The following is a 230,686-nucleotide window of genomic DNA, read 5'->3' on the forward strand; positions in this document are numbered from 1 at the left end:
TGATGTCCAGTCGGTCAGAGGCGTTTTCTTCCCAGCGCCTATCGGAGTTGTTCGCCCGCTTATTTGGAGCGGTGACGTTTTCCAATTGGATGTATTGGTTGATGATTTGTTTCGGCTATATCGTGTTGCTCCAAATCGTTTGGAAAAAACGGGATAAATATTTTGAGCATAAACTGTTCCTTGTGTTGAGGGATGCGACGTCATATACAATGGCTAGGCTGCTGGCAGGGGCCATGTTTACATTGGGATATGTCTTGTCGGTGTTTTTGATTGCTGGCGGCTTCGGCCTTTTTGTGGCGCATATGTCGTTTTCGTTTGACCGTTCGCTGGTGCTCATGTTCATTGGCATCGCCGTGAATTTATATTGGCATGCCGGTTTGTGGATGTTGTTGAACGTGTATGCCAACCATCATGTAGCGAATGCCGTCATTCTCGCTTTGTTTTTTGTGGGTGTCAAGATGCCGATGCCTTTTGTTCCTTTGTACTACAGCATGGTGGATCTTGTGCGGAGCAGTTCGATATGGTGGTCTGCCTTGATCGTGGAACTCTTGTCAATCATTGCGTTCGGGTATTGGACGATTAAGAGAGTGAAGAACGCGGATTATATTTAGGAGGTTTTCGACATGAAGGCAGTCGTTTTGTCCAATGTTTCCAAAACGATAAAAACAAGGGAAGTTTTGCGCAATATGAACTTAGAGTTGGAGAGAGGAAAGATTTATGGATTCGTCGGGCCGAACGGATCTGGGAAAACGATGTTATTTCGAGTCATAAGCGGACTCGTCAAACCGTCCAGCGGCACAGTGACGGTATTTGGCCAGACGTTGCATCAAGACGTATCGTTTCCAAGCGATATTGCTGTTTTGTTGGAAAAACCGGGTTTCCTTGAGCAATACTCAGGATTCGATAATTTACATTTTTTAGCCATGATTCAAAACAAAATCGGCAAGCGTGAGGTGGAAGAAGCAATCGCACGGGTGGGTCTAGATCCGCGTGATAAAAGGCCGGTGAAAGCGTATTCTCTTGGGATGAGACAAAGGCTGGCCATCGCGCAGTGCATTATGGAGAAACCGCAACTGATGCTGCTCGATGAACCGATGAATGGGTTGGATGAAAAATCCGTAGACCAAGTGTATGAGATTATCAGGGAAGAAAACGAAAGAGGCTGCACCATTTTGTTGACGTCTCACCACAAAGTAGATGTCGAGTCGCTGTGTCATCATGTGTATTCCATGAACGAAGGGGTCATCACAGGTATGACAACGCTGCGTTTAAAATAATCCGATCTCAGAGCAGAAGGATGAAAGGATGTGGACAACTAAATGGTGATTTCCAAAGAGAAAAGAAGGTGTCCTGATTTGCTGGGGGACACCTTCTTCAAGCCGCTTTTCATCATAGGACATTTTACGTAAGTGTCGCCGTGTTTGTTGGCTGTCAGGCGGGTATGAGGAGGTCAACACCCGATGGCTCGTTACAGCCCTTTCGGCGTCACTTTCTTTTCGACTTTGCGCAGCAGCCAGTCAAACAAAATCGCTAATATCGCAGCGGGGATGGCGCCGGCTAAAATCAAGTTTTTGTCGGCGATGCGCAAGCCGCGGTCGATCAAGTCGCCAAGCCCACCGGCGCCGATGAGTGTCGCCAACGCGGCGACGCCGATTGTCAGCACCGTCGCCGTGCGCACGCCAGCCATAATGACGGGAAGCGAGAGAGGGAGTTCAACCATCCATAAAATTTGCCGCGATGTCATCCCCATCCCCCGTCCAGCGTCCACAAGCGCCGGGATCGACGCCGAGAATGCCGGTGTACGTATTGCGCAAAATCGGCAGCAGGGCATACAGCGTCAAGGCGATGATCGCCGGCAGTTTGCCGATGCCGAAAATCGGAAGCATAAACCCAAGCAAGGCCAAGCTCGGAATCGTTTGAATGAGGGCGGCGGCGCCGATGATCGGCTCGGCGAGTTTGCGATACCGCGTCAGCACGACGCCAAGCGGCACGGCGACGGCAATCGCGATGCCCATGGCAATGGCCGATAGCAGCACATGCTCTTGAAAGGCGATCCAAATGTCTTCTTTTCGTTCGATAAACGTTTGTAATAACTCCATTTTATCCCTCCTTGGCGGAAAAAGCGGCAGTGGATGGCTGCCGCTTCATCATCGATTAGATGGAAAATATGAGATCGTCACCGAGTCGTGAGCGGCCGTTTTGTGTTTGAGAGGATGGTCCGGGTTGGGACGGCGCCATGTTTTGCGCTCCCATTCGCCCGCATTGTATTCATCACCGTTACGCGTGCTGCTGGAACGTCCACTCAGCGAGCGCCCGCATCATGCTCGAGCGTGTAATCCCGCCGACAAGTCGGTCGCCGTCCAACACCGGGATAATGCGCACATCCGGGTTTTGAAACAAGGCGGCGACGTTCGTGACGTCCGCTTCTTTCGCCAATGTTGTCACATCGTAATCGGCGATGTCGGCGACTAACAAATGCTCTTCATTATAGCGCTGTTCGATTTGTTTCAGCGTGACGATGCCGAGAAAGGCTTGCTTTTTATCGACAACGACCAAACTATCTACTTTTCTCGCTTTCATCAATCGGAACGCTTCGGCCAAGCCGCGCCGCGGGGAGATGGTCGCGACATCCGCCGACATTAAATCTTCCGCCGTCGGCACGGCCGTCTGCTTTGTAAGCAATCGGTTTTCCCCAATAAACTCGCGCACAAACGAGTTCGCTGGCCGTCGAAGCATTTGGTCGGGTGTGGCGAACTGGATGATTTCCCCGTCTTTCATGAGCGCGATCCGATCAGCGATTTTAATCGCCTCATCCATATCGTGGGTGACAAAGACGATCGTTTTGTGGATTTCTTCTTGCAGCCGGACGATGTCATCTTGCAGCTGCTCGCGGCTGATCGGATCCAAGGCGCTGAACGGCTCATCCATTAAAATGATGTCCGGCTCGGCGGCCAAGGCGCGGACGACGCCGACGCGCTGCTGCTGACCGCCGCTGAGCTCCGATGGATAGCGGTGCTTGAACGTCGAAGGGTCTAACCCGACGAGCTCGAGCAGTTCGTCAACCCGTTTTTCATAGGCGTGTTTTTCCCATTTTTTCAGCTTCGGCACGAGGGCGATGTTTTCCGCGATCGTCATGTGCGGAAACAAGCCGATTTGCTGGATGACATAGCCGATGTTGCGCCGCAGTTCGACCGGGTCAAGCTCGGAAATGTCTTGCCCGTCGATATACACTTTGCCCGATGTCGGCTCGATCAACCGGTTGATCATCCGCATTGTCGTCGTTTTTCCGCACCCGCTCGGCCCAATCAAGGCAACAAGCTCCCCCTTGCGGATGTCAAGATTGATATTTTTTAAGGCGACAAACCCGTCTTCATACTGTTTCGTCACGTTTTCAAAGCGAATCATGGGCATTCCTCGCTTTCTAGTCAATCAGTCCTTCCTTCTTCAAGAAGTCAATCGCCACCTCGCGCGGCTGCTTTCCTTCCAAGTTGACTTCGCCGTTTAATTTCATCATTTTTTCATCGCTCAAAATATTGGCCAGCTTGTTCAGTGTTTCTTCAAGACCTGGGTTGGCATCGAGCACTTCTTGGCGGATGATCGGCACGGCGTGGTACGGCGGGAAGTAATGTTTATCATCTTTTAATACAATAAGATCATATTTTTTAATGCGGGCATCGGTCGTGTAGGCGGTGATGACGTCAATCTCGCCGTTTTTCGCCGCTTCGTATTGCAAGTCCGGGTCGATATTGACTGTTTTTTTGAAGTGAAATCCGTACGTATCGACAAGCCCGTCATAGCCGTCGCTTCGCTCAAAAAACTCGGCGTCCGACCCGAACGTGAGGGAGGACGAATGCTTGACCAAGTCGGAGGACGTTTTCACTCCGAGCTTTTCGGCGAGGTCTCTTCTCATCGCCAACGCATACGTGTTGTTAAATCCGAGTGGTTTGAGCCAAGCGATGTTGTATTTTTCCTTATATAGTTTCTTCGTTTCGTTGTACATTTGTTCGGGCGTCTTTGCGGGATCGTACGGCTGTTTTAAAATGTTCAAATACCCAGTCCCCGTGTATTCGACATACATGTCGACATCCCCGTTTTTGATGGCTTGCTGGAGCATAAACGCGCCGCCTAAACTGTCTTTCACCTCAACATCCAAATCCGTGTTGGCTTTCACATACTCCGCCAGCAAATGCGTCAAAATGACTTGCTCGGTAAACTTCTTTCCGGCAATCACGATTTTCCCTTTCGCATCACTTTCTCCGCTGCAGGCTGCCAATCCGAAAACAAGCCCGACAGCGAGCAAAGACATGAACCATTTTCGCAACACCATTTTCCTCCTTTTTCCGTTAGTGTTATAAGGGGGGATGAAAAAAGAAAAGGCGGCAAAAGGACGCGAAGGGGATGAAAAAGCGTCGCAAACAAAGGATACCGTAATTTGGGTACATCTGGAAAATTTGGTATCGGTCGATATCATTGCCTGTCGCTTTCTCTCACGGCGATGAACGCTCTCTCCTTTCCGATGCTGAAAAATGCTCCGGAATGCTTTCGAATCCTCCCGAATACTCCGAATTCGAGATGTTCGAACAGGTGTTTTTTCTTTCTCCATGAGCGCCATTAACGACGAGAGGCGTGGTTGTGTCATTCAACGTTTATGATAAGGCCAGTGGTTCCGTGGGCTTCGCATAAAAAACGGCAGCCTGCGGCTGCCTAGTGAAAAGGGAATAGGTGTTGAACATTTCTCTGTGGGGGACGCGTTACGCATGAACAAGGCGATGAAGGGCGCTTTCCGTTTTGAAGACGCGGGCGTTTAAAACATGCAATCCCGCTTCATGTTCGGCGAGGGCAGGCAGCGCTTTTTCTTCCAAGATGGATGTGATATGGGTAAGGTCGCCTTTCATATGGTGAAGATCGTGGGCCATCGCCTCGTATTTTGCGGCCAACACTTCTTGTCCGTGGCGGAGCGCTTCCGCAATCACCTTCGTTTCGTTCGTGCGCTCATAAAGCAGGTCGATTCGTTGTTCAAGGGTGTTTGTCTGCTCGTTCAACTGAGCGACTTGACGTTCAACAGAGTCCATGCGCTCATTCAATTGGGTGACTTGATGTTCGACAGTGCCCATGCGCTCATTCAACTGGGTGACTTGATGTTCGACAGTGCCCATGCGCTCATTCAATTGGGCGGCTTGATGTTCCACGGTGCCCATGCGCTCATTCAACTGGGTGACTTGATGTTCGACAGTGCCCATGCGCTCATTCAACTGGGTGACTTGATGTTCGACAGTGCCCATGCGCTCATTCAATTGGGCGGCTTGATGTTCCACGGTGCCCATACGCTCGTTCAATTGGACGACTTGGTGTTCAACAGAGCCCATGCGCTCATTCAGCTGGGCGACTTGGTGCTCAAGGTTGCTTGTCCGCTCGTTCAGCTGAGTGACTTGGTGCTCAAGGGTGCTCGTTCGCTCATTGAGCTGGGCCATTTGCGCTTCGAGAGCGCCCGTTCGTTCATTAAGGTTGGCCACTTGCACTTCAAGGGCGCCCGTTCGTTCATTAAGGTTGGCCATTTGCACTTCAAGAGCGCCCGTTCGTTCATTGAGATTGGCCACTTGCCCCTCCAAGGCGCCAACTCGCTGCTCGAGCGACTCGACCGCCGCGCGCGTCGCTTTCACTTCATGCAAAATTTCTCTTAGCAACGCCTCCATTCGTTTCACCTCCTTTTCGCCTCTATTTTACAAAAAACGCGCACCGATGGCGAGAAAAAATAGGAAAATGGTTTTGGCTAGAACAAGAGCGGGATGAATCGTTACAATAGACATAGGAAAAAAACAGAAGCGAAGGTGGACGGAGATGGATGCCTCATGGTTGAAGCCCATTGTCGAAACAAAATATTTATCGACCGAAAACGCGCACCGATACCGGGCGATTTTGCGCTATTTCTACATTCAGCACGAGCGGATGCGCCAATATTTGTTCCCAGAAGAAGTGTACGCCTTTTTAAAGCAACACGAGGAATTTGCCGATTACACCGAGGAGGAGCTGCAACAAGACCTCGACCAGCTTGTCAAATGGAACAACTTGATCGCCCGCCAAGAGACCTCTCATGTGCGGATGATAGAAGAGTTTAAGAAAAAGCGGTTTCGCTATCAGTGCAGCCCGTATACGGTTGAAATCGAACGGATGATCCGCACGCTCGAGCAGCTTGGGGATTCGTTTGGGGGGTCGCTGGAGAAAACGCGGTTTGACCGCTTGTATGCCTCCCTTTCCCGCATCGAAACGATCATCGCTTCTGATTTTCAAGAAAAATCGGACGAAATGCATCAAGTATGGGAAGAGACGTTCGATTATTTCAAGAAAATCATTCAAAACTCAGCCGACTATATCGCCTATTTGCATAGCGAAAACTTGGAAGAGCGAATGACTTCAGAGTCGTTTCTCGTCTATAAGGAGCAGTTTACCGCCTATTTGCGCGATTTTATCGTCGCCTTGCAAAAAACGTCGATGCAAATTGAACAATTGCTCGAAGACCTGCCGGAAGACGGGGTCGGCCGATTCATCGAGCATGTTGTCGACTATGAGCGCTCCATCCCGCGTTTTGCCGATGCATTGCCGTCGCGTGCCGAACTCATCGAGGAGAAGCGGGAGACGTGGCGAAGTCTGCGCGAGTGGTTTTTAGGCCGTGACGGACGCGAGAGCGAGCTTTCGTTTTTGCAATATCAGACGAACGAGGCGATTCGCCGCCTGACGCGTGTCGTGCAGCGGCTTGGCGAGCGGCATCATCATTTTCGCAGCCGCAAGGGCGACTACTTGCATTTGGCGCGCTGGTTCTCGCGGCTTTCTTGGATCGAAGAGGCGCATTGCCTGTCGGCGGTTGTGTTCGGCTGTTTCCATACGAAACATCTTGTCGCCGATACGGGGGCGACCGACAATATATACCGCGACGTATGGGACGAGCCGCCAGCCGAATGGGTGACAAAACCGCGCGTCCGCCATTATGGGGAAAAGAAAAAGCCGCAGGCGATTGAAGAGAAAGAACGGGAAAAAGAAGAAGCGCGCCTTCGCTATTTGGAAGAAAAAGCACGCGAGGAAGCGGAGCTGAAGCAGCTTGTGACCGATGGAAAAATCGTGCTCGCCGAGCTTCCAGTGGTGACCCCATATGTGCGGAAAACGTTGCTTAGCTGGATCGCCAAGGCGATGGGGCGCGAGGGGCAAACGGTGAAGACGGAAAACGGTTGGAAAGTGAACGTCATTCCACGTGAAGGCACGATCTGCCTTCGTGCGGAAGACGGGGAACTCGTGATGCCCAACTATGAAATTCGCTTGCTTTCGGGAGGGGAATGAGCGTGGAGACCGCGTTTGACGACAAAGCGAAAGAAGCGCTCGCCGCGCTGTTTGAACAGTTTTGGATCGTTCGTGACAAAGAGCCGGAGCTGTACCAGCTCGTCCGCGAGCGTGAACATGTGCTCAAGCGATACGTTGAGGAAAAGTTCGGCTATCGGCTCATCGTCCACCGCTATTTCGCCAAACTGGAGAAGATCCCCGCTGATCCCGAGCCGTGGATGGGAATCGAAACGTTTCAAGAGCCGCTTGATTATGCATTGTTTTGCTGCTTGATGGCGTATTTGGAAGGCAAAGCGGTGGAAGAAAAGTTTTTGCTTTCTGACGTATGCGAGGAAATCCACACCATGTATCCGGGCGACGTGCCGCTCGATTGGACGAACTACTCGCACCGGCGCGCGCTCATTCGTGTGTTGAAAACGGCCGAACAAATCGGGCTCATCCGCCGAATGGACGGGGAGATTGAGGCGTTCGCCCATCATGTAGAGGAAGAGGCGCTGTACGAGGTGCCGGTGCTCGCCCGTTATTTTATGCGCACATATCCGAAAGATTTGCTGCAATATGAATCGATCGACGAATTGCTCGCTGAGGAATGGAAAGCGGCGCCGCAAGACTATCGGCGCCATCGCCTGTATCGAAAGCTGTTTTTATCCCCGGCGGTGTATCGGACGGAGGGAGACGAGCAAGATTTTTACTACTTGCGCAACTTTCGCCATCGATTGCGCGACGATATCGAAGCGCATACGCCGTTTCATTACGAGCTGTATAAAAACGCCGCGATGCTGACATTGCCGGAGCGGCAGGCGCCGTACAACGTATTTCCCGACCAGAAAGGGACGTCGGAGATCATTCTTCATTTTGCCGCTTTGGTGCGCGAGCGGTTGGAGTTGTTTCCACCTGATGAGTACGGCCGCATCCGGTTGACGCCAGAGCAGTTTTCCGCTTGGCTTGCCGATTGCCGCCGCCGCTATGGGGCTGGGTGGGGGAAAACGCACCGCGACATGTCGTCCGCTGAGCTTGTCCGCGAGGTGCTTTCGGCGTTGAAAGAATGGCGCATGGCTGATGTGGAACACGACACCGGAACGATCGTCCTCTATCCGCTCCTCGGGCGGCTTTGCGGGCGGTATCCGGATGATTTTGACGCGAAAGAGGGGGAAGATGATGGCCAATCCGTGGGTGCTCCATCGCGCCGGATTGATTAATTTTTGGTATTACGATGAGCAGTACTTTCATTTTGCTGACGGGAAGCTGCTGCTTCGCGGAAGCAACGGGGCGGGCAAGTCGGTGACGATGCAAAGCTTGATCCCCGTGCTTTTGGACGGCAAAAAGACGCCCGATCGGCTTGATCCGTTCGGCTCGCGAGCGCGGCGGATGGAAGACTACTTGCTTGGAGAAAAAGACGTCGTGGACCGCGATGAACGGACGGGGTATTTGTTTTTGGAATATAAGCGAAAAGAATCCGACCAGTACGTCACAACCGGCATCGGCTTGCGCGCGAAGCGGCAAAAAAGCCTCGACTTCTGGGGGTTTGTCATTTTCGACAACCGCCGCATCGGGCATGATATCACCCTATATAAAAAGGAGAAAACTGGAGAGAAAATTCCGTTGACGAAACGTGAGTTGGCCGCAATGCTTGGCGTGGGCGGAACGGTCGTCGAGACGCAAAAAGACTATATGGAGCTCGTCAATAAACATGTGTTTCGCTTTGAATCGCTTGAGGCGTTTCAAGAATTGATCGAGTTGCTCATTCAACTGCGCAGTCCGAAGCTGTCAAAAGACTTTAAGCCGACAGTCATCTATGAAATTTTGGAAAGCTCGCTGCCTCCGTTGACCGATGATGAACTTCGCCATTTGTCCGAGACGATCGAAAACATGGATCAAGCGAAACAGCAACTCGAGCAGCTCGAGCGCGACGAACGGTCGTTGAAGCGTTTGTGCGACCAATACCGCCAGTACAATGAATATATGATTGCAGAAAAAGCGATGGAATACGAGAAAGCAGCGAAACAAGCCGAACAGCTTGCCGCCGAGCAGCACCGCCGCCGAAGCGAAGAGGAGCAGGCGCAGAAGGGGCTTGCCGAGCTTGACGAGAACATCACGAGCCTTCGCCGTGAAGAAGACGTGTTGCGGGCGCGCGAAATCGACTTGGCTGGCCATGAGGTGTTCCAGCAAGCAGACAAGTGCGAAGAGCTGAAAGCCGAGCGGAAGCGTCTGCAAGAACGGCGGGAGCGGCACGAACGGGCGATCGAGGAAAAAGAACGGCTTGGGCGGCAACACCGCCGCCGCCTCGATGAAGCGGAAGCACGGGCCGATGAAATCGAACGCGCTCTTGAGGATGAACTCGAACAGCTGCGCGCTGATGCCGAAGAAGGCGCGTTCTCCAGCCATGAGGTGAACGAAGACGATTTTCTCCGCCATCGCCGAAAGCAGCAGGAATTTCTGTTCGCCGCTTGGAAGCGGGAAGCGGATCTCCATATCGAGCGGCTCGAGAAGCTGGCCCATCTTTGGCGCCGTCATGACGATTTGAAAGGGCACTATGAGGAGGCGAGCAAAGAAGCGGGCGAATTGCAACGGGAAGTGGACGAATGGCGCCACCAGCAGCGAAAGTGGGATGAACTGCTCGAGCAAGAAAAAGCGCGCTTTGAACAGCAGGTGCTCGCCTGGCTCGAGAGGGAAGAAATCGAGGTTTCGGAAGCGGATATGCAGGCGTTTCTGCGGCAAGTGAGCGCCATCTATGAGCGATATTCGATCGATGACATCAAGCGCCCGTTCGCTGAAGCGTATTACGCCGCCATCGGCAAGAAGAACGACGAAAAGTGGCGGATGGAACATGAGATCCGTCTGCTGGACAGCGAACTGGTCGACCGTGAAGCCGAACTTCGCCATTGGCGAGACGAACGAGACCCCGAGCCGGAGCGTGACGAGCAAACCGCCGCCGCCCGCGCCGAACTCAAGCGGCAAGGGGTGGCCTTTGTCCCGTTCTATGCCGCCGTTGAATTTGTCGACCATGTGCCAGAGAACGTGCGCGAGCGGATCGAATCAGCGCTCTCGCACGCCGGGCTGCTCGATGCGCTCATCGCGGACCGCGATGTCGATGTGGTTTGCGACCGCGTGCTCATTCCGAACCCTGTCCATATGGGGCATACACTCGCCGACTATTTGCGTCCCGATGCGGACGCGCCTGTGTCTGCTGAGCGGATTGATGACGTTCTCCGAAGCATCGTCATCACCGATGCGGAACAAGAAGGAGGCATGGCGCTCGATGAGGCGGGTCGCTATGCGATCGGCCTGTTGCGTGGGCACGCGCCAGTGAGAGAGCAGGCGATGTTTATCGGCCGCACGGCGAGAGAACGGTGGCGGATGGAGAAAATCGCGGCGCTGGAAGAAGAAATCGCCGCGTTGCGGCGCCAGCGCGACCGTTTGCGGACGGAACATGAATCAGTCAAAGCCGCCATTGCCGCGCTTGCGGACTGGTTTGCCGCGTTTCCATCCGACCGCGATGTGCGCACGGCGTTTGAGGAACGCGAGGAAGCCCGCCGCCAAGCCGAAAGCAAAGAACGAGACTGGAAGCGGCAAGAAGAAAAAGCCGCCCGCTTGGCCCGCGAATGGCAACAGTTGAAACAGACGCTGCGCGAACAGTCAACGGGGTTGAACGTCGAGTTTTCCTTAGACGGTTGCGAACAAGCACGGTTGGCCATGAAATCGTACGTCCGCCACTTGCACGAGCTGGAAGTCTATTATCGCGAGGCACGCCATATCGCAGCAATGATCACCCAGCAACAAGAGCGGCTGGCGGCGCTGACTGAAGAGATCGATGAGGCCAAAGGAGAGCGAAATCGGCTGCTCGATGAAGAGGAACGGCTGGCTTTGCGAATTTCGGAAATGGAACGGACGCTTGCGCAAATGGGAGCGGATGACATTCGCGCGGAAATCGCCCGCATTCGGGAACGGCTCGCTGTGTTGCGCGGCGAAATTCCGCGGCTTGTCAACGAACGGGCGCGGACGGAACAGCAGTTGGCGTTCGTCCGCACAGAATTGGAAAAAGGAGAAAAACGGGAAGCATTCGCCCGCAGGCTTGCCGCCATGTGGGAAGAGTCGTTCGCCCGCGAAGCGGCGCTCGGGTTGGTGGAACTAGACCGCTCGCGTCCGCTTCCGGAACAGGCGAAAGAAGCGAAACAGCGGTACGGGGCGGTGCTGAGAGAGACGCGCTCCTCGCTTCTCGCCCGACTGAACACCGTCTTTTTCCAAGAGTCGTCCAACTTGACCGAATACCGGGCGACGCTCGAGCGGCTGCCGGATGATGGAGATCGCGAATGGATCACATCCGCGCCAGATGACGAAATGGCGATGAAAGCGGCGGACTGGCGGGAAAAACAGGAGCGCCACGTCATTTTCCTCGACTACAAAGGCCAGCGCGCCACGCCGTTTGCGGTGTTGGCGGAAGTGGAACGCGACATCGTCTTGCAGCACGAATATATGAAAGAACAAGACCGCGAGCTGTATGAGGACGTCATTTTAAAATCGGTCGGCCGCATTTTGCGCAGCCGCATCCAGCGCGCCGAGCGGTGGGTGAGCGATATGAACAAGCTGATGGGCGGGCTTGATACGTCATCAGGACTCGTGTTGTCCATTCAATGGAAACCGAAAACGGCAGAAACGGAAGCGGAGCTCGACACGAAGGAGCTGGTCCGCCTGTTGCGGATCGATCCGCGGTTGTTGAAAGAGGAAGATTTGCAACGGGTGACGAACCACTTCCGCTCGAAAATCGCCCGTGCCCGCGAACTGCTTGAGGAGCGCGGCCAAGGCAACACGCTTCATCAAATCATAAAAGAAGTGCTTGACTATCGAAAATGGTTTGCGTTCACCCTTTATTACGAAAAAGCGAACGAGCCGAAACGCGAGTTGACGAACCATCGCTTTTACCAATTCAGCGGTGGGGAAAAGGCGATGGCGATGTACATCCCGCTTTTCGCCGCAGCGTATTCACGTTACCAGGAAGCGGGCGATGACGCGCCGTACATCATCTCGCTCGACGAGGCGTTCGCTGGCGTCGATGAAAACAACATTCGCAACCTATTCGGCCTTGTCGAACAGCTCGGCTTTAACTACATCATGAACTCGCAGGCGCTCTGGGGCGACTACGACACCGTGCCCGCTTTATCCATTTGTGAGCTCGTCCGCCCGCGCAATGCGTCGTTTGTCACCGTCATTCATTATCGTTGGAATGGGCGCGTCAAACAGCTCGTCACTGATGACGAAGAATGGGAGATGATCGAGACGTGAGCACAGCCAAGGAAGCATCCGCCTTTTTCCGCTCTGAGCCAGCGTTCCACCGCCTATTGGTCGAGATGAAGCGCAAGTACGAGTCGCTCGGCCGCGTTGGCGGCACGGTTTCGTTGGCGGCGTTTTCCGATGAAGAGCGGGAGACGATCGCTGCCTTTTTCGGCAAAGATGTCTCGCGCGTCTCCCTCTCTGATTTTGAAAAACAGCTCGAACAAACGCGGTTCGCAGGCATTGGGCTTGTGGAATTGCTCGAACAATATTTCGGTGAGAGGCTCGTGTCAAAAAGAGAACAGCGGCAAGCGGCGGAAGAAGAAAGGGAGCGGTTTTTCGCGCGCCTTGTGAAGGAGCATCATTGGGTTGAGGCGGTTCGCAGCCAGCGCTTCGTCCAAGCGGCGTACGAAAACGACCGCAACGGCCTTGAGGCCGCCGTCCGCCTTGTCAGCGCCGCCCTGCGCCGCCTGCCGCTCTCTTCGTACATGCGCCTCCCGCTCTTTGCCCAGCAAGTCGCAGGCGATCCGCATGCGTTTGATCTGTCCACACTCCCAGGCAAGCTGCTTTTAACCGCCTTGCAAGCGGCGGTGCCGGGCAAGTGGGATGTGGCGTCGGTCGAGAGCGTCAATGAATTGTTGCAGTCAGTCGGGCTGCTCCGTGAGGATATATTGAACTTTGTCACGTGCGCCAACATCCTCGCAGAAACGGAAGGCGGGCCGCATCGCGTCCTTTCCGCCGCCGCGGAAACAAACGCGGCGCTGAACGTGCCGCTGCGGGAAGTGCTGCCGCTTGCGCGCGCCTATCCTGCCCGGGGCGGGACGGTGTACATTGTGGAAAACGCTGGTGTTTTCTCCACGTTGCTTGACACCCGCGCCCCGCTTGTGAGCACAAACGGACAAATGAACTTGGCGACGATGAAACTGCTGGATTTGCTCGCTGCCTCTGGCGCGCAGCTGCTTTACTCGGGCGATTTTGACCCGGAAGGATTGGCCATGGCCGAACGATTGCTTGAACGGTACGGCTCGGCCGTCGCACTCTGGCGCTTTTCCTTAGACGATTATTTGGCTGCCAACCCAGCGGTCGAACTTCCACCTGAGCGGCTCGCCAAACTCGCATCGATCTCGGCAAAGGACTTGCTTCCGGTGAAAGAAGAGATGAAGCGGCGCAAAAAGGCGGGGTATCAAGAGGCGATTATCGGGAGGTTGGAGGGGGATATAAGCCATTAGTGCGGCTATGGCCGTCTTTTCTTTTAGACAATGAAATAGAGTGTTGTGCCATGATTATTTCCCCTCCCAATGTGGGATATGAGTATGTTATGATAGAAAATAAGCGCAATCGTATAGGCAGGGTGGTTGGTCAGATCCCCTTCTGAAAGGGGGTGTGACCATACAGGGTAACTTTGACCTCCAAACGGCGACGTTTATGGTGCTGCTTGTTACGCTGATTGTTACCCTCATTGAAAAAATGAAAAAGTAATCCACCCTGCCGCCAAGCTCGTGTGGATTACTTTTCCCCATTGGTGACCGACCATCTCGGTCTATACGGTTGTGCTCGTAGGCTATGGTGCGATGCCGTAGCCTACTTTATAATATATGCGGTTGTGATATCGATTATGCTTCTATATTCATTGTATAGGAATGATCTTAAAAAGTAAAGGAGAAAGGTCGAGCGCGTCTTTCTACGAACGAGGTGAACCAAATGGAGACGAAGGAAGCAGAAAAAGTGATGGTGGCTTTTCACCACAAAGTGTACTTGACAAATAAAGACGATCATGATAGGGAAAATCAAAACAGCATTTTTTCCTTTTAATACCCTACGTCTCTTTGAGCAACATTGTTATCATGTTTGTCTTTAAAAGTCAAGTGTGTGAGTAAAATATTTGTGGGTGACATTTCGAGATGATTTCCCGACGAAGGTTGCGAACTTTTGTTCGCGACGTTCGTCGGAGCCACCAAGCGAAGCGCGGTAGAAAAAAGCAAATGTCATGCAAAAAGGACTCTCTCCCTGCTAGGATGGTGATGACCAACATCAATCAAACAGGAGGGAGAGAGTCCATGAAACATCTTACCACAGAATGGCCTTTATTCAAAGAGCTGGAGGAGCAATGAGTCAGAACTCTCCAAAAGGTGTTCGCTGTCTTGTTGGCCGCCCTTTTGGAGGAGATCGATCAACAACTGGCGGAAGCGCGGGACAAGCGCCGGTATCAGCTGAAAGACAAACGGCCGACCACGATCCAAACGCTGTTTGGGGAAGTGACTTTCCGCCGGAACTATGACTATGATCGGCAAACGGGGGCGTATACGTTCTTGCTGGATGCCGAACTAGGCTTTGATGGAGCGCAGTCGATCAGCCCTTGCCTCGAGGAAACGGCGGTCGAGTTGGCCGTGGAGTGCTCTTCCTGCCGCAAAGCGGCTCGCACGCTCGAGTCGATCGTGGGGTATGCGGTCATGAGCCACGAGGCCATTCGCCAGTTGGTGCTCGAGGCCCCTGTCTCGTTGCACTGCCCTGTTTCCAAACGGCATGGCCGGGTGCTGTTTGTGGAGGCGGATGGACTGTTTGTTTCTCGCCAGGGGAAAGGGAAGCGGGCGAAAGAGGAGAAGATCTTGGCGGTTCACGAGGGATGGAGACGAAACGGGTCGCAGCTTGAGCTCGTGAACCGGCGCCACTGCCTCCATGAAGGGGCGGGGGACGTGTGGGAACGGTTTGAGGATTGGCTGATGCAGGAATATGCCTATGATCCGTGCCGAGACCTGTTGGTCATCAACGGCGACGCGGCGTCGTGGATCACGGCCTGCCGGGAGTATTTTGGGAAGCGGGCGTGCTTTCAGCTGGATCGATTTCATGTGGCGCGGGAGCTGCGTCAGTGTCTGTCCGGCCACCCGCGTTGGCGGGAGGTGCGGAAGAAGCTGGCGAAACAAGACGAAGAAGGGCTTCTCGTGGAGCTGAACAGCGTGGTCGGCACGTTGGAGGACGAAGCGAAAGAACAGCAGCTGGCTGCCATGATCCGCCGGATCGAGTCGATGCCGGGATGCATCCGGGACTATCGGGAGTGGCTGTCGGAGCAGGGGGTGGAGACGACCGGCATGCGTCCGATGGGCCACGCGGAGAGCGTGATGAGCCGGTTTGCGCACCGGGTGAAATCCCGCCGCAGCTGGAAAGACCAAGGCCTTCGGGCGTTTCTTAGGGCGATGGCGGCGCGAATCGACGGGATCGGGTGGAGAAAGGGACGGTTGGAGCAGGAAGAGCCCCGGCCGGCCGCCTTGGCCTCAACAACGTCCAAGCGGATCAAACAGGCCAAACGGAAGGCAGGACGGTTGTGGGCGGATGTGGTGCGTCAGAATCTACCGTGTCTGCAGCGGTCATCCGGGACGCCGATCCATCAAGCGTTGTCGGCGCTCCGGGATGGTGGTTGGGTGTAAAAAAATGGAATACCGTATCATCGCCTCAAGATGAGGGATGAGAGTCCGAAAGCGCTTACGATATTAATTCCTGAAAATGGTTCGCTAACTAGTGATTTACAACTACCGTAGTGAACCGAAAAAAGTTCTCCACAAAGTCTTGACTGACTCTGATGCTGGCCGCGTTTTGCTCACTATGACGGATCCATTTGATGGCGAAGCGCAACGCTCGACAACGGCGGTTGTACCGGGAACGTTCAAGAAACGAGCCGTTTGTGAACAAATTTCCAGTGACAAAGCGATGCCAGGCCCGTTCGGACGAAAGCCCAGCAGCATCCTCAAAAGGTGAACGGCGATGACCACGGCGTCTTCCTGTTTGACCAAATGGCGGTTGCGGCGCTGCAGGTGCATCTGAATCGATGACAGTTGGGCAGAGACAAAAAAGAAAATGGCAGCATATTGTTTTTTGCAGTTTGGCTTGATCTTTAGTAGAATGAAAGTGCTCTTGCATGGGGGATTCTCCTTTCGAATGTTGGGTCGCACTTTCATTCTACAGGAGATCCGCCTGCAAGGGCTATTTTTATGCTTGTCAGATTTCATCTAGCACCACGGGTTATATTTTTATTTTGCAATAAACACACATAACCTAACAGCAGCTGCATTCCCCCAGCAAAATACGATATACTTGACACAAGAGCAATCCATCTGCTTCCTTACTAGCGTGGTTTCGGTGAATGCTATGTTTCACGTTCATGTAGCCTGTCGGAAGGGAAGGCGGAGAAAAGCGATGGGGGAGATTTATGCGTCATAAACTTCGTTCTCTTGGATTTTCAATCGGGTCGCTTCCGACCGGAAAACGGAATCAAATCACGGACGTGCCCGGGGTGCGGGTCGGGCATGTGACGATTCGCGAGGACATCGATGAACGGACGGTGATCCGCACCGGGGTGACAGCGGTGTTGCCGCATGAGGGCAACTTGTTTTTGGAGAAAGTGCCAGCGGCTTGCTTTGTGCTGAACGGGTTTGGGAAAACGGCGGGGCTTGTGCAAGTGGAGGAGCTCGGGGTGATCGAATCGCCGGTGATGTTGACCAATACGTTCAGCGTTGGGGAGGTTTGGCAAGGGACGCTTGAATATATGCTTGCGATAACGCCGGAGATTGGCGATACGACAGGGTCGATCAACATTGTCGTCGGTGAATGCAATGACAGCTATTTGAACACGGCCCGGGCGCTGGCGGTGACGAAAGAGCATGCGAAACAGGCGATTGCCAATGCGCGGGTGGAGATGGAAGAGGGAGTGGTCGGCGCGGGAACAGGGATGATGTGTTTTGGCTGGAAAGGGGGCGTCGGCAGTTCGTCGCGGATCGCGGGCGGGATGTATACGGTCGGGGCGCTGGTGGTGAGCAACTTTGGGCGGCGCGAGGAGCTGCAGTTTGTGCCGTATGTGCTGCCATCGTTTAATGAACGGGACATGCCGCCTGGGTCGATTATGATGATCGTCGCGACGGATGCGCCGCTTGATGCGCGGCAGCTGAAGCGGCTGGCAAAGCGAGCGGCTGTTGGGTTGGCGCGGACGGGAAGCCGCGTTCATCACGGGAGCGGTGATATTGTCATTGCGTTTTCCAATGCTTATACAATTCCTCATTTTTCTGATTATGCTCTTCAACTGTTCCCGCCGCTCGTCCGCGATGACGCGCTGCTTATGAATGAGTTGTTTCAGGCGGCGATCGAGGCGACGGAAGAAGCGATTTGGAATTCACTGACGACGGCGGAGACGACGACCGGACGGAACGGGCGTGTTGGAGAAGCGATTCCGTATTCGTTGCTTCGGCGGATGGGGAGATGATAGACACTGGCCTGAAAGGGGTTCCTCTCAGGCCGTTTTATTGCCTTTGCGCGCTGTCAGTGCCGGATGTGAAGGCGATGCGCCCAAGCAGCGATTTTTGCTTTCATTTCCCTGTGCCATGCGCGGTCGTGGGCTGTGTATCCGACCAAAGCCCCTGTGGCGATGAGGAGCAGCCCTGATAAGGCGAAAATCTCGGAAATGGATGCGAATCCTGCGATGGCCCCCGCTGTCGTCGGGCCAGCGAGGTTGCCGAGGAAGCGGCTGCTGGCCGTAACACCAAAGACCCGGCCTTGAATGCGGAGCGGGCTTTGCACGTTGATGAGCGCCTGAATAGCGGGCCATACGCCGCCGACGACAAGTCCTTGCAAAAAGCGCCAGACGTACAGCTCGTATATATGATCCGTCCACACTTGCGGCAAGGCGAGCAGGCCGGAGAGGACGAGCAGCATCGGCAGCATTTTCGCCTGCCCGATCCGGTCGCCGAGCTTGCCTAAATACGGCGCCCCGATCATTGTCGCGATGCCGGTGATCGACGAGGCGAGGCCGGATAAAAATGCGAGATTGCTAGAATGGCCGACGATCGATTGGACAAAAATCGTCATCATCGAGTTGACGCCAAGAACGGCGATTTGCACGAGAAACGCAGCGACAAACAAGATGATGAGCGGCCGATGTTCGAACACTTCCTTGAAGCTCGCTTGGTTCTCTTTCGTCTGCGGCGCGACCGGGTCTTTTTCCAGCCAAAAAATCACGGGCAAGAGCGTCAGCAAAATGCAAAGCCCAGTCACGAGAAACACCGGGCGGAAGCCGAACCAATCGGATAAGGCGCCGCCGATGAGCGGCCCGATGATGTTTCCGGCGATGCTTCCCGTCTGCAGCGTCCCGAGCGCTTCGCCGCTATGGTCTTTCGGAACAACGCGCGCCAAGTACGAAAACGAGACGGTGATGAACCCGGAGAAAAAGCCGACAAGGAATCGGAGGGCAAGCAGCGCCATCGGCGAATGGGCGAGCGCCATGCAGCCGGTGATGAGCCCCATGCCCGCCCCTGCGCGGATCAGGTTGGCGCGCTGGCCGTACTTGTCGGCGAACACGCCCCACACCGGGGCCATGATGGCCGCCGATAAGAATGTCGCAGAAAAGACAAGGCCAGTCCAGATGCTTAACGCATGGTGTTCGGTGACTCCCATCTCCCACAAAAGCAATGATAAAAACGGAATCACCATCGTCATCCCGGCGGACACCATGAAATTGCACAGCCAAAGGATGCGGACGCTTCGTTTCCAGTTCACAGAAGGTCATCTCCTGTATTATTTCGTTCCCCTAATGATTTTAGCACGATGGAAAAACAAAGGAAACCATTTTGCTTATGCATGGGAGAAACGGGTGTCAGGCCGTGCGGCAGTCTGTGTTGGTGTTGAACGGTGGGGAAGCGAGTTCTGTGTGTCATAAATCGTGACTGAATAAACCAATCCCCCTTGCCAGGCGGGCAAGGGGGCCATCTATGTCAAAAAGGGGGAGGGGGAGATTAGGCGTTTTTCGCTTGGGCGTCTTTCCACTTCGCGAATTCACGTTCGACTTCTTCGTCCAATGGCACAGGGGACAACACAGCGTTCGTTCCGAACCGAGCGGCGGACGCTTCGGCTTCTAAGGCGATGACGCGTTCTTCCATGCGGGCAAAGCCGCGCAGCGCTCCATCGGCGGAAAACGGGGCGAGCGCCAGCAAAATCAACACCCATTTCGGAAAGATGGCGGCAACTCCTAAGGCGACAAGCGTCCACCCAATCCAGCGCTTTGAAGGTTTCGCCGCGAGCCACACCGCTCCGGTGCCCGCAAGCAAGAGGGGAATGAACTTCATCAGCATGCCCATCATCATCCAGCCTCTGCGCGGCCCCATGCCAAACTCCGGACGGTGATGGCCAAAGCCGCCATGCATGCCGTCAAACGGAACGTCTGGACGCCCGTGCGCCATCACTTCATGCGGCGCGAGGACATGAAATACACTGAACCCGGCAAGCGCCACGAGCGCAATGAGAAGAAAGGCCCGTGTTTTCTTCACATCGTCACCTTTTTTTCGGCAGTGGACTGGCTTACAGAAAAAGCCGTCTAAAAGCCCACGGTTTCAATCGTGGGATGAAAGACGGCGTTGCTCGGCAATCCCTTAATGGGATTGCTTAGAGCAACCATTTGGATGTTGCGGTATAACCATTAAACGGATACAATTCATAATATGGAACAACAATATCGAAGAACGAAAACAACTGTATCTTTCATTAACTATCATTTTGTTTTCTGTCCACGTTATCGAAGAAAAGTGTTAGTAGGCAGAGTGGGAGAGCGATTTAAGCAGTTAGTAGAAGAAATTTGCCAAGAGAATGATTGGGTCATCCTTGCTATGGAAGTGATGCCTGATCATTGCCATTTGTTCCTGAATTGTCTCCCTTCTGATTCTCCATCAGCTATTATGGCAAGAGTGAAAGGAGTGACTTCCAGACGATTAAGACAAGAATTTAAACACTTGTCTCATTTGCCAAGTCTTTGGACACGCTCTTTCTTCGTTAGCACAGCAGGGAATGTATCAAGTGAAACCATCAAACGCTATGTGGAATCTCAAAAGAAAAGGGGGTGAATCCATGCCGACGATCACACTAAGGCTGGAACTGCACAACCCAACGAAAGTCAAACAAGACATGTATGAACGGATGACAGAAGTGAATACCGCCTTTGCGAATTGGCTGTTGAATCATCCCAAGCTGAATCAAGCGACGAGCAAACTGTTTAAAGAGTTTTCGTCACAACGATTTCCTTCCGCCGTCGTGAATCAGACGATTCGAGAAGTGAAGTCCCAAAAGAAAAAACAAAAGGCAAAGAAGTTCCGAACATGTTGGTGTTGCTTTAACAATCAAAACATAAAGGTGGAAAAGAAAGGAGCGTTCTACACGGTTTCCTTCCCCACACTGGAGAAGCGAATTGGCGTGCCTGTCGTCACGCGCCCCTATCAAGAAGCATGGCTGGATCGGCTGATCCATGGAACTGCCAAACAAGGGGCGGCCAAGCTCTACAAAAAGCGAAAGAAATGGTGCTTGGCGATCGCGATCACATTTGAAGTCAAGCCGCGGCACGAAACAAAGGTGATGGGGGTTGACGTTGGGCTTCGCTATATCGCCGTTGCCAGCGTGGGAACGAAATCGTTGTTCTTTAAAGGGAATCAATGCGCCTTCATACGCCGACGATATGCGGCTTTGCGGCGAACGTTGGGCCAAGCGAAGAAGCTTCATATGATTCGCAAAATCGGCCGTAAAGAGTCCCGCTGGATGAAGGATATGAACCATAAAATCAGCCGTCAAATCGTCCGTTTTGCCCTTGCCAACGGTGTTGGCGTGATTCGGATGGAAAATTTGGCGGGGATTCGGAAACGAGCCGCTTCGGCCAAAGAAGCAGGACGAAATCTTCATTCATGGGCGTTCCATCAACTGCAAACGATGATTGCCTACAAAGCCGAAATGGCGGGCATTCGGGTGGAGTGGGTGAATCCGACCTACACCAGCCAAACATGCCGATGCGGGCATCGGGAGAAAGCGAACCGAAACGGCATCCACTTCCGATGCCAAAAGTGCGGATACACCATCCACGCCGACTTGAATGGCGCGATCAACATCGCCAAAGCGATTTCGGGCTTCGCCGCCTAACCTCGCGCACTGGTCACAGGTGCGCCGCCCATTGGGGTACATCTTAACCCGATGGGACGGGGTGATGACACACCCCTAAACTTGGGCGTTGTCTGAACCAGAAATGGATGAGGACGCGAACGACCCAAGAATCCCACGCCCTTTAGGGGTGTGGAGTGTCAAACTTCAGAAGCTTGTTCGACGACCGTCGCAAATCGACGGCGATGTTGAATTGTCAAATATGTGATCGTTCCAGCCATCATGACCACGATAAATAGAAGCAGTTTGCCGACGTTTTCCCACATAAATGAGAAATCGCCGCTTGAGATGACAGCTTTGAATCCGAAAACTGAATAGGTCATAGGAAGCCATGCGTTAAAATGCTGCAACGAGTGCGGAATCAACTCGAGCGGGAATGTTCCAGCACTTGTTGTTAATTGCAAAATCAATACGACAATCCCAATAAACCGTCCCGGATCTCCGAAGACTGTCACGAGAAATTGAATGACAGATAAAAAGGTGATGCTTGTGACAATGCTAAACAAGATGAAGAGCGGGACACTTTCCACTTGTAAATCGAGTCCGAAAAGCAATACGCTATCAGCAAGGAGCGCTTGCAAAACCCCAACGACAATGAGCACGCCGAACTTAGCCAAAAACCAATGAAATGGTGAACGCGGAACCCCCGCTGGTTCGCGAAGAGGGAAGACGATCGAAAGCAAAAGTGCCCCGACAAACAATCCGAGCGACAAGAAATATGGCGTGAATCCTGTTCCGTAGTTAGGGACTTCATTGACTTTTTCATTTTTTAATTTCACCGGTTCTGCAAACATGTCGTATACGTCATCATTTGCTTTTATATCGCTTGCTTTTTTCGCTCCTTCTTTTAACTTATCCGCTAGTTGTTCTGAGCCGTCTGTCAGTTGATCCATGCCATCCTGCAAATGTTTTGTCCCGCTCGTTAATTCATTCATTCCGTTGGCTAATTGTTGCGAACCATCCGCCAATCGGTGCGCGCCGTCTTGGAGCTGGTCAGCGCCTTGGGCAAGCACTTGCAGACCGGAGGCGAGCGTTTGGCCGCCATTCGCGAGCTTGGCCGCTCCTTGTTCCGCTTCTTTCATTTTTTCATGCAACGTATTCATGCCCGCCACCAGTTTTTCTTGTCCGCTCTCGAGTGCATTCGCGCCATCGACAAGCCGCTGTTGTCCGGCAAGCAGTTCGTCAACTCCGTGATGGAGGGCGATATGCCCTTCGTGCAGCTGTTTTGCTCCTTTGCTTAACGATGTGGCTCCTGATTGTAACGATTTGGCGCTGATGCTTAACTGCGCAAGGCCATTTTCGACTTGTTTGCTTCCCGATGATAAGGTGACGACATTTTCTTTTAGCTGCTCATACACTGCTCGTTGCTGTGGATTGGGAGCTTGGGCCATGAGCGCATCCAATTGCATCGCTAACTGCTCGAGTCCGCCTGTTACTTGTGTCGCTCCTGTTTGAACTTTCGCTGCTCCTTCTTGCCATTGTGCAAGTGATGTGGCCAGCTTTTCAGCTCCACCGCTCAATTGTTCCGAACCTTGCAAAAGCTGCGGGATGCGGGCATCGAGCGCTTGCATTCCTTCATATACACGTTTTGCCCCTGAAGCGAGATTCGCCGTTCCTTCTTGCGCTTGCTTCGCTCCAGAGAGCAGCTGTCCTTGCCCGTTGACCATCTGTTTCATTCCATTGTAAAGCGTTTGAACCCCTGTTTGAACTTGCGCGGAACCATTGGCAGCTTGATGCAATCCGTCAGTGAAGCTGATGGACTTTTCGGCTAGTGTTGCTAAATGATGATACAAATCTTTGGATCCATCATGCGCTTTTTTCATGCCATCGTACAGTTTGCTCGTTCCACTTTTAGCTTCCCCGAGACCGTCATGCAATTGTTCGGCTCCGTCGCTCGCGTTTGCTAATCCATCTGCGAATGTTTGAATAGTTTCAAACATGCTTTCTGCGTATGTTTCTGTTAATGTTTTGGCTACTTCTGTTTTGATTGTTTTAACCGCTGTTTCGCCAATTTGGGCAGATAAAAAGTTAAATCCTTCATTTGGTTTATAAATCAGTTGAAGTTTTTGGGGGTGATCGTCTTGCAACGTCGTCGCGTTTTGTGAAAAATTTTCAGGGATTTGAATAAGCATATAGTACTTTTGTTCTTTTAATCCTTTTTCTCCCTCGCGTTCGTTAACAAAATGCCACTCAAACTGTTGTTTCTCTTTTAACTTTTCAACAAGATCATCCCCGAGATGAAGTTCCTTCCCTTCGAACGTTGCCCCTTTGTCTTTGTTTACCACAGCGACAGGAAGTTCGTCCAAATGATCGTATGGATTCCAAAACGCCCATAAAAACATGCCGCTGTATAGAAGTGGGATGCATAATACAGCTATAACTGGAATAAGTACTTTCCGATTGGATAGGATGGATTTCCATTCTTGCATCCATAATTTGAATGCGTGCACATGTCTAACCTCCTTTGTCGAAAATATTGACCAATTTGTCCATTTAGTCATTTTTCCTGAAAAAAGAGAAGGATCATCATGGAGACAATCCTTTTAGCAAATATAAATCAAACAGCTCAGCAATCGTTTGTTGTGACAATGGTTCATGCTCTTTTTCCCAATCAATGCTTAACGCAATGTACATCTTGAACATTAAAAACGCCATTAACTCTGAATCGCAAGGGCGAATTTCGTCTTTGGCCATCGCTTCTTCAATTTTTTCGCGAATGTAAGCGATCATTTCACGATCAAGCCGCTTCATCACGTCCCGTACAGCTGCCGTGCCAATATCGCGAACTTCTTGTAAAAGTTTTATTGTCAGTTCATGCTCCTGGCGAAACGTAAAAATGCGCTGCAAGGCACGCTGTACATTTTCGTTAAACGGCAAGCGAGGATCCATCGCTGCATTCGCCTCGCGCTTAATTTCAGAAATCACGGAAGAAACGATATGGTAAAGCAGTTCTTCTTTGCTTTTGAAAAACGTATAAATGGTTCCTTTCCCGACATTCGCCATCTTCGCCACTTGATCCATTGTCGTCGCCTTATAACCGAAAAGTGAAAACGACTTGGTTGCGGCATCAATAATTTGTTGCTTTTTATCGGACATCGGCGTTCATCCTTTGTTTATGACTAAATGAACATTTTGGTCATTACGTTTCAAATCATAACATAAACATCATATGTTTGCAACAAATATTGAGTTCTCCTTTGCCTTCTTTGCTGAAAGAAGTCTTCCGTTTCGGCGCGAAGTGGTGTCGGAGAGCTGTGTTTCCCTTTGCCTTCCCGCTTTTTTAGACAGGCAGACGGACAAGAAATTGCGATCCTTTCCCGACTTCGCTTTGGACGTGGATCGTGCCACCATGGGCCTCCACGATCCATTTAGCGATGGACAGCCCGAGGCCGTGGCCGCCTTGTTGGCGCGAGCGCGCTTTGTCGACGCGGTAAAAACGGTCGAAAATGCGGCCGATGTCTTCAGGCGGGATGCCGATGCCGGTGTCTTCCACCGAGAGAAGAAGCTGTTTCGGCTCGGTGCGAATCGATAATGTCACCTCTCCGCCCTCCGGGGTGTATTTGATGGCGTTGTCGAGCAAAATGTACAAAAGCTGCGTCAGTTTATCCGGATCGGCGGTGACGATCGCCTGCTCTGGGGCATGAAAATGCATCGTGATCTGCTTTTTCGCCGCCAGCTCCGACACGAGCTGAAACGTGCGCTCGGCGTGCGGGCGAAAATCAAACGTCTGTTTTGAAAGCTCCAACGCGGCGTGCTTCGCATCGGCGCGGGCGAGCGTCAACAAGTCGTTCATCAGTTTCGTGATCCGTTTCAACTCTTCGCGCAGGCGGTCAAGCAGGCGGCGGACAAATTCGTTTTTCATGACGTCCTCTTCCAACGTGAGCGCCTCAACGGACGAAAAGACGACGCTTAAGGGCGTGCGCAGCTCATGAGAGGCGTCGGCGACAAACTGGCGCTGCCGCTCGTACGCTTCTTCAATCGGCACAAGCGCCCGCTTGGACATAAAGTAGCTGAGCGCGACGCCAACGGCAAGGAACAACATCGCCAAGCTGATGAGCACAATGAGTAGCCAATGAAACACTTTGAAAAACGATGTGACATCCATCCCAATGTACAGCATGCCTATGAAATCGCCATGAATGACGAGCGGGCGGGCGGCAGCGAGCACCCGCCAGTTGCGGGCGGCTTCGCGGGCGAGGCCGGACATATGCTCAGGCAGCGACACGTTCATGTACACTGGGGCGCGCTCATTCGCCTTGAGATGGGACAACGCGTCCAAAAAATACGGCCGCAGGCGCGGATGGACTTCATCCCCCGCCAGCAAGCCGCCATTCGGGCCGATGACGTAAAAAAAGAGCTGGTCTTCGCTTAAGAGAATGACGCTTTCATTATCAAACAAGTCGAAATTGCTTTGTTTCAGGAGCACTTGCTCGATCGTGTCCGCTTCCTGCTCGGCGAGGCGGGTGATGCGCCGTTCTTGGTCCGATGTGGCGATCCAATAAAACAGCGCGGCGGCGATGGCGATAAACAAGGCGAGAAACAATGTGAAAATGCCGCTGTACAGCGCCGTCAGCCGCCAATGGGCGCGGCGGAACAAATCGGCGCTTTCCAAGCGGCGAAGCCAGCGGCGCCATTCGTTCCAGTTATTTATCAATTTTATATCCCACTCCTCGAACGGTTTGAATGATATCGTCTTTCAACTTTTTACGCAACAGCTTGATGGTGGCGTCGATCGTTTTCATCGACACATCCGCATCCCAGCCCCAGACGCGATCCAAAATCGTCTCGCGAGGCACGACTTGGCCTTGATTTTGCACGAGCAGATCGAGAAGCTGAAACTCGCGTGGGGTGAGGAAAATTTCCTCATCGCCGCGATGGAGCGTATGGCTTGTCCGGTTCAAGGTGAAGCCATGAAACGACACTTTTTCCTCTTGAAGCGGGACGAACGTGCGGCGGGCGAGCGCTTTTAAACGGGCTGCGAGCTCATCGATTTCAAACGGCTTGACCAAGTAATCGTCCGCCCCGGCCTCAAGCCCGGTGACGCGGTCTTGCACCGCGTCTTTCGCTGTCAACATCAAAATCGCCCCTGTATAGCCATTTTGCCGCAAGCGGCGGCAAATGTCGACCCCATCGCCGTTCGGCAGCATCCAATCGAGCACCACGACATCGTAAAACTCCGCCAAGGCGTAATCGTACGCGTCTTCTCCTTCCTGCACCCAGTCGATATGGTCGATTCCTTTCTTTTTTAATAAATGCACAATCAATTCTCCTAAATGTAGATCATCTTCCGCGAGCAAAATTTTCATCGCGTCTCCTCCCGTTTCTCATTCCTTACCTTTTATCATACCAAACCATCGGTGAAAAAACGGTGAAAAATCGGCGTGTTTCGTCTGGTAGATGCGTGCCATAAGAAAGAGCATTTTCACCATTTTTTCACTTTCCTTGGTTATGATGATGGGCGAAGAGGTAAAGGAAGGAGGAGGAGATGACCAATGGACATGATGCCATTTGAACCAATGCCAACCCCGCAACAGAAGCACCGCGGCCGTTTCATGTCGTGGCTCGCTGCTTCTGTCGCGGGGCGGTGATCGGCAGCGCGGCGACGTGGTATGTAGCGCCGAAATGGATTCACGGAGAAACCTATTCTCAAACCACAGCGGCAGAGACGACGACAAAAAGCGAGGCGCTGCCATTGCAGCCGACGGCAAACGTCAAAACGAACATGATTGACGCCATCAACAAAGTGGCCGATGCGGTGGTTGGTGTCATCAACATTCAAAAGCAAGTGGACTTTTTCTCGGATCAAGCGCAAGATACAGAAGCGGGAACCGGATCAGGCGTAATTTTCAAAAAAGATGGCCATACCGCCTACATTGTGACGAACAACCATGTCATTGAAGGAGCGAACAAAGTCGAGGTGGCGCTCCCAAACGGCAAAAAAGTGAAGGCCGACATCGTCGGCGCGGATGCGCTCACGGACCTCGCCGTCTTAAAAATTCCCGCCGAGGGCGTAACGAAAGTGGCGAGCTTCGGCGACTCGTCGAAAGTGAAAATCGGCGAACCGGTGGCGGCGATCGGCAATCCGCTTGGGCTGGATTTGTCGCGGACGGTCACAGAAGGGATCGTCAGCGGCAAACGGACGATGCCCGTCTCGACATCAGCGGGTGACTGGGAAATCGACGTCATCCAAACCGATGCGGCCATCAACCCGGGCAACAGCGGCGGGGCGCTCATTAACAGCGCGGGGCAGGTGATTGGAATCAACAGCATGAAAATCGCGGAAACGGGCGTCGAAGGGCTCGGCTTTGCCATCCCGAGCGAAAACGTCAAACCGATCGTTGAGCAGCTGATGAAAGATGGAAAAATCAAACGCCCGTACCTCGGCGTCCAGCTCGTCGATGTCGCCGACTTGTCCGATGACGTGCGCACCGATGAACTGAAATTGCCATCCACCGTGACAAGCGGCGCCGCCATCACCGCGGTGGAGCCGTTCTCGCCCGCGGCGGAGGCTGGACTGAAGTCAAAAGACGTCATCGTCGCGATCAACGGCGAGAAAATCGACAGCGTCAGCGCCTTGCGCAAATATTTGTACACGAAGGCATCGATCGGCGACCGCATTAAGATGACCGTCTACCGCGACGGATTCGAGACGACCGTGTCCGTCACGCTTAAGGCGAGAGAAAACAGCCAGTCGTAAGAAGACAGCGCCTCTTTTTCCATCGAATCGGTGGGAAAGAGGCGATTTTTTTGTGTGAAGCGCTTGTTCACGATGTTGGAGGATAAAACGAAAGTTGATCCGTGTCGGCAGCACTTCTCCGTCAAGCCCATTGTGCTCCTGTTGCGGGCGCCGTCAGGTCGACGTGAAATGGCTGTCTATCCGCGAATGAGTGTGTCCGCGATGCGGGACGAGCCACGATCGGGATCATAACGCCGCTCGGAATATTTTGAAGGAGGGGATTCGTTTGCTGTCTTTGTAAGGCAGCCAAACCGTGGGACGCAAGGGGATGGCTTGGCGGGCAGCCTGCCGTGGGTCGGGGGTTCTCAAGAATCTCTCACCTTCAAGCGTAGGTAGGAGAGTGTTCAAGATTCCTGACTTTTGTGAATATATGACTATTTTTTAGTTGGTAATAAAGACCTCTTTTTTTTTTAAAAATTTGTAATAAAATTTTAATTGTAAATATATTAAATTAAAGGAGGAGATTGTATTTTATGAAAAAATCTTTCTTGCTCTCTTCGATTGCAGCTTTGGGTCTCATTTGCACATCGGGGGTTCCGTTGGCGTATGCTGACTCTAGAATGCAACAGAACTAGGACTCTCATGACAAAATATTTTGTCGCCGTTTGTGGCGAAGACCCTTTATTTAATAAAATGTTTTCACGAGCTAGGCAAGGGTCATTGTTTGGTCATTAGTGTTTTCAAAGGTTCATCGTCACAACGTGTAACCTGATAAGTGAGGATTTTTCTCGTTTCATCCTGTATGAAAATCGTTGATTTACTGATTTTCCTTTGCAGAAGAAAGCATGACATGCTTTGAAACAGTCAGGTTCAACTTTTGACGAAGATTCTTTTTGGCACAGGATATACGTAGAAGGAGATGGTTTATAGTGAAACGATTTGTACCTTATCTTGTTGCTCTTTGTTTCTCTTCTTTGCTCCTCCTACAACCTTATTCTATTCATATTCCACATAGTTTGGCTAAGTCGTCTAATCAACAGAATGAAAATTGTACGTCATGCCAAAAAGTACGGGAAGTTTCAAATTTCAAAACGGATAAAGTAAAAGATATTTACTTGATCAACGATGTAAAACGCACTTTAAGTCAATTTTACAATGCTAAGCTTAGCAAATTTAAAAATAATGATTTTGAGTGGCGTGAATCCATAAAAGTGGATTATCAGAACGGAATTTCTGTTGTTATGATTCCATCTAAAGATAATCCAAAGTATAATGATCAAAAGGCGTATTTAGTCGTAGGTGTAGATGGAAAACAGGATCAATTGACAGATCCCACCTATATTGAATTGAAAAAAGTCAATGATAAGTTTATGTTATATACGATCAAAACTTTGGATGATGTTAAAATCGTCACAGCAACCATTAACATGGCGGATGGAATGGTTACCAATGTTGAATTTTACGAGGAAAATCATTTGATTCAATCAAATGAGGTTAAGGCTGGATATTGGGATCGAGTGCAAGAATGTATCAAAAACAACTGGAAAACATTTCCCTCTTGGGCGAAGTTTGCCTGTGAATCCGCTTGCGGAGGTTGTTTGTTTGCCAGTCCTTATGCGTGCGGTGCTTGTCTAGGATGCTTAGGGGGATATGCGATAGGCTGTGCTCTTGCCTCTATATAAAGACCAATTTTTTAAGGAGATGGTGCGAGTGCCGTTATCATTCAAGCCAAGAGGGGCATTGTGGAATGCCATCATGATTGCGGTATTATCGATCATGGCTATTTTTACTTATCCCTCCGAATGGTCTCACTTTTTCATTGTTGTTGCTGGCATTGGAGTTTTTATTACCCTAGATCAGATGTCCAAAAATAAAAGCAGGAAATGGAGAATTACTATTGCGGCGATTTTCTTTCTCGTTGCTTTCTCGATATCTGCATACTATGTATTAAACTAGCAATGTTTTCACCATCGTTAAAATCAATCGAATGGTTGGAAGTCCGTTATAATCAAATCTTCAGTCAACAGACAAACAAAAGGAGTATCAGCGCGCTCTTCCAGTGGTGCATTGGGAACAAATGGGGATATCTTGATTACCTATGATAGTGGGAGTGCTGGGTGGAATTACGGACATGCTGCTATTGTCCGCTGGGACGGCGACTACATCATTGAGGCTTGGCCTGGCGATGGCGTCCGCTACTTCGTGAATAACTGGAAAATCCGTTGGAAAACATGGAAAGCACTTTGGGTAAAAGGAGCGATGGGGGAGGATTATACATCAGCCCAATCGTATGCTAGAGCGCAAATCGGCGAGCCGTACAGTCTAACGGCGACAAAAGGCCAATCGTCAAAATGGTATTGTTCGTTGCTCGTGTGGAAAGCGTGGGAGAATCGAGGATTTGATTTGGATGACGATGGAGGGATGATCGTAACCCCGTCTGACTTGGATCAAGATCCCGAGACGATTACATATGCTAGCAGCAACTAAAGGAGCGGAGAAGGATTTTGAAATGAACGTGTAGAAGGGTATACCATCCAAAAAACGGTTATACCCTTCTATTTTTATCCGTTCATCCCCGCAGCGTGAAAACATTGCGGAGGGAAAAACGCGGATTTACCGGCTTTGAGGGTGCAAATCTTTCTGCGGGAAGGAAACGTTCTCGATTTCATAGAATATGACAACCACCATGGATGAAAGGAGATTCAACATGGGCCCAAGTGCACCATTATGGATGTCAATGTTGTACTACCTTATGTGCGCCGCGACGTTGCTCGCTGGTGTGGTGATGCTGATGAAAGGAACGGTTCGCCGTTGGTATTCGCTCGCTGCGGTGCTCGCGGTGCCGCTGCTTTTTCTGAATAACTTTCATACGATCGCAAGGGTCGGCGTCGATGAGTTCGGCTATTGGCGGCAATCCCTCGCCGAAGGGCAATGGTGGGCGTGGCTGTCGCTTGCTCTTTTTCTTTATATCATTTGGTACTGGGGATTGCTTGTCCAGCGCATGGGGGGAGAAGAAAAAGGGGAAGTCAGGGCTTGGCGGAAGCGGCAAAGATGGATATGGGTCTGGGTAGTGGCAGTCGCGCCTGTCATCGTTTATTGGGTGCAGCACTCTGACGATCAAGTCGTTTCATCGGTGCGGGCGTATGAGCCGTCTGAGGGCCGCTCGGCGAACGAACCGCCCGGACGCATCTTCTTTTTGTATTCTCACCCGTTTGCGCGAGATTCGTATATCGTGGAGATGGATGGACCGCACGTGCGCAACTTGGTGACGCTGCAAGCTGTGGGGGTGTCCCAGCTTTCGCATGGTTCATCGACGAAGGAACTGTTGTTGTGGTCAGATTATGCGGGACGGCATGTCTATCGACTGAATCGAGACACATGGACATTGGTCGATCAAGAAACGGTCTCCAGTCCTCTTTCGTTTGCCTCGCTGGAGGGTGAGTGGGAGATTCGATCGCTGAATCAAGATGTCAACACCCATAAACTAGAAGTCCGGAAAGGCGGAAAATTGCTGTTTTCGAAGCGGTTCCCTCCTTACGTTCTTCAAGTTTTGCGCGCAGAGCCGCATTTCTATGTGTTTGCTGATGTGATGGAAAAGGAGCAAGGTGTATTGTATGTGCTGGATCAGCGCGGTTCCGTAGTGAAGGAAATTTCGTTGCTTACGTCCTTCGCGCGCTCCATGGCGGTCTTTCACGACCACCTTGTCATCGCCACGAAACCTCGCCTCACCATCGTGGATCCGCATTCATGGCGAGTGACATATTGGGACATGGGGCGAGAGGAGACGCAGTTCGACCAGCTTTACGTGAAGGGAGACACGCTGTGGGTAAGCTATGTCCAGAGAGGAAAGTCGGGATGGCTTGCGTTGAACGATCAGTTTAAGGTGATGGAGAAGCATGAGCTGTCGTCGGTATACTGGGAAGCGCGGTTTCGCGGCGACTATGTGTATGCATTGTTTGAGCCGCAGGAAGGAGACAAGGCCGACGATGCCGGAGAAATGAACATTTTCCATCTCCGTACAGGCCAACTTGCTGCCAAGTTTGCCGTGCCGAAGCAGAAGCACAATTTGCAGACATTTCACGTGATGGATGAAATACAATAGGAGTAAGGGGGATGACGATGGGACTGAGCATGCCGCTATGGATGTTGATAGTATACCGGGGGCTAGGCATCGCCACGTTCGTCGCCGGCGTGGTTACACTCATTACGGGAACGATTCGCCACTCGTATTCGTTTGCCGTCGTGCTGGCGATGCCATTGTTTTTTCTAAACAATCGATCGCGAGGGTCGGCGTCGATGAATTCGGCTATTGGCAGCAATCCCTCATCGAAGGGCAATGGTGGGCGTGGCTGTCGCTCGCTCTTTTCCTTTACATGATGGGATATTGGGTGCTGTTCGTGCGGCGCATTCACGAGCGGAGGGCCGCATCGGCGGAAGTGAAAGGGGGAGGGGGAGATGAAGTTCCGCGATTATGAAGAATTTTGGCCGTTTTACTTGACGCAACACCGCAAACGGGCGACGCGGAGATGGCATTTTGTCGGAACGAGCTTCGTCTTTTTGTTCGTGATCATGGCGATCGTGACGAGGAATGCGTGGTGGCTGCTCGGGGCGCCAATCGCCGCCTATGCGCTTGCGTGGTTTAGCCACTTCCCTTCTTGTAAGAGACGGCAGAATACATGCACCCGCCATGCGAGTTGGCCTGCGTCCAAAACCATAACGCTGTTCGAAATGATGTTCCCGGAAGGGCTTTGTTGGCTGTCACCACAAAGCAGCCAAACCGCAGGACGGATGCTCCGACGGCTCATAGGTAAATGTTAAATATTTTGGGTCTTCACTATTTTCTGTCATTTCCACTCAATCCCAGAAACATGTTAGCTGGATGAAATAGGTTCATCAGTCAGGATCCTTCTTCCGCATACAGACCACGAAGTCGGTAGAATGGAACCAGTCAAGTGCTTTCCTTGACGGGTTCCATTCTACCAACTATCATACCGATAGCGGAAGAAGGGAGCGCTTAAGCAGCCTGACTACCTGTAGTGTTCCCTGTACACTCCAGAAATACACGCAAACGAAACCGTTCTAGATTTCGATAGCCATATGCCCGGCGTTTGATGTTTTTGATCTTGTGATTCGTCCCCTCGATTCGGGCATTGGTATATGGGCGCAAAAAGTAGGAAAGAATAGGCTCCTTCCACCTTTCAAGCGTGTTGGCTGCTTCCTGAAAAGAAGTAAAAGGGCTCTGTTTGTCTAACTGAATCCATTCTTCCAAGCGTTCCTTTGCTTCGTTATATCCATCGGTTCGGTAAAAATCCCGAAACAACTCTTTCAGATAATAGGCAATGGAAAGTACCGGATACTCCTCCAAGATATCGTCTAATCGACGCCGTTGGTCCTTACGAAGCTTTTCACAGCCTTTAAGAGAAGATATCGAGCCTTTTTCAATGGAGAAAACTCCTTTCTTGCTTGATCCAAGACTTGTGTCACTTTTGGAACCACATGGTACTTATCGATGACAATCGAAGCAGATGGAAACAGAGCACGAACCGCCTTATGATAAGGTTCCCACATGTCAAGAATCACCGTTTGGACCCTTTCTTTCGACAGGACATTTTGGCTCAACAAGTGGATGGCGGAGTCACATTGGCGATCGGCATGCATTCCCATAACCGATCCAGCTTTGGCATCCATCAATACGGTTTCATACTGATGTCCCTTTTTTACAGCGATTTCATTTAAGCTAAGCACCTTCTCTTCTTGAGAAGATGCTTCGATCGCTGTTTGACGCTCTTTTGCTTTTTTCGATGCGATGGAGTAATAGATGCGTTCCCATGTCGTATATGGGATGCGGTGCTTTCTGTTTTTTGCAAGCAAAAAATGCAGAGAAGTGCAAGAAAAAATACATAGGCTTGCCAGCTCAAGACTTAAGGTTCCAGACCGGGGGAAGAGGACGGCTGGATCGCGGAGAGAGCGTTCCGCAGTCGATAGCTCTCTCCCGTAAAGGCCAGGATGTGGGCATGGTGAACCAAGCGATCCACCAGCGCAGCTGTCAAGCGGTTGTCCCCAAACACCCGATTCCACTGTCCAAATTCCAGATTCGACGTCACGATGACGCTTTTTCGCTCATAACAGTCGGCGATAATATGAAACAACAGCTCCGATCCTTGCTTTTGAAACGGCACATAGCCGAGTTCATCCAATATCAACAGTTCGCACGCATCGATGCTTCGTTTCAGCCGCCCGAGCGTGCCATTTTTCAATGCCTCTTCCAGCTGGGCGACGAGATCCGCGACGCGGAAAAACCGAACCTCATGGCCTTGTTGGCACGCCTGGATGCCGAGCGCTGTGGCGAGATGGGTTTTTCCTGTCCCGGGCGAGCCTAAAAGCAGAACGTTTTGCTTTCGCTCCAAAAAGCGAAGGTCACACAATTCCTTCTTCGATGTCGTGGTCGGCCAGTGGATGTGATCCGACCATTCGTAATCCTTCAGCCATTTCAACTCCCGAAACTTGGCTTTCTTGATCAGCCGGGCCTGTTTCGCCTGCTGGCGGCACGACAGCTCCAGCGCCAATACATCCCGCAAAAACTGCTCTTTCGTTTCGAACATCACCTCCTCGAATCGATCCGCGATATAGGCCAAATGCAGCGCTTTACAAATCTCTTTCACCTCTGCTCTCATCCCTGGACACCCCCTTCCCGAACGGGGTGAAGACGTTGATCATACACCGTTAAATCCGTTTCATAGTCGATCAGGACGGAAGGGGTGTACGATTCTTCCCACTTGGCCGGGTAATGGGATTGCTCGGCTTCCATCAACACCCCGATTTCATGAGGAGCCAAGTCCCATCGCTGACTCTCCTCGAGCCACTGGGCGATTTCATAAAGCGTGCAACGATCCAACAGCGCTCGCAGCCCTTTCAAACGGGCCGCCACCTGGGGCGGGGTGCCAGCCAGATACGTTCGGATCGCTTCCGGCAAGTACGCCCGGTATCGGGAATGCCCGACAACCCGGGGTTTGGTCTCCCACTCAGCGAAAATCTCTTTCCAAGGGATCTCGCGTTTCACGTTCGTATACGGCCTTGGCATCTCAAGATGTATGCCTCCGTCAGGAGAGAGCACAAAGAAACGATCCCACTCTTTTTTCACCAATACCCGGTTGGGGACGGACAGGCCATGGACGACGAACGCCTTCCCATCCACCATCACTTCTCCGTACTTATTCACGTAAGCGTGATCGAGGGAGAAGATCCGAAGATCTTGTTCCGGCAACGCCAACAGCTCCGGCCGCTCTTCCTGCCATAGCTCCTCTATCAACCGCCCCTTTTCATAATGAGGGCGGTTTCGGTCCTCGACCATCTTGCGATGCAGCCACTCCACCAGCTCCGGATCCGACTCGATCAACGGAGCCGGGACGAAACAAAGGTTGCGAGTGTAATAGACTTTTCGCTCCGCATTTCCTTTCTCATGTCCGCTGTATGGATTGCACACTTGTACATCAAACCGATAGTAGAGTTGAAATTTCTCAAAAGCCTCGGTGAATTGGCGTTCTCCCCCTTTTCGAATCGACACGATGGCCGCGGACAAATTGTCAATGCGCAATGCCTTTGGCACTCCCCCAGCCTGACGAAACAGCTGCGTCAACCCATGGAGGAAGCATTCACTGTTTTCCGCCGGCAGCGGATAAGCAAACGCAGCGTTGCTATACGGGAAGCTTACGATCAAAACCGATCGTTCTTCTTCCTTCCCCTCCTTCGTCACCACCGTCATCTTCCCGAAATCCACCTGCGCCTCGCCTGGCGGGTGCTCAAGTCGTTCATAGCGCTGTTCTTTCTCGAGTTTGAGCTGCGGTCTTCGTTTTTGCACGTACGCGCAAACGGTGCGATACGAGCCTTGAAATCCATGGTCACGACAAAGCGCTTCAAACATCGTCTTGTTCGTTCGCCGTTGTTTTCTCGGCAGCTTGGCATCCTCCTCCAACCAGTCATCAATGATTTGCCCGTATCCTTCTTCCTCCATCATCCCCTTTTTGCGTTTGATGGTTGGTTGGACAGAAATGCCGCCATCCGCGTATTTCTTGACCGTTCTCCAGTTATATCCCGTTTCGCGGGAAATTTCCGCAATCGATAACCCTTTCTTTTCACGCAGTTTTCTGATACGATTCATTTCGGGCATTGCCAGCATCCTTTCGCTCCTCCACTGTTTGGTTTATGTGTTCACAACTTCCACAGTAGAGGAAATGTTAGGGGCTGGCAAGCCTTTTTTCTTTGCCTTAGGCTCTGCACGTTTCGTTGCAGAACTCTGTATTTTTATTTTGCACTAAACAGCTTTCGGCCAACCTCTTGAATGGTGGAGCCTTCACAAAGTTCATACAAGTACTCACGAAATCGATTGGTGTAGTGTTGATTGGGTTGAATCGATTGCAAAGAGGTGGAAAACACTCAGGAACAATTCCAGCACCGATAGCGCTTTACCTTTTACGAACAAGTACACCGGTTGATGGAAAATCGCCAAATCCCGTACTTTTCTTGTCCGTCTGTCGTGGACAGAGGAAGTGGCAAACCCACAATGAGGGCAACGTTCCTGTGTCTCTGTTTTCTCTCCATGAATCGCATAACCATAGGAAAGAAGTTCTTGTTTAATCACTTTAAATTCTGGCAATCCTAGAAGGCCGGTGAAAAAGTACACTCTGAGGCAGGGATTTAGGGGGCTGATATCCAAAAAGGAGGAAAAATCGTTGGAATGGAGCGTGGCTGGATCATGAAAGCCCCCAAAACCCCTTCGACTCAGCCTCGGTTGTTTCAAGTCATCGACATGGAGGACCTGGTTCCCCCACATCATATCCTGCGCCAAATCAACGAAGCGGTTGACGTTTCCGTCATTCACGATTGGGCGGCTCCCCTGTACACGGAAAAAACGGGTCGCCCGGCCGCGGATCCGGAACGGCTGCTTCGCCTGATGCTGCTCTCGTATTGGTTCGACCACTCCGAGCGGGAGTTGTATGAGATCCTCCCGATGCATGCCGGATGCCTGTGGTTTTGCGGTCTCGACTTTGAATCCGTGCTCCATCCGGATCCTCATCATCCTACGCTGCCGGATCGAACAACGCTCGTCAAAACACGAAAACGCTGGCGTCAACACGGAATCGTTGATCGGCTGATGACCTATGTGGTGGACCCGTGCATCGCGGCGGGGCTGGTCTCTCCGGATGTCCATGCGGCGGCTGATGGCACCTAAGTGCGGGCGAATGCTTCGATCCACAGCTTGCGGGAAGTCAAGCCCGCTCCGGTGGAGACGTTGGAAGACTGCCTCGCCCGCACCGCCCGGGAAGATGAACAGACCGAGTCCCCGGAGGCGGACCGGGATCCCGATGACGATCCGCCTTCCCCATCAGCAGAGCGCGCCCATGCCGAAGAACGAGGAAACTTCCGTGGAACGAGGTTTTCCAACCAAACCCATCGAAGCGTGACGGATCCGGATGCTCGGTTGTACAAGAAAGGCAAAGGGCAGGAAGCGTATCCTCGGTATTGGGTGCACGATGTCATCGATGTCCGGTCGCGTGTCATTTTGTCCAGACGGGCCAGCTTCGCCACGGGAACGGCGGAACGGGAGACGAGTTTGGAGCAGCTGGCTTCGATTCGATTCCGCCACCCGTCGATCACGATTCGAACCTTGTCTGCGGACAAAGCGTATGGCACCACGGAGTATCTGGCAGCGCTCTTCGCTCAAGGCATCACGCCGCTCGTGTCGCTGCGCCGCAAGGAGATGGAGGAGATTCCAACCTGGAAGCGCCGGGCGAAGGATGCCGCTCAGGAAGCACAACGCCAGGCGAAAGTCCGAGACGTTCAGATTCGCAGCCAAGCGAGGCTCCTTCCGCAACAGGGCGGTTATCGATCCATTCAAGCCCTTCGCACGCGTTGTGAGCATGTGTTCGCCGAAGGGAAGGAATGCCATGGGCTGGACCGGGCCCGAAGCCGGGGCCTGGACGCCATGGAAGAACAGGCGTTGTTGACCGCCGTCGTGCAAAATCGGAAGCGATTGTGCCGGTTTCGAAAAAAACGAGGAGGGACCGGCTCTTTGGCGTGCGCAAAAACGGAATTGGGAGCAGGAAGTCCTGCTTGTCCTCTCCTCCTTTGGCGCCAAATGGCGGAGAGAATGGCCTCCAACATTCGACATGAGGGAAGTCTATGCCCCATTAATTCACCGGCCTTCTAGTGGTATAAAAAGCACTTACGAGACCTCCTTAATGTTGATTTCACCGCTAACATTATTGCCAGGTTCTCGTCAGTGCTTTCTCTTTTTTGCCACTAAATAACAAAATTTGGTTATTAACCAATATTTTTTATTTTTATGAATATATTACTATATTTTAAATGGTAATAAAGACTCTCTCTTTTTTTTTAATTTTTAATAAAATTTTAACTGTAAAAATACAAAATTAAAGGAGGTATTTGTATTTTATAGGGGAATCTTTCCTTCCTTCTTCGATTGTAGCTTGAACGGAACATAATGTTAGAAGAATTGAAAAGAGTTCGTTAATCTTTTGTGGTGCTACTTACTTCAATTGCATGGAATGGGGCAGTGCTTGCTGGTATCTTGTTTGCAACACTTGGGATAGTTGAGCGCTAGTGCTTAACGAGCAATACGGGTTATTAATACCAAGGGGGGATGTGTAATGTTAAAAAAAGCAAAATTCTTATCATTGGGGTTTTTGCTGGCTTTTACAACAAGTGCTTACGCTTCTTCAGACTCAATTTCAGGGTCTTTACCAGATGAAATGAATAACAAGGCTGCTGTTGAAAAAGAAATGTCTATTAATAAGGACCAGCTGAAAAGGCAAGCCGAAAAGCAACTTAAAAGCGAAGAATTGAAAATTTCGAATAGAATCAAATTACATTCCACAGAAGAAATGAATGCTGAAAGGCTAAAGAAAGAAGGAAAGGTTCTCTATCCCCCAAGTGAAATGACGTCAATACAAGCTAGTGTTGCAACAGCATCTTATAACCATAATATTAATTGGGATATTTGGGGAGATGGAGACATTATCTTAGGTAATGGTCCGAGTTCTGGATCTTCCTCGAGCGTCCCATATGGCTATTACCGACATGGTGCTACTTATGATGATTATTATGGGAACTTCATAAGTGCGATGCCAAATAAAGGTGTATATAGAGAATCTAAACGTTTTTGGGAAACGAATTATAAAGAAGTGGTGGGTTATTGGGTTCCTGCTGCATCTTTAGACCAAAGAGAGAAGGTGATATCTTATTTACGTCAACAGATGGGTGAACCATATGACTGGAGCAGTTCTAAAACAAATTATGATGAATGGTATTGTACGAAACTTCCTTATGTTGGTTATAAAATAAAGGCGAGTATTGATATTGATAGTAATGGTGGCTACTGGGTAACGCCGGATAATATAGCCGACGATGAACAGGCGCATTTATTTATGAGGAGCGAAGGGTAAAATAAAGGCAAATAGGACACAGCTGGTGGCTGTGTCCTAAAATTTCATTAGGGAGGTATTGTTTATGAGAAGAACTTACATATCATTACTATTTTTTGTTTTTTTGTTGATAGCGATTTTGGCAGGAGGATATGTGTGGTTCAAATCAAACGAGAGCTCCAATGTTAAGGTTTCTTTTGATGCTAATAATCCAGATCTATTGATAAATACCCCAATAGAATCGTTGTAATTGACGAGAATAACGGAAATTTGACGAAGCGTGAAATTTACAATGAAAGGTTTATGCACACTTCTGTTTACGATAAACATACGAAAAAATTGCTAGCTCCTACTTATTCGCCGGAGCATCATTTTGCAGGGATAACAGAATTCTCTAACGGCCAAGCCAAATACCAAAAGGTGAAAGATTTTGGTCCTATGAATGTTGTGACGTCCAATGGATATTTATTGATGGACTCTTCTCTTTCTTTGACAAACCGCGAAGGACTCCCCGTTACGAAGCTAGGGCTGTATGATTTAAGGAGCAATAAGTTCGTCAAAGAATTTACCGTCAACGGAATCGTGCAATCAATGATTAAGGTTGGAAGTAACGCTTATTTTCCTTCGCTTTGCGAAAATAATCAGTCAAACATTTATCGTTTTGATTTCGATACTTGGAAGTTGGATAAAGTTTTAAAAATGGATCAACCTCATGTGCCAAATCAAATATTGTTTTACAAAGATATGATGATTGGATTGGCAAATGACGAGGCAGCTGGAGCCTCGTCTAATAAAAATAAACTCTATTATATAAAGAATGGTGTAATTTCTAAAGAGTTAAAATTAAAACAAGGGACGAAAGAGATGGCTATCTTGAATAATAAAATCCTTATCTTGTATGAGCCTTATGATCGGAAATCCTTTATTGAAGTTTTAAAAATAGAAGGAAGTCAAGAAGCGGAAAAAGTCAAATTGGCGGATAACCCCACTAATATCACAACTTGGAATCAACATTTAGTCGTGATTGATCAACACAAAAAAGTTTATATATATAATCAAGAGTTTAAAAAAATCAATGAACTGGAATTAGGCATTGATGCTCAAGTGTTAAACATAACAAAAGCGAATTAATGACAACTGAGGGGGCATGGTCCAAAAAATCGAGGGAGATGCTGTCCTAAGCGTTACGTCCTTCTGTTTTCACCCGCCTATCCCAGCAACTTGAAAACACTATTAATTATGAAGGGAAGCTTTGCGGGGACGAGCCAAATGTATGTTGAATTTGAGCAACCGCTCCCTCACGGAGAAAGGGAACATCGTTCTAACAGGAAGGAACTCTTTTTGCTTTCATCGAATATGACCATCATTACGGATGGAAGGGGATTTGAAATGGGCCCGAGTGCGCCGCTCGCCGCTTATGCGCTCGCTTGGTTCAGCCACTTTGTCATCGAAGGGAACAAGCCAGCCACCTTCGGCCACCCGCTTTGGTCGCTTCGGGCTGATTTTCGCATGTACGGGCTCATGCTTACGGGGCGGCTTGGGCGGGAGCTGGAGCGGATGGGGCTTTCAGAGGATCGGGATGTCAGCCAAAATGGATGTGAAGAACGTTAAAGAGGCCTTTCTCCCTAGGGGATTTCGCCTCCAAATGATTGTCCTCGCTCAAAGCTTTTGAGAGATCGGAGGACGACGACAATCAGGGATGGAATACCCAGGGAGGAAGGCTCTTGTCCCCGCATTCCTTCTTCATTTGTTCAATCTTTTCAAGCGGCAGTCCGGTCAGTTCATGAATCGTGTCGGCATCATATCCTTTTGCCAACATTCATTTCGCAACATCCATCTTTGCTTTTTCCATTCCTTTCTCTATTCCTTTCTCCATGCCTCTTTGTTCGTATGAAACGATGAGTTCCATGACTTTAGCGGCCTCCTTCTCCTCCATTGTCTTCACCTCATTTCGCAATCGGATTTCTTCTTCATCCGATAACCGCAAATACGTTTCGAAAAAGCCGAACAACAGCCGCTGTTTCGCCTCATCCAACTCGAGACGAATGAGCATGCGCAAAAACTCTTTTTTCACTTCAATCCTTTCGTCTTCATTATAATTTTGCTTAACAAAGCGGCGGCGACCGGGTTGTCCTGACGGATGTACTCGCGCCATGGCAGTTGGCGCAGTTCCACCGTCAAAAAATGGAAGTCGAGAACGGTCAAAAACGGAAACTCCAGAGTGAAAGAGGAGGGTTCGTCGCGGGTGGCGTCATAGCTGAAGATGGCGATCGGGAGAATACGGCGGCGGTATTTTTGAAACAAGCGGCTGAAGTAGATGAACATTCGTTCAGAAAACGTTGATTGCGTGTAGCTTTGGTGTTCGATGTGGACAATGATCAGTCCATCTTCCCCTTTTTAGCTTCGTCTCGACCAATAGATCGACTCGATGTTTTTCTCCCGCGGTAACATCGGTCAGCATTTCTTCCGATAAAAAGGAAAGATGGTGAAAGTCAACATGCTCGTATACGCATGGGAAGAAGAGGAGAACAAATTCTTCAAAAAATGTACTTCACAACTCTTTAAACAGGTGATCATGGTCAATGCGCGTTTCTGACATGGTCTCCCTCCCGATGTATGTTTGGATTCCCATCGCTTTATTCGCCCTGCACAACGCAAAATCTTGCCTGCCCAAAGCGTTTTTCATAGAGGTTTTTTGTTCAAAGAAAGGAAATTGGGGGAAGATTGTCGAATTTTGATGATGATGGAAAAATGATGAAACCGACGGTCGCCTTGCCCGTATGTGTAGGTGAGGGGAAAGGAGGGAGGGGATTTGTTCGGCCATTCACCTGAAGTCGTGTACGGGACGGTGCTTGTTGTCAGTGCGTTGTTGACGGTTGTGTATTTTTTCTTTAGTGATGTGCTAGAGGGTGTATTGGATGCAGTGGACCACCCGTTGTTCAGTCCGCAGCTGATTCTATCGTTTTTCATTGTCGGCAGCGCCGTCGGATTGTTGGCTGAATGGTATACGGATTGGTCATCGGGCTTGATCTTCGGTCTAAGCGTTGGGGTGGCCCTTGCGATCGTGTTGCTTTTGCACTTTTTCGTCTTTTTGCCGCTCCGCTCGGCCGAGGCGTCGCTTGGGTATACGGACGCCGATTTGGAAGGGTCGCTTGCCAAAGTGATCGTCTCGGTGCCGTCCGATGGGTTCGGTGAAATTCTCATTTCCCGCAAAAGCGGCGCGGTGGCCAAACCCGCGAAAAGTGTAAACCACGAACCCATTCCATCGGGAGAAGACGTGATCGTCGTGCAAATGGAAAACGGCGTCGCGGTCGTAGCGAAGCACGATCCCTATCATCTTTCCATCTGAACAATGAAAGGGGAACACATTATGACTATTGCGCCATGGCTTGTGGTGATCGGCGTCGTCGTCCTGCTTCTTGTCGGACTCATTGCCATTTTCATCGCCCGCTACCGCACCGTCGGGCCGGACGAAGCGCTCATTGTCACCGGGAGCTACTTAGGAAGCAAAAACGTTCATGTCGACGAATCGGGAAACAAAATCAAAATCGTCCGCGGCGGCGGCACGTTTGTCGTGCCGATTTTCCAACAGGCCGAGCCGCTTAGTTTATTGTCGATCAAGCTCGATGTGCAAACGCCGGAAGTGTATACGGAACAAGGGGTACCTGTCATGGCCGACGGGGTGGCGATCATTAAAGTTGGCAGCTCGATCGGCGAAATCGCGACTGCGGCCGAGCAGTTTTTAGGCAAAACGCGTCAGGATATGGAAAACGAAGCGCGGGAAGTGCTTGAAGGTCATCTCCGCTCCATTCTCGGGTCGATGACAGTTGAAGAAATTTACAAAAACCGCGATAAATTCTCCCAGGAAGTGCAGCGTGTCGCTTCGCAAGATTTGGCGAAAATGGGGTTGGTCATCGTCTCCTTCACGATCAAAGATGTGCGCGACAAAAACGGCTATCTCGATGCGCTCGGGAAACCTCGCATCGCCCAAGTGAAGCGCGACGCCGATATCGCAACCGCCGAGGCGGAAAAAGAGACGCGCATCAAACGAGCCGAAGCCGATAAAGAAGCGCGCAAAGCGGAGCTCGAGCGGCTGACGGAAATCGCGGAAGCGGAGAAAATCAACCAGCTGAAGCTCGCCGAGTTCCGCCGCGAACAAGATATCGCCAAGGCGCGCGCCGATCAGGCGTACCACCTGGAAGAAGCGAAGGCGAAGCAGGAAGTCATGGCCCAGCAAATGCAAATTAAAATTATCGAGCGGCAAAAACAAATCGAGCTTGAAGAAAAAGAAATTTTGCGCCGCGAGCGGCAATACGACTCCGAGGTGAAGAAAAAAGCCGACGCCGAGCGCTATGCGATCGAACAAAAAGCGGCGGCGGAAAAGGCGAAGCAAATTGCCGAAGCCGATGCGCAAAAATACCGCGTCGAAACGCTGGCGAAAGCGGAAGCGGAGCGCATCCGCCTCGATGGGTTGGCGAAAGCCGAAGCGGAGAAAGCGAAAGGGGAAGCGGAAGCCGAAATCATCCGCCTGAAAGGTCTCGCCGAAGCGGAAGCGAAACAAAAGATCGCCGAAGCGTTCGAGCGCTACGGCCAAGCGGCGGTGCTCGACATGATCATCAAAATGCTTCCGGAATACGCGAAACAAGTGGCGAGCCCGCTGGCGAACATCGAGAAGCTGACGATCGTCGACACCGGCTCAGGAGCGGGGGGCGGCGCCAACCGCGTCACGGGCTATGCGACGAACTTAATGGCGAGCTTGCAGGAGACGTTAAAAGCCTCGACGGGCATCGATGTGAAGCAGCTGCTTGAGAATCTCACGGCAAGCAGCGCATCATCGGCCGTCACGACCAAGCCAGCTGTTTCCGAGAACGAGAATGCGAGCCGGTCATGAACGTGGTGTTACGGCGCTCTTGGTCGAACCAAGAGCGCTGTTTCTCATAAGCCATATTGCATCGTTCACGATATTCTTCGGAGTTGCGCATCAAGCGTTGTTTCGCTATGATGGGAACGAGTGGAATGGAAAAAGGGGAAGTAGGTTGATGACGATGAAACGAGCTCGAATCATTTATAATCCGACATCGGGGCGCGAGCTGTTTAAGCGCCATTTGCCCGATGTGCTCGTCCGGTTGGAAAAAGCGGGCTATGAAACATCGTGTCACGCCACCGAAGGGCCGGGGGATGCGACCAATGCAGCGCGGCGGGCGGCGGAGCGGGGGTTTGACCTTGTCGTTGCCGCGGGCGGCGACGGAACGATCAACGAAGTCGTCAACGGCATTGCCGATCAGCCGTACCGGCCGAAATTAGGCGTGATCCCCGTCGGGACGACGAACGATTTCGCCCGCGCGATCGGCGTGCCGCGCTCGATCGAAGGGGCGTGCGAGGTGATTGCCACGGGCGAGCCCGTCCCGATTGACATCGGCTCTGTGACGAACGAAGACAAAACGCGCTATTTCATCAACATCGCCGGCGGCGGCCGCCTGACGGAGCTCACCTACGAAGTGCCGAGCAAGCTGAAAACGATGCTTGGCCAGCTCGCCTATTACTTAAAAGGAATCGAAATGCTTCCGTCCATTAGGGCGACCGAAGCGCAAATCGAGTACGATGGCAAAATCTTCGAAGGCGAAATCATGATGTTTTTGGTCTCCCTCACGAACTCAGTCGGCGGCTTTGAAAAACTGGCGCCTGACTCATCATTGAATGACGGCCTGTTTGATTTTATCATTGTCAAGAAAACAAACTTGGCCGAGTTTATCCGTTTGGTCACGCTCGCTGCGCGCGGCGAGCATATCAACGATCCGCACATTATTTATACGAAGGCGAACCGGGTGAAAGTGCGCTCGCCGATGCAGCTGAACTTAGACGGCGAATTTGGCGGCATGCTTCCAGGGGAATTTGTCAATTTGTACCGCCATCTGGAAGTCATCATGCCGAAAGACAAGGCGGAACAAGTGAGAACAGGGAAATGATCCTGTTCTTTTCTTATGCCTCTAAGCCAATAAGGGAACGCTAACCATACAAACCCATTCGGCAGAAAGGAGACGAACATGACGAAGCAGCAAGCACCGGTGGCTAAAAACGACTACTATGACGTAACATTTACCGATTTGACCCATGACGGGCTCGGGGTGGCGAAAGTCGACGGCTTTCCATTGTTCGTGAAAAACGCGCTTCCCGGCGAGCGGGCGAACGTGAAAGTGATCAAAGTGAAAAAAGGATACGGGTACGGCCGCCTCATCGAGCTGTACGAACCAAGCCCGGACCGCGTCGAGCCCCCGTGCCCCGTCTATCGCCAATGCGGCGGCTGCCAGCTGCAGCACTTAAGCTACGGGGGCCAACTGAAGGCGAAAGAAAAGCAAGTGAAAGAAGTGCTCGCCCGCATCGGCAAGCTTGAAGGCGTCATCGTCCACCCCGTCATCGGGATGAAGAACCCATGGCGCTACCGAAACAAAGCGCAAGTGCCTGTCGGCGGGCGTGAAGGGGGCCTAGTCGCTGGTTTTTACAAAGAGCGGAGCCATGACATCATCGATATGGACGCTTGCCTCATCCAGCAGGAGAAAAACGACATCGTCGTCCAGACGGTGAAGCGCCTCGCCGAGCGCTATGGCATTCCGCCGTATGACGAGACGACGCATAAGGGCGTCCTCCGCCATATTGTCGCCCGCTATGGCGCAGCGACGGGAGAGGTGATGGTCGTCCTCGTCACCCGCACCGAACATTTGCCGCACGAACAAGACATCGTCCGCGCCATCGTCCGCGACATCCCGGATGTGAAGTCGATCGTGCAAAACATCAATCCCGAACGGACGAACGTCATTTTCGGCGCCAAAACGCGTGTGTTATGGGGAAGCGAGTTCATCACCGACCGCATCGGCGACATCCAATTCGCCATCTCGGCCCGCTCGTTTTACCAGGTCAATCCGGAACAGACGAAAGTGCTGTACGACAAAGCGCTTGAGTACGCCGAGCTGACTGGCGGGGAGACGGTCATCGACGCCTACTGCGGCATCGGCACGATCTCGCTTTTTTTAGCGAAAAAAGCGAAACACGTCTACGGCGTCGAAATCGTTCCGGAAGCGATCGAAGACGCGAGACGCAACGCCGAACTCAACAGCATCACGAACGTTACATTTGAAGTCGGCGCCGCCGAAGACGTCATTCCGCGCTGGTACGAAGAAGGCATCCGCGCCGACTGTCTCGTCGTCGACCCGCCGCGCAAAGGGTGCGACGCCTCGCTTTTGGAGACGATCATCGCCATGAAGCCGCCGCGCGTCGTCTACGTCTCGTGCAACCCAGCCACCTTGGCCCGCGACTTGCGCATCTTAGAAGACGGGGGCTACCGAACGCTTGAAGTCCAACCGGTCGACATGTTTCCGCACACGGCGCATGTTGAAAGTGTTGCAAAACTGGTATTGAAGGTGTAAGGCATAAATAAACTCTTGCGAAAATGAAAATAACGTTTTGCGAGAAACAAGGGGAAAGCATTCCTGTTAGGAGCTTTTCCGGGGACTTGATCAAAAAAAGCCCTCTTGGTATGATGCAGGGGTGTCAAACATCACTCACCATACCAAGGAGGACTTCAGATGAATTGTACACAAAATCATAAAATCGATCAAGTCACCGAACAAACGCTTGTCGTGGGAATCGATATCGCGAAACGAACCCACTACGCCTGCTTCGTGGATGACCGGGGGCGTGTGCTTCGTAAGTCTTTCCCGATCTTCCAGTCGAAAAAGGGCTTTCGGCAGCTGAATGAAGCGATTCAGGAGGCGATGCAAGCGTTCGGGAAGTCACAGGTGATCGTCGCCGTGGAACCGACCGGGCACTACTGGTTGAACCTGGCCTACTTTCTCGAGGAAAACGGGATCCCGCTGGTCATGGTCAACCCAGCGCATGTGTGCCGGTCGAAAGAACTCGATGACAACCTGCCGACGAAACACGACGCCAAAGACGCCCTGGTCATCGCCAGACTGGCGAAAGACGGACGATTCCTCGTCCCCCGGCTGTTGCACGAGATCGAAGCGGATTTGCGCGTCGGGAGCACCCTCAAAGAAAAGCTCCGCAAGGAACAGACGGCGGTGAAAAATGCGATCATTCGTTGGACCGATCGGTATTTTCCGGAGTTTTGGACGGTGTTTCGCGATCTGGGGAAAACGGCGCTTTCGGTGTTGGAGTGGACGCCGTTTCCGGCCGATATGGCGGGTCGGACCGCCGAGGAGCTCATCGAGGTGTACCGGCAAAGTGAAGGGCTGAAATGCCCGCAGAAGGCCAAAATTCAGGCGTTGATCGACGCCGCGAAGGACTCCATTAGGGTGACGGAAGGGACGACGATGGCCCGGTTTGAGATCGCCGCGCTCGTCCGCCAATACCGCCAATTCGAGGCCGAGATCGCGGCGCTGGACGCTGAATTGAATGCGTTGGTTCAAACGACGATGGAGTATCAATGGCTGAAAACGGTCGACAGGTTGGGGGACGCCACGATCATTGACCTGCTGGCGGAGATCGGCAGTTTCTCCCACTATCGGGACCCGCGTCAATTGGTGAAATTAGCGGGCCTGACGCTCAAGGAGAACTCCTCCGGCCAGCGCAAAGGGCAAAAGCGGATCTCCAAACGGGGGCGAAAACGGCTGCGATCGGTGCTGTTTCGGGCGGTGATTCCGCTGATCCGGCACAACGAGGCGTTTCGCGCGCTGCATGAGTATGACACGACCCGATCCGTCAACCCGCTGACCGGAAAACAGTCTATCGTGGCGTTATGCCGAAAACGGCTGAATGTGCTGTTTGCGATTTGTACGAAGAAACAAGCCTTTGACGCAGAGCGAATGATGCAGGACGTCTTGTCCCAGGTTCAAAACCGGGCGGCCTAAGGCCTCCCCCACGAACAGAAAAAACGTTTGACAACAGGATGACACCGGAGAAGCTGGCGTGATCTCCTCCATGCGACCTCGAGTCCCCAGGAAAGCTTGGCCGGCCTCCGCCTGATGACGAGACCGAACGAGGGAATGTTGGCGCCAAGACGCCCGGAGACATGGGAGGGTTCGTCCTCATCAGCGATGCGGAGATCCAAGGGTGCATCGAATACGCTCCCCCACGTCAGGAAAATGTATCCAGCCGTGACCGCGAAGCGCACCCTGGTTCTGTAAGATATCCACAAAACTGAAAAAGGATGTAAGGGATTTTGTCGAAAAATATTTTTTTGACACCCCTGAGAGGCCGCAAAGCCTTGATATATCAACATTTCTAGAGGGAGGTGCAGAGAATTACAACTTGACATGGAGCCTCTGGGGGCGTGATTAAAAAGCCAGAAAGCCAGCAATATCAAGGGCTGGCTACGCCTAAAAAGGCTATCACGCCCCCCACTCCATGTCAAGTTGGCCTAAGCCAAATTCTCTGCAGATCTCTGCATTTTTATTTTGCAATAAACACACAACTATACACCCTATACACATTGGCCATCGAAAGTAAACTTTTTAACAGGTTAGTAACGCCTTGACTCATTACTTTTCTTAACGAGATGATAACTTAAAAACAACTTAAAAACAAGGCGGAGCGATCCGCCTTTTCTTTAACCAAAATAAGCGATAATTAAACCCTCGACAAACAACGACCTACACTTCTTCCAACTGAACCTGCTTACAAATAATTTTTAGCAGCGGCTCTTTATAATCAAAGGTATAGATATGAAAATGGTCAAATCCACTTGAATTTACTTCTACATTTTCGAAGCGAATAATGGTAAACAAGCTATCAAAATGGAGATCATCCCTTGACATTTCTAGTATTGCCTTTTTTATTTTGTACTCCACAGTCAGGCAATCCTTAAAATGCAACGCTAATGTTCTATTTTCCTCTCTATTCTCCTGTGTATCCCAATAATAGTCGATTGTTATAGATAAATCTAACGGATTGTTCCATTTCATATCCGTTATAATGCTATCCGTGAAGTCAAAATGATCTTTGATCTCTCTATAATTGTTGGCGATAATCATTTTATTCACCTACTCTCCAAAATAAAAATGCGTCAAATCTCTTAATTCTTTTCTAGTAGCGCTAGAAGGAAAGTTACCGTTTTTGTCCAGATAATTCCCAGACTTGTTTTGCACTCTGAAGTAAGGCGTTCCTTCCCCTGGGCTTGCATGAATACGTACTACCATCCCTGTGTTAGGATCTGTAAATATAGTGGCCGGACCACTTTTTCTACCACCAGGTTGCACCTCCTTTTCCCATCCTTGTTTTTCAAGATATTTAATCAATTCATATGGACTAGTATTTGTGGCAAGTTGTTCAAGGTCAGAATATTTTCCGAGTATTTTCCCAAAAGAATTTATTTCGTAACTGTTCAGCCATTACATAGAAAAAGTTTACGAGATCGGGTTTATTTCTGCCCCTCTTGTCTATACTAGTACCATCCAAGACAAGGGAGGTGAACACGATGGCAAACGTTGTTTTTGATTTCCAACAAGCGGTCTTCACACTCGAAAGCATGGTGGCAAAAATCGAACACCAAGCACAAACGATTGAAAAACTCATCCGAGAAAACGAGCAGCTGCGTCAAGAAAACCAACGGCTTCGACAAGAAAACCAACAATTAAAAACACGTATCGCAGAATTAGAAGCCCGTACGAAAAAAAACAGTACCAATAGCCATTTACCGCCGTCCTCTGACCGGTTTGTGGCAAAATCTCCTTCTCGCCAAAAGTCGGAGAAACAGCCGGGAGGACAGCCGGGGCACCGAGGAACGACGCTCCACCAAGTCCCCAATCCTGACCACCGAGTCCTTCACCGCGTTACCCAATGCGAAGGATGTGGTCACTCTTTGGAAGAGGTCGTTCCTTTTCGAGTAGATATCCGCCAAGTGTTCGATCTCCCTGTGGCTCGAATGGAAGTGACTCAACATGAGCGGGAAATCAAGCGTTGTCCGGAATGCCGACTTGTCCAGCAGGCGGAGTTCCCTTTCTATGTAACCAATCATGTACAATATGGACCGGTCATCACTTCGCTCATTTTATACTGGAATCATGCGCAGTTGATCCCGTGCGAGCGTGTCACGGAGATGGTCAAAGCGCTAGTCGATCATTCGATGAGTGCAGGCACAGTCGTGAACATGACGAGACGATGGCTCCCTGTGTTCGAAGCAGCGCTTGAAGAGATGGAAGCGGCGTTGCTCGCTTCCAAGACGTTGCACGTCGATGAAACAAGTTTGCGTGTGAACGGAAAGAACCAATGGGTGCACGTGGCTTCCACTGCCAAGGTCACCCGATACGGACTGCATCGTTCCCGTGGAAAGCAAGCGACGGACGACATCGGGCTCTTGCCACGGTACAAAGGAACGATGGTGCACGATGCGTATTCGGTGCACCCGATGTACACAGAGGCGAGCCATGCCCTTTGCCACGCCCATCATCTCCGGGAGCTTCGGGCATATACAGAACTTTACGGTCATTCATGGTCCAAAGAGATGAGCGAAGCGCTGTTGAAGATGAAACAGGCGGTGGAGAACGCGGGCGGAGCGCTGCCGAAGGAGGAAGTCCGGTATTGGGAAGCCGTGTACGACGAGCTTCCAGCGAATGGCCGCCGAGAACTCGAGGAGCGTTGCCGACAAGGCAAGCATGAAGGCGCCCGCAACGCGCAGAATTTCATCCAGCGCCTAGAAAAGCGCAAGCAAGAAGCGCTTCTCTTCCTGCGAAAGAAAGAAGTGCCGTTTGACAACAACCAAGCCGAGCGCGATTTGCGGATGGTGAAAGTCAAACAAAAAATTTCTGGAACGTTTCGTCAGGAAGACGATGCCGAGGCTTTCTGTGTCATTCGCAGCGTCATTTCCACCCTGCAAAAACATGAGAAACCGGTTTGGGAATCGTTGCAAAGACTTCTAAGTGGGGAGTCTCTCCAAACGATTCTCCATTCCTCCTAGGGCATTTTCGATACGGGAAATGCCCTATTGGTGCTGGATTCTAAAAATCTCACTAGTATTGGGCTGAATGGATACTCTGTCGCACGGTCAATTTCAACAGCAAAAATACGTCCATCTCTAAATTTCAGTTCCGCGTCTGGTCGGTAATGATGTTCCTTTCCGTCCATTATGTACTCTTTTGCTGCATAGAGATTGGTTCGATAGGAACACTCGGTATCTAGGTCTATTGCGTTTATTTGTTTAAAAAACTCAATAAGCATAAGGTGATGAGGAAGTTGATTGAGTGTTGGTTTATATAGGTCATAAGGAAAATCTCCATAACTTTCGACAAGTGAGCAATAAGGTACTATCCATCCTTCTCCTTTTTTTCCCTGTTCAATATTCAGTAAATACTTAGCAAATTCATATCCTTGTTCAGTCAGATAATACAGCGAACCACGAGAAATATTACCTTGCAAGCGATAAGAGGTTACTATATAAGTTGCAATTTTGTTTTACATGGCATTGTTCGCTCTTCTTGCCACCGTGCCAGCTTGTCAGGTGATAAAGACGGGACATGGAGATCAGAAATTCTTTATTGCAACTTATATAGTTTCTGCTTTTTCAATTTTCGTAAATAGTTGTACACCGACTTTTCTTGTGCAAGGGTGTAGTGTTTACCGTAAAGGATATGCGCTATTTGAGTAGCAGTCATCCCTCTGTATCTGAACAAATATTCAACAATCACTTCGGCATAATAAGAAAGGTCGTATCCAAGAGAATAAGACATGAAAGATCCCCCTTTATAAAAATAGTCATAAAAATAGTCAAATAAGGTGTAAATATTGTCGGGCTTTTGCCGCGTACATATAAAAATGGATAAGTGTCAAGCGTTTCTAGTCTTGAGCTGTTCGTAACTATTTCAGAAATTGTAGTTACTCATTAATCATGAGTAACTAAGAAAGAAAATGAATTTCCTAGCCTGTTACTTTCTCAATTACTTCCCTGGTGTTTCGTTAGATGACAAACTTCATTACTACATAAATTTCTAGGAACACAAAAAAGCGACCTTACATTTTGTAAGCTCGCTTCTTTCTATCCCTTCATTCAGTTTTATTTGCTCCATCCCCACGCGCCCGAAAAAAAGACATACGGGTAGCAGGGTGATTTTTTATGTTCCTCTTGAAAGGTAAAAGAATCCTGGTTGAACCAGAATACTTCCTTTCCGCTCCATCCACCGCTGACGGTGTTTGCTAACATAACCCATGCATCCAAAAGGATGTTTAGTGAACTTCCCGCTCACCAATAAATGGTGGCACTTTTTATTCTACACCATTTTTTATGTATTTTAAATAGCGAAACCGCAAAAAAAAAATGCCTGCTCATCATTGGCAAGCGTTGTTTACAGAACTTGCATGCGGTTGAAGATTCTAGCGAGTTGTTCCAAAGATAACGCAATCGCTCGTTCTTTGCTGCGATCAACAAATTTGACTAACGATTTCGTATTAACTCACATTTCGCACCCTCTCAACGAAAATCGGGAGGATTTTTTCGTTCCGATGTCGAATGAATCCTTGACACACAAGGAAAGTGAAGGAGTTTTTCTCTCATGGATGTGCGAGTCAAAGCGGTCTATCGCAATTCTTATTTGAATATAATAAGTGCTCAAGTCAAGGAACTGGGCCTGCCCCCATTGATTGACCATCTCGTTCCCGCCCACCCGCAGTGCCAGACTCGAGCCAGCGATGCCGTTCAGGCCATCCTCTACAATATGTTTGACGGCCGGCAAGCCCTCGTTCACCTGGAGCGATGGGCTCAGGAGATCGATCTGGAAAAACTCATCCGTTCCGGGCTCCATCCTTCCTGGTTGAATGACGATGCGCTGGCTCGTCATCTCGACCGCTTGTATGAGGCCGACATTCACAAGGTCATCAGCACTTGCTTGATTCAGATTTATCGCAAAGAAGGCCTTTCCCTCCGAGCCTTTCACGCCGATGCGACGGACAAGACCGTTTACGGCGCCTATGAATCGGCCTCGTTAGCGGCTCTGCAGATCACACATGGCTACAACCGCCATCAACATTGGCAAAAACAGATCGGCTTCGGACTCGTCGGCAACGAGGACGGCATCCCGTTTTACGGCGATGTGCACGACGGCAGCCTGCCTGACAAAACGTGGAATTCCCAAGTGAGATCCCGTGTCCATGAACAGTTCAAACAAGCCAAGATCGACGATGAATGGATTTACGCGGCCGATTCCGCCGCGATGACGAAAGACACCTTGGCGCAAACGAAAGCCGCCAACGCCTTTTTGATCACGAGAGGCCCTTCGTCGCTTCGGATCGTGAAACGAGCATTAGCGGAGGCCGATTCGCCTCACATCCCGTGGAGCGAACCTTTTGCCTTGGCGGAGAGAAACGGCGCCACGCATCGGGTATGGGAAACGGCCTCGACCTATGAAGGCCATCCCGTACGCTTGATCGTCGTCGAATCGAGCGCGCTCGACCAGCGCAAAAGAAAAACGCTCGAAAAAGAACGGGCCAAAGAAGCGGAGCTTCTTCGCGAGGAACAAGAGCGTTGGGAGCGCCATCCCTTCTCCTGCCGGGAAGACGCGGAACAAGCCTTGACATCCCTCAAGGCGTCCCTTCGCCCTTGGTTTCATCGGGTCAAGGCCGCGGTCGAAGAGATCGTGCGTCCGAAAAAACGGCGCGGACGGCCGAAAAAAGGGGCGGAACCTGAGACGGAGACGCTGTACACCCTTCGCCTAAACGTCGAATTCAACCAACAGGCGTGGGAACAGGCGAGGCGGAAAGCGTCCCGGTTTGTCCTCGTGACGACCGTTCCGAAGGAATGGAAGGGTCAACCTATGGATGCCCAAGAGATCTTGAAGCTGTATAAAGGGCAAATCTCGGTGGAAATGAACTTCGCGTTTTTGAAAGATCCGTTTTTCACGGATGAGATTTACGTCAAAAAACCAGAACGGGTCGCCGTATTGGGCTATTTGTTTCTGTTGGCCTTGGCGATTTACCGTGTTTTTCAGCGCCGGGTGCGTCCGTTCATCACACCGGAATGCCCGTTAAAGGGCGCTGGAGGCCGCAAGCTGACCCGGCCAACCGGACAGGCGATTTTTCAGCTGTTTCAATATGTGAACGTCATCCTGCTGGAGCTGCCGGATGGACGCATCCAACGCGCACTGGATCGCCCCCTCAACCCGGATCAGCGAAGGATTTTGCAGGGATTGGGCATGGATGAGAGCATTTATGTGTAACGTGATACGGAACGACGAGCGATGGTAAAAAAAGGATTGCCATCGCTAGTCGTGTTGGTCGGAAAGTTATTCTAAAAAACTAAATAAAAAATCCTTTGTTTTGACTTTGTTAGGGTGCGAAATGTGAGTATTAAGATTATCAAGAAATACCGCTGTTGCTTCATAACCTTGAGCGGTTATGTACACGTCAATTCGTGCTTTATATTTTCCAACCTCGCGATAAAGTTCATCCACTTTGTATCCTGCCATATAAGCTCCCCCTTTGGACGATAAAATACGACGAAAGTTGAACTATTCCCTCTTTATGTTGGCAGGCATATAGTGTTAAGTGTTTATCTCTTCCTCGATTCGCTTAATAACGTCAACCAAACTCCCGTTAATCATGCTGCCGCTAAACTGCAGTACTTTCCATCCCTTGCTTCTCAAATAAGCATCCTTTTGTCTGTCCCTTGCTTTTTGTGCTGGTGTAGAATGATAAGCTTTCCCATCACATTCAATAGCAATTTTGTATTGAGGTAAGGCAATATCAATTCGATAACGAGCGGGAGGGATGACATATTGCGTTTTCACATAATAGCCGCTGATTTTTAACGCCTCATGCAATCGCCGCTCGATAGGGCTTTCGCATCTTATGTATTCATAATCGATGTGTGGCGCTGGTAACGGATTTTTCTTTAATCGAACCTGATGAAAGATAAACAACACAAAGCTAAAACCAAGAAGCCCTAAAAGTACAATGTAATCAACCATAACGACATCACCGGTATTAAGTTCGCCAGCTGCAAACAAAATGAACCGTCGCTATGCGGACGGTTCAAATATCAAAAAAATCTTTAGCTTTTATATTCATGCAACATATCTTCCAATACTTCTATATCAGGTATAACGTTTCTTTTTAAAATTATTCCATCATTTGCTACTAATAATGCCTGTGGTACTACTTTTATGGAATAATTCTTAAAAACTAATGGATCATTTATGTATATTACATTTTCGGTTAGTTCTTCTATTATTTCAGTATCATTTATCATTTTATTCTCATTTAATACTACAAATTTTATATTATATTTATTAACAAATCGTTTTAAATTAACTATTATATTTCTACAAATTGAGCAATTTGTATCTATAAAGAGGAAGCAAGTTACTTTAGCTTCTTTTAGGATGCTTTTGCTATTTATTCTCGCACCGTGTTGGTTTACTGAAGTGAAATGAGGTATCTTATCACCTGCTCTTAGCTCTTTAAATGAAGGCATTCTATCTATTATAGCTTTTACCATTTTAGACAAATAAAATATAAAAATGGTCTGCATAGTTACAATACTTAATAAAACAAATACTAAAGTTAATATGTCATTTTGACTCATTAGATAAACTCCTCACTTTTTAAAGTAGATTTTCAATATACTTAAACTATCATTAAGTATTGATAATGCTAATAAATTATTTATTCCTAATATAAAAGAAATAAGTTTTATGATAAAAGGTACTTCTCCGTCATCTACAGAGCCCATCGTTGAAATTAATAGAAGGATTAATATCAATATACTGTTTCGTACAATGAGCAAAGAGTGTATATTGTTACCTTTCATTAAGCCGCCGCACCCACATGAAATTTCAGTATTGCCTCTTTTTATGTTAATCATTATTGCTAGTGAGTAAATTAATAGTAAAAGTATCCCCAAAAGTATACTTATGTTTTTTTGAAAGTTAATTAATAAAGAACAAGATATATATATTTCTGAAAAAACAGTGAATATGTAAAAGATAAAAATATATTTTTGAGGTATGATACGATAATCAGCAATTTCTTTTAAATGTCGTTCCCGAGTTCGACAGTCACTAGGCAAACAAAATGCCTCTCATCCCTTGATACAACAGGGACGAGAGGCATTTGGGCATACTTCGGGCGTGTATCTAGGCGCGAGGATGGATGCCTAGAATCTTCGGAGGAGGCTCCAGCCCTAGAGTTGCAAAGAGTTTCGCTTGTTTGGCCGTCAGTTCAGTTCGTTGATGCAGGCCGCCGTTTTTGGAAGAAAAATGTCCAAGCATGAGACGCTCGCATTCGTCTCTTACGTTGGGCCGCGATTCATGAGTCAGGAGAAAGAAATCGCGAAATACTTTTGGCCAGAAGCTCCAAGACGGCGCGATCCACCTCGTCTTCGCGCCCAAACGAATCCATCACCTTGGTTTTCGCCTATTTGTCCTTGGGATCCCATTCGTTGTGAGCAAGCTGGAGATAGGCCACGGTCGTTCCATCTTTGTTTTTGCGTGTTACTCGCCGTATGTACATGCCTATATTATAACCGATATTCAGCTGTTTTAAAAGTTAAAATAAACAAGTCGTGTGCCTATGAAATTCAGCATTTTTTTCTAGGATCCGCATTGCGAAATCTTTGATATAACAGCATTTTGGCCATTTTCATTTGCCTAAAATGGCCTCAAAACTGTCGAACTCGGGTCGTTTAAATCCAACAATTTTACTAAATGATGTAGAAAGAAATAAAAGTCCGATAGCGTAAGAAAGGCTTAATTCTAGAATTTTCATTTATTTTCACCTTCAATTATTTATTTTTAATTTTTTACACTTCTTTTCAATATGAATGCTCTTTTTAAGCCATTTAGTATAAATTGAGATGATATAATTGTTAAAGAAAAAAATACAATTGGTATAAGTGGGATCCAAGGGGTAATGCTTATTACTTGATAGCTGTCACCAATGAGTCCTGACCATTCATAGGAAATCGTTTTCGGAGGATCCATCTGCATATAGTCGACATAGGTGCCTCCAAAAAACAATTGCAGCACCCCTAGATGAGCCATCACCATTAATACTTGGATAAATTGCTGAATGGACAGCAGCACCCAATTTTCCAAAACATGCGGAAGCACATGCACTTTGAAAATATGCCATTTGGAACCGCCTAATATTTTAGCAGCTTGGACAAACTCTTCCCTATACACTCTCCGTATATCATTGGCAATATAAAATGACAACGTTGGAAGAGCAAGAACCGTCAAAACAAATACTTCAAATACGGCCCGTTTCCAAAAAGGATGCGGAAACCCGTCGATCGGCATCCACAGCACATTGACTAAAATAAAGTAAGCGATTAACGTTAATGGAACGACAGTAAAACTATCAAAAAAGTTTTCTAGTTTTGGAATCCATTTTTTGCAGTATACTCCTAACGTTCCCCCGATAATAATGGACAAAGCCATGCGCAACATTGTGATGAGCAAAGCGATTCCTATAGTAAATTTTGCTCCTTGTATAATAATATGAAGCATGTCATATCCATTGCGATCAGTCCCTAATGGAAAACGAAGAGAAGGCGCAAAAGGAGGAGTGCCGATGACATTACCGTTTTTATCAAAAAGAATTGGAACTTGTCGAATGTTCCCATCATTGATCATGCTGTTTAACAAACTTAATAGGAGCAATATGCTGATAAAAAGGAACCCCAGCATAAATAACTTGTCCCGGATCAATATACGAATCAAGCTACTTCTCCCCTTTCCACATCTGTGGAAGAAATAAATAAGAGATTTTATAAAATAAAAAGACAGGGATATATAATAATAACACCCCGAGCGCAAACACTTCCGGAGTATGATATTCAAGCAAAAAAGCAGTAATGCCGCTCACATTAAATACATACTCGATCATAATCAAGTTCGAAAGCATAAACCAAATCATTGTTTTCGAATAATAAAGCAATCCTAGCGCTACGTTCCGCAGCACATGCTTATTCAAAATATAGAAAAAAGACAGCCCTTTCGAAAAAGCGTATTCTACATATGGTTTGCGAAGTTCGTTTTCATATTGCTGCAAAAGCAGCTTTGCAAACAACAGAGAAATCGGAATACTCAGACAAGTAATGGGCAAAAAAAGGCTTCTTTCCTCTCCTACGGAAGCAAGCTGAAAGATGAGCCAGCCGGTCTTTTTAAATATTGCAATTACGATTAACTGAAAGGTCACGATAATCAGCAGATCGGGCAAGGATTCAAAAAAAGCCAATATCATTTTGATTCGCTCCATATGGCTCCGAAAGAAAAGAAGCGTGATATACGTTATCACCCATGCTAATATTAGTGCTACCACGATTGCCAATCCGCATAATAGAAGCGACTCCCGATAATGAATAAGAATTTGCGGGAATACTTTTCTATTCATTCCATATTCGATACTCAGTGGATGAATAAGCTTCATGATGATGTATCCTAATGTTTTTACATATTCCTTTACATTGATCGAAATATTATGAAATAAGCTGGGAAAACCGCTGACCATCACTACTCCTAGGATTGCAAGTAAGCATTCTAATATTATTCCAGCAATGAATTTCATCATTCTTATCAATAACGTTCCTCCTTTCTAATAAATTAATTTTGTAACATAATAAAAAATTGGCTGTATTATTAATTTTCTATTTTTCTACAAATATTTATTCATTTTTAATCCTGATCCCTCTATTTTCTATATAGATGCAACGAAAAAGTTTAACATATCCTTGACGGAAAGTCGCTTCTCCATTTTTCGACTGTCGAAGGCAAGCCACAGCTTGCCTCCGTCACGCCAAGGCGTGACGGAAGACCGAACAACCACCCGCTTCACAGACCTATACATGGGTCTGGAAGCGCGTTGTTCGGTCGCCCGACAGTCGAGCAAATGCTCGGTAAAAGCGACAAATGTTAAAGCTTCAAATTGCATCTATATAGATATTCGCCACGAAATGTACTTGACAATCAGATTTTTTTTGAATCGTGGCACAAAAAACGTAATTTCCTGTATGGTAAAGATGACCTAAACATTAACCAGGGAGGAAATTTCATTTGCAATCCTAGTTTATCAAATATTTTATTTATTTACCATATTTTAATATTCAAAGAGGAACGAAAAGGGGGAGATCGGTGGATTTTCGAGCTTTTCCCTACCCTTCATTGTTCGATCTGTCCAGCTTGCTTCGGGACGTACAACAAGAATGTTATTAAAGCGAAAACAATAGATTCATGGCTATACATTTACCATCGCTAGTCGTTCCGTATCACGTTACACATAAATGCTCTCATCCATGCCCAATCCCTGCAAAATCCTTCGCTGATCCGGGTTGAGGGGGCGATCCAGTGCGCGTTGGATGTGCCCATCCGGCAGCTCCAGCAGGATGACGTTCACATATTGAAACAGCTGAAAAATCGCCTGTCCCGTCGGTCGAGTCAGCTTGCGGCCTCCAGCGCCCTTTAACGGGCGTTCCGGTGTGATGAACGGACGCACCCGGCGCTGAAAAACGCGGTAAATGGCCAAGGCCAAGAGAAATAAATAGCCCAATACCGCAACCCGTTCTGGCTTTTTGACATCAATCTCATCCGTGAAAAAGGGGTCTTTCAAAAAAGCGAAGTTCATTTCCACCGAGATCTGCCCTTTATACAGCTTCAAGATTTCTTGGGCATCCATTTGTTGACCCTTCCATTCCTTCGGAACGGTCGTGACGAGGACAAACCGGGACGCTTTCCGTTTCGCCTGTTCCCACGCCTCGTGATCGAATTCAATGTCAAGGCGCAGGAGATGCAGCGTCTCCATCTCGGGTTCCGCCCCTTTTTTCGGCCGTCCGCGCCGTTTTTTCGGACGCACGATCTCTTCGACGACGGCCTCGACCCGATGAAACCGAGGGCGAAGGGACGCCTTGAGGGATGTCAAGGCTTGTTCCGCGTCTTCCCGGCAGGAGAAGGGATGGCGCTCCCAACGCTCTTGTTCCTCGCGAAGAAGCTCCGCTTCTTTGACTCGTTCTTTTTCGAGCGTTTTTCTTTTGCGCTGGTCGAGCGCGCTCGATTCGACGACGATCAGCCGAACCGGGTGGCCTTCATATGTCGAGGTCGTTCCCCATACCCGGTGCGTGGCGCCGTTTCTCTCGGCCAGCGCAAAGGGATCGCTCCACGTGATGTTGGCGGCCTCGGCCTCCGCTAATGCTCGTTTCACGATCCGAAGCGACGAAGGGCCCCTGGTGACCAAAAAGGCGTTGGCGGCTTTCGTTTGCGCCAAGGTGTCTTTCGTCATCGCAGCGGAATCCGCCACGTAAATCCATTCATCGTCGATCTTGGCTTGTTTGAACTGTTCGTGGATCCGCGACAGCACCTCAGGATTCCACGCCTTATCAGATAGATTGCCGTCGTGCACATCGCCGTAAAACGGGATGCCGTCCTCGTTGCCGACGAGTCCGAAGCCGATCTGTTTTTGCCAATGTTGATGGCGGTTGCAGCCATGTGTGATCTGCAGAGCCGCTAACGAGGCCGATTCATACGCTCCGTAAACGGTTTTGTCCGTCGTATCGGCGTGGAACACCCGAAGAGGAAGGCCTTCTTTCCGATAAAGATGAATTAAGCAGGTGCTGATGACGTTGTGAATGCCGGCCTCATACAGACGGTCGAGATGACGAGCCAGCGCATCGTCATTCAACCAGGAAGGATGGAGCCCGGAACGGATGAGTTTTTCCAGATCGATCTCCTGAGCCCATCGTTCTAGGTGAACGAGGGCTTGCCGGCCGTCAAACATATTGTAGAGGATGGCCTGAACGGCATCGCTGGCTCGAGTCTGGCACTGCGGGTGGGCGGGAACGAGATGGTCAATCAATGGGGGCAGGCCCAGTTCCTTGACTAGAGCACTTATTATATTCAAATAAGAATTGCGATAGACCGCTTTGACTTGCACATCCATGAGAGAAAAACTCCTTCACTTTCCTTGTGTGTCAAGGATTCATTCGACATCGGAACGAAAAAATCCTCCCGATTTTCGTTGAGAGGGTGCGAAATGTGAGGTAGATGATGGCCTGAACGGCATCGCTGGCTCGAGTCTGGCACTGCGGGTGGGCGGGAACGAGATGGTCAATCAATTGGGGCAGGCCCCATTTCTTGAATAGGGCACTTATTATATTCAAATAGGAATTGTGATAGACCGCTTTGACTTGAACGTTCATGAGAGAAAAACTCCTTCACTTTCCTTGTGTTTCAAGGATTCATTCGACATCGGAACGAAAAAATCCTCCCGATTTTCGTTGAGAGGGTGCGAAATGTGAGTTGGAAAACGAAATAAACATCCCCTTCCTCTGTAATGCTGGACGGGATGCGAGGGGAATATTTTTAAAATACAGAATAACATTATAAAAATTATTGAAATAAAAATTTGTGATATTTTATAATATAACTTGGCTGCGTGTTATACAACAAAGTCATTGATCAGCGAGGAGGGATCTAGTTGATTGAAAAAGCGGTCGAGACGGTGAACGGGTGGCTGTGGAGCCCTTTCTTAATTGCTTTTATTGTATGTTGTGGTTTGTATTTTAGCATTCGCACCCGATTTTTGCAAATTCGCCACGTAAAAGAGATGATCCGGCTTGTGACGACAGGGAAGGGCTCTGACGCGGGGGTCTCGTCCTTCCAAGCGTTGACGATGTCTTTATCCGGCCGCATCGGCGTCGGAAACGTCGCGGGAACCGCCACCGGGATTGCTTACGGGGGGCCGGGCGCCGTCTTTTGGATGTGGGTCATCACCTTTATCGGTGCGGCGACGGCGTATGTCGAGTCGACGCTGGCGCAAATTTATAAAGAGGAACAAGATGGACAGTACCGCGGCGGCCCGGCGTTCTATATTGAAAAGGGGCTTGGCTGGAAGTGGTTTGCGGTTGTGATTGCCGCGGCGATCCTTCTCTCCATGGCGGTGTTGATGCCGGGAATTCAAGCGAATTCGATCGCGGATGGCTTTTCGAATGCGTTTGGCATTCCGAAACTGGTGACGGGAATTTTCGTGATCGCCGTTCTTGGTTTTACGATTTTTGGAGGGGTGAAGCGGATCGCCAAAACGGCGGAGATTGTCGTTCCGTTTATGGCGCTAGGCTATTTGTTGGTCGCGATTGCGATTATTGCGGTGAATATTGAAAAAGTCCCGGATGTTTTTGGCCTGATTTTCAAAAGCGCTTTTGGCGCTGATCAAGTGTTTGGCGGAATTATTGGGTCGGCTGTGATGTGGGGTGTCAAGCGCGGCCTTTATGCGAATGAAGCTGGTCAAGGGACGGGCGCTCACCCGGCGGCGGCGGCGGAAGTGTCCCACCCAGCAAAGCAGGGGCTTGTACAAGCATTTTCGATTTATTTGGATGTGTTCTTAGTTGTGACGGCGACCGCATTGATGATTTTGTTTACGGGTCAATACAATGTCATAAACGAAAAAACGGGGGAACCGATTGTTGTTCATTTGAAAGGAGTGGAACCGGGCGCGGGCTATACGCAAGCGGCTGTTGACACGCTCTTCCCGGGATTCGGTTCGGCCTTTATCGCGATTGCCCTTTTCTTCTTCGCTTTTACGACGATGTACGCGTATTACTATATTGCCGAGACGAACCTCGCTTATCTCGTGCGCAGTGAAAAGAGGGGAATCGCCTTCTTTGCCCTCAAAGTGATCTTTTTGGCCGCTACTTTCTATGGAACGGTCAAAACGGCCACGACAGCGTGGGCGATGGGCGACATCGGCCTCGGTATCATGGTGTGGCTGAACTTGATTGCGATTCTGCTGCTGTTTAAGCCTGCCTATATGGCCCTAAAAGATTATGAAGAACAGCTGAAGCAAGGGAAAGATCCGGAATTCAACGCGTCGAAATACGGAATCAAGAACGCGAAATTCTGGGAAAATGGATATAAGAAATGGGAAGAAAAGAAGGAAAAAGCGTTGTAACCGATTCAATGGTTCAAGGGTGTCCCAAAAGCGGCGGGACGCCCTTTTTCCATCATAATCTATACGGATGAGGAACACTTCCGTGAGGCAATCTCTAGCGATTGTCAGTGATGCGCTGCCGCAAGTGGTTCGCCACCAATGCTTCGATTCGTGGCGGGAGGTTCAAACTCCTGCATGGCAACGACGCGCCGCAACGTTCAGTTCCATTTCGGAGGCGCTATATCTTTTCCTTCACCTGAAAGCGCCCTTTTTTGCACAGGATTATGGCGTTTACACGTTCGTAAAGCCAATAAATGGGATAGAGTGTAACAAGAAACACGATGATTGTCGGCACGTGATCGACGATTGGCCAATAAGCGGCTGCATATGCCTTGATTCGGACGGTCACGAAAATAAACAACGGGACGATGCATGCGGCGGCTAGCAGCAAAAACGGGGTGACTCTCGTTTCTTTCAGCTTCACATCGCAATACGGGCATTTCATCGTCCAAGGCGAGGAAAAATGCATGACATCTTTGACTGTAATTGGATTTGTGCATTGCGGGCAAGAGATGAAAGGTTCCATTCTTTTCTTCCCCTTCCTTACAGAGCGATAGGGGGCGTGTAGATCATCGCTTGAACCGTCTTTGCACCCCTGTGAATACATGCGATTTTTGTCATCATGATGGCTCCTCATCCGCTTCCACCAAATGCTTGAGAGCTGCAAGCCGTTCATCCCAATACTGTTCAAAGAAAGAAAGCCATGTTTTTAGTTCGGCGAGAGGTTCGGGCTCTAGCTTGTACCTCGTTTCACGCCCTGCTTTTCGACAGCTGACCAAACCCGCTTCCGCTAGTATATGAAGATGTTTGTTGACGGCTGTGCGGCTGATCGGAAAGAATTGGGCAATCGCGGCAATCGACAATTCGTTGTCGGCCAAAAGCTGCAACATCTGGCGGCGGGTCGGATCGGCGATGGCGTGAAACACATCGTGCTTCGACGGGGAAGCGGCCTGTTTATCCTTCGATGTATGCGGGAAGTTTTTGGTTGACAATGTTCTCCCACCCGTCATCCATAATCTTGCGGACGACTGTGTGAGGCTGCCCAAATTCCGTTGTTTTTTCTGCATCCCATCCGGAATGGATCAAGGTGAATTCTGTTTTTCCATCTTCTAATGCTTTTAATACAAACGTAAGGTGCCAATCTTTTCCCCAGTCAAACCCCAAGAGGTTGGGTGGATCGAGCTCCGTCACTTTGCATGGCGAATCGCCGAATGGCCCTGCGTGCAAAACAAACTGGTGGCCTAAAATCGGCTCAAACGTATTGGGCATCCACCACGTCGCAATGCCTTCGGATGTCGTCACCGCTTTCCATACTTTTTCAATGGGGGCATTCAATACGATCGTTTTGCGGATTTCCGGCAATGTCGGCTTTGCTTGCATCATGAACCCTCCAGTTATTAATTTAACACCAATAGGTGTCATAAATAAATATATCACCTTTTGGTGTTAAAAACAAGTAGAGACGAATGAAGCATCCTTGTTCAATCGGTCTCCCTCATCCAATCTCCAGTCTTCTAACGGGCCGGTGATTCAATGAAAAAGCAGCTCAAAACAGGATCTTCTCAAGTTGAGAAGCTTTGTAAAATCGGTTATTCTTTTCCGACGAACCCTATCGATTTGGCAAAAATAATCGCTTTTCACCCAAAGCGAATGATGTTCTGCAGTTTTAACATCTTTCCGAAAGAAGTCTCCCACTTCTAAACGAAGTGAAAGTGGGAGATGAATTTCGGTGAGGCGTAGGTATGAGTTGTTTCTTTTTTTGTGTTATGATATAATCAGTATTAGAAAAATTAAAGGTTGTTGTATTAATGAAATTAGACAGTAATAACCATTCAGTATTCCTGTTGTATTATCATCTTGTTCTGGTTGTAAAATATCGCAGACAAGTGATTGATGATACCATATCTGACTATGCAAAAGATATGTTTGTGAGATTGGGGAAAAATTACAATATTTCCTTGGTCGAATGGAATCACGATATGGACCATGTGCATATTTTGTTCAAAGCACATCCGAATAGTGAACTATCAAAGTTCATCAATGCCTATAAAAGTGCAAGTTCTCGACTGATTAAAAAGCATTTTCCGCAAGTGAAAAGAAAACTGTGGAAAGAATATTTTTGGTCAAGAAGTTTTTGCCTGCTTACAACGGGCGGCGCCCCCCTTGAAGTAATAAAAAATATAGAAAATCAAGGGATGAGGTGATGTGGTATCGATATGGTAAACAAAGCCTATCAGTTCCGCTTGTACCCAACAAAAGAACAAGAACAGCTGCTTGCCAAAACCTTCGGTTGTGTCCGTTTCGTTTATAACAAAATGCTTGAAGAACGCATACAAATTTATGAAAAGTTCAAAGACGACAAAGAAGCTTTGAAAAAACAAACATTTCCGACCCCTGCCAAGTACAAAAAGGAGTTTCCTTGGCTTAAAGAAGTGGATAGCCTTGCGCTGGCAAACGCCCAATTGAATTTGCAGAAAGCGTTTCAAAATGTCTTTTCGGGTCGTGCTGGATTTCCAAAGTTCAAAAACCGCAAGGCGAAACAGTCGTACACCACAAATGTGGTCAATGGCAATATTCAACTTTCAGATGGCTATATCAAGTTACCCAAACTGAAATGGGTCAAGTTCAAGCAACATCGGGAGATTCCTGCCCACCATATCATCAAGGCTTGTACGATCACGAAAACAAAAACAGGAAAGTACTATGTTTCTATTCTCACCGAATACGAACATCAACCTGTATCAAAAGAAATACAAACGGTTGTTGGGCTTGATTTTTCCATGAATACGCTGTATGTCGATAGCGAGGGTAAGAGAGCCAATTATCCTCGTTTCTATCGGCAAGCATTGGAAAAATTAGCGAAAGAACAACGGATATTATCACGCCGAAAGAAGGGTTCTAATCGTTGGCACAAACAGCGTTTGAAAGTAGCGAAGCTACATGAGAAAATAGCGAACCAACGAAAAGACTTTCTGCATAAGGAGTCGCACCAATTAGCGAAACTTTATGATTGCGTGGTCATCGAAGACCTCAACATGAAAGGGATGTCGCAAGTCCTGAATTTCGGCAAGAGCGTTCATGACAACGGCTGGGGGATGTTCACGACATTTCTCCAATACAAGTTAGAGGAGCAAGGGAAAAAGCTTATCAAAATAGATAAGTGGTTTCCGTCATCTAAAACTTGTTCATGTTGCGGTCAAGTAAAGGAATCTTTATCGCTTTCTGAGCGTACATTCCGCTGTGAATGTGGATTCGAGAGCGACAGGGACGTCAATGCGGCAATCAATATCAAACATGAGGGCATGAAACGATTCGCGATAGCCTAACTTGTCCTCGAACCGTGGGACACACGGGGATCGCTCAGTCAACTTCCCGTCATGAGATGGGATTACCTGAGAAGCCCCCACCTCTAAGCGAAGCGTAGGTGGTGGGGGCGTGTCACATAAAGGAGGGAAACCATTGGGTGGCGTGACGAAACATTCGTTTGTGGCAGAAGTTCATCAGTTGGATAAAAAAGGAATTGGACAAACCGTCGTTTGGCATGAAGAGGACGGAAAGAGAAAGAAGCTCAAACTCGCCATTCCGTCTACCCTCCCGGGTGAGAAAGTGCGGGTCGCGATCGACGAGCCGAAACGGCGCCGGGCGATCGCCCGCTTAGAAGAAGTGATGGAGCCGCACCCGGAGCGGTTGGAGCCGCCGTGTCCGCATTTTGACCGCTGCGGCGGCTGTGTCTGGCAGCACTGGCACTATGCAGGGCAGCTGCGCCATAAAACGGAGCATGTCAAGACGCTCTTGAAAGAGCACGGATTTGACCCTGGCGTTGTCCGCGATACGATTGGCATGGAACATCCGTGGCATTACCGCAATAAAATGGAGCTTACGTTTTCTCCTGAAGGCTTGCTTGGGCTGCACGAGCAAGGAAACTTCCGGCAAATCATTTCGTTGGAAACGTGTCTCATCGCCGGGAAGAACATCGTCGAAGCAGCCATGGAAGTGGCGAGCTGGGCCCGTGATCATCGGTTGCCTGGGTATCACAAAGATACCCATGAGGGGCTGCTTCGCCACCTAATGGTGCGCGAGTCGTTTGCGACGGGGGAGGTCATGGTGGCGCTCTTTGCGACCGAGGCGCCGGAAGGGGAGCTGAAAGAAGCAGCGGCCGATTTGACGGAGCGGATCACCAAAGCGCTCCCGCAAGTGAAAAGCCTGCTTTGGCTTGAGAATCGGGCGTGGGCGGACCGCACCCAGGCGGAACAAACCCATGTGTTGGCCGGGCGCGATTTTATTTACGACGAATTGTGCGGGTTCCGCTACCGCCTTTGGTTTGATACGTTTTTCCAAACGAACCCGGTGCAGGCGGAAAAATTGGTCGAGCTGGCGCTTGAGATGGGAGAGCCGAAGCCGGATGAGAAAATGATTGATCTTTTCTGCGGGGTCGGCACGTTTTCCTTGCCGTTTGCCAAGCGGGTGAAGGCGTTGGCCGGCATTGAAATCGTCGAGACATCGATTGAATCGGCGAAGCGAAATGCGAAGGACAACGGCATTGACAATGCGTACTTTTTAGCGCGAGACGCGCGGCGCGGCATTGATGAGGTATTGGAACAGTTCGGGCGGCCGGAGCTGTTGCTTCTTGACCCACCTCGCTCAGGGGCAGGCGGGAAGGTGATGCGAAAAATCGGCCGGGCGCGGCCAGAGCGGGTTGTGTATGTCTCATGCAACCCGGAGACGTTGGCGGCCGATATTACGGAATTAGTTCCGTTCGGCTATACGTTGAAAACCGTCCAGCCGGTCGATCTGTTCCCGCATACGGCGCATGTCGAGTGCTGTGCGTTGCTTGTTCGGGGAGCATGATGGAAGGAATCCCGTTTCTTGGATAGGGAGAAACGGGATTTATTGTTTTCGCCATCCTTTTTGAAATAAATAGAAATCATTTACAGGGATAGATGTTCACTCTATGCCCACATACCAACTCCAAAGACGGAAGGAAAAGGATGACGGACGATCCTTTTCGTTTTCTCCGTCTAGCTGTACTTCTTGATCGCATCTGCCAGCAATTGCGGCAATGTGGGGATGTCGCCTGCGCTGTATGTGAATCGGACAAACGTCTCGTCCATATCGAGCGCCTCTGCGAACAACCCGGAAAGTCCACGGGCCTTGCGATCGATTTCCAAAAGAACGTCCACGCTGCGTTCAGAAACAAAGAAAATGGCTTCCAATTCGTCGAGGCGGCCTTTGAATGCTCCGCTTGCCGGTTTGAATTCAAATTCTTGGACAAACGGCAGCCGCCGCTGCCAATAGCGCGGCGCTTGTTCGCATTGGACGTGGCGGAGGCGGAATCCTAATTGCTCGGCTGCCTTGAGAAACGCCGTGACAAGCGGGTGCGGCTCGATGGTGAGATAGTCACGGTCTTGCGGATCGAGCGCCATTTTAATGTCAAGGCCGGTCTGCAGCCACACTTTCGAGGTGCCGAGCGTAACCGGCACGTCGTACGGCAAGGCGAATTGAAACGGGATCGTTTTCGTTTCGTTCGGCCCAATTGCCAGCGAGCCGCTTACTTTGTACCGCGCCAGCACCGCTTTTTCCTCGTGTTTCTTATCATCGATTTCGCGAATGTAGGTCGTGACTAACGCTAAATAAATTTCATCAATGTGCTGCTCGACGCTGCCGCCGCGGATGTCGACAATCCCTTCGACTGTTTCGCCTTGGACGTATTGCGCTTTCGCTAATTTCGTATCAACAGTGGCTGTTCCGATGCCGATAGAACTTAACAGTTTTTTGAACAACAAGTTCTCCTCCTTGTCATCGATTTCAGTTGAGAATACGGAGCGCCTAGTGAAAAGGTTCCGTTCTCCTTAATTAAAAAGGCGGGAACGATGCCGTCCCGCCCCTTGCCTGTCATTTTTGGCCGGACAACAGCCGATAAACGGCCGAAAAATTGTCTTGCCCTCAGCCGTATTGTTTGGCTAAGCCATACAGCTTTTTGGCCAAGCTCGCCAGAGGATGGATTGTTCCGCTGCCTCTTTTTTGGCTAGTTGGCCCACTTCACTCCTTCTGAAGAAGCGGCTCCGCCTTTTCTTTCGTTCGGTTGTAGACGATGAGAGAATAGCCGCTATTGAGCAAGTTTTCCGCCATGCGGCTGCCCATAATGCCAAGGCCGATAAACCCGGTCATGTTTTGCCCTCACTTTCCTTCATGGTTCTACTGTTGAGAGTAACATAACACCGAAAAGGGTTCCACTATTTTGGAAAACGGGGAGGTTTTTGCTACAATGGTTGGGAGATAGTAACAAGGAGCCGATCGTCATGAAACGAACCATCTATGTCGTCGGGGCAGCCATTCGCAATGAACGCGGGGACATCCTATGCGCCTTGCGCGCTCCCGACATGTCGCTGCCCAACGTTTGGGAATTTCCAGGTGGCAAAGTGGAAGAGCAGGAGCGACCTGAAGAGGCTTTAGTCCGGGAAATTCGCGAGGAGCTTGGCTGCACGATTTCCGTTGGCAAACTGTTGGCGGATGTATGCCATGAATATGGACATGCCATCGTGCATTTGCGGACGTATGAGGCCCGCTTAGTCGACGGGAAGCCGCGGGCGCGGGAGCATGCCGAGCTTAGGTGGGTGCCGCTTCAAGCATTGCGCTCGCTTGAGTGGGCGCCGGCGGACATTCCGACTGTTGAGGCGCTGTTGGTCGAGGGGGGAGCGCAGAAGGGCGTTTTTGATATTCTGATGAGACCGAGATCTATCGCCGATTGAGGTGAAGAAAGCCTGGTTGCGGCTGTTTGCCATGTGGCCGCACCAGGCTCTTTTTGTGTCAGCACGTTAGCGGATGTCAAGTGGGTCGACTGCTTTACCCGTCACAGTGCACGTTTCGGCTAGGGCGAGATCGGCAGCGGCGTCTTCGGCGGTGACGAGGACGCACCAGCTCGGGTTCTCGATCAAACGGCAAAAATCAAGAAAGCGCGCTTGGGCGATCGCTTCGTACCAGCCGTGGCGGTCTGAGAGCACCACGGTGCGCTCGTATGGGCGGCGCGGAGCGGCTGAAGGTTCCGTGGGCGGCAACAGCCGGTCGGCCGCTTGCTGCAGTTGTTCGATAGCGTCAGCCGACGGCTTTGTCGGGATGGCGTCAAGCCAGGCGTCAATGCACGCGGCCTCCTCGTTAGAGACGAGGCCGGAGACGGACAGCCGCATCGGAATCCACCCGTCTAGCACGATGCGCCCGCGTGCCGTATGAATGTCCCAGTGCGTCGATTCAGGAGCATCTCGGTCCATCGTAAAGCCGTGGTAATACTGGACAGGGGTGCGCCGTCCGTTGCTTTCATGAATGACCGTAGCGCCGACACGAGGTTGTGTGCCGTCTGTTTCCTGAAGCGCGAACCCGTGCGCTTGGACGGCTTCGCCGAACCAGTCGCGGCCGACTTCAAAAAAGTGGACGCCGTGTTCAATGAGAATGCCTCCGCTTCGCCGTTCGTCCCAAAACCAATGGCCTTCCGCGACGCGGTGAGCGGCGTTGTGAAGGCTTGCGTAGTCCACTGGGCCAAGAAGGGAGCGATGGATGATCTGTTTGACCGCTTCTGTGAGCGGGTGGTAGCGAAGAACGAGATTGACCGCCAACGCTCGGTTTTGACGGGCGGCGAGCTGGATGTTCGCCCGCAGCGCCTCGGTGGTGAGGCCGCCTGGCTTTTCAAGCAGCACATGTTTTCCTTCCTCAAGCGCCCGCTCGGCAAGCGGAGCGTGCAAATGCGGCGGGGTGGTGAGAATGACGATATCAACATGCGGGTCAACGATCAATTCTTCAGCTTCGCGGTATTCGCGCACGTCGCCCGCCTGCGGCTGAAGGCGGCGATAGGCGTCGATGACGCGCTGGCGTTTTTCGCCCGTCCGCCCGGCGACAGCGGCGAGGTGAAAGGAAGGAAGCGGAGCGAGCGCGTCGGCAAGAAATTCAGCGAATGCGCCGGCGCCGGCAATGCCAACATGGTAACGGAAAGATGATGAAGAAATCATGGCGTATTCTCCTCCTCCCTCACATATATATAGCATTAACGATACTCATTATACCGCAAAGAAAAAGAGGAACGAGAAAATGAAAGTTTCTAAACTTGTAGACATCAATAATGATTCATCGACACCGTTCGACAATCATTTCGCTTGCATAGGGAGAGGAATATTATGTATATTATTATTAGCAACCATCACAGCCGAGTGCTAGCAATCTATGAATCCTTTCATTTTCTCGTTCATCCGTCAAAAATGTGTCTATTTTTGTGAAAAAAGATATGGAGGGATGACGAAATGAAAGCATTGTTGCTGGCAGGAGGATTAGGTACGCGTCTTCGTCCATTGACGGAAAACATCCCCAAACCGATGGCCCCGATTGCGAACCGGCCATGGCTTGAACACCTCATCGTTCATCTTCGCGACCAAGGAGTCAACGAATTTGTCATCGCCGCACATCATTGTTCAGAAGTGATCCGTCGCTATTTCGAAGATGGGAAGCGCTGGAACGTCAAGATTACATACGTGCTCGAACCGTTCCCGCTTGGAACGGCTGGGGCGATCAAAAACGCCGAGCGTTGGTTGAAGGAACGGTTTCTCGTGTTTAACGCCGACATCGTGCATTTGCCGCAATTGATCCCGCTTTTGGATTTCCATCGTCAACACGGCGGTTTGGCGACCATTGTTTTAACGGAAGTAGACGATCCTTCTTCCTATGGAGTAGTCGAACAGAACGATCACGGGCAAATTTTGCGCTTTGTCGAAAAGCCGCGCCGCGAAGAAGCGCCGTCCAATCGTATCAACGCCGGTATGTACATTTTCGAGCCGGACGTGATGCGCTACATCCCGGCTGAGCGGGAAGTATCGATTGAACGCGAAACATTCCCGCTGCTGATCGAGAAGAACGTCGGCGTGTATGGCGTTGTCAGCAACGGATACTGGCGCGATATGGGGACGCCAGCCCGCTACCGCCAAGTGCATTGGGATGCGTTGAGCCGGGAGTTTCCGATTCCGCTCAAAGGGCGTGAAATTCAGCCGGGCGTGTTTGTTGGCGAAAACGTGGAGATTGGGTCTGGCGTCTTGTTTGTGCCGCCTGTGCTCATCGGCGACCACGTGAAAATCGGTTCGCAGGCTGTGATCGGTCCGAATGCGGTCATTGGCGACCGCTGCCAAATTGGCGCCCGCGTCCATTGCGCGCAGACGATCGTTTGGGACCGCTCCGTCATTCGCGACCGCAGCCGGCTGCAAAACAGCATTTTCGGTTATCGGACGGTGACGCCGGCGGGAGAAGTGTTCGAAGATTCGATTATTAATCAGTTCAAGGAGGCGGTGCAAGCATGATTCGAATTGCCTACGTCAGCACGTATCCGCCGCGGCGGTGCGGGCTGGCGACATTTACGGAACATTTGCGGAAAAGCATTGATGGCGTCCGGGGCCCATGCGATGGCGACCGCGTCATCGTTGTGTACAACGAAAGCGACGGCGATGACGCCTATCGCCACGACCCAGCGTATTGGCCGCTTCCGGCGCAAAACCGCGCGGCGTATGCCGAGATGGCCAAACGGGTGAATGAAAGCGACATCGATGTCGTTTTATTGCAGCATGAGTTCGGCATTTTCGGCGGCGAGGCGGGCGAATACATTCTTGATTTCATCGCTGCGCTCAACAAGCCGCTCGTGACGACATTCCATACGGTATTTGCCGATCCGCCGCTGCCGTACCGGCCGATTCAGGAAAAAATCGCGGCGGCGAGCGACGCGATCATCGTCATGAACCGACAGGCGATCCCGTACTTAGTAAAGGCGTTCGGCCTGCCAGTGGAAAAAATGGTCTATATTCCGCACGGTGCTCCAGGCCCAAGCAGAGAAAATCGCGATTCGCTTCGCCGCCGCCTCGGGTTTAGCGGCCGCAAAGTGATGTTGACGTTTGGCTTGCTTAGCCGCGGCAAAGGCATTGAGTCCGTTTTGGCCGCGCTGCCAGGCGTCGTCCGCAAAGTGCCGGAAACGCTGTATGTCATCGCCGGCGAGACGCATCCGGAAGTGAAAAAGCGGGAAGGAGAAGCGTACCGCGAGGAGTTGCAGGCGCTCATTCACCGCCTTGGGCTTGACCAGCATGTACGCATGGAGGATCGGTATTTCAGCGAAGAGGAATTGATCGATTATTTGACGGCATGCGATCTATACGTCACCCCGTATCCGGGCATGCAACAAATCACAAGCGGCACGCTTGCCTATGCGGTCGGCGTCGGTCGTCCAGTCGTTTCGACCCCGTATGAGCATGCGCGCGATTTGTTGCAAGGTTGTGAAGAGCTGTTGTTGCCGTATGGTGATACGGCCGCTTGGGAAGAGCGGCTTGGGCAGCTGTTGGCCGACGAGGCGGCGCTGAAGCGCTGGGAGGAAAAGGTTCGCCAAATCGGGGCAAACACGCATTGGCCGCGCGTCGGCGAACAGCATGTCGCCTTGTTTGCGCGCATGTGCGCTGCGAAACGCGGGGAGGTGAAGACGGTTGGCACCGTCAGTCATTAAGTTCGATCATCTCGAGCGCATGACTGACGACACCGGGTTGCTTGAGCATAGCCTTGGCCGCATCCCGCGCCGGCGCGAGGGTTATTCGACCGATGACAACGCCCGCGCCATTTGGGCGTGTCTGGAATGGCTGGCGCTGTGCGAAGACAAAGGAGAAAAAAGGCGGCTCTACCGTTTGCTTGACCGATATTTGGCATTTTTGCTTTGGGCGCAAAACGATGATGGCACGTTCCATAACAACTTTTTCTTCGACCGGACAAAAGAAGAGGAAACACCGTCAGACGACTGCTTCGGGCGGTCGTTTTGGGCGGCGGCGCTGGCATACGTTCGCCTCAGTGATCCGGCGCGGCGCGAGGCGGCAGCAGATATGCTGCGGCGGGCCATGCCGGCGGCATGGGAGCTTCGTTCGCTGCGCGGCGTCGCCTGGGGGGTGGCCGCTTGCGGCGTCTTATTGACAGAAGGACGCCCGCTTGGCGTCGATCAAGAGGAAGTGGCAGCTTTGGCCGCACGGCTTGAAGAGCGGCTACTTGCGGCGTATTGGGAGCATGCTGGCGACGATTGGCATTGGTATGAACCGGAGTTGACGTACGCCAACGGGGTGCTGCCGTGGGCGCTTTGGACGGCATATCGGCGCGCGCCGCGGGATGAGGTGAAGGAAGTGGCGGAAAAAAGCCTTGCTTTCCTTATTGAAAAAATGAGCGGATCGGGAGGTGTCATCCGTCCGGTCGGCAACCGCGGCTGGTGCAGCCGCCGCTACCGCGCCGATTGGGATCAACAGCCGCTTGATGTCATGAAACTCGCTTTGGCGGCGCGCGAAGCGTATTGGGCAACGGACGACGAGCGTTACCGCGGCGTCGTCCGCCGCTGCCTCGCTTGGTTTTACGGACAAAACGACGGCAAGGCGCCGCTTGCCGACCTAAGCGACGGCAGTTGTTGCGACGGGCTTGGCCCGAACGGACCGAACCCGAATCGGGGGGCAGAATCGACATTATCTTACTTGTTAACTGCAGCAATCGCGCAATCGATTTCGGTGGAGGTGGTTGTCGATGAATTCATCAACAACGAAACCGTTCGCATGGCCGGCACACGTGTTTAAAGAATACGACATCCGCGGGCGAGCCGGCGAGGAGCTCGATGAATCGTTCGCGTATTGGCTCGGACGGGCCTTTGCCGACATGATGCAAAACGAAGGCGAGAAGAGGGCGGTTGTCGGTCATGACAACCGTCTGTCATCGCCTGGCTTGCATCGAGCGCTCAAAGACGGGTTGCTCGATGGCGGCTGTGATGTCGTCGATATCGGGCTTTCGACGACGCCGATGTTTTACTACAGCTTATATTACACGAACATCCCATGCGGCATGATCATCACCGCCAGCCATAACCCAGGGGATGAGAACGGATTTAAAATCGCCATGGGGAAAACAACGATTTACGGAGAGCGCATCCAAGCGCTGCGGCGGGCGATGGAGCGGCTCAGCCAGGAACAGCCGCGTCCTGAAACAGCGCGGGGCGTGAGGAAACGCTTGACCTTGCTCCGGCATATATCAAGATGTTGAAGGAGAAAATCCAACTCGGTCCGCGTAAGCTGAAGGTCGTCGTCGACTGCGGCAACGGCACCCCATCGATCATTGCGCCACAAGTGCTTAAAGAGTGGGGGTGCGATGTCATTCCGCTTTACTGTGAATCCGATCCGACGTTTCCGAATCATCATCCGGACCCAGTCGTGCCGGAGAACTTAACGGACTTGATAGGGATGGTGCGCAAGGAGCAGGCTGATCTTGGCATCGCGTTTGACGGCGACGGCGACCGGATCGGAGTCGTGGATGAAACAGGTGCAATCCGCTGGGGCGACCAACTGATGGTGTTGTTCTGGCGCGAGATTCTTAAGCGCCATCCGGGAGCCGACGCGCCCGTTGAAGTGAAATGTTCGCAAGCGCTTGTTGAGGAAATTGAGCGGCTCGGCGGGAAACCGTTCTTCCATCGCACCGGCCATTCGCACGTCAAAGCGACGTTGCGCCGCCGCCCGGAGATTCCGTTTGCCGGCGAAATGTCCGGGCATCTATTCTTCAACGACGAGTTTTACGGCTACGACGATGCACTGTACGCCGCCGGGCGGCTGCTTCGTTTATTGTCGCACGATGAGCGCCCACTGTCTGAGTGGTTTGCCGATGTGCCGCAATACGTGGCGACGCCGGAGACGCGCGTCGCCTGCCCGGAAGAGAAAAAACCGGCCGCCATTGCCGCGGTGAAAAACCGGTTTGCCGGCCGCTACCCGGTCGTGGACGTTGACGGCGCCCGCATCCAGTTCCCGGACGGTTGGGGGTTGGTGCGGCCGTCGAACACGCAGCCGATTCTCGTGTTGCGTGCAGAAGCCAAGACGGAAGCGGCATTGGCGGAGATTAAGCGGCAGTTGGCGGATTGCCTCGCCGCCCTCGAATTGCGCATCGATTGGTGATGCTTTTTCTCCAAACTGTTGACGTTTGCTGTGAAGCGCTCTTTCCCGGCGTGGGCCGTCCGCAGGGCTTCCACGCCGGTTTGTTTTTGCCGTTAGGGGGGCTCATGCTTGATTTTTTGCAAATGGTTTGTTCATAATAGATAAGGATAAAAATGTATTGTAGGAGAGTTGAAGGCGTGGTGATCCGTGAATCGTTGCAATATATTCAAGATGCATACGCGGCATTGACGGAGTTGAGCATGCTTATCGTCGATGATCACGGTGCTCCCGTGACGAAAGTATCGAATATGACCGAGCTGGCGGAGCTCGTTTTGTTTGCCGCTAAAAGGGAAGCGCCATCGTTTTTCTGCCCGCGAGAACTTGTTGTTGACGGATGGCAGCGTCCATCGGTCGTGCCGGTCGGGCGTTTTGGCATGAAAAGCATCGTCGCTCCCGTGTTTGTCGATGAGAAGGCGGAATATTGGATTTGGGCGGGCGTGTTTATCGAGGAAGAGACGAAATGGCTCATTTGCGAACAGCCGCTGGTAGACGGCGGAAAGTGGGTGTCAGCCATCGAACGATCGGTGGCGCTGTCGGCGCGAGCCGTCGAAGCGAAGTTAAAAGAGATAGAAAAGATGGCGGTTATATGCGGGGAATTAATCAGCGGCGAGCGCCGCAAGCAACAATGCCGTGAATACGGAAAACGGCTCGAAGCAGTGGTCACGGACAGCTCCGCCCTAGCGGACGTGGACAAGTTGCTTTTTGAGTTGCGGGCGTTCGATGAACGCGTCGATATGGCGTTGTATATTGCCAAATGTCCGCAAGGATGGATGGTGTCGGCATCAAGCGGGGAAAAGGCCGGAAAACTGCGCGGCAAGATGATCGATGCGTTGTTTCCGCCGCTTTTGTCTTCAGAGCCGCCGCTTCGTTCGGTTTACGTTCAAGATGCGGCTTTGGATCCACGCTTTTCCTTTTTTGTCCGTCATGGCATCCGCCCGAAAGCGATGATTGCGTATCCGGCGACGTACGGGAAAACAATGGAAGGATGGGTCATGATCGGCAGCGAGGCGGCCTCTTCACTGCCGGCGGCGCTTCGTTCGGTCGGCTCCGCCCTCGTTCAACATTGGCTGCTCCTGGCTAAATGTACAGAGGCCGATATGAAAATGGACCGTCATTTGATGCGCCTGTCGATGTTGGTGGAAATTGGACGGGCCATGCGTGTTGTGCAGAACGAGGAAGAAATCATCCGGATGATGGCCGAATTCGCCGCGGAGCTCGCTTACGGCGATTTCGTCTGCGTGGTATGGTCTAGCGATGGCCAAACAGCCGTTGTCCACGAAGGGGCGATGGACGTAGAAATGGCCGTTCGTTATCGGGATGATGTCTGCCGTCGCTATGGCTGTCACGGCGAGAAGGCGAAAAGCGAGGTGCCGGCGTTGCTTCATGTCGAGGGCAAACCGGTCATGGAAGTGCCGTTTTTTGTCGGCGATGGCCGCTATGGCGTTCTCGCTGTTCATATAAAGAAAGAAAGGGAAGCGAAAGAGGCGGAAGTGTATATGACGGCGCTGGCCGCGATTGGTGCGATGATGATTAGCGGCAAGGCTCACAGCGGGAATGATGGGACGGTCAATATCGACATGCTGTCCGAGCAATTGACAGCCCGAGAGATGGATGTATTGGAGCTGCTCATTCAAGGTTGCAGCAACCGCGAAATTTCAGAACGGTTGTTCATTAGCATCCATACCGTGAAAAATCATATTACGAACATCTTTCAAAAAATTGGCGTCAATGACCGGTCGCAGTTGATCGCCCTTGTGTATCAACTAAACCACCGCCGGCAGCGCCGCTAAGGGGACATCATTGGACGATGGGTGCCATGATGTCTTTTTTTTTGGATGTAGGAAATTGGAATGAACCCCATTTTGTATTATAATGAATTGTAGTAAATAAGAACTATTTTTCGATAGAGATGAACAATCAAGGAAAAAATAGCATTCGAATCTGTTTTTCCCAGCGCTGGAGCGTGCAATAGTGGAAAAGCTGCCATGCTGCTTTGGCCGGCGCATAGGCATAACAAGGATAGGGGAATGCCGATGAAGCTTGCGGCCATGATCCGAACGATGGCGATCATGAAAACGGCAGACATTTTAAATGCGATGGACATTACCGATGAACTGGCGAAGAGAATGGGGTTTTTGCCGCGCGATCGCCTTTTTCTTCGGCTCGCGACAGAGGAAGCGTGCACGAATGCGTATGAATATTGTCAAAAAACGAGAAAGCTGCCATTTAGGATATTTTGGAAAATTGACGGGAGACAGTTTATGATCATTGTCAAGCAGAGAGGGGGATGCTTCTCCGTAGCCCAAACTGATGTCGTCAACACTGGGCCGCGCGGCAGGGGACTGCAGCTGATCGCCCATATCGTCGACGATGTATACGTGAAGCGAGCAGGAAACAACGTCTTGTTGTGCATGTGCAAATGGAAAAATGAGGGACCATTGGAGGAAGCAAAATGAGGATGAGACAAGGGGCAATTTGCACGTTGACATGGGCAGAAGATATTACGTTAAACAACGTCGAATCGTTCCGCCAAGCGATGGAAAAGTTGCTGGACAAACGGGCGGACCAATTGATCGTCAACATGGAAGGGGTCAACTACATTAACAGCGCCGGACTCGGTGTCATCGCTGACAGCGTCATGGAGGCGAGAGCGCGACAAAAAGAGTTGGTTATTTCTGGAGTGGAAGGGTCGCTTGCGGAAATTTTCCATATTGTCAAATTTTCTTCGTTTATCAAACTATTTGCTACAGAGAAGGAAGCCATGGATTATTTCAGTGGAGAATGACGCTCTATGGTGGATGGGTTTGGGGAATATGTTCAACGTTATGACCACCTCGCGTGGCGGGAGTTGCTTCTCGCCTTGGAAAAAATGAATGTATTCGTTGGGCTGGGCGATTACGTGTATTGGCTTGCAGCGCCGGAACAAAGGAGGATCTTGTTCATTTCGTCATCATGCGAGCAGCTGTACGGCCTGCCTCCGGACGACTTTTACCGCGATCAAGACATATGGGAAAAAGTGTCCTACCCGGATGATCGCGCCAAGGCGGAAAGAAAATGGTCGCTCCTTTCGGGAGCGGATACGGGGGCCCAAACGTATCGCATCATCAATCAGCGGGATGGCTCCGTCCGTTGGGTGCTTGAACGGACGTTTCCTGTGCTTGGCGAATTCGGGGAAGTGAGGCTCGTCAGCGGGGTTGTCGCGGATTTGACAGAAGCAAAGCGAAACGAGAATGAACGGCAGCTCGCTGAACAAGTGTACAAAGCGATGGAACAGGCGATGCTCGTAACCGATGGTCAGTTTGTCGTTCAGTTTGTCAATCCGGCGTTCACAAAAGTCACTGGCCATGGTGTAGAAATCGTCGGTCAGCCGCTGCATACGCTTTACACGGGTTATTACGAGGGCTGGCTTTATGAGGTGATTCAAGCGCGAACTGGGGAAAGTGGAGAATGGAGGGGGTGGATTCGCTGGCGGCGGAAAAACGGTTCGGTCTATGTCAGGCAGACGACGGTGCGGGCTGTGCACGGCCATGATGGAGGAATTGCGTTTTACTTGTTTTTATTTGCCAGTCTAACTTACGAGAATTCATACATCGCAGCGATGAAAGATGACTTGCGGCTGGCCCGCGAGGTGCAAAAGCGCGTGTTGAGCAAGCCTCTGTCGGCCAAAGGAATCCAGATTGCCGGAACGTACATCCCATCGCGGGAGCTGGGCGGCGATATGTACGCCTGGTATCCGATCGACAAACAGCGGTACGGCATTTTTTTAATGGATGTGATGGGGCACGGGGCGGCGGCCTCGCTCATTTGCATGTCGGTCCGTTCGCTCTTAAACGGCGTCATCCGCAAAGGGATCGTTCCGACGGAAGTGTTTCGCGAGTTGAACCGCCATATGCGCCAGTTGTACCATGAAAACGGGCGGATGACGTATTATTTCACCGCCGTGTATGTTCTTGTGAATGTCAAGGAACGGATGATTGAATATGCATCAGCCGGCCATCCGCCGGGGTTTTTGTTCCAGCCGGACGGAACGGTGGCGGAATTGGACCGCGGCTGCGCGCCGATCGGGCTGCTTCCGCGCCTTTTTGTCAACAGCGGCCGGTTGCGCTACGAGCCGGGGGCGACGCTTGTGTTGTATTCCGACGGGGCGATTGAAGGGGAAACAGGCTCTGTCCGGCAAAAGATTGAAGCGTTCCGCGATGCGCTAACGCCGCATATTTTATTGGACGAGCAGGTGCTTTTGGACTATCTGCGCCGCCATTTTGCGCAAAAAGGGCCGCTTCCGGACGATTTTTCGGCGGTGGTGGCCAAGCTTGGCTAAGCGAGGGGAAAAGCCGCCTATATTCGGATGATCGATCCGCTTCACAAGCTGCTTTTTTTTGATGTATGAAATGGCACCGCAGTCAAGTTTGTCTCCCTCAAAGGGGGCGGTTGCAAAAATGGCCTTTTGGGTTATCCCTTTTTACGTGTTGTGAAAAGACGGGCAAATTCACTCCCGCCGCCCAAGATGGCGGCAAACACCAAACTATAGTATAGATTCCTTTCCACAATTTAGGTTAAAATAAAGACAATTACGCTGTTGATTGCGAATACAATATAAAAAAGCAAGAGGAGGGAAGGCATATGGCGGTGACAAATCCGGCTGGATTTTGGAAGCGGCTGTTGGCTAACTTGTTGGACGCCATCGTCGTTGGCATTCCGATTTCGATCATCGGCTATCTCATTACTGGCAGTTGGGAAACGAACTGGTTTACGTCGTTGGTGAACATCCTTTACGCGTTAATCGTTCCGGTTGTCTGGTACGGGTATACGGTCGGCAAGCGGATGCTTGGCATCCGAATTGCGAAAGTGAATGGCGGCAAAGTCGGCATCGGAACGATGTTTTTGCGTTCGTTTGTCGGCGGACTCGTCTATTTTATTACGTTTGGAATCGGTCTCGTTATTAGTGCAATTATGGTCGCTGCGAGAGAAGACAAACGGTCGATTCACGATTTTATCGCTGGGACGTATGTGACAACGGAAAAACCGACGGTGTAAACAATGGAAAAAGGCGGGCTTCCGGTAGAAGCCTGCTTTTTTTAGGTCGGCGATTCGAGGCAAGTTCATCGTAAGTTTGGATGGTGCGGCGTTGTACATCGTTCCATCCATTCGTACTCGGCATCGATTGAGGTTGGCGGCCATCGCATCAAACTCCCGAAGCACGATCGAGACAAGAACGCCGTCCAACATCTGTTGAACGAATGACTTCGCTTGTTGTCTTCGTAAGACAACTGAACTGTGGGGGGCGCAGGGATGGCTTGGTTGGAAGTCTGCTGTGGGGCGGGTGTTCTGAAGAATCTCCCACCTCTAATCCTTTGTGTAGGTGGGAGAGCGTTCAATTCTAAAAACATTTGCTTAGACGTGAGGAAGGAAAATGAATGAACATTCACGAATATGTCAATGTGGTGAAGGAGAGAAAAATGTTTGAGCAATAGAAATAAGGAGGAGAATGGTTTTGTCGTTAGCAAGTTATATCATCCGCACGATGTTCGTCGTCATTCCTGGCACGGCCGCGATTGGCATGGCGATATGCCTGGTCAACGGCATTCGCGGAGGGGCGTTTTGGTGGACGCTTGCTGCTACGTTGCTGTTTGGCGCGATGCTCGGTTTCGTTTCAGCAACGCTCAACTATCGGAGGTTTGTTGCACCAATTGCCGTTATTAATGAACATTTAGGCAAGATGACAGGGGGAGATTTGACGGTGCGCATACCGCTTGATCGCGTGCAGCAGCTGCGGCCGATTGCGTCGTCGTTAAACGATATGGCAAACGCTTGGCAAAGTGTGATGGGGCAAATCCAACATCATGCCGAAGAAGTAGCGCAATATTCTCAGCAGCTTGCTGCTGTCGCCGAACAGACGACGAAAGCGACAGAGCAAATTGCGACAACGATGGAAACTCTCGCAGCGAGTGCGGAGGAGCAGGCCGATGCTGTCCGCGCCACCGCCGCGTCCGTGCATGATATTTCCCAAACTTTGAGCAACGTCGCTTGCCATACGAAAGATGTGGTGCACCGCGCCGAGAAAACGTCGGCGAAAGCAGAGGACGGCAAGCAGTCAATCGGACAAATGTCGGAGCAAATGCAGTTCATTTACGATCATGTGCAAACGCTCGGCCAAGTGGTGAAAGGGCTTGGGGAGCGCTCCAATGAGATTGGACAGATTACGGAAGCGATCACCGGCATTGCGTCGCAGACGAATTTGTTGGCGCTCAATGCGGCGATCGAAGCGGCGCGCGCCGGTGAGCAAGGGAAAGGGTTTGCGGTTGTCGCGGATGAAGTGCGAAAGCTCGCAGAACAATCAGCGCGCTCAGCGCAACAAATTTCCGAGCTGATCGGTTACATTCAAGAAGAAACGAAGCGGGCGGTTGCGTCTGCCGAACGGGTGATCTCCGAAGTGGCGAAAGGATTGAACGTTGCGGCGGCATGCGGCCAATCATTTGCCCATATTCGCGAAGAGGTCGGCCAAGTGAGCCAACAAATTGGACAAGTATCGTCCGCCATCGAGCAAATGACGGAGCATGCCCGCCAAGTGAGCGACGCACTCCAACAGATGACCAATATTGTCGAACAGTCAGCGTCCGGTGCGGCCAACGTATCGGCAGCAACGCAGGAACAAATGGCTTCCGTCGAGGAAATCGCCTCTTCGTCGACATCGCTCGGTCAGATGGCGGACGAGATGCGGGCAATGCTGAAGAAATTTTCTGTGTGAGTGAGGAAAAGGACGCTTTCTCCGAGAAAGAGGGACTTTCAAACGACGTGTGGGAGTCAAGGTTTGGAATAAAATGGTTTGCATCTTTGTCAATAGCCTGATAAAATAAAAAAGTCAGTCATCATTGTTATACGCTTATCTGCTAGGGGAGTCCGAGAGCCGGGCTGAGAAAAGAACGCGATGAAGTTCTTTGACCCTTTGAACCTGATCTGGGTCATGCCAGCGTAGGGAAGCAGGCAGCGGGAACAGATGGACGTGTCTTGTTCATTTGGCCTTTTGCCTTCGATCAGGTTCCGGTGTCGGAACCTGTTTTTATTTTGAATCGGCCGCCATCGCCTATTCTCGTGTTTGCCCCGCTTCAGACGGTGTGGCTTCGGATCTGATCTTTCATAATTTTATGTTGAAAGGGGAAGCCACGCATGGAAACCATCCGCTCGTTTATGTCGTTTCCGGAAAGCCGCAAAGTGTACATCGAAGGGTCGCGCCCGGATGTGCGCGTGCCGATGAGAGAAATTGCTTTGTCGCCAACGAAAACGCCGCAAGGAATGGTGGAAAACAAACCGGTGCGTGTCTACGATACGACGGGCCCGTATACGGATCCCGATTTTGAACCGGACGTGGAAAAAGGCTTGCCTCCCCTTCGCCGCCGCTGGATCATTGAGCGCGGTGATGTGGAGGAAATGGAGCAGTCTTCTGTTGCGATTCAGTGTTCGCTTCCGTTTGTGCACCGTCCATTGAGGGCAAAGCCCGGAAAAACCGTGACACAAATGCATTACGCCAAACGGGGGATCATTACGCCAGAAATGGAGTTTGTCGCGATTCGTGAACAAATTGATCCAGAAATTGTCCGTCAAGAAGTCGCCGCTGGTCGGGCCATTATTCCGGCCAATATTAACCATCCAGAGAGCGAACCGATGATCATTGGCCGTCGTTTCCATGTGAAAATTAATGCCAATATCGGCAACTCGGCTGTTTCTTCATCGATTGAAGACGAAGTGGAAAAACTGCTTTGGGCGGTGCGCTGGGGCGCCGATACGGTCATGGATTTATCGACCGGCAAACACATTCATGAAACGCGCGAGTACATCATCCGCAATTCTCCGGTTCCCGTGGGAACAGTGCCGATTTATCAGGCGCTTGAGAAAGTAGGAGGGGCGCCGGAGAAGTTGACATGGGACGTGTACCGCGAGACGCTCATTGAGCAGGCGGAACAAGGCGTCGACTACATGACGATCCACGCCGGTGTGCGGCTTCATTACATTCCGCTCACCGCCAACCGGACGACCGGAATTGTATCGCGCGGCGGCTCGATCATCGCCCAATGGTGTTTGGCCCACCATGAAGAAAACTTTTTGTATACGCATTTTGAAGAAATATGCGAGATTTTGAAACAATACGATGTTGCGATCTCCCTTGGCGACGGCTTGCGCCCCGGCTCCATCGCCGACGCGAACGATGAGGCGCAGTTTGCCGAGCTCGAAACGCTCGGCGAGCTGACGAAAATCGCCTGGAAGCATGACGTGCAAGTGATGATCGAGGGGCCGGGGCACATTCCGATGCATAAAATTCGCGAAAATGTCGAGCGGGAACAGGAGCTTTGCCACGGGGCGCCGTTTTATACGTTAGGGCCGCTTGTCACCGACATCGCGCCCGGGTATGACCATATTACGTCAGCGATTGGCGCCGCCATCATTGGCGCTTATGGAACGGCGATGCTTTGTTACGTAACGCCCAAAGAACATTTAGGGTTGCCGAATAAAGAGGACGTACGCGCCGGGGTCGTGGCCTATAAAATCGCCGCCCATGCGGCTGATCTGGCAAAAGGGCATCCAGCCGCTCAGCAGCGTGACGACGCGCTCTCGAAAGCGCGCTTTGAATTTCGCTGGAACGACCAGTTCAACTTATCGCTTGACCCGGAGCGGGCCCGCGAATACCATGATGAAACATTGCCGGCTGAGGCGGCGAAAACGGCCCATTTTTGTTCGATGTGCGGGCCGAAATTTTGTTCCATGAACATTTCACATGAACTGCAACGGAAAATCAAAGAGGAGGGGATGAAAGAAAAAGCGCAACAATTTATTCGGCAAGGGTCGTCGCTGTATCAATGACAAGAAGCGTGCTGTGATGCTCGGCATGGTGGAGAGGAATGGAGGTTCGATCAACGGAAAAAGCATGAGCTGGAAAACGCTCGGTGCTGATCGAAGCAGCAGGGGGGGCGAACGTTCATCGCCCCTCTTGTTTGTCCTGCAAATTGGCGCGGTTCATTACTATTTTAAAAATATATAATTTTTTAAAAATATATTTACAAATCATTTCGGATTGATTATGATAATGGCATAAGGCGCAAATTTCTAGTCATAGAATGATTATGCGGGGAAAACTGCGCAGTCTATCGCGGCGCCTTCGCCGGCGTTTCGCTTCCATAGACAGCGGCCAGTTGCGTCATCGAAGCATGGATGATGCCGGCCGCTTCTTTTTATGGCGAAAGGGCTGGGTTTCAGAAGGTTGATCGCGTTTTTCTAGCAACTTAGTGAAAAAGCCCGCTTTTTGAGAAAAAAGATTTTGATGATGTCTTGATGTGAGAAAGCCATTGGTATGATAGGCTGCTTCGTGAACGTGAGATGGGCATGAGGGCGGTGGGCGTGCGCATAAACTGAAACGAAGGGCCATGAGGAGGGATGGGATTGAACACATTTTCCGATATTGTGCAGACGATGCCGCCATATTTGTTCTCCCGATTTCAGAAGAAAAAAGAAGAACTGCTCCAGCGAGGGGTCGATGTCATTGATTTAGGGATCGGCGCCCCCGATTTGCCGCCTCCTTCCTTTGTCATCGAAGCGTTGAAAGAAGCGCTCGATGCACCAGAACACTATACGTATTCGCCATATGGCGGCTGCAGGGAGTATCGGGAAGCGGTCGCGCGTTTTTATGAACGGGAATATGGCGTCAAGCTCGATCCCGAGACCGAGGTGTTGGCGTTAATTGGCTCGAAAGAAGGAATCGTCCATTTGCTGCAAGCCGTTCTCAATCCCGGCGAGCTCGCCTTAGTGCCTGATCCGGGCTATCCCGTCTACCGGACGGCGGTCCATTTTGCCCGCGGCCAGAGCCTATCGCTTCCGCTCGATGCGCAACATGGCTACGCGCCTCGGTTTGATGCGCTTCCCTCGTCCGTTTATGACCAAGCGAAAATCATGTTTCTCAATTATCCGAGCAATCCGACGGCCGCCACGGTCGATTTGAGCGTGTTGGCTGAAGCCGTTTCCCTTGCCCGTCAGCACCAGATGTTCATTGCCCATGATGCGGCCTACTCGTTTGTGACGTTTGCCGGTTTTCGGGCGCCGAGCATTTTGCAGGTGGACGGAGCAAAGGAAGTGGCGGTGGAATTCGGCTCGTTGTCCAAAAGCTATAACATGGCCGGTTGCCGCATCGGATATGTGGTCGGAAATCGCGACATGATTCGCGCGCTTTCGGTGATCAAAAGCAACACAGATACGTGCCAGTTTATTCCGATCCAGAAGGCGGCGGTGGCCGCTTTGACGAACGGACGGACGTTTATTCGAGAAAATAGCCGCATTTATGAACAACGCATGAATATGATGGTCGAGAGGCTTCGAGAACTAGGCATCGACGTGCAGCGGCCGAAAGCGACCTTTTTCTTGTGGATTCCGGTCTATGACGGATACTCGTCCGAACGATTTGCCGCCAAACTGCTGGAAGAAGCGGGAGTCATCGTAACACCGGGAACAGCGTTTGGACCCGCAGGGGAAGGATATGTCCGCGTATCGCTGTCAGCGCCGATGGAGCGTCTGCAGCAAGCTGTTGAACGATGGAAGCAAGTGGATTGGGAGGAATCGGCGCCATGAAGCGAACGATGCATCACATCACGGTGGCTCAAGCCATCGTTGAATGTTTCAAACAGGAACAAATCCGTTATGTGTTTGGTGTGCCGGGGGAAAGTTATTTGCCCCTGCTGGATGCCATCTATGATGAGCCATCCATCGAGTTCATCTCCGCCCGCCATGAAGGGGGTGCTTCCTTTATGGCGGAAGGGTATGCGAAAGCGTCGCGGAAGTGCGGCGTCGTGCTGGCGACAAGAGCGGTTGGCGGGGCGAATTTAACGATCGGCGTCCATACCGCGAGGCAAGATTCCACTCCGATGGTCGTGTTTTTGGGGCAAGTGAACAGCCGTTTCCTAGGGCGTGAAGGATTTCAGGAAGTCGACATGGAAACGTTTTTTCGTCCGATCGCAAAATGGGTGGTTGAAATTCGCGAAGCCGAGCGGGTGCCGGAGTTGGTGCAACGGGCGTTTCGCACCGCGAAAACAGGGCGGCCCGGCCCCGTCGTCGTTTCACTTCCGGAAGATGTATTTTCCAAAACGATAACGGAAGCAGCGATGGCTGAAATTCATGTGCCGAAGCCGGCCCCAAGGCAAGAAGATATACAGAACATTGAAGAGATTCTGAAGCGCGCTAAACGGCCGCTCGTGATTGCCGGCGGCGGCGTCAAATGGTCGGGAGCGGAGCAGTTGCTGCGTTTATGGGCGGAAAAGTATGCACTTCCGGTAATGGCGGCATTCCGGCGGCATGACGTATTTCCCCATAATCATCCGTGCTATGTCGGCCACCTAGGTCTAGGAACGCCCAAAGCGATCATGGAAACGGCCGAGCAGGCGGATGTGGTGATGGCGTTGGGGACGCGGCTGTCGGAAGTGACGACGCAAGATTACCGTTTGTTCTCTTCCGATCAGACGCTGATTCACATCGATATCGACAGCGATGGATTCGGAAAAGTGTATGCGCCAGATATCGCGGTTTGGGCTGACTGTCGGGAAGCGCTGTCCCGTTTGCTTGATCTCGCGGTGCGGCCGTCTTGGCAGGAATGGGCGGCCGAACGGAGGAAACGATACGAACAAACAGCCGTGCTGCCGCTTGAAAAACGAAATCTCTATGAAGCGGTCATGGCGAGTTTGGGGCGTCATTTGCCGAAAAATGCAGTCATTACGAACGATGCCGGGAATTTCGCCGGTTGGCTTCATGCTTTTTTCCCGTTTGGGGATGGGCACACGTACATCGGCCCGACGTCAGGAGCGATGGGATATGGCATGCCCGCTGCCATTGGCGCAAAACTGGCCTTTCCCGACCGGACCGTCGTTTCTTTATCCGGGGATGGCGGCTTTATGATGACGGTGCAGGAGTTGGAAACGGCCGCTCGGTACGATATTCCGATCATCAGCATTGTGTTTAACAATCATATGTACGGCACCATCCGCATGCATCAAGAACTGCAGTTCCCGGGGCGGGTCATCGGCACCGATTTAGGCCGCTTGTCGTTTGCCCGGTTGGCGGAATGCTTGAACGGCTGCGGATTCCAAGTACAGACGGAACACCAGTTCACAGAAGCGCTTCTGTTGGCGCTTGGCGCCAAGAAGCCGACGGTGATTGAAGTGTTGACGGATCCGGATCACATCTCGGTGACCGCAACGATCCAGGACTTACGGGCCAAGAAGAAGACATAATGATCACGTGGCGTTCAATGTATAAATTATCTCAATAAATCTTGTAGGAAAAATGGGGGAGTATACAGTGAAAATCCAAAACTATATCAATGGAGAATGGAAGGAGCCAAGCACCGGACAATTTGCGCCGGTGGTCAATCCGGCGACGGGGGAAACGATTGCCGAGGTGGCGATGTCGGGGCCACACGATATCGATGAAGCGGTTCAGGCAGCCAAAGCAGCGCAAAAACGGTGGGCGCTCGTGCCGGCGCCGAAACGCGCGGAAGTTTTATATAGAGTCGGGATGTTGCTAAAGGAGCGGAAAGAACAATTGGCCCGGCTGTTGACGATGGAAATGGGGAAAGTGATTGAGGAAGCGCGCGGCGAAGTACAGGAAGGCATTGATATGGCGTTTTACATGGCCGGAGAAGGACGGCGGTTGTTTGGCGATACGACGCCGTCTGAACTGAAAGACAAATTTGCCATGAGCGTCCGCGTACCGGTTGGAGTGGTCGGCATCATTACGCCATGGAATTTCCCGATTGCGATCGCTACTTGGAAGTCATTTCCAGCCATTGTTGCCGGCAATGCGGTCGTATGGAAGCCAGCGCCCGAAACACCGATCATGGCGCAGGAATTAGCCCGCATTTTTGAAGAAGCGGGCTTGCCGCCGGGAGTGTTTCATGTGGTCCACGGTGACGGGTCGACAGCTGGCAATGCGCTTGTCGAACATCCAGATGTCCAGGTCATCTCATTTACTGGATCGAATGAAGTAGGGCGGATGATTGCGGAAAAATGCGGACGGCTGTTGAAAAAGGTGTCGCTTGAAATGGGAGGAAAAAACGCCGTCATTGTGATGGATGATGCGGATTTGACATTGGCGGTTGACGGCATCGTCTGGAGTGCGTTCGGTACATCAGGCCAGCGGTGTACGGCGTGCAGCCGGGTCATCGTTCATGAGCGGGTGAAACAGGAGCTTGAACGGCGTCTGCTTGAAGCCGTGAAAACATTGAAAATCGGCAACGGGCTGGATGAAACGGTCAAAGTTGGACCCGTCATCCATGAAGAGGCGCTGCAAAAAATTGACCGCTACGTGCGCATTGGCGTAGAAGAAGGGGCGAAACTGCTTGTGGGCGGCTATATATTGCAGGAGGGCGACTATGCGCGCGGTTTTTATTACGCGCCCACGATTTTCACCGATGTCACGCCGAATATGCGCATCGCCCGCGAAGAAATTTTCGGCCCGGTCGTGTCGATCATTTCCGTCCGCAGTTTGGACGAAGCGATCGCCGTCAACAACAGCGTCGATTATGGGCTGTCAAGCGCCATTTTCACACGCGATGTCAACAATGTATTCCGAGCGATGCGCGATTTGGACACCGGCATCGTGTATGTCAACGCCGGCACAACGGGAGCGGAAATTCATTTGCCGTTCGGCGGCACGAAAGGGACGGGCAACGGCCACCGCGACTCCGGGGTCGCGGCGCTTGACGTATTCACCGAATGGCGGAGCATTTATGTCGATTTCAGCGGGAAGCTGCAACGGGCGCAAATCGATACCGATGATTGAACCGTGCTGTCGCTTGCAACATGGCCGGCAAAAGAGAAGCGAAGATCAACGTGGAACCTATCGTGAATCGCAGCAGCGGCCGCGGCAAAGATGCGAAAAAAGCGGCTGCCATGTGAGTGTATGGAAAAGAATGGGTAACAGAGGGGGAAAGAACGATGAAAGTGCTCGTGCTTGGTGCGGGGTTGATGGGCAAAGAAGCAGCGCGCGATTTAGTGCAAAGCCCAGACGTTGAGGCGGTGACATTGGCGGATGTCGATTTGGCTAAGGCGGAGGAAACGGTGCGGCAGCTTCATTCCGAAAAGCTTGCCGCCGTGCGGGTGGATGCGGGCGATCAACAGCAGCTGTCGGCTTCCATGAAAGGGCACGATGTGGTTGTCAACGCTTTGTTTTACCAGTTTAACGAAACGGTGGCGAAAACGGCCATTGCAGCTGGCGTCCATTCTGTCGATTTAGGCGGTCATATCGGCCATATCACCGATCGGGTGCTTGAGCTGCATGAACAAGCCCAAGCCGCTGGGGTGACGATCATCCCCGACCTTGGCGTCGCACCCGGAATGATCAACATTTTATCCGGCTATGGGGCGAGTCAACTCGATGAGGTGGAATCCATCTTGCTGTATGTTGGCGGCATCCCTGTCCGCCCCGAACCGCCGCTGGAGTACAACCATGTGTTTTCGCTCGAGGGGCTGCTTGACCATTACACCGATCCGGCCTTGATCATCCGCAACGGCCAAAAGCAGGACGTGCCGTCCCTTTCGGAAGTCGAGCCGATTTATTTCGACCGGTTCGGGCCGCTTGAAGCGTTTCACACCTCAGGCGGGACGTCGACGCTCTCGCGCTCGTTTCCGAACTTGAAGCGGCTCGAGTACAAAACGATCCGCTACCGCGGCCATGCGGAAAAATGCAAGCTGCTTGTCGATTTGAACTTGACGCGCAACGATGTGGAAGTTGAGGTCAATGGATGCAAAGTCAAGCCGCGCGATGTGCTGCTTTCCGTCCTGAAGCCGCTGCTTGATTTGAAAGGAAAAGATGATGTGGTGCTGCTTCGGGTCATCGTCGGCGGTAGAAAAGATGGAAAGGAAACGGTGCTTGAATACGAAACCGTCACGTTCAATGACCGCGAAAATAAGGTGACGGCGATGGCGCGTACGACGGCCTACACAATCTCCGCTGTCGCTCAGCTCATCGGCCGCGGGGTGATCACAAAGCGCGGCGTCTATCCGCCGGAGCAAATCGTTCCGGGGGATGTGTATATGGACGAGATGAAAAAACGCGGCGTTATGATCAGTGAGAAGCGAACCGTTCGTTGATGAAAAGAGGAGGATCAGAAAAAGCGTAAAAATGCTCTGAACGGGAAAAAGACGTTGTGGATGAAAAAAGCAACAGAAAACAAGCCGTTCGAGAAAGAACAAGATGTAACAAACGCCCGTTTCCAACCGGAAGGCGGGCGTTTGTCGATGTCGGCGGCGAAAGCGGCGGTGCGGCGGATTTCTTCTAGCTGCGCCATTTTGGCCGTCGACGTCTCTCGTTTGCGCCAAGCGAGAAAGAGGAAGGCGACGAACATAAGTGCCATAGCGACGAGAAATGGTGCCTTCGTGGAAACAGCATGACCGAGAACGCCGGACAGCACCGGAGCGACGCCCCCATAACGTGAGCGTTATATGTTTATCAATAGGTATTTGGGATAGAAAATAATCGAAATGGGAGGCATGATACAAAATAAGGATGTCCCAGCGAGGAGTAGGACATCCATTGGCCTTGGGAGGGAAGTGTTGCTGTTAAGCAAAAGTTAGGAGGGAAATCAAAACTTTGTTTCCGCTTTTTTGGCTTCGAGCCCTTCTTTGACCGCCGCTTCAATTTCTTGATAACTTGTGCAGCGGCAAATGTTTGACTCCAGCCATTCTTGAATCGCCGCCTCGTCGGCGTTCGGATGCCGCTCGATGAGCGCGTGGGCGTTCATAATGAATCCAGGAGTGCAATAGCCGCACTGAAAAGCAAAGTGGCGGACGAAGGCGTGTTGAATGGGGGCATCATCGAGCCCTTCGATTGTGGTGATTTCTTTGCCGACTGTCTCAATAGCGAGCATCATGCATGATTTAATCGGGGTGCCATTAACCAAAACGGTGCAGGCGCCGCAGTCGCCGTTCAAACAGCCTGGTTTGGCGCCGGTCAATCCAAGGTGATCGCGCAAAACAAACAGCAGCGTTTCGGCTTGGCGAGCGACGATCGATCTTCGTTCTCCATTCACGTGCAGCACAAGCTCCCGCTTTGTCGTTTCCTCCATGTCCGCATGTTCACCTCCTGTTTAGACGGTTTCTCCGTCTCCGAGCTCACGAAGCATATCTTCAAGCAGCTGTGCGGCCACGAACAGCCGGTAGTCTGCCGAGCCTTCGATATCGTGCAAAATCGGGCGCGGGAAAGCGTCAACCGCTGCTTGGATTCGTTCACCAACTGGGCGGCTCCGGTCGTTCAAGTGCGCCTCGACTTCAGCGGAGCGGAACGGGAACGGACAGACGCCGCTTAAGGCAATGCGAACCGTCCGGTCTTTTTTCAGCGCTGCAATCGTCACAAGCGGGTAGCCGACTTCCCCTTGCTTGCGGCGCTTGCGATGGAAATGGGGCAGAGCGGCGGCGGCGCGATCAACCTTGAATTGGACGATAAATTCACCGCGGCCGAGCTGCAGCTGTTGTTGATGAAACCAATCGTTGAAGCGGCATTGCCGAATGCCGTATGGTCCGGCGATGATGGCATCCGCCTCGGCGACGAATAGCGGCAGTGCGGTCTCACGGTAAAAAATTTGCCCGCAGATGTTGCCGCCGAGCGTAATTTGGTTGCGTGCAGTCCGGTCGGCCACTTCTCTCGCCGCTTTTGTTAGCAATGGGAACAGGTTTGCTTCCTCAAGTTCAGTGAGTGAGAGCGCTGCTCCGAGCACGAGAGAATCATTGCTGACATCAAGTGTCCGACATTCAGGGATCGCTTTTATATCAATGACGGCGGCGGTTCGCACAAGGTTCAAACGAGACAACGTGATGATCTCCGTGCCGCCGCCGTAGTAGAGCGGTCGTTTTCCATCCTGCTCAAGCGCCGCAAACAGCGCTGTCGCTTCGGCGATCGATTGAGGCCGGTAGTAGGCAAAGTCAAACGGAACCATCGGAATCTCCTTTCTGTTTCCGCCAAATGAGCTCCGGCACAAGCGGCAGTTCATTGAGCGGCACGCCGGCAGCGAGCGACAAGGCGTTTGCCAAGGCGGCGGGCATCCCGATCAAGCCATGTTCGCCGATGCCGCGAGCGCCGTATGGGGCATCGATTTGCGGAGTTTCGACAAACTCTACGATGTACTCTGGATGTTCGCCGAAGCGGATCGGCCGGTATGTGCGCAGCTGCGGGTTCAAGACGCGTTGTTCTTTGTCAAACAGAAACCCTTCGCGGCTGGCAAAGCTTAGCCCCATGCTCATCGCCCCCATCGCCTGGCCAAGCGCTGCCTTTGGGTTGAGCACTTTGCCGGCGTCAATGACCGCATACGCTTTGACAATGCGATACGTGTAGTCGCGGCGGTTGAACTCAATTTCCACTCCTTCGGCGCCTACCCCCCATTCCGGGCCCGGCTTGCCGGCGCCGGTCTCTGGGTCAAGCGGGGTCAAGTGGCGCAAAATGTAGTGGCCGCGCCCGATCACTTGCCCGCCGATGGCGTTGCCGTTCGGAAACTTGTAGCCATAGGCGATGTCTTTGATCGGAAGAAAGATGGCCGGGTCATCGCGCAAAAAGACGCGCCCGAAACCAACTTCCAAATCGTCCGGCGAGGCCCGCAAGACGCAGGCGGCGATGTCTTTTAACTGACGGATGGCGTCATCGGCAGCGGCAAGCGCGGCGCGTCCGGCCATAAACGTCCCGCGGCTGGCGACCGTTTTCCAATGTTCCGGTGTCGTTTGCGTGTCGATATCCATTTTGACATGGACACAATCGACGTCCATCTTCAGCCGTTCGGCAACGATTTGCGCGAGCACCGTTTTCGTGCCGGTGCCGATTTCGACGACGCCGGAGATGACGTTGACGCTGCCGTCGGAGTTGAACGTTAAGATGACGCCCGAGCTGGCATCTGTGTCGATCGTCGATGTTTTCCAGCCGGCGCTGATCCCCTTTGCTCTTACCGTATAGGCGTCCAATTCCACGCGCTGCCACTCGTCCCAACGCATCAGCTCGCGCAATCGGTCGAGGCAGGCCGTCATGTTGCCGACGTTGCTTTTTGTGAGCCGTACTTGCGTTGGGGTCGTATGTCCCGGGCGAATGGCATTTTTGCGCCGCACTTCCCATGGGTCAAGCTGCAGCGTCCACGCCAATTCATCGATGGCCCGCTCGACGGCAAATGCCTGTTCACAATGGCCAAAACTGCGAAACGGCGTCGCGTACGGGCGATTCGTATAGACGCACAATGAATCACAAACAACGTTTTCGACATGGTATGGGCCGGTGCAATCGACGGCTGCCGCGCGGCTGACATCGATCGCCTTGTCGGAATAAGCCCCGCCGTCAAATAGAAATAAAATTTCCATCGCTTTGAAGATGCCGTCTCTCGTCGCTCCGATTTTGACGGTTGCCTCCAAACCGATATGGACGGGCGACGTGACCATGTCATGTTCGCGGCTGTTCCATATGCTCACTTTTCGGCCGCCGACCGCTTTCGAGGCAAGGTAGGCGAGCAGTTCAATCTGGACGGGCGCCTTGCCGCCGTAGGCGCCGCCGACAAGCGGCGTATGGACGATGACTTTGCCGGTTTCTTCGCCAAAATACGTATGAAGCAACTTCTTGATCATAAACGGTGACTGTGAGGAGGCGGAAATATGGATCGTGCCGTCCGGCCAAATTTCCGCCGTGGCGCAGCGTGTTTCCATTGCGATATGGTCGGAAGGGGCGAACGATACGCTCGTTTCGACGATGACGTCGCTTTCAGCAAACCCTTGTTTAATGTTGCCTTTTCGGATTTTCGTCCGGTGGGCGACGTTTGTCCCTGGCTCAGGATGAGTCGTTTTGTTTTTTTCATAGCGGTCGAGATGTTCATGCAATAATGGGGCGCCTTCTTTCAACGCCTCACTCGGTGAACCGACGGCCGGAAGCGGTTCGTAAACGATGCGGACGAGGCGGGCCGCTTGTTCGGCTTGCGCGAGCGTATCGGCGACGACGACGGCGACGACTTCGCCATAGTAGCGCACTTTGTCGACGGCGATCGGCGGACGATCGCGCATGTCTTCACCGGTGAGCGGAAGCCCCTCGCCGGTCACAACAGCATGGACGCCGTGGGCGGCGATCGCGCGGCGTGCATCCAGCGAGAGGATGCGCGCATGGGCGTATGGACTTGTCACCAAAGCGGCATGAAGCATCCCTTGTTCTTTGAAATCGTTCGTATATTTCGCTCGGCCGGTCACTTTATCCCACGCTTCTTTGCGGATGATGCTTTTACCGACGGCCACGGTGGCGTCCCTCCTTTTCTTCTCGATCCATGACGGCACGCTTATAATCATCTTTCGTGTCAATGTCGATGCCGGCCGTTTCGTCGCCTTCATACAAAAGGCCGCACCAGTGGGGATCGCGAAAGAGAGAGCGCCCTCCGGCATCGCCCTTTAGAGAAAGCAGGGAAGGAAACATCTGTTTTCCAAAAATGACTGGGGGCATCGGCGTGCCGAAGCGGGCGAAGGCGACATAATCAGGACGGTGCCGGCGATAAAGGTCGGCAAGCACATCAATCATTTCAGACGTGACAAACGGCTGATCGGCGAGCAGCACAGCGGCGGCGTCGGCCCCAGCAGCGAGCGCTTCTTGCAGGCCGCAGGCAAGCGAATGCGCCTGCCCGCGGTGATGGACTGCGCAGCGGACGAAGCGGCACTTTTCATGATTCCGAAGCTCGACCGGAAGCCACGCGAGCGCATCGTCTGGAGGAATGACGACGATGACCGGTGCAAGGCGGGAACGAAGCGCCGCTTTAAGGACGGCGGCGCCAAGCGTGCTTTCCCCCCAAGGCAAAGCGCGTTTATCCGTTCCCATTCGTCGGCTTTCCCCGGCTGCTAAATAAATGGCGGCAATGGAAACCTGGTTCATCGTTCCGCCCTCGTCAACCGTCCGCGAAGCACGCTGATCAGCTCCGCGGTGATGCTCACGGCGATTTCGTGCGGACCGCGTGCGCCGATGGAAATCCCTGCTGGCGAACGGACAAATGGAGGCGTCGAGCCGGAAGGAAAGAGGCGGTCCGTGCGCCGCCGCGGCCCGAGCACGCCAAGATAGGCGAGCGGTTTGTCAGCCAACAACGAGACGAGTTCGCGGTCGCGTTCAAATTGGTGGGTCATCACGACGACAAAGTCGCGTTCATTCAAGTGGAGCGCTGGCACTGTTTCATGCGGAAAGCCAATCACCCATGCATCAGCGTCCGGCACATGGGATGGGTGGCAAAACGCTGGGCGCCAATCGCTTACGGTAACGGAAAATCCCGCCGCTTTGGCTGCCAAGACGAGCGGCGGGGCGTCCGGCCCGGCGCCGAAAATGACGAGGCGCGGTTTTGGCCAAAAGTGCTGGATGTAAAACGTTTCCCCGTCCGCTTCGTACAACCCGTTTTGTCCTTGGTAAAACGGCGTGCCTTGAAGCCATTCGCGCCATTCCGGACGCGGCGTCCGGCAGCAGCCGCCGAATTGTTCCCCTGTTTCGCTTTGGAAAAACGGCCGTTCGTTTGGATGCACGACGCTTCGGACCATCAGTACATGTTCACCGCGGTCAAGGCAACGCTTGAGCGCCAGCCAATCATGCCTTGTGTCGCTTGTGACCGGCTCGAGCCAAATGAGGACGAGGCCGTTGCATCCGGCGCCTTGCCCCCAAGATGAATCGTCTTCGGCGCGCAAGTCGAATGAAACGGCCGCCGCCTGGCGGCGGGTCAATATATCGATGGCGTGCACGGCTACCGCTTCTTCAAGGCAGCCGCCGCTAAGCAGGCCGATTGTTTTGCCATCGGCGTCAATCCACATGCATGTTCCTTCTTTTTGATAAGCCGAGCCTTCCACTTGAATGATGAAGGCCAGCACACCATCGCCTGGCGCGCCGGCGATCGCTTCGAGCACAGCATAGTAGCTCTCCATGCTCATCCTCCTTTCGCATTGCGCCAAAGGCGGCTAAGCTGTTGAAAGCGCCTTGGGGATGATGCATCAACTTTCGCAATGGCTGTAAGCGGAGGCATCGGGTCGTTCCCCTTTTTAACGTAATTTCCGAAAGAAGCCTCCCGCCTCAAGGAACGTGAAGGGCACAGCCCAGTGAGTAGGCGGGAGATGAATTTCGGTTGCCAATCGCCAACGAATATATGATAGTCTATGGTTAGAACGGACACCTTCGGAATGAAGGGAAGCGTAAAGGGTTCTTGTGTGTGGCTTACCGTTCAGCAAACACGCACAAGTCGCTTGAAGCCTCCACCTCTAAGCGAAGTGTAGGTGGCGGGTAGTTCACTAAAGAGCTCTGCTATCATTATATTCCTGTAACAAATGCCCATGACTGAAAAACAAAAGAAGCCAGCCGTCATCGGCTAGCTTCCTTGCTTTGGATCTGTTTTTCCTTTTCCGAGCCGTCCGGCCCGCTTCGCTGCTTCCCGCAGCAAAAACTCGATCTGGGCGTTGACGCTGCGGAATTCATCTTGCGCCCATTGTTCGAGCGCGGCATATAATTCATGGTCAATGCGAAGGGGAAATTGTTTTTTCTTTGTCATCGCACTCCACAACCGTTAATATAGACTCCCGGCATTGATGACCGGCTGAGTGGCGCGCTCGGAAACGATCGCTACCATCAAGTTGTTCACCATGGCGGCCTTCCGTTCATCATCTAACTCTAAAACATTTTCTTTGTCAAGTTGTTCAATCGCCATTTGCGCCATCGAGACGGCGCCTTCGACGATTTTTTTTCGAGCGGCCAAAATGGCGGCGGCTTGCTGGCGTTGGAGCATGGCGCCCGCGATTTCCGGCGAGTAGGCCAAGTGGGTGAGGCGCGCTTCCATCACGTCAACTCCGGCAATGCGCAGCCGTTCTTGCAATTCTGCGGCAAGCACATCGGAAATGACATCCGCATTGCCGCGCAGCGTAATGTCGTTGTCGTCGTCAAACGTGTCGTACGGATATTTCGTCGCTACATGGCGGATGGCCGCTTCGCTTTGAATTTCAACGAACTGTTCGTAATCATCAACATCGAACACCGCTTTTGCCGAATCGATGACGCGAAAGACGACGACAGCGGCGATTTCAATAGGATTGCCTTGAACATCGTTCACTTTCAGCTTGTTGCTTGTGAAGTTGCGCACGCGCAGCGATACTTTTGTCCGGATAGTGAGCGGCACAGTGAAAAACAGCCCGCTGTCGCGGATCGTGCCGAAATAGCGGCCAAAAAAGGTGAGTACTTTCGCTTGGTTCGGCTGCACAATCGTGATGCCAGTCGCCAAGAAGGCGGCAAGAACGAAGCAGAAAACGGCCAATAAGAGCTGAACTTGAATAAGGCTGACAAAACCAGCCATAACGAAAAGGGCGACGCATCCGATGCCGATAAATCCATCCATGCGCCATGCTTCTTGTTCTCTCATCCCTATCCCCCTTATAATGTTGATTTGATATGTATATGATATCATACAATCAAAAAAATGGAAACCTTAAGATGAGAAGGTGGAGTGGTCGATGGCTCGCCGCGAGGCGCATGTTTCCCATGATTTTTCATCCAAAAACATCAAGGGCGATCGTTCATCCTGTTAATGTTTTAATGTACTAAAAAATGGGAATTGATAATTGACATCGCTATCATTGACATCATACAATAGAAAAAAAGACTAATAGGTGTACAGAAGCCATGGAAACAAGACAAGCGCGCATCGGCCGGCAGGCATTGCTGCTGGCGATGTTTGACGAGGAAGAGGAAAAAGCGGCCATCGACTATCTTGAGGCGCTCGCTTGGCGCTATTGTCAAGGGCGGGTCGGGGCGATGGAGCCCCAAAAGATCGTTGCGGCCATCGAGACGGCAGCGAAACGGCACGGGGTGGTGAACGGCCGTTTATACCGCGAGATGCACGCGTTGTACCACGCGATTTTAGAGGCGGTGCATGGTGTGACGAGGGGGCAGGTAGAGCTGGGAGATTTGTTGAGAACTGCTGGCCTTCGTTTCGCTGTCGTGCGCGGTATGCCGTATGAGCAACCGAACGAGGGGGAATGGATCGCCGTCGCCTTGTACGGGACGATCGGCGCTCCCGTGAGAGGTCTTGAGCATGAGACGGTTGGGCTCGGAATCAATCATATATAGGAGCAATGCCTAGAGCAATAAGTTATGAGGAGGCGAACACTGCCATATGGCAGGCTGCCTCCTTTTTTATTTGCCCAGGCGCTTGATTGGAAAAGCAAATGAAAGGGGATGGAATGATGGTTGTTTTGACCGGACATACATTGACAATCGATGAGGTAAGACGTGTTGTCTATGAACGGGAGCGGGTGGCGGCTGCGGAGGAAAGCATGAGGGCTGTCGAGAAAAGCCGCGCGGCAGTGGAGCAAGCGATCTCCAACGGACGGACGATCTATGGCGTGAATACGGGCTTTGGCAAACTCGCCGATGTGCGCATTGGCGGAAGCGATCTTGAGCAGCTGCAAATCAATCTTCTCCGCTCGCACGCCTGTGCTGTCGGTGAGCCATTTGCCGAAGATGTCGTGCGGGCGATGCTTCTTTTGCGGGCGAATGCGTTGTTGAAAGGGTATTCCGGCGTGCGTCCAGCGGTCATTGAGCAGCTGCTCTCGTTTTTGAACACCGGCATCCATCCGATCGTGCCGCAGCAAGGCTCCCTCGGCGCGAGCGGCGATTTAGCCCCGCTCGCCCACTTGGCGCTGGCGCTTGTTGGAGAAGGAGAGGTGATGTATCAAGGGCAGCGCATGCCTGCCGCCCAAGCGCTTTCACAAGCGGGAATTTCACCACTTTCCCTTCAAGCGAAAGAAGGGTTGGCGCTCATTAATGGAACGCAGGCGATGACGGCCGTTGGGGCGCTTGCTTGCTTGGAGGCGGGGCAGCTTGCTTATGACAGCGAATGGATCGCAGCGCTGACGATTGAGGCGCTTTATGGCATTGTGGACGCGTTTGACGCCCGCATCCACGCAGTCCGCGGGTTTCAGGAGCAGGCGGAGGTGGCGGAACGGATACGCCGCTACCTAGATGGCAGCCAACTCACAACAGGGCAAGGGGAGCGGCGCGTGCAAGACGCCTACTCCATCCGCTGCATTCCGCAAGTGCACGGGGCGTCGCTCAGGGCGCTTCGCTATGTAAAAGAAACGTTGGAAATCGAAATGAATGCGGCGACCGACAATCCGCTCATTTTTGATGACAGGGCGGTGCTCTCTGGCGGCAACTTCCATGGCCAGCCGGTTGCGATCGCCATGGATTTGTTGAAAATCGCGGTTGCTGAGCTGGCCAACATCAGTGAGCGCCGCATCGAACGGCTCGTCAATCCGCAGCTCAATGAAGGGTTGCCGCCGTTTTTAAGCCCCAAGCCTGGCTTGCAGTCTGGAGCGATGATTATGCAATACGTCGCCGCTTCGCTTGTATCGGAAAACAAGACGCTCGCTCACCCAGCCAGCGTCGATTCGATCCCATCATCGGCCAACCAAGAAGATCACGTCAGCATGGGAACGATCGCCGCCCGCCATGCGTACATGATCGTGCAAAACGCAAGAAAAGTGCTGGCGATTGAGCTCATTTGCGCTTTGCAGGCTGTTGAAGCGCGCGGTGTTGAGAGGATGGCTCCGGCGACAAGGCAGTGGTACCATGATGCGCGCCGCATCGTTCCCCCTATTGTGGCGGACCGCATCTTTTCCGATGACATTGAAGCGATGGCAGTTTGGTTGAGAGAAAGGGCAAAACATCACTCCCTCTGTGATGAAACGAAAGCTTAGAGAAGGGCAAAGCATGGTGGGCGTAGTGGGAGAGCGTTCAAGGATAGGTATTTGAAAAAATGGTGGTTATATAGACCTTGATTTGCCGCCTCGTTCCGCTGGAGATCGGGGATGCAGCCATCAGCGAATGTGGCTTGCTTCCTTCATTTTTTCTGTAAAGTTTGACCGGTGTCATCGGTTTTCCTCCTCATTTCTTTCTGGTTAGGCCGAGGGCATTTGTGATCTGTCCGAGAAAGTTGATGATGTAGTGAAAAAGTCGTGAAAAACGGCCCTTTCCCAGGCTGAGAAACCTTGTAAAATCAGTACCTCTTTGTCAACTGATAAGGAATGGATTCGGCGAAATCAGTCATTTTTCACCAGTCTCTCAAAGTTGTTCTCCTTGCGGATTTGCGGTAAGATGAGAAAGAGAGAAAAAGGGGAAAGGGTGGCTTCTGTTGACGATTTCGGCCGCGGCGCTGTTGGCGTTATGGAAGATTATTGCGATTGACATTATTTTGTCGGGGGATAATGCGGTTGTCATTGCGATGGCGACGCGGCGGCTGCCGAAAGACCAGCGGAACAAAGCGATCGTTTGGGGAACGGCGGGGGCGGTGCTGCTGCGCATTTTGTTTGCGATTGTCATCGTCTTTTTGCTCCAAATCCCGTTTATTCACTTTGCGGGCGGTTTGCTGCTTGTATGGATCGCCTATAAAGTGCTCGTTGAGCGGGAAGAGGAAGCAAACGTAAGATCGGCAGACCGGTTGTTGAAGGCGATTATGACAATTATTGCAGCCGATGCGGTCATGAGCTTGGACAATGTTGTCGCTGTCGCCGGTGCGGCGGACGGGCATCTCGGCATGCTTGCGCTTGGAGTGGCCATCAGCATCCCAATCATGATTTTCGGTTCGAAAGCGATCGTCCACATTATGGAGAACCATCGTTGGATTGCGTACGTTGGTTCGGGCATTTTGGCGTGGACGGCCGGGAAGATGATGGCGGGGGATGAAGGGGTGCTGCATTGGCTTCACTTGTCACATGGTCCGTTCGTCTATGCCGTTGCCGCCGGTGTGACGATCTTTGTCGTGTCTGCCGGCTATATCACGAATAAAAAGGCCGAGCGTGAAGAAGGGACGCTTATTTGAGCGGCTGGAGGTGTTGTGATGCCATGAACATCCAACGCATTCTCGTGACGGGAAGGCTTTATGCCGAGCTTGCCGCCCTTCTTCCGGACAAGCGGCCCGATAAAGAGTTTCGCTTTGTCGCTGAAGAAGAATTGAAGGAGGCTGATTTCGCTTGGGCGGATGCGTACGTCGGCTTCCGGCCGGCCGGGACGTTTTCGCTTGCGTCGCTTCGTTGGGTGCATTCCCTCGGCGCGGGCGTTGACGCATTTTTGTGGAAACGGGAATGGAAGAAGGACGTGCTGCTGACGCGGACGATCGGCTCGTTTGGCGAGCAGATCAGTGAATATTGTTTGAGCTATTTGCTGCGCGACGCTCAGTGCCATGATGTCTATGCATGGTATCAAGAACAGCGGCAGTGGAAGCCGATCGCCCCGAAACGGCTTGGCGAACAGCGGATTGTCATTTATGGAACGGGTAAGATCGGCCGGCGCATCGCGGAAACGCTTCGTCTGTTCGGCGTTTCGCCGATCGGCGTATCGCATAGCGGCCGAGAAACACCGCCGTTTTCGGCTGTTTACCGCCATGAAGAGGCTAGGGAAGCGCTTGCTTGCGCCGATTGGGTGATCGCTGCCCTTCCGCTGACCGAGGAAACGCATCATCTCTTTGATGAGCAGTTTTTTTCCTGTTTGCATAATGCAGGCTTTATCAATGTCGGCCGCGGCGCGACAGTCGAGGAGACGGCGCTTGTCGGCGCGCTGGAAAACCGCAACGTTCGCCTAGCGGTGCTCGATGTGTTTGAAGAAGAACCGCTTCCCCCGCACTCGCCGCTATGGGTTCATCCGAACATTATCATCACCCCGCATATCGCGGCGCTTACGTCGACAGAGGACGCCGCCCGCAGCATTTTAGATACGCTCCGCTGCATCGAAACCGGCGAACCGCTTCACAATGCGGTCGATGTCAGCCGGCGATATTGAAGGAAAAAGGGTGTCTCAAAAACACAAATTTTTCTATTGCATCGTTGCGAAGTAAAGGCCAAAATTGCAGAAGAACATGTTGTGCTGAGTGAGCTCGAGCAAGAAATATTAATGGAAATCGCCAACGGTTTATGTAATAAAGGCATTGCCAAAAAACATCATATAAGCCAGCGAAGTGTAGAAACACACCTATCGTGTATCTTCAACAAGCTACACGTATCTTCACGAATAGAAGCCGTGGAAAAAGCCAAACCATGAGAGCTTCATGTGTTGCGAACGCCTTCATCGGATCGGTGAGGGCGTTTTCTTTTCGGAGTCCGCCATCTCGTGTCGGTATTCCGCCAAAAAATGGCGGGGTTCCGATGTGGTGTTGGCGGTGAAAAGAAAAGGGGGATGGAAATATAATTTTAGATGAACGAAACACTGAATGATTGCGGAAAATACGGATGATTTGGTGAATTCAATTTTGTTATAATAAAAAATTAAAGAAGCCATGGATTGAAAAGTAGGTAAGACGAAAAACAAGGGAAATGACTTGCGTTTGACTTGCGTTTGCAATAGTTGTCCCTACAACCTGGAGAGTTTCACTTCTTCGGTCATTCTGTCCGTCCTAAGCGCTGAACGTTAGTTAATCTCGAGTTTACTCGATTGCGATGATCTGGTGACAACACAACTTGTTTCTACATCTCTTTTGCGACTCCGAAACGACCATGGAACTCAACTTCTTAACCAGGAACCCCAACAGGTTTAAAGTGACCATTGTCATTTATCTGACTAATATACAGTTGTCATTGAAAGAAGGGGGCGATTGATAAATTAGGATGACTTCGAGATGTCTTTTTCATAAACTGACTTGGTGTTGATATGGTGATGGAAAATGGTGTAGCAGGGGAGAGTGAATGTTATGTTTCACCCATTACACTTGAAACGATTGGTCATTTCATTGATTGTGCTCGTAGGAGGGCTAACGAGTCTGTTCATTTCAGGAGGCAGCTCGGCTGGAGCTTCCAGCTTAGTGGCAAGCCCTTCAAGCGACAGTGATCTTGCTGCTGTGCAACAGACGGTTGTCCATGCTTTAGAGGCTCGATGGCAGCTAATTATTGATCCACAGGTGAACGTGAAACAGTTTTATGATCCAAGTGTTTCCGAACAAGAGGAAAGCCGGGAGCGCGCTTACGTAAGAAAACATTACTTGGAACCCGCTTCTCGTGCTGGGTTTCGATATTCAAATGTGGAGATTCACCCCGTTTTCGAAAGTGTTGAGATCAACGGTAAAATGGCTAAGGTCCGGGCGCTGGTTTCTGTTGAGTATGAGTCCGTGTTTCCGGGATCGAATGAATCTGTGATCACCAAAGAGGCCAACATTCCTTATTCCGCTACATTGATCAAACGTGATGGAGATTGGCTGATTGTTGGGATGAACTACCAAGATACGTATTCTAAAAGAGGACAGGAAAACGGGCGGAAGGTTGGGGCATCGGGCTCAGAGACTCTGCCTGCCTCAATCGCTGGAGGCGATGTTGTAACTCAGGGGTTTTACACCTATTACTCGCGGCAAGGGGCTGTCAACTATGCTAATCGATGGTGGAATGGGCGTAACCCGAAGTACCGATCCTTTTCGAATGACTGCGCTAATTTCGTTTCTCAGTCGTTCTACGAAGGAGGCTTTGCTCGGCAAGCTTGGGTGGAACCGTATGTTTGGTGGTACAATACCAAAGGAACTTCAGGGACCGGGGATGACGCATGGACTTACAGCTGGTCCGTGGCCCACGATCAAGCGTATCATCTTTCCCGGAATAATGAGACGGATGAGCACCGTGGCACGTACGTTGCCAAGGCAACTGATCTGCAGTTAGGTGACAGCATATATTACGATTTTGACGGTGATGGCATCTTGGATCACAGCGCGATTGTCGTTGAGATCAAGAACGGCCAGCCGTATGTCAACTACCATACCAATGATACGTATCATCGATATTGGGATTTGGGGGCTAAAACGACACGTTTCCTCCATGTGACAGATTTCTATTGGATTAACTAATCAAAGATTGCGATGGCGGATGGATGATCTAGTAACTAACTAACTATCCGTCATCGGGCTGATTCTGGAGCTAGGATATTATTTATTCCATAGGGACGGAGGGGGATGAAGTGCGCATTGGCATCCCGTTGGTTTTGATCCTTGTATCTATTTTATTTTCAGGATGCCGGCAACAGACTGTCCCAGGGTATCAAGATATCCCGTTGCATCCAAAAGCGAGTCAAATTCATTCGGTGGACGATAGGGTGGAGTTTGTCGTTTTATCTGCGTCTGCAGAGGAAGTTGCCGGCTATTATCTTAATGAACTTGAAAAACGACAATGGATTCAAGTTGACAGGTGGGGATCAGCCTTCGTCTATGAAAAGAAGGGACGTAAGATTTTGCTTGTCGTTACAGATGTGAAAAATCGCACCAAAGTATCCTTAAGCCCGTTCCAACCGAATTGATAAAGAATAGTCAAACCATTACGGGCTTTTTTTGAGGAAAAAAGGAAACGGTGCCCTTGCCATGATGGACACCGTCTTCTCATGTTCACCGATCGGTGACGATGATGTACGCCGCTTTCATTGGACCGTGGACGCCGACGACCAAGTTCATTTCAATGTCGGCTGAGTTGCTTGGGCCGGTGATGAAGTTGATGCATGACGGGACGAGGGCGCCTTTTTCGATTTGCTCGTGAATGTAAGCCGCCGCTTGCGTCATGCGCGGCACGACCGTGCTTTTCGGCACGATGGCGATATACGTTTTCGGCAAAAAGTGAATGGCCCGACCTTGTTCATTGCGGGAAAACAATACGACAGTCCCCGATTCGGCGAGGGTGATGTCGCTAAAAGCGATGCCGACGTTCGCCTGCTCGGCGGCGTCAATGTTTTTTCGGCCAAGCGCCGGATTCCAAATATGGATGGTCGTTTGTTCCGCGGGCCATTCGTCGCGGAGCAAGGCGGACAGTCCATACTCGGCAAAGCGCGGGTCATCCGGCACGATGATCGGGCCGCCTCCATAGGCGGCGACTTGCCGCTTCAGCGCGCCGGCGAGTTCGGCGCTTGTCGTCTCGATGTAATCGGTATGGATCAATTCGCATTGTTTTTGCAGCACTTTCAATAGGTCCTCTTGGCTGCGCCCGGCAAATACCGTCCATTGCGGCTGATAGCTCCATTGCGGCCGGGAAACCCCGGATAGGCGGGGGCTTCTTCCGAGACGCCGGGCGATGTTCTCTAAAAACGCATCGCGGTTATAAATGGTGCCACGAGTCATGACGGGTTTCCTCCTTTTGGGCGGTCGCGGAACCAATCGCGGAACCGCTCTTTGCTTGGCGCCGGAAACTCGCGGCTTTCCGTCCACGCTTTGAGCGGGCCGGGGCCTTTCGTGACGCGCCCGTCCTCAACGAACGGAGCGAAGGCGCCTGGAGCGAGTTTTGTGCCAAATCGGTATAACGATGGCGAGGCCGTTCCGAGGCGAAACGCCTTCATCGCCAATTTTTCTGCGACCGGCGCTTTTCCTTCGCGCTCAACGATGATTTGGCGATGTTTAATCAACAGCTCGTGAAGCGGGATTTTCACCGGGCACGCTTCCGTACAGGCGGCGCAAAGTGAGGATGCGTACGGGAGCTCTTTGTAATCGTCATAGCCGCCCAACAGCGGCGACAACACGGCCCCGATCGGGCCGGAGTAAATCGAGCCATACGAATGGCCGCCGATATGGCGATATACTGGGCAGACGTTGACACAGGCGGCGCAGCGGATGCATTGCAGCACCGGCTGGAACTCGGTGCCTAAAATCGATGAGCGCCCGTTGTCCACGATGACGAGATGGAATTCTTCCGGACCGTCAGCGTCGCCTTCGTCGCGCGGACCGGTGAGGACCGTAATGTAGCTCGTCAATTTTTGTCCGACGGCGCTGCGCGTCAGCATGCTCACAAGCACTTCCATCTCCTCAAACGTCGGGACGATTCGCTCCATCCCCATGACGGTAATTTGCGTTTTCGGCAGCGCTGTCACCAAGTCGGCGTTGCCTTCGTTCGTAACAAGCGTAATCGAGCCCGATTCGGCGATGGCGAAGTTGCAGCCGGTAATGCCGATGTCGGCTGTCAAATAGTCGCGCCGCAGCATCTCGCGGGCATGGCGGGCGAGCTCGACTGGGTCGGACGATTTCGTATAGCCGAGCTTGCGGCGGAAGACGTCGCGAATTTGCTCTTTGTTTTTATGCAGCGCCGGACCGACGATATGCGACGGCGGGTCATGGTCATCGATTTGCAAAATGTATTCGCCAAGGTCCGTTTCGATCACTTGGCAGCCGATGGCCTCAAGCACTGGGTTTAAGTTGATTTCTTCTGTCACCATCGATTTCGATTTGACGATTTTTTTCGCTTGCTTTTCCAAAGCCACGCGGCGGATATAGTCGTTCGCTTCTTCAGCCGTCTGAGCGAAAAAAACGTGTCCGCCCCGTTTGGCGACGTTTTCACTGAGCTGCATTAAATAATAGTCCAAGTTTTCCAGCGTATGTTTTCGGATTTGTTCGGCAAGCGAGCGCCACTCTTCCCAATGGCCGAGCTCTTCGATGACGCCAAGCCGCCGCACATAGCCGCGGTCTTGCATGCCGGCGACCGCCCCGCGCATAAAGTCGTTGTTTAAATTTTCTTCGACCCGTTTCCAAAACGGCCCGTTTTCGATTTTCATCGGCATGTTCGCTTCCCCCCTTTTAGTTGCGTGCGTTTAACACTTCAGCGATATGCATGACGCGGATCGGCTTGCCGAGCCGCCCGATGCGTCCGCCGATGTTCATTAAACAGCCGCAGTCCGCTCCGATTAAATAGTCGGCTTCCACTTCTTCGATATGTTCGATTTTTTCGTCAACCATTTGTTCGGAAATCGGCCCCATTTTGACGGAAAATGTGCCGCCAAACCCGCAGCACTGGTGGGCATTCGGCAGCGGAACGAGCTCAAGCCCTTTAACATGTTCCAATAGCCGGAGAGGTGCGTCTTTGACGCCAAGAAGCCTTGTCATATGACAGGATGTATGGTATGTCGCCCGCCCGTGGAGCGAGGCGCCGACATCCTCGACCTTCAGCACGTCAACGAGAAATTGCGTCAGCTCATACGTTTTTGCCGCCAGCTGGTTCGCTTCGTCTTCCCATTCCGGGTCGCCGTGGAAAATGTGCGGATACTCTTTCAGCATCGCCGCGCACGAGCCGGATGGAGTGACAACGTAATCGGCGTGGGCGAACGCGCGCATCATCTGTTTCATGGCCTCTTTCGCCTCTTTGACATAACCGCTGTTATACGCCGGCTGTCCACAGCACGTTTGCGCCTCCGGAAAATCAACCTCGCAGCCAAGCCGCTCGAGCAGTTCGACGGTCGCCTTGCCGGCGTTTGTGTAAAAAAGGTCGATGAGGCAAGTGACGAACAATGACACTTTCATTCCTTTCCCTCCAGTTTTTCCTGTTAGATGAGCAGGTCATCTGATGACTATATGTCTATTATAAACGATTTTTTCAGATTCGTAGCTCTTTTTTGCAAAAAAACGCACTCAGTTTGGTTGCTGAGTGCGAACGTAGCGACGCAACACGTTTTCGACATTGGTCAAATGTTCCAACATGCGCGCCCGGGCGGCATCTGGATTTTGTTCGCGAATGGCTTCGAAGATCGCTTGGTGCTCGGCGAGCAGCTTTTCAGTCGTTGTCTGTTTGGAAAACAGCCAAATGCGGCGCGTTTCCCGCATTGTTTCAACGATCATGCCGGAAACGCTGTTCATGATGCTTGTGAGCATCGGATTTTGCGACGCCGCAGCGATGGCCATATGAAAGGCCAAATCAGCTTTTTCGCCGAGTTCACCGCTGCCGATGCCTTCTTTCATTTGTTTGAGCGCCTTCGCCATCGCCTCAAGGTCATGCTCTGTCCGCTTGGCGGCGGCAAGCGAGGCGGCGCCCGCCTCAAGCAGCTTGCGCACTTCAAGCAAATGCCAAATATCTTCTTTGTTCATTAAGACAGCCATTGATAATGGAAACGTCATCATCGTCGGATCAAACTCGCGCACGTACGTCCCTTCGCCTTGTCGCAGTTCGATCAACCCCATTGCTTTCAAGGCAGTGAGCGCCTCGCGAATGGCGGCGCGTCCGACTTGAAATTGCTCAGCGAGCTGCTGGACGGAATCAAGTTTGTCACCGGGTTTCAGCTCGCCGTTTTTGATCATATCAAAAATCGCTTCGGCCACTTCTTCATAGATTTTTTTCGTTTTAATTTGTTTAAACGCCAATGGTTCCACCTCGACACTCGAATAAATAAAAATAGATGCCCAGTTTTAGGGAATGGATATGCCCGCACTGTTAATTATGATACAGCCAACTAGGGGAGACAAGCGCTTTTTTGTCGATTTGAAAAAGGATATCAATAAACGCAAAGTTTGAAAAATTAGAAACACCTATTGTATTTTGTAGAAAACGCTTTTATAATGTGATACAGGCGGCGTTTCTTATCCGGTCATCTGATGACTCGAAGAGTGAAACACAAAGATGAGCGGGCGATCATTTGCAAACGCCGCTAAGTCAGGCATAAAGGGGAGGAGAAAACCGCATGTGGAAGCAGGACTTTACGCCCATCGCCGACCAGCTTTGGTTATCGGCCATTGTTGCACTCATCCCGATTTTGTATTTCTTTTGGGCGTTGGCTGTCAAGCGGATGAAAGGGCACATCGCTGGGTTGACGACGTTATTGCTTGCTGTTGTGCTGGCTGTAATCGCTTACAGAATGCCGGTTGGAAAAGCGGTTATGTCAGTGACGCAAGGCGCGGTGTACGGGTTGTTGCCAATCGGCTGGATCATTATTACGTCCGTCTTTTTATACAAGCTGACGGTGAAAACCGGCCATTTTGACATTATCCGCAACTCGGTCGTCTCGCTCACTGAAGACCGCCGGTTGCAGGCGTTGCTGATTGCCTTTTCGTTTGGCGCCTTTTTGGAAGGGGCGGCCGGGTTTGGCGCGCCGGTGGCGATTTCAGCGGCGCTTCTTGCCGGGTTGGGGTTTAATCCGCTGTATGCCGCGGGCATTTGCTTGATCGCCAACACAGCGCCGGTGGCGTTCGGGGCGGTCGGGATTCCGATCATCTCGATGGAAGGACCGACTGGCGTGCCGGCGATGGAAATCTCAAAAATGGTCGGGCGGCAGCTGCCGTTTTTATCGGTGTTCATCCCGTTCTATCTCGTGCTCATTATGGCCGGGTGGAAAAAGACGGTGGAAGTGTTGCCAGCCATTATCGTTTCCGGTGTTTCGTTCGCGGTGACGCAATATTTGACTTCGAACTTTTTAGGACCGGAGTTGCCGGACATTTTGTCCTCGCTCGTTTCGATCGTTGCGTTGGCTGTTTTTTTGAAATATTGGAAGCCGAAAAGCACGTTCCACTTTGCGACGGAGTCGGAAGTGGCGGCTGCTGGGCAAGTTGCTCGCGCGACGCAACGCGGCGGGGAAGTATTCCGCGCTTGGTCGCCGTTTCTTGTGCTGACGGCTTTGATCTCGCTGTGGGGCATCCCGCAAGTGAAGGCGGCGCTCACCGGCCATTATGAAGGAACAAACGGCTTGTTGAAGTTGGTCAACGCTATCGGCGTCCACTTGACGTTTATGCCGCCTGTGCCGGGGCTCAACAACCAAATTTTGAACCCAAGCGGCCAGCCGATCGCGGCGGTGTATAAGCTTGAGCTGCTCGGCGCGGCTGGGACGGCGATTTTGCTGGCGGCGGTCGTCACAAAGTTCATCATCGGCATCTCGTGGAAAGAGTGGGCGCGTACGTTTGTGGAAACGCTTAACGAATTGAAATTCCCGATCATCACGATCGCTTCGGTTGTCGGCTTTGCCTATATCGCCAACTCGTCAGGCATGAGCACGACGCTTGGGATGGCGTTGGCCAAAACAGGCCCGTTGTTCCCGTTCTTCTCGCCGATTTTAGGCTGGCTCGGCGTGTTTATCACCGGTTCCGACACGTCATCGAACTTGTTGTTTGGCAACCTGCAAAAAGTGACGGCGACATCGATTGGCATGGATCCGGTGCTGGCGCTGGCGGCCAACTCATCAGGCGGCGTTGTCGGGAAAATGATTTCGCCGCAATCGATCGCCGTCGCCTGTGCGGCCGTCGGGTTGACCGGCAAAGAATCCGACTTGTTCCGCTTCACGATCAAACATAGCATATTCTTAATCATTTTGATTGGCATTCTCGTGTACTTGCAATCGACGGTATTGTCGTGGATGATTCCATAACGGCCACAAAGGGGGACGAGGCTTGGGGCGAGTGGAAATAAGGCGCCAAGCCCGGCCCCTTTTCCGCTCTGCGCGGAGGCAAACAATTTCAGGAAGGGTGAGACGATTGATTTTGAATGAGGTCAAGACGCAAACGGTCACCTACCAAGACTCATGCCATTTGCGCAATGTGATGAAAACAGCGGCAGCCCCGCGCCGGCTGCTGCGGGCGATCGAAGGGATCGATTTTCGTGAAATGAAAGATGCCGACCGCTGCTGCGGTTCAGCCGAGATTTACATCTCATCGAGCCGGAGATGTCGATGCAAATTTTGGACTATAAGATGGAAATGGCGAAACAAACGAATGCAACGACGATTGTCACCGCCAACCCCGGCCGCCTGTTGCAAATGAAGCTTGGCATCGAGCGCGCTGGACGGTCAGAAAGTGTCCATGCCGTTCATCTTGTAGACTTAATGCTTGAAGCAACTGAAGGAGTGCAGGCAGGGCGAAGAGAAGAACGGATCCGGCAACTGTCATAGTGGCAGCGTGGCGGCTGATGGACAAGTGCTACCCGTTTGGCAAACACTTCACCTCCCTGCGGTGCGGGGGAGGGAAGCGTCGCCTTGGGGTGTTGTGGGGCGATTGTGCTTTTCGCTTATTCAATTGATCCAAGAAGTTGGAAACAAAAGCTATAAAGCCTCATCGAGCCGCTTCGGCATCGCCCGCAGCGCCCTCCCGGTGCCGATGGCGACCGCTTCAGCTGGGTTCGGGGCGACATGCACCGGCACATGCAGTTCCGTGCTCAGCCATTGCTCGATGCCATGCAGCAAGGCACCGCCTCCAGTGAGCACAATGCCGCGGTCGATAATGTCACCACTCAGTTCAGCCGGACACTCTTCAAGAACAGCGCGAATGGCTTCGGCGATTTGCCAAAGCGATTCTTTGATGGCGGTTTGCACTTCAGTTGGGTTCAAGGAAACAGCTTTGAGGAAGCCGGTGACAAAATCGCGGCCATGGATCGTTACTGACTGTTCCACGACAGTTCCCGGAGCGCTGCCGATTTCGATTTTGACGTGCTCAGCTGTCTGTTCGCCAATTAACATATTGTAGCGCTGGCGGACGTATTGCCTAATATCTTCGTCAAGCCGGTTGCCGCCGATGCGAAGCGATCGGCAGGCCACGACGCCGCCAAACGAGATGATCGCCGCTTCCGTTTTGCCGGCTCCCATATGGACGACAACATTCGCGACCGGCTCGCCGACCGGCAAGTCCGCGCCGATGGCGGCTGCGACAGGTTCCTCAATAAAATGAATATGCTTCGCTCCACAGTGTTTGGTGATTTCGTAAAAAGAGCGGCGCTCGACAGAGGTGGCGTGGAACGGGACGCTCATGACGACATCTGGTTTTTTGAAAGCGAGGCCGAGCTGTTTGCCGGACTGTTTGAAGACTTGCTGCAACAGCGCCTTGGCGCGGTCAAAATCAGCGATCACACCGTTTCGAAGCGGGTACGTCACTTCAACATGGGGCGGAGTTTTGCCGATCATTTGTTTTGCCTTTTGGCCGATCTCCATCAGCTTGTCCGCCTGGCGGTTATAGGCGACCGCCGCCGGCTCGTCAAAAAGGAGCCCTTTCGTCTGGCTAAACAGCCTGACATTCATCGTCCCTAAATCGACGCCCAGCTGTGAGGAAGCGAACAACGGAAACACCTGCCTTTGTCAAAAATCGATGAACGGACAACCAATCATCATCTATAACATTCGACAAGGGTGGTGGTTTTATGTCCGCATTGTCGAAACGAGAGAGAGCGGCTGTTGTTTGCCGATGACCATAAAAAATTTTTGTTTTCATGTATAAAAAACGAAAAGGGAGGAAATGAATAATAACGTAACGTTTTCCAAGTATTCCCCCGATCCCCTATGAAATATAGCATTGGGCTCTCCGGTTGCGGAGGGCCGCTTTTTTTGCATAATAAAAACCCCCTGTCTATTAAGCGGACTTAATATGACAGAGAGCTTTCTTGATGAGCCATTACAGACGCTTGGCCCCGACATATTTCGTTTTCCAGTAGCTGCTGTTTAAGTTGTCGATCTTCACGCCGCGGGACACCGCATGGATGACTTGGTTGTTGCCAATGTAAATCGCAACATGGGAGACGCCTTTTGTGCTCTTGGAAGTGTCAAAAAACACTAAATCCCCCGGCTGTAATTCGGACTTATGTACGTATGTACCTCTTTTGTACATTTCTCGCGAGGTGCGAGGCAAGGTGACGCCAACTTTTTTATGAGCATAGTAGACAAATCCTGAGCAGTCAAATCCTTTTGGCGTCGTGCCGCCATATCGGTAAGGAGTGCCGACCAGCTTTTTCGCTTCGATGATGAGTCGCGCTTTGTTGGCGGCTGCATCTGAATTGGAAGTGCTTACAAAGAAAGAGGAAAATAGAATGATCATGGATACGAACAGGAGAGAACACCATTTTTTCATTTCCCCTAACCCCCGACAAAATCTTTTCCGATTCGACGTCTCACAACTTAGAGTATAGCAGAGGTAACTAGACTTGTTTTTTACAGTTCGATTAAATAATGTTACAGCTCCGTTACAAATGTAGCACTTCGTCCTAAAGGCTTATACCAATAGATAGATAGTTTCGTTTCGGTCGCCCTAGCTTTATGGCCGTAAGCGTAAAAGCCGTGTCCCATACCCGAGTCCTATGACCGACAGATGAATGTCGTAAGCTGTCGAACAAATAGGAACGGTGGAGGAAGGCAGCGCGAAGAACGGTCGGCTTATAATGAAAACAAAGCGTCGAAGAATCGATGATGGTGGTGGATGATGTCGAATCAACTTGAATATATCTTGTATATTTTTGGCTTTTTTTTGACGGTCGGCGGTGTCTATGTATACGGCCATTGGATGGCAAAACGGCATTGGGGAGGCATCCCATGGCTGGCGGCGCCGAGACTGACAGTTTTGTTTGCCACCGTTTCCCTGCTTTTTTTAGGGGCAGGGATGATCTATATCCATTATGCTGAAAAACAAGCGCATCGAGAATATGAGGAAGCCGCAAAGCAAATCGCGGGCATGATCGTCGGCGATTTGGCCGCCATGGGGCACGAGCGGCTCGACGAAAGGGCGGGACATCTGCCTGCGTATCACATGGTGATGGCGATGCTGGAGCGTTGGCAACATTATGGCCGCGTGCTGAGCGTGTATACGTTAAAAAAGAATGAGCGCGGTGAGCTATATTTCGTTGCAGCGCCAGCGACGGACTACAATCGGAACGGCCGCATCGACGGGGAAAAGGAACAAGCAGTTCCACCTGGGACGGTATACCGCCGCCATTTTCCAGAGATCGAAGAGGCGTTCCACGGCCGGTTTGCGATGGAACAGCATCCGACAACGGATGAATGGGGGAGAAGCATCAGCGCGTTTATGCCGATTCGTCAACTGGACGGGACAGTGGATGCGGTTGTTGGCATCGATTTTGATGCCAAAACGTATGAGCAACATTTGCAGCGAGGGCGGAAACAGGCGATGTGGACGATGATGGCCATGTTTTTGGCGTCAGCGGTTGCCTATTTGCTCGCTTTGCATCAACAAATGGAACGGAAGGCGTTGGCTGTCTATAAAAAAACGCTCGCATCCAACGAGCATCGGTTGCGGCGGCTGGCGGAAATGACGATGGAAGGGCTGATCGTCTATGCGCATGGGAAAGTCGTTGAGGTCAATGAAGCGGTGTGCCGTTTGCTCGGCTATTCAGAAAGCGAGCTGATTCATTTGCCGATCGGGGAGTTAGTCGTTGATGGATCCATGAAACTGAATCGTCCGCACGAGGAGCCGGAGCGCTTTGAAATCGAGCTGCGCCGAAAAGACGGCACCGCATTTCCAGCGGAAATTGTCCGGCGCCGCTACGATTATGAGGGGGAAAAAGTAACGGTGGCCGCCGTTCGAGATTTGACGGAACAAAAACAAAACGAAGAACGGATGCGTTATATCGCCAATCATGACGAACTGACTGGGCTGCCGAACAAGGAGGCGATGTATAAAGCGGTGGAGCATTGCCTTGCTGAGGCGAAACAGCATCGTCATGAAGCGGCGGTCATATTTTTAGAAGTGAGCGGGATGAAAACAATCAACGATTTTTATGGCTACGCCGTCGGGGACGAAGTGCTCCTCCATTTGGCGCAAGAATGGAAAGAAAAGCAAGGAATGACCGTTGGGCGCTGGAGCGGGAATGAGTTCATCGCATTGGTGCCAAACAGCACACATCAAAAGGCTGAAGAAATGGCGAAACAGCTCATTGAGGCGGTGGACGAACCGATTGTCGTCAATGGGATGGAATTGTATGTGACCGTGAACATCGGCATCAGCGTCTACCCAAAAGACGGGGAGGATGCCAAAACGTTGATTCGCAAGGCGGATATTGCTCGCTACGAGGTGCGAAAAAAAGCGGCGAGCGATTTTCTCTTTTTCACAGAGCCGATGGCGATTCGTCTCAATGAAAAGATGGCGATGGAACGCGATTTGCGGCGTGCGCTTGAAAATAAGGAATTTGAATTGTACTATCAGCCGCAAATTCGGCTTCACGACCGACAAGTGATCGGCATGGAGGCGTTGATTCGCTGGCGCCATCCGGAAAAGGGGATGGTTTCGCCGTCATTGTTTATCCCGGTTGCCGAACAGACCGGCATGATCATCCCGATCAATGAATGGGTCATCCGCACGGCTTGTGAGCAGACGAAACAACTGCTTGATCGTTTTCCTGACTTGTCCGTTTCCATCAACTTATCGCCATATGAATTTGAAAGCCGCCGATTTGTGGATAAACTCGCCCGCCTGCTTACCGACGCCGGGCTGCCGCCGCACCATTTAGATCTGGAAATTACGGAGCGGATGACCATGGATACTGAGCGTGCGCTCGATAGTTTATCGAAGCTGAAGGCGCTTGGTGTAACCATCAGCATGGACGATTTCGGCACCGGCTACAGCTCGCTCAGCTACTTGACCGATTTGCCGATCGATCGTCTGAAAATCGACCGTTCGTTCGTTCAGCATATTCAAGGAAAAAAAGATGTCATCTTGCCGGCGATCATCCGACTCGGGCATAATATAGGTGTAAAGGTGCTGGCTGAAGGGGTCGAAACGGAGACCGAAGCGGCTTATTTGCAAGGAAAACGGTGCGATGAGGCGCAAGGCTATTATTTTTCCCCGCCGCTTCCGTATGACGAGCTCGTCCGGTTCTTAAACGAGCAGCGCGTGAGGCGGCAGGCGCAGGAGCTGACGTAATATGGACGGATTTTGGCGCATCGCCGAGGAGAAAATTCGCGAGGCGATGAAAAACGGCGAGTTCGACAGCTTGCCCGGCTTCGGCAAACCGCTTGAGATTGAAGACCTTTCCCGCATTCCAGAGGAGCTGCGGCTCGGGTATTTGCTGCTGAAAAACGCCGGCTATGTAAGGGAAGAAGCGGAGTTGCGCAAAGAGCTTTTGACGCTCGAGGACTTGCTTCGCTGCTGCGAGGATGATGAGGAACAACGGGAGCTGGAGAAAAAGCGGACGGAAAAACAGCTTCGTTTGGCCGAATTGATGAAAAAGCGGGGGCAGACGAATTCGAAGGCGCTGCGCGACTACGGGCGGCGCATTGAGGAAAAATTCCGCTGAATGCCAAGAAGGGGAGATTCGCTGAAAAGCCAATCTTCCCATTTTTTATGCAAAAATGGCCAAAAAATGGGGAAAATAGGGGAGGAGTAAATGGTTAGAAAGGAGGCGGTGCGAAGAAGAGCAAAAGCGATGATGGATCCCAGCTGTCTAGTCGTGGGTGGGCCGTGGGCGAAAGGAAAAGAAGAGGAGTGAACATGGTGGGAAAAGTGTGGATTGCCTTTTTTGCCTCACTCGTGCTGGCGATACCGTCATGGGTGGCTGCTGGTCATCATGAAGCCGTTGATGTTCATTGGCCGGTCGGCCATATGTGGGAGCACGACGGGCTGGATGAGCAAAAGTGGATGGAGATGGTTCAAACCTATACGCCTGAACAGGTAGATGAATGGAAAAAAGTGCTCGACGAGCGGAAAGCGTTGCGTCAGCAGTTGAACGATGAGAAAGTGAAACAGGCCATCAAAGAAAAGTGCCAAAAGATGAAAAAAGAGCGTGAAGCGGCGCTTGATCGACTCATCGACCAGCTTGCTGACAAAAAAATCACGAAAGAACAGTTCAAGCAAGAGCTGAAACAGTTACATAAAAGGAAACGTTGGATGACGAAAGAAGAAAAACAGCGGCTCCATATGCTTCATGAACAAACAAGACAGGCGATGGAGAATAACGATAAGGAAGAGATGGCCAAACTGTTGCCGCAATGGCTCGATCATATGAAAAAGGAGAACGAGCGGTTGGCAAAATGGCTCCAGGAAGTCAAAGAAGGATGATAGGATGATATAATGAAAAAAAGCCGTGTGACGCACGGCTTCTTTTTCTCTCAACATCGCCCCCGTCGCGCCGAGCGGAAGGCCATGTGTTTGATCCACGATTCCTTCGCCGCTTGGACGAACAGGAAAGGGACGGCGGTGTTCAAATGTTCCTATCGCAAAAAGTTGGTCGGGGGAATTCGTGTATTTTAGCACAAAGTGATTTCGTAGCGGGGAGGAAGAGGCAATGGGATACCCGGTCATTCTTCATTTGCGTGGCCGCCGGGTGGTCGTTGTCGGCGGCGGGAAGGTGGCGGCAAGGAAAATTCATGGATTGTTAGAGGCAGGGGCGGAGATCGTGATGATTGCGCCTGAAGCGGAGCCGGAGCTTCAAGCGTTGGCCGCGGGGGGGATGATCGTTTGGAAGAAAAAACGGTTTGACCCAGACGATTTGGCGGGAGCCTTTTTGGTGATTGCCGCGACGAATGATCGCAAGGTGAATGAAGCGGTGGCGCAAGCAGCACCCGGTCAACTCGTAAATGTCGTAGATGATCCAGAGCGGTGTGATTTTCACGTTCCCGCTGTTGTCCGCCGCGGTGCGCTCACAATTGCCGTGTCGACCGGGGGCGCGAGCCCGGCGCTCGCCCGCCGCATTCGCCGTGAGCTTGAGGAGAAGTATGGCGAAGAGTACGGGCCGTATCTTGAGTTTTTGCAGCGGGCCCGCGGCATCGTATTGCGCGAAGTGGAGGACGCCGAGGGACGGAAGCGGCTGTTTCAGGCGCTCGCTGCCGACTCGTTCCGGCAAAGTGGGCGCTGGGAGGAGGAGTTTACCCGTTTGTTGGCGAAAGAAAAAGAGCGAAACAAGGAAGGAGAAAGAGGGCGATGAGCATCCCGATATACATTGTTGATGCGTTTACGGACCGGCCGTTTGCTGGCAACCCGGCGGCCGTCTGCTTGTTGCCGCAGCTGGTTGGGGATGAGTGGATGCAGCGTGTTGCCGCAGAAATGAATTTGTGTAAGACCGCCTTTTTAGTTCCACACGAGGGGGGATGTTAACCGTTTAGCGATACAAATGAAGTTGATAAGCAGCTCAGCGGGGTTCGACTAATGCGGGAACAAGGTGTCCAGGTCGGGATGGACACCTTGCCCAAGGCATGTTAGGTTGATCAATCATCCCACCGATACGTCCAAAACCGTTCCGTTTTGAGCCAAGCAAGCGCATCGCCGCGTTTGGATGCCGCCTGCATCAGTCCTTCGGTTTGCGAACGGTGAGCGCGAATCGCGGCCAGCTTCGTATCGATCACCGAGCTGACATCGCGCACGACATCCGGCTGGCCAATGTCTTGTTCGCAGTTTTTCGCAAACGCGACGCAATGGACGGTTGGCCGTTCTTCTTTCGGCCAGCGCTTTAAGGCGCGGATGACAGCGGCTCCACACGCATCATGGTCGGGGTGGACGCTGTAGCCGGGGTAAAACGTCATGACAAGCGATGGATTCGTTTCCGCCACGATGGCGGCGATCCGGTCAGCCAGCTCTTCTTCATCTTCAAACTCGACCGTCTTGTCGCGATAGCCGAGCAGGCGCAAATCATGAATGCCAAGAATGCGGCATGCTTCCTCGAGTTCTTTCCTGCGGATATGTGGAAGCGTTTCGCGGTTGGCAAACGGAGGCATGCCCATATTGCGCCCCATTTCTCCGAGCGTCAAGCAAGCGTACGTCACCGGCGTGCCGTTTTGCGCATGCTCGGCAATCGTTCCCGACACGCCGAACGCTTCATCGTCCGGGTGGGGAAAAACAACGAGCACATGTCGTTCGTTCAACGGAACTCCCTCCTTACACAAACGGTTCGTTGCTTAGTTCGAGAGCCACGGCCAATTTCCCTTGATCATCATGGCCTGCTAGCAGCAACTGTCCTTTTTCTGTCCATTCCCAATGGGTCAGCCCTTCTGCGTACACCCAGCCTAGATCAAGCTTCAGTCCGACGCGATATGGCCCGGGGCCGGTGATCTTGCCGCGGGTGAAGCGGATGCAGGCGTTGCGGATGTAGGCGCCGACGGAATAAAATCCTTCGTTATGATGGGAGGCGTATGCTCCGTTCGTCGTTTCCAAATGAATATACACGTCACGATTAGCAAAACGATTCAGCGCCTCTTGCACGGCGGCCGTGTCGATCGGTTGCAAGCGGCTCCCTCCTTGCTGTTTGTTTTTCTATTATTGTACATGACCAAGGCATGTGAGCGGAAATATTTCGACTTCTATTGTATAATAAAAAAAGAGACACATCTTGGACTCATCCGCACCTACAAAGCGTTGAATGCTGATTCAACGAAAGAAAGGTGATGATCGATGGGGTTTCAAGGCAATGGTGTCACGATGCTTAATTTTGACGGCGTGTACCGGTTGCAAAAGCGGCTGTTTCAGTTTCCGCACGAATGGGTCGATCTCGCCGACGTGCCGGAGACGAATTTGTATTGCAGCGAAGGGGCGCTCGTTGAAATTGAGCGGCGGCTTGAGCGGCGGCGGAAGCGCGGGGCGGTGCTGATCGGCAGCGGCAACTACCATTATGTCACGTATTTATTGCTTAAAGAAATCAACGAACCGTTTACGCTTGTGCTTTTTGACCGCCATACGGATGCGGAAGGAGGGGATGATGTCATTTCGTGCGGCTCATGGGTCTCCTATGCACTTAAGCATCCGTGGCTGCAAAAAGTCGTTAGTGTTGGTCCATCTGTTTCTCCGCACCATCTTCGTTTATCTCCAAACATTACGGTTCTTCCATTTGACGATCATGATGAATGGCCAAAAGCGCTCATCGAGGCCATCCCGACCGGAAGCATCTATATCAGCATTGATAAGGACGCTCTTCGCCGCGAAGACGCGGTCACAAACTGGGATCAAGGAGTGATTCCGCTATCCCGGCTGCTCGCCTGCCTGCGGTTGCTCTTATTCCATAAAAAAGTGCTCGGCGTGGACATATGCGGGGAATACCCGCCCTCCGCTGTCGACATGTTCGACCCGCTTTGTCGCGAAGCGCGGGGAAAAAATGAGCAGGCGAACATGGCCATCTTGGAGACATATTTCCACTATGCGGCGCCGCATTTGCGGCCGGCGTAATCGCGCGGCGAGAAGCGCGGAAAGGCGGAACCTCTTTTGATTTGGCGATCAGAAAAGCAAGGAAGACGCTGTCCCTTCGGATGTTGGCAAGCGGGCCGGCGCTTCTGCTGGCTCGATGGCCGAAAAAGACGGGAAGGGCGCTGCTTGAGGGGGATGAGCCTAGTGGTCAAAAGCCGCTCCCGTACATAATGCGAAATTGTTTTTCATCAGAGCGGACATCGCGCGGCTCGATATGCATGCGGGCGACTTTGGCAAACATCGTTCCGGCTTCAATGGTGTCCAAAAAGAGTTGAAGGGCGCTTTCATTCCCCTGAACTTCCATTTCCACTGTTCCGTCATCATTGTTTTTCACCCAACCGGTCAGCTGCTGTTTTAGCGCTTCGTGTTGGACGAAGTATCGAAACCCGACGCCCTGTACGCGCCCTTCCACGATGACATGAACTCTTTTCACGCCGATGAGTCCTCCTTCATCACGGTTGTTCTGCTTCCATCATATAATAGATGAGGCGGAAAGTACATGAAAAAAGGAGCTTGATCGTTCAAGCTCCTTTTTTTACGGATGATAGCGATAATACTTGTTGGTGAATGAGCTGCACAAGCCGCGGATGACAGCCTAGGTAAGAGCATAAATGCCACTGCTTGTCAGAAACAGAGAATCTCTGCAACTTCCGTTCGATTGTTTTCATTAAGACGCCGGTAAACAATAAGTACGGGACGACAAACACACGCCGATACGCCGATGCATGGGCCCGTTCGAGCCCTTCATCAAGCGTCGGGCGGATGGCAGCGAGAAAACAGACGTCCACGTGCGGCACGTTCGTTTTTTCTTTTAAAAGCGCAGCGATGGCGGACATGTCGCGCTTCGTGTCTGGATCGCTGCTGCCGCGGCCGACAAGAAGGATCATCGATTCGCCGTCAAGCGGTGCGGACTGTTCGCTGATGCGGTCGATTATGATGTCGATCATCGCTTCATGGACGCCGAACGGAGCGCCGCAGAGGATGTCGACGGAAGGGTGGCGCCGTCTCGCGATGTCCAATGCTGATGGAATATCGTGTTTGGCATGGCCTGCAGAAAGAAGGAGAAGCGGAACGACGATGACGCGTGCCGCCCCTTGGGCGACGCAGCGGTCAACACCGGTCGCAATGTCTGGTTCCGCGAGTTCGACAAAACATAGCTCTTGAATCGGAATATCGATGGCCCCTCGGCACTGTTCGACGAAACGAGCTGCTTCATGGCGCGCGGCGTCGATGCGGCTGCCGTGGCTGACGTATAAAACAGCTTCCATCGCCATCGCCTCACAATGTTGCGCCGGCGGCCGCGGATGACGCAAGCAACGGCTCAAACCATTGAATGTTGGCGCGCAGCCGGACGACGTCTCCGATAATGATCATGCTCGGATTTTGGATGTTTTCTTTGGCGGCGATTGCGGCGATCGTCGCGAGCGTGCCGGTGACGGTGCGCTGAGCAGTTGTCGTTCCCCATTCGATGACTGCTGTCGGCGTCTCCGGCGCTTTGCCGTATTTCATCAGCTGGCTGCAAATGTACGGCAAGTGATGAACCCCCATGTAAATGGCAATTGTATCGATGCCTTTGGCGAGGCTTTCCCATTTGATCTCGTCACGACTTCCGTGGCGCCGATGCCCGGTGACAAAGGCGACGCTTGAGCTGAACGCGCGATGGGTGACAGGGATGCCGGCGTAAGCCGCCGCCGCGATGGCGGAGGTGATGCCGGGAACGATCTCAAATTCGATCCCATGTTTGGCCAGCGCCTCGGCCTCTTCGCCGCCGCGCCCGAACACGAACGGATCGCCGCCCTTTAAGCGAACGACTGTTTTTCCTTTTTTGGCGTGCCAGACGAGCGCATAGTTGATCGTCTCTTGCTGCATCGCATGGTAGCCGGGCAGCTTGCCGCAAAAGATGAGCTCGGCGTCCGGTTTGGCATACGAAAGCAACTCTTCATTGATGAGGCGGTCGTACAAAATGACATCCGCCTGCTGGATGCATTTTAATCCTTTGACGGTAATGAGTTCCGGGTCGCCGGGGCCGGCGCCGACAAGATATACTTTGCCCATCGTTGTTTCAGCCCCTTCGTGCATGATTCAGCCAGCCGCCGGAAAGCGGCATGGATGCTCGGTTGCTTTTATTGTAAATGGTCTGCCTTGGGATGAAAACGGCCTTGTCAAATGACCTCCCGCTCTTTTTTGGCAGAGGACGGGGGAATCAGTCTGTTTTCGCGGCCGGGATCATTCCTCGCTCGCGCAGGTAGGCGAGCACTTGCTCGGTACATTCGTCAACCGAATAACGGTGTGTTTCGATCGTCAGCTCCGGTGCTTCCGGCGCTTCGTACGGCGAGTCGATGCCCGTAAATTCACGGATTTCCCCGCGGCGAGCTTTTTGATACAGCCCTTTCGGATCGCGCTTTTCACATTCTTCAAGCGGGCAGTTGACGTAAATTTCGATAAATTCGTCTTCTTCGACTAAGCGGCGGACGAGCGCCCGGTCTTCGGCAAACGGCGAGATGAACGCCGTCAGCACAAAATGGCCGCTGTCGACAAACAGCTTTGCCACTTCACCGATGCGGCGGATGTTTTCCGTCCGGTCGGCGGCGGAAAAGCCGAGATCTTTATTGAGCCCGTGCCGGATGTTGTCGCCGTCTAAGACATAATTCTGAATGCCGAGCTCAAACAGTCGTCTGGAGACGGCGTTGGCCACCGTCGATTTGCCGGAGCCGGACAGCCCGGTGAACCAAAGGATGGCGCTATGATGGCCGTTGCGCTTGCGACGATCTTCTTTTGTGACCGATGTGTGATGCCAAACGATGTTCGTGCTCATCGCGATCCTCCTTTAGCGCGCTGACGGGGCGACCGTTTCGCGTTGTTGCAGCCCTTTGATCAAGACGGCGGCCACTTCCGGACGGCTGAACGTGCTCGGCGGCACTTGGCCGTTGCGCAGCATTTCACGAACTTTCGTGCCGGAAAGGACGACATGGTATTTCGCGTCATGCGGACACGTTTTTGTCGATGCCATCCCCTCGCATTTCGTGCAGTAAAAGCTATGTTCGAAAAAGAGCGGCGTAATGCCAAGCTCCTCAGCCGTAAAGTTCAAGAAGATTTTTTGTGCATCATACGTACCGTAATAATTGCCGACACCAGCGTGGTCGCGGCCGACGATGAAATGCGTGCAGCCGAAGTTTTTGCGCACCATCGCGTGAAAAATGGCTTCACGCGGACCGGCATAGCGCATCGCAGCTTGGAAGACGCCGAGGAAAACGCGGTCTTTCGGGTAATAGTTTTCCAGCAGCACTTGATAGCTTTCCATCCGGATGTCAGCCGGAATATCGTCCGCTTTCGTTTCGCCGACGAGTGGGTTTAAAAACAAGCCATCAACGATCTCGAGCGCGCATTTTTGAATGTATTCATGGGCGCGGTGAACCGGATTGCGCGTTTGGAAGCCGACAACGGTGTTCCAGCCAAACTCAACAAACTTTTTCCGCGTTTCCACTGGATCAAAATAAAACGCGGCGAATTGGCCTTTGTCGGTCCGTTTGACAAGCGTAATCTCCCCGCCGACATACACATCCGGCTTTTCAAACAGTTTGCGCACGCCTGGGTGAGCAAGTTCATCCGTTTTATAAACGAGCTTCGCTTCTTTCGTTTTGTCTGGGCGGTAAATGTCAGCAATCTCAATGACGCCGTAGACGTCGCCATGATAAACGAGTTTTGCCTTATCGCCGACGGCGAGCTCTTTCGCTTTTTCTTCTGTTACCGCGAGCGTGATCGGAATGCTCCAGACGGTGCCGTCAGAAAGACGCATTGTTTCCACAACCGCGTCGTAATCCGTTTTCGTTAAAAAACCAGTGAGGGGGCTGTAGGCGCCCGTTCCGATCAGCTCCAAGTCGCTCAGTTCAGCTTTGGAGAGCTCGATCGTTTTGGTCGCCTCATCAAGCGGATAGTCTGGATTCCAACGATTGATCAATGTGCCGCCATGCGGGATGCTTAAACTCATGTTCATAACCTCCTAGATTGATAGATGCTGTTATATAGATGCATCCTTGATGGAAAAGTCGCTTATCCATTTTTCGACTGTCGAGAAGAAAAAGGATGCAATCAAAGCAATGGCAAGGAGCATATCGTTTTTCTCTCCTTTAAGCGAGATGGAGACCGCATTCCGTCTTTCCTTGGCCGGCCCAGCGCCCGGAGCGCAAGTCGTTCGGATCTGTAGCCGGAGCGGTGCAAGGAGCGCAACCGATGCTCGGGTAGCCGCGGTCGTGGAGCACATTGTACGGGAGATGGTGTTTATACACGTAATTCCATACGTCTTTCCACGTCCAGTGAATGAGCGGACAAACTTTAATAGAACGGAATTTGTCGTCTTTGTTAATGTACTCGACATGCCGCCGCGTTGGCGATTGTTCGCGGCGCAAGCCGGAAATCCACGCCGTCACGCCGGTCAGCACCTCGCGCAGCGGAATGACTTTGCGCAGCTCACAGCATTTGTTCGGGTCACGTTTCCATAACTTGTCGCCAAACTGCGCCTTCTGTTCTTCCAATGTCAAACGCGGCTGCTTCATCACGATGCGAAGCGACGGATATTTTTCTTTCACTTTTGCGATCGTATCGTACGTCTCTGGAAAATGCAGGCCGGTATCCAAAAAGACGATTTCGGCGTCCGGTTTGACTTGGAAGATGAGATCAATAAGCACAATCCCCTCGATGCCGAAGCTGCACGCGTATACGATCTCATCGCCGTATTCGCGATACGCCCAGGCGAGGACGTCAAGGGCCCCTTTTGTTTCATTATCGAACGGAAAAGACGGTTTTTCCGCCGTTTCCCACTTATCATAGGTGAGCATCGATTTCTCCTCCTCACAAATTCAAAGAAAATTCATGTAATTAGTCGGATATATAGCGGCCAAACGGCAACGGCAAAAATCTTTCCTTGCATGAATCAGAAAGAGCGGGAGAAAGGGCGCCCTTTATTTTGCTAAAGATCTAGTGTAGCTGGAATTGGCATTTTGCTATAGGCGCAGGTTGCCGGAGTTCATTAAGCCAATTTCTCCCTTACTCCCGAGCTACGTATGCAACGCATGGTCATTTAATTGATTAAAATTTTAGCACAATTGACGATAATGTCAATCATAGTTTTTCGATAGGAATTGTTTTTATACGGAACAGCTGCATGGCTTGCCTAGCAGCAGATGGGAGCGTTATTTTTTGCGCAGGCTTCCGAGCTCTTCGACAATCGCCTGCATTTCGCTTGGGCTGAACGTCTCGCGTTTCATCACCATCTCGTAAATGTCTCTCAATTCATCGTACCATTCCTCGGAAAAATGGGACGGCTTAATGGCATCCAAGTTCAGCACTTTCAACTTTTGCTTCAACTGTTCGATCATGTAGGCGACGTTTTCCGCCGACCGTTTTGATAAATCCATTCGTTTACCCCTTTCATGGCAAGTTACTATGTATTGTACCATAGGTGCAGAAAGAATGGGGAGAGATTGCATGGCTTGCTTTTCTGATGAAAAACGGATGATGTGGTAAAATGTAGGTGGACATGTATAGTGCCAGTCTAAAAGGTGAAACACCGTGTTTTTTTCAAAATGGTTGTCGTGAACGCGCGTAAGCGTTGTGGCCCATTCGCACAAGCTCTCCCGTTGGAGTTGTTTTTTGTTACAGAAATCGAGCGTGAAAACCCACTCCTTTAGAGGTGGGATGAAGCGCGTTGTAGTTCATTCATCGAACTGATATAGTCATGAGTACAGCGGGAAATGCATCAAGCGAAACCATCAAACGTTATGTGGAATCTCAAAAGAAAGGGGTGGCTGTTTGGATGATTAAAGTGCTGTTTGTTTGTCTTGGAAACATTTGTCGCTCGCCGATGGCGGAAGCGGTCTTCCGTCATTTGGTGAAAGAGCGGGGGCTTGACGGTCTGATTGCCGTTGATTCGGCGGGAACAGGCAGCTGGCATGTCGGTGAGCCGCCGCATGTGGGGACAAGAAGGGTTTTGACTGAAAATAACATCGACTACTCCGGCATCCGCGCCCGGCAAGTGAACCACCGTGACTTGGAAGAATTTGATTACATCATCGCCATGGACGCAGCCAACTTGAACGATTTGCGCCGATTGGCTGGCTCCCGTTCGAAAGCGGTGCTCGCCCGGTTGCTTGACTTTGTTCCCGACCGGGAAAAAGACGATGTGCCTGATCCGTATTATACCGGGAATTTTGCCGAAGTGTATCGCCTTGTCCGCTCAGGGTGCGAGCATTTGCTTGAGAGGATCATCCGCGACCATCGACTTGGTGTGGAGAAAACAAAATGACTTTGAGGGCGGTGCACCCGTCTAGGGAAAAATGGGGAAGGAGGGCGGCCGATGGTCGTAAATTTGGCGTTCATCCGTGAGTTGGCCCGCCGTTTTACGGAAGATGAAATCCCGCGCTTGTCGGCGGAATTGGCGTATTACTTTCTTCTGTCGCTCTTTCCGTTTTTGCTGTTTTTAATGACGCTATTGGCGTATTTGCCGATTCCGCATGAGGATGTGCTCGCGCTCGTGCGGCAATACGCCCCGAAAGAGGCGCTTCATCTCATTGAGACGAATGTTCAACGGCTCATCGATGAGCAAAACGGAGGATTGTTGTCGTTTAGCATCATCGCAGCTATTTGGTCAGCGTCTAATGGCATGAGTGCGATTATGAGGGCATTCAACCGCGCTTATGATGTGCAAGAAGACCGGCCGTTTTGGGTGGTGCGCGGTCTGTCGATTGTGTTGACGCTCGGTATGATCGCGGTGATCGTTGTCATGCTTGTCTTGCCCGTATTCGGACGGATGATCGGTCTATTTTTGTTTTCCGTCCTTGGGTTGTCGAAGCCTTTTTTGACGATCTGGACCACGTTTCGTTGGTTGCTGAGCGTACTCGTCTTGTTCGTCGTCTTTACGGCTCTTTACTATTTTGCTCCGAACAAACGGCTGCGCTGCGTTACTGTCGTACGCGGCGCTTTGTTCGCCACGGCCGGCTGGATTGCGACGTCATGGGCGTTTTCTTATTATGTCAACCATTTTGCCGACTATACGGCCATGTACGGGAGCCTTGGCGGGATGATCGTTTTGATGGTCTGGTTTTATTTATCGGGCATGATTCTTGTTTTAGGCGGGGAAATGAACGCGATTTTTGACTGTGAGCGTGAAGGGAGAAAGCGGCTTCGTTAACGTGCATAAATGGCTCAATGATGGGAGAACGTAACGGTGGGGGACTTTGATGCAGGAGGAATCACGATGGCGAAACATACGAAAAAAGACGGGAGTACAAAACAAAAAGGAAAAAACCGGCCGAAGCATAAAACGAGCGGTAGCGCCAACGGTCAAAACGGTTACCATTAGAAAAAGGTGTCCCATGAGGGGCACCTTTTTCGCTGGGGCGGTCGGCCAGCGGCGTGTTACTCGACGATTTCTTCGTGATGATGGTAATAACGCTCGTAAATGTACTCGATTTCGGCGTCAGTCATGTAGGCGAGCTCTTCTCGCGACAATCCTCGCACTTTTTCGATAAACTCAATCATATTTTTCCGTTCCGTTCTGCTCATGATCGCCACTCCTTTATACTGTTTTAAAACAGAAACTTGATATCTTGGTTTTATTATATAACAGTAGGAACGAAATGGTCAACGATTTTTTTGAAAAAAATAAAAAATAAAAAACGGTCAAGCCGCTGTTTCCTGTTCCCGGCGGCTGGCGAGGCAAATGGCCGGGACGAGGAGGACAACGCTAACCGCGAGAAAAAAGGCGCGAGCAGAGAGATCAACCACGCTGCCGGCAAGCGGAGGGCCTGTTATGCTGCCGAGGCTATACAGCATCCCGCACAACAAATTGCCGGCCGGAAGCAGCGCTTTCGGCAATAGGTCGGTCATATAAGCGATGCCGAGCGAGAAGAGCGAGCCGGTAAACATGCCAGCGGTGAACAAACAGGCAGCCAACCCAACCGTGGACGCACCGATAGTGAGGGCAATCAAAAAACAACCGGCGCCGGCCAAGAGTGCGCCGGTGATGACACGGCGCCGTCCGAACCGGTCGCTGAGCGCTCCAAGCGGAAGCTGAAAGATGATGCCCCCAAGCGAGAAGCATGGCAAGATGAAGGCGATCTGCTCAGCGCTCATCCGCTCACGCAAGGCGTACAGCGGGAAGATGGAATGAACGGCCGCTTCCAAAAAGCCGTAGGCGAATGGCAGCAGGAGCGCCGGCCATGCCTGTCTCCAGGCGCCGATAAACCGACCGGCCGTCGATGAAGAACGTTCAAGCGGCTTTGGTTTTTCGTTCGGCAGCCAAAAGACAGTGATCCAACCGACGAAGCTAAGGAGAGCAGCTAAATAAAACGGCAGCGCCTCTTCGACCGAAGCGAGTGAAGCCAACAGCGGGCCGATGGTGAAGCCGAGGCCGAACGCCCACCCATACAGCGACAATCGCCGTCCGCGCTCCGCCGGCGGCGAAAAGTCCGTAATCCACGTTTGTGTCGCAAAGTGAAGCATATGATCGCCGATGCCGATGGCAAAGCGAAGAACAAGCCAAAAGAAAAGAGAAGGAAAAAGTGGAAAAAGAATAAGCGAACATATTACAATGAAACCACCAAGGAAAACAAGGAGCCGATAGCCATAGCGTCTCAGCGGCCGTTCCAAAAAGGGCGAAATGGCCAAGACACCGATATACAGGGCGGCGGCGTGCGCCCCGTTAACGGACGAAGAGACGCCGTTTTCATCAAGAAGCATCGCCAAAAGCGGAAACAACATCCCTTGCGACAGACCAGAGACGGCGACAATCCCGGTTAAGATGGCAAAACGCATCGTGCATCCCCATTTCAGTTGAAATCGCCGGCCGATCAAACAAGCGAGGCCGGATGTTTCCCAAGGCGAATGAATGCCCTTATCCATCGTACATAGAAACAGCGGCCAATGCAACGAAAACAATCAAAAGGAAAGGTGGAAGAGAAATGAACAAGGTGTTTGCTTGGATGACATGGATCGGCGTGCCGGTGTCAGTCATCGGTGGGTTTCTTCACTGGCCGACCGTCTTAATGTTTGTGCTGTACTGTTTGACGATTATTGCGCTCGCCAGCTATATGGGGCGAGCGACGGAAAGCTTGGCGATCGTCGCCGGACCGCGCATTGGCGGGCTGTTGAATGCGACGTTTGGCAACGCGGTCGAGCTGATCATTTCCATTTTTGCCTTGCAGGCCGGACTCGTTGACGTCGTGCTCGCTTCCTTAACCGGTTCGGTGCTCGGGAATTTGCTTTTGGTGGCTGGGCTATCGTTTTTTGTCGGCGGTTTAAAGTATAAGCGACAAGAATTCAACATTTATGATGCACGTCATAATGCCGGGCTGCTGACTTTTGCCATCTTCATCGCTTTTGTCATTCCAGAAGTGTTTACCATGCATATGAATCACAGCGAACAAGTCGCGTTGAGCGTTGGCATTTCGATCATCATGATCTTGCTTTACGCCGCTGCCCTTTATTTCCGGCTTGTCACCCATCGCGGCGTATATCAGCATAAATCAGAAGAAGTGGAAGAAGATGAAGAACCGGAATGGGGCAAAGGGAAAGCGACCGCCATTTTGGCGCTGGCGACGGTTGCGGTCGCCTATTTATCGGAACGGCTCGTTCACACGTTTGAAACAGTCGCCGAGTCATTCGGCTGGAGCGAGCTGTTTATTGGGATCATCATCGTGGCCATCGTCGGCAATGCGGCCGAGCACGCTTCCGCGGTTATTATGGCGTACAAAAACAAAATGAATGTCGCGGTGGAAATTGCCGTCGGCTCGACATTGCAAATCGCCATGTTCGTTGCGCCGGTGCTTGTGCTCGTTTCACTTTTGTTTCCGGAAAAAATGCCGCTTGTCTTTTCACTTCCTGAGCTGGTGGCGATGGCTGCTTCCGTCCTTTTGATGATCGTGCTGTCAAATGATGGTGATACGAACTGGTTTGAAGGAGCAACATTGCTCGCTGCTTATACGATCATGGGCATCGGTTTTTACTTGCTGTAAGTGATGGCATCCGGGCGTTCGCCGTCCGGGTGTTTTTTTGCGGGTGCGGGAAGTGGGGCGTCAAACGGGGAAAATTTTCGCCGCCGCGGATAAACGGCGCATTTTGAAAGAAACTAACAGTGAATAACGTGGGAAGAAAGGAGTGAAGACGATGAAAAAGTGGGCTGTTTCGCTGTTCGTTAGCGTGCTTCTTCTTTATGCGGCGGCGTTTTCGGCGCTGGCGGCTGCCGGCAAACCGGCGCCCGGTGCGGTGATTGATATATCGAAAGAAAATACGTATCCGAACCCGACGCAAGATTTGCCGCATTTGGAACCGAGCTCGTTTACAAAACAGCTGTTAAGATCGGCGAATGTGAAAATTGAGAATCCCGAATTGATCCATCTCTTTAATGAATCTTCAGCGACCGACACGCCATGGGCCGTTGGCTATCGAGCGACGATTTATTTAGGCCAATGGCCGCTCAGTTACCAGTCGATCGAAACGTCGACGAACTGGGAATATCAAAAGGTCAACACGAATTTCCTTGATAACCGCGGCGGCGATACGGCGCAAAAGTTGTACTATAAACAAGAAATGCAAAAATACGTCCGCGGCGGGTTGACGGTGAAAGTGCCGAATGAAGACGCGGTTAAGCGGATGATGTTAAACAAAGCGATGGAAAAGACGAACTTTCCGCTCTCTTTCAGCACGGTTGTCGGCCTTGGCACGAAAAAAGACCAACCGTACAACGTGCCGGCGAAAAAAATAGGTTATTTGTACGCGTACGCTCCGGCTGTGAATGAAAAAGGGAAGGTGACGTACGGCGAAGTGTACGTTGTCCTGAAAGGAAACAAAAAGAAAATTGTCGTCAAAAACGTGACGACAAGAGGGGTTGGGGCGTGGATTCCAGTGCAGGATCGCCTGTACATGTCGTATGTGGTGAGTGAACAGCCAAGATAAAACGTCAAGGAAAAGCTCCTTGACGTTTTTTATCGGCCAATGCGCGCGGACCGTTTCGTAAAATCGACGCCGCGGTAATACGTCTGCTTCACAAGGACGTTCGGTCCGAGGCAGCGTGCCGACGGGCAGTGGCAAAGAAGCTCCCTTGCAAGCTTTGAGCGCCGCCATTTGTCATACACGTCTGGCAGCGAATCGTGAATGATGTTGCCAAGCGGCGGTTCATCACCGAAATCGGTGACGATGACATCGCCGGTAAAAATATTGACATTGAGCCGGGAGCGGCCGTCCGGGTCGTTGCGCACGGTGACGTTTTTGCTTTCATACAGCCGCTTCAATAGGCGAAGGTCGTCTTCGTTGTCGCTGCACGGGTAAAACGGAAGCGTCCCAAACAACATCCAGACGTCCTCGTCGCGAATGTCAAGCAAATGGTGAATCGCTTCGCGTAATTCATCGAGGCTGAGCGTCTCAAGGGCGCTGGCAAAATCGCTCGGATACATCGGGTGGATTTCATGGCGCCGGCAGCCCATTTCCTCGACAACTTGACGGTGGATCGCTTCCAAGTGGCGGACCGTCCGTTTGTTTAACATTGTTTCCGCCGATACCATCACGCCGGCATTGGCCAGCGCTTTTGCATTGTCAAGCATGCGCTGGAAGTATTTCTCGCGTTGCGCGCGCGTCGGCTTCCGATCCATCATGGCAAAGCCGCCGTCGACAAAATCGTCGATCGTCCCCCAGTTGTGCGAGATATGAAGCACATCCAAATACGGAATGACTGGTTCATAGCGAGACAAATCCAACGTCAAGTTCGAATTGAGTTGCGTCCGCACCCCGCGCTCGTGCGCATAGCGGAGAAGGGGAACGACGTATTGTTCGACGGATTTTAACGACAGCATCGGTTCGCCGCCGGTGATGCTGAGCGAGCGCAAATGCGGAATTTCCTCCAACCGGCGGAGCAGCCAATCAAGCGGCAGCGCCTCTGGGTCTTTCGTTGCCAACGTATAGCCGACGGCGCAATGCTCGCAGCGCATATTGCAAAGCGTCGTTGTTGTAAACTCAATATTCGTCAGCTCTAGTTTCCCATATTCTTCAATATCGACGTACGCTTCCCACGGGTCATACGCCGGTGTAATTGCGGGCATGGTGGATGAATGCATGGCCTTCTCCTCTTTCCATTCAAAGTCCCAACGTTCATTATTAGCAACCGCTCTAACGCTTGTCAATCGTTTTGGCCGCTGGTCATCTATCTCATTCCTATGATGCCGGCGTGATGATCATGAGACAGAAAAGAAAGATTTTTTACATAACCAAGAAAAAGGCAGTATAATAGAAGAAGATTGGACAACTGCCGATAGGGCGATCAAAAGGGAAGGGGCGTTGAACCGACATGGAAAAATTCCAGCAAAGCATGTATGACTTGATCGTCGAGACGTCGACGAAGCTGCCGAAGGACGTCCGTCGAGCGATCGCTCGGGCGAAAGCGCGCGAAAACGCCGGCACGCGGGCGGCCATGGCGCTCGATACGATCGTCGAGAACATTCAAATGGCGGATGAAAACGTGTCTCCCATTTGCCAAGACACCGGCTTGCCGACGTTTAAAATCAAAGTGCCGGTTGGCGTCAACCAAATGGAGATGAAAAAAGCGATTCGGGCTGCCATTGCCGAAGCGACGAAAAACGGTAAATTGCGTCCGAACTCGGTCGATTCGCTCACCGGCAAAAACAGCGGCGACAATTTAGGGGAAGGCGTGCCGGTCATTAAATTCGAACAATGGGAAAACGATTACATTGACGTTCGCCTCATTTTAAAAGGCGGCGGCTGTGAAAACAAAAACATCCAATACAGCCTTCCATGTGAACTCGAAGGGCTCGGCCGCGCCGGCCGCGACCTTGACGGCATCCGCAAATGCATTTTGCATGCGGTGTACCAAGCGCAAGGGCAAGGGTGCAGCGCCGGCTTTATCGGCGTCGGCATCGGCGGCGACCGCTCATCCGGATATGAGCTGGCGAAAGAGCAGCTGTTCCGTCCAGTTGATGACGTCAACCCGATCGAAGAATTGCGCCAACTCGAAGAATACATTATGGAAAACGCCAACAAACTCGGCATCGGCACGATGGGGTTTGGCGGCGAATCGACGCTGCTTGGCTGTAAAATCGGCGTCATGCACCGCATCCCCGCGAGCTTCTTCGTCTCGGTCGCCTACAACTGCTGGGCGTTCCGTCGCATGGGCGTGAAAATCGATCCGGCGACCGGTGAGATCATCGAATGGCTGTACCAAGACGGCGAAGACGTCGATTTTTCCAAAGAACTCGAAAAAGCAGAAGCAGCCGTTGCGCTGGAACAAGGAAATACACGCGTCATCGACCTTGTTCCGCCGCTGTCGGAAGAACAAGTGCGCCAGCTTCGCGTCGGCGACGTCGTCCGCATCAGCGGCGTCATTTACACGGGCCGCGACGCCATTCATAAATATTTGATGGACCATGACGCTCCGGTTGACTTGAACGGCCAAATCATTTACCATTGCGGCCCGGTCATGTTAAAAGATGAAGAAGGCCGCTGGCACGCCAAAGCCGCCGGCCCGACGACGAGCATTCGCGAAGAGCCGTATCAAGGCGACATCATGAAAAAATTCGGCGTCCGTGCTGTCATCGGCAAAGGCGGCATGGGCGCGAAAACGCTGCAAGCGTTAAAAGAACACGGTGGCGTGTATTTGAACGCGATCGGCGGCGCGGCGCAATATTATGCTGACTGCATCAAATCGGTTGAAGGCGTCGATTTGCTGGAGTTTGGCATTCCGGAAGCGATGTGGCATTTGCGCGTCGAAAACTTCACCGCTGTTGTCACGATGGACTCGCACGGCAACAGCTTGCATGAAGATGTGGAAAAATCGTCGCTTGAAAAGCTCGCCCAATTCAAAGAACCGGTGTTCAAGTAAGGAGTCCCATTTCAAGCAAATGGCTATGGGTAGACAAACAAGCTGATCCCGTTTTCTTCTCTATCCCCAAAGCGCTCGCTTTTGGGGCTTTTTTTTGCAAAAAATGGCGCGCGTAAAGCGGTCAGGGGTGAAAACAATAAGAAAGAGGAAAAGATGGCGGCCAAGGAGGAACTAGGCATGAGATGGCTCATTTCTCTCGTTTTAGCGATCGTGCTTTTTCCCGCCCCCGCTTTTGCCATAAGCAATGCGCCGATCCATTGGGGATTGAAGCGGAGCGAAAACCACAAGCCCCCATCGGCGGGAAAAGAACTCGATGAGCTGCTTGTCAAATATGACGCTTTTTATTTAGGCGACACGAGCGAGAAAACGGTTTACTTAACGTTTGACAACGGCTATGAAAACGGGTATACGGCGCAAATTTTGGATGTGTTAAAGGTAAAACATGTGCCAGCCGCTTTTTTTGTCACTGGACATTATTTGCAAACGGCCCCGGATTTAGTCAAACGGATGGCAGCGGAAGGGCATATCATCGGCAACCATTCGTGGCACCATCCCGATTTGACGGTGGTGAGTGATGAACGGCTGCGGGAAGAGCTGGAAAAGGTAAGGGAAAAGACAAAAGAGCTGACCGGACAAAAAGGGATGATGTACCTTCGCCCGCCGCGCGGCATTTTCAGCGAGCGGACGTTATCTCTCGCCCGCGACCTTGGCTATTACCACGTCTTTTGGTCGCTGGCGTTTGTCGATTGGCAAACCGACCGCCAGCGCGGCTGGCAGTATGCCTATGATCAAATTATGAAACAAATTCATCCGGGGGCGATTTTGCTGTTGCATTCCGTGTCCAAAGACAATGCCGAAGCGCTCCCGAAAGTGATCGACGACTTGCGCAAACAAGGGTACACGTTCGCCAGCCTTGATGATCTGATGGCCAACAAGACCGGCCTCCATCCGTGGCTGTTTCGCCCGTAAGCCGTCCCCTCCATTGAGCATCGTCAGCGGGGCGCCATTCGAAAATCCGCCTTGCCGCGCCAGCCGAAGCGCATGCGGTTGCTTTGTTCGGCTCGTTGGTGCGGCGGGGCGTTTTTCGTTATAATAAGGGCACGGACGAATGAGAAAGGTGAGAACGATGTGGCAACAAACGGTCACCGTGCCCGCCCCGTACGATTTCGCCCACGCGCTTGAACGGCTTGCGCTCGATCCGCTGCTGGCGGTTGACTTGGAGAGGCAGCGCATCACCGTGCCGCTTCATCTCGATGGTTTAAAGGTGCCGGTCATGATTGAAAGCATCGGCACAAAAGGCGATCCTCGCTTTGTCGTCTCGTCGCCGCATGCCGAGCGGCAAGGCAAGATCATGGAGCGGATTTCGCATCTATTTCAATGGCGGACGCCGCTCGGGCCGATTCACGAGTATTTCCGCCAAACGGAGCTGGCGCCTTTGTTTGATGAATACGAAGGGATGCCCCTTGTGCTCGATTTTGACTTATATTTTTGCTTAATCAAATGTTTGATCCACCAGCAGCTTCATTTGAAAGTCGGCTATCGGTTGACGGAACGGTTTGTGAAAACGTTCGGCGAGGAACGGGACGGCGTTTGGTTTTACCCGCGCCCGGAAGACATTGCCGCCCGCTCGTACAATGAGGTGTGCGCCTTGCAGCTGAGCGGGCGGAAAGCCGAATATATCGTCGATGTGTCGCGCCTCATTGCCGAAGGGGAGCTGCGGCTTGACGAACTCGGGCAGATGGAAGACGGCGAGGTGATGGAGAGGCTGACCGCCGTGCGCGGCATCGGTCCGTGGACGGTGCAAAATTTCCTCCTCTTCGGCCTCGGCCGCCCAAACGTCTTCCCGCCGGCGGATATCGGTTTGCAACGGGCGGTCGAAAAACAGTTTGGGCTTCCGAAGCGGCCGACCACAAAAGAGATGGCGGCGCTTGGCGAACAATGGAAGCCGTACGCCAGCTATGCGGCGCTTTATTTATGGCGAAGCATCGAATGAGAGGGACCGATATGACAAAGCAACAAACGAACATCAAAATCAAAAAAGGTGAGCAATTTCCCCTGACCATTCAGCGGATCGGCATTAACGGCGAAGGGGTCGGCTATTTTCAAAAACAAGTCGTCTTCGTCCCCGGCGCCTTGCCGGGTGAAGAAGTCATCGTTGAGGCGACGGACATCCACCCAACCTACGCTGAGGCGAAAATCAAGCGCATACGCAAGCGCTCGCCAAACCGCATCAAGCCGCCATGCTCGCTCTATGACCAGTGCGGCGGCTGCCAGCTGCAGCACTTGGCGTACGAGGTGCAGCTCGAGGCGAAGCGCGACATTGTCATCCAGGCGCTCCGCCGCCATGCCCGCCGCCTCGATGTCGACAAGCTTGACATCCGCCCGACGATCGGCATGGATGACCCGTGGCATTACCGAAACAAAAGCCAGTTCCAAGTCGGGGTGAAAAAAGGACGAGTGCTCGCCGGACTGTACGGCATCAACTCCCACCGGCTCATCGATTTATCGGAATGCCGCGTCCAGCATCCGCAAACGACGCGCGTCACGAACATTGTCAAAACGATTTTGCAAGACTTGCGCATCCCGATTTACAACGAGCGGACAAGAACGGGCGTCGTGCGGACGATCGTCGTCCGCGTCAGCTTCCATACGGGCGACATTCAGCTTGTGCTTGTGACGGCGACAAAAGACATTCCGCGCAAAGAGCTGTTGATCGAGGAAATCCGCCGCCGTCTTCCAGAAGTGAAATCGATCGTGCAAAACATCAACGGCGAGAAGACATCGCTCATTTTCGGCGACGAGACAGAAGTGCTTGCCGGCGACGAATACATTCAAGAAACGCTCGGCGACTTGTCGTTTGAACTGTCGGCGCGCGCCTTTTTCCAGCTCAACCCAATCCAGACGGTGAAATTGTACGAAGAAGTGAAAAAAGCGGCCGCCCTCACCGGAGCGGAGCGGATCGTTGACGCTTACTGCGGCGTCGGCACGATCGGTTTGTGGCTTGCTCGCGATGCCAAAGAAGTGCGCGGCATGGACACGATTCCGGAAGCGATTGAAGACGCGAAGAACAACGCCAAAAAGAATGGTTTCACCAACACGCACTATGTCGTGGGCAAAGCCGAATATTGGTTGCCGAAATGGGTGAAAGAAGGCTGGAAGCCAGACGTCATCATCGTCGACCCGCCCCGCGTCGGCTGCGACCGGGCTTTGCTTGAAACGATTCTCCACGTCCGTCCGAAAACGGTCGTTTACGTCTCGTGCAACCCATCCAGCCTCGCCCGCGACCTCGATGTCTTGGCGGCTGCGTATCGCGTTGACTACATCCAGCCGATCGACATGTTTCCGCATACGGCGCATGTGGAAGCGGTGGCGAAGTTGCGGCTGAGTGTGTAAATACCAAATAAAATTGGAATTTTGATGGATTTTACTGGAAAAGATATCGATCATGTTCCGCTCCACATGGGAAAAGAAAAGGGAGAGGAAAAGGGAGAGGAAAAGGGAGAGGAAAAGCGGGAAAATCATTGAAATATCAAGGAAAATTGCATAAGCATGTGAAGAAAATAAGAGGGAAGAAGCGGGAGGAATCATTCGTTCTTCCCTTTTTCTTTTTCCAAAAATCAAAAAAAGTCATGCTTAGTTGGAGGAAAGAAGCGGAAAAAATCGGAGAAAAACATCGAAAAAATCGGGGGAGGACGAACGAGTTTATTTCAAGTAGGAAGAAATGGGGACGTAAGAATGCGGGTTGGAGCGGGGTGGGGAGGAAGGAGTTTATTCGAAATTTACGGTCAAACACAAATCATATGCTATAGCTTGCGCTGAATTAGAGCTTAGTTGTCAAAAATACGCCTCCAGTCGTAGACAAAATATATCTACAGAACATGAAGGAAAGCAGGTTGTCTGCGGTACGATGGAAGACGAAAGGAGGCAAAAGGATGGGAAAAAAAATCGGGCTGCTGCTCGCCGGAGCCATTGCTGCGTTTGTTTTGCTGTTTCATCTTGGACCGCTTGTCGGGCTGGCGATCACGCTGGCGGTATTGTACTATGCGTTCAAGAAATGTTTGAAAGCCCCATCGACATTCGGAAAAGTGGTGTGGGCGCTCATTGGCTGTGCGGCGTTAGTGGCCAGCGCTTCGAATGTGCCGGCGCTTGTGGCGCTTGTCGCGGCGTATGTGCTGTATGTTGTGTATAAAAAATGGAATGGAACGAGAGATGAGCACGCCGTTCCAGAAGCAGACGACCCGTTTGTCAATTTTGAAAAACAATGGGCGGAGCTGCAAAAGCATTATTCATGAAACCAAAGAAAAAGGAGCGAATCGATGATGAGTGTGTTCTCACGCTTGAAAACGATCATTGAAGCCGATCTCCATGAATGGCTTGACGAAAAAGAAAAGAAAAACCCTATCGCGCTTCTCAATCACTATTTGCGCCAATGTGAACAGGAAGTCGAGCGGGTGCGGCAGCTGCTCGAGCGCCAATATGTGCTGAAAGAGCAGTTTGCCCGCGAACATCGCGAAGCTGAACAGATGGCGGAAAAGCGAAGCAAGCAGGCGGAGGTGGCGGCGCAAGCTGGGGAAATGGAGCTGGCCGAATTCGCGCGGCGCGAGCAGGCGCAATACGCGGAGCGGGCAGCCCGCTTGAAACAGCTGTTCGAGCAAACGAGCCGCGAGTTGTTTGACTTGGAAGCGAAATACGAAGAGATGAAACACAAGCTGAAAGACATGCAAATGCGGCGCATGGAGCTGATGGGGCGGGAGAATGCGGCTCGGGCGCACTACCGCATCCATCGGGTGGTCAACGGGGACGCCGGCCCGGCGCTGGCGGCGTTTGCCGATGCAGAAGTCTACCTTGACCGCCTTGAGCAGCAAGTTCGCTCCGATTATTACCGGAGCACGATCGATGCGCGCATCGCTCAGCTGGAAAAGCAGTTGCAGGAAGGAAACTAACCGGATATGCTAGAAGGTGTCCCAAAAACAATGGGGCACCTTCTTTCATACCTGTATATGCGCATGAAATACGCTCAACAAACAATATGTTGTGCTTTGTTGAGAGGAAAACGAAAACAATCTTTTGAGACAACCTTTTTCATTTTAGACAACAGGGGGGATCCCCGCATGCTCGATCAACGGAAGAAAACCGATTATGTCAGTTGGGTTGCGTTGGTGACCCTGCTCCTTTTTGCGATTGAAATTTCGTTTTTTCGCCCGGGCGTGCTGTTTTCATTGAGTATATCAGTCGGTTTGATTTATGTTGGAAGAAAAAAAAGGCATCGGCGGAAAGGAAAATGGCTGTTTTGGCTTGGCTGCATCATGTTGGCAGTTCATGTGTTAACGATGATGGCCGCTCGTTTTGTCATGGTCGCGCTGTTAGGTTATGCCCTTTGGCAATGGTTTCAGTCGAAGCGGCATCCGATGGTGATCCGTCCGCCTATGACTGAGAACTTGTATGGGGGAGAGGAAATCGTGCGCCGTCAACCGCTGTTTCAAAATGTATGGGTTGGCCGGCAAGCGACCCCAGAACAGTCGTATGAGTGGAATGATGTCAATATCCAAACGGGGATCGGGGATACGGTCATTGATGTCAGCTATACTGTGCTTCCGAAAGGGGAAGCAGTCATTATCGTGCGCGGCTTGATCGGCAACATTCAAATTCTCGTTCCGTACGAAATTGAAACACGGCTCGTTCATTCCGCCATTTTCGGCGTTGCCTCGCTGTTTGGAAAGGAACATGAAAAAATGTTCAACGAGACGCTCATTTATCAAACTTCTTCGTATGATCAAGCGGAGCAAAAGCTAAAAATCGTCACCTCGATGATCATTGGCAATGTCGAGGTGAAACGCGTATGAGCCGGCCGATGCTCGTTTCTGTTTTGCTTGCGCTTCTGTTTGCTGTAGCGTTGCTCGTTTCCTTTTTCTATTTGCTTCCGCCCGGAATGTGGTCGTCTTTATGGGAGCAAACCGTGATGGGATTGCCGTTTTTGCTGTTTGTGTTGGCCGTAAGCCTGTGTATGGGGATCGCTGTTGGATTGATGCTTGATTCCTTCTTTCGCAAGCAATGGCAAGCGGTTGTGCAGGCGCTGCGGCGCATTGAACAAGGAGAGATGGGGGAGTTGCATCGGGAAGATCCGCCGCCGGAACTGCAAGAGCTTTGGCGGCAAATCGAGAAGCTGCAAACGCAATGGCTCGAGCAAACGAAACGCGTTCAAAAATTGGCGGCGGAAAAGGCCGAACAGGAAGAACGACTCGTTGAACGCATTCTTTCCGAAGAACGCACGCGGCTAGCGCGGGAACTGCATGATTCCGTGAGCCAACAATTGTTCGCCGCTTCGATGATGATGTCAGCCGTCATGGAAACGATGCCGCCGGATGATGAACGCCATCGGAAGCAACTGAAAATGGTCGAACAAATGATTCACCAGTCCCAATTAGAAATGCGAGCGTTGCTTCTGCACTTGCGGCCGGTGCAGCTGAAAGGAAAATCGCTCCAAGAAGGGATGAACGAACTGCTTACTGAACTGGCGGGCAAAGTGCCGCTCGAGATGAAATGGAAAATAGAAGACATTTCGCTTGATAAAGGAGTCGAGGACCATCTGTTTCGCATTTTGCAGGAATCGCTTTCCAACACGCTGCGCCATGCGAAAGCGCAGTCGTTGGAAGTATTGCTTATCGAACGAGACGGGTTTGCCATTTTGCGCGTCACCGACGATGGCGTCGGCTTTGATGTGGAACGTTCGAAAAGCGGCTCGTACGGGTTGCAGCACATGCATGAGCGGGCGGCGGAAATCGGTGGAACGTTAAAAGTGGTCAGCTTAAAAGGCCAAGGGACAAGGCTGGAAGTGAAAGTGCCGATTGTGTATAGGGGGGATGACCGTGATCAAGGTGCTGCTTGTCGATGATCATGAAATGGTGCGGCTTGGCGTGTCGGCTTATTTATCGGCCCAACCGGATATGGAGGTGATCGGCGAGGCGGAAGACGGAAAAAGGGGAGTTGAGCTCGCTCTCACGTTGCGGCCGGATGTCATTTTGATGGATCTTGTCATGGAGCCGATGGACGGCATTGTGGCGACGCGCGAAATCATCGGTGTGTGGCCGGAGGCGAAAATCATTGTCGTGACGAGTTTTCTCGATGATGAAAAAGTGTTTGCCGCGCTTGAAGCGGGGGCGACGAGCTATTTATTGAAAACATCGAAAGCGAGCGAAATTGCCGACGCCATTCGCGCCACGTTCCACGGGCAATCGGTGTTCGAACCGGAAGTGGCCGGAAAAGTGATGCGAAACTATCGGAAACAGGAAGAGCGCCTGCCGCATGAGCAGCTCACGAGTCGGGAGATGGAAGTGCTTTTGCTGATGGCGCAAGGGAAAACGAACCAAGAAATGGCCGACGAATTGTTTATTTCACTCAAAACGGTGAAAGTGCATGTGAGCAACATCCTCGCCAAACTCGGCGTCCAAGACCGGACGCAAGCGGTCATTTACGCGTTTCGGCATGGATTGGTGAAATGAGGAGAGCTCGAGTGGCGAGGAAGGGGAAAATATGAAAAATCGTCGCTGTGCTCTGTTCATACAAAAACCGCTCCATTTCATTCATGCCGATATAAAAAGGTGAAAATGTAGCGGTTGTTTAGCTCGCGGTGGACAGAAAAAATGGCTGGCTAACTGAGAGGAATTACGCTTGTTTGGCCAATTGCCGAAGTTTTCGGTCGTGGTGGAGCACTTTTGTTGTCAACACTTCGACCGAGGCTTGAGTATCTGTCAATTCTTCTTCAAGGTGGTCGATTCGTTCGTTCAGTTGTCTGTTCATCTGTTGCGTTTCCTCACGAAGGGAATCGATTTTGGCCTCAAGATGGGTCTCAACAGCGCGGATTTCTGCCCGGAGTTGTTGTCCCATTGCTTCGATTTGACGGTTGAGTCGTTGCTCCGCTGCTTCGATTTGATGATTGAGTCGCTGTTCCATTTCCTGCATTTTTACGTTGATTTTATCAGAATGCTGTTCGAGCGCCTGGAGCACCGCTTGAATGATCGTTTTTTCTTCCATTTGTTTCACCTCCTCATGGCCATTATAAGAGAAATGGGACGGGAACGAAAGCGAAAATATGGCGGTTTTCGTCGAAGCAAGACGGTTGGATTTTTGTTTAGGATAGCACGTTTTTGGTTTATAATGCCCCTCGCTTTGCCGTACAATAAACTCATATAAAAACGCTGTTTTGGCTGCAAAGGAGATGACGATGTTGGACGCAGGGTGGAAGTTCGACAACAGTTATGCGAGGCTGCCGGAGCGCTTTTTCAGCAAAGTCTTCCCCACGCCGGTGCGCGCGCCGAAGTTGGAGGTGCTGAATGGCTCGTTGGCGGCGGCGCTTGGGCTTGATGAGGCGGTGTTGCGAAGTAAGGAAGGGGTGGCGGTGATGGCTGGAAATGAGATTCCGGATGGGGCGGAGCCGATCGCGCAGGCGTATGCGGGGCATCAGTTCGGTTATTTTACGATGCTTGGCGACGGACGGGCGGTGTTGCTTGGCGAGCATATCACCCCAAGCGGCGAGCGGGTGGACATTCAGCTGAAAGGCTCGGGCCGGACGCCGTATTCGCGCGGCGGCGATGGGCGGGCAGCGCTTGGGCCAATGCTGAGGGAGTACATTGTGAGTGAGGCGATGCACGCGCTCGGCATCCCGACGACGCGAAGCTTGGCGGTCGTGACAACAGGGGAGACGATTATGCGCGAAACCGAGCTGCCCGGGGCGATTTTAACCCGCGTCGCCTCAAGCCATTTGCGCGTCGGGACGTTCCAATACGCCGCGCAATGGGGCACGATAGAGGAGCTGCACGCGTTGGCCGATTATGCACTCGAGCGCCATTTTCCCGGTTTTGAAACGGCGGAGAATCGTTATTTGTTTTTGCTTGAACAAGTGATTGAACGCCAAGCGGAACTGATCGCCAAATGGCAGCTTGTCGGCTTTGTCCACGGAGTGATGAACACCGACAATATGACAATTAGTGGGGAAACAATCGACTATGGGCCGTGCGCGTTTATGGACACATATAGCCCAGCGACGGTGTTCAGCTCGATTGATACGGAAGGTCGGTATGCGTACGGCAACCAGCCGTACATCGGCGGCTGGAATTTAGCTCGGTTTGCGGAAAGTTTGTTGCCGCTGCTTGATGAGAACGAAGAAAAAGCGATCGCACTTGCCCAAGAGGCGCTTGATCAATATCCGAAGCGGTATCATCGCCATTGGCTTAGCGGGATGAGGGCGAAGCTCGGCCTGACTGAAGAGCAGGAGGGAGATGAGGCGCTGGTGGCAGATTTGTTGCGGATGATGGAGGCGCACTGCGCCGATTACACGAACACGTTCCGGGCGTTGACGTTAGGTGAGTATACGGGGATGGCGCTGTTTGACGCCGCCGAGTTTCGCGAGTGGCATGAGCGATGGCAAACAAGGATCAGTCAAGAATCGGTGTCAAAGGAAGAAGCGTATGAGCGGATGCACCGTCATAATCCAGCTGTTATCCCGCGCAACCACCGGGTCGAAGAGGCGCTTGCCGCCGCGGTCACCTGCGGCGACTACAGCGTGATGGAGCGTTTCCTTAAAGCGCTGGCCGATCCATACGCCTATTCGCCGGAACAAGAGAAATACGCGGAACCGCCGCCGCCGTCCGACCGCCCGTATCGGACGTTTTGCGGGACGTAAAAGGGGATTCCGTTTAATGGAAAAAGGCGCCGGGATGGCGCGCTTGTATGTTGAGGACGAGCGGTTTAAAGCGTATTACGAGCGTGTGCAACCGGGAGCGGCGGAATTTCTCAAAGAAGTGATTTTGATTTATACGGGGATGAAACATTGACATCTCGCAGTCTGCCTTTTCTGAAGGCCGACTGCGTTTTTTGTTTTCCCGCCACGACCAATGTTCCATCATTGCAATGGCTGCTTGGCGTCGTTAAAATGAAGGGCGTAAAGAGAGTGACAACAAGATGAGGTGGATGTTGTGTCGTTTCGTTTTGAGCACAGTCGAAAAGATTTACAATCTCAATTGCAGCACGCTAGGAAGGAATTGGAGTTTATTCAGCGGGCGTTGGATGAATCAACGATTGTAGCCATCACGGACAAAGCAGGAAAAATTACCTATGTGAATGAGGCATTTTGCCGCATATCTCAATATAGCCAAGAAGAATTAATTGGACAAACGCATCGGCTAGTCAATTCTGGATACCATAGCCGGGAGTTTTTTGAAAATATGTGGAAGACAATTGGAAAAGGGGGGGTGTGGAAGGGGGAAATTAAAAATAAGGCGAAAGACGGCAGCTACTATTGGGTGAAGTCGACCATTGTTCCATTCTTAGATGAGCATGGAAAACCGTATCAATATGTATCGATTCGAACCGATATTACTCAGTTGAAGGAATATGAAGAGCAAATCGAATATATGGCGAAGCATGATGAGCTGACCGGTCTTCCGAATCGCCGTTTTTTAAAAGAGCAGTTTCCGAAAATGGTAGAAGAAACGAAAAGGACGGAACAGCTCCTCGCTGTTTATTTTATTGATCTGGCGCGGTTTAAAAACATTAATGATTCCTTAGGGCATTCAACAGGGGACAAAGTGTTGAAACAAATAGCTGAACGTTTTCGGGCTGGATTAGGAAAGGAAACGCTGCTGGTTCGGATGGGAGGCGACGAGTTTGTCGCCGTGGCGCCGCAATTGAACTATTCATCCATCCTTTCCTATTTGCGCGCTATTCAACAGGCCTTGTCCCATCCTATCATGATTGAAGGCAGAGAATTTGTTCTCACAGCCAATACAGGAATCAGTGTTTTTCCTTTACATGGGGAAGATTTGAACACGTTGCTTGGTTATGCGGATATGGCGATGTATCAGGCGAAAGAGGAAGGGAAGTTTTATCAATTTTATCGTCGTGCGATCAGCCAGCGTCTAGTGAGAGAAACGATCATCGAAAGCTATTTGCATCGCGCCATAGAAAGGGAAGAATTTGTGCTTTATTATCAGCCGCAGTATGATTTGGTCAGCGGGGAATTAGTTCGGTTGGAAGCACTCATCCGTTGGTGCAATCCGGATTTAGGATGGATTGGGCCGGATCAATTCATTCCCCTAGCTGAAAAAGTGGGATTGATGTTTGAAATCGATGAATGGGTGCTTGCAACGGCATGTCGTCATCGACAAAATTGGCAGCAAGCAGGCTATGTTCCTCCAGATATCGCCGTGAATCTATCAGCTTCTCACTTTCAAATTCCCAATATGGCGCAGCATCTTCTTTCTATTATTGAGCGTAGCGGCGATGATCCGAGACGGTGGGAATTTGAAGTGACGGAATATATTATGATGCAGGACAGCCCCATTGTGCATGACAATATAAGACGGTTGAAAGAAGCGGGGGTGAAATTGGCGATTGATGATTTTGGGACAGGATACAGTTCATTAGGATATATAAAGAAATGGAGCGTTGATCGTTTGAAAATCGATCGGTCATTTATCGCCAATTTGCCTCATTCTGCTGATGACCAAGCTATTGTGTCGGCTGTCATCACCATGGCCCGCCAGTTGTCCATTGACACCGTCGCGGAAGGAATTGAGAATAAAAAACAAATGCAACTTCTAAGAAGCATGGGATGCAGTGAAGGACAAGGATATTTTTGGAGCGCACCTATATCGGCAACAGAGGTGGGAACTTTGCTGAAAAGGGATGAATAGTTGTTTCGATGTGAACTCAAGAGCTAAAAACGATGGGGAACGAGAAAGGAAGTGGAGAAGAATGGAAACACTCCGACAACAGCTTCGGTCGATCGACCAAAAAGGCTATAAGGCATATAAAGCGATCGAAGGTACGTATCGGTTCCCAACGTTTACGCTTGCAATTGACCATGTGCAGGGTGATCCGTTCGCCGAACCGTCCAAGGTGCGGGTGATTGTGCCGCGGGCGAAAACGACATTGGCCCCGGAGTGGACGAAGACGAAACCGCGCCGCGTCCGTTGCGAGGACGTGCTCGCGCGCCGCGTCCACCATGCATTGCGGCAATGGCCGCTGCGAGCGCGCGGGTCGGGAAAAAGCGGGCTTGTGTTCATTGACGCACCGGGGCAAAAAGTGCTCGAGCGAACGGCGGTGCAAGTGACGGACGAGGCGATTACGGTTTGCCTATCGGTCGGGCTGCCGGCAAACGGTCGGCGCATCTTGGCGAAAGAGGCCGAGTCGATCTTTTTTGAGCAAATTCCTTCCGTCATCGAACAGGCGGTGTACAGCCTTTCCGAAGAGGACATCCTTCCAGCGGTGAAGCTTGCTGATCAACAAGACGCCATTCGCCGTTATTTGCGTGAACACGGATTGGTGGCGTTTGTCGCGAATGGGGCGATTTTGCCGCGGGAGAGCGGGGTGAGCGACAAGCCGCTGCAACGTGGAGCGGTGCCGTTTCAAAGCCCGCCGGAGCTTGAGATCGCGATCCCGGTTCCACACCGCGCCGAACCGATCAAAGGAATGGGGATTCGCCGTGGGATTACGCTCATTGTCGGCGGCGGCTACCACGGCAAATCGACGTTGCTTCAGGCGTTGGAGCATGGTGTGTATGATCATGTCGCCGGGGACGGGCGGGAGTTTGTCATCACCGACAGCGGGGCAGTGAAAATTCGCGCCGAAGACGGCCGAAGCGTCGCAAATGTTGATATTTCCCCGTTCATCGGCACGCTGCCGCACGGCAAAGAGACGATGCAATTTTCGACAGAAAACGCGAGCGGCAGCACCTCGCAAGCCGCGAGCATGATCGAAATGGTCGAGGCAGGGGCGTCCGCGTTTTTGATCGATGAAGACACAAGCGCCACCAATTTGCTCGTCCGTGATGCGCGCATGCAGGCGCTCATCGCGAAAGAGGCCGAGCCGATCACGCCTTATATTGACAAGGCGCGCCAACTGTTTCATGACTGTGGCATTTCGACCGTTCTTGTCGTCGGAGGATTGGGAGATTATTTCGAAATTGCGGATTGTGTGATCAAAATGGAGCAGTATGTTCCATTTGATGTGACCGCGGAAGCGAAGAGAATCGCCGCCCGGATGCCATCGGGACGGAAAACGGAAGGCGGCGATTCGTTCGGCCGCATCCGCGAGCGCATTCCGCTGCCTGTGAGTTTGAACAGCCAAAAAGGAAAAAAAGCAAAAGCCGCCGCGCGCGGACGTCACGTCATTCAATACGGGGAGGCGGATGTGCTGCTCTATGCGCTCGAGCAGCTGGTCGATGACAGCCAGACCCGAGCAATCGCCGCGTCTTTGCTGTATATGGAGCGAAAAGGCTGGCTAGACGGGAAGACAACCGTCCGCCAGCTGCTCGATGCCATGGAAGAACAATGGGACTGTCAAGGGCTGGGCTCGGTTTCGTTCCGAAAAGGACATCCGGGCGAACTCGCTCGCCCGCGCCGCTTCGAGCTGGCGGCGGCGCTGAATCGAATGCGGACGCTTCGCTGCCGTCAACGTTGAACGAACGCTGGCGGCGGTTTGTCTCCGCTCTCGTCTATCGTTTCCGTTGATTTTTTCTAGCGTCCCCCTTGGATTATCGTTATAATTATGTTTATGAGTGCAACGAAGCGGATGGCGGCGGAAAAGCCGCGGTTTGGCTGAAGGGGGATTGAGGCATGGGCAAATCGAAAGGTTGGATGGAATCAGAAATCAGCAAAGCGTTGACAAAATGGGAAAAAGATTTTCTCGGCCGCGGCTCCGTATCGGTGAAAACCGACATTTTGCGCGATATGATCATCGTTTCCTTGCACGGCATCCTGACGCCTGCGGAATACGCTCTTTGCGAATCGAAAGAAGGAATGTTGTCCGTGAAGCGGTCGCGGACGAGCTTGGTCGAATCCGGAGTCGATGACTTGAAGGAAATGATTTTCGAAATCACCGGCGAGAAAGTGAAAAGCTTTCATACGGATTTAAGCACGAGAACGGGTGAGCGGGTGATCGTCTTTAAACTGTTTAATGATTTGGAGAAACAGTTGGCGAACGGACCGTCTTCCTGAATCTGAAAACGTGATTTTTTTGATGACATGTTCATCAAGTTATTGTATAATTAAAACAACTTTTGTATAGTGAAGTGAGTATAGAATATGTATAGGACATAATGTCGGGAGCCCTTCAAAAAACCTGCATCGGCTTAGGTTCGTTGAAGGGAAACCGACTAGCGTCTGTTGTACGGCGGGAGATCTTCAAACAATCGCACGGCGACTGGTTGAAGATAAACCGGCTATGGGCAATCGATAGGCAATGGTGCGGCTTTTCGGCCGCCTTGCCTGATTGACATAGCCGGTTTTTCTTTTTCTCCCGAGCAAAGGAAAAGAAACGATGAGGGGAGGAGAACAACATGACAGCGGAATGGTTTGGATGGGGATGGCTCGCTTCGGTTGCGGTTGTGTTCATCAGCGCGGCGATATGGCTCAATCCGCGCGTGCCGGAGCGGTATGTGCATACGCATGTTTGGCTGTTGCTGCTCCCAGGTGCGGCGGCGGCTGCGGGATGGATCGGCACCGGCAGTTTGGAGGCTGGACCGTGGCGGTTTGATGCGATCGGTTGGCTCATTGCCGTTTATATTTCGCTCCTCAGTTGGGCGATTCAACGGTTCGCTGTCCGCTACTTGCACGGAGACGGCGTTTATCGGCTCTATTTTTCGCTGTTGACATGGACAACGTTGGCTGCTTCGCTGACATGGGCAAGCGGTGATGTGCGCCTCACGGCCGTATGCTGGGGGCTGCCGTTGGCCGGACTTGTGGCGTTAACAGGGCTGAAAAAAGAGTGGCGGCCGGCCCGGTTTGTCGCTCGGCAAATGGCGGCCGTGTTCCTCCTCAGTTGGTTGGCTGTCGCGACCATTGCCATCTGGCTTGGGACGGCGACCGGTGAATGGACGCTCCCATCCGCGTTGGCGGCGGAGCGATTGGTCCATCTTGCTGCGTGGGAAAAGGCGGTGATGAGCGGGCTTCTGATCGTGGCGGCCATCATCCCTGCCGGACAATGGCCGTTTCACCGCTGGCTGATGGAATCGGCGGTGACGCCGACGCCGGTGTCGGCGGTAATGCACGCTGGGCTCGTCAATGCCGGGGGGCTCTTGCTTTGGCGCTTTTCCCCGCTGTTTAGCGGAACGGGGGCGCATATCGCGCTGTTTGCGATCGCCTTTTGCTCGATTTTGATTGGCACAGGCATCAGTTTGGTGCATGTCGACTACAAACGCCAGCTTGTCGCCTCCACGATGGCGCAAATGGGGGTTATGCTTGTGCAATGTGCCCTTGGCGCCTATGGGGCGGCGGTCGTGCACTTAGTGTTGCACGGGATGTTTAAAGCGACGCTCTTTTTGCAGTCGGGTTCCGTTGTGCCGCGAATCGGCCGTGCGGCACTTCCAAGGGGAAACGGCTCGTTTAGGGGAAGTCTTCTCTTCGGGGCGCTGCTTGGAGCCGCCTTTTGGTTCGCCTCCCCGGATGAACCTGCCCGTCTGCTGAGCGCCTTGTTGCTTGGCGCTTCGGCGGCTGTCGCTTGGGGGCGGCTCGCCGATTTCCGCGAAGGACGCTGGATTGGCCTGATGTCGGCCGCCGTTTTGGCGTTCGGTTCGGAAACGGTTCGCCATCAGTTTTTGGCGCTGCTCCATCGCGAAGAAACATCGATGTTTATGCCGCCTGCATTTTTCGAATGGATGGCTGGCATCTTGTTTGCGGCTGCGGCATTGGCGGCTGGCTTGCTTGCAAACAAGCGCACCTCGGCGCTTGGTGTCCGTTTGTATATGCATCTCGTTCATCTTGGGGAGCCGCGCCCGGCAGCGATGGAGACGCATCCGCGCTATTTGGCATCCTATATGAAGGAGGGAATGGCCCATGAGTAAAAGTGCCATGTCGCTTGAGCGGTCAGCGAAGGAATCGAAGCGCCTCGGCGCTGCTATAGAGGAACGTCCGCTTGCCGCCGTCGTCAGCGAGGCGGCGAAGGTGATTGCGCCGCTTTGGCCAATTTCGGCGTTTATCGCCCGTCATCCGTGGATGGGGCTTGAAGAGTGGACGTTTGCTGATGCGGCCGACCGCTTGCAACGGGCGCATGGAATTGATTTGTATCCGCCGATGGCGGTCTTTCGCGCGGCGCTGGCCAAAGGGGAAATCGACCTCGTATTCCTTGAGCGGAGGCTGCAGCGCTGGCTTGACAGCAAGCCGCTTCCCGTGCGGCGCCATAAGGCGGAGCGGCTGTGCCGCGCTCTCCTTTGGGATGAGGCGGTGCCAAACGATGTCCTTCATTTGCCGGAATGGGCCGACCTCGCGCTGGCAACAGCATGGCGTACGGCGCCTGTCCGGACGATGAGCGCCCGTCTTCATGACATGAGCCAACGCCTTAATCAACAAACCGTCAAATGGTGCAAACTGTTTTATGACCAACATGCGGCAGCGTGGGCGCTTCCGCATCGCGAACTAGGGTTTTATGCGGCATGGCGCCGGCTCGTTGCTGCCGATCCGGAGTTGTCGAAAGAGGAGCGGAAGCGGCTTGCAGATTGGCCGCACGACGGGGAAGAGGCGCTCCGCCAGGCGTTGGCGAAATTGGGGGTTCGCCATGATGAGGCCGCCGCTTATTTCGAGGCGCATTTGTTGGCGTTGCCCGGCTGGGCCGGCATGGTTGTGTGGCAGTCGCGCCGGACGGGCGGCGAAACGAGGGGATTGATCGATTATTTGGCCGTCCGTCTGTCGCTCGAATGGGCGCTTGTGGCGCCATATTTGCCGCTTGAACGGGAAGATGATGCGGATGGCGATGATGTATGCTTATTGTTTGCCGCCTGGCTGTATTGGGGAGAGATGACGCCGGAAGAATGGAAGCGCCTGTCTCAAGAGGAGCAGCAAGCCCGATTGGCTTTTGTGGATCGATTTTGGCGAATTGACCGGTTCCATCTCTGGCTTGAGGCGTGGGAGGATACGTATGAAGCGAGACTGAAAGAAGCGGTATTGACGCACCGGAAAGCCGATGAGTCGAAGCCGGCCGAGGCGCAGCTGTTGTTTTGCATCGACGTCCGTTCTGAGCCGTTCCGACGCCATTTGGAAGCGATTGGGCCGTTTGAAACGTACGGCTGCGCTGGATTTTTCGGTTTGCCGATTCAGACGCGCGCCCTTGACAGCGATGATCCTCATCCATCATGTCCGGCGATCGTCGCGCCGCAACATGAAATCAGGGAGACCATTGCTAAGGAAGAGGCACGCCCGTACCGCCGACGTCGTGATGCATTCCGATTCGTCGGGCAGACGTTTAAAAAAATCAAACAACATTTGTTGGCCGGCCTATTGCTTCCGGAAATGAGCGGACCGTGGCTCGGCCTCCATACGCTCGCCCGCAGCGCGGCGCCGTCTTGGGCTGGTCGGGCTGTCCGCCTGGCGGAAGCGGCAGCGGAACAAAAGCCGAAGACCGCCTTGTCTCTCCACCGCCATGGGCGGGATGAATCGACGAGCTTGCCGATCGGCTTCACAACAGAGGAGCAAGTGCAATATGTGAAGCAGCTGCTCGTCAATATTGGTTTGACGTCTTCATTCGCCCCGCTCGTTGTCGTTTGCGGCCATGAGAGCGAGACGGCCAACAATCCGTACGCTTCGGCGCTCGATTGCGGCGCGTGCGGCGGCGCGGCAGGGGCGTTGAACGCCCGCGTCTTTGCGGCGTTAGCCAACTTGCCGGAAGTGCGCGCAGCGCTGGCGGACGAAGGGATCATCATTCCGGATGAAACGGTGTTTGTTCCAGCCGAGCATATGACCACTTTGGATGAATTGCGTTGGCTCGATGTGCCGCCGTTGTCTGAATCAGCCGAGGCGGCGTTTCGAAAGCTGGAACAGGCGCTTCATGAAGCGAGCCGCCGCGCGAACACCGAGCGGATGACAAAGTTGCCGCATGTCGGGCGGGCGCCGCGTGATCCGGTGGCCGAGGCGCAGCGGCGGGCTGTTGATTGGAGCGAAATCCGGCCGGAATGGGGATTGGCTGGGAACGCCGCGTTCTTGATCGGCCGCCGCCAGCTGACCAAAGAGGTGAACCTAGACGGTCGCGTCTTTTTGCACAGCTACGACTGGCGGGAAGATCCGACCGGGGAGGCGCTTGCCGGCATTATCGCCGGACCGGCGACGGTCGGACAATGGATCAATTTGCAATATTATGCCTCAACGGCTGTGCCGCATTATTACGGGAGCGGCGATAAAACGACTCAGACGGTCACGGGCGGCATCGGCGTGATGCAAGGGAACGGCAGCGATTTGTTGGCAGGCTTGCCGTGGCAGTCGGTCGCTGCTTCCGACCATAAGCTGTTTCACTCCCCGCTTCGGCTGCTTGTCATCATCGAAGCGCCGTCTCACTATATCGAGCGGCTGCTCAGCGACAATGAACCATTCCGGCGCAAAGTTCAAAACGGCTGGCTCCATCTTGCTTCGATTGACCCCAACAGTGGGGAGTGGGTGGATTGGGAAGGGGATCGTCTTGCTTCTGTGCCGCAGTGCTAGAAAAAAACGCTCTGCCGCTTGCCGGTGCTGTCCGGCGGGCGGTTTTTTCTTGAAGCGAGCGAAGGGCATGGGGTGAGATTTGATCATATGCTGCAGCAGTTCCGCGTTGTCGATGAGCGAAATAAGAATAAATCCGTCTCTATTGCCATTTAGAAGGCTGGTGAGGGGAATTGGGTTTTACTAAATCGCCCCTTTTAGAAGGGAGGTGAAAATGGGAGCCGCATGCAAATGGGCAGAAATGGCTCAGAAAAGAAACCGGGTGCGGCAAAGCTTCTCTAATTGAGAAACAGATAGGACCGACAATGGTTTTCGCGAAATCCCCCGCCCTTTAGAAAACTTCCATGACGATGGCCGCCGCGCGGCGAAAGGGGATGGAATGTTGTTCCTGTGACGAAACGGCAGGAAAAGCGGCAAAAGATCGCGAAATAATATTGTTGCCAGTATCAGTCGAGAAGGAAAGAGGGGTAGGGGGATGAAAACGCAGTTTATCGCCGGGCATGCGCGGCTTCCGGCCGGAATGGCAGCGAAGAGTTTATATGATACGTTAACGATTACGGCGGAAATTGATAAAAAGTACGGGGTGATCGTCGAGGCGTCTTGCACCCTCGCCACTGAACACGGGCGCGATTACATTGCCCGTCTGCTTCGCGGCCATTCGCTGCGCGATGGCATCGACGGTTTGCTCGCTGAGCTTGATGAAGGGTATTTGGGGAAAGCCCATTCTGCCCTTTGTGCAGCGCTGAAAGATTTGTACAAACAATATGGAAAAATGGAGGAGAAAGAGTGATAAGCGGCTGAAAGGGTGTCCCAAAAGGTTCAGGACACCCTTCCTTATTATGAGGGCGAACCAGTTTTGTTCGATTGGACGGGCATTTCCCTTTTGGACGCGACAGCTAGACATGATGGCAACGATGTTCTAGTTTTCATTCGGCCGCCATGCCGGCAGTGTTTTGCGCAGCGGTTTGTCCTGACGATAGCCAAGCACGTATTCCGCTTGCATGATCGTGTGGATTTCCCGCGTTCCTTCGTAAATGACCGGCGCTTTCGAGTTGCGCAAATAGCGTTCAACCGGGTATTCGTTTGAATAGCCGTAGGCGCCGTGGATTTGCACGGCATCATCGGCGGCTTTGTTCGCATAGTCGCAGGCGATCCATTTAGCGAGCGATGTTTCGCGGGTGCAACGCCGGCCTTCGTTTTTGAGAAAACCGACTTTATAGACGAGCAGGCGGCTGATTTGCAAGCCGGCTTCCATTCGGGCGATCATTTGCTGAACGAGCTGATGGCGGCCGATTTCTTTGCCGAACGTTTTTCGCTCATGGCAATATTTCACACTTGCTTCTAAGCACGCCATAATGAGGCCGACCGCGCCGGCAGCGACGGTGAAGCGGCCGTTGTCAAGCGCCGACATGGCGATTTTGAATCCTTCGCCTTCTTCGCCGAGCAAGTTTTCTTTCGGGATGCGGACGTTGTCAAAAAACAGCTCTCCTGTGTTGCCGGAGCGGATGCCGAGCTTCCCTTTGATCGGGCGCGATGAAAAACCGGGCATCGTTCGCTCGACGATAAAGGCGGAAATGCCGCGGTGTTTTTTCGATTTATCCGTGTAGGCGAACACGAGAAAGTGATCGGCGATGTCAGCGAGGGAAATCCATGTTTTTTGCCCGTTTAAAATATAGTCATCTCCGTCACGGATGGCGGTTGTTTGGATCGAAGCGACGTCCGAGCCGGCGTTTGGTTCAGTCAGGCCGAACGCGCCAATTTTTTCCCCGCGCGCTTGCGGGACGAGATATTTTTGCTTTTGCTCTTCCGTCCCCCATTGCAAAAGGGTGAGGCTATTGAGACCAGTGTGGACCGACACGGCGGTGCGAAACGCCGTATCGCCGCGCTCGAGCTCTTCGCAGACGATGGCGAGCGAGTTATAATCCATTCCCATGCCGCCATACTCCTCCGGAATGCAGACGCCCATTAGATTGAGTTCGGCGAGCCGTTTGAAAATGTTGCGGTCAAATTCGCCGCGTTCATCCCATTCTTTGATATACGGCATAATTTCTTTATCGACGAATTTGCGCACCGTTTGCCGGAGCATTTCTTGTTCCGGTGTAAAGTCGAAGTTCATCATCGTTTCCATCCCCCTCTATGCATCCGTTTGTTGTATAAAGTCGATTTCTGTGATCATCGGTATAACCACGTTTTCATTGCAACGGCGGGCAGCCGGCCGCGGCAGGAAGCAACGACTTCGCGTTAGTCATGGCGACTTGGCGTCACAGTTTTCGGGTGTTGGTCCGTTTCGCCATAACGCTTCAGCCTCGCGGTTATGTTCGCCGGCCAGCGGCGGCGGCAGCCGGTAGGACACCGGCGTTTCCGACAGTTTGAGCGGACTGGCGACAAGTTTCAGCTTCCCGACGGTTGGGTGATGCATGGTGACCGTCATATGGCGCGCATCGGTTTGCGGATGGCGGAACAGTTCCTCAAGTGTCTGCACTGGACCGCACGGGATTCCTTTTTCGGCAAGAAGGCGCTGCCACTCGGCCCGCGAACGCTGCTTGATCTCTTCGTTCAGCCGACGGTTTAGTTCATCTCGGTGGGCAACGCGGCCGGAGTTGGTTTGGAAGCGCGGGTCCGTTCCGATCGAGCGGTCGGATAGCAACGAGCAAAGCGCGTGAAATTGGCGGTCATTGCCGACGGCGATGACGATCGGTCCGTCGCTCGCTTCATACGTCGAGTACGGGACAATGTTCGGATGTTCATTGCCAAGCGGCTGTGGGATGTTGCCTGACATTAAGTAGTTCGCCGCGACGTTCACCAGCGCACTGACAGCGCAGTCAAAGAGAGACAGATCAATTTTTTGCCCGCGCCCCGTTTTTTGGCGGGCCCAAAGCGCCGCTTCGATGGCGACGGCGGCATACAGGCCGGTGAATACATCCGTGACGGCGACGCCGACTTTGAGCGGACCGGTGTCCGCGGTGCCGTTAATGCTCATCCAGCCGCTCATCGCTTGAATGATGTAGTCGTAGCCGGCAAGCGAAGCGAGCGGTCCCGTCTCGCCAAAACCGGTGATGGAGCAGTAGATGAGGCGCGGGTTGAGTCGCGACAACGATTCATAGCCAAGCCCCCACTGTTCCATCGTTCCAGTCTTAAAATTGTGAATGAGGACATCAGCTGTTTCGGCGAGACGGCGAATCGTCTCTTGTCCTTCTGCTGATTTTAAATTGACGGTGATGCTTCGTTTGTTTCGATTGACGGCGGTATAGTAAGCGCTCATGCCGTTTTGAAACGGCGGTCCCCAAAACCGGGTGTCATCCGATCCCCCGGGGGCCTCCACTTTGATGACATCAGCGCCTAAATCGCCTAAAATCATCGTCGCATACGGGCCGGCCAATACGCGCGACAAGTCGAGCACACGCACACCATCAAGCGCCCCTGGCATTAGGCACCCCTCCTTTCGGTTTCCATGCAAAAAGCCGGTTCCTATACAGCGTGCAAGATAGGAACCGGCTTGAACGGACTGAGAAGGCGTCTCGGCGCGGAGATGCCGTCAGACCGCACAGTTCTTTTGTGGATCGATGCAGGAAAGCAAACCGCCGACGTTGCCTGTCAGGCAACGGGGCTGTCTGACAGATGGTAGAGGCCGTCCGGTCTGCACAAGCGGCCAAGCTGGCAGGAGACGGCTGCCCTATATGTTTTATTATAGTTATTTGTTTGATAATTGTAAATAGTTAAACGACAAATTCGCCAGTGAAAGTCGGCGCGAGATGGGAAGGAGAGTTCGATTGCCGCGCTTTTGGACAAAACGACGCGAAAAAGGCGCAACATTCGCCTAAATTTCTATATAATTGTAGAGAAAGAGGAATCGATTGAGACAAAGGAAGTGATCAAGCATGTTTCGAGTGTTAATCACGACAGACGCCAATTATCTTCCGCCGCTCAAGGTTTTGATGCATTCGCTGTTTTGCAATAACCGACGCCCGTTTACGTTTTACTTGCTTTACTCACGCATTGCCGAGCATGAACTTCAGGCGCTCGGCGAGTTTGTCCGCCGGCAGGGGCACGAGCTCGTGCCGATATACGTTGACCCGGAGCTGTTTCATGACGCCCCCGTGTTTCGCCATTATACCGTCGAGATGTACTACCGATTGGCGGCGCATTTGTTTTTGCCGCCGGACGTTGAACGTGTCTTGTACCTTGATCCGGATATTGTAGCGATCAACCCAATCGATGAGCTGTACGACATGGATTTTGAAGGGAATTTGTTCATTGCCGCCGAGCATACCCATTCGACGAAGGTGGCCAACTTGTTCAACAAGTTGCGGTTAAAAACGCCGAACGCGAAGGGGTATTTCAACACAGGTGTGATGATGATGAACATTGCGATGATGCGTGAGCACGTTCGGCTTGCGGACATTTATCAGTTCATTCGCGACAACCGGTTCAAGCTTGTCCTTCCTGACCAAGATGTCGTAAACGGGCTGTATTGGGACAAGATTAAACCGGTCGACGGCTATCGTTACAATTACGATGCGCGCTATTACGATTTTTTGCAGCTGTTGCCCAATCCGAAACATGATTTGGCTTGGATTGAGGAAAACACGGTTTTTATTCATTATTGCGGCAAGGAGAAACCGTGGAAAGACCATTACAAAGGGGAGTTGGGGCGGTTTTACAAACGGTACAGCCAAGTGTTGGAGCTCGAAGGAGAGGCTACAGTGTAGCACGAGGGAAAGGAATCCGACAGGAACAAGGGGGTGTCCCAAAAGGATCGGGACACCCTTGTTCATCACCATATATCGCCACGAAACAATGAATCATGCGCAATATGTTGTATTTCGTTTGAGAGGAATGACGCTTTTGGGTCAGCCCCTCGTTCCGTTACGCTTTCCGCTCTTGGCGGCGAATGCCAGCGGCGGCTGCGCGCGCTTGCGCTTCGAGGTCTTCGTGGTCGGCAAATTCTGCCGAATATTCAACATCAATGCCGTCAAATTTCAACTGTTTTGGCACTTGCGGCAAAGTCGCCTTGTTTTTGTCGCGCGCCCGTTGTCCACGAGAACGGCCCATCCCCATGCCCCCTATTCAAAAGTGTGAATCGTACGATTCATTCATTAGGATGGCATGAACGACGCCGTCATATAAATAGCAATCATTTCTAGCGGCGCGCTTTTTTGGCGGTGTATCCGCCCGCCTGGTCGGCCATTTTAAAATCGCGGGCATAGCTCACTTCTTGTGCACTTGTCAAGGTGTGTTTCGCTTTTTCGCGCTTTCGTTTTTCCGCCATCGCTCGTTCCCTCTCTTTCCATCATATTCCTTCAGTTCCATTTTGGACGATCTCAACCGTTTTTATGCATAAAAAAGAGGATGTCCGGATGGACAGCCTTTTTTGGATCACCTGCGGCTTTCCGCCCTTACGCTTCTTTTCGCTGCTCCTCTTCGAGCATGAAGGAGGGATGGCGCATTGTATAGAGCGTGTAGTTGTCTTTCGTAATTTCGTATAAATTGTATACATCTGCGCCGATTTGTTCAAGCAGCGCCCGCCGTGTTTCACTGGCAGGTGTGACATACGGCAGTTTTTCCGCCGCTTTGATCGAGCGGACGTTGACTTTGCGAATGCGCAAAAACACGGTTTCGATCGACAGCTCATAAAACAGCTCATGGAAAAACGCTTCCTTGGCGCGGCGATTGTAGCCGAGTCCATGGTACGGTTTGCCGAGCCACGTTCCTAAAAAGCCTGCGCCGTTTTGAATGTCAAAAAGGCTGATCGTGCCGATCGGGTTTCCCCATTCGTCCAAAATGGTGCGCGAAATCAGTTCGCCGCGTTCTTCCGCCTCAATAAGCTGTTTCGTCATGAATAAAAACTCTTCGTACGAGCGTGCTTTTTGGCGCACGTAAGGGAAGACATCCGGGTGCACCATCAGCTCGTACAGCGCATGGCAGTCTTGCAACTCGCGTTTTTTCAACATGGCCAATCCCTCCTTTGGATGCCGAGGGCAGCCTCCTAGCGAGGACCCACCCTCGAAATTTTTTTATGAAAACTTCGCAAAAAAATTTCGGGGTGGGAATCGAACCCACTAGAACCAGCGTGAGCGCTGGTGGCGCACCATTTGCCTTCCCCTGATTCCTGTCGATATGCGGTTATGAACGACAGCTAGTTTGAGGTCTTCTTTATCATACACGATCGAGTGTAAAAAGGGAATTGCTTTTTTGTTAATTTTTTTTGGATATTTTTTATCGGTCACGGGGCAACAGCAAATCAGTGAGACCATCTTCCAACGTTGGAAACGAAAAGCGAAAGCCGGCCTGCAATAGCTTCTTTGGAATGACGCGCTGCCCTTCGGTGACGAGCATGCTCATTTCACCAAGGAGAAGGCGAAGCGCCGAGACGGGAACCGGAAGCCAATACGGACGGCGAAGAAGGCGGGAGGCCGTGCGGCCGAACTCGTCCATTTGCACGGGATAGGGTGCGGTGAAATTGATCGGGCCGGACAATTCCTCGTGTTCGATGATGTACGAGACCGCGCGCACGACGTCTTCAAGATGAATCCACGACAGCCATTGCCGGCCGCTGCCGATTGGACCGCCCACAAACAGCCGGTACGGCTTGATCATCATCGGCAAGGCGCCGCCGCTTTGGGCGAACACAACGCCTAAGCGGGCGTAGACGGTGCGGATGCCGAGCTGTTCCATTGGACGGGCCGATGCTTCCCATGCTTGAACGGTCTGGGCTAGAAAGTCGCTGCCGTACTGGGTCGTTTGTTCCGTAAATGTCGCGGAGTCCGAGGTGCCATAAATGCCTACGGCGCTGGCATTGATAAAGAGCGCAGGGCGTTCGGCCAGCGAACGGATGTAGTTCGTCATCGCTTCTGTCGCTTGAAGGCGGCTGTTGAGGATCACCTCTTTTTGCTTTGCTGTCCAGCGTTTTCGATTGAGCGGCTCCCCGGCTAAATTGATGGCGACATCGATTGCTGTCGGTTTTTCATCGTCGTCGAAGGCAAGGTAGTGAATGCGACCTTTTGAAGGTTGGCGAGAACGGGTGAAAATGTAGATGTCATGCCCTTCCTTGGAAAAATGGCCGGCGAGCGCCCGGCCGATCAAGCCGGTGCCGCCGTTGATGGCGATGTGCATCTTGATTCCCCTTCCATTGATATAGTTTATGATTTCTCTTTTCGTGTCAGAAGTTCCTGCTTATGATACGATAAAATGAAGGAGGGGACGACCGTTGGGGACGATTGCCGGCATTGCTGCAACAGAACAAAACGGCGAGCGATTTTGGATTATCGTGCACCGTGACGGCGCACCGCCGTTGAGATTGACCGTTGATCAAGATGTCCTGCTTCAATTCCGCCTGAAAAAAGGGATGGAGATCAGCGACGACTTGCTTCAACATATTATGCATGCTGATGAGGTGAAAAAGGCCTATCAGCAGGCGCTTTACTTTTTGGCCCGCCGAATGCGCTCGGAACATGAGGTCGCCGCCCATTTGCGAAAAAAAGGCGTTCCGGATTCGGTGATTGATGAAGTGCTCAAAAAGCTTCGCGTTGAGCGGTATGTCGATGACGAGGCGTTTGCCGCCGCCTACGTGCGCACGCAAAAAAAGACGGCGTCAAAAGGGCCGCGTCTCATCCGGGCCGAACTGGAACGGCTCGGCGTGCCGGACCGCTTGATCGAACAAAGTTTGGCGGAGTATACGTTGGATGAACAAGCCGCTATCGCCCGCTCGCTTTACGAAAAGGCGAAAAAGCAGCGCCGGATGGAATCGACGCGCGTGTTTTTGGAACGGGTGCGGCAACAGCTGATGCGCAAAGGGTTCCAACATGAGGTGATTGCCGCTGTTTTGGCGGATGGCGGTGTTCATCGTGGACAAGAAGAATGGGAGGCGCTCAATGTTCAGGCAGAAAAAGCGCACCGCCGTTACGTGCGCCACCCGCGGCCGCTTTATGAGCAAAAAATGCGCCAAGCTCTTTATCGAAAAGGGTTTTCCCTCGACTTGGTCGATGAATGGCTGCGCCGGCAAGACAGTGAGGAAGGCGAAAAAGGGGGATCGCGACCATGAAAGAGCAGCAAAAACGGTACAGCGAAATGTCGAAAGAAGAACTGCAACAAGAGATCGCCTTGTTGACGGAAAAGGCGCGAAAGGCGGAGCAGATGGGCATGGTGAACGAATACGCCGTCTACGAGCGGAAAATCGCCATGGCGAAGGCGTATATGCTCAATCCGGCCGACTTTCTCCCGGGAGAGATTTATGAAGTGGAAGGGGCGCCAGGGGAGTATTTCAAAGTCCGTTATTTGAAAGGGGTGTTTGCTTGGGGATGGCGTCTAAAAGGAAACGGGGAAGAGGAGGCGCTGCCGATCTCATTGCTTCGCAAGCCGAATTTACCTTTATCCTGACGGGGAGGGCCATCGACCGAAGAAGGAGCTGACCCAAACTTCCGCCAAAAAGCGGACTTTTGGCGTCAGCCCTCTTTTTGTGCTACGACTGCTTGCGCGTCTGCCGCTCTAAAATGATGAGGTCAAGTGTTTGCTGCGTTTCGCCATTCACTTGCGAGTGGGCGTGTTTTGGATTGGCCCACGGCTGCTCGAACGGATTGGAGTAAAAATTGTCATAAAATTTTTTGCGCCGATGGTGACCCATGATTGTTCACCTCGCTGCCGAATGTGCTGGGGGAGTGCGGCGACGATGCCGTGCTCCCCCTTCATGTTAAAAGAAATCGCTTCGTTCGCCGGAGGCGCGCATCCGTTCTTGCGGGTGGGTGTTGATCGTGCCGTCGGCCCGCTTCGAGGCGTACTCAGCCTTGGCGCGCGGTTCGCCTTCGAACTTGTTGTTGTTTTGGTTCGGGAAGTTGTGCGCTTTGTTCCGCACGGCACATTCCCTCCTTAACGGCGTGCTCGTGTTGGATGGCCAACACGTATTTTTATTATGGGACACCCTGCAGCGCTTATGTGTGGCAATGATTGGGGCGGAGCCCATCAGCCGTTTGGAGCAAGTTCGAGCTTTTTGCGCAGTTTGCCTTCGCTGAAAATCCAGCCGGTGTATGAGCTGACAATATTGAGATCGCAGTCGAGCTGGACGACAGCGACAAACGGGTAATACCCTTTGCTTCGATAGCGTAAATCAGTAAAGCGCACTTCGTAGTAATCATCGTATTCGTTTATTTCCCAACGGTAAACCGGGGAAAAAGATAAGAAAGCGGCGATATTTTCGTCGCGTTTGGCGGCGTTCATCACCGGATGGTCGGGAAGCGCACGCTTTTGGAAGCGGTCAAGGATGATGAGCCCGCCGCGTTTGACGCGGGCGACGTAAAATTCGTCGCACGTTGAAATGGCTAAATGCCATTCGCGCGGCCGCCATGTCGGTACGGTGATGATCTCGGTCACCCCGGCGATCGAGGCGCGCACGAGCCGTTTGATGTTGGCCTGCTGTCGAAAGAGAAGCCCATAATACGCAGCGATAAGCATGTAGATGACAAGAAACGTATAACCGGGATGGGCGCCGAGAAACAAGCCGCCGACGCCAACCAAACGAAGCCCAAAAATGACCGGATCAAACGTATGAATCACGCCAAGGGCGATCCATTTTTTTGTAAACGGGCGCAACGCCTAGGTTCCGTAAGAGTTAAAAATGTCAACAAATACGTGCAAGGCGACGGCAACAAACGTCCAAAGCCAAACGCGAAGCCAATCCGTTTTTGGATAAATGGCGGCTATCACGCTGACGATGAGCAGCGGCCAAAGAACGACGGCGGGAATCGAATGGGTGATGCCGCGATGGTTGCGAATATATTGGGCGTTGTTGCGCAATTTGAAAATCGTATCCGTTCGTCAGACGAAAAGGGAGGTGTTTCAGCCAAAAAACGAAAAGCGCCTCGCCTCATGCGGGGCGCTTCGTTGAGCATCTCGCCACGAGAAGCTCCCCACTTCAACGTCATAGGTGTCAGTGGGGGAGCATTCCATTCTGCTGGAAGATCGGTTCACCATCCGTTCTTTTGGCAGCTCATTGGTCAACTGTCCTTTTCTCTGCCAGCCGATCGATTAGCCGTCATTTCTGAACCGTTTGCCGATCGCTTTGAGAGCGGACAGGAAAAAGCGGATCGCGCGGTTGATGTCCGGGTCATTGAGCGCTTTAAGCAAATCAAACAACCCGATTTTTTTTGTTTCGACGGAGTTTTGTTCGTACGCCTCCATCGCGCCGGCGGCGATATGCTCAAGCAACTTCGCCGTTTTCTCCGGATCAAGTGAAGCAGCAAAGCCAGCTATGGCGAACGCATGGTTGATCATCGTTGTCACCGGTTTTTGGTTGAGCTGGCCAACGACGATTTTCGCCACGTCTTCCCGCGCTTTTAACAAGGCGTTGGCCGCTTCGAGCAGGCCGCTTTCATGGAGCTGCTCGATGAACTCCAAGAGCTCGCGGACCGCCTCTTCACTGTCGCCGACAGCGGCCTTCAGCTTGGCCAGCGCTTCGGCTCGTCTTTCTTCCTCAGTCATTTGGCGCTTTTGAATGGAGGTAATCGGCTTAGCCACCGATCGTCACCCCCTTGTTCTCCTCGGTGAGCGGGACGTAATCGCTCCGCCGCCACTTCCGCTCCACCTCGACGCCGTTTTGCGGATGGCGCTTTTTAAAGCGCGGATTTGTGCGCGGCAGCGGCGTCTTGCCGGATCGCTCAATGACTTCCATGCGCACGCGCGCTTGTTTGTAGGCCGGCGTGTTCGTGCGATGGTCGGTCTGCGGCCCGGTCAACATGTTAATGGCGCTCTCATTGGCTGTGGAGTGCATCGGCAAGAACAGTTCTTTGCCTCTGACGCGGTCGGTGACGAGCACGCGCACTTTGACGCGGCCGTACGGCGAGATGAGTCGAACGAGCGCCCCATCTTCAATGCCGCGCTCTTTGGCGAGTTCAGGGGATACTTCGACGAACACTTCTGGGAATTTATGCTCGATGCCTTTGGATTTGTACGTCAAGTTTCCTTCATGGAAATGTTCGAGCAATCGGCCGTTGTTCACAAGCAAATCGTACTCTTCTGGATATTGCACCGGTTCGACCCAATCGGCTAACGCAAATCGGGCTTTGCCGTCGGGGAAGTTGAACCGCTCTTTGTACAACAGCGGCGTATCAGCGCCGTCGTGGCTGCCCCAGCAAAGGCTGTTCCAGCCCTCGAGCCGGTCGTAATGTGCTTGTGAGTACAGTGGAGCGAGGCTGGCGATTTCATCCATGATTTCTTTCGGACCGGCGTAATTCCAATTGGCGCCAAGCCGCTTCGCGATTTCTTGAATGATCCACCAGTCTGGCTTGGAGTCGCCAAGAGGTTCCAGCGCTTGGTAAAACCGTTGGATGCGGCGCTCGGTATTCGTGAACGTTCCTTCTTTTTCCAAACTTGGCGCTGCTGGCAAGATGACATCGGCAAATTGCGCTGTTTTTGACAAGAAAATGTCTTGAACGACAACAAAGTCAAGCTTTGCCAACGTCTCTTGCACATGGTTGGCGTTGCAGTCGACAAGCGCCATATCTTCGCCGACGATATACATCGCTTTCAGCTCGCCGCGCTCGGCCGCTTCGAGCATTTGGATGTTGTCAAGGCCTGGTTTCGCATCGATGCGGACGCCGTACGCTTTTTCAAACTTTGCTCGCGCCTCATCATCGGTGACATGTTGGTAGCCAGGCAGCCAGGCAGGAAGCGATCCCATGTCGCAAGCGCCTTGAACGTTGTTATGGCCGCGGAGCGGGAACGCGCCGGCGCCCGGGCGCCCGTAGTTGCCGGTTGCCAAAAGCAAGTTGGAAATCGCTGCCGATGTGTCGCTGCCGCCCGTGTTTTGCGTGACCCCCATACCCCAGAGGACGCACGTGCCGTCCGCTTCATGGATCATCTCGGCGATGCGGATGAGGTCGGCTTTGGCAACGCCGGTGACTTGTTCGGCATAATCAAGCGTATATTTTTTCAAAAGTTGTTTAAACTCATCAAAGAAATGGACACGTTCACGGATGAATTCCTCGTCGTGCCAGCCTTGATCGATGATATATTTCGTCACCGCCATCAGCCATACTTGGTCTGTTCCTTGTTTCGGACGGATGAACAAATCGGCGCGTTCCGCCATTTCGTTGCGGCGCAAGTCAGCGACAACGAGTTTTTGTCCGAACAGTTTATGCGCCCGTTTGACGCGAGTAGCGATGACCGGATGTCCCTCGGCCGGATTGGCGCCGATGATGATCACAAGGCCGGCGGAGGCGATGTCGTGAATCGTGCCCGAATCGCCGCCCATTCCGACTGTGCGGAACAAGCCGTCGGTCGCGGGAGACTGACAGTAGCGCGAACAGTTGTCGACGTTGTTCGTTTCAAATACTTGCCGCGCGAGCTTTTGCATTAAATAGTTTTCCTCGTTGGAAATTTTCGATGAGGAAATGAATCCGATGGCGTTGCCGCCGTATTGCCGTTTGATCGTCCCGAGCTTTTTCGCTACCAAGTCGAGCGCTTCTTCCCATGTGGACTCGACGAATACGTCGCCTTTGCGAATGAGCGGTTTCGTTAAGCGCTCTTCACTGTTGACGAAATCCCAGCCGAATTTTCCTTTGACGCATGTGGAAATTGCGTTGACCGGCGCTTCGGATACAGGCTGGACTTTTAAAATTTTCCGCCCTTTCGTCCATACTTCAAACGAACAGCCGACGCCGCAGAACGTGCAAACCGTTTTTGTCTTTTTGATCCGTTGTTCGCGCATGGCCGCTTCGATTTCAGAAATGGCGAAAATGCTTGTATAGTTTGGCTCGACTTCCTTGACAAAGTCGATCATTGGGTCGAGGACGTCTTTGCCCAAGCCGGTGAGAAATCCCGCTTCGCCAAGCATCGATTTTTCCATTAACGCGTTGCACGGGCAGACGGTGACGCAATGCCCGCAGCTGACGCACGACGATTCGTTGATCGGCACTCCGCCGTCCCAAACGACGCGCGGCCGTTCCGCTTCCCAGTCGATAGAGAGCGTTTCGTTCACTTGCAAGTTTTGGCATGCTTCGACGCATTGCCCACAGGCGATGCATTGGTTCGGGTCGTATCGGTAAAACGGATGCGACATGTCGACTTCGGAAGGGTCGACTTTCGGCTGGTACGGATACGTTTGATGTTCAATTTGCATCATTTCCGCCGTGTTGTGCAGCTTGCAGTTGCCATTGTTGTTGTCGCACACCGTACAGTACAAGAGATGATTTTCCAACAGGCGGTCCATCGCTTCTTTTTGCGCCGCTTTCGCCCGCGGCGAGTTGAGCTCGACGACCATGCCGTCCTCAACCGGAGTCGCACAGGCGCGAAGCAGCGTTCCATTGACTTCGGCGATGCACGTGTCGCACGTCTGAATGGCGCCAAGTTCCGGTGTATAACAAATTTGCGGGTGCGGAATGCCGTGTTTATTGACGATTTCCAAAATCGTCATCCCTGGCTTGGCGCGGTATGCATGCCCGTTGATAGTGACCGTCACCGTTTGCGCTTCCATCGTCGTTCCCCCTTTGCAAAATAAAAACTCCACCAGCGACGAGACGAATGCTTCATCGTGGTGGAGTAGTTCTTTAGCATAGCGATGCTAAACAACCAATCCAATGTTTGCTGGAATCGTAGAAAAATAACAAGGCGTCGTCCTGCCTTATTATTTTTCCACTATGTATACATTTGCTATAGTTTATTATAGTACGGCGAAACGAAGAACACAACGGATTGGCCGGAAGTTTTTCAGCTGTCTGCTGAAGGAGGAGTGGGGATGTCCAAAAAAGAAGCCGCTTTCAACGATATTGTTCGCAAAGTGCGCAAACAGCTGTTTGGCAAAGGACCGGAGCGGATCAAAACGTATTTTGTCGACAACTTGGCGATTACGATTTTGCACGGCAATTTGACGCCGACGGAAAAATTTATCGCACGCACGCCGGAAGGGCGGGATATGGTGCACGCCGCGAGAACGAAAATGATTCAAGACGTATACGCCCAGCATGTGCCGGACGGCATGGAAGAGCTTGTCGGTTCGAAGCTTCTTTATTTGTTCAGTGACATTAAAGTGGAAGAAGATATGGCGGTTTCCGTTTTCGTTTTCGAAAAACCGATTGAATTGTGACAAATTTGTGAACGGAAACCGTTGTGTTTTGTGGCGGTTCATGGTATGCTTATGAATGTTAGCAACATGGAAATAGGAGAAGCCTTGCCGGCTAAACGGCTTTGCCGCTTGGCCGGCAGGTTTCGGAAACGGATGTGCGTTGGTTTCGCTGCAGAAGTGCTGGGCGCAAACTACCGCCGCTTTTCGCTGACAGGGGTGAGTTTGTCCTCTTGTCCGGAAGGCGGCGGTTTTATTTTGATATGGAAGGGAGGGAAAATGGGTGAGGGGGTTTGCGGCGAAAAGGCGGCCGATTATAAAATACGGGAACGGGCGCTTTGTTGAGGAAGAAGATGAGATCGCGCTCGAGTTTCCGTTGACGATCACGGTCAACGGCGAGGAGTTCGCGACGATTGTTTGCACGCCCGCGCATCTCGACGAACTTGTCATCGGTTTTTTGGCGTCTGAGGGGGCGATTCGCACGTATCGTGACATTAAGGCGATGACGATCGACGGGGAGCGGGGGTTCGCCTATGTGGAACTCGCTTCAGATGGTCTTCCGGCCAAGCAGTTTTATGCGAAGCGGTTCATCGGCTCATGTTGCGGAAAAAGTCGGCAGTTTTATTTTTACAATGACATGAAGACGGCGAAAACGATCGTCGGCGGCATCGCCGTGAAGGCGGATGACTGCATTGGCCTCATGGAAGCGCTGCATGAGCAGTCGACGGACTTTGCGGCGACGGGCGGTCTTCACAACGCCGCGCTCGCCACACCGGATGAGATCATCGTGATTCGCTCTGACATCGGGCGTCATAATGCGCTTGATAAGCTGTATGGCTATTGCCTGCGCCATCAAGTGGCGATGAAAGACAAGCTCATCGTATTCAGCGGCCGCGTCTCGTCGGAAGTGCTGTTAAAGGCGGCGAAAATGGGTGTGAGCGTCCTGCTCTCGAAATCGGCGCCGACGACGCTGGCCTTAGATTTGGCGGATGAACTCGGCATAACCGTCGTTGGCTTTTTGCGCGGACAGGCGTTTAACGTGTATACGCATGAGAGTCGGATCATAATCGGATGAAAGGGGAGGAGAGGCTGTGAAAAACCGTTGGCTCATTGCGTTATCGGCCGTCGGCATTCATATTTCGATTGGGTCTGTTTATGCGTGGAGCAATTTTACCAATCCGTTAAAACAATTGTTTGGCTGGTCCGACCAAGAAGTAGCGCTCACGTTCAGCATTGCGATCTTGTTTTTAGGATTGTCGGCTGCTTTCCTCGGTCATTTTGTTGAAAAGCATGGGCCGCGGAAATCCGGGCTGTTGGCCTCCGTCTTTTTTGGCCTCGGGGTGACCGGTTCCGGACTGGCTGTTGCGCTTGGATCGAAATATCTTCTGTACTTGTTTTACGGCGTGCTGGGGGGGATCGGCCTCGGCGTCGGATACATTGCGCCGGTGTCGACGCTCGTTAAATGGTTTCCGGACCGCCGTGGTTTGGCTACGGGGCTGGCGATTATGGGGTTCGGGTTTGCCGCGGCGATTGCGAGTCCGGTGATGAACAGTTTGATTGCCTCCGTCGGCGTTCAAAATACGTTTTTCATTTTAGGCATTACGTATTTTGTCATTATGACGTTATCTTCTCTTTATTTAGAAAAACCGCCGGAAGGATGGCTGCCGGAAGGATTTCAGGAAAAAGTGAAGGCCGGAAAAGCCAAACCTTCGCTTGATTTGGCGCAATTGACGGCCAATGAGGCTGTCAAAACAAGACGGTTTTGGTATTTATGGTTCATGCTGTTTATTAACGTGACTTGCGGCATTGCCGTTTTAGCAGTGGCGAAACCGTTGGCTGTGGAAAGCATCGGCATCAGCGAAACGGCAGCGGCGGCACTGGTTGGCGCCATCGGGGTGTTTAACGGGTTAGGGCGCATCGGTTGGGCGTCGGCTTCCGACTATATTGGAAGGCCAAATACGTACACGACGTTTTTCGTTTTGCAAATTTTGATTTTCTTCCTGTTGCCGAACGTGTCCATCAAATGGCTGTTTATCATTATGTTGACGATTGTCTACACGTGTTATGGCGGCGGATTTGCCTGTATTCCGGCGTATATCGGCGATTTGTTTGGCACGAAGCAACTTGGCGCGATCCACGGCTATATTTTGACCGCTTGGGCCGCAGCTGGTCTCGTTGGACCGATGTTTGCCGCGTATATCAAAGACACGACCGGTTCTTATGAAGGGAGCTTGGCCTTTTTTGGCGGATTGTTTGTCATCGCCTTCATCATATCTTTGCTCGTCCGCGTCGATATTCGCCGACTGCGCGCTCAGCATGAACAAATCGCCTATGTTTCTGCGGCTAAAGAAAGTTGAAAACGATTTCCGTTCGTTCCCCTCGGCGTGCGGCAAGCCATGCCGGGGGTTTTTTGATATAATGAGGTGGACAATAGGCATCATGGGGGAAACGGTGAATGAAAAGAGAAACCGAACGATTTCCGGCGCGCGAATTTCAGCGTGATTTGCTTGATTGGTTCGCCCGCGAGCGCCGCGATCTTCCATGGCGAAAAGACCGCGACCCGTATAAAGTGTGGGTGTCGGAAGTGATGCTGCAGCAGACGCGCGTCGAGACAGTCGTTCCGTATTTTGAACAGTTTATCGAGCAGTTTCCGACGTTGGAGGCGCTCGCTGACGCTGATGAGGATGAGGTGCTGAAGGCGTGGGAAGGACTCGGCTATTACTCGCGCGTGCGCAACTTGCACGCGGCGGTGAAAGAAGTAAAGGAGCGCTATGGAGGCAAAGTGCCGGATAACCCAGACGAATTTTCCAAACTGAAAGGGGTCGGACCGTATACGGTCGGGGCGGTGTTGAGCCTTGCTTATGGCGTCCCGGAGCCGGCTGTTGACGGCAACGTAATGCGCGTCTTGTCGCGTCTGTTTCTCGTGACAGACGATATTGCCAAACCGTCGACGAGAAAACGATTTGAACAAATCGTCCGCGAAATTATGGCGTACGAAAACCCGGGAGCATTTAACGAAGCGCTGATTGAGCTCGGCGCCCTCGTTTGCACGCCCCGCCGTCCGTCATGCCTTCTTTGCCCGGTGCAAGCCTACTGCCAAGCGTTCGCCGAAGGGGTGGCGGAAGAGCTGCCGGTGAAAACAAAAAAAACAACGGTCAAGCAAGTGCCGATCGCCGTCGCGGTGCTGGCCGATGATGAAGGCCGCGTTCTCATTCGCAAGCGCGACAGCACCGGTTTGCTTGCGAACTTATGGGAGTTCCCCAGCTGCGAAACGGACGGAGTGGATGGAAAAGAGAAGCTCGAGCAAATGGTTGGGGAGCAATACGGCTTGCAAGTAGAGCTTACAGAATCGATCGTTTCGTTTGAGCATGCGTTTTCCCATTTAGTCTGGCAGTTGACCGTGTTTCCCGGCCGCCTGATCAGCAGCGAGTCCACCAAGGAGCCTTTTCGGCTTGTGTCTGAGGATGAGCTCGAGACGTACGCCTTTCCGGTGTCCCATCAACGTGTTTGGCGCGAATATAAAGAATGGGCGGGCGGAGTGCGCCGCCCTGATTAATCAGGCACCGGCATCGTGCCGTGTGTATACGTTGCTTCGCGGCGTCCAAGGCCGCCGCGCGCTTCGATTTCCTCGATGATTTCGCGGTGAATCGTCTGTCCTTCGACGTTTAAATATGGAGCGATTTGTTGGAACGAATGATGAAAATAAGCGAGTTCGTCATCGGTCCATTCCGTTTTCGGAATCATCGACAGCTCAGTCATATCGCGGCCGACGTACATAGGCAGCCCCTCCCTCGTCTATGGAATTCGGCTATATTATATGTATAAGGAGTGAAAAACATGAGCGGAAAAGTAGCAGTGGTCACCGGCAGCAGCCGCGGCATTGGCAAAGCGATCGCCTTGCGGCTGGCCAAGAAAGGATATGATATTGTTGTCAATTACGCCCGCAGCAAAACCGCTGCCGAAGAAACAGCGCACGAAATTGAAGCGCTCGGGAGAAAAGCGCTCGTCGTGAAAGCGAACGTTGGTGACGTTGAGAAAATTCGCTCCATGTTCGTCCAAATCGATGAGATGTTCGGACGGGTCGACGTGCTCGTAAACAACGCCGCATCCGGCGTGTTGCGTCCGGCGATGGAATTGGAAGAAACGCATTGGAACTGGACGATGAACATCAACAGCAAAGCGCTTTTGTTTTGCGCCCAAGAAGCGGCGAAACGAATGGAGCGGGTTGGCGGCGGAAAAATTGTCAGCATCAGCTCGCTTGGGTCGATCCGCTATTTGGAAAACTATACGGCGGTCGGCGTCTCGAAGGCGGCGCTTGAAGCGCTGACCCGCTACTTGGCTGTCGAGCTGGCGCCGAAAAACATCGCCGTCAACGCCGTCTCCGGCGGAGCGGTCGATACCGATGCGCTGAAGCACTTCCCGAACCGCGGCGAGCTCCTCGCTGACGCTGCGGCCAATACGCCGGCTGGTCGCCCGGTCAAGCCGGAAGATATCGTCAATGCGGTGATGTTTTTATTGTCGGATGCAGCCGAGATGATTCGCGGACAAACGATCATCGTCGATGGTGGAAGATCTTTACTTTTGTAACGCCAACGGATAGAACGATCGCCTCCAGGGCATAGTAAAGCACGTGGAGGTGAGAACAATGGCGAAACAACCGAACAAAACAGCAGCTGGCACGAACATTCAAGAAGTAAGACAACAAAATGCCCAATCGGCTCAAGCCGCTCAAGCCGGTCAATTTGCGACGGAATTTGCGGCTGAGACAAATGTGCAACACGTAAAACAACAAAACGCGCAAGCGGAAACACGCAAAGCGCAAAACGTCAATCAATAACCAACGATCATCCATGGCTGACGCCTGGCGGTTGTGACGACGGCGTATGTCGCTACAAGAGTGCAGGCGATAGGCCGAAGATGGAAGGCAAAAGCAGGGGCAATACGCCTCTGCTTTTTTATCATCCCTAACCGAGAAGTCTCCCGCTTCAGTGCGATCAACATAAGTGAGGACAGCGGAACTGTGGGGCGCATGGGGATGGCTTGGCCAACAGCCTGCCGTTAGGCAAGAATCCTCAAGAATCTCCCACTTCTCAGCGTTTGCACAGGTGGGAAAGCGTTCAACGACAAAATCTCTCGTTGTTTGGCAAGATTCGTGAAAGGAATGGAAGGCCGAAGCCGCGAAATGATAAAAAAACGATACGACAAAGGGGAAGGAGAAGCGGGATGGGCATGATGGGATGTGCACGGACCGATGCGAACGACGAAGCGCTGTTTTGGCGGCATGAAATGGAGCGCTGCGAAGAGATCGTCCGCCAGCTCGATGAACTCGAACGTGAAGCGCCGACCTCTGCTTTGCGCGAGGAAGTGCGGCAAATGAAACGGGAAGTGGAGGCCATCCGCCGTGCGTTGGTAGGGCAGATGGCATCCGGCGTCTGACGGATAGGCCGCGGTCTTTGAGCCAACGCGCCAGTTGCCTTTTTCTCAACAAGGCGGCCTGCTTTTCTTTTCCAAAAGGAACAGGGTATAATATAAAGAAGAAGCTCCCATCGGAAAGTAGGGAAGAATGATGCCAGCTTACCCTCGGGACGGGAAAATCATTCAAATTCATAGCTACAAACATAATGGGGCGATTCACCGCATTTGGCAGGAAACGGTCGTATTAAAAGGGACGCCATCGTATGTGATCGGCGGCAATGACAAGACGCTTGTGATGGAAGCAGACGGCCGGACGTGGGTGACGCGCGAGCCGGCGATTTGTTTTTTTCACGCCAAGCACTGGTTTAACATTATCGCCATGATTCGTGAGGACGGAGTGTACTACTATTGCAATTTAAGTTCGCCGTTCGTTTGGGATGAAGAAGCGCTGAAGTACATCGATTATGATTTGGATATTAAAGTGTTTCCCGATATGACGTACATGCTGCTGGATGAAGATGAGTATGAGCGGCACCGCCGCGAGATGCGTTATCCGGATGTGATTGACCGCATTTTAAAAAACAACGTTCAAAAACTGATCGGCTGGATTAAGGAGCGGAAAGGGCCGTTTGCGCCCGAGTTCATTGACAAATGGTACGCGATGTTTCAATCTTATCAAAAATAAATAGCGGCATGAAAAAAGCCTGTTCGGCACCGCTGGCAGGTTTTTTCTGCTTTTTTGCCGAAAGCGGCACGTATGAAGAGCTGATGGTGAGGCGGGGAATTGTCGAGAACATCCGCCCAGCGGCAGGTTGTCAGTCAAGTCATTCTCGTGCGTCCCACGGTTGGGATGCTTTGCTGACGCTTATGCTTAAAAGCAGGGGTCTCGATTAGAGATGAGAAATAGCGACATGAAAAATCCTGTTTGGCAGGCAGTTTTTCTGCTTTTTCCCGCATGCATGAGGAATGGGTGACGGTCAAGCAGGAGTGATCAGTTGATTTGGAGGCAAAAATGGAATGAGACGTTAGAAATTATGATAAAAAATCTCCACGCGCTATTTTTGCAATCTATCCGGCGTGAAAATGGTCGTTCAAGGTGCGTGCATCTTTACAACAAATAAGATCAACGAGGGATTGTTTCATCCCCTCGTTATTTTATTACTTTACCTTTTTTAATAATTTTAATTTTTTATAATATTATATTGTGTTAGAAAACAATACATGGCATAATTTTATTCAGAGAGCAAAAGTTTCATCAAAATCGACTGAGAGAAGGGGAGCGTGATGAGGAAAAAGATTTTATTGGAAGTTCGTGGGCTTCGGACGTCTTTTTTTACGGACGACGGGGAGATTCCGGCGGTCGATGGTGTAGATTTTTCCATTCGTGAAGGCGAAGTGCTTGGCATTGTCGGGGAGTCCGGGTGTGGGAAAAGTGTGACGTCATTGTCTATTATGGGGTTGTTGCCAAAAGGAATCGGCAAGGTGGTTGGCGGGGAGATTTGGTTTAAAGGCGAGAACTTGATCGAAGCCTCGGAACGGCGGATGAAGCAAATTCGCGGCAATGAGATCGCGATGATTTTTCAAGAGCCGATGACTTCTTTGAATCCGCTGTTTACAATTGGTGAACAATTGGTTGAAGCGATTCGCATACATACGAAAATAGGAAAAAAAGAAGCGCGAGCGCGGGCGGTGGAGATGCTGAAGCTCGTCGGATTGCCGCGCGCTGAGCAAATGTTGGACGAATATCCGCATCAGCTGTCTGGCGGCATGCGCCAAAGGGTGATGATTGCGATGGCGATGTTGTGCCGCCCTGCGCTCTTGATCGCGGACGAGCCGACGACGGCGCTTGATGTGACGATTCAGGCGCAAATTTTAGCGCTGATGAAAGAATTGAACCGAACGTTCGGCACAGCGGTGATGATGATCACCCACGACTTGGGAGTTGTCGCGGAGCTGTGTGATCGCGTCATTGTCATGTACGCCGGCCAAATCGTGGAAGAAGGAAGCGTTCGGGATATTTTCCGCCATCCCCAGCATCCGTACACCGTTGGCTTGATCCGCTCAATCCCGGATATCCGCGGCAAAAAGGAGCGGTTGTATTCCATTCCCGGCCAAGTGCCAAAACCCGGAGAGGTCCGACACGGCTGTCGATTTGCTGACCGGTGCGAATGGGTTGTTGACCGCTGCCGCCACGAAGATCCGTTATTGTACGAAACGGGGGAACAAGGCCATCGCGCCCGCTGCTTTTTGGCGTTAGAGAAGGGAGGGCTAGCCGATGAGCGAACCGCTGCTCGAAGCGAAAGGGCTTAAAAAATACTTTCCTATTACCGGGGGATTTTCGGAAAGCAAATTGGGACGGTCAAAGCGGTCGATGATGTGACGTTCACCGTGTACCGCGGCGAGACGCTCGGCATTGTCGGCGAGTCGGGCTGCGGCAAGTCGACGACGGGCCGAATGCTGCTGCGGCTCATTGAACCAACGGACGGTTCGATCGTATTTGAAGGGAAAGATGTAACCGCTTTATCAAAAGCGGAGCTGCGCCGGTTGCGGCGCGATATGCAAATGATTTTTCAAGATCCGTTCGCCTCGCTCAATCCGCGCCATACGGTCGAGAAAATTTTGGAAGAACCGCTCATCGTCCACGGCATTGGATCAAAAGAAGAACGGAAGCAGCGGGTGTGGGAGATGCTTGAGGTGGTCGGGCTCGGTTCGTATCATGCCAAACGCTATCCCCACCAGTTCAGCGGCGGCCAGCGCCAGCGCATCGGCATCGCGCGGGCGCTGATGACCCATCCGAAACTGATCGTTGCCGATGAACCGGTTTCGGCGCTTGATGTATCGATTCAAGCGCAAGTTCTCAATTTGCTTGAAGATTTGCAAAAAGAGTTTGGCCTTACATACATTTTCATTGCCCATGACTTGGGGGTTGTTCGCCATATCAGCGACCGGGTCGGCGTCATGTATTTGGGTCGTATGGTTGAACTGGCGGACAGCGAGTCACTATATGAATCGCCAAAGCATCCGTATACGCAGGCGCTTTTGTCCGCTGTGCCGATTCCAGATCCTGATCATAAAGCAGAACGACAGCTGCTTTCCGGCGATTTGCCAAGCCCAGCGAATCCGCCGCAAGGGTGCGCATTCCATACTCGTTGCGCATTCTGCATGGACATTTGCCGCGAGCGGCGTCCGGAATGGCGAGAAGTGACCAATGGACATTACGTTGCTTGCCATTTATACGAGTCAACAGGAGAGCAACGTGATGATAAACAAATGAAACACAAGGGGGAAACGCGATGAGGAGAAAATCTTGGTTCAAGTGGACGGGGCTGCTGCTGGCGTTTATGCTTGTTTTGGCCGGCTGCGGCAAGTCGAAAGAAACGGCGGGAGGCGGCGGTGAAAAGACGTCGGCCCAAGACACGCTTGTTTATGGGCGCGGCGGCGATTCGGTGTCGCTTGACCCAGCGACTGTGACAGATGGGGAGTCGCTGAAAGTAACGAAAAACATTTTTGATACGCTGCTGGATTACAATGACAACGATACGTCCATCAAGCCGGCGTTGGCGACGGAATGGACGATTTCAAACGATGGACTGACCTATACGTTTAAACTGCGCCAAGGTGTCAAGTTCCATGACGGGACAGAGTTTAACGCCGATGCCGTCGTCTTTAACTTCGAGCGTTGGGCGAACGGCAATGCCGACAAGTTTCCGTATTACGGATCGATGTTTGGCGGTTACAAAAATGATGACAGTCATGTGATTAAAGAAGTAAAGGCGCTCGACAAGTACACGGTGCAATTTGTGCTGAAGCGTCCGCAAGCACCGTTTTTGAAAAATCTCGCCATGACCCCGTTTGCCATCGCCAGCCCAGAAGCAGTGAAAAAATACGGCGACAAGTTTGGCGAACACCCAGTCGGGACCGGTCCGTTCGTCTTTAAAGAATGGAAGCGGAACGAACGGATCGTACTTGAAAAAAATAAAGACTATTGGGAAAAAGGATATCCGAAGCTGAACCAGCTCATCTTCGTGTCCATTCCGGACAACTCGGCGCGCCTCAATGCGCTGTTAAAAGGCGAAATTGACATTATGGAAGACTTGAATCCAACGGACTTAAAACAAGTGGAAGGAAACAAAGAGTTTCAAATTTTCAAGCGCCCGTCTATGAACGTCGCCTATGTCGGACTGACGGCGACGAGAGGGCCGCTGAAAAACAAGTTGGTTCGCCAAGCGTTGAACTACGCGGTTGACAAGAAAGCGATCATCGATGCGTTTTACGCCGGCCAAGCGGAACCGGCGAAAAACCCGATGCCGCCCAGCATCCCGGGTTATAACGATGCGATTCAAGACTATCCGTTTGATTTGAATAAAGCGAAGGAGCTGCTTGCGAAAGCGGGTTATCCGAATGGCTTTGAAATCGAACTGTGGGCGATGCCGGTGCCGCGTCCGTATATGCCGGACGGGCAAAAAATCGCGGAAGCCATTCAAGCGAATTTTGCCAAAATCGGTGTGAAAGCGAAAATTGTAACATATGAGTGGGCGACCTATTTAGATAAGCTCGCCAAAGGGGAAGCGGACGCCTTCCTGCTCGGCTGGACGGGTGACAATGGCGATGCGGATAACTTCTTATATGCGCTCCTTGACAAAGACAGCATCGGCAGCAACAACTACACCTATTTCTCGAATGATGAGCTGCATAAAATTTTAGTTGAAGCGCAAACGGTGAGCGATGAAAACAAACGGAATGATCTGTATAAAAAAGCGCAAGAGATCATTAAAGAAGAAGCGCCATGGATTCCGCTCGTCCATTCAACTCCGCTGTTGGCTGGCAAGGCAAATATCCAAGGATTTAACCCGCACCCGACCGGTTCGGATAAGTTTACGAAAGTCGAGTTCCGATAATCGACTGAGAGAGGGGAAGGAGCGCATCTTCCCCTCTTTGTTTGCCGCATGTTAAGGGAGGGAGAGTCAGGTGCTGTCGTATGCTGTGAGAAGGGTGTTGATGGTGATCCCGGTGTTGTTTGGCATGTCGCTTGTCGTCTTTTTTATGATCCGAGCCATTCCGGGCAATCCGGCGCAGGTTATTTTAGGCCAAAAAGCGACGAAAGAAGCTGTGGCGGCTTTGACTCATAAGCTTGGGTTGGATCAGCCGTGGTATGTGCAGTATATGAAATATATCGGCGGTTTGCTGCACGGCGATTTAGGGGAGTCGATCCGCACCGGCGCCCCCATCGCTGAAGAAATTTGGCCATATTTGGCGGCCACGATCGAGCTGTCGCTGGCGGCGATGCTGATCGCCGTGGTCATTGGCGTGAACGCCGGCATTATCAGCGCGTGGTTTCAAAATTCATGGTTTGACTATATTGCGATGGTGCTGGCGCTCATTGGAGTATCGATGCCGATCTTTTGGCTTGGCTTAATGGAGCAGTGGCTGTTTTCGATTGAACTTGATTGGCTTCCGACATCAGGGCGGGAAGATGTGCGCAACCCGATTGAACCGATCACTCATCTTTATCTGATCGATACACTTCTGTCCGGGAATACCGATCAGTTTTGGCAAGTTGTGCAACATCTTGTCTTGCCGAGCATGGCGCTGGCGACGATCCCGATGGCGATTATTGCTCGCATGACGCGTTCGAGCATGTTGGAAGTGATGAAATCCGACTACATTCGCACCGCTCGCGCGAAAGGGTTAAGCATGTTTTGGGTCGTGTACAAGCATTCGTTGAAAAACGCCATTATTCCCGTGTTGACAGTCATTGGGCTGCAAACAGGACTGCTGCTTGGCGGTGCGATTTTGACGGAAACGATTTTCAGCTGGCCCGGCATCGGACGCTATATCTATGATGCAATCGGGTATCGGGATTATCCGGTGATCCAATCGGGCATTTTGATCATTGCCACCATTTTTATTTTTATTAATTTGATCGTTGATTTGCTTTATGCGATCATTGATCCGCGCATTAAGTACAATTAAGGGGGGAGGGCGCCTATGGCTGAACTAGCGCGCACGCCGACAACGCCGCCAGCGGCGATTAGGGAGACGGAATCGGTTTCTTTATGGAAAGAAGCATGGCGGGGGTTTCGAAAAAATAAAATCGCCTTGGTCGGTGCTGGGATCGTTTTGTTTTTTATCCTTGTCGCCATCTTGGCGCCGTGGCTGGCGCCATATGATTATAAAGACCAACAGTTAGCCGAGCGGTTGCAGCCGCCTTCTAGCGAGCATTGGTTCGGCACCGATGATTTTGGCCGCGACATTTTTTCTCGCGTGATATATGGAGCCCGCATTTCCCTGTGGGTCGGATTTTTTTCCGTGCTCGGCTCGGTCATGGTCGGTTCGCTGCTTGGCATTATCGCCGGCTACTATGGGCGCTGGATTGATGGAGTGATTTCGCGTTTGTTTGACATTATGCTGGCGTTTCCGAGCATTTTATTGGCGATCGGCATCGTCGCGGTGCTTGGGCCGTCTTTGCAAAACGCCCTCATCGCCATCGCTGTAATTAATGTACCGAACTTTGGGCGGCTCATCCGTTCTCGCGTGCTAAGCATTAAGCAAGAAGAATACATTATGGCAGCGAAAGCGATCGGCATGAGCGACTGGCGCATTTTAATCCATCATATTTTGCCCAACAGCCTCGCGCCGATCATCGTTCAAGGGACACTGGCGATCGCCACGGCCATTATCGAAGCGGCCGCCCTTGGCTTCTTAGGCTTGGGGGCGCAGCCGCCCAATCCGGAGTGGGGGAAAATGCTGTCGGACGCCAAAGATTTCTTGACCCAGGCGCCGTGGACGATGATTTTTCCAGGGTTGGCCATTATGTTGACCGTATTAGGGTTTAACTTAATGGGGGATGGGCTGCGCGATGCGCTTGACCCACGGATGAAAAATTGAAGCAGGCGGTCCGCTACGAGCGGCCGCCTGATGATTTTTCCAGCTCTTTTTCCAGTGTGTCATCGTAATGGTAATGGTGGAAACTATCGATAAGCTTGTCTAAATGTTCGAGGCGGTCCCCATAATCCATGATCGCTCCGATTAACGAAAACAACCGATAATCGCCCGGCGGCTGGCCGTCTGCATAAAAGGCGGAAGCGAGACGCTCGCGATGCTGATGAATTTCCTCGGCCCGTCTGCTGTGAGGGAGCGGCTTTGCCTTATGGATAAATTTCAGTAACAGCTGCTCATGATAGTCAAGCAAGCAGCCAAGGTGCAGGCAGACGGCTTGACGAAGCTCGGAGGGCAAGCGGTTGAACTCGTTTTCGAGCCGATGCAGCCATTTTAAGACCGATAAAGCTCGATCGGCTGCGGCAATCATTTGCCGGTATAACACGAGCTTGCGCGATTTTTGGAAACGCTGGCGCCGAAAATACGTGCGCTCTTCTTTGTACATAAAATATAGGTGCTCAAGTTTCGTCATTTTTTCGTGCCGCGTTTCAATTTCTTCTTTTAAATGAGGATGATCGGCTGCCTGCTGTTTATGGAGGCGGATCCATTTTAAAATGGCCTCTGTTTCTTCGCTGATTTTTTCATATAACTTTTTTTCGTACTTGGGCGGCAAGAAAATCAAGTTGACGACAAAGGCGGCGAAAATGCCGAGCATCATCGTGAAAAAGCGAATGGCCGCAAATTCGATGAACTGGCGGTCTGTATATTCCATAATGGCAATGACTGTGACAAGCGCTACGGAAATCGTCGATGATTCAAGGCGCATTTTCAGACAAATGGCGATGACGATCATCAGTGTCAAACCGACGACCAACGGATCGCGCCCAAGGACGAAAACCGCCGCGATCGCGAACAAGGCGCCGATCACATTCGCTTGCACTTGCTCGATCAGCGATAAATAGGAGCGGTAAATGGTCGGCTGCATGGCGAACACAGCGGAAATGCCGGCGAACGCCGGCGATGGAAACTGAAAGAGCGCCGCTAAAAACAAGGCGAGCGCTACCGCGATCCCCGTTTTAAAAATGCGGGCACCGAGTTTCATCTATGATCAAAACTCTCCTTTTTGTTTTGGTGAACCATTCAGTACTATACACAGTTTCATCCTATGTGCGCAAGAGAAAAATATAACGCCCAGCCGATGAAGGCGGGGCGTTGGGAAATTGCTGGTGTTCAAAGCTGCCGGAACGCCTTGCCGACCGCGTCGATCGTGTAGGCGATGTCGTCTTCCGTATGGGCGAGGGTGATAAACCATGCTTCGTATTTCGATGGCGCGAGATTGATCCCTTGTTTGAGCATGAGCTTGAAAAATTTTGCAAACAATTCGCCGTCGCTGCGCTGGGCTTGCTTGTAGTTTTCCACTTTTTCGTCAGTGAAGAAGACGGTGAGCGCGCCTTTTAAGCGGTTGACGGTCACCGGCAGGCCGCATTGGCGGGCATGGGCCAGGATTCCTTCTTCCAGCATTGCTCCCAATCGGTCGAGATGTTCATAGACGCCCTCTTGTTTCAACACTTCCAGGCAGGCGATGCCAGCGAGCATCGACGCCGGGTTGCCGGCCATCGTCCCGGCTTGGTACGCCGGTCCGAGCGGAGCGACTTGTTCCATAATGTCTTGGCGTCCGCCATATGCCCCAATTGGCAAGCCCCCGCCGATGATTTTCCCCATCGCCGTCAAGTCGGGCTCCACACCGAGCAAGTTTTGCGCTCCGCCATACATAAAGCGGAAGGCAGTGATCACTTCGTCGTAAATGACGAGCGCCCCTTCCTTGCGGGCAATCTCATTGATCGCTTCTAAAAAGCCCGGTTTTGGCAGGACGATCCCGAAGTTGCCAACGATCGGCTCGACAAGGACCGCTGCGACTTGCTCGCCCCAAACGTTCATCGCTTCGCGGAACGATTCGACATCGTTGTATGGCACGGTAATGACTTCTTGGGCGATGCTTTGCGGCACGCCGGCCGAGTCCGGCGTCCCCAACGTCGATGGCCCCGAGCCGGCGGCGACGAGCACAAGGTCCGAATGGCCATGGTAGCAGCCTTCGAATTTGACGATTTTGCTTCGTCTGGTGTAGGCGCGGGCGACGCGGATCGTGGTCATCACCGCCTCTGTTCCCGAATTGACAAACCGCACTTTCTCGAGCGACGGGATCGCCTCTTTTAACATTTTGGCGAATGTAATCTCATGCGGCGTTGGCGTGCCGTACAACACACCGGTCTCAGCAGCACGGCGAATGGCTTCCGCGATGTGTGGATGGGCGTGACCGGCGATGATCGGTCCGTAGGCGGCCAAGTAGTCGATGTACTTGTTTCCATCCACATCCCAAAAGTATGCTCCTTGCGCCCGCTCCATCACGACTGGAGCGCCGCCGCCGACCGCTTTGTATGAACGGGACGGGCTGTTCACCCCGCCGACAATGTGCTGGAGCGCTTCTTCGTATAATTGTTCGGATTTGGTCCATTGCATCGTTCCATCCTCCTGTTTCCGATGACTGCCTCTTTATTTTACCATAGCGCGCAAGCTAATCTGGAAAAAACAAAAAAGGTGAAAATCGCAACGATTTATGTATAATTGCAACATAGGAGAAGAGCGCAAGCCGCCTTTTTCATTTGACGCCAAGGAGAGGTCAGGAGGAGAACGATGAACGCAATTGAAGTAGAACATTTACGCAAAGAATTTAAAGTGCATGCCAGCCGCTCCGGCCTTGTCGGGGCGTTTCGCGATTTATGGACGCGCCGTTATACGCTCGTTCGAGCGGTTGATGACATTTCGTTTACCGTCAAGCAAGGGGAAATCGTCGGCTATATCGGCGAAAACGGCGCCGGCAAATCGACGACGATCAAAATGTTGACCGGCATTTTAACGCCAACGTCTGGGCGCATTGTCGTCAACGGGATGAATCCGCATAAAGAGCGGGAAAAATTCGTGCGCACGATCGGCGTCGTGTTCGGCCAGCGTTCGCAATTGTGGTGGGATCTTGCTGTTCAAGAATCGTTTCGCTTGTTGAAAAAAGTGTACCGCGTCTCGGACGAGCAATATTGCCGCCATATGGGCGAGGTGATTGACATGCTTGAGATCGGCCCGCTGCTTGATAAGCCGGTGCGCAAGCTGTCGCTTGGCCAGCGGATGCGCTGTGAGCTGGCCGCCGCGCTCATTCACAACCCGCCGCTGTTGTTTTTGGATGAACCGACGATCGGCCTTGATGTGCTTGTCAAACTCAACATCCGCCAGTTTTTAAAGCAGTTGAATGAACGGTATGGCACGACGATCTTGCTGACGACGCACGATATGTCGGACATTGAAGCGCTTTGCGAGCGGGTCATGATGCTCGATGAAGGGAAAATCATTTACGACGGGTCGCTTGAGCGCCTGAAAGAAAGATGGGGTCAAGGGAAACGGGTCGCCTTTACATTTGCAGAAGCGGTATCCGCCGCTTTTTTGCAGCAGTTGACCGAAGGATTGGATGTTGTTTGGAAGAAAGGTGAGCAGCCAAACGTTTGGGTCGCGCACATTCCGCCGGGAGGCGTGCCGGAAGTGGTCAGTCGCGTCGCCGCCCGTTATGCGCTAAACGACATTCATATTCACGAAGTGCCGACGGAGGAGATCATCCGCAATATTTATGAGGAAGGTGCGGTTCATGGGTAAGTATGTCGAAATGGTCCGCATCCGCTTTTTAATGATGCTCGCCTACCGGACAAACTATTACACTGGCATTTTGATTTACGCCATTAACATCGCAGCGTATTACTTCCTTTGGTCGGCTATTTATGGCGGCAAATCATCGATGCAAGGGATGTCGCTTGGGCAAATGACGACGTATGTCGCCATTTCCTGGCTGGCGCGGGCGTTTTATTTTAACAATCTTGACCGTGAAATCGCCATGGAAATCCGCGATGGAAAAGTGGCGGTCGAACTGATCCGCCCGTACAGCTATTTAGGGATGAAAGCGGTGCAAGGGCTTGGCGAAGGGTTGTTTCGTCTTTTCTTTTTATCGCTGCCTGGGCTTTTTTTCGTATCGCTTTTTTTGCCGCTTCAGTTTCCGGGACACGCCAAAACGTGGATCGCTTTCGGCTTGTCGCTTCTATTTAGCTTTATCATTTTTTCGGAGCTGAACTTGCTTGCCGGGGTCGTGACGTTCTTTACGTTCCGAAATGAAGGGTTGCTGCGGGCGAAGCGGTTTATCATCGACTTGTTTTCTGGGCTCATTTTGCCGCTTTCCTTTTATCCCGATTGGGCGCAGCGGGCGATGATGTATTTCCCGTTTCAAGCCATCAGCTACATCCCAAGCATGATCATGACAGAAAGTTTTAAAGGTGCTGCTGTTCGTGATGGCTTGCTTCTGCAGGCAACGTGGTGCATCGTATTGATTTTCCCGATTGGATGGTTATGGAGGGTGGCGAAAAAGCGTCTCGTTGTGCAAGGGGGGTAAACGTTGTTTTACGTATCGGTTTTTTTTCAATACATGGCGCAATATATGAAGACAAAGCTGCAATATCGAGCCGATTTGTTCGTGGAGTGGCTGTCTGACTTTATGGCTCAGGCGGTCAACTTGGTATTTTTGCTGGTTGTGTTCCGCCATACGACGCTGCTTCACGGCTGGACGCGCGATGAGATTTTGTTTATTTACGGCTTTTTTCTTGTTCCGTATGCCGTATTTGGCGCCTTTTTCAACCTTTGGGATTTTAATGAGCGATATATTGTGCAGGGGGAAATGGATCGCGTGTTGACGCGCCCGCTAAACAGCCTGTTTCAAATTGTTTTGGAGCGGATGGAGCTCGAATCGCTTCTTGGCGCCATCCCTGGGTTGATCGTCATGGCATATGCCGGCGCCCGTTTGTCGCTGACGTTTCACTGGTATGATGCGTTTATCTTTTTGTTGTTTGTCATTGGCGGAGCGCTCATTTATGCGGGGATTTTCATTTCACTGGCAACGATCAGTTTTTTTGCCGACGCCCGCACCTCCATCATGCCGATGATGTACAACATCAGCAGCTATGGCCGCTACCCGATCGATATTTATCATCGCGTCATCCGCTATATTTTAACGTGGGTGCTGCCGTTTGCCTTTGTCGGCGTCTATCCAGCTTCGTATTTTCTTCATAAGCAGGAATGGTATGGTTATGCGTTTTTGACTCCAGTTGTCGGCCTAGTGTTTTTCGCTATTGCGGCCATGTTTTGGAACGCTGGGGTGAGGCGGTATCGCGGGACAGGGAGCTAGGCGCCCTGTCCGTTTTCGGGTACGCTCGGCATCGTTTATCATATAGGCATGTACATGCGACGAATCATACGCAAAAACAAAGGCGGAACGACCGTAGCGCATCTTCAGCTTGATCACAACGAATAGGATTCGAAGGCCAAATAGGCGAAAGCAAAGGTGATTTATTCGTTTTGGCACGAAGACGAAGTGGATCGCGCAGTGCGCTTCTGAGAATACTGCAAAACGGTGAGTGTGCTGTTTTTTTCCTCTTCTCTTCGCCCAAAAATCTTACTCATCTCCATCACGGACAAGGGGGTGTCATATTTTTGTATACCGTCCAGCCGATCAAAGATAGGGAAAAAATCGAAGCGATGAAAAAGATTTTGCGTGCTTCGTCATTGCGGGACGAGCTCCTTTTTACGGTCGGGATCAATACGGGGTTGCGGATCAGCGACATCCTGTCTCTGAAAATATATAGGTTGTAATAAAGAATTTCCGACTCTCCATGTTCCGTCTTTATCACCTGACAAGCTGGTACGGTGACAAGAAGAGCGAACAATGCCATGTAAAACAAAATTACAACTTATATATGTGTTCAATCGGCTAATGACTCGGACGCCCGTTTTGCTTATCATGCCCAGCACATGATTTTACCGAATGACCTATGTATTCGGGATTTGGGCTTTTTCTCCGTTGCCGCACTGGCCGAGATCGGACGCCCGCGGAGCGTATTATATGACTCGGCTCCGTTCCGATATGAAAGTGTATATCAAGGAGAATGGCCAGTGGAAGGAATGGGATGGGGAATCCCTTGGGAATCAATTAGAGGAAGAGGAATCAGTGGAAATGGAACATGTGTACATCGGACATGAACACTTGTATGTTCCACGGTTGGTTTTCCGCCGTCTAACGGCGGAAGAATGGCAAAAACGGATGGCGTATGTGCGGAAAAAGAAAAAAAGAAAAGGGAAGGCGCTGGCATGCCAAACCCTCGAACAAAAGAAATACCACATCTAGAGTCGTTTGATGGGCAACAGGTTTATGAGCTTTATTCCTTGCGGTGGCAAATTGAACTGTTGTTTAAAGTGTGGAAGTCCGTCTGTGATCTGGCGAAAGTCAAAAAAATGAAGAAAGAACGGTTCGAATGCCATTTATACGGGACGTTGATTGCCATTTTGGTCACCCAGACCTTTCTGTTTCAAGCTCGAACGTATTGGCAACAAAAAGAAGAGATTCAAATCAGTGAACGGAAAGCACTAGATGTTCTCCAATCCTATTGGCAACAACTGCTTTTGCACCTATCGAAGGAGGAAATCAGCCTTTCTTCTCTCCTTCTTCTATTGAGAAAACATGGAAGAAAGCATCGAAGGAAAGGGAAAGAAACGGCATTCGATCTCTTGATAAAATTGGATATTTATTAATTTTATTCATAAAAGTGGTTCATCACCAAAAGATGTGCTTGACTTTTAAAGACAAACATGATAGCAATGTTGCACAAAGAGATCTATGGTATTAAAAGGAAAAAATGCTGTTTTGATTTTCTTTATCATGGTCGTCTTTATTTGTCAAGTACACTTTGTGGTGAAGAGTCATAAAAGTCCCAAATAACCCTCTTAAAGAGGATTATTTGGCATGCCTAAAAAATGTGGTATTCTTTTTCTCCAGCCCATGATTACAAACGTTGCGTATGGATACAACGATGCCTAACACTAAACTTGACGGGTATGGTTAGCCGCCCCCCTCTCCTACTCGATTCGTTTGCCATGAGAATGACAAACAACGGTCAAACAATCGACACAATCTTTTTGGCATCGTTGGCGTTCTATCGCGTAAAATTGATTGTGAATATATTCACAATAAAAGGGAGTGAGCCGTGATGAAAAACGGGAGAGGAAATCGGGTAGCGGTCGTCGGCACCGGGTTTGTCGGCGCCAGTTATGCGTTTGCTTTAATGAATCAAGGGATTGCCGATGAAATCGTGCTCATCGATGCGAATGAAAACAAGGCAGTGGGCGATGCGATGGACTTAAACCACGGGAAAGTATTTGCGCCGAAGCCGGCTGACATTTGGCATGGCGATTACCGTGACTGCCGCGACGCCGATTTGGTCGTCATTTGCGCCGGCGCCAACCAAAAACCGGGCGAGACGCGGCTTGATCTTGTCGATAAAAACATCACCATTTTCTGCTCGATCGTTGAGTCGGTCATGGCATCCGGATTTCAAGGACTGTTTCTCGTCGCCACTAACCCGGTTGACATTTTAACGTATGCGACGTGGAAGTTCAGCGGCTTGCCGCACGAGCGGGTGATCGGTTCCGGAACGATTTTGGACACGGCGCGGTTTCGCTTTTTGTTGGGCGACTATTTCGCCGTCGCCCCAACGAACGTGCACGCCTATATTATTGGCGAACACGGCGACACTGAGCTGCCAGTCTGGAGCCAGGCTGATATCGGCGGCGTGCCGATCCGCAAGCTGGTTGAGTCTAAAGGGGAAGAAGCGCAAAAAGAGCTCGAACGCATTTTCGTCAACGTGCGCGATGCCGCCTACCAAATCATTGAGAAAAAAGGAGCGACGTATTACGGGATTGCCATGGGGCTTGCCCGCGTGACGCGCGCCATTTTGCATAATGAAAATGCGATTTTGACTGTTTCCGCTTACTTGGACGGCCCATACGGCGAGCGCGATGTCTACATCGGTGTGCCTGCTGTGATCAACCGAAACGGCATCCGCGAAGTGATTGAAATTGAACTTGACGAGGAGGAGAAAAAATGGTTCCGCCGCAGCGCTGCGACGTTAAAAGGTGTATTAGCGCGCTATTTTGCTTAGTAAAGCGCAACGATTGGCTTCGTCCGACGGGATGCCGGCTTGCCAAATGGATCGGGCCAGCCGGTGGGATACAGGAGTGCTGCCGATTCAAGCAGAATGCGGGGGTTGTGTCGGCATAATCGCCTGTTTGTCCGCGTATATATGAACGACGGACAAAAATGTGGGGGGGACGCGATGGATTACGCCTTCCTTGGCGTTGTTGCCGCCGTACTGCTCGGCAGCATCACCTCGCTTTGGACAGCACGGGTGCAAGCGACGCACCGCCTCTCGCTCGACAACTTATGGGTGCTTGTCCAATGGTATTTAACGATGTTGCTCGGTTTTGCCATGATTTATATGATTTTGCAAGCGAACGGCCATGCCGTGTTTACCCCATCCCCAAATAGCGCATCGAAAGATCGTTTGTCGCTGCTTGAAGACAGCTTGTATTTAAGCGGCATGACGCTTTTGTCGGTTGGATACGGTGATGTCACTCCGGTCGGCGTCGGCCGGTGGATCGCCATTGCTGAAGCGCTGCTCGGCTACATTATGCCCGCTGTCATCGTGACGCGCACCGTGTTTGACTGGGATCATCGCTGATATGAGTTGCAATTTCCCTCCGTCTTCGCTACGCTAAAAGAAAACGAAGAAGACGGAGGGAACGACATGACGATTGCCATGGGCCAGCCAGCTCCAGATTTCACCTTGCCGGCAAGCAACGGGAAAATGGTTTCGCTGTCTGATTTTCGCGGCCGGTATGTGGTGCTTTACTTTTATCCAAAAGATATGACCCCGGGGTGCACAGCCGAAGCGTGCGACTTTCGCGATCGCCATGCGCAGTTCGCTGAGTTGAACGCCGTCATTTTAGGAGTGAGCACCGACCCGATCAAGCGGCATGAGGCGTTTATCGAAAAATATGAGTTGCCATTTTTGCTTCTTTCTGATGCGCGGCATGAAGTAGCCGAGCTGTATGGAGTATGGAAGAAAAAGAAAAATTTCGGCAAGGAATATATGGGCATTGAGCGCTCGACGTTCATCATTGCTCCTGACGGAACATTGGCCAAAGAATGGCGAGGGGTGAAAGTGAAGGGTCACGTCGATGAGGCGCTGGCGGAAGTTGCCCGATTGGCGTCATCTAGGTAAGCGTCCAAGCAATGTGCATTGTTTTGCGTATGATACATAGTAACCTCCTCAAATGAATGACGTATGGGGGGGCGGAAACGATTTCCGCCTCCTTTTTTTGTTAAAATGGCGTCTGAACCCATATATTAATGGCATCTATATTGACAAATGGCATGTATTCTTTGTAGACTAATTATAAATATTATAAAGTGATAATTTTTTTCACCTTTGAACAGAGAGCGAGGTGCATGACGGTGTCTGACAACGAGCAACTGAAAGAAGCGCTTGACATGCTGAAAAGGACTGGCATACGCATCACGCCGCAGCGTCATGCGATATTAGAGTATTTGATCAGCTCGATGTCCCATCCGACGGCTGATGAAATATACAAAGCGCTGGAAGGGAAATTCCCAAACATGAGTGTAGCTACCGTCTACAATAACTTGCGCGTCTTTAAGGAAATCGGGCTTGTCAAAGAGCTGACGTACGGCGATTCGTCAAGCCGGTTTGACTTCGTCACTTCCAATCATTATCACGTCATCTGTGAAGAGTGCGGCAAAATTGTCGATTTCCACTACCCAGCGCTTGATGAAGTCGAGCAGCTCGCCGCTCACGTCACCGGCTTTAAGATCGACCATCATCGCATGGAAGTGTACGGAGTCTGCCCTGACTGTCAAAAAAGGGGGGCGCCGGCGCATTCGCATTAAAAAAGCTGATAGCACAAGGCGGCTATCAGCTTTTTCTTTTTTTGTTGTATTTTTCGTCAAACTCTTTTCCCTCAAGCTCGCGGTCTAGCGTCAACGGTTCCCGGCAAAACATGCATAAATCGACGCGTCCGAGCATTTTTGTCACTTTGCCGCACGATGGGCAAACAACTTGGACGGCTCTCGTCGAGAGTGTGCCGATCCAAAAATATACAATGCCACTGGCGACAAGAAACAACATCCCAAACAACATAAACAACGTCATGATGATCGGGGATGTGCGGAAAAACAGCCCGAGATACATGACAATGACGCCGATAAAAATCAAACTCAAAGCGAACGTGCGAATTTTGTTGATTTTACTCGAATATTTGATGCTCATCACAGTCCCTCCTACATAGACCACTATACCATAAAACGGGGTCCCGTCGCGAAGAAGAAATCAACAAAATCAATGTTGCAAAGAAAGGAATTCGTCGTCTTTTGCCGAATAACGAACGACAGTGAAAAACGAGAGGCTTCATCGCCGCAAGAATCGCGGCTTCCAAAACAAAATGAGCGCTCTGACAGCAATACGTGTGTAAAATGCAATTCGATCATCGATGAGGGTGGAAGGGAGGAAAAACCGTTGCAGAAAAAATCACCGACTCGACGAGGAGGGTTCCGTCCGTTTGTAGAGAGGTCATACGAAAGAGGTTGCGCAACTGATATGTCAGCCGGTTTTCTGCAACGGGGACAAGGGATGATGAAGGAATGGTTGCATCCGATCTGTCAAGAATGGGCAAGACGTTGCAGTACGCACGGAATTTTAATGATTGAAAAAACGACTTGCCATGCAGCGGCGACGGATACGTTTGATGTCGTGCTGCTCGTCATTGTCGATCCACAAGGCGAGTCGATGTTTCTCAGACAGTATACATTAAATGAGGAAAAGGCGGTGCTTTATGCGGTCAGTGAACGGAAGTTAAATGAGTGGCTTGTGCTTGGGTCGCATCGAAAGGCGGTCGACTGGGTGTTCAATGGAAAGGTTGTGTTTGACCGCGACGGTTATGTTCAGAAGTTGCGCCAGCGTCTTGAGCAATTTCCGCCCGAGGAACGGCGGTTGAAAATGGGGATCGAGTTTGCCAAACTGATTCGCCGTTATACGGATGGCAAAGCGCTGTTTGCCGACCAGCATTGGCTTGACTCATACAACCATATGGTGCAAGCCCTCCATCATTTGGCGCGATTGACCGTGATCGAGCACGGACTTTACCCGGAAGTGACCGTATGGAATCAAGTCAAGCGAATGGATGGACGGATTTATAAACTATATGAAGAATTGGTTGGAAGCGAGGAACCGCTTCCGAAACGGCTTGAGCTTTTGCTTCTCGCAAGTGAATTTTTGATTCACTCTTATGTAGAGTCAGGTTCCTCCCATTTATGTGGAGCGTTGAAAGAAAAAAATGGGGCTTGGAGCGTTGAAGAAATGATCGGTCATCCGCAGTTTGCGCCTTACTCGGTTGATCTTGTCATCATGCTTGAGTATCTTGTCGAAAGGAAAGTGCTGGCGGTCGTAGAAATGCCGACAAAAGGAAATACAATGTTTGAACGGTATTACGTATTGCAGAGAGAAACATTTTGACGGTTCCTTCCCGCCGACCTCCAACAAAGGCGGCAAAGAGACGGCGGGAAGATGAAGGTTGTTGAGAACCCATCGTGACAGAGACTGCCGCTTTCCCGGATCGCTGAAGGAAGTGTGGCAGGCCGGTCGAAAAAATAAAAAAGCTATTGACTTCCTTAGCGAACGGTGATATATTTTAAATCGCTGTCGCAATGAAAAAACATTGCGAAACAGGATGAATAAAAAACTATTGACAACAAATAATAAACATGCTATGATGTAAAGGTCGCTTTAAGATGGTGGGGAATTGAATTCGTTCCTTGAAAACTGAACGAAACGAAGCGCGAATGCCACGGTGCTTTTGGCGTCTGTGGCGTGAAATTAGCCAATCAACTTTCTTTGGAGAGTTTGATCCTGGCTCAGGACGAACGCTGGTGGCGTGCCTAATACATGCAAGTCGAGCGGACCGGACTGGAGCTTGCTCTAGTTTGGTCAGCGGCGGACGGGTGAGTAACACGTGGGCAACCTGCCCGCAAGACCGGGATAACTCCGGGAAACCGGAGCTAATACCGGATAACACCGAAGACCGCATGGTCTTCGGTTGAAAGGCGGCGAAAGCTGTCACTTGCGGATGGGCCCGCGGCGCATTAGCTAGTTGGTGAGGTAACGGCTCACCAAGGCGACGATGCGTAGCCGGCCTGAGAGGGTGACCGGCCACACTGGGACTGAGACACGGCCCAGACTCCTACGGGAGGCAGCAGTAGGGAATCTTCCGCAATGGGCGAAAGCCTGACGGAGCGACGCCGCGTGAGCGAAGAAGGCCTTCGGGTCGTAAAGCTCTGTTGTGAGGGACGAAGGAGCGCCGTTCGAAGAGGGCGGCGCGGTGACGGTACCTCACGAGGAAGCCCCGGCTAACTACGTGCCAGCAGCCGCGGTAATACGTAGGGGGCGAGCGTTGTCCGGAATTATTGGGCGTAAAGCGCGCGCAGGCGGTCCCTTAAGTCTGATGTGAAAGCCCACGGCTCAACCGTGGAGGGTCATTGGAAACTGGGGGACTTGAGTGCAGGAGAGGGGAGCGGAATTCCACGTGTAGCGGTGAAATGCGTAGAGATGTGGAGGAACACCAGTGGCGAAGGCGGCTCTCTGGCCTGCAACTGACGCTGAGGCGCGAAAGCGTGGGGAGCAAACAGGATTAGATACCCTGGTAGTCCACGCCGTAAACGATGAGTGCTAAGTGTTAGAGGGGTCACACCCTTTAGTGCTGCAGCTAACGCGATAAGCACTCCGCCTGGGGAGTACGGCCGCAAGGCTGAAACTCAAAGGAATTGACGGGGGCCCGCACAAGCGGTGGAGCATGTGGTTTAATTCGAAGCAACGCGAAGAACCTTACCAGGTCTTGACATCCCCTGACAACCCAAGAGATTGGGCGTTCCCCCTTCGGGGGGACAGGGTGACAGGTGGTGCATGGTTGTCGTCAGCTCGTGTCGTGAGATGTTGGGTTAAGTCCCGCAACGAGCGCAACCCTCGCCTCTAGTTGCCAGCATTCGGTTGGGCACTCTAGAGGGACTGCCGGCGACAAGTCGGAGGAAGGTGGGGATGACGTCAAATCATCATGCCCCTTATGACCTGGGCTACACACGTGCTACAATGGGCGGTACAAAGGGCTGCGAACCCGCGAGGGGGAGCGAATCCCAAAAAGCCGCTCTCAGTTCGGATTGCAGGCTGCAACTCGCCTGCATGAAGCCGGAATCGCTAGTAATCGCGGATCAGCATGCCGCGGTGAATACGTTCCCGGGCCTTGTACACACCGCCCGTCACACCACGAGAGCTTGCAACACCCGAAGTCGGTGAGGCAACCCGTTTCGGGAGCCAGCCGCCGAAGGTGGGGCAAGTGATTGGGGTGAAGTCGTAACAAGGTAGCCGTACCGGAAGGTGCGGCTGGATCACCTCCTTTCTAAGGAGAAAAGCGGAGGCTGTTAATAGCCGACTTTACCAATTCATTGCGCTTTCGTTTCGTTCAGTTTTGAGGGAACGAGTCATGTTCTCTCAAATGTTTTGCGTCTGCGTCTACAAGCGGATTCGGAGAAACCGAATTCCTCGACGCAAGACTGCAGAGAAGCAAATTCAAGCAACAGCTTCGTTTGCGTCTGCGTCTACCAGCCGGTTCAGAGAAGCTGGATTCCTCGACGCAAACCAGCGAAGAAGTGAATTCAAAGAAGCTACTTCGTTCCTTGAAAACTAGATAACCGATTGACACAAGGAAGAAGCCGAGACGCTTTAGGTTAAGCTAGAAAGGGCGCACGGTGGATGCCTTGGCACTAGGAGCCGATGAAGGACGGGGCAAACGCCGAAACGCTCCGGGGAGCTGTAAGCAAGCGTAGATCCGGAGATGTCCGAATGGGGGAACCCACTGTCCGTAATGGGGCAGTATCCATGCCTGAATCCATAGGGCATGGAGGGCACACCCGGGGAACTGAAACATCTTAGTACCCGGAGGAGAAGAAAGCAAACGCGATTCCCTGAGTAGCGGCGAGCGAAACGGGAACAGCCCAAACCAAGAGGCTTGTCCTCTTGGGGTTGTAGGACCGCTCACGATGGGAGTGAGAAAGGAATGGGGTAGACGAACCGGTCTGGAACGGCCGGCCGGAGAAGGTGAGAGCCCTGTAGTCGAAACTTCGTTCCCTCCCGAGCGGATCCTGAGTACGGCGGGACACGAGGAATCCCGTCGGAAGCAGGGAGGACCATCTCCCAAGGCTAAATACTCCCTAGTGACCGATAGTGCACCAGTACCGTGAGGGAAAGGTGAAAAGCACCCCGGGAGGGGAGTGAAAGAGAACCTGAAACCGTGTGCCTACAAGTAGTCAGAGCCCGTTGATGGGTGATGGCGTGCCTTTTGTAGAATGAACCGGCGAGTGACGATGGCGTGCGAGGTTAAGCCGAAGAGGCGGAGCCGCAGCGAAAGCGAGTCTGAAGAGGGCGTTTAGTACGTCGTCGTCGACCCGAAACCAGGTGATCTACCCATGTCCAGGGTGAAGGCCGGGTAACACCGGCTGGAGGCCCGAACCCACGCACGTTGAAAAGTGCGGGGATGAGGTGTGGGTAGGGGTGAAATGCCAATCGAACTTGGAGATAGCTGGTTCTCCCCGAAATAGCTTTAGGGCTAGCCTCGGGTTTAAGAGTGTTGGAGGTAGAGCACTGATTGGGCTAGGGGCCCAAACCGGGTTACCGAACCCAGTCAAACTCCGAATGCCAACGACTTATGCCCGGGAGTCAGACTGCGAGTGATAAGATCCGTGGTCGAGAGGGGAACAGCCCAGACCGCCAGCTAAGGCCCCGAAGTGCACGTTCAGTGGAAAAGGATGTGGAGTTGCAAAGACAACCAGGATGTTGGCTTAGAAGCAGCCACCATTTAAAGAGTGCGTAATAGCTCACTGGTCGAGTGGCTCTGCGCCGAAAATGTACCGGGGCTAAACGTGCCGCCGAAGCTGCGGGATGACCGTTGGTCATCGGTAGGGGAGCGTTCTAAGGGCAGAGAAGCCAGACCGGAAGGACTGGTGGAGCGCTTAGAAGTGAGAATGCCGGTATGAGTAGCGAAAACAGAGGTGAGAATCCTCTGCGCCGAAAGCCTAAGGGTTCCTGAGGAAGGTTCGTCCGCTCAGGGTTAGTCGGGACCTAAGCCGAGGCCGAAAGGCGTAGGTGATGGACAACAGGTGGAGATTCCTGTACCACCTTCTTCCCGTTTGAGCGATGGGGGGACGCAGGAGGATAGGGCGAGCAGGCGGCTGGAAGAGCCTGTCCAAGCCGTGAGGCTGATCCGCAGGCAAATCCGCGGGTCGCTAAGGCCAAGCGGTGACGGCGACGGAGCATTCCGGAAGTCCCTGATTCCACACTGCCAAGAAAAGCCTCTAGCGAGGGAAGAGGTGCCCGTACCGCAAACCGACACAGGTAGGCGAGGAGAGAATCCTAAGGCGCGCGGGAGAACTCTCGTTAAGGAACTCGGCAAAATGACCCCGTAACTTCGGGAGAAGGGGTGCTCTTTCGGGTGAAGAGCCTGGAAGAGCCGCAGTGAAAAGGCCCAAGCGACTGTTTATCAAAAACACAGGTCTCTGCGAAGCCGAAAGGCGACGTATAGGGGCTGACACCTGCCCGGTGCTGGAAGGTTAAGGGGAGCGCTTAGCGGAAGCGAAGGTGCGAACCGAAGCCCCAGTAAACGGCGGCCGTAACTATAACGGTCCTAAGGTAGCGAAATTCCTTGTCGGGTAAGTTCCGACCCGCACGAAAGGTGTAACGACTTGGGCGCTGTCTCAACGAGAGACCCGGTGAAATTATACTACCTGTGAAGATGCAGGTTACCCGCGACAGGACGGAAAGACCCCGTGGAGCTTTACTGCAGCCTGATATGGAATTTTGGTATCGCTTGTACAGGATAGGTGGGAGCCTGGGAAGCCGGAGCGCCAGCTTCGGTGGAGGCGGCGGTGGGATACCACCCTGGCGGTATTGAAATTCTAACCCGCACCCCTTAGCGGGGTGGGAGACAGTGTCAGGCGGGCAGTTTGACTGGGGCGGTCGCCTCCCAAAAGGTAACGGAGGCGCCCAAAGGTTCCCTCAGAATGGTTGGAAATCATTCGGAGAGTGCAAAGGCACAAGGGAGCTTGACTGCGAGACGGACAGGTCGAGCAGGGACGAAAGTCGGGCTTAGTGATCCGGTGGTTCCGCATGGAAGGGCCATCGCTCAACGGATAAAAGCTACCCCGGGGATAACAGGCTGATCTCCCCCAAGAGTCCACATCGACGGGGAGGTTTGGCACCTCGATGTCGGCTCATCGCATCCTGGGGCTGTAGTCGGTCCCAAGGGTTGGGCTGTTCGCCCATTAAAGCGGTACGCGAGCTGGGTTCAGAACGTCGTGAGACAGTTCGGTCCCTATCCGTCGCGGGCGGAGGAAATTTGAGAGGAGCTGTCCTTAGTACGAGAGGACCGGGATGGACGCACCGCTGGTGTACCAGTTGTCCCGCCAGGGGCACCGCTGGGTAGCTATGTGCGGACGGGATAAGCGCTGAAAGCATCTAAGCGTGAAGCCCCCCTCAAGATGAGATTTCCCACCGCGTGAAGCGGGTAAGATCCCTCGAAGATGACGAGGTCGATAGGTCCGAGGTGGAAGCGTGGCGACACGTGGAGCTGACGGATACTAATCGATCGAGGGCTTGACCTAACGAGAAAAGTGGAAGCGCCGCGGTCAGCTCTCGATGCCAAATGTTCTTCACCCGCAGGGGTGCTTGCACCCCGAGGGGGAAGGTTATTTGGCAGAAGAGAGCTAGGCGCTGGAACTGGACAACAAGAAAAGCGGCGGCGAGCCGGAGCTGGACAACGAAAAGCGCAGGCTTGCGGCTTCTTCCGACGGTTATCTAGTTTTGAAGGAATGAAAAAACACTTGACAGCTCGGTGCGGATCATTATAATAGTAAATGTCTAAAGAGATGCCATTCCGCAGTAGCTCAGTGACGAGCATTTGCATCATTGGATGAACTGCGAGTTGCCTCGACACATCAAGCTTCTTTGAATCGGCCGACAGAGGAAGAGGCAGGGTATCTTGATGGGAGAATTGACCATCGTTATGATTCCGCAGTAGCTCAGTGGTAGAGCAATCGGCTGTTAACCGATTGGTCGCAGGTTCGAATCCTGCCTGCGGAGCCATCGTGGAGAGCTGTCCGAGTGGTCGAAGGAGCACGATTGGAAATCGTGTAGGCGCCAACAGCGCCTCAAGGGTTCGAATCCCTTGCTCTCCGCCATTATCCATCAGCATGGCCCGTTGGTCAAGTGGTTAAGACACCGCCCTTTCACGGCGGTAACACGGGTTCGAATCCCGTACGGGTCACTTCTTTGTGGAGGATTAGCTCAGCTGGGAGAGCACTTGCCTTACAAGCAAGGGGTCGGCGGTTCGATCCCGTCATCCTCCACCATTCTAAATAATTCTATCGCCGCGGGGTGGAGCAACAAGCCTTCACTTCGTTGAATATGCTTCGAGTTGCCTCGACGCATCTCCCTTCCTTGAATCAGCTAGTAGAGGAAGAGGCAACGAATAGCACACTCAGAGCATTATCAAAACTTACTGGCTTTCTTATCGCCGCGGGGTGGAGCAGTCCGGTAGCTCGTCGGGCTCATAACCCGAAGGTCGCAGGTTCAAATCCTGCCCCCGCAACCAATATGGTCCCGTAGTGTAGTGGTTAACATGCCTGCCTGTCACGCAGGAGATCGCGGGTTCGAGTCCCGTCGGGACCGCCATTTCATCAAACCTAGATTTTTTATAAGGCTCGGTAGCTCAGTCGGTAGAGACGAGCATCAGCATCGCTGAATATGCTTCGAGTTGCCTCGACGCATCCAGCTTCTTCGAATGAGCTGGCAGAGGAAGAGGCACAGTAGCAACCAATGAGCATGGTGAAAAGAAAATATGGCTCGGTAGCTCAGTCGGTAGAGCAAAGGACTGAAAATCCTTGTGTCGGCGGTTCGATTCCGTCCCGAGCCACCATATAATTAAGATATGCATGCCGACTTAGCTCAATTGGTAGAGCAACTGAATCGTAATCAGTAGGTTGCGGGTTCAAGTCCTGCAGTCGGCACCATATCATGGAGGGGTAGCGAAGTGGCTAAACGCGGCGGACTGTAAATCCGCTCCCTTTGGGTTCGGCGGTTCGAATCCGTCCCCCTCCACCATTTTAACAAAGGGGCATAGTTTAATGGTAGAACAGAGGTCTCCAAAACCTCCGGTGTGGGTTCGATTCCTACTGCCCCTGCCATTTTTATGATCATTATGGCGACTATGGCGAAGTGGTTAACGCACCAGATTGTGGCTCTGGCATGCGTGGGTTCGATTCCCACTAGTCGCCCTTGCTCTTTGGCGTTGGGGTATAGCCAAGCGGTAAGGCAACGGACTTTGACTCCGTGATGCGTTGGTTCGAATCCAGCTACCCCAGCCACGAATGCGGAAGTAGTTCAGCGGTAGAACACCACCTTGCCAAGGTGGGGGTCGCGGGTTCGAGTCCCGTCTTCCGCTCTCGATCAAGGCGGCATAGCCAAGTGGTAAGGCAGAGGTCTGCAAAACCTTTACCCCCGGTTCGAATCCGGGTGCCGCCTCCATCTAATGAATAAAAAGTGTTGACGGATGTAAGATGATTTGATAAAATATTGATTGTCGCGCCGATGTGGCGGAACTGGCAGACGCGCACGACTCAAAATCGTGTGGGGTAGCCCCCCGTGTGGGTTCGACTCCCACCATCGGCATCGAAAATAGGAGAAAGGCTTTAGGATCAAGGGTTCTCACAAATGTGGGAACCCTTTCTTTATTTTTACCGAATACGATTCGAGCAAGAAAAATCGTGTGCGGCTAATCGTGTTCGGTGAGGTGAATTGAAAGTGAGAAAAATGAGAGATGAGGGGACATTACAGAGAAATAGCAAGAAGGGAAGGAGAGGTGAACTGAGTCGTGAGGAACTATTGCTAATATCTGATGACAACACAGAAATTGAATACACATTTGAGGAATTGTTAGAAATATTTATTGAGGATTGCAAACTAAGAAATTTGCGGGAACATACGATTAAGTATTATCGCAGTGAGTTAAATGCATTTGTAAAACTGCTAAAAGAGCAAAAAATCGAATTACGTGTAAGTGAATGGACAGGAGAAACCATTAAGCGAAATGTCATTATGTACATGAAAGAAAAAGGTCTTAAGACAGTCAGTATCAATTCCCGTTTGCGAGCCATGAGAGCGTTTTTTAACTTTTTGGAAGGACGAAATCTCATAAAAAGCAATCCGATGAAAGACATCAAATTGCTGCGGGATAGAAAAAGGATTGTAGAAACGTTTGACAACCAGCAGATAAAGGCGTTATTTAAAGCATGCGACCTTCGCACGTTTGTAGGTTTAAGGGATTATACGATTATGATGTTACTGTTGGAAACGGGAGTTCGAGTAAATGAACTGGTGGGTATAAAAACAACAGATATCATTTGGGAACAAAAAGTCATACGCATTCGAAACACAAAAGGTGGCTTTGAACGCTTTGTTCCTATTCAAGATAAAATGATTAGCCAATTAAAAAAATATTTAGTTGTAAGAGGAAATGTGGATACAGATTGCTTATTTATTACTCGGGACAACACTCCATTGAGTAAAAAGCAAGTACAAGATAGAATTAAAGAATATGGGAAAAAAGCGGGGATAAAGAATGTTCGTTGTTCCCCACACACATTCCGTCATACATTTGCTAAATTATGTGTGTTAAATGGGGCGAATGCATTTCAATTGCAAGCAATACTAGGACATACGTCATTGGAAGTAACAAAAGTGTATGTAAATCTTTTCAGCAGCGAAGTGCAGCAAGGACATGCGAAATTCAGTCCAATAAATAACTTGTTTAAGTAATTTCTCATATTGTTTCTCTTAAAAAATTTTGATGATACACAAAAAAGTCTGGTGATTGTTGAGGAAATAAAAAGAGGGAAGAAGAGAATTCAAGGGAATCGGGAAAAGTGCCTTTAGTACATTTCTCGATTCCTTTTTATTTGGAGTGAGCAAAAAGAGAGGAAAGGTATAAGGAAATCCTTTTCTTTTTTTCGTCACCCTTTTTTGTTATTTCCCGAAGGAACTGCTTTCTTGTTCCTTCTCCCTATCTCCTTTCATCCTATCTTTTTCTCGTCAAACTTTTTTGTATGGTATTTTCATCCAAATGACCTTCAATCCCTTGTGGAACAAGGCTTCGAGCAGATGAGAGGCGAAGAAGGAAAATCGTCAAGTTTTTTTGTATTAGAATATAGTAGAGGAAAGGAGATAAGGGATAAGGAAAAATTGTACAGATGGTGTTTCACCTAAACCAAAAAACAATAGAGATGAGATCAGGTTTATTTTAAACTTCTTAAATGCCTAAACTCTTTAACAAGAATTCAAAGCCAACCTTCAAAAAAGTTCATAACTGTGTGAGACGATTTCTATACAGTTAAGAAGGGAATAATTTATAAAGGGGATGTTACGACATATTATAAAAAACGTTCCAAAATTTCCGTACCAACACAACATATTACAAAAAATGTTCCAAATTCTCCGTACTGACACGACATTTTATAAAAAATGTTCCATATTTTCCGTACCAACACAACATTTCACAAAAAATGTTCCAATTTTTCCGTACTGACACGACATCTTTAAAAAAGTGTTCCATACTAAGAACGTATTTTTTAAGCTCTTATTTAAGAAGTTTCAAGCAAATTCAGCTACTTTTTGTAACCTATGGAGTTGATCTTTTTTAGTTGATTTATAGTAACAAGATTAGGGCTGATCACGATTTCAAACAGGGGTATTGTTTCTGCCGTTAATTTGGGATCTACCTTTTCGATGCTTTTTTTAAGGGAGAGAAAGAAATATATCGTCTTTTTAGAAAGGAAAAGCTGTTAAAAGGAACATTCCAAAAGACTGCTGGCAAGAAGGATATTACGTATGACCTAAAGAATGAGTACAAAATAAAGTGGAAAGAAATAAAGGGAACTGAAGAATATTTTATAGCCAAAGTTGAGCGGAGCTAATATATTCTGTTTGTTCTTTCTCCCTCGGGCAGTTTATAAAGGATTTAGGTGTAAAAAACGTGTCATTGGTAAGCGATGATAATAGAGAGAACCTTCAACAAAAAAGAGCCAGCTCTTTTATTTTTTCACGAGGCTCTGTTAATGTTTAATGTTGATTTTTTCAATAAAATGTTAGGGAACCATCTTTTGGTTCCCCAATTCTCAATAAACCAGTCTATTAGATATTCAATAAAGATGTTTGTTTTATATGTTCATACTCATTGTAATGGTTCTATTTTTGAATCCTAATTTTTCGTACAGTTTAATCGCTTGATTTCCTGCATATACACTTAAGCGAACCTCTGAATATCCATCTTGTTTAAGATGTTCGATACCAGTTTCCATCAATTGTTTTGCAATTCCATTTCCCCTAAATTCCTCTAACACAAACAATTCATAAATAAATCCATATATCTTTTCAGTAAATTGGTCTTTACTTGTTCCTATAAGAATCCAACCCATTAGATTATCGCCTTCAGTTGCTATCAAATAATAGCTTCCTTTCTGCAATAATGGTTCAATAAGTTGTTTGACTTTTTCATCTGACGGTTTTGCTTCGCCTAATGTACCTTCGAATAATGCTTGTGGTGAAAGTGATAAAACCTTTTTATATTCCGAATCGTTTGGTTTTCTAATTTCCATAAATTGAGTTCTCCTCTCCCAATATTTATAAGCCGATTGCCCGTTAATGACCTTTTTAAGCACTGAACTTAGATAGACGGAGACTTTCAAAAGTTTCTGTCATTTCAAATACAAATGATGTAAGCAGAAGCTCTTTTATATGTTGCTTGGTATTTTCGTTACTGCGGCTATCTACAAATAAGAACCAAGCAAGGTAATTATCAAGATATTTTGTAGCCACACCTTTAAAACGGTCAATCCACTTCTTCATCCGAGAATGAAAACTGTTGACATTTTGAATGTGATATAAGCCTTTTATAACGTGCTTTCCATCATCGGATTTGATTCGGTAATGCTTTAATCCTTTTTCTTTTGCATAGGTTTTGTATGCTCTCCAAGCATCTGTAACAAGCACATTGTCAGACGATAGTTTAGTACCAATGATAGTTTCAATTTTGGTTTTTACAATACGCCCCATACAAGATACTTTGGAGACGGTTGCTTTTGTACGGTCTCTTGCAACAAGAACACATACTTGTTCGTGGCTGATTCCTCTGTGTTTGGATTTTCCTCCACGTTTTCGAGGCTTCCGTTCTGTAATGCCACGTTGCCCTTTTTGAGAGTACAAGAAATAGGTCTCGTCAACTTCAACGATACCTTCAAAATGGTCAAAATCCATTTGCTTTAAGGCGGATAGCAGTTTATGTCTCCAGTAAAAAAGTGTAACCCAAGTAACCCCTACGATTTCAGCCGATTTACGCAGGGAGTAGCCTTTGAACATACAATCCACAAATGTAATCCATTCATCACCTTTTCGGGTGCGATAAAGAACGGTGTTAGTCGTATCCGTAAAGGTTTTAAGGCAACTTTTACAACGATACCGTTGACGACCCTTGACTTTTCCGAATCGAACAACGTGTTCAGATGTACAATGGGGACACTCGAAACCATCTTTAAAACGAGTTTCCCTCATTTCGTTAATCAATCTACCACCAACGGAAGAGGTCGGGTCAACATAACGTTTTACCCATTGATATACTTGTTCTTTTTTAGTATGGGGTAACTTGTCGATGTATTTTAATAGGTTACTGAACGCTTTGTCCATCATTAACACTACCGAACATTTGTTCTAATTGTAATTATAGCAAGAACTTGGTTGGGTTTCAAATATCAACAATGTTCTTTAACAGAGCCTTTCACGAAAGACAAGGGTTTTCGATGTTGTCGTTTTTGTTGTATATAAGCTTTGACTTCATCCGAAAGAGTGGCATTCAGATGGAGTTCCTTTGCGATGACATGTAGCATCTTCGCTACATCTTCTACACGATGATGGTCAAGACTAGGGAGTAGACGAGAAACGGTTTGTTTGGCAACTTCCGATTCCAAAAATGGAACAATGCTTCCGACTTTACGAGCCACTTCTAACGAAAGCTCTGCCGTTTTTTGACGATAACTCGTTCCTCCGTTTAGATGAAATTCCCATTCTTTTTGCAACTCATGAAGGAAGTCCGCGAAAGATACTACATGTTCTTTTCCCATTACTTCATCCATTCTAAATGCCTCCTTTCCTTCAGATTGTTCATCTTTATCTTATTATATACCCTTGTCTTTAGGCTCTAACATAACTACGGATAACTTTTACTGTTATTTCATTCATCGATGTACCAATTTGTTTTGGCGTGGTTGTCTGTTAAATGTTGATTTCTGATGAATATTGTTGGGAAGTGCGTGATGTTATATGGTATTGATAAATATTGCGGAAAAGAGAAAAAAATGCAATAGAGCTTAATCCATAGCGATTAAAAGAAATGTTTAAACAGTAATTTGCTAAATCCTAACTACCATTTCCTATGATATTATTTATAAAAATGGAAATGGAGGGGTTGAGGATGAGAGAAGAAGAATTTAGAAATTACCTGATTAACAACAGTGATATTAAAAGTAAGGTGAAAGCTGTTAATTCAAGAGTGTCAAGAGCTCTTATGGTTGAAAGAGAGTTCAATGTTAATTTAGATGACGTTGTTAAAAATGATGAAGCCATGTACCATTTGTTGCTTCAAATTCAAGAGAAGTTCAGTGACAAGCTATACCATGGTAATTATCAAAATGCAGTACGAAAATATTATTTGTTTGTTAATGGAAAGGAATTTCCAAGATTGAAGCAGTATGAGAAAACAAGAGGTATTTATAAACATGTTAAATAGAATTCTTAAATATAAGGTTCATCGGATTATGTGGTGGAAGTTGTATTGGGACAAAAGTTTATCCCACCAATGAGGAATTCGTTGGATAAGTAGTATTTATATTTAATGTTTATAACAGTGACAAAAGACTGGGGGAAAGTTATGTTAGGGATAAAAGTAGAAAAACTAAATGATAACTTGGTGATTAGTTGGCTGCTATCGAAAATAGAAATACCCATTTCTGATATTGTAGAAGTAACACTTGACGATACTTATGGTGGGGAGGAGAAAACAGCTATCAGAATTGGTACACCATATGGTGAAACGGATAGAGTTGTCATTCAAACACATTCTAATACCTATATTTTATTTACGACGGATGCAATCTCCATTAAAAATAAAATCTGTTCGTTTATAAACGATGAACTCAAACAGAAATGAAATTCTATTCATGCAGGTGTAAAAACAAACTGCTAACTAATGAAGAATGTACAAACATACTCATGTTATGTCAAGAAAATAGACATGATAAACAGAGCGAAATAGCTGAATTTGTGCAGCTACTCGTTTCTGATTAGCGTAATAAGTAGCTTCAAATTGGCATGGTGATATATAGCCGAACGCTGAATGACTCGTTTTCGGTCGTAAAAACATTCAATGTTGTCTGAGCTTACAAGGCTCGTACCATTATTTTCTTTGTATTCGACTACCTAACAGTTGAAGAGGATGTTTAAGCTAGCTTTAGTTCCTAGTAAAAGAACACAAAAAAATATAGAGTGGTTAAAGAATAAAGGTGTTTGAAAGTTGCACATGTTTTGTGCAGCTTTTCGTTATCCCGAGACATTAATGAAAAGACGAATATATGCTCAAAATATAACAAAAAGGATCAGTTTTTTTGCTAGGTTACATGGAAGGAATACGGGAAAATACTAGATTTCTTGCATCCATCTGCTTTTACAAAAACTGGAGGTTGATCGAATGGACCTGGGGACAATTCGATCTACTTTAGTATTTGTGATGTAGTGAAGATAAAACTTTGTTTATTTCATCAAGAATAGGCTGAAAACCTTCTAAGACATTTATTTTTGTATGTGGGCGCAAATCTGAACGAACAGTGTTTCTTAAAATTCTTCGTTTTGGTCTCGATAAGTTTTGAATTGGTTTCTGAATATTTGTGTCCGTTCTACACTCCTTTTTTTCATCATACCCTAATGCGTAAAGATATTGTTTTAAACTCTCTTCAACACATGATATGATGAGCAAAATAAATGACTCCTCATTTCCTTCCACCATTGCTTTTTCTAATGCTTCGTAGTAATCTAGACGGGAATCAGTTTTTACAATAGCTGGCGGGTAACCATGTTGCATCAGGATAAGGTTCATGACTAATCGAGCTGTCCGACCATTCCCGTCCGCAAACGGATGGATAGATACTAGCTGAAAATGAAAGCGTGCTGCTAATTCTACAGGATGAAGGGTATCTTTATTCTTTTCATACCACTTCAACAATTGATTCATTTTTTCTTGAACATGCAGAAAATGCACAGGATGATGCATGCTACCAGAGATCCGAACATTATAACTTCTGTACTGTCCAGCGTTTCCGTCGTTGATACCTTTTAATACCAAATAATGAAGTTGTTTGATTACAGACTCAGTCAAAGGTTCTTGTTTGGCAACCAATTCCTCCACAAAATCAATCGCTTCCGCATGGTTGACTGCTTCTAAATGCTCGTTAAGTTTCTTTCCTCCGATGGTAATTCTCTCTTCGACTACCACTTTTGTTTCTAACAGACTCAATGTATTCCCTTCTATAGCGTTCGAATGATAAATCCATTCAATCCGAAAAAAATCCCTTAAATTTTTTACTAGTCCTGCAGGTAATGGGCGATGAGCATCTAATTTTTCTTTTAACTGATCTACTGTATCAAACATCGTTATGTTTTCTCCTTTTTACATTTATTTATTATTTTACATTATCGATTAGCTACTTTAAAAGTGACGAGGAAAAGGGGAACAATGAATATGTATCGAAAAGATATTATACGTATGGAGGTGTGCATATGTCGAAGCTAATCCCGAGACGGGAAGGACAGAAATTAACATATAAAAGTATGGAAAAACTTCCAGAAAAAATAGAACTGATTAATGGAAATTTCTCTTTTACGGAAAATGAGAAAAAAGCTTTATTGTTAGCGCTTCATACAAACACGGGGCTAGAGTTTCTAATTAACGTGCTGCCAGAGCAATCATTGCTGGCACTCAAAAATTTAATTTGTGCGACGAATGAAACAAAAAATGATAAAAGTGTTGAAAAAATGGTGAAAAGAGTGTCGAAAGTTGGAGTGCCCGAGATTTCATTATCACCACATACTGAAAGGTTAATGAAGCAGAATCAGGATGTTATTGAGTTTTTGCAGGGACTGAAAGGGAAACGTTTTTTGTAGACCGCTTTCCATTTTGACTAGGACAATATCCTTTAAAACAACTTTCAGGAAACATAAACCTTTATATATAGGGAGAAATTTTTTTCTTAGGTATATCACTTCTCTCTGGAAGAGGGATGTACCCTACGATATTTCACATGGGAAGAAAGCTAACTCAGGGAAGAAGAGATTTTCCTCAGAAAGAACGTTTCTCTTGGAAATAGATCCTATGACAGAAATAAAAGTTCTTCCCATGGGAGGAAAGCCACATCTCCAGTTAGCGTGCCACAACATGGGAGGAATCACTTCTAATGTGGAACAAGGATTTGTTAGAAGTGAATTTGCATTGAATCCAGGACGATTGCTTTTGCTAAGTTAATGAAAACGTTTTCGTATATGTTGGTGTTTTGCCCACTTCAATTAATGTAAAACGAGGAAATGCGTTATTAACATGTGTATAACATGTGGAAAAAGTAAGAAAATTTCATATAAAATATGAGATAATATGAGATAATGTATAAAAAATAAGAAAATCAAGGTGGTTCAATGAAGTTAATGAATGAGTTTTATCAGCAGCTACCTTTGCCTGTTCAACGGTTAGGAAAAGACTATGCAAAAATGAAAATCAAATGGTTTCGATTGCCTGATTGTCCGCAAAAAGATTTGCTAAGGGGCGACATGGCACGAGTGTTGAACAAGGTGTATTTCTAACAAGCACTTAATGATTTTCCAATTCAGCTGTGGATGGAGTACATCAAACATTTAATTGACCAACAAGTCAATATTTTGCCTAAAATTCACGAGTTTGATTAATAAACTATATGATAATTGTCATAATGTTTATTAATAAATATAGTAGGTATTGTGTAAATGATAAGAAAAATGTATGAATGAATTGTGGGAAATTTTATCATTAGATTTCATAATTAATAAGAACACTATAGCACTTGGTAAATAAAGTGAAAACCAAGTGCTTTTTTATTTGTTTGCAGTTATGAAAGCGTATCGAAAAATCTATAATGCAATGTGCTAAACAAAAAACAGGATTCAATTTATGAAGTCTATTGAAAGGAAAAACATTCGAAAAGGGGAGAAATGGAAAATGAGTAGAGATAAGCAAATCGGTGAGAATTTTGCAGCTTTAATGAGATACTACCGAGCTAAGAGAGAACTCACTTTAGCAGAACTTTCCGAAATGACGGATATCTCTACTTCTTATCTTAGCCGCATTGAGAAAGCGGAAAGATTATGCATATCTATACAAGTTATGACTAAAATAGTGAAGGCGCTAAACATTCCCAACGGTCAAGTTTTAGAAGTTTTAGGATTGGAGAATGGAGAAATATATGAAGGGTGTGAGGAAAACAAGTGAATACATCACTATTTGAAAAGAGGCAGAAATTATTTCGGTCTGCCTCTTTGTTTTTAATGAAAAAGATACAGAGAAAAAATTTCTGAAAACTATATTTTTCAGAAATTATTTGTTGTATTCTTTAGCAATACAAAATTTACAGGTGATGAATAAATTTTCAATACTAAGGAAGTAAACATAATTCGTGCATGACATGAAAGTCTTTTTTGCGTATTTGGATAATAAAGGATTGACATTCATCATTTATTTGTTATATAGTTCATTTGACAATATTGTTAAATTTTATATTTAACAAAAGAGGGGGTAAAATGTTACTTGGTGATATTGCAGAGATTAAGACAGGACTAGTTTTGAGTAGGAAAAAAGCTACAATTGAGTACAACATTCAAGCAACATATAAGTTGCTGACTCTAAAAAATATTGATGAAGACGGCAATTTTAATGATGAGCCGTTTGAGGAGTTCCACAGTAATGAAGATTTAGATCCACATTACTTTACGGTTGAAGGGGATGTTCTTATTCGGCTTAGCTATCCGAATACAGCCGTATACGTTGGGAAACAACAAGCTGGATTATTAGTTCCATCTTATTTTGCCATTATCAAGGTGGAACATGATAAATTTTTACCCGAATACATTGCGTGGTATCTAAATTTGACAAAGATATCATTCAACTGATTAAAGAAGACGAGTGGATGATGGATATATTAAGAGCAGTAAAGTCGTTGAATTTACCTGATTGGTGGGTCTGTGCTGGATTTGTTCGTTCGAAGATATGGGATGTGTTACATGATTTTAAAGAAAGAACTCTTATTCCAGATATTGATGTTATCTATTTTGATGATACCAATATGGAAGAATTAGAAGAAAAGAAGTTAGAAATTAGATTAAGAAATATCCTTCCTAACATTCCTTGGTCAGTGAAAAATGAGGCAAGAATGCACGTTGTCAATAACATTCCTCCGTATTCATCTTCCGTAGATGCTATATCGAAGTTTCCAGAAACAGCAACATCTTTAGGTGTAAAATTAGATGAAAAGGATGACATTATCTTGGTTGCTCCTTGGGGAGTAGATGATGTGATTAATTTGGAAGTAAAACCGACACCCTATTTTAAAGAATCAAAAGAACTATCAAAGATTTACGAAGAACGGATAACGAAAAAGAACTGGAAAGATATTTGGTATAAGGTTAAAGTTTTTCATATTGAAAATTCTTATTAAACTCCCATATAAGAACAGAATTTTTGCCTTAATCTGTGGTGCCGTGAAGCGATGCATGGGTGGCTACGGGTAGGATAGTGGAATTATATAATTGAAGTAGGTATAGGGAAGGTAAAACAGATAGGAAGGGTGATTATTTTGTCTTTTAGGGAGCAATTTGTAAATATTGACGGACAATGGGCTTACATTGGACAACCTAAAAAGTCGAATGGTTACGGCGTTATTTTTTTAGGTGGATCTATTGCCTTTGTGTCAAACAATAGTAGTGATTGGCATGAAGATTTAAATAAAAGAGCATTATTTCACTCTTTATTGGAAGAGGGGTACACAATCGGTTATTCCAACGCTCATGGAGCGAATTTTGGAAATGATAAAGCCCTACAAGACATCAAAAATTTACATAAGTATATGGTTAAAGAAACAGGAATTAATTATTCTGTTCATTTGTTTGCGATTAGCATGGGAGGTCTGCTCGCTTTAAGGTTAATGAGAAACGTTGATTTTGTTCAATCAGTTGCATTTTCACAGCCACTTTTAGACGTAAAAGAGCAGAGAAAATACGAAAATGATTATATTAAGAGGAATAATTTAGACATGGATGACCCAACGGGAAAAGCAATTGCTTTATCGCACGAAATTGATTATAGTACCGTGGATGCATATATTGATAAAACGTTTGATCTTGAAAAACTTGCATTAGCTCCTACTCCGTGTAAAATTTGGCACGGCACGGGAGATGAAAATGTTCCTGTTGAAATCAATGCATTGCCGTTCGTGGAGTTAAGAATTAAACACAAATTACAAATTGCTTTAGAAGTTGTTCCTGGAGTAGGACACGATAAAAACGGTGCTTGTTATTCAGACCATAAAGGTATTATTCAATTTTTCCATCAAAACGAAAAATAGCAACAATTTTTCTTCAACTAACGGGTACCATGCTAAAACAATCGGGGGAGAGGAGATACATATGCCATTAACCATTCGTCAAGCTTTAAAAGAAGATATTCCACATTTGTGTCATCTGATGAAAGAATTAAGTGGTCACGAAATCTCTCAAGAGGAAATGAATAACAGATTAGAGTTTATAGAGGATAGCCCTTTTGATTCCCTGTATGTTTGCGAAGAAAATGGCGTTATTTTAGGGTTACTTGGGTTTCGTATTCGTGAGAATTTAGAAGAAGTAAGCAAATATGGTGAAATCTCTGTCATTGTTGTTGATTCGGGCATACGTCGTAAAGGTGTTGGGCGGTTCTTGATGAACTATGCCGAAAAATTAGCTTTTGAAAAAGGGTGTATTGGAACTTGGTTGGTAAGTGGCTTTGGGAGAGAGGAACAAGCCCATCAATTTTATAAAGAATTAGGTTATGAAATAACGGGATATCGTTTCGTGAAACGCTTTTAAACATATCAATTTGTTGAATCCCCCGTAGTGGGGTTTTTGTTGTTATGCTAACTAATGCGATAGAGGAACAAGACATACAAAAAGGTTCAAAAATTAAAATATCAACATTAACGTTTAACAGACGTCCATGGCAATAATAATTGGCACATTGATGAATGAAATTATCCACAGTTATTTCAGGGTAGAGCAATTTTTTAAAAGATATTCTTGATAAAACCAAAACTTAAATGTTAGAATGAAGTAAAAACAACATGAAAGAAGGCTATCTTTCAATAAATTTATATGGTTATATCGTCTTACGTTAAATCATACAACCTTCCCTAATCCTTTAATAGAGATTTCTAAGGGAAGCTTTGTAATGGCAGATTATACAATTTCATTGCTTGACATTAGCAGTGATGGGGAATCTGCTAAACTCCGTATTCAAATGGAAGATACGCAAGGGAATCATTTTGACACCACTATAAAAGTTGGTGAAAAAGATGATTTGAGAAAAATCACAAAGGATGATCGTTTAAGAGGATTTAAAGTTTTACGGATTGGTCAACAGCATGGTGAGCCATACGTTAAGTTTGATAATGAGGTGGTTGTAAGAAAGTTTGAACCATACCATTTTACTGCTGAAAAGGCTGTGAAAGTCCAAAAACGTATAGTGGAAGCCGAAAAGACTACCTATCCGATTCCAGACTTTATTACTCGTGTAGCGAATGAAACGAATCTTACCAAGAAAACGATCTTCGAAATTTTTAAGCGAATGAATCCAAAGCAAAAAGAGAAGATTTTTTATAATCCAGAAGGATGGATTTCTGAGTTTTTGTCACAAATTCGCATAACATTAAGTGACCATATCGTTAAAAACATTGATTTTGAAATTATCGATGATAATGATGAGAACTATGATATTGAAGAGTTGTTCCCGCCAATAGTGAAACACCCTCAAAGAGAACTAATAGAGGCGGGAAAAGCAGGATTATATGATAAAGTGCAAGTTGATTCTGATGTCGAGCGGGGATTTATACAGAATCAAGTAATTCCCGATGCTGAGGAGAACAATACGATTCTTTATTTTAAATTTCCACCTAAATTTAAAATTCAGTTGCCAAAAATTATTGGTAATTACAATCCAGATTGGGGTATTGTACGCAGGTACAAAGATGGGACTCTTAAATTAGAATTAGTTCGTGAAACCAAAGGGGGAGTAGATTTAGAAAGACTCCGCTTCCCGAAAGAAAAACGCAAAATCCTGTGTGCAGAAAAATATTTCAGAAAGTTAGGTATTGATTATCGTGTTGTTACAGATACAACATACGATTGGTATAAAAAAGAAGAAAAGCAAATCAGCCTATATGATTAAATAAGTTTAGGCATTATGTTAAAATATAAGCCAAAAATTGGTTGTGGTTAACCATACAATCAATAAGAGGATATTATGTTCAATATAAGAACATATATCCTCTTATTTTTGGTTCCTTGAAGAGCTGTCAAAACGACTTAGTGTTTCAATTAGTGCTTCTTATTTTTGTTCCGCATAGAAAGTAGAGAGAAAAATAATCCTTTGTTTCAAACTATGGCTAAGCTTATTGAAGGTCCTTGAATTTTAATATAGAAGAAGTTTTCCAGTCATTTGGTTTTAAAGCGTGCAAAATTTATCCAAATAAAGAAAGTTGATCTCCCAGAGGTCAGATTTCTTTATTATGCTCAAGTTTATATAACTAATTAGAATAAATTATTAATTAATTCTATGTCTTCATCAGAAAGTCGGTTATCAATCTGATGGGGGGAAGAATGGTGATTATTTTTTAAAGGAAAATTATTGGATTGAAGAGTGTCTATCACGATTTTTCTCACTTCCTCTTGCCAATTTGAGGTTCCCTCCATATCTGCTTTTATTAATCTGCAGATATATTCACTGATGTTCTCTTTACGTTTTTTCATTTCCATTAAATAGAGATAAACATCTTCGTATTTTTCCTTGAAACTGATGGAAATCTTACGCTTTGCCATTTACCTTCGCCTCTAATACTGTTAGGAAAGTAATAACATTAGCGAATTGAGCATCAGGAGCAATTGTTGCGAATGGGAGTTGTTGCTTAATAGCATCTTTCAATAGAAGGCTTCCTCCACCCACAAAAACGACAAACGTATTAGCAAATGAAATTTTGCGGCTTTTTGCGTAGTTTAGAATTTGATGGACATGATTATCTATCATCGTTTCGATCAATATTCTGCTCTCTTCTTGTTTCTCGCCATTTAGGTAAAGGTATCCGTCTTGAAAAATCTGTTGAACGACATCATCGGTGATCATTGTTCCGTATCTCGTGCTAAGTGTTTCAGCAATTTGACCACGTAAAATGTTTACTCCCAAGTTGCTGACCGCCATTCGCTCATATTGAGGGATAAGGTTATAGAATTCGAGGTAACTCGTATTTAAACTTCCAATATCTACGACTAATACTCGTTTATTACGATATTCGTCCATTTTTTGATAAATGGTTCCCAATGCTTCAGGGAGAAGTAGAACAGAATTGATCCGAAATGAAAATGCTTTGCCATTCACTTCTAAACCAATTAACTGTCCGTTGTTTTGGATAAATTCACTAAATTCTTTTTTCTTTTGCTCATTTTTGTACAAATTCAACGGTATATTGATGGCAAGATCAACATCAGCAAATGCGATCGACCCTTTCGATTTTTCAAGAACTCTGGCAATAGCAGTGTAAATACATAACTTGTGTCCTAACGTTTGTTTGCTTAACTCATAATCAGTTTTTTCCTCGCTCAACATGTCTCCAATCAAATAATTTTTGTTTCCAAACTTTATAAGATGGGTATTCGGGAAAATTTCCACTCCTAAATCGTGAACCTCTGCTACCTTTGTTCTAAATTTTACTTTTTGAATGACTCCCTCTGTTTTCATAACAGCTTTTGTTGAGTGTTTTCCACTGTCGACTGCAATTAGAAATTTTCTGTTCATACATGAGTACCTCCTTTATAGTTTTATAGTGAAATCACTTTATCATATACACACAAGTGCGAATTTATAAGATAAATTCGTACTTTTTTGTCGAACAAGATGCTACTAAATGCTACAATGTCGTACCAACGTAAGGAGTGGGTTCATGATGCTATTGTTCACGTTTGCCAGAAAATTATAAAATTGAGTGAGAAGCTAATGAATATTGTGGGGGATAAGTAGTGAGAACATTAAAGGAAAGGATTATTCAACTTCTGCAGGAACATAGCGGTTTGACTGATAGGGAAATTACCAATCGATTATTGGGTGAAAAAAAGCCACAGCAACCTGTCAATCAGGCATGCAGGTCATTAGAGGCACAAGGAGTACTGAAGAGAGTGAAAAGACAAGATGGTCGCATCGGAAACTATCTCGCTACAGACGAGCATGTGGTGGATTATTTCCAGAACAAAGGAAAGAAGGACCTTGAAGAGGACAAAAAAGCCTTTTCTGAAGATAACATCAAACAGGTACTTATTTCGTATCTTCATGCAGACGGATGGAACACCCAAGTGGCATGGGGAAAGAATCGAGGAATTGATATAGATGCAACGAGAGGGACAGAGCGATGGATTATTGAAGTGAAAGGAATGGGTTCATATCAGCAAATGAATGTGAATTACTTCCTAACGATATTGGGAGAAATACTGCAACGAATGGAAGATCCTTATGCGAAGTATAGTATTGCCTTGCCTGATATACAGCAATTTCGCAATCTATGGGATCGGCTACCATTATTAGCGAAAGTGAGAACAGGTATTACGGCATTGTTTGTGGATGAAAATGGTGAAGTGACAGAAGTTACCTGAATCAATTACTCAATAAAATGACTCTATTTTTATCGATTACATTTTTTGGTTTACAGGATAGCCACCTCAGATTTATAAATAACTATTCCAATAAAAAATAACCTCTCTCCTGTTGTATACATCAAAATAAAAGATATACTTGTTCAAAATAGAAAAGAGCCTTACTTTAAATAACGGCTCTTTTGTATATTATTCTGGAATATATATTTTTTGTAGGGGCAACAAAGATCTTGTTTCACTTGGCATTTTATCGTACCACTGGACAATTAGTTTTACTAATTCTTCTAAATCAATGAGCTTGACATTGTGCTGTTTTCCTATATTTTCAGCAGCTACTGTAAATCCTCCAGTTGATACAAATATACTGTTCGCATCAATTGGGTGAGCCCCTAACAGCTGTTGAATCTCAGGACCTGATGAAGACGATTTTCGATGTTTTACCTGTACCTTAATAATTGGTTTTTCGAAACCAAATGCATCCTTATGAGCTAAAATGTCGACTCCTCTATCGGGACCTTTTTTACTTACTTTCACATTATATCCCATGGCTCGTAACAATCCAGCGACTAATTCTTGCATTTGCCACGGATCTAATTTGTCAACTTTATCTTGAATCATGGTCAATGCTTTTTGAACAAAATCATTTTTGATGACTTCCTCTTCGTTATTTTCTGGTTCACTTACTGTCTGTTCTTTACCCGCTAATAGGCTTTCCAATTCATCTCCCCAATTATCTACACGAAAAACTGTAAGAGTAGAGCCAAGGGAATTTTTCGCTTCTTGTGATAATTGGTCACGAGGAATTTGCTTCTTTTCCCATTTTACATGGATTATATTTGGATAATGTTTATCTACAATTGTTTCATTATATTCGTGCTCTTTGGTAACGGTCCCTACCAAGTATTCACGTTTATCTTTAGCATATGTAATGATTCTATCTCCTGCTTTAATTTCATGGCTAAATCTCCACACTTGGCTTGCCCAAATAATCCTCGTAGCAGGTTTCTCTTCTTCATAAATTTCGTGGGATTTCTGAATCAAAGCTTCTCTAGTTGGATAGTTTTTTGGATTTCCAAAATCCGCCCATCCTACCGAAGCAACTCCTTTTTGTTTCCAAATAGGGATAAGCTCATTACGATCTCCAGCACGGACCATCCACCAACTCATAATTATAACTCCCATCCTTTATAAAAAATTGGAGAGCTAAAATACCTCGGCTTTATTTTTTGTAATGTGTTATCGCTTACAAAGCATAATCTGTTGGGTATTCTCTAGTTGAATTTTTGAAACTATACTTGCACGCAATTGTTTTTAGTATTTTTCATATCATGATTTTACATCTTCTTTGTTAATACAATCAATGACTTGACTTTCCTTGATTCAGTAACAATATGTGTAAACGAATCAATGATATCTTTTGTTCTTTGTTTAGGAAGAGAAGATGTTGGAATAATTTAAACTAGAAAAAATAGACTGGACTTATGTAGCTACTTTTCTCTGGTTGGCATATGGTCTTTTTCGTTTAGAACGAAGCAGGTTATCAGGTAATCTATGTTCTAGTAGGGAACCTGAAAGTGAAATGTAAAGTAAAGGTTTTGAAATAAAACAAGCTCGAACCGTTTTTCTGTTTAAAAAAATAAAAATTGATGATAAAAATACAATAAAGTGGCTTGGCAGGTCACCAAATTTGTTTATTGGGTTTTATATAATGAGAATCGAATTGAAAAGTAAAAAGTGAAGGGAGGTATCTATATGATGGTAACGGCTATGAAAAGCAAAATAGGCTTAGTTACTAACTCATTTATTCCAGTGCCCATGAATGACGTTGTCATGGAGATCGTCGAGGGAATAGGTAATCTAAGAAATGCAGATGAACCGTCTTCACAACTATTTTTCAATGAATTAGTGGTTTGTACGCAAAAGAATAACAAAATTTCTATCGCTGTGACAGACAAACTTAACGTAAATGATATTACAGAAATTAAAAAACTCATTCGTCCTTCTCAAATTCAATTGCTTATATATATTTTGTTTTCATGGAGAACTCACATTTCGCACCCTCCCGACGAAAATCGGGAGGATTTTTTCATCCCGATGTCGAATAGGTCCTTGGTACACAAGGAATGCAAAGGAGTTTCCACACCATGGACGTTCGAATTCGTGCTATTTATGAAAGTTCCTATTTGAATATAATAAGCGCCATCTTCAAGGATCTTGGCCTCCCCCAGCTGATTGACCGGCTGGTTCCGGTGGATCCCCAATGCCAAACCCGAGCCAGCGATGTGGTCTGGCTGCTCATCCTGGATATCTTGAGCGGCCGTCAAGCGCTGGTTCATTTGGAACGATGGGCGCATGAAATCGATTTGCCCAAGCTGATCCGGCCGGGGCTCCAGCCTTCTTGGTTCAATGACGATGCCATCGCCCGCCATCTGGATCGCCTGTATGATGCCAACATCCATCAAGTCATTTCGGCTTGCCTTGTGCAGATCTACAAGGAGGAAGGCATCCCCCTTCGGGTGTTCCATGCCGATACGACCGATGTATCGGTTTACGGCACGTATGAATCGGCCTCGCCGGATACCCTGCATATTGCCCATGGCTACAACCGGCAACACCATTGGCAAAAGCAGATCGGCTTCGGACTGATCGGCAACGAGGATGGCGTTCCTTTTTATGGAGATGTGCACGACGGCAACCTGCCGGACAAAACGTGGAATCCCGAGGTGCTGTCCCGTGTCCATGAGCAGCTGAAGCAAGCGAAGATCGAGGACGAATGGATTTATGTGGCGGATTCCGCCGCGATGACGAAGGACACGCTGGCGCAAACGAAAGCGGCGAACGCCTTTTTGATCACCAGAGGCCCTTCGTCGCTCCGGATCGTGAAAACCGTGCTGGCGCAAGCCGATGCCAGGGACACGACGTGGAGCGATCCATTTTCGCTGGCGGAGAAAAACGGCGCCACGTATCGGGTATGGGAAACGACATCGACGTATGAAGGACATCCGGTTCGGCTGGTCGTCGTCGAATCGAGTGCCCTCGACCAACGGAAAGGAAAGACGCTCGAAAAAGAACGAGCACAAGAAGCGGAGCTTCTTGCGCAGGAACAAGCCCGTTGGGAGCGCCACCCGTTTTCGTGCCGGGAAGACGCCGAACAAGCCTTGGCATCCCTCAAGGCATCCCTTCGTCCCCGGTTCCATCGAGTGGAGGCCGTCGTCGAAGAGATCGTGCGCCCGAAAAAACGGCGCGGACGGCCGAAAAAAGGGGCGGAACCGGAAATGGAGACGCTGTACACCCTTCGCCTGAGCGTGGAATTCGACCAAGACGCGTGGGAACAGGCGAGACGGAAAGCGTCCCGGTTTGTTCTCGTCACGACGGTGCCGGAGGAATGGAAGGACCGACGAATGGACGCGAAAGAGATCTTGAAGCTGTATAAAGGGCAGATCTCGGTGGAAATGAACTTCTCCTTCCTGAAAGATCCGTTCTTTACGGACGAGATTTACGTGAAAAAACCGGAACGAGTGGCGGTGTTGGGCTATTTGTTTCTCCTCGCATTGGCCATTTACCGCGTCTTCCAGCGCCGGGTGCGTCAGTTTATTACGCCGGAGTGCCCGTTAAAGGGCGCAGGAGGCCGCAAGCTGACCCGTCCGACCGGGCAGGCGATTTTTCAGTTGTTCTGGTATGTGAAAGTCGTCCTGTTGGAGCTGCCGGATGGGCAAATCCAACGCGCGTTAGGGAAACCGCTCACCTACGAGCAGCGAAGGATTCTGCAAGAGTTGGGAATGGACGAAAGCATTTACGTCTAATCTCATAAGGAACGATGAGCGATGGTAAAAAAAGGATTGCCATCGCTTGTTGTGTTGGCTCAAAAAATATTTTAAAAAAATGAATAAAAAATCCTTTGTTTCTGCACTACTGGGGTGCGAAATGTGAGGAGAAGACATCAAAACAAAGAATTCATATTCAACGTAGGGGAGTATTTCTCACTAAAAGGGATAAGAAGAAGGGCGGAGAACATGAAACGCCTGCGAGAAGATTTAAGTATTTTATCATCCATAAACATTGAAATAGTTGGAAGAAAAAAGGGAAAAGAATATCAGGTATATGGAAATTTGTTAACCTTCGATATGATAGGACGAGATATTTACATTCAATTAGGTACATGGATTGATAACTTGGATCCCCACCCTTTCACCCTCATTAACCAAAACTTCTTCATTCCTCATTACAAAAACCACATTCCACTAGTTATGCTTTCTCTGAAATTTGCTCAGTTGTGTAAGTTAAATGCAAAAAAAGCATCTGGCGAACTAGTTGTACATCACGACACATTATTGAAATTTTTGGGTATTACCCATCAACAAATTAAAAAGCAAGGTTATTCTTACTATGTAGAAATGTTTTCTTCCATGTTTTATCAATTAGCGTTTGAGGGATATGAAATATATTTTTTAACCGATATTCATGATTATTTCTCGTTTTTAAATGCCAAAGTGGCATATAAAAATACTAGACTAAAAGAATACTATGAATCGATGTAAACCATTTTTCCTAATGCAATGGTTTATACACTTTATTAGGAATTTCTATACACTCCTCTAGGAAATGGATACACTGTGATAGGAGATATTTTCAGGAAATACAGTATTTATCAATACCTTTAGGGAATATTTTCTTCTTAATAGATTTAATAAAAAATAATAGAATGGCAAGAGCATTTTAAAATAGCTCTTGCCATTCAGAAAAAACATTAAATTCATTTAGAACAATTAAGAAAGGGAGGTTTCCTTGCTTAATGAGTTTTTTTGATCCATCCCTAATTGAAGAAGCGAAACATAGAGTAGACATTCTTAGCTACATCGAGAATGCTACATGTACAAAAGCTAAAAAAGTGGGGAAACAGTATTTTATTAATCCTTGTCCTTTCTGTGGTAGAAGGGATCACTTTGTTATTCGTCCTGATGAGCGTTATTTTAAATCGTTTAGTTGTGATCACAAAGGGGATATTATTAATTTCATGGAACAGTATGAAAATCTTTCTACAGCTGATGCAATACAAAAATTAATGAACATGGCAGGTATATCATCTTATCTCTCCTATACGGGAGAAAAAAATTCATTGACTAAGAAAAATAAAACGAAAGGAGATGTATCATCCATGACGGTAGAGATCAATTTTAATGAATTAATTAATCATCTACATCGAAATGTTGAACAAACAGATTATTTCCGTAAACGTGGACTTTCAGAAAACATTGTTAAAAAGTATAAGCTTGGGTACTCAGCAAATGGAATGAATGATGCGATCCAGCTCAGTACAGCACTAAATGAGAGACCTAGTGATGTAATGAAGGCATTTAAATATTTTTTACCGATTTGGGATGAAGACAATGTTTGCCGATATTTTATTTCAAGAGTGGATGAACAAAGCGTACCAGAAGGAAAAAAAGTAAACAAAACACACAATTTGAAAGGATATCGTGTTAAGTTATTTAATGAACGTTATCTCAAGTCTTGCAATTCTAATCTCATTTTTGTGGTAGAAGGTATTTTTGACGCACTATCTATTGAAGAATTTGGATTTTATGCTATTGCGTTGAATAGCGTTAGTAATGCAGATATGTTGATGAAAAAGATAGTCGAACAACGCAATAGTATAGAGGACAAGGCATTTGTGCTAATTCCTGACAATGATACCTCAGGAGAGAAGCTTGCTACTTTTATGAAGAAAAAAGCGGAGGAAGAAGGCATTGAACTTCGAGTGTTCCATTTACCTTCTAAATATAAGGATGTGAATGAATTCCTTGTTGACGATAGAAAAGGATTGGAAAGTTTTCTTAAAGAAATTGAGAAGCGGATTAAGAGTGAATGGGAAAAGCACTTTGTTGCGGCTTATTTAGATGATTTCGTTAAGGAAATAACGGAAAATTCATTGAAACCCATCTCAACAGGTTTTCAGGAGTTAGATAAGGTGTTGGGGGGAGGGCTTGTACCAGGTCTTTATGTATTGGGAGCAGCAACTTCTTTGGGAAAGACCGCATTTGTACAACAAATTAGCGATTATATTGCCTCCACTCATATTCCTGTTCTCTATTTCTCACTCGAAATGAGTAAAAAAGAATTAATTAGTAGAAGCCTCTCACGACAAACATTCCTCATTTCTCCTCGTAAAGCTTACACTTCACAAGATATTCTGCTTGGGAAAATTCCTCAAGAAGTTCTTATGGAAGCTTTAAGTAACTACAAAATTATCTCACATAATATGGCTATTATTGAAAGCCCATTTGATTCAGATGTGTTATCTATTCGCAACATCGTTAAGGAATATAAGACAAAATGTGACCGATTGGTTGTAGTGGTTGATTATTTGCAAATATTAATGTCCCCCAAAGGAAAAAGCTTAAGCGATAAGCAATTAGTAGATTATAACGTAACTCAGTTAAAAAAGATTAGCCGAGATTTCGATGTTCCCCTTATTGTTATTTCATCTTTCAATAGAGCACATTATGTACATTCTGTTAGCTTTGAAAGTTTTAAAGAAAGCGGAGGAATTGAGTATTCTGCGGATGTGGTGTGTGGCTTGCAGTTTAAAGATATTGATAAAGCTGCAAAAAACGAAGAAGCAAGGAGGGATTTAATTAATCAATGGAAAGCCAAAGAAATACGAGATATGGAACTCGTGATTTTGAAGCAGCGAAATGGAATTGGATATGCCAAAGTTCCATTTTACTATCAATCGAAATTTAACTATTATATTCCTGCTATAAAATAAAGGGAAGTATTTGCTTCCCTTCAAACACGTCAAGTCATATTTATTCGATAGAGAAAAGAGTAGGTTGATTATGGTTTACTAAGTATTCATCTATTGTATTGGTGCAGTAAATCCCCTTTTCAATGAAAAATCCTATAATAGATTCAAATACAGTTACGTCTGTAGCAAGACTATAACCAGCTTTTCTCAGCAGCTTTTCCGTTTCTTCCAAGTTTAGTTTTAAAGCTATAGCTATACAAAGGAGTTTGGCTTTGGATGGCTGCTTGATTTTCCCTCTAACAAGTTTATGCCAATATTCCTTCGAAATTCCTGCATCTTGAAGATCTTTGTGGCTTGCTTGCTTTTTTTCGAACATTGATTGGACAAATTTCTCAAGAGTTTCTGCATTTTCAGCTTTCTTAACCCTTTTTTCTAATTCAAATATTTCCATGCTACTAAGTGAATGTCCAAAAACGATAGAGGGGCGATCTTTTGTTAGGGTGTCGGAGTCATCAGGAATATGTAATGCTTTAACTAGCTGAATAATGGTATTGTTCTTTAAGAACAAATCTAATTCTTTTTCTAGGGAAAGTTTATCCATTAGATTTGTCCCTCCTACATTTTTCAAAAATAATGCCAAAGTGACCTGTCAGGCAACCTGTAAATTAGCACATTATTTCAGAATCCCTTTTTCAAATTATTTCAGGCGGATTCGGAAATAATGTGCAAAATTTTTGCGGATTGTTCCGGATTTTGCACATTCTTTCGGAACGTTTGCACGCTCTTTCAGATGAAGATTTCCAGCGCGCCTGATGGACCGATGGAAAAGAGAAAGCACAAAAGAGGCCGATTCGGCCCCTTTCGTGCTAATACCCCATTTCCTCTGCGGCCATGCGCACCACTTCTTCGTCAATGGCGTCCTTTTTCAGCTGATACCCGTATAACAGGCACGTCGTGGCCAACGTGTTGATCACCCGAGGCCATCCCCGCGACTGCAGGGCAATCGCCTCTAACGCCGATGGAGTGAAGATCGGATGCTTCGCCCCGGCCTGTTTCATCCGATGCTCGATGTAGCCCGCCACCTCTTCCTTCTCCAGCGGCCCCATCCGGTATCGCATGATGATCCGCTGATCGAGAGGGCGGTGCTGATTGAGCCGCAGCTTCCCCTGTAAATGGGGCAGCCCGGCCAAAATCAAGACAAATGGGTTGGTCGAATCCATCTCAAAGTTGAACAAGATGGCGATGTCCTGTAAAAATGCATCCTTTGCTAAATGCATCTCGTCCAAAATGAACACCGGCGTGATCCGTCGTTCATGATACAATCGCTCGATCGCCTGCTGGATTTGGCGGAAGAGGTCTACCTTGCGGTACTTCGGTTCCTCTCCTAATCCCAAGGCCAGTCCACGGTAAAAATCCATCACGCCTCCGGTGGATAACGGAAAGTAGACGACATGATACAATGATGGATTCAATGACTCTTTCAGCGCCCGAAGGGCGAACGTCTTGCCCGCCCCCGGCTCTCCGATCAACAGCCCGATCCCCCGGGTTCGTTTCACGTACTCCAGCGCCCGCAACGCTTCCTGAAATGGCGCCCCTTGATACGCCTTGGACGGGTCTGTTTCTTTCGCAAACGGCTCCCGCGAAAGGGAGTAAAACGATTTATACACCGTGTTCTCCCTCCTTCGCCGGAATCGCCGCAAACGGGGACCGATGGCGTTTTACATAGGCGTTGTCCTCCAAACGAACTCGAACGGCCTCCGCCACCTTCCTTCCATCTTCGTACACATAGACGCCCCGTTCATCATAGCGGAGTTCAATCGATTGCCCAATGAACTGGGGCGGCACTTCATACAGCTGCTTGTTCAAGGTGATCGTTCCATCGGCTTTGACCTTGCGGTGCTCCCGTTTCAGAAAAATCGCATCCAGCCAATCGCCATCTTCGATGAACGACACGAGATGCACTTGCGATTGAAACACCTCATGCGGCGTTTTTCCGTCCAGTGAGGCGTGCGGTTTTCGATGATACTCCTCTTCAAGCCACCTCCAAAAGCGCTCGTTCAGCTCTTCGAGCGACTTCGGGGGATCCAACTCCAGCAGCGGATAAAACCGCGTCTGTACGGTGCGGAAGAACCGTTCGATTTTCCCTTTGCTTTGCGGATCATACGGCTGGGTGTGGATGAGCGTAATCCCCATCTCGGCGCACGCATACTGCAGCACCTCGGATCGATAAATTTTCCCGTTGTCCGAGTAAATGCGCTTCGGCTTCCCGCAACGAAGCACCGCTTCCTTCGTGACGATCCGCAGCCCGTCAAACTTCTCCGAAGGGAAAAACTGCGCGTACGGCACCAACCGCGAGCAGTCATCGATATAGGCGATCAAAAACGTTTTCTGGGCTTTCCCATTGACTCGAATCGTTGGTCCATGGGATAAGTCCCCTTGCCAAAGCTCATTGATCTGGTCATACGCAAAGCGTTTTCGCTCCGGCATGGGCAAAATTTCTTTCCCGACAAGGTTGTGTTTTTTCAATAATCGGTATATAGTAAAGTAAGAGGTATGGTTTTCTGGGATTTCCCCCTGCTCGATTAGGTGTTCGTAGAACACCGTCACGGGCATGGTGGGATGTTCTTTTCTTAGGGCTAAAATATGATCCTCATCATCGGGCGACAGACGCCTTGAGTGGCCGCGGTCCGAACGGCGCTTCGGCTTTAAGGCGTCAAAGCCCCCTTTTTTGTATCGGGTGCACCAATCGAGGATCGTCTTGGCTGCGATTCGCTTGTCGCCCTGGTGGGGAACATGGTGCACTCGCTCGCTCACCTCTTTCAGATACGTCTTCGGTTCCACCTGCCCATTCACCAACGGAGCGATTAGCCCGTACCGAAACAGGGCAATGTCGTGTCTCATCGACTCATCCATTCGAATCTCCTCCTGGTCTCACTTGGAATCAGGACCGTTCCGGTCCTCCTGCCCTTATCGTACCGAATTGCTTTTTCTCCGTCGATAGGAAAGGTTTGTGGGAACCTCAATCATTTCCAATTTAGGATATATATGTAAAATCAGGATCCCATTTAATTTGCAAAAGGGTGTCGGAATCCGTCCTCCCACATCTCTCTGATGACCGAATAGAGACCGTGTTCCTCCAACGTCCGGATCCACCAAGAAGCCCGTTCCTTTTCTTTTTTCACGATAGGGCCTATGATCCTCCACCGCCTCGCAAAAAAGCTATGAAGGTTTGATAGGTTTCGGTAGAACCGTCGGACATAAAAGATGATGCCGTCCTTTGTCGGGAGGAACGGAGCCTGGTTCGTCCCCTCGGTCAATCCCAACTGTTCTTTCACAACTTGCCATACGGCGGACAACGTATACTGAAAATACGGGAGGAGAAAGGAAGGCAGCACACTCACCGTCTTCAAGCATTCCCGACAGCGATACCGGACAATCCAAATGCGATCATCACCATGTGGGGTCAATGCGTTTCGCTCATAGTAACCGTGGCGGTGCAACGGGCGCTTGGCCCGGCAATGCGGACACTGTGTCAGAAGAGGGAAGTCGTTTTCTTTTCCACGCTCTGCATACGTTTGGACGTCAATGCCAAAGTCATGAAATTGAATCACGTCCTCCTCCCCTCCTCTGAACCGATGGATTTTCTCTTCCGAAATAATTCACAAAAAATTTAGCACATTCTTTCAGAAAAGGGGAGAGGGCTTTCTGAAAGAATGTGCAAAAAAATGGCTCTTTTGTTCCGAAATAAAGTGATAATTTACACAACCCAAAAAGGGTTGTTGTCTATATACAATAAAATCGTAGAACGAAATAACCAAATTTTCAATATAAGGAGGAGATAAAATGAAAGTAAAATCAAGTGTACAATCCCTAACTGTTCACGTATTTAGTGATGAACCTGTATGGAAACATCTGAAAGAATTTCCTGCAAATTTTGTTGATGAGGCGATGTTAGAAGACAAAGCAAAAAACATGATTATCATGCTTAACACTTTATACCAAAATACCAAAACCCAGTTAGCAAAGTATTTTACAATAAATGAAGCAGCGATGATTGTCGAATGTGCTGGCGAGTATGCGCTTGTGCCAATGATGAGAGTGAGTAGTTATAAAGAATTGTTAATGAACCAAGTAAAAAGAGGAATAGAAAAATACAATAGCCATCAGAAATATCAAGTGGATAAAGATGTATTGCTAAATAAATTAAACCAATTAACAGAGTTTGAATGCTTTACAGTAATTAAAATGGCAGACGAATGGGAACGTGAATGGCTTGAAGATAGAAACTCTGGAAGAGTTTCGAATGGACCAGAACGGACAATGAAGATTTTTGGGATAGAGGAAGAAGATTTAGATGAGAAATAAAAATAAGAAAAACATTAAGTTGGTTTTGGAAAGGCTGGTCCCAAAAGCAAAGGACCAGACCCTTTCCATATATGTTATCGATATAACATAACTCCTTCTATTAGCTCACATAGCTAGAACAAGCTCAAACCGAAAAGTCTTTTAAAGATTTAAAAGGAGATTACTTCATCCTTTATCACTACACTCTTTGCTTGACGAAACGAGTCACTGTAATGACTGCACAGTGTTCCTGAAACCTACGTATTTTAACAAAGACCATTTTGGGCAACCTCAAAATCCCTCGAATCGACATCTTTATGAATTCATCGTTACCCCTCCTCGTAACTACTTTCCTCATTTTAAGCTTGTGTATCTCACTTTTTACACCAATACGACTATTTCCAAGAAAGATAAATGGATAAAAGCAATCAAACATGAATTGGGGGATAATAAATGATTAAAAACTTTCGAAATTTGAATGTATATCAACGAGCGAAAGCTCTTACGCAAGAGATTTACTTTTTGACACAGACCTTTCCAAAGTTTGAAATGTGTGAGTTAGGATCCCAAGCAAGACGTGCAGCAACAAGTATTTGTTTGAATATTGCAGAAGGGAATTCGCAACTATATCCAGCAAAGGAAATCAATCATTTGAATATTGCGTTGGGAAGTACTGCAGAATTAAGAGCAATTTTAGACTTAATTTTGCAGTTAGGATATATCGACGAAGCGCAGTTTCAAAAAGTGGATAGGGAGGTAGAAGAAATGCAGAAAATGTTGTACTCGATGATCAAGAGGCTTCGGGTGAAAGATGCTAATGGTGTTTAAGCTATGGGGGGTTAGAAGAGATTTCTTGCTCCGCTGTTTCGTGGAGTAAGGAATCTCCACTAAAATCAAGCAGCGTTGAACATATAGACAGTTATAAACCCAGGCACAGAAATCTATACTATGTCAGAACAAAAAAACATGAAGGGAGAGAAGATAAGATGTTAGATAAGCTTTCAATAATTGTGGAGGAAATTAAAAAGCAAAAGAAAGAACTTGAACAGATTGAAAAAGAAGTATCGTTGTTGGATAACAAAAGACTACAAAAAGTCGTGGAGATTGCAAAAGAGGCAATCATTTTCGAGAAAATTTTCAAAGAGAAAATTGAATATAACAATAGTAGAGAATGGCACAGCGATAGTATAGAGTATTTTTACGATGAAAATGGCAAACCTCTTAAAGGGGTTTTAGTAGGAGAAATTAATCTATCTTATCATCGAGGCAATACGGGGGGGAACGGGTAGATAAGGAGTTGTTTCTAATGGAGGATGGAAGTTGGAAGGTATTTATTTATAAAGCAAGATGGACTTATTATGCCGATTATTCCAACGAATATAAAAGAACGATTGCAGAAAATCAAGATATTAGCATGTTTGATATAGATGAAATTATTAAAAATATAATTGAGGAGGTAAAGAGCAGTCTAAAATATATTGTTGATGGGAAAAACAAACAATTAGAAAGATTACAAAAACTAAAAAGTCTAAAAATATCTTAAATTACCTCACATTTAGGGAGTACTTTTCACTAAAATGTTAGGGTTAGACTATGGTTTTTGTTATGGGGCAAATGATATGAAATTATGAAAAGAACGAGCAGGTGGCAAAGATTGCTCGTTCTTTTAATTTACATCTTCTTTTTGGTTATAGTGGTAACATTTTTTAGACTTCATCGATAATCTTATTTCTTTCCTCTTAATATTTTAAAAGTATACTAATTTTGGTTTATTATTGAAAAATGTTATAATTAATTTAAATAATTTTCTGTTTTTTAGAGGTGAAAATCGTACTATGGGAGATAAGCTTCTCTTAAAAAGTAAAGATAGAAATGTACTGATTTTCAGTGAAATAACAAAAGATTATGATTGGTTTTTAAAACTGCTGATTGAGAATGAAAAGATTACAGACAGTTTAATTAATGCCCTAACATCAGAGCAACAAAATTTTATTAAATATATGGTCCCTGTTTTGTTAAAGGAAGCAACGAGTGAATGGAAAGAAAGTTCTCGTCCTCCTATTGATTTAGGGGAAGACAGAAGTCGATGGGGGAATTGTAGCTTATGTAATAAACCCAATCGATATCTTCATTTTATCGATAACAGAAAGTCGGGAAAAACTATAAATGTTGGTAGTGAGTGCGTGAAAGAGTATGCATTTAATGAAACTGACATTATTTATCGAAGAAAAGAAGCCAGAAAGATTCGAAGACTAAGTATATTGAATGATAAGATACCAGGTGTAAAAAACATCGTAGAAAATTGGAAGGATAGATTGGACAAATTTGAAATTCTAATTCCTACTCCCTTGTCCAAAAACTACGAGCAGTTAGGGGAGAAACTTCAAAAGATATATGATGATTTCTTAAGTGGAAAGGGAAGCGAGAGTACGATATATCAAATTTATAAGTTAATTCAACAGGGTGAAGATGAAATTAAGGAATTTGAAGATTATGTAAAAAAAGAAAGGGATAATGAGTTCATTGTTACAAGAAATATGGTGAATTGGTTAAAAAGACAAAATAATTCTAAAGCTTCTAAGGCGCTTGAGTGGGTAAGAGAAGAAGGGAAAGTTTCTTATCGAGCAGCACATCGTATAGCAGAAAAGGGATTTATGGAAACGGTCAAAACAAAGATGAACGCTTATTTGAATAACATTGGAGTATTTATTGAGGGAATTTTACCAATCGAAGAATCATATATAATCAAAATTATTCCATTAGAGCAGTGTTTTATGCAGATGAAACATGAGGATTTAGTATTACACTTTGGTTGGATTATGTTTAACGAAGAAGTGTTAACACCATTATCTGTTAAAAATGTGCTCAAACATTGTAAAATAGTCGATGAAAAATCAATAGATGTGTTATTAAAAGCTATTGCAGGGAACTTAAAATCATCTCCGATTAAAGTTAAAGGATATGTCTACGATTATAATGAAGTAGTTATACACGACCTGAGTAAAAATCTGTTTTTACTCTTAAACTTGAAGGAGTTTGTTGCAAAGTATAAACTATTGGCTTTCGAACAAAATGCTACTTTAATTAGTGATCTCCAAAGTAGTAAAGGTAAATATGTAAATATTGGAGAATATATCAGACTCAGAGAAAGAGCGGGTTATATAAATTTATAAATTATTGATTTCGAAAGATTTTATTTTTTCTTTGGGGAGGGAAATCAATGAAAAACATAGAAGAAATAAAACCATCGATAGGAGATATTATTCATACTGCTGTTAAGGCAGGCATATCTTCTATTCCAATGATAGGTTCATTTGCGAGTGAGTTCTATTCCATGGTAATTACTCCTCCTTTAGAAAAGAGAAAGAATGAATGGTTAAATAGTTTAGCAGAAAAAGTGAATGAATTAGAACAAAAACAGAAAATATTAGTTGATAATCTGTCTAAAAATGATCTATTTATTACTGCAGTTTTGCAAGCTACACAAATTGCATTAAGAAATCATCAAGAAGAAAAGTTAAGAGCATTAAGGAATGTGGTTTTAAATACAGCAATAAATACTTCAATTGAGGATAACAAGGTAATGATGTTTTTACAGTTTGTTGATACATTAACGGTTTGGCATCTGAAAATTTTAGTGTTTTTAAATAATCCTCGAAAGTGGTTAGTAGACAATAAGAAAGAGTTCCCTAACATCTTGATAGGTAGTCCTGCCCATATTCTCGAAACAGCTTTTCCTGAGCTTAAAAATAATAGGAATTTTTACGATAAGATTATCAGGGATTTATATTTAAATGGATTAATAAACATAGAATCGTTACATATAACGATGAGTTCAGATGGTATGTATGCATCAAGAACTACCGAGTTTGGCAAAGAGTTTATTGAATTTATCCAATCACCATTGAAAGACAATGAATAAAGAAACATATGAATAAAACAAAACAACATTAGAATAATAATAAGTTATGTATAGAGTTTTTGGTTTCTTATTTTGCCATTGAAGTAAAACAGTTCTGCATTCTTTTGTTGCAATATAAGAAGCACTCTATACATAGCTAAGAATTATGTTTGCAGATTATATTAGTATTTATTTATTGTCAAATTAGGTATACTTTTATATAATTGAGAATATAGTTATAAATCTTTAATAAAATTTTTCAATAAAGTGTCATCTTCTATAGGAAATTCTACCTTAATAAAAAAAAGGTATGAGTTGCCTATAGTTGATGACACTTATTTTTTTGACAATAGAAGGGAGAGAATAATGATGAAGATAAGTTACAAATGTTCAATTGTTAAATACAATCCTGATCCTGAGAATGGATGGAAGGATCGCATTTCATTTATTTTTGAATTTCTTGCAGATAATAAAATTGTAAGAGAATTGGCGGTTGAAATGTTTTCACCATTTTTAATTGTTCCTTTAAGTCCTATACAGGAATTAGTTACAAAGGAGGGATTGAAGGGAGACTACTGGGCGTTATGGGTTGTGGATACTCCTAAGATTTTTATTGTGGAAGATTATGAATTTACTATGGTCTTATTGAATGGATGTACATTGAGAGGAGGTGTGACAAAAAGTAATTTAAATAAATGTGAACTTAGTAGTTTGTATGAGTTGGCGGATAAGGATTCTTCAATAAACATAATATTTACAAATCATAATGAAAAAACATCAAATAGACAGTTTTATTACTGTCCATTGTTATCTTCTTCTTTATATTTTGACAAATAGTGGTAGATCAAAAGAATAAGAAACAAGATAAAAGATGTTATATCTAAAAGTAGTTATTGGATAGATGCTTGATTGTTCAACTGATGGTAGGTTCATAGTTTCTGTATAAAAAAGTAAAGGATTTGAAACAACCTCTTTTTGCGAAAAAGAGTGTATCAAAAAAAGTGTGACGATGATTGGGAAATAAAACAAGGGAATAGGATTGAAGGGAATCGAGGAAAGTATCGATTGGTACATTTCTCGATTTCTTTTTATTGGAGCGAAAAAAAGAAAAGGGCATTAAAGACTAACGAGTTCCGATTTGAGGTGCAAAAATAGAAGAACAGTTGAAATTGACATCAATTTTGACCAATTAACTGACATCAAAATTACATCAAAAAAGCAGGGTAATTTCCCTGCTTTTTGACTTGTCAATTATAACTATCAATTAAATACGACTAATAGTTAAACAATCTATGCAGCTTAGGGCTTAGAATTATTGAAATATCCCTAACCGTTAGTTGAAGTTACATAATTAACAAGGGTTGAACTTATCTTCCGTGTTTAAAACAACAGGTGTCCCTGATTGGTTTAATTAAAGCATTCAAATTATCACTTTTTAGGTGAAGTGATTCTTAAATAATAACCATCTGGGTCAGTTAAGCGAAAATCCGTCATTCCCCACTCTTGTTGTTTTAGTTCTGATTCTAATTCAATTTGCATTTCACATATACGTTGATAATAACTTTGAACATCTGGAACTACTAATATTATTTCAACTCCCATCCCTTTCCGAGAAGTTTTAATTTCGCTAAAATAATGGTTATTCGAAATAACATCTTCTTGGGTTAAAAGTA

General features: G+C 49.9%; 204 protein-coding genes, 15 tRNA genes, 2 rRNA genes, 19 pseudogenes and 1 riboswitch (2 of these 241 cut by a window edge). Of the genes and pseudogenes, 154 read left to right on the top strand and 86 right to left on the bottom strand.

What is annotated here, in order from left to right:
- Both BJQ97_RS01955 and BJQ97_RS01960 read left to right on the top strand, forming a co-directional pair.
- A protein-coding gene (locus BJQ97_RS01955; RefSeq protein WP_160155299.1) for a hypothetical protein crosses the window boundary here: on the top strand, positions 1–611 show its 3' portion. It extends 91 nt beyond the left edge of the window; the window shows 611 of its 702 coding nt (coding positions 92–702); its start codon lies beyond the left edge, outside the window; the stop codon is at positions 609–611.
- 12 nt (positions 612–623) lie between these two features.
- Positions 624–1,277, top strand: coding sequence for an ABC transporter ATP-binding protein (locus BJQ97_RS01960; protein WP_160155300.1), 654 nt, complete (start codon positions 624–626; stop codon positions 1,275–1,277).
- A gap of 191 nt (positions 1,278–1,468) precedes the next feature.
- On the opposite strand, the pseudogene BJQ97_RS01965 reads toward BJQ97_RS01960, so the two are convergent.
- The 3 genes and pseudogenes from BJQ97_RS01965 to BJQ97_RS01975 form a co-directional block, all read right to left on the bottom strand.
- Positions 1,469–2,099, bottom strand: a pseudogene (locus BJQ97_RS01965) (ABC transporter permease).
- Between the two features lie 178 nt (positions 2,100–2,277).
- On the bottom strand, positions 2,278–3,405 hold the full coding sequence (locus tag BJQ97_RS01970; protein WP_160155301.1) for a betaine/proline/choline family ABC transporter ATP-binding protein: 1,128 nt from the start codon (positions 3,403–3,405) through the stop codon (positions 2,278–2,280).
- A 16-nt stretch (positions 3,406–3,421) separates the two neighbouring features.
- Positions 3,422–4,324, bottom strand: coding sequence for a glycine betaine ABC transporter substrate-binding protein (locus tag BJQ97_RS01975; RefSeq protein WP_160155302.1), 903 nt, complete (start codon positions 4,322–4,324; stop codon positions 3,422–3,424).
- A gap of 37 nt (positions 4,325–4,361) precedes the next feature.
- Between BJQ97_RS01975 and BJQ97_RS01980 the strand changes: the two genes are divergently transcribed.
- Complete coding sequence (locus BJQ97_RS01980) at positions 4,362–4,499, top strand: hypothetical protein (protein WP_160155303.1); 138 nt, start codon at positions 4,362–4,364, stop codon at positions 4,497–4,499.
- A 252-nt stretch (positions 4,500–4,751) separates the two neighbouring features.
- Here the strand turns inward: BJQ97_RS01980 and BJQ97_RS01985 are convergent, their stop codons facing one another.
- The gene (locus tag BJQ97_RS01985) at positions 4,752–5,693 is read right to left on the bottom strand and encodes a coiled-coil domain-containing protein (protein WP_160155304.1); all 942 of its coding nucleotides are present in this window, start codon (positions 5,691–5,693) and stop codon (positions 4,752–4,754) included.
- Positions 5,694–5,838: 145 nt separating this feature from the next.
- On the opposite strand from BJQ97_RS01985, the gene BJQ97_RS01990 reads away from it, so the two are divergent.
- The 5 genes and pseudogenes from BJQ97_RS01990 to BJQ97_RS02010 all read left to right on the top strand — a co-directional run bounded on the left by BJQ97_RS01990 (position 5,839) and on the right by BJQ97_RS02010 (position 16,019).
- A complete protein-coding gene (locus BJQ97_RS01990) occupies positions 5,839–7,329 on the top strand; it encodes a TIGR02677 family protein (RefSeq protein ID WP_160155305.1) in 1,491 nt (496 codons plus the stop codon).
- Positions 7,330–7,331: 2 nt separating this feature from the next.
- Positions 7,332–8,528: a TIGR02678 family protein gene (locus BJQ97_RS01995; protein WP_160155306.1), complete on the top strand. Its 1,197-nt coding sequence runs from the start codon at positions 7,332–7,334 to the stop codon at positions 8,526–8,528.
- Positions 8,488–12,609, top strand: coding sequence for a TIGR02680 family protein (locus BJQ97_RS02000; protein WP_160155307.1), 4,122 nt, complete (start codon positions 8,488–8,490; stop codon positions 12,607–12,609). The genes BJQ97_RS01995 and BJQ97_RS02000 overlap by 41 nt, the downstream gene beginning before the upstream one ends.
- On the top strand, positions 12,606–13,826 hold the full coding sequence (locus BJQ97_RS02005; RefSeq protein ID WP_160155308.1) for a TIGR02679 family protein: 1,221 nt from the start codon (positions 12,606–12,608) through the stop codon (positions 13,824–13,826). The genes BJQ97_RS02000 and BJQ97_RS02005 overlap by 4 nt, the downstream gene beginning before the upstream one ends.
- 828 nt (positions 13,827–14,654) lie before the next feature.
- Positions 14,655–16,019, top strand: a pseudogene (locus tag BJQ97_RS02010) (ISLre2 family transposase).
- A 146-nt stretch (positions 16,020–16,165) separates the two neighbouring features.
- Here the strand turns inward: BJQ97_RS02010 and BJQ97_RS02015 are convergent.
- Positions 16,166–16,509: pseudogene (locus BJQ97_RS02015) on the bottom strand (IS982 family transposase); the annotation flags it as partial.
- 289 nt (positions 16,510–16,798) lie between these two features.
- Here BJQ97_RS02015 and BJQ97_RS02020 point away from each other — a divergent pair.
- Positions 16,799–17,845, top strand: a complete 1,047-nt coding sequence (locus tag BJQ97_RS02020; RefSeq protein WP_160155309.1) for a DmpA family aminopeptidase — start codon at positions 16,799–16,801, stop codon at positions 17,843–17,845.
- Between the two features lie 56 nt (positions 17,846–17,901).
- Here the strand turns inward: BJQ97_RS02020 and BJQ97_RS02025 are convergent, their stop codons facing one another.
- Complete coding sequence (locus tag BJQ97_RS02025; RefSeq protein WP_160155310.1) at positions 17,902–19,134, bottom strand: MFS transporter; 1,233 nt, start codon at positions 19,132–19,134, stop codon at positions 17,902–17,904.
- Positions 19,135–19,370: 236 nt separating this feature from the next.
- Positions 19,371–19,901 (bottom strand): PspA/IM30 family protein, encoded by a 531-nt coding sequence (locus BJQ97_RS02030; protein WP_160155311.1) that lies wholly within the window; start codon positions 19,899–19,901, stop codon positions 19,371–19,373.
- 171 nt (positions 19,902–20,072) lie between these two features.
- Between BJQ97_RS02030 and tnpA (BJQ97_RS02035) the strand changes: the two genes are divergently transcribed.
- Positions 20,073–20,471, top strand: a complete 399-nt coding sequence (gene tnpA, locus BJQ97_RS02035; protein ID WP_160155312.1) for an IS200/IS605 family transposase — start codon at positions 20,073–20,075, stop codon at positions 20,469–20,471.
- A gap of 4 nt (positions 20,472–20,475) precedes the next feature.
- Complete coding sequence (locus tag BJQ97_RS02040) at positions 20,476–21,531, top strand: RNA-guided endonuclease TnpB family protein (RefSeq protein ID WP_160155313.1); 1,056 nt, start codon at positions 20,476–20,478, stop codon at positions 21,529–21,531.
- Positions 21,532–21,689: 158 nt separating this feature from the next.
- Here the strand turns inward: BJQ97_RS02040 and BJQ97_RS02045 are convergent, their stop codons facing one another.
- The 4 genes from BJQ97_RS02045 to BJQ97_RS02060 all read right to left on the bottom strand — a co-directional run bounded on the left by BJQ97_RS02045 (position 21,690) and on the right by BJQ97_RS02060 (position 26,855).
- Entirely contained in the window at positions 21,690–23,999 is a 2,310-nt protein-coding gene (locus BJQ97_RS02045) for a YhgE/Pip domain-containing protein (protein ID WP_160155314.1), read from the bottom strand.
- A gap of 76 nt (positions 24,000–24,075) precedes the next feature.
- Positions 24,076–24,645: a TetR/AcrR family transcriptional regulator gene (locus tag BJQ97_RS02050; protein WP_160155315.1), complete on the bottom strand. Its 570-nt coding sequence runs from the start codon at positions 24,643–24,645 to the stop codon at positions 24,076–24,078.
- Between the two features lie 184 nt (positions 24,646–24,829).
- Entirely contained in the window at positions 24,830–26,203 is a 1,374-nt protein-coding gene (locus BJQ97_RS02055) for a sensor histidine kinase (protein ID WP_160155316.1), read from the bottom strand.
- The gene (locus BJQ97_RS02060) at positions 26,193–26,855 is read right to left on the bottom strand and encodes a response regulator transcription factor (RefSeq protein ID WP_160155317.1); all 663 of its coding nucleotides are present in this window, start codon (positions 26,853–26,855) and stop codon (positions 26,193–26,195) included. The genes BJQ97_RS02055 and BJQ97_RS02060 overlap by 11 nt, the downstream gene beginning before the upstream one ends.
- 186 nt (positions 26,856–27,041) lie before the next feature.
- Here BJQ97_RS02060 and BJQ97_RS02065 point away from each other — a divergent pair.
- The 8 genes and pseudogenes from BJQ97_RS02065 (at position 27,042) to BJQ97_RS17560 (ending at position 33,043) form a co-directional block, all read left to right on the top strand.
- Positions 27,042–28,246: pseudogene (locus tag BJQ97_RS02065) on the top strand (S1C family serine protease).
- A gap of 190 nt (positions 28,247–28,436) precedes the next feature.
- A complete protein-coding gene (locus BJQ97_RS17555) occupies positions 28,437–28,526 on the top strand; it encodes a transposase (protein ID WP_236567091.1) in 90 nt (29 codons plus the stop codon).
- 628 nt (positions 28,527–29,154) lie between these two features.
- Positions 29,155–29,907, top strand: coding sequence for a putative immunity/bacteriocin fusion bifunctional protein (locus BJQ97_RS02075; RefSeq protein ID WP_160155318.1), 753 nt, complete (start codon positions 29,155–29,157; stop codon positions 29,905–29,907).
- A gap of 28 nt (positions 29,908–29,935) precedes the next feature.
- Positions 29,936–30,181, top strand: a complete 246-nt coding sequence (locus BJQ97_RS17280) for a hypothetical protein (RefSeq protein ID WP_201451742.1) — start codon at positions 29,936–29,938, stop codon at positions 30,179–30,181.
- A 132-nt stretch (positions 30,182–30,313) separates the two neighbouring features.
- Positions 30,314–30,712 (top strand): YiiX/YebB-like N1pC/P60 family cysteine hydrolase, encoded by a 399-nt coding sequence (locus BJQ97_RS02080; protein ID WP_236567093.1) that lies wholly within the window; start codon positions 30,314–30,316, stop codon positions 30,710–30,712.
- A gap of 220 nt (positions 30,713–30,932) precedes the next feature.
- Positions 30,933–32,327 (top strand): hypothetical protein, encoded by a 1,395-nt coding sequence (locus BJQ97_RS02085; protein ID WP_160155319.1) that lies wholly within the window; start codon positions 30,933–30,935, stop codon positions 32,325–32,327.
- A gap of 11 nt (positions 32,328–32,338) precedes the next feature.
- Positions 32,339–32,602: a hypothetical protein gene (locus BJQ97_RS02090; protein WP_236567095.1), complete on the top strand. Its 264-nt coding sequence runs from the start codon at positions 32,339–32,341 to the stop codon at positions 32,600–32,602.
- Between the two features lie 78 nt (positions 32,603–32,680).
- Complete coding sequence (locus BJQ97_RS17560) at positions 32,681–33,043, top strand: DUF962 domain-containing protein (RefSeq protein WP_236567097.1); 363 nt, start codon at positions 32,681–32,683, stop codon at positions 33,041–33,043.
- Positions 33,044–33,239: 196 nt separating this feature from the next.
- Here BJQ97_RS17560 and BJQ97_RS18020 read toward each other — a convergent pair.
- From BJQ97_RS18020 to BJQ97_RS18025, 4 genes and pseudogenes are all read right to left on the bottom strand, one after another.
- Positions 33,240–34,084 (bottom strand): annotated as a pseudogene (locus tag BJQ97_RS18020) (ISL3 family transposase); the annotation flags it as partial.
- 62 nt (positions 34,085–34,146) lie between these two features.
- Positions 34,147–34,899 (bottom strand): IS21-like element helper ATPase IstB, encoded by a 753-nt coding sequence (gene istB / locus BJQ97_RS02105; RefSeq protein WP_021322668.1) that lies wholly within the window; start codon positions 34,897–34,899, stop codon positions 34,147–34,149.
- Positions 34,896–36,401, bottom strand: coding sequence for an IS21 family transposase (gene istA, locus BJQ97_RS02110; RefSeq protein WP_160155321.1), 1,506 nt, complete (start codon positions 36,399–36,401; stop codon positions 34,896–34,898). The genes istB and istA overlap by 4 nt, the downstream gene beginning before the upstream one ends.
- A gap of 143 nt (positions 36,402–36,544) precedes the next feature.
- Positions 36,545–36,905 (bottom strand): annotated as a pseudogene (locus BJQ97_RS18025) (transposase family protein); the annotation flags it as partial.
- Positions 36,906–36,959: 54 nt separating this feature from the next.
- Here BJQ97_RS18025 and BJQ97_RS02120 point away from each other — a divergent pair.
- From BJQ97_RS02120 to BJQ97_RS02135, 4 genes and pseudogenes are all read left to right on the top strand, one after another.
- Positions 36,960–38,432, top strand: a pseudogene (locus BJQ97_RS02120) (transposase).
- Positions 38,433–38,892: 460 nt separating this feature from the next.
- Complete coding sequence (locus BJQ97_RS02125) at positions 38,893–39,687, top strand: hydrolase (protein WP_160155322.1); 795 nt, start codon at positions 38,893–38,895, stop codon at positions 39,685–39,687.
- A gap of 249 nt (positions 39,688–39,936) precedes the next feature.
- Positions 39,937–40,797 (top strand): hypothetical protein, encoded by an 861-nt coding sequence (locus BJQ97_RS02130; RefSeq protein WP_236567105.1) that lies wholly within the window; start codon positions 39,937–39,939, stop codon positions 40,795–40,797.
- Between the two features lie 225 nt (positions 40,798–41,022).
- Positions 41,023–41,277: an Mpo1-like protein gene (locus BJQ97_RS02135; protein WP_407066447.1), complete on the top strand. Its 255-nt coding sequence runs from the start codon at positions 41,023–41,025 to the stop codon at positions 41,275–41,277.
- Between the two features lie 82 nt (positions 41,278–41,359).
- On the opposite strand, the pseudogene BJQ97_RS02140 reads toward BJQ97_RS02135, so the two are convergent.
- A pseudogene (locus BJQ97_RS02140) lies at positions 41,360–42,265 on the bottom strand (Rpn family recombination-promoting nuclease/putative transposase).
- 213 nt (positions 42,266–42,478) lie between these two features.
- Between BJQ97_RS02140 and BJQ97_RS02145 the strand changes: the two are divergent.
- The 5 genes from BJQ97_RS02145 (at position 42,479) to BJQ97_RS02165 (ending at position 48,530) form a co-directional block, all read left to right on the top strand.
- Positions 42,479–43,015 carry an NfeD family membrane protein gene (locus BJQ97_RS02145; protein ID WP_160155324.1) on the top strand — a complete coding sequence of 179 codons (537 nt, stop codon included), beginning with the start codon at positions 42,479–42,481 and terminating at the stop codon, positions 43,013–43,015.
- A 21-nt stretch (positions 43,016–43,036) separates the two neighbouring features.
- The gene (locus BJQ97_RS02150) at positions 43,037–44,557 is read left to right on the top strand and encodes a flotillin lipid rafts scaffold protein FloT (RefSeq protein ID WP_160155325.1); all 1,521 of its coding nucleotides are present in this window, start codon (positions 43,037–43,039) and stop codon (positions 44,555–44,557) included.
- 154 nt (positions 44,558–44,711) lie between these two features.
- Positions 44,712–45,632: a diacylglycerol kinase gene (locus BJQ97_RS02155; RefSeq protein WP_160157515.1), complete on the top strand. Its 921-nt coding sequence runs from the start codon at positions 44,712–44,714 to the stop codon at positions 45,630–45,632.
- 78 nt (positions 45,633–45,710) lie between these two features.
- Positions 45,711–47,087 carry a 23S rRNA (uracil(1939)-C(5))-methyltransferase RlmD gene (gene rlmD, locus BJQ97_RS02160; RefSeq protein WP_160155326.1) on the top strand — a complete coding sequence of 459 codons (1,377 nt, stop codon included), beginning with the start codon at positions 45,711–45,713 and terminating at the stop codon, positions 47,085–47,087.
- Positions 47,088–47,246: 159 nt separating this feature from the next.
- Positions 47,247–48,530 (top strand): IS110 family RNA-guided transposase, encoded by a 1,284-nt coding sequence (locus BJQ97_RS02165; protein WP_160155327.1) that lies wholly within the window; start codon positions 47,247–47,249, stop codon positions 48,528–48,530.
- Between the two features lie 741 nt (positions 48,531–49,271).
- Here the strand turns inward: BJQ97_RS02165 and BJQ97_RS02170 are convergent.
- Positions 49,272–49,652 (bottom strand): hypothetical protein, encoded by a 381-nt coding sequence (locus tag BJQ97_RS02170; RefSeq protein ID WP_052523765.1) that lies wholly within the window; start codon positions 49,650–49,652, stop codon positions 49,272–49,274.
- A 443-nt stretch (positions 49,653–50,095) separates the two neighbouring features.
- Here BJQ97_RS02170 and tnpC point away from each other — a divergent pair, with 443 nt between their 5' ends.
- Both tnpC and BJQ97_RS02185 read left to right on the top strand, forming a co-directional pair.
- Positions 50,096–51,574 carry an IS66 family transposase gene (tnpC, locus tag BJQ97_RS02175; protein WP_160155328.1) on the top strand — a complete coding sequence of 493 codons (1,479 nt, stop codon included), beginning with the start codon at positions 50,096–50,098 and terminating at the stop codon, positions 51,572–51,574.
- 1,588 nt (positions 51,575–53,162) lie between these two features.
- Complete coding sequence (locus BJQ97_RS02185; protein WP_160155330.1) at positions 53,163–54,821, top strand: IS1634 family transposase; 1,659 nt, start codon at positions 53,163–53,165, stop codon at positions 54,819–54,821.
- Positions 54,822–54,887: 66 nt separating this feature from the next.
- On the opposite strand, the gene BJQ97_RS02190 is transcribed toward BJQ97_RS02185, so the two are convergent.
- The 9 genes and pseudogenes from BJQ97_RS02190 to BJQ97_RS02230 form a co-directional block, all read right to left on the bottom strand.
- Positions 54,888–55,070, bottom strand: a complete 183-nt coding sequence (locus tag BJQ97_RS02190; protein ID WP_160155331.1) for a hypothetical protein — start codon at positions 55,068–55,070, stop codon at positions 54,888–54,890.
- Positions 55,071–55,145: 75 nt separating this feature from the next.
- Positions 55,146–55,571, bottom strand: a complete 426-nt coding sequence (locus BJQ97_RS02195) for an endonuclease domain-containing protein (RefSeq protein ID WP_160155332.1) — start codon at positions 55,569–55,571, stop codon at positions 55,146–55,148.
- A gap of 83 nt (positions 55,572–55,654) precedes the next feature.
- Positions 55,655–56,188, bottom strand: a complete 534-nt coding sequence (locus BJQ97_RS02200) for a redoxin family protein (protein WP_160155333.1) — start codon at positions 56,186–56,188, stop codon at positions 55,655–55,657.
- Between the two features lie 12 nt (positions 56,189–56,200).
- A complete protein-coding gene (locus tag BJQ97_RS18130; protein ID WP_160155334.1) occupies positions 56,201–56,671 on the bottom strand; it encodes a MauE/DoxX family redox-associated membrane protein in 471 nt (156 codons plus the stop codon).
- A 245-nt stretch (positions 56,672–56,916) separates the two neighbouring features.
- A pseudogene (locus BJQ97_RS18135) lies at positions 56,917–57,114 on the bottom strand (IS1634 family transposase); the annotation flags it as partial.
- A gap of 281 nt (positions 57,115–57,395) precedes the next feature.
- Positions 57,396–58,325: an ABC transporter permease gene (locus BJQ97_RS02215; RefSeq protein WP_236567108.1), complete on the bottom strand. Its 930-nt coding sequence runs from the start codon at positions 58,323–58,325 to the stop codon at positions 57,396–57,398.
- 1 nt (position 58,326) lies between these two features.
- On the bottom strand, positions 58,327–59,175 hold the full coding sequence (locus BJQ97_RS02220) for an ABC transporter permease subunit (protein WP_236567340.1): 849 nt from the start codon (positions 59,173–59,175) through the stop codon (positions 58,327–58,329).
- A gap of 699 nt (positions 59,176–59,874) precedes the next feature.
- Positions 59,875–61,533, bottom strand: a complete 1,659-nt coding sequence (locus tag BJQ97_RS02225) for an IS1634 family transposase (protein WP_160155335.1) — start codon at positions 61,531–61,533, stop codon at positions 59,875–59,877.
- Between the two features lie 91 nt (positions 61,534–61,624).
- A pseudogene (locus tag BJQ97_RS02230) lies at positions 61,625–61,792 on the bottom strand (DUF4277 domain-containing protein); the annotation flags it as partial.
- A 278-nt stretch (positions 61,793–62,070) separates the two neighbouring features.
- Between BJQ97_RS02230 and BJQ97_RS02235 the strand changes: the two are divergent.
- Positions 62,071–63,540 (top strand): alanine/glycine:cation symporter family protein, encoded by a 1,470-nt coding sequence (locus tag BJQ97_RS02235; protein WP_160155337.1) that lies wholly within the window; start codon positions 62,071–62,073, stop codon positions 63,538–63,540.
- Between the two features lie 217 nt (positions 63,541–63,757).
- Here BJQ97_RS02235 and BJQ97_RS02240 read toward each other — a convergent pair whose 3' ends face one another.
- From BJQ97_RS02240 to BJQ97_RS02250, 3 genes are all read right to left on the bottom strand, one after another.
- The gene (locus BJQ97_RS02240; RefSeq protein WP_160155338.1) at positions 63,758–64,105 is read right to left on the bottom strand and encodes a hypothetical protein; all 348 of its coding nucleotides are present in this window, start codon (positions 64,103–64,105) and stop codon (positions 63,758–63,760) included.
- Positions 64,106–64,199: 94 nt separating this feature from the next.
- The gene (locus BJQ97_RS02245; RefSeq protein ID WP_160155339.1) at positions 64,200–64,571 is read right to left on the bottom strand and encodes an ArsR/SmtB family transcription factor; all 372 of its coding nucleotides are present in this window, start codon (positions 64,569–64,571) and stop codon (positions 64,200–64,202) included.
- Complete coding sequence (locus BJQ97_RS02250; protein ID WP_160155340.1) at positions 64,534–64,959, bottom strand: SRPBCC family protein; 426 nt, start codon at positions 64,957–64,959, stop codon at positions 64,534–64,536. Before BJQ97_RS02250 ends, BJQ97_RS02245 begins: the two co-directional genes overlap by 38 nt.
- A gap of 428 nt (positions 64,960–65,387) precedes the next feature.
- On the opposite strand from BJQ97_RS02250, the gene tnpA (BJQ97_RS02255) reads away from it, so the two are divergent.
- The 3 genes from tnpA (BJQ97_RS02255) to rlmD (BJQ97_RS02265) all read left to right on the top strand — a co-directional run bounded on the left by tnpA (BJQ97_RS02255) (position 65,388) and on the right by rlmD (BJQ97_RS02265) (position 68,427).
- A complete protein-coding gene (tnpA, locus tag BJQ97_RS02255) occupies positions 65,388–65,783 on the top strand; it encodes an IS200/IS605 family transposase (RefSeq protein ID WP_160155341.1) in 396 nt (131 codons plus the stop codon).
- Positions 65,784–65,795: 12 nt separating this feature from the next.
- A complete protein-coding gene (locus BJQ97_RS02260; RefSeq protein WP_160155342.1) occupies positions 65,796–66,905 on the top strand; it encodes an RNA-guided endonuclease InsQ/TnpB family protein in 1,110 nt (369 codons plus the stop codon).
- Positions 66,906–67,038: 133 nt separating this feature from the next.
- Positions 67,039–68,427 carry a 23S rRNA (uracil(1939)-C(5))-methyltransferase RlmD gene (rlmD, locus tag BJQ97_RS02265; protein WP_160155343.1) on the top strand — a complete coding sequence of 463 codons (1,389 nt, stop codon included), beginning with the start codon at positions 67,039–67,041 and terminating at the stop codon, positions 68,425–68,427.
- A 170-nt stretch (positions 68,428–68,597) separates the two neighbouring features.
- Here rlmD (BJQ97_RS02265) and BJQ97_RS02270 read toward each other — a convergent pair whose 3' ends face one another.
- Both BJQ97_RS02270 and BJQ97_RS02275 read right to left on the bottom strand, forming a co-directional pair.
- On the bottom strand, positions 68,598–69,362 hold the full coding sequence (locus BJQ97_RS02270) for a sporulation protein (protein ID WP_201451652.1): 765 nt from the start codon (positions 69,360–69,362) through the stop codon (positions 68,598–68,600).
- A gap of 265 nt (positions 69,363–69,627) precedes the next feature.
- A pseudogene (locus tag BJQ97_RS02275) lies at positions 69,628–69,747 on the bottom strand (NAD(P)-binding domain-containing protein); the annotation flags it as partial.
- A gap of 131 nt (positions 69,748–69,878) precedes the next feature.
- On the opposite strand from BJQ97_RS02275, the gene BJQ97_RS02280 reads away from it, so the two are divergent.
- The gene (locus tag BJQ97_RS02280) at positions 69,879–70,328 is read left to right on the top strand and encodes a (deoxy)nucleoside triphosphate pyrophosphohydrolase (RefSeq protein WP_160155346.1); all 450 of its coding nucleotides are present in this window, start codon (positions 69,879–69,881) and stop codon (positions 70,326–70,328) included.
- 66 nt (positions 70,329–70,394) lie between these two features.
- Here BJQ97_RS02280 and BJQ97_RS02285 read toward each other — a convergent pair whose 3' ends face one another.
- Positions 70,395–71,576 (bottom strand): Gfo/Idh/MocA family protein, encoded by a 1,182-nt coding sequence (locus tag BJQ97_RS02285; protein WP_160155347.1) that lies wholly within the window; start codon positions 71,574–71,576, stop codon positions 70,395–70,397.
- A gap of 288 nt (positions 71,577–71,864) precedes the next feature.
- On the opposite strand from BJQ97_RS02285, the gene BJQ97_RS02290 reads away from it, so the two are divergent.
- From BJQ97_RS02290 to BJQ97_RS17285, 16 genes and pseudogenes are all read left to right on the top strand, one after another.
- Positions 71,865–72,908, top strand: a complete 1,044-nt coding sequence (locus BJQ97_RS02290) for a nucleotidyltransferase family protein (RefSeq protein WP_160155348.1) — start codon at positions 71,865–71,867, stop codon at positions 72,906–72,908.
- Positions 72,905–74,092 carry a glycosyltransferase family 4 protein gene (locus BJQ97_RS02295; protein WP_160155349.1) on the top strand — a complete coding sequence of 396 codons (1,188 nt, stop codon included), beginning with the start codon at positions 72,905–72,907 and terminating at the stop codon, positions 74,090–74,092. Before BJQ97_RS02290 ends, BJQ97_RS02295 begins: the two co-directional genes overlap by 4 nt.
- Positions 74,073–75,188: a YyaL domain-containing protein gene (locus BJQ97_RS02300; RefSeq protein ID WP_160155350.1), complete on the top strand. Its 1,116-nt coding sequence runs from the start codon at positions 74,073–74,075 to the stop codon at positions 75,186–75,188. Before BJQ97_RS02295 ends, BJQ97_RS02300 begins: the two co-directional genes overlap by 20 nt.
- Positions 75,139–76,547, top strand: a pseudogene (locus tag BJQ97_RS02305) (phosphomannomutase/phosphoglucomutase). The gene BJQ97_RS02300 and the pseudogene BJQ97_RS02305 overlap by 50 nt, the downstream one beginning before the upstream one ends.
- 176 nt (positions 76,548–76,723) lie before the next feature.
- Positions 76,724–78,376, top strand: coding sequence for a helix-turn-helix domain-containing protein (locus BJQ97_RS18030; protein WP_160155351.1), 1,653 nt, complete (start codon positions 76,724–76,726; stop codon positions 78,374–78,376).
- Positions 78,377–78,619: 243 nt separating this feature from the next.
- The gene (locus BJQ97_RS02315; RefSeq protein WP_160155352.1) at positions 78,620–79,042 is read left to right on the top strand and encodes an ATP-binding protein; all 423 of its coding nucleotides are present in this window, start codon (positions 78,620–78,622) and stop codon (positions 79,040–79,042) included.
- Positions 79,039–79,371, top strand: coding sequence for an STAS domain-containing protein (locus tag BJQ97_RS02320; protein ID WP_160155353.1), 333 nt, complete (start codon positions 79,039–79,041; stop codon positions 79,369–79,371). Before BJQ97_RS02315 ends, BJQ97_RS02320 begins: the two co-directional genes overlap by 4 nt.
- 6 nt (positions 79,372–79,377) lie before the next feature.
- Positions 79,378–80,904 carry a SpoIIE family protein phosphatase gene (locus tag BJQ97_RS02325; RefSeq protein ID WP_160155354.1) on the top strand — a complete coding sequence of 509 codons (1,527 nt, stop codon included), beginning with the start codon at positions 79,378–79,380 and terminating at the stop codon, positions 80,902–80,904.
- 302 nt (positions 80,905–81,206) lie between these two features.
- Positions 81,207–81,620, top strand: a complete 414-nt coding sequence (locus BJQ97_RS02330; protein ID WP_160155355.1) for an RDD family protein — start codon at positions 81,207–81,209, stop codon at positions 81,618–81,620.
- A 457-nt stretch (positions 81,621–82,077) separates the two neighbouring features.
- Positions 82,078–83,331 (top strand): methyl-accepting chemotaxis protein, encoded by a 1,254-nt coding sequence (locus tag BJQ97_RS02335; RefSeq protein WP_160155356.1) that lies wholly within the window; start codon positions 82,078–82,080, stop codon positions 83,329–83,331.
- A gap of 134 nt (positions 83,332–83,465) precedes the next feature.
- Positions 83,466–83,579, top strand: a riboswitch (TPP riboswitch).
- Between the two features lie 171 nt (positions 83,580–83,750).
- On the top strand, positions 83,751–85,439 hold the full coding sequence (thiC, locus tag BJQ97_RS02340; RefSeq protein ID WP_160155357.1) for a phosphomethylpyrimidine synthase ThiC: 1,689 nt from the start codon (positions 83,751–83,753) through the stop codon (positions 85,437–85,439).
- Between the two features lie 576 nt (positions 85,440–86,015).
- Complete coding sequence (locus BJQ97_RS02345) at positions 86,016–87,194, top strand: aminotransferase class I/II-fold pyridoxal phosphate-dependent enzyme (protein ID WP_160155358.1); 1,179 nt, start codon at positions 86,016–86,018, stop codon at positions 87,192–87,194.
- Entirely contained in the window at positions 87,191–88,846 is a 1,656-nt protein-coding gene (locus BJQ97_RS02350; protein ID WP_160155359.1) for a thiamine pyrophosphate-binding protein, read from the top strand. Before BJQ97_RS02345 ends, BJQ97_RS02350 begins: the two co-directional genes overlap by 4 nt.
- Positions 88,847–88,913: 67 nt before the next feature.
- Positions 88,914–90,395, top strand: coding sequence for an aldehyde dehydrogenase family protein (locus tag BJQ97_RS02355; RefSeq protein WP_160155360.1), 1,482 nt, complete (start codon positions 88,914–88,916; stop codon positions 90,393–90,395).
- Between the two features lie 155 nt (positions 90,396–90,550).
- Positions 90,551–91,705, top strand: a complete 1,155-nt coding sequence (locus BJQ97_RS02360; RefSeq protein WP_160155361.1) for a saccharopine dehydrogenase family protein — start codon at positions 90,551–90,553, stop codon at positions 91,703–91,705.
- Positions 91,706–91,765: 60 nt separating this feature from the next.
- Complete coding sequence (locus BJQ97_RS17285; RefSeq protein WP_201451653.1) at positions 91,766–92,005, top strand: hypothetical protein; 240 nt, start codon at positions 91,766–91,768, stop codon at positions 92,003–92,005.
- 191 nt (positions 92,006–92,196) lie between these two features.
- On the opposite strand, the gene BJQ97_RS02370 is transcribed toward BJQ97_RS17285, so the two are convergent.
- The 7 genes from BJQ97_RS02370 to BJQ97_RS02400 form a co-directional block, all read right to left on the bottom strand.
- On the bottom strand, positions 92,197–92,679 hold the full coding sequence (locus BJQ97_RS02370; protein WP_160155362.1) for a (2Fe-2S)-binding protein: 483 nt from the start codon (positions 92,677–92,679) through the stop codon (positions 92,197–92,199).
- A 21-nt stretch (positions 92,680–92,700) separates the two neighbouring features.
- On the bottom strand, positions 92,701–93,546 hold the full coding sequence (locus BJQ97_RS02375) for an FAD binding domain-containing protein (protein ID WP_160155363.1): 846 nt from the start codon (positions 93,544–93,546) through the stop codon (positions 92,701–92,703).
- The gene (locus tag BJQ97_RS02380) at positions 93,533–95,860 is read right to left on the bottom strand and encodes a xanthine dehydrogenase family protein molybdopterin-binding subunit (protein ID WP_160155364.1); all 2,328 of its coding nucleotides are present in this window, start codon (positions 95,858–95,860) and stop codon (positions 93,533–93,535) included. The genes BJQ97_RS02375 and BJQ97_RS02380 overlap by 14 nt, the downstream gene beginning before the upstream one ends.
- Positions 95,847–96,485, bottom strand: a complete 639-nt coding sequence (gene pucB, locus BJQ97_RS02385; RefSeq protein WP_160155365.1) for a xanthine dehydrogenase accessory protein PucB — start codon at positions 96,483–96,485, stop codon at positions 95,847–95,849. The genes BJQ97_RS02380 and pucB overlap by 14 nt, the downstream gene beginning before the upstream one ends.
- A complete protein-coding gene (locus tag BJQ97_RS02390) occupies positions 96,482–97,510 on the bottom strand; it encodes an XdhC family protein (RefSeq protein WP_160155366.1) in 1,029 nt (342 codons plus the stop codon). The genes pucB and BJQ97_RS02390 overlap by 4 nt, the downstream gene beginning before the upstream one ends.
- A gap of 437 nt (positions 97,511–97,947) precedes the next feature.
- Positions 97,948–98,127: a type II toxin-antitoxin system antitoxin gene (locus BJQ97_RS02395; RefSeq protein WP_044732368.1), complete on the bottom strand. Its 180-nt coding sequence runs from the start codon at positions 98,125–98,127 to the stop codon at positions 97,948–97,950.
- Positions 98,128–98,142: 15 nt separating this feature from the next.
- Complete coding sequence (locus BJQ97_RS02400) at positions 98,143–98,988, bottom strand: SPFH domain-containing protein (RefSeq protein ID WP_160155367.1); 846 nt, start codon at positions 98,986–98,988, stop codon at positions 98,143–98,145.
- A 260-nt stretch (positions 98,989–99,248) separates the two neighbouring features.
- Here BJQ97_RS02400 and hutP point away from each other — a divergent pair, with 260 nt between their 5' ends.
- Positions 99,249–99,695, top strand: a complete 447-nt coding sequence (gene hutP / locus BJQ97_RS02405) for a histidine utilization transcription antiterminator HutP (protein WP_160155368.1) — start codon at positions 99,249–99,251, stop codon at positions 99,693–99,695.
- Between the two features lie 116 nt (positions 99,696–99,811).
- On the top strand, positions 99,812–101,326 hold the full coding sequence (hutH, locus tag BJQ97_RS02410; RefSeq protein ID WP_160155369.1) for a histidine ammonia-lyase: 1,515 nt from the start codon (positions 99,812–99,814) through the stop codon (positions 101,324–101,326).
- A 37-nt stretch (positions 101,327–101,363) separates the two neighbouring features.
- Here hutH and BJQ97_RS02415 read toward each other — a convergent pair whose 3' ends face one another.
- Positions 101,364–101,501 (bottom strand): hypothetical protein, encoded by a 138-nt coding sequence (locus BJQ97_RS02415; RefSeq protein ID WP_160155370.1) that lies wholly within the window; start codon positions 101,499–101,501, stop codon positions 101,364–101,366.
- 259 nt (positions 101,502–101,760) lie between these two features.
- Between BJQ97_RS02415 and BJQ97_RS02420 the strand changes: the two genes are divergently transcribed.
- From BJQ97_RS02420 to BJQ97_RS02440, 5 genes are all read left to right on the top strand, one after another.
- On the top strand, positions 101,761–102,447 hold the full coding sequence (locus tag BJQ97_RS02420) for a TerC family protein (RefSeq protein ID WP_160155371.1): 687 nt from the start codon (positions 101,761–101,763) through the stop codon (positions 102,445–102,447).
- Positions 102,448–102,470: 23 nt separating this feature from the next.
- Positions 102,471–103,403 (top strand): D-2-hydroxyacid dehydrogenase, encoded by a 933-nt coding sequence (locus BJQ97_RS02425; RefSeq protein WP_160155372.1) that lies wholly within the window; start codon positions 102,471–102,473, stop codon positions 103,401–103,403.
- Positions 103,404–103,484: 81 nt separating this feature from the next.
- A complete protein-coding gene (locus tag BJQ97_RS02430; protein ID WP_268892778.1) occupies positions 103,485–103,661 on the top strand; it encodes a response regulator transcription factor in 177 nt (58 codons plus the stop codon).
- A 646-nt stretch (positions 103,662–104,307) separates the two neighbouring features.
- Positions 104,308–105,444 carry an amidase domain-containing protein gene (locus BJQ97_RS02435; protein WP_160155373.1) on the top strand — a complete coding sequence of 379 codons (1,137 nt, stop codon included), beginning with the start codon at positions 104,308–104,310 and terminating at the stop codon, positions 105,442–105,444.
- A gap of 110 nt (positions 105,445–105,554) precedes the next feature.
- The gene (locus BJQ97_RS02440) at positions 105,555–105,890 is read left to right on the top strand and encodes a hypothetical protein (protein ID WP_160155374.1); all 336 of its coding nucleotides are present in this window, start codon (positions 105,555–105,557) and stop codon (positions 105,888–105,890) included.
- A gap of 85 nt (positions 105,891–105,975) precedes the next feature.
- Here BJQ97_RS02440 and BJQ97_RS02445 read toward each other — a convergent pair whose 3' ends face one another.
- The 4 genes from BJQ97_RS02445 to BJQ97_RS02460 form a co-directional block, all read right to left on the bottom strand.
- Positions 105,976–106,698, bottom strand: coding sequence for a LutC/YkgG family protein (locus tag BJQ97_RS02445; protein ID WP_160155375.1), 723 nt, complete (start codon positions 106,696–106,698; stop codon positions 105,976–105,978).
- A complete protein-coding gene (locus BJQ97_RS02450; protein ID WP_160155376.1) occupies positions 106,695–108,125 on the bottom strand; it encodes a LutB/LldF family L-lactate oxidation iron-sulfur protein in 1,431 nt (476 codons plus the stop codon). Before BJQ97_RS02450 ends, BJQ97_RS02445 begins: the two co-directional genes overlap by 4 nt.
- A gap of 16 nt (positions 108,126–108,141) precedes the next feature.
- On the bottom strand, positions 108,142–108,861 hold the full coding sequence (locus tag BJQ97_RS02455; protein ID WP_160155377.1) for a (Fe-S)-binding protein: 720 nt from the start codon (positions 108,859–108,861) through the stop codon (positions 108,142–108,144).
- 108 nt (positions 108,862–108,969) lie between these two features.
- A complete protein-coding gene (locus BJQ97_RS02460) occupies positions 108,970–109,695 on the bottom strand; it encodes a FadR/GntR family transcriptional regulator (protein ID WP_160155378.1) in 726 nt (241 codons plus the stop codon).
- A 317-nt stretch (positions 109,696–110,012) separates the two neighbouring features.
- Between BJQ97_RS02460 and BJQ97_RS02465 the strand changes: the two genes are divergently transcribed.
- Positions 110,013–111,686, top strand: a complete 1,674-nt coding sequence (locus BJQ97_RS02465) for an L-lactate permease (RefSeq protein ID WP_160155379.1) — start codon at positions 110,013–110,015, stop codon at positions 111,684–111,686.
- A 121-nt stretch (positions 111,687–111,807) separates the two neighbouring features.
- Positions 111,808–112,205: pseudogene (locus BJQ97_RS02470) on the top strand ((Fe-S)-binding protein); the annotation flags it as partial.
- Positions 112,206–112,355: 150 nt separating this feature from the next.
- Here the strand turns inward: BJQ97_RS02470 and mreBH are convergent.
- Together mreBH and BJQ97_RS02480 are read right to left on the bottom strand one after the other, a co-directional pair.
- Positions 112,356–113,363 (bottom strand): rod-share determining protein MreBH, encoded by a 1,008-nt coding sequence (mreBH, locus tag BJQ97_RS02475; RefSeq protein WP_160155380.1) that lies wholly within the window; start codon positions 113,361–113,363, stop codon positions 112,356–112,358.
- Positions 113,364–113,694: 331 nt separating this feature from the next.
- A complete protein-coding gene (locus BJQ97_RS02480; protein ID WP_160155381.1) occupies positions 113,695–114,147 on the bottom strand; it encodes a C40 family peptidase in 453 nt (150 codons plus the stop codon).
- A gap of 345 nt (positions 114,148–114,492) precedes the next feature.
- On the opposite strand from BJQ97_RS02480, the gene BJQ97_RS02485 reads away from it, so the two are divergent.
- The 5 genes and pseudogenes from BJQ97_RS02485 to BJQ97_RS02505 all read left to right on the top strand — a co-directional run.
- Positions 114,493–116,949, top strand: coding sequence for a putative bifunctional diguanylate cyclase/phosphodiesterase (locus BJQ97_RS02485; protein WP_160155382.1), 2,457 nt, complete (start codon positions 114,493–114,495; stop codon positions 116,947–116,949).
- 1 nt (position 116,950) lies between these two features.
- Complete coding sequence (locus BJQ97_RS02490; protein ID WP_044732352.1) at positions 116,951–117,322, top strand: DnaJ family domain-containing protein; 372 nt, start codon at positions 116,951–116,953, stop codon at positions 117,320–117,322.
- 197 nt (positions 117,323–117,519) lie between these two features.
- A complete protein-coding gene (locus tag BJQ97_RS02495) occupies positions 117,520–118,083 on the top strand; it encodes a hypothetical protein (protein ID WP_160157517.1) in 564 nt (187 codons plus the stop codon).
- 226 nt (positions 118,084–118,309) lie between these two features.
- Positions 118,310–118,948: a precorrin-2 dehydrogenase/sirohydrochlorin ferrochelatase family protein gene (locus BJQ97_RS02500; protein ID WP_160155383.1), complete on the top strand. Its 639-nt coding sequence runs from the start codon at positions 118,310–118,312 to the stop codon at positions 118,946–118,948.
- Positions 118,945–119,112: pseudogene (locus BJQ97_RS02505) on the top strand (PhzF family phenazine biosynthesis protein); the annotation flags it as partial. The gene BJQ97_RS02500 and the pseudogene BJQ97_RS02505, both read left to right, overlap by 4 nt.
- A gap of 116 nt (positions 119,113–119,228) precedes the next feature.
- Here the strand turns inward: BJQ97_RS02505 and bshB2 are convergent.
- Complete coding sequence (gene bshB2 / locus BJQ97_RS02510) at positions 119,229–119,882, bottom strand: bacillithiol biosynthesis deacetylase BshB2 (RefSeq protein WP_160155384.1); 654 nt, start codon at positions 119,880–119,882, stop codon at positions 119,229–119,231.
- Positions 119,883–119,895: 13 nt separating this feature from the next.
- The gene (locus BJQ97_RS02515; RefSeq protein WP_011229912.1) at positions 119,896–120,243 is read right to left on the bottom strand and encodes a YojF family protein; all 348 of its coding nucleotides are present in this window, start codon (positions 120,241–120,243) and stop codon (positions 119,896–119,898) included.
- Between the two features lie 165 nt (positions 120,244–120,408).
- Here BJQ97_RS02515 and BJQ97_RS02520 point away from each other — a divergent pair, with 165 nt between their 5' ends.
- Positions 120,409–121,176, top strand: coding sequence for an arginase family protein (locus tag BJQ97_RS02520; protein ID WP_160155385.1), 768 nt, complete (start codon positions 120,409–120,411; stop codon positions 121,174–121,176).
- A gap of 166 nt (positions 121,177–121,342) precedes the next feature.
- Here BJQ97_RS02520 and BJQ97_RS02525 read toward each other — a convergent pair whose 3' ends face one another.
- The 7 genes from BJQ97_RS02525 to BJQ97_RS02555 form a co-directional block, all read right to left on the bottom strand.
- Positions 121,343–121,627, bottom strand: coding sequence for an acylphosphatase (locus BJQ97_RS02525; protein ID WP_160155386.1), 285 nt, complete (start codon positions 121,625–121,627; stop codon positions 121,343–121,345).
- An 88-nt stretch (positions 121,628–121,715) separates the two neighbouring features.
- Entirely contained in the window at positions 121,716–122,462 is a 747-nt protein-coding gene (locus BJQ97_RS02530; protein ID WP_160155387.1) for a sirohydrochlorin chelatase, read from the bottom strand.
- A gap of 10 nt (positions 122,463–122,472) precedes the next feature.
- Positions 122,473–123,249: a uroporphyrinogen-III C-methyltransferase gene (gene cobA, locus BJQ97_RS02535; RefSeq protein ID WP_160155388.1), complete on the bottom strand. Its 777-nt coding sequence runs from the start codon at positions 123,247–123,249 to the stop codon at positions 122,473–122,475.
- Positions 123,250–123,397: 148 nt separating this feature from the next.
- Positions 123,398–124,009, bottom strand: coding sequence for an adenylyl-sulfate kinase (gene cysC, locus BJQ97_RS02540; protein ID WP_160155389.1), 612 nt, complete (start codon positions 124,007–124,009; stop codon positions 123,398–123,400).
- A gap of 12 nt (positions 124,010–124,021) precedes the next feature.
- Positions 124,022–125,182, bottom strand: a complete 1,161-nt coding sequence (gene sat, locus BJQ97_RS02545) for a sulfate adenylyltransferase (protein ID WP_160155390.1) — start codon at positions 125,180–125,182, stop codon at positions 124,022–124,024.
- 139 nt (positions 125,183–125,321) lie between these two features.
- Entirely contained in the window at positions 125,322–126,029 is a 708-nt protein-coding gene (locus BJQ97_RS02550; protein WP_160155391.1) for a phosphoadenylyl-sulfate reductase, read from the bottom strand.
- 354 nt (positions 126,030–126,383) lie between these two features.
- Positions 126,384–126,608 carry a DUF1128 domain-containing protein gene (locus BJQ97_RS02555; RefSeq protein ID WP_011229922.1) on the bottom strand — a complete coding sequence of 75 codons (225 nt, stop codon included), beginning with the start codon at positions 126,606–126,608 and terminating at the stop codon, positions 126,384–126,386.
- 398 nt (positions 126,609–127,006) lie between these two features.
- On the opposite strand from BJQ97_RS02555, the gene BJQ97_RS02560 reads away from it, so the two are divergent.
- Positions 127,007–127,495 carry a low molecular weight protein-tyrosine-phosphatase gene (locus BJQ97_RS02560; RefSeq protein WP_160155392.1) on the top strand — a complete coding sequence of 163 codons (489 nt, stop codon included), beginning with the start codon at positions 127,007–127,009 and terminating at the stop codon, positions 127,493–127,495.
- Positions 127,496–127,546: 51 nt separating this feature from the next.
- A complete protein-coding gene (locus BJQ97_RS02565) occupies positions 127,547–128,380 on the top strand; it encodes a YihY/virulence factor BrkB family protein (protein WP_160155393.1) in 834 nt (277 codons plus the stop codon).
- A 227-nt stretch (positions 128,381–128,607) separates the two neighbouring features.
- On the opposite strand, the gene BJQ97_RS02570 is transcribed toward BJQ97_RS02565, so the two are convergent.
- Both BJQ97_RS02570 and BJQ97_RS02575 read right to left on the bottom strand, forming a co-directional pair.
- Complete coding sequence (locus BJQ97_RS02570) at positions 128,608–128,754, bottom strand: BH0509 family protein (protein WP_011229925.1); 147 nt, start codon at positions 128,752–128,754, stop codon at positions 128,608–128,610.
- A 117-nt stretch (positions 128,755–128,871) separates the two neighbouring features.
- Positions 128,872–130,005 carry an MFS transporter gene (locus BJQ97_RS02575; protein ID WP_160155394.1) on the bottom strand — a complete coding sequence of 378 codons (1,134 nt, stop codon included), beginning with the start codon at positions 130,003–130,005 and terminating at the stop codon, positions 128,872–128,874.
- Positions 130,006–130,151: 146 nt separating this feature from the next.
- On the opposite strand from BJQ97_RS02575, the gene cax reads away from it, so the two are divergent.
- Both cax and BJQ97_RS02585 read left to right on the top strand, forming a co-directional pair.
- Positions 130,152–131,204 (top strand): calcium/proton exchanger, encoded by a 1,053-nt coding sequence (gene cax, locus BJQ97_RS02580; protein ID WP_033024702.1) that lies wholly within the window; start codon positions 130,152–130,154, stop codon positions 131,202–131,204.
- A 151-nt stretch (positions 131,205–131,355) separates the two neighbouring features.
- Positions 131,356–132,144, top strand: a complete 789-nt coding sequence (locus BJQ97_RS02585) for a YfkD famly protein (RefSeq protein ID WP_160155395.1) — start codon at positions 131,356–131,358, stop codon at positions 132,142–132,144.
- A gap of 29 nt (positions 132,145–132,173) precedes the next feature.
- Here BJQ97_RS02585 and yfkAB read toward each other — a convergent pair whose 3' ends face one another.
- Positions 132,174–133,298: a radical SAM/CxCxxxxC motif protein YfkAB gene (gene yfkAB, locus BJQ97_RS02590; protein WP_160155396.1), complete on the bottom strand. Its 1,125-nt coding sequence runs from the start codon at positions 133,296–133,298 to the stop codon at positions 132,174–132,176.
- 230 nt (positions 133,299–133,528) lie between these two features.
- On the opposite strand from yfkAB, the gene BJQ97_RS02595 reads away from it, so the two are divergent.
- The 9 genes from BJQ97_RS02595 (at position 133,529) to BJQ97_RS02635 (ending at position 142,575) form a co-directional block, all read left to right on the top strand.
- The gene (locus BJQ97_RS02595) at positions 133,529–135,076 is read left to right on the top strand and encodes a fumarate hydratase (RefSeq protein WP_160155397.1); all 1,548 of its coding nucleotides are present in this window, start codon (positions 133,529–133,531) and stop codon (positions 135,074–135,076) included.
- Positions 135,077–135,253: 177 nt separating this feature from the next.
- Positions 135,254–136,045, top strand: a complete 792-nt coding sequence (pdaA, locus tag BJQ97_RS02600; RefSeq protein ID WP_160155398.1) for a delta-lactam-biosynthetic de-N-acetylase — start codon at positions 135,254–135,256, stop codon at positions 136,043–136,045.
- A gap of 157 nt (positions 136,046–136,202) precedes the next feature.
- Entirely contained in the window at positions 136,203–137,069 is an 867-nt protein-coding gene (locus BJQ97_RS02605; protein ID WP_160155399.1) for a DNA-3-methyladenine glycosylase family protein, read from the top strand.
- Entirely contained in the window at positions 137,066–138,469 is a 1,404-nt protein-coding gene (gene rlmD, locus BJQ97_RS02610; protein ID WP_160155400.1) for a 23S rRNA (uracil(1939)-C(5))-methyltransferase RlmD, read from the top strand. The genes BJQ97_RS02605 and rlmD (BJQ97_RS02610) overlap by 4 nt, the downstream gene beginning before the upstream one ends.
- Positions 138,470–139,008: 539 nt before the next feature.
- Complete coding sequence (locus tag BJQ97_RS02615; RefSeq protein WP_160155401.1) at positions 139,009–139,368, top strand: lmo0954 family membrane protein; 360 nt, start codon at positions 139,009–139,011, stop codon at positions 139,366–139,368.
- A 27-nt stretch (positions 139,369–139,395) separates the two neighbouring features.
- Positions 139,396–140,019: a PspA/IM30 family protein gene (locus tag BJQ97_RS02620; protein ID WP_201451716.1), complete on the top strand. Its 624-nt coding sequence runs from the start codon at positions 139,396–139,398 to the stop codon at positions 140,017–140,019.
- Positions 140,020–140,187: 168 nt separating this feature from the next.
- Complete coding sequence (gene liaF / locus BJQ97_RS02625; protein WP_160155403.1) at positions 140,188–140,919, top strand: cell wall-active antibiotics response protein LiaF; 732 nt, start codon at positions 140,188–140,190, stop codon at positions 140,917–140,919.
- A complete protein-coding gene (locus BJQ97_RS02630) occupies positions 140,916–141,968 on the top strand; it encodes a sensor histidine kinase (RefSeq protein ID WP_160155404.1) in 1,053 nt (350 codons plus the stop codon). The genes liaF and BJQ97_RS02630 overlap by 4 nt, the downstream gene beginning before the upstream one ends.
- On the top strand, positions 141,943–142,575 hold the full coding sequence (locus BJQ97_RS02635) for a response regulator transcription factor (RefSeq protein ID WP_160157518.1): 633 nt from the start codon (positions 141,943–141,945) through the stop codon (positions 142,573–142,575). The genes BJQ97_RS02630 and BJQ97_RS02635 overlap by 26 nt, the downstream gene beginning before the upstream one ends.
- 163 nt (positions 142,576–142,738) lie before the next feature.
- On the opposite strand, the gene BJQ97_RS02640 is transcribed toward BJQ97_RS02635, so the two are convergent.
- On the bottom strand, positions 142,739–143,107 hold the full coding sequence (locus BJQ97_RS02640) for a DUF1640 domain-containing protein (protein ID WP_160155405.1): 369 nt from the start codon (positions 143,105–143,107) through the stop codon (positions 142,739–142,741).
- A gap of 190 nt (positions 143,108–143,297) precedes the next feature.
- Between BJQ97_RS02640 and BJQ97_RS02645 the strand changes: the two genes are divergently transcribed.
- The 8 genes and pseudogenes from BJQ97_RS02645 (at position 143,298) to BJQ97_RS02680 (ending at position 154,324) form a co-directional block, all read left to right on the top strand.
- Positions 143,298–144,755 (top strand): protein adenylyltransferase SelO, encoded by a 1,458-nt coding sequence (locus BJQ97_RS02645; RefSeq protein WP_160155406.1) that lies wholly within the window; start codon positions 143,298–143,300, stop codon positions 144,753–144,755.
- Positions 144,756–144,774: 19 nt separating this feature from the next.
- Positions 144,775–144,906: pseudogene (locus BJQ97_RS02650) on the top strand (TipAS antibiotic-recognition domain-containing protein); the annotation flags it as partial.
- Between the two features lie 141 nt (positions 144,907–145,047).
- Complete coding sequence (locus tag BJQ97_RS02655; protein WP_160155407.1) at positions 145,048–146,766, top strand: putative bifunctional diguanylate cyclase/phosphodiesterase; 1,719 nt, start codon at positions 145,048–145,050, stop codon at positions 146,764–146,766.
- A 61-nt stretch (positions 146,767–146,827) separates the two neighbouring features.
- On the top strand, positions 146,828–148,534 hold the full coding sequence (locus BJQ97_RS02660; RefSeq protein ID WP_160155408.1) for an ABC-ATPase domain-containing protein: 1,707 nt from the start codon (positions 146,828–146,830) through the stop codon (positions 148,532–148,534).
- A gap of 155 nt (positions 148,535–148,689) precedes the next feature.
- Positions 148,690–149,070: a Na-translocating system protein MpsC family protein gene (locus tag BJQ97_RS02665; RefSeq protein ID WP_160155409.1), complete on the top strand. Its 381-nt coding sequence runs from the start codon at positions 148,690–148,692 to the stop codon at positions 149,068–149,070.
- Between the two features lie 341 nt (positions 149,071–149,411).
- Positions 149,412–150,914 carry an NADH dehydrogenase subunit 5 gene (locus tag BJQ97_RS02670; RefSeq protein WP_160155410.1) on the top strand — a complete coding sequence of 501 codons (1,503 nt, stop codon included), beginning with the start codon at positions 149,412–149,414 and terminating at the stop codon, positions 150,912–150,914.
- Positions 150,907–153,537: a DUF2309 domain-containing protein gene (locus BJQ97_RS02675; RefSeq protein ID WP_160155411.1), complete on the top strand. Its 2,631-nt coding sequence runs from the start codon at positions 150,907–150,909 to the stop codon at positions 153,535–153,537. Before BJQ97_RS02670 ends, BJQ97_RS02675 begins: the two co-directional genes overlap by 8 nt.
- A 472-nt stretch (positions 153,538–154,009) precedes the next feature.
- Positions 154,010–154,324: a DUF3870 domain-containing protein gene (locus BJQ97_RS02680; protein WP_044732319.1), complete on the top strand. Its 315-nt coding sequence runs from the start codon at positions 154,010–154,012 to the stop codon at positions 154,322–154,324.
- A 129-nt stretch (positions 154,325–154,453) separates the two neighbouring features.
- Here the strand turns inward: BJQ97_RS02680 and BJQ97_RS02685 are convergent, their stop codons facing one another.
- Both BJQ97_RS02685 and BJQ97_RS02690 read right to left on the bottom strand, forming a co-directional pair.
- A complete protein-coding gene (locus BJQ97_RS02685) occupies positions 154,454–155,653 on the bottom strand; it encodes an acyl-CoA dehydrogenase family protein (RefSeq protein WP_160155412.1) in 1,200 nt (399 codons plus the stop codon).
- Positions 155,654–155,779: 126 nt separating this feature from the next.
- On the bottom strand, positions 155,780–156,961 hold the full coding sequence (locus BJQ97_RS02690) for a CaiB/BaiF CoA transferase family protein (protein WP_160155413.1): 1,182 nt from the start codon (positions 156,959–156,961) through the stop codon (positions 155,780–155,782).
- Positions 156,962–157,412: 451 nt separating this feature from the next.
- Between BJQ97_RS02690 and BJQ97_RS02695 the strand changes: the two genes are divergently transcribed.
- Positions 157,413–158,243 (top strand): glycosyltransferase family 8 protein, encoded by an 831-nt coding sequence (locus tag BJQ97_RS02695; RefSeq protein WP_160155414.1) that lies wholly within the window; start codon positions 157,413–157,415, stop codon positions 158,241–158,243.
- 157 nt (positions 158,244–158,400) lie between these two features.
- Here the strand turns inward: BJQ97_RS02695 and BJQ97_RS02700 are convergent, their stop codons facing one another.
- From BJQ97_RS02700 to BJQ97_RS02715, 4 genes are all read right to left on the bottom strand, one after another.
- Complete coding sequence (locus BJQ97_RS02700) at positions 158,401–158,586, bottom strand: YfhD family protein (protein WP_160155415.1); 186 nt, start codon at positions 158,584–158,586, stop codon at positions 158,401–158,403.
- Positions 158,587–158,674: 88 nt separating this feature from the next.
- On the bottom strand, positions 158,675–158,803 hold the full coding sequence (locus BJQ97_RS02705; protein WP_160155416.1) for a YfhE family protein: 129 nt from the start codon (positions 158,801–158,803) through the stop codon (positions 158,675–158,677).
- Between the two features lie 127 nt (positions 158,804–158,930).
- The gene (locus BJQ97_RS02710; RefSeq protein WP_160155417.1) at positions 158,931–159,485 is read right to left on the bottom strand and encodes a GNAT family N-acetyltransferase; all 555 of its coding nucleotides are present in this window, start codon (positions 159,483–159,485) and stop codon (positions 158,931–158,933) included.
- 265 nt (positions 159,486–159,750) lie between these two features.
- Positions 159,751–160,647, bottom strand: a complete 897-nt coding sequence (locus BJQ97_RS02715) for a TIGR01777 family oxidoreductase (RefSeq protein WP_160155418.1) — start codon at positions 160,645–160,647, stop codon at positions 159,751–159,753.
- Between the two features lie 94 nt (positions 160,648–160,741).
- Between BJQ97_RS02715 and recX the strand changes: the two genes are divergently transcribed.
- Positions 160,742–161,575: a recombination regulator RecX gene (recX, locus tag BJQ97_RS02720; RefSeq protein ID WP_160155419.1), complete on the top strand. Its 834-nt coding sequence runs from the start codon at positions 160,742–160,744 to the stop codon at positions 161,573–161,575.
- Positions 161,572–161,910, top strand: a complete 339-nt coding sequence (locus BJQ97_RS02725; protein WP_160155420.1) for a YfhH family protein — start codon at positions 161,572–161,574, stop codon at positions 161,908–161,910. The genes recX and BJQ97_RS02725 overlap by 4 nt, the downstream gene beginning before the upstream one ends.
- An 82-nt stretch (positions 161,911–161,992) precedes the next feature.
- On the opposite strand, the gene BJQ97_RS02730 is transcribed toward BJQ97_RS02725, so the two are convergent.
- The 5 genes and pseudogenes from BJQ97_RS02730 to fdhF form a co-directional block, all read right to left on the bottom strand.
- A complete protein-coding gene (locus tag BJQ97_RS02730) occupies positions 161,993–162,154 on the bottom strand; it encodes a YpzG family protein (RefSeq protein WP_144330140.1) in 162 nt (53 codons plus the stop codon).
- Positions 162,155–162,220: 66 nt separating this feature from the next.
- Positions 162,221–162,382, bottom strand: a complete 162-nt coding sequence (locus tag BJQ97_RS02735) for a small, acid-soluble spore protein K (RefSeq protein WP_160155421.1) — start codon at positions 162,380–162,382, stop codon at positions 162,221–162,223.
- A gap of 107 nt (positions 162,383–162,489) precedes the next feature.
- A pseudogene (locus BJQ97_RS02740) lies at positions 162,490–163,335 on the bottom strand (metal-dependent hydrolase); the annotation flags it as partial.
- A gap of 216 nt (positions 163,336–163,551) precedes the next feature.
- Positions 163,552–164,040, bottom strand: a complete 489-nt coding sequence (locus tag BJQ97_RS02745) for a helical membrane plugin domain-containing protein (protein WP_160155422.1) — start codon at positions 164,038–164,040, stop codon at positions 163,552–163,554.
- A complete protein-coding gene (gene fdhF / locus BJQ97_RS02750; protein WP_160155423.1) occupies positions 164,033–166,996 on the bottom strand; it encodes a formate dehydrogenase subunit alpha in 2,964 nt (987 codons plus the stop codon). Before fdhF ends, BJQ97_RS02745 begins: the two co-directional genes overlap by 8 nt.
- Before the next feature lie 261 nt (positions 166,997–167,257).
- Here fdhF and BJQ97_RS02755 point away from each other — a divergent pair, with 261 nt between their 5' ends.
- From BJQ97_RS02755 to mutY, 4 genes are all read left to right on the top strand, one after another.
- Positions 167,258–167,605 carry a Na-translocating system protein MpsC family protein gene (locus BJQ97_RS02755; RefSeq protein ID WP_013146316.1) on the top strand — a complete coding sequence of 116 codons (348 nt, stop codon included), beginning with the start codon at positions 167,258–167,260 and terminating at the stop codon, positions 167,603–167,605.
- A gap of 259 nt (positions 167,606–167,864) precedes the next feature.
- Entirely contained in the window at positions 167,865–168,656 is a 792-nt protein-coding gene (fdhD, locus tag BJQ97_RS02760) for a formate dehydrogenase accessory sulfurtransferase FdhD (protein ID WP_160155424.1), read from the top strand.
- A gap of 16 nt (positions 168,657–168,672) precedes the next feature.
- Positions 168,673–169,938: an L-lactate MFS transporter gene (locus BJQ97_RS02765; protein ID WP_160155425.1), complete on the top strand. Its 1,266-nt coding sequence runs from the start codon at positions 168,673–168,675 to the stop codon at positions 169,936–169,938.
- A 98-nt stretch (positions 169,939–170,036) separates the two neighbouring features.
- The gene (mutY, locus tag BJQ97_RS02770; RefSeq protein ID WP_160155426.1) at positions 170,037–171,137 is read left to right on the top strand and encodes an A/G-specific adenine glycosylase; all 1,101 of its coding nucleotides are present in this window, start codon (positions 170,037–170,039) and stop codon (positions 171,135–171,137) included.
- Here the strand turns inward: mutY and BJQ97_RS02775 are convergent.
- Positions 171,134–171,358: a hypothetical protein gene (locus BJQ97_RS02775; RefSeq protein WP_011229968.1), complete on the bottom strand. Its 225-nt coding sequence runs from the start codon at positions 171,356–171,358 to the stop codon at positions 171,134–171,136. The two genes, mutY and BJQ97_RS02775, sit on opposite strands and share 4 nt — an antisense overlap.
- Positions 171,359–171,418: 60 nt before the next feature.
- On the opposite strand from BJQ97_RS02775, the gene fabL reads away from it, so the two are divergent.
- From fabL to nikC, 9 genes and pseudogenes are all read left to right on the top strand, one after another.
- Entirely contained in the window at positions 171,419–172,168 is a 750-nt protein-coding gene (gene fabL / locus BJQ97_RS02780; protein ID WP_160155427.1) for an enoyl-[acyl-carrier-protein] reductase FabL, read from the top strand.
- A 58-nt stretch (positions 172,169–172,226) separates the two neighbouring features.
- Entirely contained in the window at positions 172,227–172,418 is a 192-nt protein-coding gene (locus BJQ97_RS02785) for a gamma-type small acid-soluble spore protein (protein ID WP_160155428.1), read from the top strand.
- Between the two features lie 386 nt (positions 172,419–172,804).
- A complete protein-coding gene (locus tag BJQ97_RS02790) occupies positions 172,805–173,017 on the top strand; it encodes a YgaB family protein (RefSeq protein WP_236567111.1) in 213 nt (70 codons plus the stop codon).
- Positions 173,018–173,147: 130 nt separating this feature from the next.
- A complete protein-coding gene (ntdP, locus tag BJQ97_RS02795; protein ID WP_160157520.1) occupies positions 173,148–173,681 on the top strand; it encodes a nucleoside tri-diphosphate phosphatase in 534 nt (177 codons plus the stop codon).
- A gap of 599 nt (positions 173,682–174,280) precedes the next feature.
- Positions 174,281–175,306 (top strand): ABC transporter ATP-binding protein, encoded by a 1,026-nt coding sequence (locus BJQ97_RS02800; protein WP_160155429.1) that lies wholly within the window; start codon positions 174,281–174,283, stop codon positions 175,304–175,306.
- Positions 175,272–176,293 (top strand): annotated as a pseudogene (locus tag BJQ97_RS02805) (ABC transporter ATP-binding protein). The gene BJQ97_RS02800 and the pseudogene BJQ97_RS02805 overlap by 35 nt, the downstream one beginning before the upstream one ends.
- Positions 176,290–177,894: an ABC transporter substrate-binding protein gene (locus BJQ97_RS02810; RefSeq protein ID WP_160155430.1), complete on the top strand. Its 1,605-nt coding sequence runs from the start codon at positions 176,290–176,292 to the stop codon at positions 177,892–177,894. Before BJQ97_RS02805 ends, BJQ97_RS02810 begins: the two are co-directional and overlap by 4 nt.
- A gap of 70 nt (positions 177,895–177,964) precedes the next feature.
- Positions 177,965–178,969: an ABC transporter permease gene (locus tag BJQ97_RS02815; protein ID WP_160155431.1), complete on the top strand. Its 1,005-nt coding sequence runs from the start codon at positions 177,965–177,967 to the stop codon at positions 178,967–178,969.
- Between the two features lie 15 nt (positions 178,970–178,984).
- Positions 178,985–179,884 (top strand): nickel transporter permease, encoded by a 900-nt coding sequence (gene nikC, locus BJQ97_RS02820; protein WP_160155432.1) that lies wholly within the window; start codon positions 178,985–178,987, stop codon positions 179,882–179,884.
- Between the two features lie 13 nt (positions 179,885–179,897).
- Here nikC and BJQ97_RS02825 read toward each other — a convergent pair whose 3' ends face one another.
- Positions 179,898–180,977 carry an aromatic acid exporter family protein gene (locus tag BJQ97_RS02825; RefSeq protein WP_160155433.1) on the bottom strand — a complete coding sequence of 360 codons (1,080 nt, stop codon included), beginning with the start codon at positions 180,975–180,977 and terminating at the stop codon, positions 179,898–179,900.
- A 128-nt stretch (positions 180,978–181,105) separates the two neighbouring features.
- Positions 181,106–182,392, bottom strand: coding sequence for a glutamate-1-semialdehyde 2,1-aminomutase (locus tag BJQ97_RS02830; RefSeq protein ID WP_160155434.1), 1,287 nt, complete (start codon positions 182,390–182,392; stop codon positions 181,106–181,108).
- Positions 182,393–182,566: 174 nt separating this feature from the next.
- Between BJQ97_RS02830 and BJQ97_RS02835 the strand changes: the two genes are divergently transcribed.
- The 10 genes and pseudogenes from BJQ97_RS02835 (at position 182,567) to perR (ending at position 189,758) form a co-directional block, all read left to right on the top strand.
- Positions 182,567–183,571 (top strand): ABC transporter ATP-binding protein, encoded by a 1,005-nt coding sequence (locus BJQ97_RS02835; RefSeq protein ID WP_160155435.1) that lies wholly within the window; start codon positions 182,567–182,569, stop codon positions 183,569–183,571.
- Positions 183,564–184,355, top strand: a complete 792-nt coding sequence (locus tag BJQ97_RS02840) for an ABC transporter permease (protein WP_160155436.1) — start codon at positions 183,564–183,566, stop codon at positions 184,353–184,355. The genes BJQ97_RS02835 and BJQ97_RS02840 overlap by 8 nt, the downstream gene beginning before the upstream one ends.
- Positions 184,356–184,358: 3 nt before the next feature.
- On the top strand, positions 184,359–185,144 hold the full coding sequence (locus BJQ97_RS02845) for an ABC transporter permease (RefSeq protein ID WP_160155437.1): 786 nt from the start codon (positions 184,359–184,361) through the stop codon (positions 185,142–185,144).
- Between the two features lie 305 nt (positions 185,145–185,449).
- Positions 185,450–185,596: pseudogene (locus BJQ97_RS17580) on the top strand (site-specific integrase); the annotation flags it as partial.
- A 262-nt stretch (positions 185,597–185,858) separates the two neighbouring features.
- Entirely contained in the window at positions 185,859–186,140 is a 282-nt protein-coding gene (locus BJQ97_RS02850) for a hypothetical protein (RefSeq protein WP_160155438.1), read from the top strand.
- Complete coding sequence (locus BJQ97_RS02855; protein WP_160155439.1) at positions 186,104–186,544, top strand: transposase; 441 nt, start codon at positions 186,104–186,106, stop codon at positions 186,542–186,544. The genes BJQ97_RS02850 and BJQ97_RS02855 overlap by 37 nt, the downstream gene beginning before the upstream one ends.
- A gap of 455 nt (positions 186,545–186,999) precedes the next feature.
- Positions 187,000–187,950 carry an L-lactate dehydrogenase gene (locus BJQ97_RS02860; RefSeq protein ID WP_160155440.1) on the top strand — a complete coding sequence of 317 codons (951 nt, stop codon included), beginning with the start codon at positions 187,000–187,002 and terminating at the stop codon, positions 187,948–187,950.
- Positions 187,951–188,124: 174 nt separating this feature from the next.
- Positions 188,125–188,529 (top strand): potassium channel family protein, encoded by a 405-nt coding sequence (locus BJQ97_RS02865; protein ID WP_160155441.1) that lies wholly within the window; start codon positions 188,125–188,127, stop codon positions 188,527–188,529.
- Positions 188,530–188,595: 66 nt separating this feature from the next.
- Entirely contained in the window at positions 188,596–189,072 is a 477-nt protein-coding gene (gene bcp, locus BJQ97_RS02870) for a thioredoxin-dependent thiol peroxidase (RefSeq protein ID WP_160155442.1), read from the top strand.
- 227 nt (positions 189,073–189,299) lie between these two features.
- Complete coding sequence (gene perR / locus BJQ97_RS02875) at positions 189,300–189,758, top strand: peroxide-responsive transcriptional repressor PerR (RefSeq protein WP_160155443.1); 459 nt, start codon at positions 189,300–189,302, stop codon at positions 189,756–189,758.
- A 25-nt stretch (positions 189,759–189,783) separates the two neighbouring features.
- Here the strand turns inward: perR and BJQ97_RS02880 are convergent, their stop codons facing one another.
- Entirely contained in the window at positions 189,784–190,137 is a 354-nt protein-coding gene (locus tag BJQ97_RS02880; RefSeq protein ID WP_044732289.1) for a YgzB family protein, read from the bottom strand.
- A 363-nt stretch (positions 190,138–190,500) separates the two neighbouring features.
- On the opposite strand from BJQ97_RS02880, the gene BJQ97_RS02885 reads away from it, so the two are divergent.
- The 19 genes from BJQ97_RS02885 to BJQ97_RS02975 all read left to right on the top strand — a co-directional run bounded on the left by BJQ97_RS02885 (position 190,501) and on the right by BJQ97_RS02975 (position 199,779).
- A complete protein-coding gene (locus BJQ97_RS02885; RefSeq protein ID WP_160157521.1) occupies positions 190,501–191,379 on the top strand; it encodes a nucleotidyltransferase-like protein in 879 nt (292 codons plus the stop codon).
- A gap of 375 nt (positions 191,380–191,754) precedes the next feature.
- A 16S ribosomal RNA gene (locus BJQ97_RS02890) occupies positions 191,755–193,312 on the top strand.
- 326 nt (positions 193,313–193,638) lie between these two features.
- Positions 193,639–196,568 (top strand): 23S ribosomal RNA (locus BJQ97_RS02895).
- The 16S and 23S rRNA genes sit together here with 15 tRNA genes alongside, the layout of an rRNA operon.
- A 406-nt stretch (positions 196,569–196,974) precedes the next feature.
- Positions 196,975–197,049 (top strand) — tRNA-Asn (locus BJQ97_RS02900).
- A 4-nt stretch (positions 197,050–197,053) separates the two neighbouring features.
- A tRNA-Ser gene (locus BJQ97_RS02905) sits at positions 197,054–197,144 on the top strand.
- Positions 197,145–197,158: 14 nt separating this feature from the next.
- Positions 197,159–197,230, top strand: a tRNA-Glu gene (locus tag BJQ97_RS02910).
- A 9-nt stretch (positions 197,231–197,239) separates the two neighbouring features.
- Positions 197,240–197,315 (top strand) — tRNA-Val (locus tag BJQ97_RS02915).
- Between the two features lie 165 nt (positions 197,316–197,480).
- A tRNA-Met gene (locus BJQ97_RS02920) sits at positions 197,481–197,557 on the top strand.
- 4 nt (positions 197,558–197,561) lie between these two features.
- Positions 197,562–197,637, top strand: a tRNA-Asp gene (locus tag BJQ97_RS02925).
- A gap of 168 nt (positions 197,638–197,805) precedes the next feature.
- Positions 197,806–197,881, top strand: a tRNA-Phe gene (locus tag BJQ97_RS02930).
- An 18-nt stretch (positions 197,882–197,899) separates the two neighbouring features.
- Positions 197,900–197,975, top strand: a tRNA-Thr gene (locus BJQ97_RS02935).
- A gap of 6 nt (positions 197,976–197,981) precedes the next feature.
- Positions 197,982–198,066 (top strand) — tRNA-Tyr (locus tag BJQ97_RS02940).
- A gap of 9 nt (positions 198,067–198,075) precedes the next feature.
- A tRNA-Trp gene (locus BJQ97_RS02945) sits at positions 198,076–198,149 on the top strand.
- Positions 198,150–198,166: 17 nt separating this feature from the next.
- Positions 198,167–198,239 (top strand) — tRNA-His (locus BJQ97_RS02950).
- Between the two features lie 15 nt (positions 198,240–198,254).
- A tRNA-Gln gene (locus tag BJQ97_RS02955) sits at positions 198,255–198,329 on the top strand.
- A 5-nt stretch (positions 198,330–198,334) separates the two neighbouring features.
- Positions 198,335–198,406: transfer RNA gene (locus BJQ97_RS02960), tRNA-Gly, on the top strand.
- 9 nt (positions 198,407–198,415) lie between these two features.
- Positions 198,416–198,489 (top strand) — tRNA-Cys (locus BJQ97_RS02965).
- A gap of 59 nt (positions 198,490–198,548) precedes the next feature.
- A tRNA-Leu gene (locus tag BJQ97_RS02970) sits at positions 198,549–198,633 on the top strand.
- A gap of 141 nt (positions 198,634–198,774) precedes the next feature.
- Positions 198,775–199,779, top strand: a complete 1,005-nt coding sequence (locus BJQ97_RS02975) for a tyrosine-type recombinase/integrase (RefSeq protein WP_236567346.1) — start codon at positions 198,775–198,777, stop codon at positions 199,777–199,779.
- Positions 199,780–201,176: 1,397 nt separating this feature from the next.
- Here BJQ97_RS02975 and BJQ97_RS02980 read toward each other — a convergent pair.
- The 3 genes from BJQ97_RS02980 to BJQ97_RS02990 all read right to left on the bottom strand — a co-directional run bounded on the left by BJQ97_RS02980 (position 201,177) and on the right by BJQ97_RS02990 (position 203,144).
- Positions 201,177–201,614, bottom strand: a complete 438-nt coding sequence (locus tag BJQ97_RS02980) for a GNAT family N-acetyltransferase (RefSeq protein ID WP_160155171.1) — start codon at positions 201,612–201,614, stop codon at positions 201,177–201,179.
- A 55-nt stretch (positions 201,615–201,669) separates the two neighbouring features.
- Positions 201,670–202,698 carry an IS1595-like element ISBsu3 family transposase gene (locus tag BJQ97_RS02985; RefSeq protein WP_160155445.1) on the bottom strand — a complete coding sequence of 343 codons (1,029 nt, stop codon included), beginning with the start codon at positions 202,696–202,698 and terminating at the stop codon, positions 201,670–201,672.
- Positions 202,699–202,763: 65 nt separating this feature from the next.
- On the bottom strand, positions 202,764–203,144 hold the full coding sequence (locus BJQ97_RS02990) for a hypothetical protein (RefSeq protein ID WP_160155446.1): 381 nt from the start codon (positions 203,142–203,144) through the stop codon (positions 202,764–202,766).
- 338 nt (positions 203,145–203,482) lie between these two features.
- Between BJQ97_RS02990 and BJQ97_RS02995 the strand changes: the two genes are divergently transcribed.
- Both BJQ97_RS02995 and BJQ97_RS03000 read left to right on the top strand, forming a co-directional pair.
- Positions 203,483–203,797 carry a hypothetical protein gene (locus tag BJQ97_RS02995; RefSeq protein ID WP_160155447.1) on the top strand — a complete coding sequence of 105 codons (315 nt, stop codon included), beginning with the start codon at positions 203,483–203,485 and terminating at the stop codon, positions 203,795–203,797.
- A gap of 141 nt (positions 203,798–203,938) precedes the next feature.
- A complete protein-coding gene (locus BJQ97_RS03000; protein WP_160155448.1) occupies positions 203,939–204,217 on the top strand; it encodes a SunI/YnzG family protein in 279 nt (92 codons plus the stop codon).
- Between the two features lie 756 nt (positions 204,218–204,973).
- Here BJQ97_RS03000 and BJQ97_RS03005 read toward each other — a convergent pair.
- A pseudogene (locus BJQ97_RS03005) lies at positions 204,974–205,711 on the bottom strand (Fic family protein); the annotation flags it as partial.
- Positions 205,712–205,839: 128 nt separating this feature from the next.
- On the opposite strand from BJQ97_RS03005, the gene BJQ97_RS03010 reads away from it, so the two are divergent.
- From BJQ97_RS03010 to BJQ97_RS03040, 8 genes are all read left to right on the top strand, one after another.
- Positions 205,840–206,223: a type II toxin-antitoxin system SpoIISB family antitoxin gene (locus BJQ97_RS03010; RefSeq protein ID WP_160155450.1), complete on the top strand. Its 384-nt coding sequence runs from the start codon at positions 205,840–205,842 to the stop codon at positions 206,221–206,223.
- Between the two features lie 525 nt (positions 206,224–206,748).
- On the top strand, positions 206,749–206,913 hold the full coding sequence (locus BJQ97_RS17585) for a hypothetical protein (protein ID WP_236567113.1): 165 nt from the start codon (positions 206,749–206,751) through the stop codon (positions 206,911–206,913).
- Positions 206,914–207,256: 343 nt separating this feature from the next.
- Positions 207,257–207,574, top strand: coding sequence for a helix-turn-helix domain-containing protein (locus BJQ97_RS03015; RefSeq protein WP_160155451.1), 318 nt, complete (start codon positions 207,257–207,259; stop codon positions 207,572–207,574).
- Positions 207,575–207,882: 308 nt separating this feature from the next.
- On the top strand, positions 207,883–208,251 hold the full coding sequence (locus BJQ97_RS03020; RefSeq protein ID WP_160155452.1) for a restriction endonuclease subunit S domain-containing protein: 369 nt from the start codon (positions 207,883–207,885) through the stop codon (positions 208,249–208,251).
- Positions 208,252–208,268: 17 nt separating this feature from the next.
- Positions 208,269–208,796 carry a nucleotidyltransferase family protein gene (locus BJQ97_RS03025; RefSeq protein WP_407066437.1) on the top strand — a complete coding sequence of 176 codons (528 nt, stop codon included), beginning with the start codon at positions 208,269–208,271 and terminating at the stop codon, positions 208,794–208,796.
- Positions 208,797–208,925: 129 nt separating this feature from the next.
- Positions 208,926–209,702, top strand: a complete 777-nt coding sequence (locus tag BJQ97_RS03030) for an alpha/beta hydrolase family protein (RefSeq protein WP_236567114.1) — start codon at positions 208,926–208,928, stop codon at positions 209,700–209,702.
- Positions 209,703–209,763: 61 nt separating this feature from the next.
- Positions 209,764–210,198, top strand: coding sequence for a GNAT family N-acetyltransferase (locus BJQ97_RS03035; RefSeq protein WP_160155454.1), 435 nt, complete (start codon positions 209,764–209,766; stop codon positions 210,196–210,198).
- A gap of 358 nt (positions 210,199–210,556) precedes the next feature.
- Positions 210,557–211,552, top strand: coding sequence for a restriction endonuclease (locus tag BJQ97_RS03040; RefSeq protein ID WP_236567117.1), 996 nt, complete (start codon positions 210,557–210,559; stop codon positions 211,550–211,552).
- A gap of 362 nt (positions 211,553–211,914) precedes the next feature.
- Here BJQ97_RS03040 and BJQ97_RS03045 read toward each other — a convergent pair whose 3' ends face one another.
- The gene (locus BJQ97_RS03045; protein ID WP_160155455.1) at positions 211,915–212,202 is read right to left on the bottom strand and encodes a hypothetical protein; all 288 of its coding nucleotides are present in this window, start codon (positions 212,200–212,202) and stop codon (positions 211,915–211,917) included.
- On the bottom strand, positions 212,189–213,172 hold the full coding sequence (locus BJQ97_RS03050; protein WP_160155456.1) for a ParM/StbA family protein: 984 nt from the start codon (positions 213,170–213,172) through the stop codon (positions 212,189–212,191). The genes BJQ97_RS03045 and BJQ97_RS03050 overlap by 14 nt, the downstream gene beginning before the upstream one ends.
- 221 nt (positions 213,173–213,393) lie before the next feature.
- Here BJQ97_RS03050 and BJQ97_RS03055 point away from each other — a divergent pair, with 221 nt between their 5' ends.
- A complete protein-coding gene (locus BJQ97_RS03055; RefSeq protein WP_160155457.1) occupies positions 213,394–214,020 on the top strand; it encodes a MarR family transcriptional regulator in 627 nt (208 codons plus the stop codon).
- 189 nt (positions 214,021–214,209) lie between these two features.
- Here the strand turns inward: BJQ97_RS03055 and BJQ97_RS03060 are convergent, their stop codons facing one another.
- Entirely contained in the window at positions 214,210–215,190 is a 981-nt protein-coding gene (locus tag BJQ97_RS03060; protein ID WP_160157523.1) for a restriction endonuclease, read from the bottom strand.
- Positions 215,191–215,772: 582 nt separating this feature from the next.
- Between BJQ97_RS03060 and BJQ97_RS03065 the strand changes: the two genes are divergently transcribed.
- From BJQ97_RS03065 to BJQ97_RS03080, 4 genes are all read left to right on the top strand, one after another.
- The gene (locus BJQ97_RS03065) at positions 215,773–216,207 is read left to right on the top strand and encodes a hypothetical protein (protein WP_160155458.1); all 435 of its coding nucleotides are present in this window, start codon (positions 215,773–215,775) and stop codon (positions 216,205–216,207) included.
- Positions 216,165–217,823, top strand: a complete 1,659-nt coding sequence (locus tag BJQ97_RS03070) for an IS1634 family transposase (protein WP_160155196.1) — start codon at positions 216,165–216,167, stop codon at positions 217,821–217,823. The genes BJQ97_RS03065 and BJQ97_RS03070 overlap by 43 nt, the downstream gene beginning before the upstream one ends.
- Before the next feature lie 210 nt (positions 217,824–218,033).
- The gene (locus BJQ97_RS03075; protein WP_160155459.1) at positions 218,034–218,558 is read left to right on the top strand and encodes a hypothetical protein; all 525 of its coding nucleotides are present in this window, start codon (positions 218,034–218,036) and stop codon (positions 218,556–218,558) included.
- A 254-nt stretch (positions 218,559–218,812) separates the two neighbouring features.
- Positions 218,813–220,789 (top strand): DnaB-like helicase C-terminal domain-containing protein, encoded by a 1,977-nt coding sequence (locus BJQ97_RS03080; protein WP_160155460.1) that lies wholly within the window; start codon positions 218,813–218,815, stop codon positions 220,787–220,789.
- A gap of 40 nt (positions 220,790–220,829) precedes the next feature.
- On the opposite strand, the gene BJQ97_RS03085 is transcribed toward BJQ97_RS03080, so the two are convergent.
- From BJQ97_RS03085 to BJQ97_RS17590, 4 genes are all read right to left on the bottom strand, one after another.
- Positions 220,830–221,369, bottom strand: coding sequence for a hypothetical protein (locus BJQ97_RS03085; protein WP_160155461.1), 540 nt, complete (start codon positions 221,367–221,369; stop codon positions 220,830–220,832).
- A 265-nt stretch (positions 221,370–221,634) separates the two neighbouring features.
- Entirely contained in the window at positions 221,635–222,435 is an 801-nt protein-coding gene (locus BJQ97_RS03090) for an ExeA family protein (RefSeq protein ID WP_160155462.1), read from the bottom strand.
- Positions 222,428–223,681 (bottom strand): IS481 family transposase, encoded by a 1,254-nt coding sequence (locus BJQ97_RS03095; RefSeq protein ID WP_160155463.1) that lies wholly within the window; start codon positions 223,679–223,681, stop codon positions 222,428–222,430. Before BJQ97_RS03095 ends, BJQ97_RS03090 begins: the two co-directional genes overlap by 8 nt.
- Before the next feature lie 152 nt (positions 223,682–223,833).
- Positions 223,834–224,379: a DUF6431 domain-containing protein gene (locus BJQ97_RS17590; protein ID WP_079935676.1), complete on the bottom strand. Its 546-nt coding sequence runs from the start codon at positions 224,377–224,379 to the stop codon at positions 223,834–223,836.
- A 232-nt stretch (positions 224,380–224,611) separates the two neighbouring features.
- On the opposite strand from BJQ97_RS17590, the gene BJQ97_RS03105 reads away from it, so the two are divergent.
- The 7 genes from BJQ97_RS03105 to BJQ97_RS03135 all read left to right on the top strand — a co-directional run bounded on the left by BJQ97_RS03105 (position 224,612) and on the right by BJQ97_RS03135 (position 229,850).
- Complete coding sequence (locus BJQ97_RS03105) at positions 224,612–225,133, top strand: hypothetical protein (protein WP_160155464.1); 522 nt, start codon at positions 224,612–224,614, stop codon at positions 225,131–225,133.
- 432 nt (positions 225,134–225,565) lie between these two features.
- Positions 225,566–225,940: a four helix bundle protein gene (locus BJQ97_RS03110; protein WP_160155465.1), complete on the top strand. Its 375-nt coding sequence runs from the start codon at positions 225,566–225,568 to the stop codon at positions 225,938–225,940.
- Between the two features lie 158 nt (positions 225,941–226,098).
- Entirely contained in the window at positions 226,099–226,401 is a 303-nt protein-coding gene (locus BJQ97_RS03115; RefSeq protein ID WP_160155466.1) for a hypothetical protein, read from the top strand.
- A 17-nt stretch (positions 226,402–226,418) separates the two neighbouring features.
- Positions 226,419–226,655 carry a hypothetical protein gene (locus tag BJQ97_RS03120; protein WP_160155467.1) on the top strand — a complete coding sequence of 79 codons (237 nt, stop codon included), beginning with the start codon at positions 226,419–226,421 and terminating at the stop codon, positions 226,653–226,655.
- A gap of 292 nt (positions 226,656–226,947) precedes the next feature.
- Positions 226,948–228,285: a hypothetical protein gene (locus tag BJQ97_RS03125; protein ID WP_160155468.1), complete on the top strand. Its 1,338-nt coding sequence runs from the start codon at positions 226,948–226,950 to the stop codon at positions 228,283–228,285.
- Positions 228,286–228,332: 47 nt separating this feature from the next.
- Positions 228,333–229,034, top strand: coding sequence for a hypothetical protein (locus BJQ97_RS03130; RefSeq protein WP_160155469.1), 702 nt, complete (start codon positions 228,333–228,335; stop codon positions 229,032–229,034).
- A gap of 345 nt (positions 229,035–229,379) precedes the next feature.
- Positions 229,380–229,850, top strand: coding sequence for a hypothetical protein (locus BJQ97_RS03135; protein ID WP_236567118.1), 471 nt, complete (start codon positions 229,380–229,382; stop codon positions 229,848–229,850).
- Positions 229,851–230,441: 591 nt separating this feature from the next.
- Here the strand turns inward: BJQ97_RS03135 and BJQ97_RS03140 are convergent.
- Positions 230,442–230,686 carry the 3' portion of a VOC family protein gene (locus tag BJQ97_RS03140; protein WP_160157524.1) on the bottom strand. Its footprint extends 136 nt past the window's final position, so only the last 245 of its 381 coding nucleotides appear in the window; its start codon lies beyond the right edge, outside the window — the gene reads right to left on this strand; its stop codon occupies positions 230,442–230,444.

This window comes from Geobacillus sp. TFV-3 (assembly GCF_009901865.1).
GTDB classification, from domain to species: Bacteria; Bacillota; Bacilli; order Bacillales; family Anoxybacillaceae; genus Geobacillus; species Geobacillus thermoleovorans_A.

What these genes read in the sequence shown, in the direction of transcription:
- BJQ97_RS02415 (WP_160155370.1), bottom strand. Translation starts at nt 101,501, where the DNA reads ATGACACCGGTCAAACTTTACAGAAAAAATGAAGGAAGCAAGCCACAT.
- BJQ97_RS02085 (WP_160155319.1), top strand. Translation starts at nt 30,933, where the DNA reads ATGGGCCCAAGTGCACCATTATGGATGTCAATGTTGTACTACCTTATG.
- BJQ97_RS02800 (WP_160155429.1), top strand. Translation starts at nt 174,281, where the DNA reads ATGAGGAAAAAGATTTTATTGGAAGTTCGTGGGCTTCGGACGTCTTTT.
- BJQ97_RS02860 (WP_160155440.1), top strand. Translation starts at nt 187,000, where the DNA reads ATGAAAAACGGGAGAGGAAATCGGGTAGCGGTCGTCGGCACCGGGTTT.
- BJQ97_RS02500 (WP_160155383.1), top strand. Translation starts at nt 118,310, where the DNA reads ATGGGATACCCGGTCATTCTTCATTTGCGTGGCCGCCGGGTGGTCGTT.
- BJQ97_RS03040 (WP_236567117.1), top strand. Translation starts at nt 210,557, where the DNA reads ATGGCAGATTATACAATTTCATTGCTTGACATTAGCAGTGATGGGGAA.
- BJQ97_RS02375 (WP_160155363.1), bottom strand. Translation starts at nt 93,546, where the DNA reads ATGGTTCCGTTTGACTTTGCCTACTACCGGCCTCAATCGATCGCCGAA.
- BJQ97_RS02280 (WP_160155346.1), top strand. Translation starts at nt 69,879, where the DNA reads ATGAAACGAACCATCTATGTCGTCGGGGCAGCCATTCGCAATGAACGC.
- BJQ97_RS02850 (WP_160155438.1), top strand. Translation starts at nt 185,859, where the DNA reads ATGACTCGGCTCCGTTCCGATATGAAAGTGTATATCAAGGAGAATGGC.
- BJQ97_RS02290 (WP_160155348.1), top strand. Translation starts at nt 71,865, where the DNA reads ATGAAAGCATTGTTGCTGGCAGGAGGATTAGGTACGCGTCTTCGTCCA.
- BJQ97_RS02390 (WP_160155366.1), bottom strand. Translation starts at nt 97,510, where the DNA reads ATGGAGAGCTACTATGCTGTGCTCGAAGCGATCGCCGGCGCGCCAGGC.
- BJQ97_RS02165 (WP_160155327.1), top strand. Translation starts at nt 47,247, where the DNA reads ATGAATTGTACACAAAATCATAAAATCGATCAAGTCACCGAACAAACG.
- thiC (WP_160155357.1), top strand. Translation starts at nt 83,751, where the DNA reads ATGGAAACCATCCGCTCGTTTATGTCGTTTCCGGAAAGCCGCAAAGTG.
- BJQ97_RS02855 (WP_160155439.1), top strand. Translation starts at nt 186,104, where the DNA reads ATGCCAAACCCTCGAACAAAAGAAATACCACATCTAGAGTCGTTTGAT.
- pucB (WP_160155365.1), bottom strand. Translation starts at nt 96,485, where the DNA reads ATGAACCAGGTTTCCATTGCCGCCATTTATTTAGCAGCCGGGGAAAGC.
- BJQ97_RS03070 (WP_160155196.1), top strand. Translation starts at nt 216,165, where the DNA reads ATGGACGTTCGAATTCGTGCTATTTATGAAAGTTCCTATTTGAATATA.
- ntdP (WP_160157520.1), top strand. Translation starts at nt 173,148, where the DNA reads ATGCCAGCTTACCCTCGGGACGGGAAAATCATTCAAATTCATAGCTAC.
- perR (WP_160155443.1), top strand. Translation starts at nt 189,300, where the DNA reads ATGACGGTGTCTGACAACGAGCAACTGAAAGAAGCGCTTGACATGCTG.
- BJQ97_RS03045 (WP_160155455.1), bottom strand. Translation starts at nt 212,202, where the DNA reads ATGGCAAAGCGTAAGATTTCCATCAGTTTCAAGGAAAAATACGAAGAT.
- BJQ97_RS02985 (WP_160155445.1), bottom strand. Translation starts at nt 202,698, where the DNA reads ATGGACAAAGCGTTCAGTAACCTATTAAAATACATCGACAAGTTACCC.
- BJQ97_RS02620 (WP_201451716.1), top strand. Translation starts at nt 139,396, where the DNA reads ATGAGTGTGTTCTCACGCTTGAAAACGATCATTGAAGCCGATCTCCAT.
- BJQ97_RS02995 (WP_160155447.1), top strand. Translation starts at nt 203,483, where the DNA reads ATGAGAGAAGAAGAATTTAGAAATTACCTGATTAACAACAGTGATATT.
- BJQ97_RS02690 (WP_160155413.1), bottom strand. Translation starts at nt 156,961, where the DNA reads ATGCCAGGGGCGCTTGATGGTGTGCGTGTGCTCGACTTGTCGCGCGTA.
- BJQ97_RS03065 (WP_160155458.1), top strand. Translation starts at nt 215,773, where the DNA reads ATGATGGTAACGGCTATGAAAAGCAAAATAGGCTTAGTTACTAACTCA.
- BJQ97_RS02810 (WP_160155430.1), top strand. Translation starts at nt 176,290, where the DNA reads ATGAGGAGAAAATCTTGGTTCAAGTGGACGGGGCTGCTGCTGGCGTTT.
- BJQ97_RS02295 (WP_160155349.1), top strand. Translation starts at nt 72,905, where the DNA reads ATGATTCGAATTGCCTACGTCAGCACGTATCCGCCGCGGCGGTGCGGG.
- BJQ97_RS02980 (WP_160155171.1), bottom strand. Translation starts at nt 201,614, where the DNA reads ATGGAAATTAGAAAACCAAACGATTCGGAATATAAAAAGGTTTTATCA.
- mutY (WP_160155426.1), top strand. Translation starts at nt 170,037, where the DNA reads ATGAAAAGAGAAACCGAACGATTTCCGGCGCGCGAATTTCAGCGTGAT.
- BJQ97_RS02435 (WP_160155373.1), top strand. Translation starts at nt 104,308, where the DNA reads ATGTTTCACCCATTACACTTGAAACGATTGGTCATTTCATTGATTGTG.
- BJQ97_RS02195 (WP_160155332.1), bottom strand. Translation starts at nt 55,571, where the DNA reads ATGGTTGATTACATTGTACTTTTAGGGCTTCTTGGTTTTAGCTTTGTG.
- yfkAB (WP_160155396.1), bottom strand. Translation starts at nt 133,298, where the DNA reads ATGCATTCATCCACCATGCCCGCAATTACACCGGCGTATGACCCGTGG.
- BJQ97_RS02240 (WP_160155338.1), bottom strand. Translation starts at nt 64,105, where the DNA reads ATGGAACCTTTCATCTCTTGCCCGCAATGCACAAATCCAATTACAGTC.
- BJQ97_RS02040 (WP_160155313.1), top strand. Translation starts at nt 20,476, where the DNA reads ATGCCGACGATCACACTAAGGCTGGAACTGCACAACCCAACGAAAGTC.
- BJQ97_RS02520 (WP_160155385.1), top strand. Translation starts at nt 120,409, where the DNA reads ATGGGGTTTCAAGGCAATGGTGTCACGATGCTTAATTTTGACGGCGTG.
- BJQ97_RS03130 (WP_160155469.1), top strand. Translation starts at nt 228,333, where the DNA reads ATGAAAAACATAGAAGAAATAAAACCATCGATAGGAGATATTATTCAT.
- BJQ97_RS02630 (WP_160155404.1), top strand. Translation starts at nt 140,916, where the DNA reads ATGAGCCGGCCGATGCTCGTTTCTGTTTTGCTTGCGCTTCTGTTTGCT.
- pdaA (WP_160155398.1), top strand. Translation starts at nt 135,254, where the DNA reads ATGAGATGGCTCATTTCTCTCGTTTTAGCGATCGTGCTTTTTCCCGCC.
- BJQ97_RS03020 (WP_160155452.1), top strand. Translation starts at nt 207,883, where the DNA reads ATGTTACTTGGTGATATTGCAGAGATTAAGACAGGACTAGTTTTGAGT.
- BJQ97_RS03135 (WP_236567118.1), top strand. Translation starts at nt 229,380, where the DNA reads ATGATGAAGATAAGTTACAAATGTTCAATTGTTAAATACAATCCTGAT.
- BJQ97_RS03125 (WP_160155468.1), top strand. Translation starts at nt 226,948, where the DNA reads ATGGGAGATAAGCTTCTCTTAAAAAGTAAAGATAGAAATGTACTGATT.
- BJQ97_RS02825 (WP_160155433.1), bottom strand. Translation starts at nt 180,977, where the DNA reads ATGAAACTCGGTGCCCGCATTTTTAAAACGGGGATCGCGGTAGCGCTC.
- BJQ97_RS02000 (WP_160155307.1), top strand. Translation starts at nt 8,488, where the DNA reads ATGGCCAATCCGTGGGTGCTCCATCGCGCCGGATTGATTAATTTTTGG.
- BJQ97_RS03105 (WP_160155464.1), top strand. Translation starts at nt 224,612, where the DNA reads ATGAAAGTAAAATCAAGTGTACAATCCCTAACTGTTCACGTATTTAGT.
- BJQ97_RS02490 (WP_044732352.1), top strand. Translation starts at nt 116,951, where the DNA reads ATGGACGGATTTTGGCGCATCGCCGAGGAGAAAATTCGCGAGGCGATG.
- BJQ97_RS02425 (WP_160155372.1), top strand. Translation starts at nt 102,471, where the DNA reads ATGAACATCCAACGCATTCTCGTGACGGGAAGGCTTTATGCCGAGCTT.
- BJQ97_RS02360 (WP_160155361.1), top strand. Translation starts at nt 90,551, where the DNA reads ATGAAAGTGCTCGTGCTTGGTGCGGGGTTGATGGGCAAAGAAGCAGCG.
- BJQ97_RS02880 (WP_044732289.1), bottom strand. Translation starts at nt 190,137, where the DNA reads ATGAGCATCAAATATTCGAGTAAAATCAACAAAATTCGCACGTTCGCT.
- BJQ97_RS02685 (WP_160155412.1), bottom strand. Translation starts at nt 155,653, where the DNA reads ATGATGAACTTCGACTTTACACCGGAACAAGAAATGCTCCGGCAAACG.
- BJQ97_RS01970 (WP_160155301.1), bottom strand. Translation starts at nt 3,405, where the DNA reads ATGATTCGCTTTGAAAACGTGACGAAACAGTATGAAGACGGGTTTGTC.
- tnpA (WP_160155312.1), top strand. Translation starts at nt 20,073, where the DNA reads ATGGAACAACAATATCGAAGAACGAAAACAACTGTATCTTTCATTAAC.
- BJQ97_RS02485 (WP_160155382.1), top strand. Translation starts at nt 114,493, where the DNA reads ATGATGTCGAATCAACTTGAATATATCTTGTATATTTTTGGCTTTTTT.
- nikC (WP_160155432.1), top strand. Translation starts at nt 178,985, where the DNA reads ATGGCTGAACTAGCGCGCACGCCGACAACGCCGCCAGCGGCGATTAGG.
- BJQ97_RS02700 (WP_160155415.1), bottom strand. Translation starts at nt 158,586, where the DNA reads ATGGGCCGTTCTCGTGGACAACGGGCGCGCGACAAAAACAAGGCGACT.
- BJQ97_RS02715 (WP_160155418.1), bottom strand. Translation starts at nt 160,647, where the DNA reads ATGCACATCGCCATCAACGGCGGCACCGGCTTGATCGGCCGGGCGCTC.
- BJQ97_RS02285 (WP_160155347.1), bottom strand. Translation starts at nt 71,576, where the DNA reads ATGATTTCTTCATCATCTTTCCGTTACCATGTTGGCATTGCCGGCGCC.
- fabL (WP_160155427.1), top strand. Translation starts at nt 171,419, where the DNA reads ATGAGCGGAAAAGTAGCAGTGGTCACCGGCAGCAGCCGCGGCATTGGC.
- BJQ97_RS17285 (WP_201451653.1), top strand. Translation starts at nt 91,766, where the DNA reads ATGAAAAAAGCAACAGAAAACAAGCCGTTCGAGAAAGAACAAGATGTA.
- BJQ97_RS02225 (WP_160155335.1), bottom strand. Translation starts at nt 61,533, where the DNA reads ATGGATGTGCAAGTCAAAGCGGTCTATCGCAATTCTTATTTGAATATA.
- BJQ97_RS02550 (WP_160155391.1), bottom strand. Translation starts at nt 126,029, where the DNA reads ATGCTCACCTATGATAAGTGGGAAACGGCGGAAAAACCGTCTTTTCCG.
- BJQ97_RS02615 (WP_160155401.1), top strand. Translation starts at nt 139,009, where the DNA reads ATGGGAAAAAAAATCGGGCTGCTGCTCGCCGGAGCCATTGCTGCGTTT.
- BJQ97_RS02530 (WP_160155387.1), bottom strand. Translation starts at nt 122,462, where the DNA reads ATGGAAGCTGTTTTATACGTCAGCCACGGCAGCCGCATCGACGCCGCG.
- BJQ97_RS02090 (WP_236567095.1), top strand. Translation starts at nt 32,339, where the DNA reads ATGACGATGGGACTGAGCATGCCGCTATGGATGTTGATAGTATACCGG.
- BJQ97_RS03075 (WP_160155459.1), top strand. Translation starts at nt 218,034, where the DNA reads ATGAAACGCCTGCGAGAAGATTTAAGTATTTTATCATCCATAAACATT.
- BJQ97_RS02135 (WP_407066447.1), top strand. Translation starts at nt 41,023, where the DNA reads ATGACCATCATTACGGATGGAAGGGGATTTGAAATGGGCCCGAGTGCG.
- BJQ97_RS02835 (WP_160155435.1), top strand. Translation starts at nt 182,567, where the DNA reads ATGAACGCAATTGAAGTAGAACATTTACGCAAAGAATTTAAAGTGCAT.
- BJQ97_RS03035 (WP_160155454.1), top strand. Translation starts at nt 209,764, where the DNA reads ATGCCATTAACCATTCGTCAAGCTTTAAAAGAAGATATTCCACATTTG.
- cysC (WP_160155389.1), bottom strand. Translation starts at nt 124,009, where the DNA reads ATGAGCACGAACATCGTTTGGCATCACACATCGGTCACAAAAGAAGAT.
- BJQ97_RS02570 (WP_011229925.1), bottom strand. Translation starts at nt 128,754, where the DNA reads ATGAGCAGAACGGAACGGAAAAATATGATTGAGTTTATCGAAAAAGTG.
- BJQ97_RS02170 (WP_052523765.1), bottom strand. Translation starts at nt 49,652, where the DNA reads ATGATTATCGCCAACAATTATAGAGAGATCAAAGATCATTTTGACTTC.
- BJQ97_RS02450 (WP_160155376.1), bottom strand. Translation starts at nt 108,125, where the DNA reads ATGCCGATGAAAATCGAAAACGGGCCGTTTTGGAAACGGGTCGAAGAA.
- BJQ97_RS02050 (WP_160155315.1), bottom strand. Translation starts at nt 24,645, where the DNA reads ATGTCCGATAAAAAGCAACAAATTATTGATGCCGCAACCAAGTCGTTT.
- BJQ97_RS03110 (WP_160155465.1), top strand. Translation starts at nt 225,566, where the DNA reads ATGATTAAAAACTTTCGAAATTTGAATGTATATCAACGAGCGAAAGCT.
- BJQ97_RS02150 (WP_160155325.1), top strand. Translation starts at nt 43,037, where the DNA reads ATGACTATTGCGCCATGGCTTGTGGTGATCGGCGTCGTCGTCCTGCTT.
- tnpA (WP_160155341.1), top strand. Translation starts at nt 65,388, where the DNA reads ATGAAATTAGACAGTAATAACCATTCAGTATTCCTGTTGTATTATCAT.
- BJQ97_RS02755 (WP_013146316.1), top strand. Translation starts at nt 167,258, where the DNA reads ATGTCCAAAAAAGAAGCCGCTTTCAACGATATTGTTCGCAAAGTGCGC.
- BJQ97_RS02060 (WP_160155317.1), bottom strand. Translation starts at nt 26,855, where the DNA reads ATGAAAATTTTGCTCGCGGAAGATGATCTACATTTAGGAGAATTGATT.
- rlmD (WP_160155400.1), top strand. Translation starts at nt 137,066, where the DNA reads ATGAGAGGGACCGATATGACAAAGCAACAAACGAACATCAAAATCAAA.
- BJQ97_RS03115 (WP_160155466.1), top strand. Translation starts at nt 226,099, where the DNA reads ATGTTAGATAAGCTTTCAATAATTGTGGAGGAAATTAAAAAGCAAAAG.
- cobA (WP_160155388.1), bottom strand. Translation starts at nt 123,249, where the DNA reads ATGGGCAAAGTATATCTTGTCGGCGCCGGCCCCGGCGACCCGGAACTC.
- BJQ97_RS02605 (WP_160155399.1), top strand. Translation starts at nt 136,203, where the DNA reads ATGTGGCAACAAACGGTCACCGTGCCCGCCCCGTACGATTTCGCCCAC.
- hutH (WP_160155369.1), top strand. Translation starts at nt 99,812, where the DNA reads ATGGTTGTTTTGACCGGACATACATTGACAATCGATGAGGTAAGACGT.
- BJQ97_RS02455 (WP_160155377.1), bottom strand. Translation starts at nt 108,861, where the DNA reads ATGAAAGTGTCATTGTTCGTCACTTGCCTCATCGACCTTTTTTACACA.
- BJQ97_RS02395 (WP_044732368.1), bottom strand. Translation starts at nt 98,127, where the DNA reads ATGACAAAGAAAAAACAATTTCCCCTTCGCATTGACCATGAATTATAT.
- BJQ97_RS02260 (WP_160155342.1), top strand. Translation starts at nt 65,796, where the DNA reads ATGGTAAACAAAGCCTATCAGTTCCGCTTGTACCCAACAAAAGAACAA.
- BJQ97_RS02865 (WP_160155441.1), top strand. Translation starts at nt 188,125, where the DNA reads ATGGATTACGCCTTCCTTGGCGTTGTTGCCGCCGTACTGCTCGGCAGC.
- BJQ97_RS03010 (WP_160155450.1), top strand. Translation starts at nt 205,840, where the DNA reads ATGTCGAAGCTAATCCCGAGACGGGAAGGACAGAAATTAACATATAAA.
- BJQ97_RS02320 (WP_160155353.1), top strand. Translation starts at nt 79,039, where the DNA reads ATGAGGATGAGACAAGGGGCAATTTGCACGTTGACATGGGCAGAAGAT.
- hutP (WP_160155368.1), top strand. Translation starts at nt 99,249, where the DNA reads ATGGAAACAAGACAAGCGCGCATCGGCCGGCAGGCATTGCTGCTGGCG.
- bcp (WP_160155442.1), top strand. Translation starts at nt 188,596, where the DNA reads ATGACGATTGCCATGGGCCAGCCAGCTCCAGATTTCACCTTGCCGGCA.
- BJQ97_RS02680 (WP_044732319.1), top strand. Translation starts at nt 154,010, where the DNA reads ATGAAAACGCAGTTTATCGCCGGGCATGCGCGGCTTCCGGCCGGAATG.
- BJQ97_RS02555 (WP_011229922.1), bottom strand. Translation starts at nt 126,608, where the DNA reads ATGGATTTATCAAAACGGTCGGCGGAAAACGTCGCCTACATGATCGAA.
- BJQ97_RS02705 (WP_160155416.1), bottom strand. Translation starts at nt 158,803, where the DNA reads ATGGCGGAAAAACGAAAGCGCGAAAAAGCGAAACACACCTTGACAAGT.
- BJQ97_RS01960 (WP_160155300.1), top strand. Translation starts at nt 624, where the DNA reads ATGAAGGCAGTCGTTTTGTCCAATGTTTCCAAAACGATAAAAACAAGG.
- BJQ97_RS03050 (WP_160155456.1), bottom strand. Translation starts at nt 213,172, where the DNA reads ATGAACAGAAAATTTCTAATTGCAGTCGACAGTGGAAAACACTCAACA.
- BJQ97_RS03025 (WP_407066437.1), top strand. Translation starts at nt 208,269, where the DNA reads ATGATGGATATATTAAGAGCAGTAAAGTCGTTGAATTTACCTGATTGG.
- BJQ97_RS01980 (WP_160155303.1), top strand. Translation starts at nt 4,362, where the DNA reads ATGAAAAAAGAAAAGGCGGCAAAAGGACGCGAAGGGGATGAAAAAGCG.
- BJQ97_RS02480 (WP_160155381.1), bottom strand. Translation starts at nt 114,147, where the DNA reads ATGAAAAAATGGTGTTCTCTCCTGTTCGTATCCATGATCATTCTATTT.
- fdhF (WP_160155423.1), bottom strand. Translation starts at nt 166,996, where the DNA reads ATGGAAGCGCAAACGGTGACGGTCACTATCAACGGGCATGCATACCGC.
- BJQ97_RS02250 (WP_160155340.1), bottom strand. Translation starts at nt 64,959, where the DNA reads ATGCAAGCAAAGCCGACATTGCCGGAAATCCGCAAAACGATCGTATTG.
- BJQ97_RS02585 (WP_160155395.1), top strand. Translation starts at nt 131,356, where the DNA reads ATGAAAAAGTGGGCTGTTTCGCTGTTCGTTAGCGTGCTTCTTCTTTAT.
- BJQ97_RS02575 (WP_160155394.1), bottom strand. Translation starts at nt 130,005, where the DNA reads ATGCGTTTTGCCATCTTAACCGGGATTGTCGCCGTCTCTGGTCTGTCG.
- BJQ97_RS02155 (WP_160157515.1), top strand. Translation starts at nt 44,712, where the DNA reads ATGAAACGAGCTCGAATCATTTATAATCCGACATCGGGGCGCGAGCTG.
- BJQ97_RS02730 (WP_144330140.1), bottom strand. Translation starts at nt 162,154, where the DNA reads ATGGGTCACCATCGGCGCAAAAAATTTTATGACAATTTTTACTCCAAT.
- BJQ97_RS02885 (WP_160157521.1), top strand. Translation starts at nt 190,501, where the DNA reads ATGAAGGAATGGTTGCATCCGATCTGTCAAGAATGGGCAAGACGTTGC.
- BJQ97_RS03120 (WP_160155467.1), top strand. Translation starts at nt 226,419, where the DNA reads ATGGAGGATGGAAGTTGGAAGGTATTTATTTATAAAGCAAGATGGACT.
- BJQ97_RS03080 (WP_160155460.1), top strand. Translation starts at nt 218,813, where the DNA reads ATGAGTTTTTTTGATCCATCCCTAATTGAAGAAGCGAAACATAGAGTA.
- BJQ97_RS02220 (WP_236567340.1), bottom strand. Translation starts at nt 59,175, where the DNA reads ATGATGAAATTCATTGCTGGAATAATATTAGAATGCTTACTTGCAATC.
- BJQ97_RS02645 (WP_160155406.1), top strand. Translation starts at nt 143,298, where the DNA reads ATGTTGGACGCAGGGTGGAAGTTCGACAACAGTTATGCGAGGCTGCCG.
- BJQ97_RS02190 (WP_160155331.1), bottom strand. Translation starts at nt 55,070, where the DNA reads ATGGCAGGATACAAAGTGGATGAACTTTATCGCGAGGTTGGAAAATAT.
- sat (WP_160155390.1), bottom strand. Translation starts at nt 125,182, where the DNA reads ATGAGTTTAAGCATCCCGCATGGCGGCACATTGATCAATCGTTGGAAT.
- BJQ97_RS02775 (WP_011229968.1), bottom strand. Translation starts at nt 171,358, where the DNA reads ATGTACGTCGGCCGCGATATGACTGAGCTGTCGATGATTCCGAAAACG.
- BJQ97_RS02840 (WP_160155436.1), top strand. Translation starts at nt 183,564, where the DNA reads ATGGGTAAGTATGTCGAAATGGTCCGCATCCGCTTTTTAATGATGCTC.
- BJQ97_RS02315 (WP_160155352.1), top strand. Translation starts at nt 78,620, where the DNA reads ATGAAGCTTGCGGCCATGATCCGAACGATGGCGATCATGAAAACGGCA.
- rlmD (WP_160155326.1), top strand. Translation starts at nt 45,711, where the DNA reads ATGACGAAGCAGCAAGCACCGGTGGCTAAAAACGACTACTATGACGTA.
- BJQ97_RS02785 (WP_160155428.1), top strand. Translation starts at nt 172,227, where the DNA reads ATGGCGAAACAACCGAACAAAACAGCAGCTGGCACGAACATTCAAGAA.
- BJQ97_RS02125 (WP_160155322.1), top strand. Translation starts at nt 38,893, where the DNA reads ATGTTAAAAAAAGCAAAATTCTTATCATTGGGGTTTTTGCTGGCTTTT.
- BJQ97_RS01990 (WP_160155305.1), top strand. Translation starts at nt 5,839, where the DNA reads ATGGATGCCTCATGGTTGAAGCCCATTGTCGAAACAAAATATTTATCG.
- BJQ97_RS03095 (WP_160155463.1), bottom strand. Translation starts at nt 223,681, where the DNA reads ATGGATGAGTCGATGAGACACGACATTGCCCTGTTTCGGTACGGGCTA.
- BJQ97_RS02660 (WP_160155408.1), top strand. Translation starts at nt 146,828, where the DNA reads ATGGAAACACTCCGACAACAGCTTCGGTCGATCGACCAAAAAGGCTAT.
- BJQ97_RS03085 (WP_160155461.1), bottom strand. Translation starts at nt 221,369, where the DNA reads ATGGATAAACTTTCCCTAGAAAAAGAATTAGATTTGTTCTTAAAGAAC.
- BJQ97_RS02400 (WP_160155367.1), bottom strand. Translation starts at nt 98,988, where the DNA reads ATGAGAGAACAAGAAGCATGGCGCATGGATGGATTTATCGGCATCGGA.
- BJQ97_RS02330 (WP_160155355.1), top strand. Translation starts at nt 81,207, where the DNA reads ATGGCGGTGACAAATCCGGCTGGATTTTGGAAGCGGCTGTTGGCTAAC.
- BJQ97_RS17585 (WP_236567113.1), top strand. Translation starts at nt 206,749, where the DNA reads ATGAAGTTAATGAATGAGTTTTATCAGCAGCTACCTTTGCCTGTTCAA.
- BJQ97_RS02675 (WP_160155411.1), top strand. Translation starts at nt 150,907, where the DNA reads ATGAGTAAAAGTGCCATGTCGCTTGAGCGGTCAGCGAAGGAATCGAAG.
- BJQ97_RS02325 (WP_160155354.1), top strand. Translation starts at nt 79,378, where the DNA reads ATGGTGGATGGGTTTGGGGAATATGTTCAACGTTATGACCACCTCGCG.
- istB (WP_021322668.1), bottom strand. Translation starts at nt 34,899, where the DNA reads ATGAGAGCAGAGGTGAAAGAGATTTGTAAAGCGCTGCATTTGGCCTAT.
- BJQ97_RS01985 (WP_160155304.1), bottom strand. Translation starts at nt 5,693, where the DNA reads ATGGAGGCGTTGCTAAGAGAAATTTTGCATGAAGTGAAAGCGACGCGC.
- BJQ97_RS02725 (WP_160155420.1), top strand. Translation starts at nt 161,572, where the DNA reads ATGAAAGAGCAGCAAAAACGGTACAGCGAAATGTCGAAAGAAGAACTG.
- BJQ97_RS02185 (WP_160155330.1), top strand. Translation starts at nt 53,163, where the DNA reads ATGGATGTGCGAGTCAAAGCGGTCTATCGCAATTCTTATTTGAATATA.
- BJQ97_RS02465 (WP_160155379.1), top strand. Translation starts at nt 110,013, where the DNA reads ATGTGGAAGCAGGACTTTACGCCCATCGCCGACCAGCTTTGGTTATCG.
- BJQ97_RS02790 (WP_236567111.1), top strand. Translation starts at nt 172,805, where the DNA reads ATGGGCATGATGGGATGTGCACGGACCGATGCGAACGACGAAGCGCTG.
- BJQ97_RS17560 (WP_236567097.1), top strand. Translation starts at nt 32,681, where the DNA reads ATGAAGTTCCGCGATTATGAAGAATTTTGGCCGTTTTACTTGACGCAA.
- BJQ97_RS02695 (WP_160155414.1), top strand. Translation starts at nt 157,413, where the DNA reads ATGTTTCGAGTGTTAATCACGACAGACGCCAATTATCTTCCGCCGCTC.
- BJQ97_RS02830 (WP_160155434.1), bottom strand. Translation starts at nt 182,392, where the DNA reads ATGCAATGGACCAAATCCGAACAATTATACGAAGAAGCGCTCCAGCAC.
- BJQ97_RS02560 (WP_160155392.1), top strand. Translation starts at nt 127,007, where the DNA reads ATGATTAAAGTGCTGTTTGTTTGTCTTGGAAACATTTGTCGCTCGCCG.
- BJQ97_RS02990 (WP_160155446.1), bottom strand. Translation starts at nt 203,144, where the DNA reads ATGGATGAAGTAATGGGAAAAGAACATGTAGTATCTTTCGCGGACTTC.
- BJQ97_RS02200 (WP_160155333.1), bottom strand. Translation starts at nt 56,188, where the DNA reads ATGAGTCAAAATGACATATTAACTTTAGTATTTGTTTTATTAAGTATT.
- BJQ97_RS02670 (WP_160155410.1), top strand. Translation starts at nt 149,412, where the DNA reads ATGACAGCGGAATGGTTTGGATGGGGATGGCTCGCTTCGGTTGCGGTT.
- BJQ97_RS03015 (WP_160155451.1), top strand. Translation starts at nt 207,257, where the DNA reads ATGAAGTCTATTGAAAGGAAAAACATTCGAAAAGGGGAGAAATGGAAA.
- BJQ97_RS02020 (WP_160155309.1), top strand. Translation starts at nt 16,799, where the DNA reads ATGCGTCATAAACTTCGTTCTCTTGGATTTTCAATCGGGTCGCTTCCG.
- BJQ97_RS02710 (WP_160155417.1), bottom strand. Translation starts at nt 159,485, where the DNA reads ATGTTGAAAAAACGCGAGTTGCAAGACTGCCATGCGCTGTACGAGCTG.
- BJQ97_RS02640 (WP_160155405.1), bottom strand. Translation starts at nt 143,107, where the DNA reads ATGGAAGAAAAAACGATCATTCAAGCGGTGCTCCAGGCGCTCGAACAG.
- tnpC (WP_160155328.1), top strand. Translation starts at nt 50,096, where the DNA reads ATGGCAAACGTTGTTTTTGATTTCCAACAAGCGGTCTTCACACTCGAA.
- BJQ97_RS02565 (WP_160155393.1), top strand. Translation starts at nt 127,547, where the DNA reads ATGGTCGTAAATTTGGCGTTCATCCGTGAGTTGGCCCGCCGTTTTACG.
- BJQ97_RS02350 (WP_160155359.1), top strand. Translation starts at nt 87,191, where the DNA reads ATGAAGCGAACGATGCATCACATCACGGTGGCTCAAGCCATCGTTGAA.
- BJQ97_RS02665 (WP_160155409.1), top strand. Translation starts at nt 148,690, where the DNA reads ATGGGCAAATCGAAAGGTTGGATGGAATCAGAAATCAGCAAAGCGTTG.
- BJQ97_RS02445 (WP_160155375.1), bottom strand. Translation starts at nt 106,698, where the DNA reads ATGACTCGTGGCACCATTTATAACCGCGATGCGTTTTTAGAGAACATC.
- cax (WP_033024702.1), top strand. Translation starts at nt 130,152, where the DNA reads ATGAACAAGGTGTTTGCTTGGATGACATGGATCGGCGTGCCGGTGTCA.
- liaF (WP_160155403.1), top strand. Translation starts at nt 140,188, where the DNA reads ATGCTCGATCAACGGAAGAAAACCGATTATGTCAGTTGGGTTGCGTTG.
- BJQ97_RS03000 (WP_160155448.1), top strand. Translation starts at nt 203,939, where the DNA reads ATGTTAGGGATAAAAGTAGAAAAACTAAATGATAACTTGGTGATTAGT.
- BJQ97_RS02595 (WP_160155397.1), top strand. Translation starts at nt 133,529, where the DNA reads ATGGAAAAATTCCAGCAAAGCATGTATGACTTGATCGTCGAGACGTCG.
- BJQ97_RS02975 (WP_236567346.1), top strand. Translation starts at nt 198,775, where the DNA reads ATGAGAGATGAGGGGACATTACAGAGAAATAGCAAGAAGGGAAGGAGA.
- BJQ97_RS02370 (WP_160155362.1), bottom strand. Translation starts at nt 92,679, where the DNA reads ATGGAGGAAACGACAAAGCGGGAGCTTGTGCTGCACGTGAATGGAGAA.
- istA (WP_160155321.1), bottom strand. Translation starts at nt 36,401, where the DNA reads ATGCTGGCAATGCCCGAAATGAATCGTATCAGAAAACTGCGTGAAAAG.